Annotated in this window: 198 protein-coding genes, 2 tRNA genes, 2 pseudogenes and 1 riboswitch (2 of these 203 cut by a window edge); of the genes and pseudogenes, 112 read left to right on the top strand and 90 right to left on the bottom strand. The window is 65.1% G+C overall.

Annotated elements, in window-relative coordinates; translation table 11 throughout:
• Window positions 1-858, bottom strand: partial view of an ATP-binding protein gene (locus ACYX4S_RS09620; RefSeq protein ID WP_422068621.1) — the 5' portion only. Its footprint begins 36 nt before the window's first position; the window shows 858 of its 894 coding nt (coding positions 1-858); the start codon lies at window positions 856-858; the stop codon falls past the left edge of the window.
• Window positions 859-1,122: 264 nt separating this feature from the next.
• Here ACYX4S_RS09620 and yajC point away from each other — a divergent pair, with 264 nt between their 5' ends.
• From yajC to ACYX4S_RS09590, 6 genes are all read left to right on the top strand, one after another.
• Window positions 1,123-1,458: a preprotein translocase subunit YajC gene (gene yajC, locus ACYX4S_RS09615; protein WP_293723155.1), complete on the top strand. Its 336-nt coding sequence runs from the start codon at window positions 1,123-1,125 to the stop codon at window positions 1,456-1,458.
• Window positions 1,459-1,661: 203 nt separating this feature from the next.
• Window positions 1,662-3,272: a protein translocase subunit SecD gene (secD, locus tag ACYX4S_RS09610; protein ID WP_422068623.1), complete on the top strand. Its 1,611-nt coding sequence runs from the start codon at window positions 1,662-1,664 to the stop codon at window positions 3,270-3,272.
• Between the two features lie 15 nt (window positions 3,273-3,287).
• Window positions 3,288-4,253 carry a protein translocase subunit SecF gene (gene secF, locus ACYX4S_RS09605; protein WP_476362744.1) on the top strand — a complete coding sequence of 322 codons (966 nt, stop codon included), beginning with the start codon at window positions 3,288-3,290 and terminating at the stop codon, window positions 4,251-4,253.
• 35 nt (window positions 4,254-4,288) lie between these two features.
• On the top strand, window positions 4,289-4,687 hold the full coding sequence (locus ACYX4S_RS09600; RefSeq protein ID WP_476362743.1) for an Mth938-like domain-containing protein: 399 nt from the start codon (window positions 4,289-4,291) through the stop codon (window positions 4,685-4,687).
• Window positions 4,688-4,714: 27 nt separating this feature from the next.
• Window positions 4,715-5,587 (top strand): phytoene/squalene synthase family protein, encoded by an 873-nt coding sequence (locus ACYX4S_RS09595; RefSeq protein WP_422068625.1) that lies wholly within the window; start codon window positions 4,715-4,717, stop codon window positions 5,585-5,587.
• A gap of 107 nt (window positions 5,588-5,694) precedes the next feature.
• A complete protein-coding gene (locus ACYX4S_RS09590) occupies window positions 5,695-7,662 on the top strand; it encodes a mechanosensitive ion channel family protein (protein ID WP_476362742.1) in 1,968 nt (655 codons plus the stop codon).
• A gap of 39 nt (window positions 7,663-7,701) precedes the next feature.
• Here ACYX4S_RS09590 and trmFO read toward each other — a convergent pair whose 3' ends face one another.
• On the bottom strand, window positions 7,702-9,111 hold the full coding sequence (gene trmFO, locus ACYX4S_RS09585; RefSeq protein WP_476362741.1) for a methylenetetrahydrofolate--tRNA-(uracil(54)-C(5))-methyltransferase (FADH(2)-oxidizing) TrmFO: 1,410 nt from the start codon (window positions 9,109-9,111) through the stop codon (window positions 7,702-7,704).
• Between the two features lie 121 nt (window positions 9,112-9,232).
• On the opposite strand from trmFO, the gene ACYX4S_RS09580 reads away from it, so the two are divergent.
• The 4 genes from ACYX4S_RS09580 (at window position 9,233) to ACYX4S_RS09565 (ending at window position 13,991) form a co-directional block, all read left to right on the top strand.
• A complete protein-coding gene (locus ACYX4S_RS09580) occupies window positions 9,233-9,895 on the top strand; it encodes a hypothetical protein (RefSeq protein ID WP_476362740.1) in 663 nt (220 codons plus the stop codon).
• 672 nt (window positions 9,896-10,567) lie between these two features.
• Window positions 10,568-11,896 carry a proline--tRNA ligase gene (proS, locus tag ACYX4S_RS09575; RefSeq protein WP_476362739.1) on the top strand — a complete coding sequence of 443 codons (1,329 nt, stop codon included), beginning with the start codon at window positions 10,568-10,570 and terminating at the stop codon, window positions 11,894-11,896.
• An 83-nt stretch (window positions 11,897-11,979) separates the two neighbouring features.
• Complete coding sequence (locus ACYX4S_RS09570; protein WP_476362738.1) at window positions 11,980-13,269, top strand: lipoprotein-releasing ABC transporter permease subunit; 1,290 nt, start codon at window positions 11,980-11,982, stop codon at window positions 13,267-13,269.
• Window positions 13,270-13,274: 5 nt separating this feature from the next.
• Window positions 13,275-13,991, top strand: coding sequence for an ABC transporter ATP-binding protein (locus tag ACYX4S_RS09565; protein WP_476362737.1), 717 nt, complete (start codon window positions 13,275-13,277; stop codon window positions 13,989-13,991).
• A 309-nt stretch (window positions 13,992-14,300) separates the two neighbouring features.
• Here the strand turns inward: ACYX4S_RS09565 and ACYX4S_RS09560 are convergent, their stop codons facing one another.
• Window positions 14,301-14,612 carry a DMT family transporter gene (locus tag ACYX4S_RS09560; RefSeq protein WP_293723180.1) on the bottom strand — a complete coding sequence of 104 codons (312 nt, stop codon included), beginning with the start codon at window positions 14,610-14,612 and terminating at the stop codon, window positions 14,301-14,303.
• Window positions 14,613-15,199: 587 nt separating this feature from the next.
• On the opposite strand from ACYX4S_RS09560, the gene dnaE reads away from it, so the two are divergent.
• The 15 genes from dnaE to lpxB all read left to right on the top strand — a co-directional run bounded on the left by dnaE (window position 15,200) and on the right by lpxB (window position 33,549).
• Complete coding sequence (gene dnaE / locus ACYX4S_RS09555; RefSeq protein ID WP_476362736.1) at window positions 15,200-18,640, top strand: DNA polymerase III subunit alpha; 3,441 nt, start codon at window positions 15,200-15,202, stop codon at window positions 18,638-18,640.
• A gap of 198 nt (window positions 18,641-18,838) precedes the next feature.
• Entirely contained in the window at window positions 18,839-19,651 is an 813-nt protein-coding gene (gene rpsB, locus ACYX4S_RS09550) for a 30S ribosomal protein S2 (RefSeq protein WP_476362735.1), read from the top strand.
• A 120-nt stretch (window positions 19,652-19,771) separates the two neighbouring features.
• Window positions 19,772-20,695: a translation elongation factor Ts gene (gene tsf / locus ACYX4S_RS09545; RefSeq protein ID WP_476362734.1), complete on the top strand. Its 924-nt coding sequence runs from the start codon at window positions 19,772-19,774 to the stop codon at window positions 20,693-20,695.
• A gap of 136 nt (window positions 20,696-20,831) precedes the next feature.
• A complete protein-coding gene (gene pyrH, locus ACYX4S_RS09540; protein ID WP_293723188.1) occupies window positions 20,832-21,551 on the top strand; it encodes a UMP kinase in 720 nt (239 codons plus the stop codon).
• Between the two features lie 200 nt (window positions 21,552-21,751).
• The gene (frr, locus tag ACYX4S_RS09535; protein ID WP_293723191.1) at window positions 21,752-22,315 is read left to right on the top strand and encodes a ribosome recycling factor; all 564 of its coding nucleotides are present in this window, start codon (window positions 21,752-21,754) and stop codon (window positions 22,313-22,315) included.
• Between the two features lie 40 nt (window positions 22,316-22,355).
• Window positions 22,356-23,126 carry an isoprenyl transferase gene (locus ACYX4S_RS09530; protein WP_476362733.1) on the top strand — a complete coding sequence of 257 codons (771 nt, stop codon included), beginning with the start codon at window positions 22,356-22,358 and terminating at the stop codon, window positions 23,124-23,126.
• A complete protein-coding gene (locus tag ACYX4S_RS09525; protein ID WP_476362732.1) occupies window positions 23,123-23,986 on the top strand; it encodes a phosphatidate cytidylyltransferase in 864 nt (287 codons plus the stop codon). The genes ACYX4S_RS09530 and ACYX4S_RS09525 overlap by 4 nt, the downstream gene beginning before the upstream one ends.
• A 3-nt stretch (window positions 23,987-23,989) precedes the next feature.
• A complete protein-coding gene (gene dxr / locus ACYX4S_RS09520; RefSeq protein WP_476362731.1) occupies window positions 23,990-25,237 on the top strand; it encodes a 1-deoxy-D-xylulose-5-phosphate reductoisomerase in 1,248 nt (415 codons plus the stop codon).
• A 70-nt stretch (window positions 25,238-25,307) separates the two neighbouring features.
• Entirely contained in the window at window positions 25,308-26,444 is a 1,137-nt protein-coding gene (gene rseP / locus ACYX4S_RS09515; protein ID WP_476362730.1) for an RIP metalloprotease RseP, read from the top strand.
• 178 nt (window positions 26,445-26,622) lie between these two features.
• Window positions 26,623-28,992, top strand: a complete 2,370-nt coding sequence (bamA, locus tag ACYX4S_RS09510; RefSeq protein ID WP_476362729.1) for an outer membrane protein assembly factor BamA — start codon at window positions 26,623-26,625, stop codon at window positions 28,990-28,992.
• Window positions 28,993-29,061: 69 nt separating this feature from the next.
• Window positions 29,062-30,135 carry a UDP-3-O-(3-hydroxymyristoyl)glucosamine N-acyltransferase gene (gene lpxD, locus ACYX4S_RS09505; RefSeq protein ID WP_476362728.1) on the top strand — a complete coding sequence of 358 codons (1,074 nt, stop codon included), beginning with the start codon at window positions 29,062-29,064 and terminating at the stop codon, window positions 30,133-30,135.
• A 10-nt stretch (window positions 30,136-30,145) separates the two neighbouring features.
• Complete coding sequence (gene fabZ, locus ACYX4S_RS09500) at window positions 30,146-30,610, top strand: 3-hydroxyacyl-ACP dehydratase FabZ (protein ID WP_293723205.1); 465 nt, start codon at window positions 30,146-30,148, stop codon at window positions 30,608-30,610.
• A gap of 10 nt (window positions 30,611-30,620) precedes the next feature.
• Window positions 30,621-31,421: an acyl-ACP--UDP-N-acetylglucosamine O-acyltransferase gene (gene lpxA, locus ACYX4S_RS09495; RefSeq protein ID WP_476362727.1), complete on the top strand. Its 801-nt coding sequence runs from the start codon at window positions 30,621-30,623 to the stop codon at window positions 31,419-31,421.
• 3 nt (window positions 31,422-31,424) lie between these two features.
• Window positions 31,425-32,336 carry an LpxI family protein gene (locus tag ACYX4S_RS09490; protein ID WP_476362726.1) on the top strand — a complete coding sequence of 304 codons (912 nt, stop codon included), beginning with the start codon at window positions 31,425-31,427 and terminating at the stop codon, window positions 32,334-32,336.
• On the top strand, window positions 32,329-33,549 hold the full coding sequence (gene lpxB, locus ACYX4S_RS09485; RefSeq protein WP_476362725.1) for a lipid-A-disaccharide synthase: 1,221 nt from the start codon (window positions 32,329-32,331) through the stop codon (window positions 33,547-33,549). The genes ACYX4S_RS09490 and lpxB overlap by 8 nt, the downstream gene beginning before the upstream one ends.
• A 3-nt stretch (window positions 33,550-33,552) precedes the next feature.
• Here the strand turns inward: lpxB and ACYX4S_RS09480 are convergent, their stop codons facing one another.
• The 3 genes from ACYX4S_RS09480 to gltX all read right to left on the bottom strand — a co-directional run bounded on the left by ACYX4S_RS09480 (window position 33,553) and on the right by gltX (window position 37,634).
• Window positions 33,553-34,554 (bottom strand): hypothetical protein, encoded by a 1,002-nt coding sequence (locus ACYX4S_RS09480; RefSeq protein ID WP_476362724.1) that lies wholly within the window; start codon window positions 34,552-34,554, stop codon window positions 33,553-33,555.
• Between the two features lie 123 nt (window positions 34,555-34,677).
• Window positions 34,678-35,970: a citrate synthase gene (gene gltA / locus ACYX4S_RS09475; protein ID WP_293723213.1), complete on the bottom strand. Its 1,293-nt coding sequence runs from the start codon at window positions 35,968-35,970 to the stop codon at window positions 34,678-34,680.
• Window positions 35,971-36,206: 236 nt separating this feature from the next.
• The gene (gene gltX, locus ACYX4S_RS09470; RefSeq protein WP_476362723.1) at window positions 36,207-37,634 is read right to left on the bottom strand and encodes a glutamate--tRNA ligase; all 1,428 of its coding nucleotides are present in this window, start codon (window positions 37,632-37,634) and stop codon (window positions 36,207-36,209) included.
• Window positions 37,635-38,089: 455 nt separating this feature from the next.
• On the opposite strand from gltX, the gene ACYX4S_RS09465 reads away from it, so the two are divergent.
• A complete protein-coding gene (locus tag ACYX4S_RS09465) occupies window positions 38,090-40,999 on the top strand; it encodes a ComEC/Rec2 family competence protein (protein WP_476362722.1) in 2,910 nt (969 codons plus the stop codon).
• A 46-nt stretch (window positions 41,000-41,045) separates the two neighbouring features.
• Here the strand turns inward: ACYX4S_RS09465 and lexA are convergent, their stop codons facing one another.
• The 6 genes from lexA to ACYX4S_RS09435 form a co-directional block, all read right to left on the bottom strand.
• A complete protein-coding gene (lexA, locus tag ACYX4S_RS09460; protein ID WP_476362721.1) occupies window positions 41,046-41,765 on the bottom strand; it encodes a transcriptional repressor LexA in 720 nt (239 codons plus the stop codon).
• A gap of 346 nt (window positions 41,766-42,111) precedes the next feature.
• A complete protein-coding gene (locus ACYX4S_RS09455) occupies window positions 42,112-43,338 on the bottom strand; it encodes a molybdopterin molybdotransferase MoeA (protein ID WP_476362720.1) in 1,227 nt (408 codons plus the stop codon).
• Entirely contained in the window at window positions 43,335-43,862 is a 528-nt protein-coding gene (gene moaC / locus ACYX4S_RS09450) for a cyclic pyranopterin monophosphate synthase MoaC (RefSeq protein WP_293723224.1), read from the bottom strand. Before moaC ends, ACYX4S_RS09455 begins: the two co-directional genes overlap by 4 nt.
• Window positions 43,863-43,881: 19 nt before the next feature.
• Window positions 43,882-44,694 carry an indole-3-glycerol phosphate synthase TrpC gene (trpC, locus tag ACYX4S_RS09445; RefSeq protein ID WP_422068647.1) on the bottom strand — a complete coding sequence of 271 codons (813 nt, stop codon included), beginning with the start codon at window positions 44,692-44,694 and terminating at the stop codon, window positions 43,882-43,884.
• Complete coding sequence (trpD, locus tag ACYX4S_RS09440; RefSeq protein WP_422068648.1) at window positions 44,687-45,715, bottom strand: anthranilate phosphoribosyltransferase; 1,029 nt, start codon at window positions 45,713-45,715, stop codon at window positions 44,687-44,689. The genes trpC and trpD overlap by 8 nt, the downstream gene beginning before the upstream one ends.
• A gap of 20 nt (window positions 45,716-45,735) precedes the next feature.
• Window positions 45,736-47,628 carry a peptidylprolyl isomerase gene (locus ACYX4S_RS09435; RefSeq protein WP_476362719.1) on the bottom strand — a complete coding sequence of 631 codons (1,893 nt, stop codon included), beginning with the start codon at window positions 47,626-47,628 and terminating at the stop codon, window positions 45,736-45,738.
• A gap of 299 nt (window positions 47,629-47,927) precedes the next feature.
• On the opposite strand from ACYX4S_RS09435, the gene tpiA reads away from it, so the two are divergent.
• From tpiA to ACYX4S_RS09395, 8 genes are all read left to right on the top strand, one after another.
• The gene (gene tpiA, locus ACYX4S_RS09430) at window positions 47,928-48,680 is read left to right on the top strand and encodes a triose-phosphate isomerase (protein WP_476362718.1); all 753 of its coding nucleotides are present in this window, start codon (window positions 47,928-47,930) and stop codon (window positions 48,678-48,680) included.
• A gap of 100 nt (window positions 48,681-48,780) precedes the next feature.
• Complete coding sequence (secG, locus tag ACYX4S_RS09425; RefSeq protein ID WP_476362717.1) at window positions 48,781-49,176, top strand: preprotein translocase subunit SecG; 396 nt, start codon at window positions 48,781-48,783, stop codon at window positions 49,174-49,176.
• Window positions 49,177-49,319: 143 nt separating this feature from the next.
• Entirely contained in the window at window positions 49,320-50,948 is a 1,629-nt protein-coding gene (locus tag ACYX4S_RS09420) for a CTP synthase (protein WP_422068652.1), read from the top strand.
• A 90-nt stretch (window positions 50,949-51,038) separates the two neighbouring features.
• The gene (locus ACYX4S_RS09415; RefSeq protein WP_476362716.1) at window positions 51,039-51,899 is read left to right on the top strand and encodes a VOC family protein; all 861 of its coding nucleotides are present in this window, start codon (window positions 51,039-51,041) and stop codon (window positions 51,897-51,899) included.
• Between the two features lie 212 nt (window positions 51,900-52,111).
• Window positions 52,112-53,275, top strand: a complete 1,164-nt coding sequence (locus tag ACYX4S_RS09410) for an efflux RND transporter periplasmic adaptor subunit (RefSeq protein ID WP_476362715.1) — start codon at window positions 52,112-52,114, stop codon at window positions 53,273-53,275.
• 6 nt (window positions 53,276-53,281) lie between these two features.
• On the top strand, window positions 53,282-56,473 hold the full coding sequence (locus tag ACYX4S_RS09405) for an efflux RND transporter permease subunit (protein ID WP_476362714.1): 3,192 nt from the start codon (window positions 53,282-53,284) through the stop codon (window positions 56,471-56,473).
• A 113-nt stretch (window positions 56,474-56,586) separates the two neighbouring features.
• Window positions 56,587-56,662, top strand: a tRNA-Lys gene (locus ACYX4S_RS09400).
• Window positions 56,663-57,130: 468 nt separating this feature from the next.
• The gene (locus ACYX4S_RS09395) at window positions 57,131-57,430 is read left to right on the top strand and encodes a hypothetical protein (RefSeq protein WP_293723245.1); all 300 of its coding nucleotides are present in this window, start codon (window positions 57,131-57,133) and stop codon (window positions 57,428-57,430) included.
• 16 nt (window positions 57,431-57,446) lie between these two features.
• Here the strand turns inward: ACYX4S_RS09395 and ACYX4S_RS09390 are convergent, their stop codons facing one another.
• The 3 genes from ACYX4S_RS09390 to ACYX4S_RS09380 form a co-directional block, all read right to left on the bottom strand.
• Window positions 57,447-58,541 (bottom strand): YeeE/YedE family protein, encoded by a 1,095-nt coding sequence (locus ACYX4S_RS09390; RefSeq protein WP_476362713.1) that lies wholly within the window; start codon window positions 58,539-58,541, stop codon window positions 57,447-57,449.
• An 88-nt stretch (window positions 58,542-58,629) separates the two neighbouring features.
• Window positions 58,630-58,962: an ArsR/SmtB family transcription factor gene (locus ACYX4S_RS09385; protein ID WP_293723249.1), complete on the bottom strand. Its 333-nt coding sequence runs from the start codon at window positions 58,960-58,962 to the stop codon at window positions 58,630-58,632.
• 92 nt (window positions 58,963-59,054) lie between these two features.
• Window positions 59,055-59,462 carry a thioredoxin domain-containing protein gene (locus ACYX4S_RS09380; RefSeq protein ID WP_476362712.1) on the bottom strand — a complete coding sequence of 136 codons (408 nt, stop codon included), beginning with the start codon at window positions 59,460-59,462 and terminating at the stop codon, window positions 59,055-59,057.
• Between the two features lie 261 nt (window positions 59,463-59,723).
• On the opposite strand from ACYX4S_RS09380, the gene ACYX4S_RS09375 reads away from it, so the two are divergent.
• The 8 genes from ACYX4S_RS09375 (at window position 59,724) to ACYX4S_RS09340 (ending at window position 66,957) form a co-directional block, all read left to right on the top strand.
• Window positions 59,724-60,461, top strand: a complete 738-nt coding sequence (locus ACYX4S_RS09375) for a cytochrome c biogenesis CcdA family protein (protein ID WP_293723251.1) — start codon at window positions 59,724-59,726, stop codon at window positions 60,459-60,461.
• A gap of 243 nt (window positions 60,462-60,704) precedes the next feature.
• Complete coding sequence (soxX, locus tag ACYX4S_RS09370; RefSeq protein ID WP_422068657.1) at window positions 60,705-61,160, top strand: sulfur oxidation c-type cytochrome SoxX; 456 nt, start codon at window positions 60,705-60,707, stop codon at window positions 61,158-61,160.
• A gap of 46 nt (window positions 61,161-61,206) precedes the next feature.
• Window positions 61,207-61,659, top strand: a complete 453-nt coding sequence (gene soxY, locus ACYX4S_RS09365; protein WP_293723469.1) for a thiosulfate oxidation carrier protein SoxY — start codon at window positions 61,207-61,209, stop codon at window positions 61,657-61,659.
• Between the two features lie 49 nt (window positions 61,660-61,708).
• A complete protein-coding gene (soxZ, locus tag ACYX4S_RS09360; protein WP_293723255.1) occupies window positions 61,709-62,035 on the top strand; it encodes a thiosulfate oxidation carrier complex protein SoxZ in 327 nt (108 codons plus the stop codon).
• Between the two features lie 157 nt (window positions 62,036-62,192).
• Entirely contained in the window at window positions 62,193-63,047 is an 855-nt protein-coding gene (gene soxA, locus ACYX4S_RS09355) for a sulfur oxidation c-type cytochrome SoxA (RefSeq protein ID WP_476362711.1), read from the top strand.
• A gap of 193 nt (window positions 63,048-63,240) precedes the next feature.
• Window positions 63,241-64,935, top strand: coding sequence for a thiosulfohydrolase SoxB (gene soxB / locus ACYX4S_RS09350; protein ID WP_476362710.1), 1,695 nt, complete (start codon window positions 63,241-63,243; stop codon window positions 64,933-64,935).
• Between the two features lie 83 nt (window positions 64,936-65,018).
• Window positions 65,019-66,305, top strand: coding sequence for a sulfite dehydrogenase (gene soxC, locus ACYX4S_RS09345; RefSeq protein WP_422068659.1), 1,287 nt, complete (start codon window positions 65,019-65,021; stop codon window positions 66,303-66,305).
• A complete protein-coding gene (locus ACYX4S_RS09340; RefSeq protein ID WP_476362709.1) occupies window positions 66,289-66,957 on the top strand; it encodes a c-type cytochrome in 669 nt (222 codons plus the stop codon). Before soxC ends, ACYX4S_RS09340 begins: the two co-directional genes overlap by 17 nt.
• A gap of 72 nt (window positions 66,958-67,029) precedes the next feature.
• On the opposite strand, the gene ACYX4S_RS09335 is transcribed toward ACYX4S_RS09340, so the two are convergent.
• Together ACYX4S_RS09335 and ACYX4S_RS09330 are read right to left on the bottom strand one after the other, a co-directional pair.
• Window positions 67,030-67,983 carry a DMT family transporter gene (locus tag ACYX4S_RS09335; RefSeq protein WP_476362708.1) on the bottom strand — a complete coding sequence of 318 codons (954 nt, stop codon included), beginning with the start codon at window positions 67,981-67,983 and terminating at the stop codon, window positions 67,030-67,032.
• A gap of 90 nt (window positions 67,984-68,073) precedes the next feature.
• On the bottom strand, window positions 68,074-69,249 hold the full coding sequence (locus ACYX4S_RS09330) for an SPOR domain-containing protein (protein WP_476362707.1): 1,176 nt from the start codon (window positions 69,247-69,249) through the stop codon (window positions 68,074-68,076).
• Between the two features lie 262 nt (window positions 69,250-69,511).
• On the opposite strand from ACYX4S_RS09330, the gene glmS reads away from it, so the two are divergent.
• Window positions 69,512-71,338: a glutamine--fructose-6-phosphate transaminase (isomerizing) gene (gene glmS / locus ACYX4S_RS09325; RefSeq protein WP_293723270.1), complete on the top strand. Its 1,827-nt coding sequence runs from the start codon at window positions 69,512-69,514 to the stop codon at window positions 71,336-71,338.
• A gap of 60 nt (window positions 71,339-71,398) precedes the next feature.
• On the opposite strand, the gene ACYX4S_RS09320 is transcribed toward glmS, so the two are convergent.
• Window positions 71,399-72,364: a cation diffusion facilitator family transporter gene (locus ACYX4S_RS09320; protein ID WP_476362706.1), complete on the bottom strand. Its 966-nt coding sequence runs from the start codon at window positions 72,362-72,364 to the stop codon at window positions 71,399-71,401.
• A gap of 159 nt (window positions 72,365-72,523) precedes the next feature.
• On the opposite strand from ACYX4S_RS09320, the gene ACYX4S_RS09315 reads away from it, so the two are divergent.
• The 3 genes from ACYX4S_RS09315 to ACYX4S_RS09305 are packed head-to-tail and all read left to right on the top strand — an operon-like array spanning window position 72,524 to window position 74,147.
• Window positions 72,524-72,682 carry a DUF5993 family protein gene (locus tag ACYX4S_RS09315; RefSeq protein ID WP_476362705.1) on the top strand — a complete coding sequence of 53 codons (159 nt, stop codon included), beginning with the start codon at window positions 72,524-72,526 and terminating at the stop codon, window positions 72,680-72,682.
• 8 nt (window positions 72,683-72,690) lie between these two features.
• On the top strand, window positions 72,691-73,248 hold the full coding sequence (locus ACYX4S_RS09310; protein WP_476362704.1) for a disulfide bond formation protein B: 558 nt from the start codon (window positions 72,691-72,693) through the stop codon (window positions 73,246-73,248).
• A 47-nt stretch (window positions 73,249-73,295) separates the two neighbouring features.
• Window positions 73,296-74,147, top strand: coding sequence for a GNAT family N-acetyltransferase (locus ACYX4S_RS09305; RefSeq protein ID WP_476362703.1), 852 nt, complete (start codon window positions 73,296-73,298; stop codon window positions 74,145-74,147).
• 6 nt (window positions 74,148-74,153) lie between these two features.
• On the opposite strand, the gene ACYX4S_RS09300 is transcribed toward ACYX4S_RS09305, so the two are convergent.
• A complete protein-coding gene (locus ACYX4S_RS09300) occupies window positions 74,154-74,792 on the bottom strand; it encodes a MarC family protein (RefSeq protein WP_476362702.1) in 639 nt (212 codons plus the stop codon).
• Window positions 74,793-75,011: 219 nt separating this feature from the next.
• Between ACYX4S_RS09300 and gyrA the strand changes: the two genes are divergently transcribed.
• The gene (gene gyrA / locus ACYX4S_RS09295; protein WP_476362701.1) at window positions 75,012-77,804 is read left to right on the top strand and encodes a DNA gyrase subunit A; all 2,793 of its coding nucleotides are present in this window, start codon (window positions 75,012-75,014) and stop codon (window positions 77,802-77,804) included.
• Window positions 77,805-77,980: 176 nt separating this feature from the next.
• Here gyrA and ACYX4S_RS09290 read toward each other — a convergent pair whose 3' ends face one another.
• The 3 genes from ACYX4S_RS09290 to ACYX4S_RS09280 form a co-directional block, all read right to left on the bottom strand.
• The gene (locus ACYX4S_RS09290; RefSeq protein WP_293723284.1) at window positions 77,981-78,334 is read right to left on the bottom strand and encodes a hypothetical protein; all 354 of its coding nucleotides are present in this window, start codon (window positions 78,332-78,334) and stop codon (window positions 77,981-77,983) included.
• Window positions 78,335-78,409: 75 nt separating this feature from the next.
• The gene (locus ACYX4S_RS09285) at window positions 78,410-78,745 is read right to left on the bottom strand and encodes a hypothetical protein (protein ID WP_476362700.1); all 336 of its coding nucleotides are present in this window, start codon (window positions 78,743-78,745) and stop codon (window positions 78,410-78,412) included.
• Window positions 78,746-79,268: 523 nt separating this feature from the next.
• Window positions 79,269-79,565: a hypothetical protein gene (locus ACYX4S_RS09280; RefSeq protein WP_476362699.1), complete on the bottom strand. Its 297-nt coding sequence runs from the start codon at window positions 79,563-79,565 to the stop codon at window positions 79,269-79,271.
• Between the two features lie 141 nt (window positions 79,566-79,706).
• On the opposite strand from ACYX4S_RS09280, the gene coaD reads away from it, so the two are divergent.
• The 6 genes from coaD to tgt all read left to right on the top strand — a co-directional run bounded on the left by coaD (window position 79,707) and on the right by tgt (window position 84,012).
• Window positions 79,707-80,204 (top strand): pantetheine-phosphate adenylyltransferase, encoded by a 498-nt coding sequence (gene coaD / locus ACYX4S_RS09275; RefSeq protein ID WP_293723289.1) that lies wholly within the window; start codon window positions 79,707-79,709, stop codon window positions 80,202-80,204.
• A 44-nt stretch (window positions 80,205-80,248) separates the two neighbouring features.
• Window positions 80,249-80,806, top strand: coding sequence for a peptidylprolyl isomerase (locus ACYX4S_RS09270; RefSeq protein ID WP_422068668.1), 558 nt, complete (start codon window positions 80,249-80,251; stop codon window positions 80,804-80,806).
• A 79-nt stretch (window positions 80,807-80,885) separates the two neighbouring features.
• Entirely contained in the window at window positions 80,886-81,320 is a 435-nt protein-coding gene (locus tag ACYX4S_RS09265; RefSeq protein WP_422070328.1) for a peptidylprolyl isomerase, read from the top strand.
• A 17-nt stretch (window positions 81,321-81,337) separates the two neighbouring features.
• The gene (locus ACYX4S_RS09260; RefSeq protein ID WP_476362698.1) at window positions 81,338-81,745 is read left to right on the top strand and encodes a VOC family protein; all 408 of its coding nucleotides are present in this window, start codon (window positions 81,338-81,340) and stop codon (window positions 81,743-81,745) included.
• Window positions 81,746-81,772: 27 nt separating this feature from the next.
• On the top strand, window positions 81,773-82,873 hold the full coding sequence (gene queA / locus ACYX4S_RS09255) for a tRNA preQ1(34) S-adenosylmethionine ribosyltransferase-isomerase QueA (RefSeq protein ID WP_476362697.1): 1,101 nt from the start codon (window positions 81,773-81,775) through the stop codon (window positions 82,871-82,873).
• Window positions 82,870-84,012 (top strand): tRNA guanosine(34) transglycosylase Tgt, encoded by a 1,143-nt coding sequence (gene tgt / locus ACYX4S_RS09250; protein ID WP_476362696.1) that lies wholly within the window; start codon window positions 82,870-82,872, stop codon window positions 84,010-84,012. Before queA ends, tgt begins: the two co-directional genes overlap by 4 nt.
• A 12-nt stretch (window positions 84,013-84,024) precedes the next feature.
• Here tgt and ACYX4S_RS09245 read toward each other — a convergent pair whose 3' ends face one another.
• From ACYX4S_RS09245 to ACYX4S_RS09230, 4 genes are all read right to left on the bottom strand, one after another.
• A complete protein-coding gene (locus tag ACYX4S_RS09245; protein ID WP_476362695.1) occupies window positions 84,025-84,429 on the bottom strand; it encodes a DUF4864 domain-containing protein in 405 nt (134 codons plus the stop codon).
• Window positions 84,430-84,552: 123 nt separating this feature from the next.
• A complete protein-coding gene (locus ACYX4S_RS09240) occupies window positions 84,553-85,713 on the bottom strand; it encodes a lytic murein transglycosylase (protein ID WP_293723471.1) in 1,161 nt (386 codons plus the stop codon).
• A gap of 179 nt (window positions 85,714-85,892) precedes the next feature.
• Window positions 85,893-88,061, bottom strand: coding sequence for a putative bifunctional diguanylate cyclase/phosphodiesterase (locus ACYX4S_RS09235; RefSeq protein WP_476362694.1), 2,169 nt, complete (start codon window positions 88,059-88,061; stop codon window positions 85,893-85,895).
• Window positions 88,054-88,638: a hypothetical protein gene (locus ACYX4S_RS09230; protein WP_476362693.1), complete on the bottom strand. Its 585-nt coding sequence runs from the start codon at window positions 88,636-88,638 to the stop codon at window positions 88,054-88,056. Before ACYX4S_RS09230 ends, ACYX4S_RS09235 begins: the two co-directional genes overlap by 8 nt.
• A 288-nt stretch (window positions 88,639-88,926) precedes the next feature.
• Between ACYX4S_RS09230 and ACYX4S_RS09225 the strand changes: the two genes are divergently transcribed.
• From ACYX4S_RS09225 to ACYX4S_RS09210, 4 genes are all read left to right on the top strand, one after another.
• Window positions 88,927-89,964 (top strand): fatty acid desaturase, encoded by a 1,038-nt coding sequence (locus ACYX4S_RS09225; protein ID WP_476362692.1) that lies wholly within the window; start codon window positions 88,927-88,929, stop codon window positions 89,962-89,964.
• A 148-nt stretch (window positions 89,965-90,112) separates the two neighbouring features.
• Window positions 90,113-91,096 carry an HlyD family secretion protein gene (locus ACYX4S_RS09220; RefSeq protein ID WP_476362691.1) on the top strand — a complete coding sequence of 328 codons (984 nt, stop codon included), beginning with the start codon at window positions 90,113-90,115 and terminating at the stop codon, window positions 91,094-91,096.
• Complete coding sequence (gene rbbA, locus ACYX4S_RS09215; RefSeq protein WP_476362690.1) at window positions 91,093-93,861, top strand: ribosome-associated ATPase/putative transporter RbbA; 2,769 nt, start codon at window positions 91,093-91,095, stop codon at window positions 93,859-93,861. Before ACYX4S_RS09220 ends, rbbA begins: the two co-directional genes overlap by 4 nt.
• Window positions 93,862-94,989: an ABC transporter permease gene (locus tag ACYX4S_RS09210; protein ID WP_476362689.1), complete on the top strand. Its 1,128-nt coding sequence runs from the start codon at window positions 93,862-93,864 to the stop codon at window positions 94,987-94,989.
• A 10-nt stretch (window positions 94,990-94,999) separates the two neighbouring features.
• Here ACYX4S_RS09210 and ACYX4S_RS09205 read toward each other — a convergent pair whose 3' ends face one another.
• Together ACYX4S_RS09205 and ACYX4S_RS09200 are read right to left on the bottom strand one after the other, a co-directional pair.
• A complete protein-coding gene (locus ACYX4S_RS09205; protein WP_476362688.1) occupies window positions 95,000-96,301 on the bottom strand; it encodes a four-carbon acid sugar kinase family protein in 1,302 nt (433 codons plus the stop codon).
• Window positions 96,301-97,557: a ribulose-bisphosphate carboxylase large subunit family protein gene (locus tag ACYX4S_RS09200; RefSeq protein WP_476362687.1), complete on the bottom strand. Its 1,257-nt coding sequence runs from the start codon at window positions 97,555-97,557 to the stop codon at window positions 96,301-96,303. Before ACYX4S_RS09200 ends, ACYX4S_RS09205 begins: the two co-directional genes overlap by 1 nt.
• A gap of 108 nt (window positions 97,558-97,665) precedes the next feature.
• Between ACYX4S_RS09200 and ACYX4S_RS09195 the strand changes: the two genes are divergently transcribed.
• The 4 genes from ACYX4S_RS09195 to ACYX4S_RS09180 all read left to right on the top strand — a co-directional run bounded on the left by ACYX4S_RS09195 (window position 97,666) and on the right by ACYX4S_RS09180 (window position 102,006).
• Entirely contained in the window at window positions 97,666-98,490 is an 825-nt protein-coding gene (locus ACYX4S_RS09195; protein ID WP_476362686.1) for a phosphogluconate dehydrogenase C-terminal domain-containing protein, read from the top strand.
• A gap of 100 nt (window positions 98,491-98,590) precedes the next feature.
• Window positions 98,591-99,331: a transcriptional regulator NanR gene (locus ACYX4S_RS09190; RefSeq protein WP_476362685.1), complete on the top strand. Its 741-nt coding sequence runs from the start codon at window positions 98,591-98,593 to the stop codon at window positions 99,329-99,331.
• Between the two features lie 78 nt (window positions 99,332-99,409).
• Complete coding sequence (locus ACYX4S_RS09185) at window positions 99,410-100,471, top strand: tartrate dehydrogenase (RefSeq protein ID WP_293723331.1); 1,062 nt, start codon at window positions 99,410-99,412, stop codon at window positions 100,469-100,471.
• A 77-nt stretch (window positions 100,472-100,548) separates the two neighbouring features.
• Window positions 100,549-102,006 carry an aldehyde dehydrogenase family protein gene (locus tag ACYX4S_RS09180; protein WP_422068683.1) on the top strand — a complete coding sequence of 486 codons (1,458 nt, stop codon included), beginning with the start codon at window positions 100,549-100,551 and terminating at the stop codon, window positions 102,004-102,006.
• A 134-nt stretch (window positions 102,007-102,140) separates the two neighbouring features.
• Here the strand turns inward: ACYX4S_RS09180 and ACYX4S_RS09175 are convergent, their stop codons facing one another.
• Window positions 102,141-102,914: a FadR/GntR family transcriptional regulator gene (locus ACYX4S_RS09175; RefSeq protein WP_476362684.1), complete on the bottom strand. Its 774-nt coding sequence runs from the start codon at window positions 102,912-102,914 to the stop codon at window positions 102,141-102,143.
• Window positions 102,915-103,167: 253 nt separating this feature from the next.
• Between ACYX4S_RS09175 and ACYX4S_RS09170 the strand changes: the two genes are divergently transcribed.
• The 5 genes from ACYX4S_RS09170 (at window position 103,168) to ACYX4S_RS09150 (ending at window position 107,983) form a co-directional block, all read left to right on the top strand.
• The gene (locus ACYX4S_RS09170) at window positions 103,168-104,151 is read left to right on the top strand and encodes a TRAP transporter substrate-binding protein (RefSeq protein ID WP_476362683.1); all 984 of its coding nucleotides are present in this window, start codon (window positions 103,168-103,170) and stop codon (window positions 104,149-104,151) included.
• Window positions 104,152-104,210: 59 nt separating this feature from the next.
• Window positions 104,211-104,738 (top strand): TRAP transporter small permease, encoded by a 528-nt coding sequence (locus ACYX4S_RS09165; RefSeq protein WP_476362682.1) that lies wholly within the window; start codon window positions 104,211-104,213, stop codon window positions 104,736-104,738.
• Window positions 104,735-106,012, top strand: coding sequence for a TRAP transporter large permease (locus ACYX4S_RS09160; RefSeq protein WP_476362681.1), 1,278 nt, complete (start codon window positions 104,735-104,737; stop codon window positions 106,010-106,012). Before ACYX4S_RS09165 ends, ACYX4S_RS09160 begins: the two co-directional genes overlap by 4 nt.
• A gap of 37 nt (window positions 106,013-106,049) precedes the next feature.
• The gene (locus tag ACYX4S_RS09155; protein ID WP_476362680.1) at window positions 106,050-106,799 is read left to right on the top strand and encodes a glucose 1-dehydrogenase; all 750 of its coding nucleotides are present in this window, start codon (window positions 106,050-106,052) and stop codon (window positions 106,797-106,799) included.
• 302 nt (window positions 106,800-107,101) lie between these two features.
• Window positions 107,102-107,983, top strand: coding sequence for a GGDEF domain-containing protein (locus tag ACYX4S_RS09150; protein ID WP_476362846.1), 882 nt, complete (start codon window positions 107,102-107,104; stop codon window positions 107,981-107,983).
• 2 nt (window positions 107,984-107,985) lie between these two features.
• On the opposite strand, the gene ACYX4S_RS09145 is transcribed toward ACYX4S_RS09150, so the two are convergent.
• The gene (locus ACYX4S_RS09145) at window positions 107,986-108,663 is read right to left on the bottom strand and encodes a TetR/AcrR family transcriptional regulator (protein WP_476362679.1); all 678 of its coding nucleotides are present in this window, start codon (window positions 108,661-108,663) and stop codon (window positions 107,986-107,988) included.
• Between the two features lie 162 nt (window positions 108,664-108,825).
• On the opposite strand from ACYX4S_RS09145, the gene ACYX4S_RS09140 reads away from it, so the two are divergent.
• The 8 genes from ACYX4S_RS09140 to ACYX4S_RS09105 all read left to right on the top strand — a co-directional run bounded on the left by ACYX4S_RS09140 (window position 108,826) and on the right by ACYX4S_RS09105 (window position 117,208).
• Window positions 108,826-109,593: an SDR family NAD(P)-dependent oxidoreductase gene (locus ACYX4S_RS09140; protein ID WP_476362678.1), complete on the top strand. Its 768-nt coding sequence runs from the start codon at window positions 108,826-108,828 to the stop codon at window positions 109,591-109,593.
• A 14-nt stretch (window positions 109,594-109,607) separates the two neighbouring features.
• Entirely contained in the window at window positions 109,608-110,807 is a 1,200-nt protein-coding gene (locus ACYX4S_RS09135; RefSeq protein WP_476362677.1) for an acyl-CoA dehydrogenase family protein, read from the top strand.
• A complete protein-coding gene (locus ACYX4S_RS09130; protein WP_476362676.1) occupies window positions 110,804-111,847 on the top strand; it encodes a phosphotransferase family protein in 1,044 nt (347 codons plus the stop codon). Before ACYX4S_RS09135 ends, ACYX4S_RS09130 begins: the two co-directional genes overlap by 4 nt.
• A gap of 309 nt (window positions 111,848-112,156) precedes the next feature.
• Window positions 112,157-113,461 (top strand): ABC transporter substrate-binding protein, encoded by a 1,305-nt coding sequence (locus ACYX4S_RS09125; protein WP_476362675.1) that lies wholly within the window; start codon window positions 112,157-112,159, stop codon window positions 113,459-113,461.
• Between the two features lie 125 nt (window positions 113,462-113,586).
• Window positions 113,587-114,489, top strand: coding sequence for a carbohydrate ABC transporter permease (locus ACYX4S_RS09120; RefSeq protein WP_476362674.1), 903 nt, complete (start codon window positions 113,587-113,589; stop codon window positions 114,487-114,489).
• Window positions 114,489-115,325, top strand: a complete 837-nt coding sequence (locus ACYX4S_RS09115; RefSeq protein ID WP_476362673.1) for a carbohydrate ABC transporter permease — start codon at window positions 114,489-114,491, stop codon at window positions 115,323-115,325. Before ACYX4S_RS09120 ends, ACYX4S_RS09115 begins: the two co-directional genes overlap by 1 nt.
• Before the next feature lie 21 nt (window positions 115,326-115,346).
• Entirely contained in the window at window positions 115,347-116,414 is a 1,068-nt protein-coding gene (locus tag ACYX4S_RS09110) for an ABC transporter ATP-binding protein (RefSeq protein ID WP_476362672.1), read from the top strand.
• 29 nt (window positions 116,415-116,443) lie between these two features.
• Window positions 116,444-117,208, top strand: a complete 765-nt coding sequence (locus ACYX4S_RS09105) for a DeoR/GlpR family DNA-binding transcription regulator (protein WP_476362671.1) — start codon at window positions 116,444-116,446, stop codon at window positions 117,206-117,208.
• 48 nt (window positions 117,209-117,256) lie between these two features.
• Here the strand turns inward: ACYX4S_RS09105 and ACYX4S_RS09100 are convergent, their stop codons facing one another.
• From ACYX4S_RS09100 to leuC, 15 genes are all read right to left on the bottom strand, one after another.
• Entirely contained in the window at window positions 117,257-117,913 is a 657-nt protein-coding gene (locus ACYX4S_RS09100; protein WP_476362670.1) for an aspartate/glutamate racemase family protein, read from the bottom strand.
• Window positions 117,913-118,698 (bottom strand): aspartate/glutamate racemase family protein, encoded by a 786-nt coding sequence (locus tag ACYX4S_RS09095; RefSeq protein WP_476362669.1) that lies wholly within the window; start codon window positions 118,696-118,698, stop codon window positions 117,913-117,915. The genes ACYX4S_RS09100 and ACYX4S_RS09095 overlap by 1 nt, the downstream gene beginning before the upstream one ends.
• Before the next feature lie 63 nt (window positions 118,699-118,761).
• Window positions 118,762-119,382, bottom strand: a complete 621-nt coding sequence (locus ACYX4S_RS09090) for a cysteine hydrolase family protein (RefSeq protein WP_476362668.1) — start codon at window positions 119,380-119,382, stop codon at window positions 118,762-118,764.
• A complete protein-coding gene (locus ACYX4S_RS09085) occupies window positions 119,379-121,451 on the bottom strand; it encodes a hydantoinase/oxoprolinase family protein (RefSeq protein WP_476362667.1) in 2,073 nt (690 codons plus the stop codon). The genes ACYX4S_RS09090 and ACYX4S_RS09085 overlap by 4 nt, the downstream gene beginning before the upstream one ends.
• The gene (locus ACYX4S_RS09080; RefSeq protein WP_476362666.1) at window positions 121,448-123,187 is read right to left on the bottom strand and encodes a hydantoinase B/oxoprolinase family protein; all 1,740 of its coding nucleotides are present in this window, start codon (window positions 123,185-123,187) and stop codon (window positions 121,448-121,450) included. The genes ACYX4S_RS09085 and ACYX4S_RS09080 overlap by 4 nt, the downstream gene beginning before the upstream one ends.
• A complete protein-coding gene (locus ACYX4S_RS09075) occupies window positions 123,184-124,092 on the bottom strand; it encodes an isocitrate lyase/PEP mutase family protein (RefSeq protein WP_476362665.1) in 909 nt (302 codons plus the stop codon). The genes ACYX4S_RS09080 and ACYX4S_RS09075 overlap by 4 nt, the downstream gene beginning before the upstream one ends.
• A gap of 2 nt (window positions 124,093-124,094) precedes the next feature.
• Window positions 124,095-125,519, bottom strand: coding sequence for an MmgE/PrpD family protein (locus tag ACYX4S_RS09070; protein ID WP_476362664.1), 1,425 nt, complete (start codon window positions 125,517-125,519; stop codon window positions 124,095-124,097).
• A gap of 10 nt (window positions 125,520-125,529) precedes the next feature.
• Complete coding sequence (locus ACYX4S_RS09065) at window positions 125,530-126,228, bottom strand: ABC transporter ATP-binding protein (protein WP_293723379.1); 699 nt, start codon at window positions 126,226-126,228, stop codon at window positions 125,530-125,532.
• The gene (locus ACYX4S_RS09060) at window positions 126,221-126,970 is read right to left on the bottom strand and encodes an ABC transporter ATP-binding protein (protein WP_422068701.1); all 750 of its coding nucleotides are present in this window, start codon (window positions 126,968-126,970) and stop codon (window positions 126,221-126,223) included. Before ACYX4S_RS09060 ends, ACYX4S_RS09065 begins: the two co-directional genes overlap by 8 nt.
• The gene (locus ACYX4S_RS09055; RefSeq protein WP_476362663.1) at window positions 126,967-127,935 is read right to left on the bottom strand and encodes a branched-chain amino acid ABC transporter permease; all 969 of its coding nucleotides are present in this window, start codon (window positions 127,933-127,935) and stop codon (window positions 126,967-126,969) included. Before ACYX4S_RS09055 ends, ACYX4S_RS09060 begins: the two co-directional genes overlap by 4 nt.
• Complete coding sequence (locus ACYX4S_RS09050) at window positions 127,932-128,804, bottom strand: branched-chain amino acid ABC transporter permease (RefSeq protein ID WP_476362662.1); 873 nt, start codon at window positions 128,802-128,804, stop codon at window positions 127,932-127,934. Before ACYX4S_RS09050 ends, ACYX4S_RS09055 begins: the two co-directional genes overlap by 4 nt.
• Window positions 128,805-128,885: 81 nt before the next feature.
• The gene (locus ACYX4S_RS09045; protein WP_476362661.1) at window positions 128,886-130,109 is read right to left on the bottom strand and encodes an ABC transporter substrate-binding protein; all 1,224 of its coding nucleotides are present in this window, start codon (window positions 130,107-130,109) and stop codon (window positions 128,886-128,888) included.
• Window positions 130,106-130,963: a GntR family transcriptional regulator gene (locus ACYX4S_RS09040; RefSeq protein WP_476362660.1), complete on the bottom strand. Its 858-nt coding sequence runs from the start codon at window positions 130,961-130,963 to the stop codon at window positions 130,106-130,108. Before ACYX4S_RS09040 ends, ACYX4S_RS09045 begins: the two co-directional genes overlap by 4 nt.
• Window positions 130,964-131,053: 90 nt before the next feature.
• Window positions 131,054-131,677: a 3-isopropylmalate dehydratase small subunit gene (leuD, locus tag ACYX4S_RS09035; protein WP_476362659.1), complete on the bottom strand. Its 624-nt coding sequence runs from the start codon at window positions 131,675-131,677 to the stop codon at window positions 131,054-131,056.
• Between the two features lie 10 nt (window positions 131,678-131,687).
• The gene (leuC, locus tag ACYX4S_RS09030; protein ID WP_476362658.1) at window positions 131,688-133,145 is read right to left on the bottom strand and encodes a 3-isopropylmalate dehydratase large subunit; all 1,458 of its coding nucleotides are present in this window, start codon (window positions 133,143-133,145) and stop codon (window positions 131,688-131,690) included.
• Window positions 133,146-133,279: 134 nt separating this feature from the next.
• On the opposite strand from leuC, the gene ACYX4S_RS09025 reads away from it, so the two are divergent.
• Together ACYX4S_RS09025 and katG are read left to right on the top strand one after the other, a co-directional pair.
• Window positions 133,280-134,692: an FAD-dependent oxidoreductase gene (locus ACYX4S_RS09025; RefSeq protein ID WP_476362657.1), complete on the top strand. Its 1,413-nt coding sequence runs from the start codon at window positions 133,280-133,282 to the stop codon at window positions 134,690-134,692.
• A 323-nt stretch (window positions 134,693-135,015) separates the two neighbouring features.
• The gene (gene katG / locus ACYX4S_RS09020) at window positions 135,016-137,190 is read left to right on the top strand and encodes a catalase/peroxidase HPI (protein ID WP_476362656.1); all 2,175 of its coding nucleotides are present in this window, start codon (window positions 135,016-135,018) and stop codon (window positions 137,188-137,190) included.
• Window positions 137,191-137,267: 77 nt separating this feature from the next.
• On the opposite strand, the gene sigJ is transcribed toward katG, so the two are convergent.
• Together sigJ and ACYX4S_RS09010 are read right to left on the bottom strand one after the other, a co-directional pair.
• Window positions 137,268-138,167, bottom strand: coding sequence for an RNA polymerase sigma factor SigJ (gene sigJ, locus ACYX4S_RS09015; RefSeq protein ID WP_476362655.1), 900 nt, complete (start codon window positions 138,165-138,167; stop codon window positions 137,268-137,270).
• 3 nt (window positions 138,168-138,170) lie between these two features.
• Window positions 138,171-138,617, bottom strand: a complete 447-nt coding sequence (locus tag ACYX4S_RS09010; RefSeq protein WP_476362654.1) for a carboxymuconolactone decarboxylase family protein — start codon at window positions 138,615-138,617, stop codon at window positions 138,171-138,173.
• Between the two features lie 153 nt (window positions 138,618-138,770).
• Between ACYX4S_RS09010 and ACYX4S_RS09005 the strand changes: the two genes are divergently transcribed.
• Window positions 138,771-139,505 (top strand): DUF4396 domain-containing protein, encoded by a 735-nt coding sequence (locus tag ACYX4S_RS09005; RefSeq protein ID WP_476362653.1) that lies wholly within the window; start codon window positions 138,771-138,773, stop codon window positions 139,503-139,505.
• Here ACYX4S_RS09005 and ACYX4S_RS09000 read toward each other — a convergent pair.
• On the bottom strand, window positions 139,489-140,418 hold the full coding sequence (locus ACYX4S_RS09000) for a LysR family transcriptional regulator (protein WP_476362652.1): 930 nt from the start codon (window positions 140,416-140,418) through the stop codon (window positions 139,489-139,491). The genes ACYX4S_RS09005 and ACYX4S_RS09000 overlap by 17 nt on opposite strands.
• A 262-nt stretch (window positions 140,419-140,680) precedes the next feature.
• Between ACYX4S_RS09000 and ACYX4S_RS08995 the strand changes: the two genes are divergently transcribed.
• Window positions 140,681-141,853 (top strand): MFS transporter, encoded by a 1,173-nt coding sequence (locus ACYX4S_RS08995; RefSeq protein WP_476362651.1) that lies wholly within the window; start codon window positions 140,681-140,683, stop codon window positions 141,851-141,853.
• Window positions 141,854-141,889: 36 nt separating this feature from the next.
• Here ACYX4S_RS08995 and ACYX4S_RS08990 read toward each other — a convergent pair whose 3' ends face one another.
• Together ACYX4S_RS08990 and ACYX4S_RS08985 are read right to left on the bottom strand one after the other, a co-directional pair.
• The gene (locus ACYX4S_RS08990; protein ID WP_476362650.1) at window positions 141,890-142,345 is read right to left on the bottom strand and encodes an NUDIX hydrolase; all 456 of its coding nucleotides are present in this window, start codon (window positions 142,343-142,345) and stop codon (window positions 141,890-141,892) included.
• Window positions 142,342-143,241 carry a LysR substrate-binding domain-containing protein gene (locus tag ACYX4S_RS08985; RefSeq protein WP_476362649.1) on the bottom strand — a complete coding sequence of 300 codons (900 nt, stop codon included), beginning with the start codon at window positions 143,239-143,241 and terminating at the stop codon, window positions 142,342-142,344. The genes ACYX4S_RS08990 and ACYX4S_RS08985 overlap by 4 nt, the downstream gene beginning before the upstream one ends.
• 136 nt (window positions 143,242-143,377) lie before the next feature.
• Between ACYX4S_RS08985 and ACYX4S_RS08980 the strand changes: the two genes are divergently transcribed.
• Together ACYX4S_RS08980 and ACYX4S_RS08975 are read left to right on the top strand one after the other, a co-directional pair.
• Entirely contained in the window at window positions 143,378-144,673 is a 1,296-nt protein-coding gene (locus ACYX4S_RS08980; RefSeq protein ID WP_476362648.1) for an MFS transporter, read from the top strand.
• Entirely contained in the window at window positions 144,670-145,272 is a 603-nt protein-coding gene (locus tag ACYX4S_RS08975) for a LysE family translocator (protein ID WP_293723422.1), read from the top strand. Before ACYX4S_RS08980 ends, ACYX4S_RS08975 begins: the two co-directional genes overlap by 4 nt.
• A 33-nt stretch (window positions 145,273-145,305) precedes the next feature.
• Here ACYX4S_RS08975 and ACYX4S_RS08970 read toward each other — a convergent pair whose 3' ends face one another.
• From ACYX4S_RS08970 to ACYX4S_RS08945, 6 genes and pseudogenes are all read right to left on the bottom strand, one after another.
• On the bottom strand, window positions 145,306-145,917 hold the full coding sequence (locus tag ACYX4S_RS08970; RefSeq protein ID WP_476362647.1) for an HAD family hydrolase: 612 nt from the start codon (window positions 145,915-145,917) through the stop codon (window positions 145,306-145,308).
• Window positions 145,918-146,120: 203 nt separating this feature from the next.
• A complete protein-coding gene (locus ACYX4S_RS08965) occupies window positions 146,121-147,302 on the bottom strand; it encodes an ABC transporter substrate-binding protein (RefSeq protein ID WP_476362646.1) in 1,182 nt (393 codons plus the stop codon).
• Window positions 147,303-147,401: 99 nt separating this feature from the next.
• Window positions 147,402-148,637, bottom strand: coding sequence for a flavin-dependent oxidoreductase (locus tag ACYX4S_RS08960; RefSeq protein ID WP_476362645.1), 1,236 nt, complete (start codon window positions 148,635-148,637; stop codon window positions 147,402-147,404).
• A complete protein-coding gene (locus ACYX4S_RS08955) occupies window positions 148,634-149,101 on the bottom strand; it encodes a cupin domain-containing protein (protein ID WP_476362845.1) in 468 nt (155 codons plus the stop codon). The genes ACYX4S_RS08960 and ACYX4S_RS08955 overlap by 4 nt, the downstream gene beginning before the upstream one ends.
• Before the next feature lie 36 nt (window positions 149,102-149,137).
• Window positions 149,138-149,998, bottom strand: a pseudogene (locus ACYX4S_RS08950) (alpha/beta hydrolase); the annotation flags it as partial.
• Between the two features lie 150 nt (window positions 149,999-150,148).
• Complete coding sequence (locus ACYX4S_RS08945; protein ID WP_293723432.1) at window positions 150,149-150,589, bottom strand: cupin domain-containing protein; 441 nt, start codon at window positions 150,587-150,589, stop codon at window positions 150,149-150,151.
• A gap of 179 nt (window positions 150,590-150,768) precedes the next feature.
• Between ACYX4S_RS08945 and ACYX4S_RS08940 the strand changes: the two genes are divergently transcribed.
• On the top strand, window positions 150,769-151,767 hold the full coding sequence (locus tag ACYX4S_RS08940) for an AraC family transcriptional regulator (RefSeq protein ID WP_476362644.1): 999 nt from the start codon (window positions 150,769-150,771) through the stop codon (window positions 151,765-151,767).
• Window positions 151,768-151,828: 61 nt separating this feature from the next.
• Here the strand turns inward: ACYX4S_RS08940 and ACYX4S_RS08935 are convergent, their stop codons facing one another.
• The gene (locus tag ACYX4S_RS08935) at window positions 151,829-152,917 is read right to left on the bottom strand and encodes an alpha/beta hydrolase (protein WP_476362643.1); all 1,089 of its coding nucleotides are present in this window, start codon (window positions 152,915-152,917) and stop codon (window positions 151,829-151,831) included.
• A 183-nt stretch (window positions 152,918-153,100) separates the two neighbouring features.
• Here ACYX4S_RS08935 and ACYX4S_RS08930 point away from each other — a divergent pair, with 183 nt between their 5' ends.
• From ACYX4S_RS08930 to ACYX4S_RS08905, 6 genes are all read left to right on the top strand, one after another.
• The gene (locus ACYX4S_RS08930) at window positions 153,101-154,291 is read left to right on the top strand and encodes an MFS transporter (RefSeq protein ID WP_476362642.1); all 1,191 of its coding nucleotides are present in this window, start codon (window positions 153,101-153,103) and stop codon (window positions 154,289-154,291) included.
• Between the two features lie 20 nt (window positions 154,292-154,311).
• A complete protein-coding gene (locus ACYX4S_RS08925) occupies window positions 154,312-154,767 on the top strand; it encodes a cyclophilin-like fold protein (RefSeq protein ID WP_476362641.1) in 456 nt (151 codons plus the stop codon).
• A gap of 151 nt (window positions 154,768-154,918) precedes the next feature.
• On the top strand, window positions 154,919-156,100 hold the full coding sequence (locus ACYX4S_RS08920; RefSeq protein ID WP_476362640.1) for a BaiN/RdsA family NAD(P)/FAD-dependent oxidoreductase: 1,182 nt from the start codon (window positions 154,919-154,921) through the stop codon (window positions 156,098-156,100).
• Window positions 156,016-156,585 (top strand): DUF2946 family protein, encoded by a 570-nt coding sequence (locus ACYX4S_RS08915; protein WP_476362639.1) that lies wholly within the window; start codon window positions 156,016-156,018, stop codon window positions 156,583-156,585. The genes ACYX4S_RS08920 and ACYX4S_RS08915 overlap by 85 nt, the downstream gene beginning before the upstream one ends.
• 37 nt (window positions 156,586-156,622) lie before the next feature.
• Window positions 156,623-158,005, top strand: coding sequence for a PepSY-associated TM helix domain-containing protein (locus tag ACYX4S_RS08910; RefSeq protein ID WP_476362638.1), 1,383 nt, complete (start codon window positions 156,623-156,625; stop codon window positions 158,003-158,005).
• A 143-nt stretch (window positions 158,006-158,148) separates the two neighbouring features.
• Window positions 158,149-159,951, top strand: a complete 1,803-nt coding sequence (locus ACYX4S_RS08905) for a DEAD/DEAH box helicase (RefSeq protein WP_476362637.1) — start codon at window positions 158,149-158,151, stop codon at window positions 159,949-159,951.
• 48 nt (window positions 159,952-159,999) lie between these two features.
• Here ACYX4S_RS08905 and ACYX4S_RS08900 read toward each other — a convergent pair whose 3' ends face one another.
• The 3 genes from ACYX4S_RS08900 to ACYX4S_RS08890 form a co-directional block, all read right to left on the bottom strand.
• Window positions 160,000-160,632 carry an autotransporter outer membrane beta-barrel domain-containing protein gene (locus ACYX4S_RS08900; RefSeq protein ID WP_476362636.1) on the bottom strand — a complete coding sequence of 211 codons (633 nt, stop codon included), beginning with the start codon at window positions 160,630-160,632 and terminating at the stop codon, window positions 160,000-160,002.
• A 307-nt stretch (window positions 160,633-160,939) separates the two neighbouring features.
• The gene (locus tag ACYX4S_RS08895) at window positions 160,940-161,425 is read right to left on the bottom strand and encodes a hypothetical protein (RefSeq protein ID WP_476362635.1); all 486 of its coding nucleotides are present in this window, start codon (window positions 161,423-161,425) and stop codon (window positions 160,940-160,942) included.
• A gap of 265 nt (window positions 161,426-161,690) precedes the next feature.
• Complete coding sequence (locus ACYX4S_RS08890; RefSeq protein WP_476362634.1) at window positions 161,691-162,584, bottom strand: hydrogen peroxide-inducible genes activator; 894 nt, start codon at window positions 162,582-162,584, stop codon at window positions 161,691-161,693.
• A 107-nt stretch (window positions 162,585-162,691) separates the two neighbouring features.
• On the opposite strand from ACYX4S_RS08890, the gene ACYX4S_RS08885 reads away from it, so the two are divergent.
• From ACYX4S_RS08885 to ACYX4S_RS08875, 3 genes are all read left to right on the top strand, one after another.
• Window positions 162,692-163,357: a peroxiredoxin gene (locus ACYX4S_RS08885; protein ID WP_476362633.1), complete on the top strand. Its 666-nt coding sequence runs from the start codon at window positions 162,692-162,694 to the stop codon at window positions 163,355-163,357.
• Window positions 163,358-163,421: 64 nt separating this feature from the next.
• On the top strand, window positions 163,422-163,859 hold the full coding sequence (locus ACYX4S_RS08880) for a Dps family protein (protein WP_293722484.1): 438 nt from the start codon (window positions 163,422-163,424) through the stop codon (window positions 163,857-163,859).
• A gap of 30 nt (window positions 163,860-163,889) precedes the next feature.
• Window positions 163,890-164,762, top strand: a complete 873-nt coding sequence (locus ACYX4S_RS08875) for an MBL fold metallo-hydrolase (RefSeq protein WP_476362632.1) — start codon at window positions 163,890-163,892, stop codon at window positions 164,760-164,762.
• Between the two features lie 3 nt (window positions 164,763-164,765).
• Here the strand turns inward: ACYX4S_RS08875 and ACYX4S_RS08870 are convergent, their stop codons facing one another.
• Entirely contained in the window at window positions 164,766-165,227 is a 462-nt protein-coding gene (locus tag ACYX4S_RS08870; RefSeq protein ID WP_476362631.1) for an RrF2 family transcriptional regulator, read from the bottom strand.
• A 124-nt stretch (window positions 165,228-165,351) separates the two neighbouring features.
• Here ACYX4S_RS08870 and ACYX4S_RS08865 point away from each other — a divergent pair, with 124 nt between their 5' ends.
• From ACYX4S_RS08865 to ACYX4S_RS08835, 7 genes are all read left to right on the top strand, one after another.
• On the top strand, window positions 165,352-166,968 hold the full coding sequence (locus ACYX4S_RS08865) for an ABC transporter ATP-binding protein/permease (protein WP_476362630.1): 1,617 nt from the start codon (window positions 165,352-165,354) through the stop codon (window positions 166,966-166,968).
• Entirely contained in the window at window positions 166,965-168,611 is a 1,647-nt protein-coding gene (locus ACYX4S_RS08860) for an amino acid ABC transporter ATP-binding/permease protein (RefSeq protein ID WP_476362629.1), read from the top strand. The genes ACYX4S_RS08865 and ACYX4S_RS08860 overlap by 4 nt, the downstream gene beginning before the upstream one ends.
• A 132-nt stretch (window positions 168,612-168,743) precedes the next feature.
• A complete protein-coding gene (locus tag ACYX4S_RS08855; RefSeq protein ID WP_476362844.1) occupies window positions 168,744-170,369 on the top strand; it encodes a cytochrome ubiquinol oxidase subunit I in 1,626 nt (541 codons plus the stop codon).
• 5 nt (window positions 170,370-170,374) lie between these two features.
• Window positions 170,375-171,538, top strand: a complete 1,164-nt coding sequence (gene cydB, locus ACYX4S_RS08850) for a cytochrome d ubiquinol oxidase subunit II (RefSeq protein ID WP_476362628.1) — start codon at window positions 170,375-170,377, stop codon at window positions 171,536-171,538.
• 13 nt (window positions 171,539-171,551) lie between these two features.
• Window positions 171,552-171,689, top strand: coding sequence for a cytochrome bd-I oxidase subunit CydX (cydX, locus tag ACYX4S_RS08845; protein ID WP_293722467.1), 138 nt, complete (start codon window positions 171,552-171,554; stop codon window positions 171,687-171,689).
• 206 nt (window positions 171,690-171,895) lie between these two features.
• Complete coding sequence (locus ACYX4S_RS08840; protein ID WP_476362627.1) at window positions 171,896-173,206, top strand: NAD(P)/FAD-dependent oxidoreductase; 1,311 nt, start codon at window positions 171,896-171,898, stop codon at window positions 173,204-173,206.
• 12 nt (window positions 173,207-173,218) lie between these two features.
• Window positions 173,219-173,575: a DUF5368 domain-containing protein gene (locus ACYX4S_RS08835; RefSeq protein ID WP_476362626.1), complete on the top strand. Its 357-nt coding sequence runs from the start codon at window positions 173,219-173,221 to the stop codon at window positions 173,573-173,575.
• Window positions 173,576-173,930: 355 nt separating this feature from the next.
• Here ACYX4S_RS08835 and ACYX4S_RS08830 read toward each other — a convergent pair whose 3' ends face one another.
• The 4 genes and pseudogenes from ACYX4S_RS08830 to ACYX4S_RS08815 form a co-directional block, all read right to left on the bottom strand.
• On the bottom strand, window positions 173,931-174,695 hold the full coding sequence (locus ACYX4S_RS08830; protein ID WP_476362625.1) for a hypothetical protein: 765 nt from the start codon (window positions 174,693-174,695) through the stop codon (window positions 173,931-173,933).
• Between the two features lie 58 nt (window positions 174,696-174,753).
• A complete protein-coding gene (locus tag ACYX4S_RS08825) occupies window positions 174,754-175,281 on the bottom strand; it encodes a hypothetical protein (protein WP_476362624.1) in 528 nt (175 codons plus the stop codon).
• A 587-nt stretch (window positions 175,282-175,868) separates the two neighbouring features.
• A complete protein-coding gene (locus ACYX4S_RS08820; protein WP_476362623.1) occupies window positions 175,869-180,179 on the bottom strand; it encodes a tetratricopeptide repeat protein in 4,311 nt (1,436 codons plus the stop codon).
• A 178-nt stretch (window positions 180,180-180,357) separates the two neighbouring features.
• Window positions 180,358-180,474, bottom strand: a pseudogene (locus ACYX4S_RS08815) (DDE-type integrase/transposase/recombinase); the annotation flags it as partial.
• A gap of 571 nt (window positions 180,475-181,045) precedes the next feature.
• Between ACYX4S_RS08815 and ACYX4S_RS08810 the strand changes: the two are divergent.
• On the top strand, window positions 181,046-184,819 hold the full coding sequence (locus ACYX4S_RS08810) for an autotransporter domain-containing protein (RefSeq protein ID WP_476362622.1): 3,774 nt from the start codon (window positions 181,046-181,048) through the stop codon (window positions 184,817-184,819).
• A 479-nt stretch (window positions 184,820-185,298) separates the two neighbouring features.
• On the top strand, window positions 185,299-186,825 hold the full coding sequence (locus tag ACYX4S_RS08805; protein ID WP_476362621.1) for a hypothetical protein: 1,527 nt from the start codon (window positions 185,299-185,301) through the stop codon (window positions 186,823-186,825).
• A 630-nt stretch (window positions 186,826-187,455) separates the two neighbouring features.
• Here the strand turns inward: ACYX4S_RS08805 and ACYX4S_RS08800 are convergent.
• From ACYX4S_RS08800 to ACYX4S_RS08790, 3 genes are all read right to left on the bottom strand, one after another.
• Entirely contained in the window at window positions 187,456-192,654 is a 5,199-nt protein-coding gene (locus ACYX4S_RS08800; RefSeq protein ID WP_476362620.1) for a DUF6636 domain-containing protein, read from the bottom strand.
• A gap of 98 nt (window positions 192,655-192,752) precedes the next feature.
• A complete protein-coding gene (locus ACYX4S_RS08795; protein WP_476362619.1) occupies window positions 192,753-194,042 on the bottom strand; it encodes a hypothetical protein in 1,290 nt (429 codons plus the stop codon).
• Window positions 194,026-195,153 (bottom strand): hypothetical protein, encoded by a 1,128-nt coding sequence (locus ACYX4S_RS08790; protein ID WP_476362618.1) that lies wholly within the window; start codon window positions 195,151-195,153, stop codon window positions 194,026-194,028. The genes ACYX4S_RS08795 and ACYX4S_RS08790 overlap by 17 nt, the downstream gene beginning before the upstream one ends.
• 183 nt (window positions 195,154-195,336) lie before the next feature.
• Between ACYX4S_RS08790 and ACYX4S_RS08785 the strand changes: the two genes are divergently transcribed.
• On the top strand, window positions 195,337-196,122 hold the full coding sequence (locus ACYX4S_RS08785) for a YARHG domain-containing protein (protein ID WP_476362617.1): 786 nt from the start codon (window positions 195,337-195,339) through the stop codon (window positions 196,120-196,122).
• A gap of 47 nt (window positions 196,123-196,169) precedes the next feature.
• On the opposite strand, the gene ACYX4S_RS08780 is transcribed toward ACYX4S_RS08785, so the two are convergent.
• The 7 genes from ACYX4S_RS08780 to ACYX4S_RS08750 form a co-directional block, all read right to left on the bottom strand.
• Window positions 196,170-196,583, bottom strand: coding sequence for a pseudoazurin (locus tag ACYX4S_RS08780; RefSeq protein WP_476362616.1), 414 nt, complete (start codon window positions 196,581-196,583; stop codon window positions 196,170-196,172).
• Between the two features lie 29 nt (window positions 196,584-196,612).
• Complete coding sequence (locus ACYX4S_RS08775) at window positions 196,613-197,389, bottom strand: ABC transporter ATP-binding protein (protein WP_476362615.1); 777 nt, start codon at window positions 197,387-197,389, stop codon at window positions 196,613-196,615.
• Window positions 197,386-198,423 (bottom strand): FecCD family ABC transporter permease, encoded by a 1,038-nt coding sequence (locus tag ACYX4S_RS08770; RefSeq protein ID WP_476362614.1) that lies wholly within the window; start codon window positions 198,421-198,423, stop codon window positions 197,386-197,388. The genes ACYX4S_RS08775 and ACYX4S_RS08770 overlap by 4 nt, the downstream gene beginning before the upstream one ends.
• Window positions 198,420-199,433, bottom strand: a complete 1,014-nt coding sequence (locus ACYX4S_RS08765) for an ABC transporter substrate-binding protein (RefSeq protein WP_476362613.1) — start codon at window positions 199,431-199,433, stop codon at window positions 198,420-198,422. The genes ACYX4S_RS08770 and ACYX4S_RS08765 overlap by 4 nt, the downstream gene beginning before the upstream one ends.
• A gap of 144 nt (window positions 199,434-199,577) precedes the next feature.
• Window positions 199,578-199,782: riboswitch (cobalamin riboswitch) on the bottom strand.
• A 338-nt stretch (window positions 199,783-200,120) separates the two neighbouring features.
• Window positions 200,121-200,774, bottom strand: a complete 654-nt coding sequence (locus tag ACYX4S_RS08760) for an acyl-homoserine-lactone synthase (RefSeq protein WP_476362612.1) — start codon at window positions 200,772-200,774, stop codon at window positions 200,121-200,123.
• Between the two features lie 111 nt (window positions 200,775-200,885).
• Window positions 200,886-201,605: a helix-turn-helix transcriptional regulator gene (locus ACYX4S_RS08755; RefSeq protein ID WP_476362611.1), complete on the bottom strand. Its 720-nt coding sequence runs from the start codon at window positions 201,603-201,605 to the stop codon at window positions 200,886-200,888.
• 32 nt (window positions 201,606-201,637) lie between these two features.
• Window positions 201,638-201,832, bottom strand: coding sequence for a hypothetical protein (locus ACYX4S_RS08750; RefSeq protein WP_476362610.1), 195 nt, complete (start codon window positions 201,830-201,832; stop codon window positions 201,638-201,640).
• Between the two features lie 454 nt (window positions 201,833-202,286).
• Here ACYX4S_RS08750 and ACYX4S_RS08745 point away from each other — a divergent pair, with 454 nt between their 5' ends.
• A complete protein-coding gene (locus ACYX4S_RS08745) occupies window positions 202,287-202,493 on the top strand; it encodes a hypothetical protein (RefSeq protein ID WP_476362609.1) in 207 nt (68 codons plus the stop codon).
• A 9-nt stretch (window positions 202,494-202,502) separates the two neighbouring features.
• Here the strand turns inward: ACYX4S_RS08745 and ACYX4S_RS08740 are convergent, their stop codons facing one another.
• The 3 genes from ACYX4S_RS08740 to ACYX4S_RS08730 form a co-directional block, all read right to left on the bottom strand.
• Window positions 202,503-203,123, bottom strand: a complete 621-nt coding sequence (locus ACYX4S_RS08740; protein WP_476362843.1) for a tyrosine-type recombinase/integrase — start codon at window positions 203,121-203,123, stop codon at window positions 202,503-202,505.
• Window positions 203,124-203,132: 9 nt separating this feature from the next.
• Window positions 203,133-203,756, bottom strand: a complete 624-nt coding sequence (locus ACYX4S_RS08735; RefSeq protein WP_476362608.1) for a tyrosine-type recombinase/integrase — start codon at window positions 203,754-203,756, stop codon at window positions 203,133-203,135.
• Between the two features lie 168 nt (window positions 203,757-203,924).
• Window positions 203,925-204,014 (bottom strand) — tRNA-Ser (locus ACYX4S_RS08730).
• A 491-nt stretch (window positions 204,015-204,505) separates the two neighbouring features.
• On the opposite strand from ACYX4S_RS08730, the gene ACYX4S_RS08725 reads away from it, so the two are divergent.
• The 9 genes from ACYX4S_RS08725 (at window position 204,506) to ACYX4S_RS08685 (ending at window position 213,531) form a co-directional block, all read left to right on the top strand.
• The gene (locus ACYX4S_RS08725) at window positions 204,506-204,949 is read left to right on the top strand and encodes a hypothetical protein (protein ID WP_476362607.1); all 444 of its coding nucleotides are present in this window, start codon (window positions 204,506-204,508) and stop codon (window positions 204,947-204,949) included.
• A 461-nt stretch (window positions 204,950-205,410) separates the two neighbouring features.
• Window positions 205,411-206,589 carry a septal ring lytic transglycosylase RlpA family protein gene (locus ACYX4S_RS08720; RefSeq protein WP_476362606.1) on the top strand — a complete coding sequence of 393 codons (1,179 nt, stop codon included), beginning with the start codon at window positions 205,411-205,413 and terminating at the stop codon, window positions 206,587-206,589.
• Between the two features lie 93 nt (window positions 206,590-206,682).
• Window positions 206,683-207,912 carry a D-alanyl-D-alanine carboxypeptidase family protein gene (locus ACYX4S_RS08715; protein ID WP_476362605.1) on the top strand — a complete coding sequence of 410 codons (1,230 nt, stop codon included), beginning with the start codon at window positions 206,683-206,685 and terminating at the stop codon, window positions 207,910-207,912.
• Window positions 207,902-208,609 carry a dTMP kinase gene (gene tmk / locus ACYX4S_RS08710; RefSeq protein ID WP_476362604.1) on the top strand — a complete coding sequence of 236 codons (708 nt, stop codon included), beginning with the start codon at window positions 207,902-207,904 and terminating at the stop codon, window positions 208,607-208,609. The genes ACYX4S_RS08715 and tmk overlap by 11 nt, the downstream gene beginning before the upstream one ends.
• A complete protein-coding gene (locus ACYX4S_RS08705) occupies window positions 208,606-209,694 on the top strand; it encodes a DNA polymerase III subunit delta' (protein WP_476362603.1) in 1,089 nt (362 codons plus the stop codon). The genes tmk and ACYX4S_RS08705 overlap by 4 nt, the downstream gene beginning before the upstream one ends.
• Before the next feature lie 94 nt (window positions 209,695-209,788).
• Window positions 209,789-211,354 carry a methionine--tRNA ligase gene (gene metG / locus ACYX4S_RS08700; protein WP_476362602.1) on the top strand — a complete coding sequence of 522 codons (1,566 nt, stop codon included), beginning with the start codon at window positions 209,789-209,791 and terminating at the stop codon, window positions 211,352-211,354.
• Entirely contained in the window at window positions 211,354-212,139 is a 786-nt protein-coding gene (locus tag ACYX4S_RS08695) for a TatD family hydrolase (protein WP_476362842.1), read from the top strand. Before metG ends, ACYX4S_RS08695 begins: the two co-directional genes overlap by 1 nt.
• Window positions 212,139-212,969, top strand: coding sequence for an MBL fold metallo-hydrolase (locus ACYX4S_RS08690; RefSeq protein WP_476362601.1), 831 nt, complete (start codon window positions 212,139-212,141; stop codon window positions 212,967-212,969). The genes ACYX4S_RS08695 and ACYX4S_RS08690 overlap by 1 nt, the downstream gene beginning before the upstream one ends.
• 4 nt (window positions 212,970-212,973) lie before the next feature.
• Window positions 212,974-213,531, top strand: a complete 558-nt coding sequence (locus ACYX4S_RS08685) for a regulatory protein RecX (protein ID WP_422068749.1) — start codon at window positions 212,974-212,976, stop codon at window positions 213,529-213,531.
• 42 nt (window positions 213,532-213,573) lie between these two features.
• Here ACYX4S_RS08685 and ACYX4S_RS08680 read toward each other — a convergent pair whose 3' ends face one another.
• On the bottom strand, window positions 213,574-213,882 hold the full coding sequence (locus ACYX4S_RS08680; RefSeq protein WP_293724914.1) for a Dabb family protein: 309 nt from the start codon (window positions 213,880-213,882) through the stop codon (window positions 213,574-213,576).
• 796 nt (window positions 213,883-214,678) lie between these two features.
• On the opposite strand from ACYX4S_RS08680, the gene ACYX4S_RS08675 reads away from it, so the two are divergent.
• Both ACYX4S_RS08675 and ACYX4S_RS08670 read left to right on the top strand, forming a co-directional pair.
• Window positions 214,679-215,161: an RES family NAD+ phosphorylase gene (locus ACYX4S_RS08675; RefSeq protein WP_476362600.1), complete on the top strand. Its 483-nt coding sequence runs from the start codon at window positions 214,679-214,681 to the stop codon at window positions 215,159-215,161.
• Window positions 215,162-215,171: 10 nt separating this feature from the next.
• Window positions 215,172-215,705, top strand: a complete 534-nt coding sequence (locus ACYX4S_RS08670; protein ID WP_476362599.1) for an AAA family ATPase — start codon at window positions 215,172-215,174, stop codon at window positions 215,703-215,705.
• Between the two features lie 71 nt (window positions 215,706-215,776).
• Here the strand turns inward: ACYX4S_RS08670 and ACYX4S_RS08665 are convergent, their stop codons facing one another.
• The 11 genes from ACYX4S_RS08665 to ACYX4S_RS08615 all read right to left on the bottom strand — a co-directional run.
• On the bottom strand, window positions 215,777-216,844 hold the full coding sequence (locus ACYX4S_RS08665) for a BMP family ABC transporter substrate-binding protein (RefSeq protein WP_476362598.1): 1,068 nt from the start codon (window positions 216,842-216,844) through the stop codon (window positions 215,777-215,779).
• A 107-nt stretch (window positions 216,845-216,951) separates the two neighbouring features.
• Window positions 216,952-217,872, bottom strand: coding sequence for an ABC transporter permease (locus ACYX4S_RS08660; protein WP_476362597.1), 921 nt, complete (start codon window positions 217,870-217,872; stop codon window positions 216,952-216,954).
• A 4-nt stretch (window positions 217,873-217,876) separates the two neighbouring features.
• Complete coding sequence (locus tag ACYX4S_RS08655; RefSeq protein ID WP_476362596.1) at window positions 217,877-218,974, bottom strand: ABC transporter permease; 1,098 nt, start codon at window positions 218,972-218,974, stop codon at window positions 217,877-217,879.
• Window positions 218,964-220,547 (bottom strand): ABC transporter ATP-binding protein, encoded by a 1,584-nt coding sequence (locus ACYX4S_RS08650; RefSeq protein ID WP_476362595.1) that lies wholly within the window; start codon window positions 220,545-220,547, stop codon window positions 218,964-218,966. The genes ACYX4S_RS08655 and ACYX4S_RS08650 overlap by 11 nt, the downstream gene beginning before the upstream one ends.
• 34 nt (window positions 220,548-220,581) lie before the next feature.
• Complete coding sequence (xdhC, locus tag ACYX4S_RS08645; protein ID WP_476362594.1) at window positions 220,582-221,592, bottom strand: xanthine dehydrogenase accessory protein XdhC; 1,011 nt, start codon at window positions 221,590-221,592, stop codon at window positions 220,582-220,584.
• Window positions 221,589-223,976 (bottom strand): xanthine dehydrogenase molybdopterin binding subunit, encoded by a 2,388-nt coding sequence (xdhB, locus tag ACYX4S_RS08640; protein ID WP_476362593.1) that lies wholly within the window; start codon window positions 223,974-223,976, stop codon window positions 221,589-221,591. Before xdhB ends, xdhC begins: the two co-directional genes overlap by 4 nt.
• Window positions 223,966-225,468, bottom strand: a complete 1,503-nt coding sequence (gene xdhA, locus ACYX4S_RS08635; RefSeq protein ID WP_476362592.1) for a xanthine dehydrogenase small subunit — start codon at window positions 225,466-225,468, stop codon at window positions 223,966-223,968. The genes xdhB and xdhA overlap by 11 nt, the downstream gene beginning before the upstream one ends.
• 3 nt (window positions 225,469-225,471) lie before the next feature.
• The gene (gene uraH / locus ACYX4S_RS08630) at window positions 225,472-225,837 is read right to left on the bottom strand and encodes a hydroxyisourate hydrolase (RefSeq protein ID WP_476362591.1); all 366 of its coding nucleotides are present in this window, start codon (window positions 225,835-225,837) and stop codon (window positions 225,472-225,474) included.
• A 223-nt stretch (window positions 225,838-226,060) separates the two neighbouring features.
• Complete coding sequence (locus tag ACYX4S_RS08625; RefSeq protein WP_476362590.1) at window positions 226,061-227,038, bottom strand: quinone oxidoreductase family protein; 978 nt, start codon at window positions 227,036-227,038, stop codon at window positions 226,061-226,063.
• 89 nt (window positions 227,039-227,127) lie between these two features.
• Window positions 227,128-227,850, bottom strand: coding sequence for a TerC family protein (locus ACYX4S_RS08620; protein WP_476362589.1), 723 nt, complete (start codon window positions 227,848-227,850; stop codon window positions 227,128-227,130).
• A 28-nt stretch (window positions 227,851-227,878) separates the two neighbouring features.
• On the bottom strand, window positions 227,879-228,051 hold the 3' portion of the coding sequence (locus ACYX4S_RS08615; protein WP_422068761.1) for a CDP-alcohol phosphatidyltransferase family protein. The gene runs 532 nt beyond the window's last position; the window shows 173 of its 705 coding nt (coding positions 533-705); its start codon lies beyond the right edge, outside the window; the stop codon is at window positions 227,879-227,881.

The raw sequence follows: 228,051 nt of genomic DNA, 5'->3' as shown, positions 1-228,051 counted from the left end.
GATGAATTGGAATGCGACGCGGCCCGAGCGGCTGCCACGGGTGGTGGACCACTCCAGCGCCTCGGCGCGCAGCCGGTCGGCGTCATAGTCGAGCCCGTGGTGGGTCACATAGGCGTCGATCATCGCCAGATACTCATCCTGGCTGCATTTGTGGAAGCCGAGCCACAGGCCGAATCGATCCGAAAGCGACACCTTTTCCTCGACGGCCTCGCCGGGATTGATCGCCGTGGACCGTTCGTTCTCGATCATGTCGCGCGGCAGCAGGTGCCGGCGATTGGAGGTGGCGTAGAAAAGCACGGTGTCCGGCCGGCCCTCGATGCCGCCGTCGAGCGCCGCCTTGAGTGACTTGTAGGACGCATCACCCGTATCGAAGGACAGATCGTCGCAGAACAGAATGGTGCGGTGGTTGCCGTCGCGAATGAGGCGCATGAGTGCCGGCAGGCTCTCGATGTCCTCGCGGTGGATCTCGACGAGCTTCAGCCGCTCGGAGCTTCCCGCCTTCTCGAAGTCCGCGTTGACGCGCGCGTGAACGGCCTTCACCAGCGACGACTTGCCCATTCCGCGCGCGCCCCAGAGCAGCACGTTGTTGGCGGCAAAGCCCTTTGCGAAGCGCTGCGTATTGGCCAGAAGCTGGTCGCGCGCGCTGTCGACGCCCTGCAGGAGGTCGATGTCGACCCGGTTGACCCGGGCGATGGGCTCCAGTTCCGCGCCTGCCGCGTTCCAGACGAACGCGTCGGCGGCCGCAAAGTCCGGCGCGCGGGGCCGCGGGGGAACCGCGCGGGAGATGAGTTCGATGAGCGTGTCGAGACGTTGGGCAATTCCGTCCAGTTCGCCCTTGTGCACAGGGGATTGATCCATATCTACGCCATGCCTGGTGAAGTCGGTCGGGTAAGGGTGTCGCGCGGGCCGCTACGAGGCTCGCGATGCCTGCCTAGCACGGGCGCGGGCATTGCCAAAGCCTGCAATCCCGTGGCCTGGAGCCCCCTCCGGTTCGCCTTGCAAAGCCGTTCATGACTTGTATAGTCCGCGCGGCCTGACATTCACGCGCTGAGACAACGGCGCGGCGCGTCGACCGGCTTGCGTTGCAAGCGGTTCCGATGCGCCTTCCAGAGGAGTTTCTTGATGCTGATTACGCCCGCTTTCGCGCAAGGTGTCGGGGGCGCCGGGGCGCCCGACCTGCTGATGTCGGTCCTTCCCTTCGTGCTGATCTTCGTGATCATGTACTTCCTGATCATCCGGCCGCAGCGCCAGCGGATGAAGCAGCACCAAGAGATGGTCTCGAACCTGCGTCGCGGCGACACGGTCGTCACCAGCGGCGGCCTGATCGGCAAGATCTCGAAGGTCGTCGACGAGAGCGAGGTCCAGGTCGAGATCTCCGAGGGCGTCAAGATCCGTGTCGTGCGCTCCATGATCACCGAGGTGCGCTCGAAGACCGAACCGGTCAAGGAAAACGGCTGAGCCGGACGGCGATCAGCCCCTCGTGATTCCGGCCGTGCCCCGTGGGGGCTTGGCCGGATCCCGGGATCGGACAGGGACAGTCCCGGCCTGAACGGCCGACGGAAACCGTTCCGCCTGTCGTCCGGTCCACCCAACGCTTTTTGCAAGCCCGTGACGGGGAGCGGATCCACGTCTTCGGGAGATGCTCTGGAAACGGCACCGCCATGCTCTATTTCGCGCGCTGGAAGATCACCCTGATCGTCCTCGTCATTCTCGCCGGGGCGATCAGCACCCTGCCGAACTTCCTGTCGCAGGCGACCCTCGACGCGCTGCCCGACTGGTTCCCGAAGCGCCAGATCGTGCTGGGCCTCGACCTTCAGGGAGGAGCCTATCTCCTGTATGAGGTCGACCGGACCGACTACATCCAGAAGCGTCTGAAGACGCTTGAAGGCGATATCCGCCACCGTCTGCGCGAGGACCAGCGCATCGGCTACACCGGGCTTGGCGTCCAGGGGCAGGGCGTGCAGGTGCGTATCCGCGACCTCTCCCGTCTCGAGGACGCCCGTACGCGGCTCGCCGATCTGGTCAATCCTCTGGTGACCTCGGTCTTTGGCGGCCAGGCGGTCGACGAGTTCCAGATCGATGTCGCGGACGACGGCCTGATCCGTTTCACCTTTACCGACGCGGGGCTGACCCAGCGCATCAACTCCGTGGTGCAGCAGTCGATCGAAACCATCCGCCTGCGCCTCGACGAGTTCGGCACCACCGAGCCCAGCATTCAGCGCCAGGGCGACGACCGTATCCTGGTCGAGGCCCCGGGCGAGGGCGATCCCGAGCGCCTGAAGGACCTCGTGGGCCAGACCGCGCAGCTCACCTTCCACATGGTCGACCAGTCCATGTCTCCGCAGCAGGCCGTTTCCTCGCGCCCGCCGGCGGGAACGGTCGTCCTGTATTCGGCCGACGATCCCCCCGTGCCCTATCTTCTGGACGAGGCACCGCTTCTGTCGGGCGAGGACCTGACCGACGCCCAGGTCGCCTTCGACAGCCGCACCAACGAACCGGTGGTGAACTTCCGCTTCAACACCTCGGGCGCGCGCACCTTCTCCGTCGTCACCCAGCGCAACGTCGGCCGGCCGTTCGCCATCGTGCTCGACAACGAGGTCGTCTCCGCGCCTGTCATTCGTGAACCGATCACCGGCGGCTCCGGCCAGATCTCGGGCAACTTCACGGTGGAGAGCGCCAACGATCTCGCGGTGCTGCTTCGCGCCGGCGCGCTGCCGGCCAAGCTGACGGTCGTCGAGGAACGCTCGATCGGCCCGGGGCTCGGTCAGGATTCGGTCGATGCCGGCCGTCTGGCCTCCTTCATCGGTGCGGCGCTGGTCGTGGTGTTCATGATTCTGGCCTACGGGCGCTTCGGTCTCATCGCCGATCTCGCGCTTTGCGCGAACGTCCTCATGATCTTCGGCGCGTTGACGTTCCTGCAGGCGACGCTCACGCTGCCGGGCATCGCCGGCATCGTGCTCACCATCGGCATGGCGGTGGATGCCAACGTCCTGATCTTCGAGCGTATCCGCGAGGAAGCGCGAGCGGGCAGGTCAGCCATCAGCGCCATTGACGCGGGCTACTCGCGTGCCCTCGGCACCATCCTTGACGCCAACATCACGACTCTGATCGCGGCGCTCATCCTGTTCCAGCTCGGCTCCGGCCCGATCCGCGGTTTCGCGGTGACGCTTGCCATCGGCATCTTCACCACCGTGTTCTCGGCCTTCACCGTTTCGCGGCTTCTGGTCGCGCTGTGGGTGCGCTGGAAGCGCCCGAGCCACCTGACGATCTGACCCGGGGAAAAACACATGCTTCTCAGACTTCTCCCCGAATCGACGAACATCCGCTTCATGCGGCTGCGCGTGCTGTCGTTCCCCTTTTCGGCGGTCGTGTTCCTGGCGTCGATCGCGCTGTTCTTCTCCGTCGGTCTGAACTTCGGCATCGACTTCAAGGGCGGCACGGTCTTCGAGCTCAAGACGCATGAGTCGCCCGCCGACATCGCCGGCATTCGCGCCCAGCTCGGAACGCTCAATCTGGGCGACGTCCAGGTGCAGCAGTTCGGTGCGCCCGACGAGGTTCTTGTGCGCGTGCAGCAGCCCGAGGGCGGCGAGCTGGCCCAGCAGGCCGTCGTGTCCACGGTTCGCGAGAGCTTTGGCGAGAGCGTCGACTTCAGGCGCGTCGAGGTGGTGGGGCCGCGCGTCTCCGGCGAGCTGGCCCAGGCCGGCATGATCGCCGTTGCCGCCTCGCTGATCGTCATCATGTTCTACATCTGGTTCCGCTTCGAATGGCATTTCGCCATCGGCGCGATCCTGACCACGATCAACGACATCGTCGTCACCATCGGTCTCTTCGTGGTGTTGCAGCTTGATTTCTCGCTGTCGTCGATCGCGGCGATCCTGACCATCATCGGCTACTCGCTCAACGATACGGTGGTGGTCTACGATCGCATCCGCGAGAACCTCCGGCGATACAAGAAGATGCCGCTCCCGCAGCTTCTTGACCGGTCCATCAACGAGATGCTGTCGCGCACGATCATGACCTCGCTGACGACGCTTCTGGCGCTGTTCGCGCTCTATACCTTTGGTGGCGAGGTCATCCGCTCCTTCACGCTGGCGATGATCTTCGGCATCGTGATCGGCACCTATTCCTCGATCTTCCTCGCCGCGCCCTTCCTGATCCTGCTCAACCTGCGTCCGGGAAAGATCGCGGGCGACGACGAGGGCGGCGAGAGCGCCAAGGGCAAGGGCAAGAGCGGGAGTGCCGCCTCCGCCTGAGCGCGGAGAACGGCACCGGAAGGCAGGCTTGAGCAATGGCGAAACGCGGCGAGGGCATCGTGATCCGGGATGCGCATTTCCCGGGACGCGCGCCGATAGAGGCCTATGGTGACGGTGGCTTCCGTTTTGCGGACATGTCCCATCGCGGATCGCTCCTGTGCGTGCCGAGCGGTATCTACGGGTTTGCCGCCACCTCCATGGCGGATCTCGACGGCGACGCGCTGGAGCGAGTGTTCCAGGAAGTGGCCGACATCGAGGTGCTGCTGATCGGCGCCGGCGATGAGCCGGCGCGCATCCCGTCCGCTCTTAAGACGGCATTGCGCGAGGCGGGCATCATGTCGGACGCGATGACGACCGGCGCAGCGGTGCGGACCTACAACGTGCTGCTTTCCGAGGACAGGGCCGTTGCGGCCGTGCTTCTGGCGGTGGACTGATGCGGCAATGGCCCTAGGTTCCCCGCAATGAAGACGTCCCCAGCCGTTGCCGATGGCGACTGTCTCGCCCTGGTGCGCGACCTCGATTTCGACCGCTACCTGTCGCTTCTCTTCGTGCCCGAGCCGGAGCGTTCGGCGGTCGCGGCGATCTATGCCTTTTCCTGCGAGATCGCGCGTACCCGCGAACTGGTCTCCGACCCCATGCCCGGCGAGATCCGCTTTCAGTGGTGGCGGGACACGCTCGAGGCTCCCGAGGGGGGCGATGCCGACCAGCACCCGGTCGCCCGCGAGCTGAGGCAGGTCATCGCGCGCTATGGTCTTCCGCTGAAGCCATTCCTCGATCTTATCGAGGCGCGAACCTTCGACCTCTATGACGATCCCATGCCGAGCGTCGGCGACCTGGAGGGCTATGCGGGCGAGACCGCCTCGGCGCTTGTCCAGCTCTCGGCCATCGTTCTGGCCGGTGGCCGTGATCCCGGCACGGCGGAGGCTGCCGGTCACGCCGGCGTCGCCTATGCCATCACCGGTCTCCTGCGGGCGCTCCCCTGGCATGCGCGCCGGCGCCAAATGTACCTTCCGGCCGATATCCTGGACCGCTACGGTGTCGATCCCGAGAGCGTGTTCGCGGGAGAGGAGACGCCTGCGCTCAAGGCGGCGATCGGAGAGCTCGCGGCACGGGCCCGGGCGCATCTGTCCGAGACGCGCGCGAGAATCGGCTGTGTCTCGCGCCCTGTCGCGCCGGCTTTTCTTCCCGTATGTCTCGTCGAACCGCTGCTCGACCGGATCGAGGCGCCAGGCTACCAGCCTTTTGTCAGGCCGGCACAATTGTCGCGACTGAAGCGTCTGTGGATATACTGGCGCACCGCCCGCCAGGCATCGCGAAAGGCTCCGGGTGCCTGACGATCCGCCTGCCGCAAGTCGACGATCTTCTGTCCCTTAACGTGCGTTTCAAGTTTCCCTCCTAGGGTTGGCCCTGATTTTCGGGGACAATCCAGAGGGGCAGGAACATGTCAGCTTTTATCCGCACCGCTCGCCAGGTTCTGGCGAAGGGTGCAACACGCGCGAACCGCTGCGTAAGCTGTGCCATGATCGTGACCGCCTGCGTTTTGTCCCTGTCTTTTCAGGGTGGTGCGAACGCCCAGGCCCTTCGTGGCGAAGGGCTTGTGCACCGAAGTGTCCTCATGGGAGGCGGGGTCGATTCGTCGAAAGCGGTGGAATCGGAGATCAGGAGCCGCATTCCGGATCTGCAGCGGCTGTTTCGTGACTATCCCATCGCACCGCCGGACACCTCCAGCCCGCGCGCGACTCTCGAAAGCTATCTCGTCATCATGTTCGAGGCGGAGCGGATCTGGCGCGACGTTCGCGACCGGTACAATGCCGCCGGCACGTTCTTTCTCGATGACGAGCAGGAACGTCGGTTGCAGATCGTCAGGCTTCTGATCCAGAAGGCGCGTGATGTCTTCGACCTTTCGGAAATTCCCCAGACCGCCCGCAGGAACGTCGGCACGGAGATCGTGCTGCAGTTTCGCGAGATCCTCGACCGGATCTACATGCCGGAGCTTTCCTCCATTCCGGGCGAAGCGGCCGGCACCTTCATGGATGCAAGCGAAGCCGCCAATCTTCCCCAGCGCTGGACCCTGCCGGGAACCGACCTCGTCATTGCCCAGGTGGGCAAGGAAGAGGGAGAGGTGCGCTATCTGATCTCCAAGGAGACCGTGGCCCGCATTCCCGCCGACTATGACTCGGTGAAGCTCTTCCCCTCGCGCTCGGACAATGGCGAGGACCTCTATTCCTATTACATCTACACGCCCGGCAACCTCGTTGCCCCGCGCTGGTTCGACGTAATCCGTGCCGGTCCGTCGTGGCTTCGGTATGAGTTTTACAATCAGGCGGTCTGGCAATGGATCTCGCTTGGCATCCTGATGATACTCGGAGTGTCCCTGCCAATCCTCCTGCAACGCTGGAACCGCTGGCGGGCGGTGCCGCTGTCTGATGTTCGTCGGCGCCTTCGCCGAATGCAGCAGCCGATCGTTCTCTTCGTGACCGTGCTGGCTTTCCGCTATCTCGTTGAGCAGCAGGTCAACATCACGGGTGCACCGATGATTGTCGTGGGCACGGCGTCCGAGGCGATCATGTGGACCGCGATTGCCTGGCTGGCGTATCAGGCCGTCGACTTCCTCGCGAGTTGGGTGATGAAGAATCCGACGGTGCCCACGACGAGCCTCGACTCCAGCCTGTTGTTGTCTGCGTTCCGCCTTGCCGGTCTTTGTCTTGCGGTCTTTTTGCTCGGCTATGGGGCCACCCAGATCGGCATTCCCGTTTATGGCGTCGTCGCCGGCCTCGGCGTCGGCGGTCTGGCGGTTGCCCTTGCTGCCCAGCCGACACTCGAAAATCTTATCGGCGGCGTGATTCTCTACGCCGACCGCATGGTGCGGGTTGGTGAGTACTGCGAGTTCGAGGGGCTTTCTGGCACGGTCGAGTCCATCGGCATTCGGTCCACCCGCATCCGGGCGCTCGACCGCACGCTGATCACCGTGTCGAACTCGGACCTGGCCAAGCGCAAGATCGTCAACTTCAGCCGGCGCGACCGCTTCTTGTTCAAGCATCGCCTTGGCGTGCGATACGAGACCGATCCGGCGGCGGTGCTGCGCATTGTCGAGCAGGTGCGCACATACCTGATCGGCCACGAGAGGGTGCTCGACCAGATGGCCCTGCGTGTCTCCTTCGCGGGATACGGCACCTATTCCCTCGATCTGGACGTGTTCACCTATGTCATGAGCGCGGATCTGACCGAGTTCATGTCCCTTCAGGAGGAACTCCTGATCGGGATTGGCGACATTGTGCGCGCCAACGGGTCCGCCTTCGCGGTTCCCGCCAATGTCACCTATCTTGGCCGTGATGGTGGGCTGCCCGATCCGGATGACCGCCCCAGGCCCGGTGAGCAGACGGACACGCGGGACGCGCCGGCGGCCTGAGGCCGCCGGATCGCAAGGAGAAACCGTGGGAAGGTGATGTCAGGCCGCTTTCTCGGGCAGGGCGAGCGTCTGCATCCATGCGCCGAAGTCCGCGCGCGCGCGATCGGTCATGGCGCGCTTCTTGGCGCGGGACTTGTCCTTGCCGCGAATGCGCTTGCCCTCGGCGTCGACCTTCGGCGCCTCGACCGGTGGAAAAAGGCCGAAGTTCACGTTCATCGGCTGGAACGACCTCGGACCCGGTTCGTCACGCAGGATGTGACCGCCGGTGATGTGGCCGAGCAGTGCGCCCATGGCGGTCGTCGCAGGCGGGGGCGCAATCTCGGTGCCCAGCCGTTCGGCGGCGGCGAACAGTCCCGCCATGCAGCCGACGCTCGCCGATTCCACGTAGCCCTCGCAGCCCGTGATCTGCCCGGCGAAGCGCAGCGCGGGCCGGGCCTTGAGGCGCAGCGTCGCATCCAGAAGTTTCGGGGAGTTCAGGAAGGTGTTGCGGTGCAGTCCGCCGAGGCGCGCGAAGACGGCATCCTCCAGACCCGGGATCTGCCTGAACACCTCGAGCTGGGCGCCGTGACGCAGCTTCGTCTGGAAGCCGACCATGTTGTAGAGCGTGCCGAGCGCGTTGTCCTGGCGAAGCTGCACGACCGCATAGGGCTTCTGGTCCGGCTTGTGGGCGTTCGTCAGGCCCATCGGCTTCATCGGGCCGTGTCGCAGGGTTTCGCGCCCACGCTCCGCCATCACCTCGATCGGCAGGCAGCCGTCGAAGTAGGGGGTGTTCTCCTCCCACTCCTTGAACTCGGTCTTGGGCGCGGCGATCAGCGCGTCGATGAAGGCGTTGTACTGGTCCTTGTCCATCGGGCAGTTGATGTAGTCCTTGCCCGAGCCGCCGGGACCAACCTTGTCGTAGCGTGACTGGAACCAGCAGGTGTCGAAGTCGACCGAATCGAAATGGAGGATCGGTGCAATGGCGTCGAAGAAGGCGAGCGCGTCCTCACCCGTTTCGGCAAGGATCGCCTCCGAGAGTGCCGGCGAGGTGAGGGGGCCCGTCGCGACGATGACGCTGTCCCAGTCGCGGGGCGGCAGTCCGGCGATCTCTCCGCGCTCGATGGTGATGAGCGGGTGTGCCTCGAGGGCCGCCGTCACCGCGTCGGAAAACCCGTCCCGGTCCACGGCGAGCGCGCCACCCGCCGGCACCTGATGAGCGTCGGCCGACCGCATGATGAGCGAGCCGGCGTCGCGCAGTTCCGCGTGGAGCAGGCCGACGGCATTCTGTTCCGCATCGTCCGAGCGGAAGGAGTTGGAACAGACGAGTTCGGCAAGGCCGTCCGTCTTGTGGGCATCGGTTCCGCGCACCGGCCGCATCTCGTGAAGAATGACGGGAATGCCGCGCCGGGCGATCTGCCACGCGGCCTCGGATCCGGCGAGTCCGCCGCCGACGACGTGTACGGGCTGCATGTCTGGTCATCCCCTGCAAGGAGCGCCTGTCGCGCCCCGGTGAGTTTCGAGCCGGTCACTTAGCGCGTCCTCTTCCGTGTGGCAAACGGCCGGGCCATAAAGAACGTCACGCTGGAGATCCATGATGACGATTCGCCCCTTGAGACCGGTTCGCTGCGCCGACCGGCGCCGTTTCGCCCACGCGCCGGCGGCCCTGGTCGTTGCGGGTTTCCTGCTCGGCGGATGTGCCGGCCAGGCGAGTGGACCGGCCGTCGGCTGGTACGGGGCGCATGGCGGCGTCGCGCCGGCGGGCGAGCGGATCTACGTTTGTCATGCCTTCGGCTGTGCCCGGAAAACGGCCTTCGACTTCACGCCCCGGCGCCTGGCGACCATGAAACGGATTCTCGCGGCGGGCGCGGCTTCGCCGGAGGCTGAGCGCAAGGCGGTCGCCCGCCTCATCTCGTGGTCGGAAAAGGAGATCGGCCCGGTCGCGGGCTCCAGCGGCGACATCGGCGGATACGACCTGCACAACGCGGGCGTGCCGGGGCAGATGGACTGCATAGACGAGGCGACCAACACGACCAGCGTTCTGCTCGTCGCGGCGCGCAAGGGCTTTTTGAAGCACCACAAGGTCACCAGCCCGGTGGCGCGCGGCTTCTTCCTGGATGGTCGCTATCCCCATGCCACGGCGGTTCTGCGGGAGACCGCGTCCGGCAAGGCCTGGGCCATCGATTCCTGGCCCGAGGCCAACGGCAAGCCGCCGCTCGTGCAGCCGCTCGATGCCTGGTTCGCCTCACGCAGCTAGGGGCACACCCTAGGCAAGGCGGGTGGTCCGTTTCGAGCGGTTGAATGCCCGCGCCGGGGGCGGTGCGAGTGGCTGTCCTGCGTTCGTTTTGCGGAAATTGAAAGCCGATGCCGCTGCCTTGCCGGTGGGCAGAGGGAAGTGTGACATACTTGAAAATTACGCAAGGGCAAGTAATCGGATGCGATGAAGAACGATATGTTTGAGGCCGGGAAAAGAAAAAAGGCAGGGTACTAGACCCTGCCTTTTCAGGTTTCGCGTATCATACCTTCATTCGTCAAATGACTTTTAGATCTGTTTGACGGGCTGCGACCCTAAGGTGCGCCAGAAGGTGCTTCCTCCCAAGACTCAGACCGCGAAGTCCGTTGTTCGACAAGCTCTTGTCTTGCGACGACTTGTCTTCTTATGAGGCTGGACATTACCCCAATGTCTTGGGCTTGTCACCATTTTGTGCAAGGCGAGCCCATTTTTTTTGCGTTCGCCCACTTGCGGCGGGTGCGTGGCATCCCGATGTGGTGCGGGTTTGGCTGGATTGAGCGTGCCCCGGCGCACGGCAGGTCTTGTGTTTTGCCCCGGCTTGCGCTTTGACTGCCGGAACATTGCGGACGCCCTGCGCGCCGTGCCATGCCGGAGCGGCAACCTGCCGCGTGCCGCCCAATCATCGAGTGTTTCTTCATGCGACTGTCCCGATATTTCCTGCCCATTCTCAAGGAGACGCCGAAAGAGGCCGAGATCGTGTCGCACCGGCTCATGTTGCGCGCCGGCATGATCCGCCAGGAGACGGCGGGCATCTATGCGTGGCTGCCCATGGGGCTGCGCGTGCTGAAGAAGATCGAGGAGATCGTGCGTCAGGAGCAGAATCGCGCCGGTGCGCTCGAGCTGCTCATGCCGACCGTTCAGCCGGCGGACCTGTGGCGCGAAAGCGGGCGGTATGATGCCTACGGCAAGGAGATGCTGCGCATCACCGACCGCCACGAGCGCGACATGCTCTTTGGTCCGACCAACGAGGAAATGGTCACCGACATCTTCCGCGCGTCGGTGAAGAGCTACCGCGACCTGCCGCTCAACCTCTATCACATCCAGTGGAAGTTCCGGGACGAGGTGCGCCCCCGCTTCGGCGTGATGCGCGGCCGCGAATTCCTGATGAAGGATGCCTATTCCTTCGATCTGGACAAGGAGGGCGCGCGTCATGCCTACAACCGCATGTTCGTTGCCTATCTGCGCACCTTTGCCCGGATGGGGCTGAAGGCCATTCCCATGCGGGCCGATACCGGCCCCATCGGCGGCGACATGAGCCACGAGTTCATCATCCTGGCCGCCACCGGCGAGAGCGAGGTCTTCTGCGACAAGGCGATCCTGGACCTGCCGATTCCCGGCGAGGACACGGACTTTTCCGCCGATCTCAGCCCGGTCATCGAGGCTTGGACCACGCCGTATGCGGCGACCGACGAGATGCACGACGAGGCGGCCTACGGCGAGGTCGCCGAGGAGGCGCGCATGTCCGCGCGCGGCATCGAGGTGGGGCACATCTTCTATTTCGGCACCAAGTACTCCGAGCCCATGGGCGCAAAGGTCACGGGGCCGGACGGTGTCGAGGTTCCCGTGCACATGGGCTCCTATGGTGTCGGCGTGTCCCGTCTTCTGGGCGCGATCATCGAGGCCCATCACGACGAGGCGGGCATCATCTGGCCGGCCTCGGTCGCGCCGTTCCACGTCGGCATCGTCAATCTGAAGCCCGGCGACGAGGCGACGGACACGGCCTGCGACGACCTGGAAAGCCAGCTCGGGGCCGCCGGTCTCGATGTGCTTGTGGATGATGTCGACACGCGCGCGGGCGCCAAGTTCGCGAGCATGGACCTCATCGGCCTGCCGTGGCAGCTTATCGTCGGTCCCCGCGGCCTGAAGGACGGAGTCGTGGAGCTGAAGAACCGTGCGAGCGGCGAGCGCGTCACGCTTTCGCCGCAAGAAGCGGTCAATCGGCTGGTGTCCGACCTCGCGGGCTGATGGGCTGGGGATTCGCCCGCGTCGTCGTCATGCGGCGGGCGGGCGCGCCTGAATGAGGGAGCTGTCCGGGTGAAGGAGCGGGAATGAGCGCAGGCGCCAAAGCCACGCAGCGAAAGGGCGACACGCGCCCCTTTGCCGGCTTCGAATGGATGCTTGCCGGGCGCTATCTGCGCTCCCGCCGGCGCGAGACGTTCATTTCGGTCATCGCGGGCTTCTCCTTCCTCGGCATCATGCTGGGCGTTGCCACGCTCATCATCGTCATGGCGGTGATGAACGGCTTTCGCGCCGAGCTCCTGACCAAGATCCTTGGCATCAACGGTCACCTGCTCGTGCAGCCGATCGGCAGCGAGCTCGACGACTATGACGCGGTGGCAGCACGTCTTGAGAATCTGGACGGCGTGAAGTTCGCCATGCCCTTCATCGAGGGGCAGGTGCTGGTCAGCGGCCCGGCGGGGTCTCTCGGCGCGCTGGTGCGCGGTGTGCGCGAGACCGACCTTCGCAAGCTTCCGCTGGTCTCCGGCAACGTGCGCACCGGCACCTTCGACAATTTCGATTCCTCCAACGGCATCGCCATCGGAACGCGGCTCGCCCGCCAGCTCGGCGTCTCGGTAGGCGATCTGGTTCGCGTGATCTCTCCGAACGGCAATGTGACCGCGCTCGGCGTCACGCCGCGCGTGAAGGCCTATCCCGTGACGGCCGTCTTCGAGATCGGCATGTCCGAGTATGACGGCACGATGGCCTTCATGCCGCTCAACGAGGCGCAACTCTATTTCAACCAGGAAGGGATCGTCACCGGCATAGAGGTGTTCACCGACGATCCCGATTCCGTCGGCACGCTCCGGCCGAAGGTGGAGGAGGGCGCCGGCAGGCCGACCTTCGTCACCGACTGGCGGCAGCGCAACGTCACCTTCTTCTCCGCGCTCGAGGTGGAGCGGAACGTGATGTTCATCATCCTGACGCTGATCGTGCTCGTGGCGGCGCTCAACATCATTTCCGGCATGACGATGCTGGTGAAGGACAAGGGGCGCGACATCGCCATCCTGCGCACCATGGGTGCGACGCGCGGGGCGATCATGCGCGTCTTCGTCATCACAGGCGCCAGCATCGGCATCGTCGGCACGCTGGCCGGCTTCGTGCTCGGCTTCGTCGTCTGTCTCAACATCGAGAGCATCCGCCAGGCGATTTCCTGGATGACGCGCACCGAGCTCTTCTCGCCGGAGCTCTATTTCCTCAGCCGTCTGCCCGCCGACATGGACACGGGCGAGACGATGTCCGTCGTGGTGATGGCCATGGTGCTGTCGCTGCTTGCGACCCTCTATCCGGCCTGGCGCGCCGCCCGGCTCGATCCGGTCGAGGCGCTGCGCTACGAATGACGACCATGTCCGCTTCCAGCTCTCATCCGACCGATTCCGCCCCCGGTGGCCTGCCGCTGGTGCTTGCCGGCATCTCCCGCGGCTTTCGCGAGGGAGAGGGGCGTCTGGATATTCTCTCCAATGCCAATCTGGCCCTGCATCCCGGTGAGGTCGTGGCCCTTGTCGCGCCGTCGGGCGCGGGCAAGTCGACCCTGCTGCACATCGCCGGCCTGCTCGAGCGGCCCGACAGCGGCGAGATCTATATCGATGGCGTCGAGTGCGGGGCGCTACCGGATGCCGAGCGGACCCGGATCCGTCGTACCAAGATCGGCTTCGTCTATCAGTTTCATCACCTCCTGCCGGAGTTCACCGCGCTGGAGAACCTGATGATGCCGCAGCTCATTCGCGGGCTGGAGAAGAGCGAGGCCCGCACCCGCGCGAGCCAGCTTCTCGACTACATGCGCCTCGGCGCGCGTGCCGAGCATCGCCCCTCGGAGCTTTCGGGCGGCGAGCAGCAGCGCGTGGCCATCGCGCGCGCGGTTGCCAATGCGCCCAGTATCCTCCTGGCGGACGAGCCGACCGGAAACCTTGATCCGACGACGTCGTCCTATGTATTCGAGGCACTGGTGGCGCTCGTGCGCGCATCGGGCCTCGCGGCGCTGATTGCGACCCACAACATGGAGCTCGCCGCGCGCATGGATCGCCGGATCACCTTGCGCGACCAGCAGGTCGTCGAGATCTAGGGTGTGGCCCCATAAACGAGGCGTTGCCGGCCTTCAAAAAGGCTGGCAACGCTGGCGTTTGGTCTTGCCCGAGATCGCCGACCCGGCGAAAGCCTCTCTTTTTCAAGGCTTTGCGAGCGCTGGTGGAATCACTTTCCGAATGGTCGCGCTCAAGCGCCTGTCACGACTCCTTGCGGACGTTGCTCCCGTGTTGAATCGGTTTGTGAAGACGAGCTCCGCCTGACGGGAGACCTTGAACGCTGAAAACGATTCCCGTTCAGCGATTTGTCCGGAAAGACGGACTCACTTTCTCACATCCCGGGACCAGCTTCAGGAGAGCTTCATCGTCACCATGCCGGCGACGATCAGTCCGGCCGCGATCAGTCGCTGGAGAGAAAGGTCTTCCCCCAGGAGCCAGACTCCGGCGGCAAAGGCGCCCACCGCACCGATGCCGGTCCAGATCATGTAGGCGGTGCCGAGGGGGAGGTTGCGCATGGCAAGCGTCAGCAGGCCGAAGGACCCGGCCATGGCGACAAGCATGACCAGCGTTGCGGGCAGGCGGGTGAACCCTTCGGACTGTTTCATCGCGAAGGCCCAGACGACTTCCAGCAGACCGGCGGCGACAAGAAAGATCCAGGACATGACCATCCCCCCTCTGCCGGGTCGTCCCGGCGAATTTGCCCATTGCGGGGAGGTCGTCCTCTGATGCGCGCCAAGGTGGGGCGGGGCCGCGAAGAGTTCAAGCCGGTTTCACGCGGCCAATCGGCGGCCCTCAGGCATTTACGCTCCGTTCACCATGAGGCGGCGCTCTCTATCCGCCTTGTGTGAAGGGGGCTTGCAAAAAGAACAAAACATGAACATTATGAATTTCATCGGAAGGCCGGAGCAAGGGGAGACCTGCCATGTTCGACGAAATCATCGAGAATATTCAGGATGTTGTTGCCTTTGGCGCCCTGTCCGTCTTCACCGTGACGGTGCTTGTCTGGGGCAATGTCATCGTGGAGCTGGCAACCGCCTGAGGTGTGTCGGGTTTGCGCGTTCGCTTCGCGGTCTGCATGAGCATGCGGGCGCTCCGTCTTCCACAGGAGGAGGGGCCGGGGGCGATTTGCGGGGGACCAAGGGTGGGTTGATGTCGACTCGCGGGCCTTGAGGGACAAGACTGGCAGGCTGTCGGTCGTGGCGCGGTCAGTCGCGCCCGGCCCCTGTCCTCTCCCGTTCCGGTGCAGCCCATGGAAGACGTCGGCTTCGTCCATCTCAGAACCCACTCGGCCTATTCCCTGCTTGAGGGTGCGCTGCCGCTCGGCAAGCTGATCGACCTTGCCAAGGGCGACCGGCAACCAGCCATCGCGGTCACGGACACGGCCAATCTCTTCGGCGCCCTCGAATTCTCCGAGAAGGCCTGGGGCGCCGGTATCCAGCCCGTTGTCGGCGTGCAGATCCCGGTCGACTTTCTCGACGGCGGCGTGAAGCGCGGGCGCGAAACGGTACATCTCGGCGAGGTGGTGCTGCTGGCGGCCGATGATGACGGTTACGCCAATCTCATGGACATCGTCAGCCGGGCCTATCTCGATACCGATCCGGCCGTGCGGGCCCATGTCACGATTGACCGGCTGTGCGATCACGCTGCCGGCGTGATCCTGCTGACCGGCGGGGCGCTCGGGCCGATCGGCCAGGCCGTGATCGCGGGCGATGCCGACAAGGCGCACGCGCGGCTGAGCCGCCTGCGGGAGGGCTTTGGCGACAGGCTCTATCTGGAGATCCAGCGCCACGGCACGCCGGAGGAGGCGGCAAGCGAGGCCGGAATGGTGGCCGCCGCCTATGATCTCGGCGTTCCTCTGGTGGCGACCAACGAGCCTTTCTTCGCCACCGCCGACGACTACGAGGCGCATGACGCGCTGATCTGCATTTCCGAAAGCCGGGTGATCGCCGAGGACGACCGGCGCCGGCTGACGGCGGAGCACCGCTTCAAGACCCGCGCGGAGATGATGGAGCTGTTCTCCGACGTGCCGGAGGCGCTCGCCTCCAGCGTCGAGATCGCGCGCCGCTGCACCACCCGTCCGCTCAAGCGCAAGCCGATCCTGCCGCAGTTCGCCGGCGCCTCGGAGGATCCCGAGGCCGTGTTCGCCGCCGAGGTTGCCGAGCTTCAGCGTCAGGCGCGCGAGGGCCTGAAGAACCGTCTCGACCAGCATGGCACCTCGCCGGACACGCCCGAGGAGGACTACTGGAAGCGTCTCGACTACGAGCTCGGCATCATCGAGCGGATGCGCTTCCCCGGCTACTTCCTCATCGTTGCCGACTTCATCAAGTGGGCAAAGGCGCATGACATTCCCGTCGGGCCGGGCCGCGGCTCCGGTGCGGGTTCGCTCGTCGCATGGTCGTTGACCATTACCGACCTCGATCCAATGCGTTATGCGCTTCTGTTCGAGCGATTTCTTAATCCCGAGCGCGTCTCGATGCCGGATTTCGACATCGATTTCTGCCAGAACCGGCGCGAAGAGGTCATCCGCTACGTCCAGGAGAAGTACGGTCGCGCGCAGGTGGCGCAGATCATCACCTTCGGAACGCTCCAGGCGCGGGCCGTGCTGCGCGACGTCGGTCGCGTCCTGCAGATGCCCTATGGCCAGGTCGACCGCCTGTCCAAGATGGTGCCGGCGGCGCCGGGGCAGCAGGTGACGCTCGAGCAGGCGATCCGGGACGAGCCGCGTCTCCAGGAGGCGCGCGACGACGACGAGACGGTCGCTCGCCTTTTGAGGATGGCGCAGAAGCTCGAGGGGCTCTACCGCCACGCCTCGACCCATGCCGCTGGCGTGGTGATCGGCGACCGGCCGCTGGAGCAGCTCGTGCCGCTCTATCGCGATCCGCGCTCCGACATGCCCGTCGCCCAGTTCAACATGAAGTGGGTCGAACAGGCCGGGCTGGTGAAGTTCGACTTTCTCGGCCTGAAGACGCTGACGGTGATCGACACGGCGGTCAAGCTCATCGCCGACAAGGGGATCACGGTCGACATGGCCGGCCTGCCCATGGACGACCCGGCGACGTACCGCCTGCTCGCCGCCGGCGAGACGGTCGGTGTGTTCCAGCTTGAAAGTCAGGGCATGCGGCGTGCCATCGCCGGCATGAAGCCCGACCGTTTCGAGGACATCATCGCGCTGGTGGCGCTGTACCGGCCGGGCCCGATGGACAACATCCCGGTCTACAACGCGGTCAAGCATGGCGAGCAGGAGGCGGATTATCTTCATCCGCTCCTGGAGCCGATCCTGAAGGAGACGAACGGCATCATCGTCTACCAGGAGCAGGTGATGCAGATCGCCCAGGTGCTGTCGGGCTACTCGCTCGGCGAAGCCGACCTGCTGCGCCGCGCCATGGGCAAGAAGATCGCCGCCGAGATGGAGGTGCAGCGCGCCCGCTTCGTCGACGGTGCCGTCGAGCGCGGCGTCGACAAGGGGCAGGCGGGCACGATCTTCGACCTGGTGGCCAAGTTCGCCAACTACGGCTTCAACAAGTCGCACGCCGCCGCCTATGCGCTCGTCTCGTATCACACGGCCTGGCTGAAGGCGAACCACCCGGTCGAGTTCATGGCCGCGTCCATGACCCTCGATCTCGGCAACACCGACAAGCTGTCCGACTTCTGCGTCGAGGCGAAGCGCATGGGGATCGAGGTGCTGCCGCCCTGCGTCAACCGCTCCGGCGTGCACTTCACGGTGGAGGACGGCGCGGTGCGCTACGCGATGGGCGCGATCAAGGGGGTTGGCGAGGGCGCCGTCGAGCACATTATCGAGATGCGCGGCGACAAGCCCTTTGCAAGCCTCGGGGACTTCGCCAGCCGGGTCAGCGCCAAACAGCTCAACAAGCGCATCCTCGAAAGCCTTATCAATGCGGGCGCCTTCGACGCGCTGGAGAAGAACCGCGCCCGGGTGGTCGCCGGCATCGACCGCATCATCGGCGTTGCGCAGCGCACCGAGGAACAGGCGATCAGCGGTCAGAACGATATGTTCGGCGGCGGGCCGGCGGGCGAGCACGTGCATCTGCCGGAGACGGACGCCTGGCTTGCCGAGGAGCAACTCCAGCGCGAACAGGGGGCGATCGGCTTCTATCTCTCCGCCCATCCGCTCGACGCCTACATGCCGCTCCTGCAGCGGATGCGCGTGCAGATGTGGAACGAGTTCGCGCAGGCCGTGAAGCAGGGGGCAAGCGCGGGCCGGCTGGCCGGCACCGTGCTGTCGCGCCAGGAGCGCAAGACCCGGTCCGGCAACCGCATGGGCATCGTGCGCCTGTCGGACCCGACGGGCCAGTATGAGGCGCTGCTGTTCTCCGAGGCGCTGGCGCAGTTCCGCGACGCAGTCGAGCCGGGGCGCTCGGTGGTGCTGCTGGTCGGCGCCGACATGCGCGACGATGAGCCGAGCCTGCGGATCCAGTCGGTGCGACCGCTGGAGGAGGAGGCCTCCCGCGTCCAGCAGAGCCTCACGGTGTTCCTGCAGGGCATGGACGCGGCCCGCCGCCTTCCGCGTCACCTGGGCGAGCGCGGGGAGGGCGAGGTGAGCGTGGTCGTGCTGCTCGAGGACGGACGTCGCGAGGTGGAGGTTAAGCTCCCCGGCGGCTTCCGCCTGACGCCGCAACTGGCCGGCGCGATGAAGACGATTCCGGGCGTGGTGAACGTCGAACTTGCCTGACGTTGCGGCATCTTGTTTCGAAAAGGCGTGAATTCGGGCGGTTTGCGGGCTTGTCTTGTGGCGCGGCGGCGACTATAACGCGCGCATTCCACACGCAGGGTTCGGTTTTCGTCACGGACGGGGTCCATCCGGTGTCGGCGCGCGAGCGAGGGCACTCCCTGCGGAGGTACAACCGGAAAAACCAGGAGAAGCAAGGCCATGGCCCTGCCCGAGTTCACGATGCGCCAGCTGCTGGAAGCCGGCGTCCACTTCGGCCACCAGAAGCACCGCTGGAACCCGAAGATGGGTCCCTATATCTTCGGCGTCCGCAACAACATCCACATTCTCGACCTCGCCCAGACCGTGCCGCTGATGCACCAGGCTCTGAAGGCGGTGTCGGACAAGGTCGCAGCCGGTGGCCGCGTGCTGATCGTCGGTACCAAGCGCCAGGCGCAGGAAGCGGTTGCCGAGTCGGCCCGCCGTTCGGCCCAGTACCACGTCAACGCCCGCTGGCTTGGCGGCATGCTGACCAACTGGAAGACCATCTCCCAGTCGATCCAGCGCCTGCGCAAGGTCGAGGAGACCCTGAGCAACCCGGCCGGTCTGACGAAGAAGGAGCGCCTGTTCCTCGATCGTGAGCGCGAGAAGCTCGAGCGCAACCTCGGCGGCATCAAGGACATGGGCGGCCTGCCGGACCTGATCTTCGTGATTGACACGAATCGCGAGGCCATCGCGATTCAGGAAGCGCGCCGTCTCGGCATTCCGGTCGCCGCGATCGTCGATTCGAACTGCGATCCGGACGGCATCGACTACCCGGTTCCGGGCAATGACGACGCCGGCCGCGCCATCGCGCTGTACTGCGACCTGATCGCGCGCGCCGCCATCGACGGCATCTCGCGTGCCCAGGGTGGCATGGGCCTGGACGTCGGCGCCGCCGAGGAGGCTCCGCTGGAGCCGGCCCTCGAGGCCGAGACGCCCGCCGAGGAAGTGCCTGCTGCGGCTGCCGAAGAGGCGCCTGCACAGGCTCAGTAAAGATGGTTGGCGCCGGCGGAAAATTTCTGCCGGCTGCCGTCCCTCGGACGTCCTGTCATAAACCTTACGTGAGGCCTCGGCTAAGCCTGCCGGGGTGAACACCCGTCAACGAGGCGACTTATGAGCATTACCGCTGCAATGGTGAAGGAGCTCCGCGAGAAGACCGGCGCGGGCATGATGGACTGCAAGGCAGCCCTGACCGAGAACAACGGCGACATGGAAGCGGCCATCGACTGGCTGCGGACCAAGGGTCTCGCCAAGGCGGCCAAGAAGGCCGGTCGCGTCGCGGCCGAGGGTCTGGTCGGTGTGGCCTCCGAGGGCGCCAAGGCTGCCGTCGTCGAGCTGAACTCCGAGACCGACTTCGTGGCCCGCAACGAGGCCTTCCAGGCCCTGGTCGCCGGTACGTCCAAGGCGGCTCTCTCCGTGGACGGCGACGTCGAGGCGCTTGCCGCCGCTTCGTTCCCGGGCAGCGACAAGACCGTCGAGGGCGAGATCAAGGAAGCGATCGCGACCATCGGCGAGAACATGTCGCTGCGCCGCACCGCGACGCTGGCCGTTTCCAAGGGCGCGGTCGCGTCCTACGTCCACGGCTCGATCGCCGAGGGCCTGGGCAAGATCGGCGTGCTGGTCGCCATGGAGTCCGAGGGCGATGCCGAGGCGGTCAACACGTTCGGCCGCAAGATCGCGATGCATGTCGCTGCCACCAACCCGCTGTCGCTGGGTGTCGAGGATCTCGACCCGGAGGTCGTGGACCGCGAGCGCCAGATCTTCTCCGAGCAGGCGCGCGAGTCGGGCAAGCCGGACAACATCATCGAGAAGATGGTCGAGGGCCGCATCCGCAAGTTCTATGAGGAAGTCACGCTGACCAAGCAGGCTTTCGTCATGGATCCGGACAAGACCGTCGAGCAGGCCGTCGAGGCTTTCGCCAAGGATCTGGGCAGCCCGGTGAAGCTCGTCGGCTTCGTCCGCTTTGCTCTCGGCGAGGGCATCGAGAAGGAAGAGACGGATTTCGCCGCGGAAGTCGCGGCGGCGGTGGGCAACTAAGCCCAATCAGCAAAAATCGGGCGCCGGTCAAACCGGCGCCTTTTTTCTGTGGGGAGACGGCTGGGGGCATCCGCGGCCGTTTTGCCATGCCGGGTGCCCGGCGGCCCCGCAAGACAACCATAACGGCGAGAAAACAATGTCGAGAAAACTTCGCTGGCGGCGCGTGCTCGTGAAACTTTCGGGTGAGGCGCTCATGGGTTCCCAGGACTTCGGGATCGATCCCGAGACGGTGGGCCGGGTGGCCAAGGAAATTGCCGAGGCGGTCAGCCTCGGAGCCCAGGTCGGCGTCGTGGTTGGCGGCGGCAACATCTTCCGCGGCGTGGCCGTGGCCGCCAAGGGCGGCAATCGCGTGACCGGTGACCACATGGGCATGCTGGCCACCGTCATGAACTCGCTGACGCTCGCCGACGCCCTGCGCCGGCTCGGGGTTCCGGCCCGCGTTCTGTCCGCCGTGCCGGTGCCCTCCATCTGCGAGACCTTCACCCAGCGCAGCGCCGAGCGCTACATGGAGGATGGCGACGTGATCGTCTTCGCCGGCGGCACGGGCAATCCCTTCTTCACCACCGACAGCGGCGCGGCCCTTCGCGCGGCTGAAATGCGCTGCGATGCCTTCCTCAAGGGCACGAGCGTCGACGGCGTCTACTCCGACGATCCCAAGAAGGTGCCGGACGCCGAGCGCTACGAGACGCTGACGCCGGGCGAGGTGCTTGGCCGCGATCTCAAGGTTATGGACGCGACGGCGATCGCGCTCGCCCGCGACAACGCCATTCCGGTGATCGTCTTCTCGATCCGCACGCCCGGCGCGCTTGTCGACGTGATGAACGGGGTCGGCCGTTACACGGTCATCTCCGACTAGGAGCAAGCGGCGACGCTGGCCTTGCCCTTGCGCGAGGACGGTCAGACTTTGTGGGGTTCCGTTTGGGGGCAACCTGCGCCTGAGGCCTCTTGAGGTCGGGAACCGCTTGCGTTTCCCCCGTCCGTCATGGAAATAAGACGCAACGAGACCACGTCCCCGGGGCGGGGCGTCGCGAACCAAAGACAATCGGAGACAGGACAATGGCCGACCAGGAGCTGGACTACGCGGATCTCGAGCGCCGCATGACGGGTGCTCTCACGTCGCTGAAGACCGATCTGGCGGGCCTGCGCACCGGCCGTGCCTCGGCCAACATGCTGGATCCGGTCACGGTCGAGGCCTACGGCTCGCAGATGCCGCTCAACCAGGTTGCTACCGTGAGCGTTCCCGAGCCGCGCATGATCTCCGTGGCGGTCTGGGACAAGACGATGGTCGGCAAGGTCGAGCGCGCCATCCGCGATTCGAATCTGGGTCTCAACCCGGTCGTCGACGGCACCAACCTGCGTCTTCCGATCCCCGAGCTCAACGAGGAGCGCCGCAAGGATCTCATCAAGATCGCGCACAAGTATGCGGAGCAGTCCAAGGTGGCCGTGCGCCATGTTCGCCGCGACGGCATGGACAAGCTGAAGAAGCTCGAGAAGGATGGCGACATGAGCGAGGACGACAGCCGCGTCGCGTCCGATCGCGTCCAGAAGATGACCGACGAGATGATCGCCGAGATCGACCAGATCCTCGCAAGGAAGGAACAGGAAATCTCCCAGGTCTGAGGCCTTGATGGAGGGTGGGGGCCCGGGGAAGGAGCGATCTATGACGGTGACGGCAGATATGGACGCCTCCGCGGCGGCGGAAGCGGACGCGCGGCACGGCGTGCCGCGTCATGTCGCCGTGATCATGGATGGCAACGGCCGGTGGGCTCTCTCCCGCGGCCTGCCGCGCACCGAAGGGCACCGCGCCGGGGTGGCGGCGCTGCGGCGCATCGTCAGCCACAGCGCGAAGCGCGGCGTCGAATGCCTCACCATCTTCAGCTTCTCCTCCGAGAACTGGAACCGCCCGGCCGCCGAGGTTGGGTTTCTCATGACCCTTCTCGAGCGGTTCGTGCGACGTGACCTTGCCGAGATCCACCGCCAGAACGTGCGGGTGACCATGATCGGCGAGCGCGAGGGCCTTGAGCCGCGCATTCTCGGCCTCATCGAGGAGGGCGAGGCGCTTACCCGTGACAACACCGGCATGACCCTCGTCGTCGCGTTCAACTACGGCGCGCGCAACGAGATCGCGCGCGCGGCGCGCAAGCTTGCGGAGGAGGTCGCTTCCGGTGCGCTGGCGCTGGACGACGTGAACGAGGCGAGCCTGGGGGCGCGTCTGGACACCGCCGCGCTGCCCGATCCCGATCTCGTGATCCGGACCAGCGGCGAACAGCGCCTGTCCAACTTCCTGTTGTGGCAGGTGGCCTACGCCGAATTCTATTTCTCCGAACTGCACTGGCCCGATTTCGACGAGGCGGCGCTGGATGCGGCGTTCGCATCCTTTGCCGCGCGTGACCGCCGCTTTGGCGCACTGTCCGCGAAAGTGGCGAGATGACCCCGCCCGCCGGACGCGAAGGCGGACAGGGGCCCAGCGAACTGGTGCTTCGGGTCGCGTCCGCGGCCCTTCTCGTTCCCCTTGCACTGGCCGTGATCTGGCTGGGCGGCTGGCCCTTCGCGGTCCTGGCGGCCCTGTGCGCCATGCTTCTTCTGCGCGAGTGGTCGGTGATCGTTGGCGCCGGCAACGCTTATGTGCTCGCGGCCTTCTCCCACGCCGGCGTTCTGGCCACCCTTGTCCTTGCCATGATGTCCCTGGTGCCCTGGGCATTGGCGCTGCTGTTTGCCCTGGCGGCGGTCGTGTTCCTGGCGGGGCTTGCGTTCGGGCGCGCGCCCGAACGCTGGGTGTCGCTCGGCGTCCTGTATTCCGGCCTGACGGGTATCGTGCTCGTCCTCGTGCGCGAGGGGCATTTCGGGGCGTTGCTGATTCTCTTCCTGTTCCTCGTCGTCTGGGTGACCGATATCGCGGCCTATTTCGTCGGGCGGCGTCTCGGCGGTCCGAAGCTCTGGCGCCGCGTGTCGCCGGGGAAGACCTGGAGTGGGGCCGTCGGCGGTTTTCTGGCCGCTCTTGTCGCGGGGTATGGCGTGGCGCTTGCCGGCGGTGTTTCCTCGCCGCTTGCCTGGGTTGTCGCGTCCGGCCTGCTGTCGATCTTCTCCCAGTTGGGGGACCTGTTTGAATCCGCGCTCAAGCGGCGCTTCGGCGTCAAGGATTCCGGCCGCATCATTCCCGGTCACGGTGGTGTCATGGACCGCATCGACGGACTTGTCGGCGCCGCCATCCTGGGCTACGCGCTGGCGCTTGCGCTCGGCGCGCCGATGCTCGATCCGGCCGCCGTTCTGGTGCAGATGAAAGGACTCTAGACCGTGACCCGCGAACCGGACATGACGGGCGCGCCGGCTGTCGGCGCGGCCGGCGAACCTGTGCCTGTCCGCGACCGACCGCTGCGCCTTTCGGTCTTCGGCGCCACCGGGTCGATCGGCGCGAGCACGCTCGATCTCGTCACCCGTGCGCCGGAGGCCTTCGAGGTCGACGTGGTTGCCGGCGGCAGCAATGCCGAGGTCCTGGCGCGGGCCGCGCTGCGCGTCGGCGCCCGCCATGCCGTGATTGCTGATCCGGGCGGTCTGGAAGCCTTGCGCGAGGCTCTTGCCGGAACATCGGTGACCGTCGCCGCCGGCGAGGAAGCCGTTGTCGAGGCGGCGGCGCGCCCGGCGGACATGATGGTGGCCGCCATCGTCGGGGCGGCCGGTCTGCGCCCGACGCTCGAGGCGGCGCGGCGGGGCACCACGATCGCGCTTGCCAACAAGGAATGCCTCGTGTGTGCGGGCGAGCTTTTCCTCGACGCCGCGCGGCGGGGAGGCGCTCGCATTCTTCCGGTCGATTCGGAGCACAGCGCGATCTTCCAGGTCTTCGAGCGGCAGAACTTCGACCAGATAGAGACGCTGACGCTCACCGCCTCCGGCGGTCCGTTCCGCACCCTTTCGCTGGACGAGATGCGCGACGTGACGCCGGAGCGCGCGCTGCGTCATCCCAACTGGAGCATGGGCGCCCGCATTTCCATCGACAGCGCCACGATGATGAACAAGGGCTTCGAGATCATCGAGGCCCGCCATCTCTTCGCGCTGCCGCTGGATCGCATCGACGTTCTGGTTCACCCGCAGTCCATCGTGCATGGCATGGTGCATTACCGGGACGGTTCGGTTCTGGCCCAACTCGGTCCGCCGGACATGCGCGCGCCCATCGCGCACTGCCTTGCCTGGCCCCGCCGCATGGAGACCCCGTGCGAACGCCTTGATCTCGCCGCATTGGCAACGCTCACCTTCGAGGCGCCGGATCCCGTTCGCTTTCCCGCCCTCCGGCTCGCGCGTGAGGCGCTGGAGCTCGGGACGGCCGCGACCGCGGCCCTGAATGCGGCCGACGAGGTGCTCGTCGCCGCGTTCCTGGCCGGGCGGATCGGGTTTCTCGACATTGCCGCGCGTGCGGAGCAGACGCTCGAGCGGCTTGACGCTGCCGGAGCGCTTGCCGCGCCCGGGGATGTCGCGGACGTGCTGGAGACGGACCGGCGCGCGCGCGAGGTCGCCGGCTCTCTGGCGGAGGCGGCAAACGCCGGGTGATGTCGTGAAACGGCCGCGAACCGCTTGTTAACGTACCCGCACGACACTGTCGGGCGACTTGGGAGTGGAAATGGAACTGATCGGATCGCTCTTCGGATCGGCTGCGGGGTATCTCCTGCCGTTTCTCTTTGTCCTGACGGTCGTGGTGTTCTTCCACGAGCTCGGGCACTTCCTCGTTGCGCGCTGGTGCGGCGTGCGCGTCACGGCATTTTCGGTCGGTTTCGGTCCCGAGCTCTTCGGTCGCAACGATCGCCATGGCACCCGCTGGAAGCTTTCCGCCATTCCGCTCGGCGGCTACGTGAAGTTCGCCGGTGACGAGAACGAGGCGAGCGTGCCGGACAACGAGGCGCTGGCCGCCATGTCCGAGGAAGAGCGGGCAGGGGCCTTCCAGGCCAAGTCGGTCGCGCGTCGCGCGGCCATCGTCGCGGCCGGCCCCATCGCCAATTTCATTCTCGCCATTGTCATCTTCTCGGTGCTCTTCGGCACGCTGGGGCGGTCCGACATCAGCGCCCGCGTGGACGCGGTGAAGCCCGACAGCGCAGCGGCCGAGGCCGGTCTGGCGCCGGGAGACCTTGTCGTGGGCATCGACGGGGAGCCGATCCAGACCTTCACGGACCTGCAGCGGATCATCAGCTTCCATGCCGGCCAGACGCTCTCCATGGAGGTCGACCGGGGAGGCGAGCGCGTGACGCTGGACGTCACGCCGCGCCGCGAGGAGATCACCGACCGTTTCGGCAATGTGCAGAGCGTGGGCCTTCTGGGTGTGAGCCGCTCCCCGAGTGCCGATGACGTCGTCACCCGTCACTTCGGTCCGCTGGAAGCCGTGGGCGAGGGAGTGAAGGAAACCTGGTTCGTCGTCACCCGCACGGCCGGCTATCTGTCGCGCGTGGTGACGGGACGCGAATCCGCCGACCAACTCGGCGGTCCGATCCGCGTGGCGCAGATCTCCGGCCAGGTGGCGACGCTTGGAATCGCGGCGCTCATCAACCTGACGGCGGTTCTGTCGATCAGCATCGGTCTGCTGAACCTCCTGCCGATCCCCATGCTTGATGGCGGGCACCTGTTGTTCTATGCCGCCGAGGCCCTGCGCGGCAAGCCGCTGAGCGAGCGCGTGCAGGAGTACGGTTTCCGGGTGGGAATCGCCATCGTGCTGTTTCTCATGGTCTTCGCGACCTGGAACGACATGGTGCGGCTGACGTCTCTTTGAGACCAAGCGTGTCCCGGGTGCAACGATCGGGGCGGAAAGACGGAGGGGCTGGTCTCGGCGGTTGCGTCTGCGGGAAAAGCCTGTAAAACGACTGACGGATATAAAGAATCTGGACCGAAACTGACGCGTTTCCGGCGTGTTCCGGTCCTCGCGGAAAAAACGAAAGCGAAGCGTTTTTATGCAGCGTAGGCACAAACTGACCAAAACGCTCCTGGTGTCGGCCCTGATGGGCGGCGTGATGCCTGTGATTCCGGCGTCGCTGCCGGTCATCGGTGTTTCCCAGGCCGAGGCCGCGGTTGCGAACCGGATCGAGGTCCGGGGCAACACCCGCATCGAGGCGTCGACGGTCGAGAGCTACCTGACCATTTCGCGAGGGCGCCGCTACGGCCCGGCGGATGTCGACGAGTCCCTCAAGACCCTCTTCGCAACGGGTCTGTTCGAGGACGTCAAGATTTCGCAGCAGGGCGGAACCCTTGTTGTCACCGTAGTCGAGAATCCGATGGTCAACCGGATCTCCTTCGAGGGCAACAAACGCCTGTCCGACAAGACGCTCGAGGGTGTCGTGCGCACCCAGGAGCGCTCGATGCTGACCCGTGCCAAGGTTCAGTCGGACGTCCAGAACGTGCTGGAGGCCTATCGTCGCTCCGGTCGCTATCGCGCGACCGTCGAGCCGAAGATCATCTCCCGCTCGAACAACCGTGTCGATCTCGTGTTCGAGATCAACGAGGGTGATCGCACCGGCATCGAGCGCATCACGTTCATCGGCAACACCAAGTTCAGCGACGGGCGTCTTCGCGATGTCGTCCGCACGCGCCAGAGCGGTCTGCTGAGCTTCCTGCGCACCACCGACAACTTCGATCCCGACCGGCTCGATGCCGACCAGGAGCTTCTGCGCCAGTTCTACTACCGCCACGGCTATGCGGATTTCCGCATCGTGTCGGCGGTGGCCGACCTCGACCGCGAGGAGAACGTCTTCTATGTGACGTTCACTGTGGAAGAGGGTGAACAGTACACCTACGGCGATATCGATCTCCAGACGACGCTGCAGGATGTGGATCCCGAGGAATTGCGCCGCAAGCTGCGCACTGATCCGGGTGACACCTATTCCTCGCTCGAGGTCGAGAAGTCGCTCGAGGATCTGACCCTCGACGTCTCGCGTCAGGGTTATGCCTTCGCGCAGATCCGTCCCCGCGCCGAGCGCGACTACGAGAACCGCACGATCTCGCTGACCTACTACATCGAGGAAGGTCCTCGTGTGTATGTCGAGCGCATCAACGTGCGCGGCAACGACCGTACCCGCGAGTACGTCATCCGTCGCGAGTTCGATCTGGCCGAGGGCGACGCGTTCAACCGCGTTCTCATCGACAAGGCCGAGCGCCGGCTGAAGGACCTGCAGTTCTTCAAGGACGTGCGTATCACCACCGAGCGCGGCAGCTCGCCGGACAAGATCATCGTCAACGTCGACGTGGTCGAGCAGCCCACGGGTGAGGTCGGCTTCGGTGTGGGTTACTCCACGTCGGACGGCGTCATCGGCGACGTGACCATCCAGGAGAAGAACTTCCTCGGCCGTGGTCAGTTCGTGCGCGCCCGCATCGCCGGCGGCACCTCGACCCAGTCCTACGAGTTCGCGTTCACCGAGCCGTATTTCCTCGGTCGCCGTATCTCGCTCTCGCTCGACGCCTACCGTCGCGCCTACGAGAAGAACGACTACCGCAACTACGATCTCACCACGACCGGCGGATCCATCGGTTTCGGTCTTCCGCTTCGCGATGACGAACTGCGCCTGAACCTAGTCTACCGTGTGTTCGACCAGGATCTGCAGCAGAAGAACACGTCGCTCTCCAACGGTCTCATGTCCTCGCTCGGACACAACCTGACCTCGGCGATCGGCTACTCGCTGGTCTATGACACCCGTGACAGCCGCACGAATCCGCGCGACGGCTTCTACGCCAGCTTCGGCCAGGAGTTTGCCGGTCTTGGTGGCGACTCGCGCTACATTTCGACCACGGTCGATGCGCGGGCCTACAAGGAGCTCCTGCCGGAGTGGGGCGTCATCGGTATCGCCCGCCTGGGTGGTGGTTACATCACCGGCATTGCGGGCAAGTCGCTGCGCGCCTCGGAGCAGTTCCAGCACAACGATGTGTGGCTGCGCGGCTTCGAGCCTCAGGGCATCGGCCCGCGTGACTCGACCACGGGCGATGCACTCGGTGGCCGCTGGTACATGCATGCTAACCTCGAGGCCGAGTTCCCGATCTTCGGTCTGCCCAAGGAGCTTGGTCTGAGCGGCGCCGTCTTCACCGACTTCGGCTCCGTGTGGAACACGGATCCGGCGATCGCCAACTGCGTGGTTGTCGCGAACGGTTGCGGTGGCTCCCAGCCGGCCGGCCAGGTCCTGTCCGATGGCTTCGATCCCCGCCTGTCGGCCGGTTTCGGCGTCAAGTGGGCCTCCCCGTTCGGTCCGCTGCGCGCCGACTTCGCCTGGCCGATCATCAAGCAGACCGGCGACCGCACGCAGGTCTTCCGCATTGGTGGCGGCACGCGCTTCTGACGAGGTCGCCGCCGCGACATGAACCCCGGCCGCCGCACCCCGGCGGCCGGATTTGTTATGGGCAGTGCCATGAGCGATCCGGTTTTCCTTCCGCCATTCGATCCCGTTCCGGTGGCCACGCTGGCCGAATGGGTGGGTGGCGAGCTTCCGCGTGACGGCGGCGAGGTCGAGATCGCGGCGGTCGGACCGCTCGAGGATTCCGCTCCCGGCCAGCTCGTTTTCTTCGACAATGTGAAGTATCTGCCGATGCTCGCCGAAACGCGGGCAGCGGCCTGCCTCGTTGCCAGGCGGTTCGCGGACAAGGTGCCGGACGGTGTCGTGCCGATCGTGGTCGGCGAACCGTATCGTGCCTGGGGCATGATCCTGGGGCGGCTTTATCCCGCCTCCATGCGCCCGCCGGTGATCGATGCGAGCGAGGGTGTGTCCGAGTTCGCGCGCGTGTCGGACAGCGCCACCCTCGAGGCCGGTGTCGTGGTCGAGGCCGGTGTCGTCATTGGTGCCGGCGCGGAAATCGGCGCGGGCACGCGCATTCAGGCCAATGCGGTGATCGGTCCGGGCGTGCGCATCGGACGTGACTGCTCCATCGGCGCCAATGCGGTTCTTCAGTACGCGCTGCTCGGCGACCGCGTGATCCTGCATCCCGGCGTGTGCGTCGGTCAGGACGGGTTCGGTTTCGCCATGGGCGCGGCGGGCCATCTCAAGGTGCCGCAGATCGGCCGGGTGATCATCCAGAACGACGTCGAGGTCGGTGCCAACACGACCGTGGACCGCGGCGCGAACCGCGACACGATCGTGGGTGAGGGCACCAAGATCGACAATCAGGTGCAGATTGGCCACAACGTCGTGATCGGTCGGCACTGCGTGATCGTTTCCCAGGTCGGGATTTCCGGCAGCGCCACCCTGCAGGACTATGTCGCCATCGGCGGCCAGTCGGGCGTGCGAGGCCATGTCACGATCGGCATGGGCGCGCAGATTGCCGCCGTCAGCGTTGTCGAGGGAGACGTTCCCGCCGGCGCACGCTATGGCGGTGTGCCGGCAAAGCCGGTAAAGGTCTGGTTCCGTGAGGTCATGACCTTGAGTAAGCTGGCGGAGCGGGGGCTGGGTGACCGTCCCGCGCGCAAGAACAAGGACGAGAAGAGTTGAGGACGTCGAGATGAGCGAGGGCGGGGCGACGGTGCTGGACAGCGCCGACATCATGCGCATCCTGGAACTGCTGCCGCACAGGTATCCGTTCCTGATGGTTGACCGTATCGTCGACATGAAGGGCGACGAGGCGGCTGTCGGTATCAAGAACGTGACCGCCAACGAGCCGCACTTCCAGGGGCATTTCCCCGGGCAGCCGGTGATGCCGGGCGTGCTCATCATAGAGGGCATGGCCCAGACGGCGGGCGCGCTCTGCGTCAACTCGCGCGGGCAGGGCGGCAAGCCGACGCTGGTCTATTTCATGACCATCGACAAGGCCAAGTTCCGCAAGCCGGTGCTTCCGGGCGACAGGCTCGAGTACCACATGAAGAAGATCCGCAACCGGACGAACATCTGGAAGTTCGACGGCGTCGCCCTGGTGGACGGCGTGAAGGTCGCGGAAGCCGAGATCAGCGCCATGCTGGTGGACGGATGAGGCAAGAGTGATGGGTGAAGGGTTGCATCCGACGGCAGTCGTCGAGGATGGCGCGCGTCTGGGAGAAGGTGTGCGCATCGGCCCCTTCTGCCACGTCGGGGCGGATGTGGAGCTTGGCGACGGCGTCGAGCTCAAGTCGCATGTGGTCGTGGCCGGGCGCACCAGCATCGGTGCGCGCACGATCGTGTTTCCCTTCGCCTCGCTCGGCCATCAGGCCCAGGATCTCAAGTACAGGGGCGAGGAGGCGAGCCTCGCGATCGGCAGCGACTGCATGATCCGCGAGGGCGTCACCATGAACGCCGGCACCGAGGGCGGCGGCGGCGAAACAATTGTCGGCAATCGCTGCGCCTTCCTGGCGAATTCCCATGTCGGCCACGATTCGCGCCTGGGCGACGGGGTGGTCCTGTCCAACAACGTGATGATCGCCGGCCATGTGAGCGTTGGCAATCACGTGATCATGGGCGGCGGCGCGGCCGTGATCCAGTTCACGCGCGTCGGGGACAATGCCTTCGTGGGCGGTCTTGCCGGGCTTGAGAACGACCTTATTCCCTTTGGCATGGTCATGGGCAACCGGGCAAAGCTGAACGGCCTCAACCTGGTGGGCCTGAAGCGGCATGGCTATCCGCGTGAGGAAATCCATGCGCTGCGGGCCGCCTACCGTGAGCTTTTCGAAAGCGGTGAGGGAACGCTGCGCCAGCGCGCCGAGGCGCTCGCCGGCGCCCATGAGGCGGGCACGCTCGTGCGCCGGGTGACCGACTTTATCCTGGCGGACTCCGACCGTCGTTTCTGCACTCCCGATCCGGACGCCTGAACCGTGACCGCGCCGGGCGCCTTCGCCAGGGGCACCGATGACGGTGCGGCGTCGCTCGCGCCCGTCGGGGTCATCTGCGGCAGCGGACGCCTTCCGCTCGAGGTCGTTGCCGCGGCGCGCGCGCGCGGGCGAAAGGTGGTGCCCGTCGCCATCGAGGGCGAGGCGGATCCCGCGATCGATGTCCTGTCGCCCACATGGCTCGGGTTCGGCCAGATCGGCAAGCTCGCCGATCTTCTGACCCGCGAGGGCTGCCGCGATCTGGTGATGATCGGCGGCATCGCGAAACGTCCGGACATGCGCAAGATCATTGGTGACTTCGGCACCATGCGCCGTCTCCCCAGGATCGTCGCGACGCTTGTCGGCGGCGACGACAGCCTGCTGAAGAAGGTCATCCGCCTGTTCGAGGAGGAGGGGTTCCGCGTTATCGGCGCCCATGAGATCGCGCCCGACCTTCTGGCGGGAGCGGGCCCGCTTGCCGGCCCGGAGCCTGCGGCCGAGGTCGCGGCGGAACTGGCCCTGGCCGTACGCGCGGTCGTCGACCTGGGTCGCCTCGACATCGGCCAGGCGGCGGTGGTCGTCGGCAGCCGCGTGATCGCGGTGGAAGCGGCGGAAGGCACGGATGCCATGCTGCGACGCTGCGCCGAGGTTCGCGCGGCGGGACGCGTGCGCCGGAAGGGAGGCGTGCTGGTGAAATGCGCCAAGCCGCAACAGGATCTACGGGTCGATCTGCCGGCCATCGGGCCCGATACGGTCCGCCTCGCCCGTGAGGCAGGGCTTTCCGGAATCGGCATCGAGGCCGGCCACGTTCTCGTCGCGGAGCGCGAGGCGACGCTTGCGGCCGCGCGAGAGAACGGCATGTTCATCTATGGTGTCGCGCCGCTCGCGCACCGCTCCGGGGGGCAGGCTGATGAGTGAAGCGGCCGTTGCACGCCCATTGAAGGTGTATTTCGTCGTCGGCGAGGAATCGGGCGATCAGCTTGCCGCCCCGCTCATGCGCGCACTGCGCGCCCGTCTCGATGGCAACGTGGTGTTTCGTGGCGTTGCCGGCGACCGGATGATCGCCGAGGGCATGGAGACGCTGTTTCCCATCGACGATATTGCCGTCATGGGACTGAGCGCGGTTCTCGGCCGGTTGCCGACCATCGTGCGGCGCGTCTACCAGACCGTAGACGATGTCATCGCGACCGATCCGGACGTGCTGGTCATCATCGACAGTCCCGATTTCACCCACAACGTCGCCAAGAGGGTCCGCAAGCGCGCGCCGCACATCCGCATCGTCGACTATGTCTCGCCTTCGGTGTGGGCCTGGCGGCCCGGCAGGGCGCGCAAGATGGCGGTCTATGTCGACCGGCTTCTGGCGATCCTGCCTTTCGAGCCGGCGGTGCATGAGCGCCTTGGCGGCCCCCGGACGGACTACGTGGGGCACTCCATCATCGAGAACGCCGCGCGGATGCGCCCGCGCGAGGGAGAACGCGCGGATCTGGCCTCCGGTGGCGCGCCGGTGCTTCTGGTGCTGCCCGGGAGCCGGGGCAGCGAGCTGTCGCGATTGCTGAAGGACTTCGGCGCGGGGGTGGCCATCATCGCCCGCGCGCATCCCGATCTCGAGATCGTGCTTCCCGCCGTGACGCGTCACAAGGCGCGCATCGAGGCGGAGGTCGCGTCCTGGGAGGTGCCGGTGACGGTGGTCTCCGGAGAGGAGGACAAGCTGTCGGCCTTCCGCAGGGCCCATGCGGCGCTTGCGGCGTCCGGCACGGTGACGCTCGAACTGGCGATTGCCGGCGTCCCCATGGCGGTGGCCTACAAGCTCGACTGGTTCTATCGCCGTATCAAGGACCTGAACCGGTTTCTTCCCATCGCCTCCGTGACGTCGATGGTGCTGCCCAACATCATCCTGGGCGAGAATGTCGTGCCGGAATATCTCGATGACGGTGCCAATCCGCAGGCACTTGCGGAGGCCGTCTCGCCGTTGCTGGAGGACGGGCCGCAGCGCGCCCGCCAACTCGACGCGTTCGCCCGCCTTGACGAGCACATGCGGCTTGACGGGGGCGAGAGCCAGGCCGGAGCCGCCGCGCGCATCGTCGCCGAGGTTGCCCAGGGCTCCGGGCGCTCCGATGCGCCGTCCGCCTGACTGTCACCCTTTGACGGGGTTGCAGGTCAGGTCATAGCTGGTCGACTCGACGATTTCGGAGCGGGTGTCCTTGTCGACGCTGCCCTCTTCATAGGCGAGCGCCATGTCCGAAAGGCGGAGCCGGGCAGCCTCTGCATAATCGACACTGAAGTTCAGCGCGGTGTTTAGCTCCACGTTTCCCTGATGTTGCTCATACTCGACGCAGTCGGCGGCCTCGAGGTCGTCGTGAAACGATCCGTCGTCGTACTTCAGGATGCGGCCAAACCGCACGCAGGCCTGGCGCTTGGAAAAATCGAAGTCGATGGTGGCCAGGCCGTTGTCGGTTTCGCTCCGGATCTCCTTGCCACCGGTAAACAGCGAGCCGGCAAAGAAGTAGACGTGTTTGCCGGTACAGCGCAGGGAGGCCTTGCCGGTCTTTTCGAGTGTGAAACCCGCTGTCGTGGGGCCCGACGGAGAGGTCGGCTCTCCGAACAGGCGTGCGGGGATCCGGGTGGCGTCACGCAGCATTGCGCGCGTCAGGATGGACATGTCTCCGCCCGTCAGTACAAGGGCTACCCGTGTGGTCGGGGTGGCCCACCACACGAAGGCGGCCGCGACCAGTGCCGCGGCGGCGACCGCGTGGCGGCGTTTCGTGCGCGACGCTTGTATCTCCATGCGCGGCCGTGCTTCTGCATGGGGTGGTTCGGCGGCGGCTTTCCCTGCCTTCGGTTCGGGCGGTTGCTCCGGGTCCGGGGCGGCGGGCCTTGCCGGCGGCAGGTCCGCGTCCGCCACTTCGAGGGTCACGAGCGCGGTGCGCTCGTTCAGCGTCGTTCCGCTGAGCGTTGCGTTTCGCACGATCAGCGCATCGAAGGGTGCGGCAAGCCTGATGTTTCCCTTCGCGCCTTCAAGGCGGACGATGGCCGTTCCGCGCGTTACGCGGGTGCCCGGGGCATGAAGATATTCGGCGATGCGCAAGGGATAGACACCGGCGTCGGCTGGAGAGAACACGTTGATCTGGCGAGCCATCTGCGGGATCCGGGAGAGCGGGGCGACGAAGAAGATTAGCGCCGCTCCGTCCTTGCGCAACGACAAAAAAAGGCCGCCCCGAAGGGCGGCCTTTCGTATTCTCGTCGGGAGCGGCTCCCGTGATCAGCGGCGCTGAGCGATCGGCGTGTAGTCGCGCGGTCCCGAGCCCGTGTAGAGCTGGCGCGGACGGCCGATCTTCTGGGACGGATCCTCGACCATTTCCTTCCACTGGGCGATCCAGCCGACCGTGCGCGCGAGGGCGAACAGCACCGTGAACATGGTGGTCGGGAAGCCGAGCGCACGCAGCGTGATACCGGAGTAGAAGTCGATGTTCGGGTAGAGCTTCTTCTCCACGAAGTACTCGTCGCTGAGCGCGATCTTCTCCAGCTCCATGGCAACGTCCAGAAGCGGATCGTCACGGATGCCGAGCTCGGCCAGCACCTCGTGCGTGGTCTTCTGCATGATGCGGGCGCGCGGGTCGTAGTTCTTGTAGACCCGGTGACCGAAGCCCATCAGACGGAACGGATCGTTCTTGTCCTTGGCGCGCGCGATGAACTCCGGAATGCGGTCGACCGACCCGATCTCGGAGAGCATCGTGAGCGCCGCCTCGTTGGCGCCGCCGTGTGCCGGGCCCCAGAGGCAGGCGATGCCGGCCGCGATGCAGGCGAACGGGTTGGCGCCCGACGAGCCGGCGAGACGGACGGTCGAGGTCGAGGCGTTCTGCTCGTGGTCGGCATGGAGGATGAAGATCCGGTCCATGGCGCGCGCGAGCACCGGGTTCACCTTGTACTCCTCGCAGGGGACGGCGAAGCACATGTGCAGGAAGTTCGACGCGTAGTCGAGGTCGTTGCGCGGATACACGAACGGCTGGCCGACGTGGTACTTGTAGGCCATGGCCGCAAGCGTCGGCATCTTCGCGATCATGCGCAGGGACGCGACCATGCGCTGGTGCGGATCCGAGATGTCGGTGGAGTCATGGTAGAATGCCGAGAGCGCGCCCACGGTGCCTACCATTATTGCCATCGGATGGGCGTCCCGACGGAAGCCGGTGAAGAAGCGCGACATCTGCTCGTGGATCATCGTGTGATAGGTCACGCGATGCACGAAGTCGTCCTTCTGCGCCTTGGTCGGCAGCTCGCCGTAGAGCAGCAGGTAGCAGCTCTCCAGGAAGTCACCGTGTTCGGCCAGCTGCTCGATCGGATAGCCGCGATAGAGCAGGGTGCCCTCGTCGCCGTCGATGTAGGTGATCGCGGACTCGCACGACGCCGTGGAGGTGAAGCCGGGATCATAGGTAAAGCAGCCGGTGTCGCGGTACAGCGCGCCGATGTCGAGCACGTCCGGTCCGACGGACCCCTCGCGCATGGCGAGATCATAGGACGTGTCGCCGATGGTCAGCTTGGCAGTCTTGTCGCTCATATAGGCTACCCCCATTTGAGAGATGGGCGCCGTGCGCATCCCCGGCCCGGTTTCCGTATAAGGAGGACGGAGCCGAACGCACGGCGGGAGGAAAGGTCGGATGTTGCGTATCCCATTTGCCGACAACCCGCAAGCGCGCGGGACTGGTGCAAAGGTCGCATGGTGAGCGTGGCGTCACCTTTGGCGCGGGCGGAACCTTGCGTGCCGCTTGGGCAGGTCCGTCCGCGCCGGATTTTTCAGGCTCCGGCCTGATCGCGAATGCGGGCGAGCGATTCCGCCCGGCTCAGCACGTCCAGAACGTCGAAAACGGGCGGCGAGGTGGTGCGCCCGGTCAGCGCCGCGCGCAGCGGTTGCGCCACCTTGCCGAGCTTGAGGTCCTTTTCCTCGGCGAAGGCGCGCACGCAGGCCTCGGTGGTTTCGGCGGTGAACTCCTGAAGCGCGTCGAAACGCTCCGCGATCTCGCCGAGCATGGCCCGTGCCGCCTCGTCGAGCTGCTTGTCCGCCTTGGCGTCGAGCGAAAGCGGGCGGCTGGCCCAGAGGTAGCCGGCGCTGTCGACAAGCTCCACCAGCGTCTTGGCGCGCTCCTTGAGACCGGGGAGGGCGGCGCGGAACTTCGCCTCGTTCCCGGGGCTCGCGAGCCACTCGATCACCGGAGCGCCGTTCTCGGCATGGGGCAGATAGGCGGCGAGATCGCCCATCAGCGCCTCGATGCTTGCGTCCCGCATGTAGTGGCCGTTGAGATTCTCCAGCTTGGTCATGTCGAAACGCGACGGCGAGCGGCCGATGGCGTCGAGATCGAACCAGGAGATCATGTCGTCGGTGGAGAAGATCTCGTCGTCGCCGTGGCTCCAGCCCAGGCGGGCGAGATAGTTGCGCATGGCCGCCGGCAGGAAGCCCATGGCGCGATAGGCCTCGGCGCCGAGCGCGCCGTGGCGCTTGGACAGCTTCGCCCCGTCCGGCCCGTGGATCAGCGGGATATGCGCCATGACCGGCACGTCCCAGCCGAGCGCCTTGTAGATCAGCGTCTGGCGGGCGGCGTTGGTGAGATGGTCGTCACCGCGCACGATATGGGTGACGCCCATGTCGTGATCGTCCACGACCACCGCCAGCATGTAGGTCGGCGTGCCGTCGGAACGCAGCAGGACGAGGTCGTCCAGGTTCTCGTTCTGGAACACCACGCGTCCCTGCACCTTGTCGTCGATGACCGTTTCACCTTCCACCGGCGCCTTGAGCCGGATGGCGGGGGAAACGCCGGCCGGCGCCTCGGACGGGTCGCGGTCACGCCAGCGCCCGTCGTAGCGCGGCGGCAGGCCCTTGGCCTTCTGCTCCTCGCGCATGGCGGCAAGGTCTTCCTGCGTGGCGTAGCAGCGGTAGGCCATGCCGCGCGCCAGAAGCTCCTCGGCCACCTCGCGATGGCGCTCGGCGCGCGCGAACTGGGAGATCGGCTCGCCGTCCCAGTCCAGGCCGAGCCAGGTCAGTCCGTCGAGGATCGCGGCGATCGCCGCATCGGTCGAGCGTTCGCGGTCGGTGTCCTCGATGCGCAGCAGCATCCTGCCGCCGAAACGCTTGGCATAGAGCCAGTTGAAGAGCGCGGTGCGCGCGCCGCCGATGTGCAGGAAGCCGGTCGGCGAGGGAGCGAAACGCGTGACGACGGGAGCGGTCATGAAGGGCCTTATCGTTCTTCGGTCAGATCGTGGACGTGCCTTGGTCGTGTCCTCGGCGGATCGGGTGTCGGCCTCCGGCCCCGGAAGGAGGGCGGCCGGCACGACATGCGGCACGAGCCAGGCCACGGTGCAACCGCGTATTGGCAAGAATGGCATCTTGCGCGTGTGTCGGGTTGCATTGCACGCTGCCTGGGCCATGTGCGGCGGATCACCGTTTAGCATGGCCCTTTGCCGCTTCCCAAGGCCGAAATCCGCGTTGCCCGGTGTGGGGCGCGAGAGGATGGCCTCCACGCGAGGGGGGAGTGAGGGTGGCTCCCGCGCCGTGCCAGGGGATCTGGCGTCACCGGACCGCGACAGCACAGCCGGCGACCGCCAGGCGGGCAACGGAGACGGCGGACAGGCGGGCAACGGAGACGCGGGCAATGTGAACGCAGGCGGACGCCGGGGGGCAGCCGATGGCAGCGGGGAGCCGGGACGGTGGCCGCCGACGCGCGACGGCCGGGGCGGGGGATGACGACGGCGCCGCTCCGGGACCGGACGGAGCCGACACGATCGCGCCTGACGGCAAGGCGCCTGACGGCAAGGCTTTCGATGAGAAGACCCGTGCCCGTGGCGCGCGGCGGTTCGCCTCGCTCGCGGCCATTCTTGAGAGCCGGCGGCGCGAGCGGCGTTTTCGGGAAATCCTTGCAGACGAGGGGGACGAGCCTGGAGGCCCCTTCGTTCGCCGGATCCGGGCGGGCGTCCGGCGCGATCTGGAGGAGGGGCGCGGCCTTTCCTGGGCGAGCCTTGCCGTCGTCGCGGGGATTGCCGGGTATTTCGCCCTGCCGGCGGAGCCGTCGGCCCTTGTCGTTTGCCTGATCTCTCTCGTGTTCCTCGCGCTTGCTGTTCATGCGAGGCGGCGCGGAAGGAGTGGAGCCGTGTTCCTGCTCGCCGGGCTGCTGCTTGGCGGCGTGGGCGCGGGGGCGCTGCGCACAGCGCTTGTGGCGGCACCGGTTCTTGAGCGGGCACGCTCGCTCGCGGTCTCGGGATTCGTCGAGACGGTCGAGCAACGCCCGGGATCGCTGCGCCTGACGCTTCTGCTGCGCGAGGCCGGACGGCTACGGGCGGCCGAAATGCCCCGGCGCGTTCGTGTCACCCTGCGCGGGCGGCTCGGCGATCCGCCTCCGCGCGTGGGGACCGCCGTCTCCTTGCGCGCGCGCCTGATGCCGCCACCGGATGCGGTGATGCCGGGCGGCTATGACTTCGCCTTCCGCGCCTATTTCGCGCGTCTCGGCGCGACCGGTTTCGCCTTCACGGCGCCGCGCGAGATCGATCTCGGACCACCGCCCGTCCGCCTGAGGCTTTCCGCCGGGCTTGCGGACCTGCGGGGCGGGATCGCATCGCGCATCGCCGCCGCGCTCGGGCGCGACACGGTGGCCGGCGCGCTTGCCGTGGCGCTGATCGTCGGTGATCGCAGTGCCATTCCACCGGAGGTGACGGAGGTGCTGCGCACGACCGGCCTTGCGCATATCCTCGCGATTTCCGGACTGCACATGGCGCTGTTTTCCGGTGCGGTCTTCTTCGTGGTGCGCGCCGGGCTGGCACTCATGCGCGAGGTTTCCGACACGAAACCGATCGACCTGTGGGCGGCCGGCGCGGCCCTGGCCGCCGCCGCATTCTACCTTGCGATCTCGGGCGCCTCGGTCGCGACACAGCGCGCCTTCGTGATGACGGCTCTCGTGCTTGCCGGCCGCATGGCCGGGCGGCGCGCCCTGACGCTCAGGAACGCGGCCATCGCCGCGCTGCTGATCCTGCTGCCCGCGCCCGAATCCCTGCTCGACCCCGGCTTCCAGATGTCCTTCGCCGCCGTGGTCGCACTGATTGCCGCCTATGAGGGATTGCGCCGCATCCTGCGCGCCCGCGAGCGGAGCGACCGGGCGGCCACCGTGACGGCGGGTGCCCTGTCCGGTGGCGTCGCTCGCTGGTTCGGGGCCCTGCTGCTGACATCGCTTGTCGCGGGTCTAGCGACCGGAGCGATCGGCGCCTTCCACTTCCACCGGGTGGCGCCGCTCGGTCCTCTGGTCAACCTGCTTGCAATGCCGCTGGTGACGCTTGTCGTCATGCCCATGGCGGTCCTGGCGCTGGCACTGCTGCCGTTCGGGCTCGAGGTGCTGCCGCTGACCCTGATGGGCCTGGCGCTCGACCGGGTCGTCGCGGTTGCCACATGGGCGGACCAGTGGACGCCGGCGGAGGGCGTCGTTGGTGCCCCCTCGCTGATCGCGACGCTGCTTTTCGTGCTTGCCGGAGGTGTCCTGTGCCTCGCGCCGGGGGGCGCGCGTCGTCTGGCGCTTGTGCCCTTTCTCGCCGCCATCGGCCTGCAGGCGGTCCATCGCCAGCCGGATCTCCTGATTGCTTCGGATGGTGACGTGATCGCGCTTCGGGATGCGGACGGGCGGCTGCGGGTGAGTGCGCGTCCGGGAAGCTTCCTGTCCGGGATGTGGCTGCGGGCCGAGGGTGTTCCGTCGGCCGATCACGGGTCCCACGCGCTTGCGCGCGGCGGTGCCTATCCCCTTGCACGCGGAGGAGCACCGCCAGGCGACGGGGGCCGTGCGGCCATGTCCTGCGATCCAGGCGGTTGCGTCGCCCTTGCCCACGGTCCGGGGGGAGGGAGTGCCTTCGAGGGGATCGGGCGGCCTGATGGCAGCAGCCACGACCGCAGCAGGCATGAGGAGGGCGATTCAGGCATCAAATCAGGGGAGCGGATGACGAGGGCCGCAAGCCTGCGCCCCACTACAAGCTCGGGCCCCACTACAAGCCCGGGCGCCTCAAGCATGAGCGCTTCCGCGAACCCGGCCAGTTCTGCAGGCAGAAACGACTTCGGCGACCAGAGTCGCTTCGGAGGCCAGAGCCGCTTTGGAGTTCAGGGCGGTTTTGGCGCGCATGACCCGTATGACCCGCATGACGCAGGGCATGTCCCGCGCGCGCTGGTGTTGGCCCTGACACGAAAGCCCGAGGCGCTTGTCGGGGACTGCGCCAGGGCGGACATCCTGGTCACCCCGCTCCAGGCGCCGGCGGATTGCGCCGCGCCGATCGTCTTCGATGGCCCGCGCCTTGCTCGCGACGGCGCGGTCGCGCTGTATCTCGATCCGCGACCACCGGACGCCAAGGAAGTTGGCCTGCGCGAAACCACGACGGGACACCGCACACGCGACGGGCTGCCGTTCAGCGTGCTTGCGCGCGTCACCTATGAAACCACGCGTCCCTGGACGCCGCGTGCCCGCGCCACACCAGTCGTGTCACCGGCCTACGCCCCGGATGAGGACGACTGGCCGGCCTTCATGCGTCGCGATGCTCCGGACCTTGCCGCGTTCGAAACGACGCCATGAGGCTTTCCGTCGACCGCAGATCGCCGACGACCCGCCGGCACCCCGGTCAGTAGCGACGGAAGAGGGAGACGAGCCGCCCCTGCACGCGAACCCGGCCGGGACCGAAGATACGTGTCTCATAGGCCGGGTTGGCGGCTTCCAGCGCGATGGACGCCCCCTTCTTGCGCAGCCGCTTGAGTGTCGCTTCCTCGTCGTCCACCAGCGCGACCACGATGTCGCCGCTGTCGGCACTGTCCGTGCGACGGATCACCACCGTGTCGCCATCGAGAATGCCGGCGTCGATCATGGAATCGCCGCGCACCTCAAGCGCATAGTGCTCGCCGTTGCCGAGCAGGTCGGCGGGGATGGCAATGGAATGGCTGTGGCTCTGGATCGCCTCGATGGGAACTCCCGCAGCGATCCGGCCCATGACCGGGATCGACACGTTTTCGGTCTCCGGCATGTCCTGAGCGGGGGGCGGGGGAGGCGTGTCGGCGGGTTTTCCGAGCGATCCCTCGATGACGGAGGGCGAGAAGCCCCGGCCCCGGTTGGCCGCGAGCCCCGGCGCCACCGATTCCGGCAGCTTGACGATCTCAAGCGCCCGGGCCCGGTTGGGAAGCCGGCGAATGAAGCCACGCTCCTCGAGCGCCGTGATGAGACGGTGAATGCCGGACTTGGAGCGCAGGTCGAGCGCGTCCTTCATCTCGTCGAACGAGGGCGGAACGCCCGTCTCCTTGAGACGCTCATGTATGAAGAGGAGCAACTCGTGCTGCTTGCGCGTCAACATCCTTCGGCAATCCTCTTCCTTGGGCCGGACCGTTACGCGGAGCCCGGCCATTCGCCATACGCCCCTTGTCCGGTCTTGCCAGGCCGTCGTGCCGGCCGTGCATGGCAATCTCGTAGCGTTCGCACCACCGCTTGCGTCCATGTGCCGGCCCGTATTCGAGCCGAATTCACACGCCCGCCACCAACTGCGTGCCGCGGGCCGGATACGCCGGAAAACGTCCGTTTCGCATCGACTCAGGCGATGGACAAATCATGAACGGATCCTACCCGTTCCCGGCTTGTTCCACAACCGGCGATTTGACGGCGGAGGGAAGGTGGCGGGAGACGGGACGACAGGGGGAGGGGGATCAGCCGCGATGCAGGCGCAGCACGGGCACCGGCGCGCCGGGCTCCAGCGCTTCGGCGTGGGGCGGGCGCACCACCAGGGCGTCGGCCCGCGCGAACGTGGCGAGCATGGAGGAATCCTGCCGCTCGAAAGGCTGCACCCGTTCCACGCCGTCGTCGCCGAACACAAGGCTGGCGCGCAGGTAGTCCTCGCGCCGGTCGTTGGCCGGAACCGGACTTGCGAGCGGCAGCATTTCCCGTCGCGGTCGGGCCGCGTCCGGGTGTCCGGAAAGCGCGAGGATCAGCGGTTTCAGGAACAGCAGCGCGCAGACGAGGCTCGAGACCGGATTTCCCGGAAGACCCAGAACCCGCATGTCGTCGATGCGTCCGGCCATCAGCGGCTTTCCCGGACGCATGGCGATGCGCCAGAAGGAGAGGTCCATGCCGGCGTTGCCGAGCGCGTCCTGCACGAGATCATGGTCGCCGACCGAGGCGCCGCCGAGGGTCACGAGAATATCGGCACCAGCCGCCTGCGCCGCACGGATCTTCTCCGCGAGCGCCTCATGTGTGTCGCGCGCGATGCCGAGCATGATCGCCTCGCCGCCGCAATCCTCGACGAAAGCCGCGAGACCCGTGTCGTTCGACGCGATGATCTGGTCGGCGGCGGGATCGCCACCCGGCGCGACGAGTTCGTCGCCGGTCGCGAGAACGGCCACCTTCGGCTTGCGATGGACGCTCACGCTGCCGTGGTTCATGGCGGCGGCGAGCGCCAGTTCGCGAAAGCCGAGCCTGCGACCCTGCGCGAGCAGCACCTCGCCTTGCGCGAAGTCGAGCCCCGCGGCGCGGATGAAGCGGCCCGGGGCGGCGGCCTCGAGAGCGGTGACCCGCTCGCCCTCGCGCGTCGCGTTTTCCTGGATCAGGATCGTGTCGGCGCCCTCGGGCACGGGCGCGCCGGTGAAGATGCGCACGGCTTCGCCCGGTCCGACACGGCCGTTGAACGCGTGGCCCGCCGGGGCCTCGCCGATGACCGTGAGATGCGCGGGCGGCGCGGCGATGTCTTCGGCCCTTACCGCGTAGCCGTCCATGGCGGAGGCGGGGAAGGGGGGCTGGTCGCGATGGGCGGCGAGGTCACGCGCGAGCACCCGGCCGTTGGCCCGCGACAGCGCAATGTCCTCGCTCCCGAGCGGAACGGTGCCCGACAGCAACCGCGTGAGCGCTTCCTCGACGGAGATGAGCCCGTCGCCGCTCACGACCTGTCGTCCTGTCTGACGAGCCCGTCCGCGCCGCGCGACCAGTCGCCGGATTTTCCGCCCGACTTGGCGTTCACGCGAATGCCGCCGATCTCCATTCCCCGGTCCACGGCCTTCGCCATGTCGTAGATCGTGAGGCACGCCGTGCTGACGGCGGTAAGCGCTTCCATCTCGACGCCGGTCCGCCCCGAAACGCGTACCAGCGCGGTGACCTTCAGCCCCGGCAGCGAGTCGTCGGGCTCGATCTCGACCGCGACCTTGGACAGCGCCAGCGGATGGCAGAGCGGAATGAGCTCGTGGGTGCGCTTGGCGGCCATGATGCCGGCAATGCGCGCGATGCCGATGACGTCGCCCTTCTTGGCGTTGCCCTCACGGATCATGGCGAGCGTTTCGGGCAGCATGGTCACATGCCCCTCGGCGACCGCCTCGCGGGAGGTCTCCGCCTTGTCCGCCACATCGACCATGCTCGCCGCGCCGCTGGCGTCGAGATGGGTGAGGCGGGGCTCGCTCTCGCGCTCGCTCATGCTGCTGGTTCCCGGGCTCTCAGCCGGCGAGCGGGGCCGTGTCGCGGGCGAGCAGCGCGCGCGTCGCGCCCGCCACGTCCGCCTGGCGCATCAGGCTCTCGCCGATCAGGAAGGTGGAGATGCCGACCTTGCCCATGCGGGCGAGATCGGCGGGCGTGAAGAGGCCGGATTCCCCGACCACCAGCCGGTCGGCGGGCACCATCGGGGCAAGCTGCTCGCTGGTGGCGAGGTCGGTCTCGAAGGTCCGCAGGTTCCGGTTGTTGATGCCGATGAGCGGGGAGGACAGCTTCAGCGCCCTCTCCATCTCCCGTGCGTCATGAACCTCGAGCAGCACGTCCATGCCGAGATCCAGCGCCGTCGCCTCAAGGCTCGCCGCCGTCTCGTCGTCCAGTGCGGCCAGGATCACGAGGATGCAGTCCGCGCCCCAGGCGCGCGCCTCGTAGACCTGATAGGTCTCGTAGAGAAAATCCTTGCGCAACGCCGGCAGGCCGGTCGCCTCGCGGGCCTGGCCGAGAAACTCCGGCGCGCCCTGGAACGAGGGCCCGTCGGTGAGAACGGACAGACATGCGGCGCCTCCCTCCTCATAGGCACGGGCAAGGGCCGGAGGATCGAAGTCGGCGCGGATCAGGCCCTTGGAAGGGCTGGCCTTCTTGATCTCGGCGATGAGACCGTAGTCTCCCGCAGCCTTGCGCGCGCGAAGGGCAGCCGCGAAGCCGCGCGGGGCGGATGCGGCGGCGGCGCGCGCCTCGATCTCCGCCTGGGAGACGGCGGCCCTGGCGGCGGCGATCTCCTCGCGCTTGTAGGCCTCGATGCGGGTCAGGATGTCAGCCATGTCCGGCCTCGCGGGTCGAGACGGCGACGAGCTTCTCCAGCGTCTTGAGCGCGGCGCCGCTGTCGATCGCCTGTGCGGCAAGCTTCACGCCCTCGGCAAGGTCGCCCGCCTTGCCGGCGACCACGAGGGTCGCGCCCGCGTTCATGAGCACCGTGTCGCGATAGGCGGACGGCTTGCCCTCCAGAACCTGGCGCAGAGCCACGGCATTCTCGGGACCTTCGCCGCCCTTCAGGTCGGCGGGCGTGCACACGGGAAGGCCGACCTGTTCCGGCGTCACGTCGAAGCTGCGGATCTCGCCGTTCTTCAGTTCTGCCACATGGGTGGGACCGGTGCCGGTGATCTCGTCGAGACCGTCCGAACCGTGCACGACCCAGGCGGCCTCGGCGCCGAGCGCCTTGAGCACTTCGGCGATGGGCTCCACCCAGCGGCGGGCGAAGACGCCGACCATCTGGCGTTTCACGCCGGCCGGGTTGGACAGCGGTCCGAGCAGGTTGAAGATGGTGCGCGTGCCCAGCTCCGCGCGGGCCGGGCCCACGTGCTTCATCGCCGAGTGGTGGTTGGGCGCGAACATGAAGCCCAGGCCCGCCTCGCGAATGCAGGTGGAAATGGCCGCCGGCGGAATGTCGATGTCGACACCCAGCGCCATCAGCACGTCCGCCGCGCCGGATTTCGACGACATGGAACGGTTGCCGTGCTTGGCCACGGGAACGCCGCAGCCCGCGACCACGAAGGCCGAGCAGGTGGAGATGTTGTAGCTGCCGGAGGAATCGCCCCCGGTTCCCACCACGTCGACCGCGTCGGCGGGAGCGTCCACTGGCAGCATCTTCGCCCGCATGGTGGCCACCGCGCCGGCGATCTCGTCCACGGTCTCGCCGCGCACCCGCAGCGCCATGAGGAAGCCGCCGATCTGCGAGGGCGTCGCCGCGCCGGACATGATCGTGTCGAACGCCTGCCGGGCTTCCTCGCGCGAGAGCGCGTTTCCGTCCGCCGCCTTCGCGATCAGGGTCTTGAGGTTGCTCATCCGTGTTCCCCTTGCGGCGCTCAGCCGCCCTGGCCGGCGCCGATGACGCGGTTGAGGTTGGCCTGGTTCACGCTGACGCCGAGCGCGGCTTCCCGCTCCTGGACGTACTGGCCGATGATCGAGGCCTGAAGGGCCTCGCCAAGCCGCGTGTCGAGCGTCGCGATCTCGCCCTGTTCGCGGAAGAAGGCCGGCACCTGCACATCGGCGACGCGGTAGACCACTCGCGATCCGTCGGAGGCGGTCGCGCGGCCCACGGTTCCGACCGGGCCGGAGAAGGCGCCGCTCACCGCGTCGGCCGGCAGCGGTCCGCCGCTCGTCGAGCGCTTCACGCCCTCGGCGGTCCGCACCTCGGTGCCCCGCTCCGCCGCAAGGGCCGCAAGCTCGCCGCCGTCGTTCAGGGCGGAGACCATCTCCTCGGCGGCCGCATCGAGGCGCTTGCCGCGCTCGGCCTCGGTCCACGCGGCCACGACCTGGTCGCGCACCTCGTCAAGCGAACGGTCACGGGCCGGAACGACCTCGGAGACCTCGAACCACAGGAAGCCGGTGCGCCCCATCTGCAGCACGTCCGTCTCGATGCCCACGTCGCTGTCGAACACGTCGGAGACCAGCCCGTCCACCTCGGGAAGGGTGGCCTTGCCGCCGTCCATGGTGTTGCCCTGGGCGTCGAAGGCCGGCGGCGTGTCGAGCGTCAGGTTGAACCGTTCCGAGACCTCGGCCAGCGTCGCGCCGCCGGCGCGCGCATCCTCGATCTCGTCGTGCAGGTCGAGAATCTCGCGTGTGGCCTTTTCCACCGCGATCTCCTGGCGCAGCGTGTCCGCGACCTCCGCCAGCGGCGTCTTGTGCGCCGGGCTGACCTCGGTGACCTTGAGCAGGACCGGCGCGAAACGCCCCTCGACGAGACCGGAAGCCTCGCCCTCGCCAAGCGCGAAGGCCGCCTCAGCGATTGCCGGATCCACCAGGTCGCCGCGCGTCATCAGACCCAGGTCGATGTCCTCGGCGTTGATCTGCAGTTCGGCGAGGATGTCGTCGAAGCTCTTGCCGGCCTCGAGGGCGGCGCGCGCGGTGTCCTGCGCCTCTTCGCTCGTCAGGGAAAGCTGCAGGATGCGGCGACGCTCCGGCTCGCCGAAGCGGGAGGTGTCGGCCTCGTAGGCCTGCCGCACCTCGTCCTCGCTCACCTCGTCCGGCTTGGCGATTTTTTCCGGCGTGAGCTCCAGAAGCACGGCCTTGCGGTACTCGGGCGCGCGGAAGCGGGCCTTGTTGTCCTCGAAATAGGCCGACAGGGTCTCCGCGTCGGGGGCGGGGATCTCGCCGGCGGCCGCCGCGTCGAGAACAACGAAGTTCACCGTGCGGGTTTCGTTGGCGTGCTGGTTGAAGGCCTCGAGCATCGGCGCGGGCGTCTTGATGCCGCCGCCGAGGGCCTCGGCGATCTGGCGGCGCTCCTCGAAGCGACGACGCTCGGCGACGAACTCGTCCTCGGTGAAGCCGTTGGCCTGCAGAACGCGGGCGAGCAAGGCGCGGTCGAAACCGCCGCCGGGCGCCTGGAAGGCGGGCGCGGTCTGGATCAGGCGCACCATCTCTTCGTCGGAGACGCCAAGGTTGAGGTCGGTCGCGGTCTGGTTCAGCGCGGCTTCCGCGAGAAGCTGGCCGAGCACCTGGCCCGGCAGGCCGAAGGCCGCGCCCTCGACGGTCGACAGCGGGCGGCCGATCTGGCGGCCGATGCGGTCGAGCTCCTGGCGGTAGGCGCGGTCGAACTCGACGACGGAGATGCCCTCGTCTCCCACCGTGGCGACCTTGTCGCTGCCGATGTTCAGCATGCTGCCCGAGATGCCCCAGACCGCGAAGCTCAGCACGAGAAGAATGAGGAGGAGTTTCGAAATCCAGGACTTTGCGCCTTCGCGCAGAGTATTGAGCATAGGGGGTGTCCGTCGGTTCTCGTGCGTTCTCGGGTGATGTCCGGCGCTGACACGCATCGCCTTGCCGGAGCGCGCGGATCATAGAGATGCCACGCTGTGAGGGCAAGGCGGGGCAGGGGCGGCTTCGCGCCTTGTTCGCGCAGGGGCGGGCGCCCTCCGCCGGGACTAGATCCGGAGGCGTGCGCCGGGCGTCGCGCGCTTGATCGTGCGCGAAATTCTGCTACGCCACGCAAGCATCGAGATACAGGCGCGGTCCGTTTCACCAGGGATACGGCGCGCCGCTTCGGGAGACGAGAGACATGACCGCACCGCTTCGCCCGCTGATCGCCGGAAACTGGAAGATGAACGGGCTGTCGTCGTCGCTCGGCGAGCTCGGTTCGATCGTTGCAGGAATCGGTCCGGCTCCGGCCGCCGACGTCGCCATCTGCCCGCCGGCAACGCTGGTGTCCTCGGCCGTCGCGGCGGCGTCGGGATCGCCGCTCCTGATCGGCGGGCAGGATTGCCACGCCGCCGAGAAGGGTGCCTACACGGGGGATATCTCGGCGGAAATGCTTGCCGATGCGGGCGCTTCCCTCGTCATCGTCGGTCACTCCGAGCGGCGCGCCGACCATGGCGAGAGCGATGCCGAGGTGCGCGCCAAGGCGGAGGCCGGCTGGCGTGCGGGCCTGACGGCCATCGTCTGCGTCGGTGAGAGCGAGGAGGAACGTCGCGGCGGAATCGCGGAAGAGGTGGTCGGACGCCAGCTCGCCGGATCGCTTCCCGAGGGCGCGACGGGGGCCAACCTGGTCGTTGCCTATGAGCCGATCTGGGCCATCGGCACCGGTCTGACGCCGACGGTGGAGGATGTCGCCGTCATGCATGCCTTCATGCGCTCGGAACTCGTGCGCCGCTTCGGCGACGAGGGGCGGGCGATGCGTCTTCTCTATGGCGGTTCGGTGAAGCCGTCGAACGCGGGCGAGCTTCTGGGCGTGCCCGATGTCGATGGCGCGCTCGTCGGCGGTGCCAGCCTGAAGGCTGTCGACTTCCTCGGTATTCTCGCGGCCCTCGACTGATCCCCGCCCGTGGTGGTCGCGCGGCGGAGATCAAGGGTGGAAACACGCGCGGGCTTGGTGTAGAACCCGCGCAAATTCTCACAGTAAAGACTGGTCCTCGATGGAAACCGTTCTCATCGTTATTCACCTGATGGTGGTGCTTGCCCTCGTGCTTGTCGTGCTGCTGCAGCGTTCCGAAGGTGGCGCGCTCGGTATCGGCGGCGGCGGTGGCGGCATGATGACCGCGCGCGGCAGCGCCAACATCCTGACCCGCGCCACGGCGGCGCTTGCGGTCGCCTTCTTCGCGACCTCGATCGCGCTGGCGATTCTGGCCCGCATGGACGAGCGTCCCGCCTCCATCCTCGATGCCGCTCCCGGCACGCCCACCTCGGGCCCGGCGGCGGACGGTACCAGCGGGTCCGGCAACGGCATTCTCGACCAGCTTCGCCCCCAGGGCGGCACGCAACAGGACACGCAGCCCGCGCCGAGCGGACCGCAGGTTCCCGCGGCCGAGTAAGCCGCTTTCGGGCCGGCGATCGCCGGCCCCGGCGCAACGATCTCATCCGATGCCCCGCGACGCGGTTTCGCGGGGCATTTTCTTGTGTGTTAACTCACGACCGGGCGGACGAATCGCCGCCCGAAGACTTATGGTAATTGCCCATGGCGCGATACATCTTCATCACTGGCGGCGTGGTGTCTTCGCTCGGCAAGGGGCTTGCGTCTGCGGCCCTTGGAGCGCTTCTGCAGGGCCGCGGCTACAGGGTCCGGCTGCGCAAGCTCGATCCCTATCTGAACGTCGATCCGGGCACCATGAGCCCGTATCAGCACGGCGAGTGCTTCGTCACCGACGACGGGGCCGAGACGGATCTGGACCTCGGCCACTACGAGCGTTTCACCGGACGTCCCGCCAACAAGCAGGACAACATCACCACCGGGCGGATCTACAAGGAGATCATCGCCAAGGAGCGCCGGGGCGACTACCTCGGCGGCACGGTGCAGGTGATTCCCCACGTCACGGACGCCATCAAGGCCTTCGTGCTCGACGGCAACGAGGATTATGACTTCGTGCTGTGCGAGATCGGCGGAACGGTGGGCGACATCGAGGGACTGCCGTTCTTCGAGGCGATCCGTCAGCTCGGCAACGAGCTGCCGCGCGGCCACGCGGTCTATATCCACCTGACGCTGATGCCCTTCATCGCGACGGCGGGCGAGTTGAAGACCAAGCCGACCCAGCACTCGGTGAAGGAACTGCGCTCCATCGGCATCCAGCCCGACATTCTCATGGTGCGCTGCGATCGCAAGATCCCGGACGGCGAGCGGCGCAAGCTGTCGCTCTTCTGCAATGTCCGCGAGAGCGCCATCGTGCCGGCCTATGACGTCAAGTCGATCTACGACGTGCCGATCGCCTATCACGAGGAAGGGCTCGACGAGGAGGTGCTCTCCGCCTTCGGCATCACCGGCGCGCCGACGCTGGACCTGTCGCGCTGGACGGAGATCTCGGAGAACCTCGCCAATCCCGAGGGCGAGGTCACCATCGCCATCGTCGGCAAGTACACGGTGCTCAAGGATGCCTACAAGTCGCTGATCGAGGCGATCGTGCATGGCGGCATCGCGAACCACGTGCGGGTCAAGACCGAGTGGATCGATTCGGAGATCTTCGAGAAGGAGGATCCCTCGCCCTGGCTCGAGCACGTCAACGGCATTCTCGTGCCCGGCGGCTTCGGCGAGCGCGGCGCGGAAGGCAAGATCGCCGCCGCCCGTTTCGCGCGCACCCACAACGTGCCTTATTTCGGCATCTGCTTCGGAATGCAGATGGCGGTCATCGAGGCCGCGCGCAATCTCGCCGGCATCACGGCCGCCAATTCGACCGAGTTCGGCGAGACGAGCGAGCCGGTCGTCGGCCTTATGACCGAATGGGCGCGCGGCAACACGCTGGAGCAGCGTGCGGCCGACGGCGAACTCGGCGGCACCATGCGGCTCGGCGCCTATCCGGCGAAGCTGGAGGAGGGGTCGCGCATCGCCGCGATCTACGGCAGCGAGGAAATTTCCGAGCGTCACCGTCATCGCTATGAAGTGAACATCGGCTATCGCGAGCGCCTGGAGCAGGCGGGGCTGCGCTTCGCCGGCACGTCGCCGGACGGGGCGCTGCCGGAGACCGTGGAGATCGACGATCATCCGTGGTTCATCGGCGTGCAGTATCACCCGGAGCTGAAGTCGCGGCCCTTCGAGCCGCATCCGCTCTTTGCCTCCTTCGTCGCCGCGGCGGTGGAGCAGAGCCGGCTGGTGTGAATGTTACGAGCCTTCCGCCGCGCAACCCGCGCGGCGGGGGCGACCCGGACGCGGGAGCGGTCCGGGCAACACAAGAGGGGAGGGGCGGGCGTGCGGCCACGCGGTCTCGATCATGTCGTCTGGCCGGTGCGCGATCTCGATGCCGCCGCCGCCTTGTTCGAAACGCTCGGGTTCACGGTGACCCCGCGTGCCCGTCATCCCTGGGGCACGGAGAACCGCCTCGTCCAGCTTGACGGCGCCTTTCTCGAACTTCTGACGATCGGTGGCGATGCCGCGATCCCGGATGCGGCACCCGGCACGCTGTCCTTCGGTGCCTTCAATCGCGATTTCCTCGCCCGTGGCGAGGGCGGCTCGATGATCGTGCTGGAAAGCGGCGACGCGGCCTCCGATCGCGCCTCCTTCGAGGCCGCCGGCCTGAAGGTCTTCGAGCCGTTCTCCTTCGGTCGCACCCAGGAGCTTTCCGACGGCACGACGCGCGAGGTCCGCTTCGATCTCACCTTCGTCGAAAACCCGCTCGACGCGTCGCTCGGCTATTTCACCTGTCACAACCTGTTTCCGGAAAACTTCTGGTCCAGCGCCTACCAGACCCACGGCAACGGCGTGCGCGCGCTCGAGGCGGTCGTGCTGACGACGGACGAGCCGGCCGACCAGGCCGAGTTCTGGAAGGCGTTCACCGGGCGGCGCGAGATGCGCGCCACCAGCCTCGGCATCACGATCTCGACCCCGCGCGGCGACATCCGCATCATGACACCGGCCGCCTATGGCGCACTGTTTGGCGACGACATGGCGCCGGTGGAGGGCAACCGTCTTGCCGCGCTGGTGCTTGCCGGCGGCGATGTCGAGGCGATTGCGCGCCGCGCCGCCGATGCTGGCCTGTCCATGGACCGGGTGTCGGAGGGATTGCGCCTGCGGGCCGCCGATGCCTTCGGCATCACGCTTGTGTTCGTGTGATCCGCGCGTAGTCTTTCCTCAGGGCAGGGGCAAGACAACGGGAACGAACAAGGGGGTGCGGAGACGGTTGCGGCTGCCTTTACCGGACCGAAACCCCGGGCGTTCCAAAAGACACGCATGAAGTGCACGATCGGGCGGCTCGCCCGGTCTGCTTGGAGCCGGGCCGACGATCGGGAATCGCGTCGCCGGAGAGCTTGAAGAAGGACGGAACCATGTCTCACTCGACCAGGGCACTGCTCAGGGCCTCGGCCGCCGCTCTCGCGGTTCTCGCGCTTGCCGCCTGCAATCCGTCCGACGATACAGCGGCGAAGAAGCCCGAACCGCCGACCGTGACCGTCGCCGCGGCCCAGAACAAGGACGTGCGCCAGTCGACGACCTTCGTCGGCCAGATCCAGGCGGTGGACGATGTCCAGATCCTTGCCCGCGTGTCCGGTTTCCTGGAGGCCAAGCACGTCGACGACGGCGCCATGGTCAAGAAGGACCAGCTGCTGTTCTCGATCGAGAAGACTTCCTACGAGGCGGCCGTCGCCTCGGCCGAGGCGGATGTGGCCAATGCCCGCGCGGATGCCGCGCTCAAGGCAGCCGATTTGGCCCGCGATACGGATCTCTACCAGAAGGGCCACATCTCCAAGGCCAAGTTCGACGCGACCACGGCGGCCAAGGAGCAGTCCGACGCGAACGTCGAGGCAGCCGATGCCCGGCTGAAGACGGCAAAGCTCAACCTCAGCTACACCGAGATTTCGGCACCCTTCGACGGCCAGATCAGCAAGACGGCCTTCAGCGTCGGCGATGTGCTCGGCCCCAACAGCGGCCCCATCACACGCCTGGTCAGCAAGGCGCCGGTCTATGTGAGTTTCGCCATCAGTGAAAAGCAGCTCCTGGACACGGTGAAGGGACGGGGAGCCGCCGGCTCCATCGTTGCCGAGGACATTCCGGACGTGCACCTTGTGCTGCCCAACAACGAGACCTATGGCGAGAACGGCGACATCGTGTTCCTCGACAACCGGGTCGATCCCAAGACGGGCACGATCTCCCTGCGCGCCAAGTTCGACAACAAGGACGGTCTCCTGGTTCCCGGCACCTTCGTGAGCGTCGTGATCGAGGCGCAGAAGGCGCAGAAGGAACTGGTGATCCCGCAGGCGGCGATCCAGCGCAACCAGCAGGGCCCCTTCGTGCTGGCGGTGAACGACAAGAACCTGGTCGAGCAGCGCCAGGTCGAGCTCGGCGCCCAGGTCGGTTCGGATTTCGTGGTTACCAAGGGACTGCAGCAGGGTGAGCGCGTCATCACGCTCGGCCTGCAGAAGGTGCGTCCCGGCGTGCCGGTCAAGACGGCGACCGACCCCAACGCGGCGGCCGACGCCAAGCCGGCGGAGTAACGCCTGATGTTCTCGCGCACCTTCATCTACAGGCCGAAATTCGCCCTCGTCATCTCGATCGTCATCACGATCGCGGGCCTGATCGGCTACGCCACGCTGCCCGTCGAGCAGTTCCCGAACATCACGCCGCCGGTGGTGAACGTCTCCGCCACCTACACCGGCGCCAGCGCCGACGTGGTCGAGAGCACGGTCGCGGCCCCCATCGAGGGGCAGGTGAACGGCGTCGACGACATGATCTACATGGAGTCGAACAGCACCGACAACGGCAGCTATTCGCTCAACGTCACCTTCGCCGTCGGCACCGATCCGGACATCGCCACCGTCAACGTGCAGAACCGCGTGGCCCAGGCCACCAGCATGTTGCCCAGCGAGGTGACGCAGAACGGCGTCACGGTGCAGAAGTCCTCGACCAACATGCTGCTGGTCGTCACGCTCTACTCGCCGAACAAGACCTACGACGAACTGTTCCTGTCGAACTACGCCTCGATCAACCTGAAGGACGCGCTGGCCCGCGTTCCCGGCGTCGGCAAGGCGGACGTTCTCACCGACTTCTCGTACGGCATGCGGATCTGGCTCGATCCCGACCGCCTGTCGAGCCTCGGCATGGCGCCGTCCGACTTCATTTCCGCCGTGCGCGACCAGAACATCCAGGTCGCCGCCGGCCAGATCGGCGCGCCGCCCGTGCCCGAGGGTCAGCAGTTCCAGTACACGGTCAAGGCCAAGGGGCGCCTGTCGACCAAGGAGGAGTTCGAGAGCATCATTCTGCGCACTGGTGCCGACGGCGCCCTTGTGCGCATCGGTGACGTGGCCCGCGTCGAGCTGGGGTCCCAGTTCTATTCGGCGAACGGCCGCTACGACAGCCAGCCCGCGACGGTGATCGCCGTCTACCAGGCGCCGGGAGCCAACGCGCTTGCCGTCGCCGAGGGCGTTCGCAAGCGCCTCGACGAACTGGCCTCCGCCTTCCCGAAGGACATGGCCTATGACGTGCCCTTCGACACGACCGAATTCGTGGAGCGCTCGCTCGACGACGTGGTGACGACCCTCATGATCACCTTCGGCCTCGTGGTCGCGGTGGTCTTCGTGTTCCTCGGAAACTGGCGCGCGACGATCGTTCCCACCATCGCGATTCCCGTGTCGCTGATCGGCACCTTCGCGATTCTTCTCGCCGCCGGCATGTCGCTCAACACCATCAGCCTTTTCGCTCTGGTGCTGGCCATCGGCATCGTCGTCGATGACGCGATCATCGTGGTGGAGAACGTCGAGCGCCTCATTCACGACGAGGGCCTGCCGCCCAAGGAAGCGGCGGTGAAGGCCATGACGCAGATCACCGCGCCGGTGATCGCCACGACGCTCGTCCTGCTCGCGGTCTTCGTGCCGACGATCTTCATGCCAGGCATCACCGGGCGTCTCTACTCCCAGTTCGCCATCACCATCTCGGTGTCGGTGCTCATTTCCTCCATCAACGCGCTGACACTGTCGCCGGCCCTGTGCGGCCTCATTCTCAAGGCGCACGAGGAAGAGCCGAAGGGCATCTTCGCGCTGTTCGAGAAGGGCGTCAGCGGCGCCCGGAACGCCTATGTCGGCGTCGTGTCGCGCCTGCTTCCGCGTGCCTACGTCGGCGTCCTGGCCGTGCTTCTGGCGATCGGCGGCATCGTTCTTCTGGACGGCAAGCTGCCCAAGGGCTTCCTGCCGCTCGAGGACCAGGGCTACCTGATGGTCGACGTGCAGCTTCCCGACGGCGCCGCGCTGCCGCGTACGTCGGTGATCACCACGGACATGGAAGACCGCCTCAAGGACATCGACGGCATCGAGCACGTCATCACGGTGAACGGCTTCTCGATCCTCAATTCCGGACTGGCGACCAATTCCGCGCTGGTCATCGTCAAGCTCACCAACTGGTCGAAGCGCGAGAAACCCTCGTTGAGCGCCGACGCGATTCTCGCCGAGCTCTGGCAGGAGTTCGCCACGATCCCGGGCGCCAGCATCATCGCCTTCAACGCGCCGCCCATTCCCGGTCTCGGGACCACGGCCGGCGTGGAGATGAAGGTTCAGCAGACCGGCGGCGGCTCGCCGCAGGATCTCGCCTCGGCGATCGGTTCCATGGTCTATTCCTCGAACCAGCTTCCCTCGGTGGCCCAGGCCTATTCGACCTTCCGGGCGAACGTGCCGCAGCTCTTCGTCGATCTCGACCGCTCGCGGGCCAAGCTTCTCGATGTTGGCATCAGCGATGTCTTCGCCACGCTGCAGGCCTATCTCGGGTCTTACTACGTCAACGACTTCAACATCTTCGGCCGTGTGTACAAGGTCATGATCCAGGCCGAGGGCGCCTATCGCGACCGGGCCGACGACATCGGGCGTCTCTATGTACGCTCGGGCTCCGGAGACATGGTCCCGCTGCGCTCGCTGGTCCAGGTGGAGAACGTCCTCGGTCCGCAGATCCTGAACCGGTACAACATGTTCCGCTCGGCGTCGGTGAATGCCTCTCCGGCGGCCGGCGCATCCACCGGCACCTTGATGGTGGGCATGGCTCAGACGGCCGAGGAGGCTCTTCCCTCGGGCTACACCTTCGAGTGGACGGGAACGGCGCTGCAGCAGCAGGGCGCGGGCGCCGTCGTGGTGCTGGTCCTCATGTTCTCGATCCTCTTCGCCTATCTCTTCCTGGTCGCCCAGTACGAGAGCTGGTCGATGCCCGTGGCCATTCTGCTCACGGTGACGATCGCGCTGCTCGGCGCCTTCGTCGCGGTGCTGGTGACCGGGCGGGACGTCAACCTCTACACCCAGATCGGCATGATCATGCTGGTCGGCCTGGGTGCGAAGAACGCGATCCTGATCGTCGAGTTCGCCATGGAGGAGAGGGCGGCCGGACGGTCGATCCGCGAGGCGGCGCGCCAGGCGGCCCACCTGCGTTTCCGCGCCGTGATGATGACCGCGCTGGCCTTCCTGCTCGGTGTCGTGCCGCTGCTCACCGCCTCGGGCGCGGGCGCGGCCAGCCAGCAGGCGATCGGCTTCGCGGTCTTCGGCGGCATGGCCTTCGCCACCGCCTTCGGCGTCGTCTTCGTGCCTGTGCTCTATGTGGTGATGCAGTCGCTGCGCGAGCGGGTGAAGGGTGTCTACAAGGGCATCGACGCGCCGGGCGAGACGCCGGAAGGACCCGACGGCGGGCCGGACCATGACGAGGGAAGCGCCCGTCCGGCGTGACCCGATCGAGCAAACCGGATCGGGCGGCGCTTGCGTGCCGCCCGACTTCTGTGAACGCGGGGCAATAACCGCTTGTCTTCATGCGCCCCCGTTGTTACAGGGATGCGCGTTGGGAGCCTGTAGCTCAGCTGGTAGAGCAACTGACTTTTAATCAGTAGGTCCAGGGTTCGAACCCCTGCGGGCTCACCAACTTTTCTCTCTCTGCCTTTTCGATGATCCTGAACACGCGCCACGATTTCGGCGTGCGGCACGGCATGTTCCGCCGGTTGCTTGTCTTCTTCCAGCTTGCGACGACGGTGTTCGCTCCGCCCCTGCGCGACACATCGAAGGTGCCGACCTGCTCGCGCCGGAAAAGGTCGCAAATCATATTTCCGAAAATGTTTCCGCACTGTGTGGTCGCAATCGGGCGCCGAACGTATTAACGTTTTGGTTGCCCCGGCGTGCAATACTTGGGTGAATCGGGTGAGCGAACACCCGACATGCTTGCAATGCCGGGCCTGACGAGAGATCGTTGTCCCGCCGGATGCCGGAGAACCGGCCCGTTCGCAAGCATCGGGGACCGCCGGCGGCGGCGGGGTGGACAGACGGATCATGGACAGGTCGTCGCGATGCGTGAAAGCATCGTGTCGGCCTTAGAAGGCTGGATTGGAGCCGCCGATGTCACACGACGGATCAGACGGACACACCCCGGGCGCGGCCGAATTCGAGTTCCTCAAGGGACATATCGCGGCCACGATGACGCTGATTCACGGCCTTATCGCGCAAGGCGCGCTCGACCGCCATGCGCTCGACGCCTATTTCACCGACTATCTCAGCCAGCTTCCCCACACCCGGCAGACGCTGGCGCTGAGACTGGTGATCGACCAGTGGCGCCAGGGCCTTCGCGACGGGCAGGACGAGGCGGAGCTGCGCCGCAATTTCCTTGAGGTCATCCAGGGCGGTCGCGGGCCGGAGTAACCCGGGCCCGCACCCCTCAGGGGTCCTGTCGCCCGAACGCCAGGCGCACGCGCGCGAACACGCCGCGAAGATCGCCTTCGACCAGCCACGCAATTCCGATCCGGCTTCCCAGCGCGATCGCCATGATCGTCACGGGAGCCGTGAGTGAAAGCGTCGATGCGGCGCTGAGGCCCTGGCCCACCGTGCAGCCGTAGGCCAGGATTCCGCCGGTGCCCATCAGGAAGGCTCCGATGAGATGCCGGCGAAGCTCGCGCACGTCGTCGCAGGCTTCCCAGCGAAACTCCCGTTTCAGGCGCGCCCCGGCGAAGGCGCCCGCGATCACGCCGAACACTGAGCCGATTCCGAAGGTGATGGCCGCGCCGGAAAACGTCATCAGGTAGACGATGGCATCGCCGAGCGGTCGCACGAAGGTGAAGGATTCCAGTCGCTGGGGCGCGAAGGGATCGGCGCCGAGCCGCGCCGTGACGAGCCATCCGGCGGCGATCGCGAGACCGACGGCCCCCCCGCTCCAGATCAGGCGCGGGGCCTGACGAAAGCTTCCGCCACCGAGCGCCCAGCCGCCGAGAACGACGGCAACGGCGAGGCCGGGCAGGGCGCCCGTGTCGAGCCCCGCCACCCTGTCGACGAGCGCGTCCAGGGACGGGGCGGGCTGTGCCGTCGCGCCGCGCGGCTCGAACACGACACGGCGCAGCAGTCCGGTAATGCCGCCCATTGCCATGTAGGCCGAGACGCCCATGACGAGGAAGGTCACGACCGCGCGCAGGTCGCCACCGCCGATGCGCGCCAGCGTTCCGAACCCGCAGGTTCCGACAAGCGCCATGCCGAGGCCGAACATCAGCCCGCCGACGACGGCCCCGGACCACGGAATGGCGTGGCCGAGGTAGACCGAGCGAGACAGGTCGATCAGTCCGGCGTGGGCAAGCACCTGCGTTGCCGCCATGGCGACGGCGATGGCCAGCGCCCAGGCGCGCAGGCGTCTCGTGTCACCGCCGAGAAACCAGTCCTCGAGCGCGCCCATGGCGCAGAAGCGCCCGACCCGCGCGGCGACACCGAGCACCGCGCCGCCACCGAAGCCGGCCAGGGCCAGCAAGGCGCCGGTTGAAAGTTCCATGGTCCTGCCTCCTCCCAGGGTGTGGACCGTCCGCTTTCCGGTCTCGTGCCGCGCCGATCGCCTCCCGGCGGGGCACTGTCGCGGCCGGCTACTCCTTGCAGAACACGCTGTAGACGACCTCGATGACCTTGCGTGCGTCCTCGTTCGCCAGGCTGTAGTAGACCGTCTTGCCCTCGCGGCGCGTGGTCACGAGCTTGTCCATGCGCAGGCGCGCAAGCTGCTGGGAGACGGTCGGCTGGCGCAGGGCCAGCAGGGTCTCCAACTCGGTCACGGACTTTTCGCCCTCGGCCAGGATGCAAAGGATCAGAAGGCGGCTTTCGTGGGCGATCGCCTTGAGAAAGTCGCTCGCCGTCCTGGCGTTGTCGATGATCTTGTCGATGTCCGATCCGCACTCGATGTCGGCAACCCGCGGAAGTGCCAAGTGTGTCTCCATGTCATCTGGCCGGCTGCGTCCGCCGGCATTCGTTTGGTCCTGGGAACGGGGCCCGGCGCCGGGGAGGCAGCGCCATGCCGTCATCCCGCCGGGGTGGACGGGGCCTTCGTCGTGTCCGGCACCTGCGTGCGCGCGTTTTCGAGCATCTCGCCCAGAAGGCCCCAGAAGAAGTCCTTGCCCGGATATCCCCGGATGCGTCCGTATTCGACACCGTCGTGAACCAGGGCGAAGCTCGGCGTGAATCGTTCCACCGTCATCCAGGCCAGATCGTCGGGGACAGGCGCGAGGATGTCGACGCGACGAAGCGGCGCGGCGCGGCCCTCGTCGGTGCGGGGATAAATGCCGCCGATTTCTGCGTTCCAGCGTTCGCACCAGGAACACCCCTCGCGCTCGAACATCACCAGCTCGAGCGCGGCGGCCGGGAAGCCGTGACTCAATACGGAAAGAAATCCGAACAAAAATGCGAAAATTTTGCGCGAGAGTTGCACGTCGATGAGTCCGTTGGCGGTGGTTCGGCCCTTGTCAGCGCGACAATAGCAGGTTCATATGCGAATGCCAGAATGTGACGGGGTGACAGGCTGTCACATTGTCGTGCGGGTGCGCCTTGCGGCATGGACGTGTCGTGTCATGTGAGGCAGGAAGGGTGTCCAGCCGCCGGACGCCGGCACTTGCAATCTTGTCGCCGCCCGTGATTCCACGCCGCCGGCCGCATCGACCGTCCTCAGGGCGCGCGTTCAGGGAGTTCATCCATGCTTGGAGATGTCACGGTTGCCGGCGCTTTTCTGGCCGGTCTGCTGTCCTTCGTCTCGCCCTGCGTGCTGCCGCTGGTGCCGCCCTATCTCGGCTTCCTTGCCGGTGTCTCCCTCGACGAGCTGACCGGGGAGGGCGAAAAGAAGGCCGATCCACGCCGCATCTTCTTCGCCTCGCTTGCCTTCGTGCTCGGGTTCTCGACCGTCTTCGTCGCGCTCGGGGCCAGCGCCTCCTTCATCGGTCAGTTCGTTACCCGCCATCTCGACATTCTCGGATATGTCGCGGGCGTGGCCATCATCCTGATGGGACTGCATTTTCTGGGCGTGTTCCGGATCTCCCTGTTTTACCGCGAGGCGCGTGTCCACGTTGAGCGCAAGCCCGCCGGCCTGGTCGGCGCCTATGTCATCGGCCTTGCCTTTGCTTTCGGGTGGACGCCCTGCGTCGGTCCGATCCTGGCCTCGATCCTCTTCGTCGCTGGCAGCGAGGAGACGGTTCTGGGCGGCGCGGTGCTGCTCGCCGCCTATGCGCTCGGCATCGGGATCCCGTTTCTCGCGGCCAGCCTCTTCGCCGGCCCGTTCATGCGCTTCATGATCCGCTTTCGCCGTCACATGGGCCTCGTCGAAAAGGCCATGGGCGTGCTCATGATCCTGACCGGAATCGCCTTCATGACGGGTCAGATGGCCCGGCTTTCGTTCTGGCTTCTCGAGACCTTCCCCGTCCTTTCGACCATTGGCTAAGGCGCTTTTTCGCCGGTCCGCTTCCTCTGCCGCAGTGCGACAAGCTCCCCCAAGGGTTTGAAACCTTGAGGGAAAGCGCCTGTTTGCGCGCGTGTTGTTTCGCAAGTGCGAACGCATTCTCAAAATCGAATATGTGAATTGATCGCCCGGAAGGGACCTGTTACCTTTGTCTCGAGCCGCCACAAGAGCGGTCGCGACAGAATGACAAGTCCGGGTTCGCCGGCAGAGGGAAGGAACATGCCCATGAGCCTCATTCGGGGAGGCGTGGCGGCCGTTTGCGCGCTGATGATCGGTGCTGCGGCGGCCAACGCGGAGGAACTGGTTTCCTACGAGATTGTCGACGGCACGATCCCGGCATCGCTTACCGGCCAGCCGGGTGATCCGGCCGCAGGCCGCAAGGTTCTGTTCGACCGCAAGCTCGGCAACTGCCTGGCCTGCCACATGGTTTCGGATCTTGAGGACCAGCCGTTCCACGGCGAGGTCGGCCCGCCGCTGGACGGGGTGGCGGACCGCTGGGACGAGGCGACGCTGAGGATGCTCATCGTCAACGCCAAGCAGGTCTACGACGGTACGATCATGCCGTCCTTCTACAAGAATTCGGGCTTCGTCCGCATCGCGACGCAGTTCGAGGGCAAGCCGATCCTGACCGCCCAGCAGGTCGAGGACGTCGTCGCCTACCTGATGACGCTGAAGGACTGACGCGGCCCACCGCGCCCCTTCGCAAGCCAAGTGCGAGGAACTCATGATGAATCTGACCAGACGCCAGGCGCTCGCCCTTGGGGCGGGAGCGGCCGTGCTCACCGTGACCGGGCTTCCCGCCGGCGCCCTTGCCAGCGAGGACAAGGTTCAGGCGGCGATCGACGCGTTTACCGGCGGAACGGCCCCGGAGGCCGGCACCATCTCGCTTTCCGCGCCCGAGATCGCGGAGAACGGCAATACGGTGCCCGTGGGTATCTCGGTGGAGAGCCCCATGAGCGAGGAGGACCACGTGACCGACGTGATCCTTCTGGCCGCCGGCAATCCGTCGCCGGGCGTGGCGACCTTCCACTTCAGCCCCATGTCCGGATCGGCCGACGCCACGACGCGCATGCGTCTCGCCAAGACCCAGGACGTGATCGCCATCGCCAAGACGTCGACCGGCAAGGTCTACATGGACAAGAAGACCGTCAAGGTCACGATCGGCGGCTGCGGCGGCTGAGGCCGCCCCGTCGTCCCGATCCGCTTTCATACGCCACGAGGAGCGTGAGATGTCGAACGTGAAGCCCCGCGTCAAGGTGCCAAAGACCGCGTCGAAGGACGAGGTCATCCAGATCAAGACCCTGATTTCGCACAAGATGGAGTCCGGTCAGCGCAAGGATTCCAGCGGCAACGTGATCCCGCGCCAGATCATCAACAAGTTCACCTGCGAGTTCAACGGCAAGACCGTGTTCTCCTGTGACCTGGACCCCGCGATCTCGGCCAATCCGTACATGGAGTTCAGCGCCAGGGTGCCGGAATCCGGTACCTTCACCTTCACCTGGGTGGACGACGACGGCTCCGTCTACACCAAGGACGCCGAGATCAAGGTCGAGTGACCGTGCCGCGTTTCGTCGCCGCGTGGAGGAGCGCGAGGCGACGGGACCGCAGGGCATGTGCCGCGCGGCGCGGCGGAGCGAAACGGGTCCGCTGACCGCTGCGCGGGACGGCAAAAACATGACGAACCGCGACGGTTCGCGCTGGAGGGACAGCCACATGAGGAAACTTCCGGGGATCATTCTGGCGGGATGCGCGGGCGCCTGCCTGGCGGCGATCGGGCAGGTCGCGGCCGAGGACGCCGACATGCCGGAAATCGACGGCGTCAAGATCATCACCCGCGCGCCGGCGCCCGAAGGGCATCCGCTCGACGAGATCACGTCCGGCTTCGTCTATCGGACCGAGGAGACCCAGGAACTCGAACTGGATGACTTCACCAATCCGGGGTTCCTGATGGTCGAGCTTGGCCAGGACCTCTGGTCGACGCCAGAGGGAAGCGCCGGAAAGTCCTGCGAGAGCTGTCACGGCGATGCCTCGGAGAGCATGAAGGGCGTGCGCGCGGCGATGCCGAAATGGAGCGAGGCGGCAGGCAAGCCGTTGACGCTGGAGCAGACCATCAACGCCTGCCGCACCGACCGCATGGGTGCCGACGCCTGGAAGTGGGAATCCGACCAGATGCTCGGCATGACCGCCTTCGTTGGCCTGCAGTCGCGCGGAATGCCGGTGAAGCTCGGCCTCGCCGCCGGCGACATGCAGAGCTGGTGGGAGCACGGCAAGGAACTCTACTACACCCGCACGGGCCAGTTGGAACTCGCCTGCGCCAACTGCCACGAAGACAATTACGGCAACTACATCCGCGCCGACCACCTGAGCCAGGGGCAGTCCAACGGCTTCCCCACCTACCGCCTCAAGTGGCAGAAGCTCGGGTCCCTGCACCGCCGCCTCAAGGGCTGCATCAAGGACACCCGCGCCGAGACCTATGACGTGGGCTCGGATGAACTCGTGGCGCTGGAGACCTATCTGGCCTGGCGCGGAACGGGGCTTTCCGTGGAAACGCCGGCCGTGCGCAACTGATCCGCTCGCGGATCCCTCGCGCGAAACGGCGGGCGTCCGCGCCCGCCTCGCACACACAAGCGGTTCTCCCGTGACGACCGGAGCGATCCGGGCAGCGTCCCGGCGGAGCCTTGCCGGGTCACGGCGCCTGCCCGGGCGCGAAGCCGCCCGGCAGTGACGAATGCCATGAAGGGTCGGGAAACAGGCGACGCCCATGATCTCAAGACGCGAATTTCTGATGGCCGCGGTCGCGACCGGCGCCATGACAGCCGGATCCGGGTTCGGCCGCTGGTCGAGGCTCGCCGCCCGCCAGGCGCTGACCCAGGACGACATCCTGGGCTTTCGCCCGCTGGGCAACGTGACGCTGGTTCACCTGACCGATATTCATGCCCAGCTCATGCCGGTGTGGTTTCGCGAGCCCTCAACCAATCTGGGTGTCGGCGAGGTCGCGGGCCTGCCTCCCCATGTGACGGGCCAGGACTTCCTGAAGCTCTACAACCTGGACCCCGGCTCGCCGGAGGCCTACGCGCTGACCTCCACGGATTTCGACGCGCTGGCAAGAACCTATGGCAGGATGGGCGGCGCCGACCGCATCAGCACGGTGCTCAAGTCGATCCGCGCGGACCGCGAGGCGAACACGCTGTTCCTTGACGGTGGCGATACCTGGCAGGGCAGCTACACCTCGCTCAAGACCGGTGGCGCCGACATGATCGAGGTCATGAACGCGCTGGCACCCGACGCCATGACGGGGCACTGGGAGTTCACCTACGGCGCCGACCGTGTGCGCGAACTCGTCGATGCGCTGCCCTATCCCTTCCTCGGCGCCAACGTGCGCGACACGGAATGGGACGAGGCGGTTTTCGAGGCCTACCGCATCTTCGAGCGCGGCGGCGTGCGCATCGCGGTCATCGGACAGGCCTTTCCCTACACGCCGGTCGCGAACCCGCGCTGGATGATCCCGACCTGGTCTTTCGGCATCCGCGAGGAGGACGTTCAGGCCAATGTCGACGCGGCACGCGAGGAGGGGGCCGAGGTGGTCGTGCTCCTGTCGCACAACGGGTTCGACGTGGACCGCAAGCTCGCCGGGCGGGTGAACGGTATCGACGTCATCCTGACGGGCCACACGCATGACGCGCTGCCCGAGCCGGTGAAGGTCGGCAAGACGCTGCTGATCGCGTCCGGGTCGAACGGAAAGTTCCTCTCCCGTCTCGATCTCGATGTGCGGGACGGCGAGGTGAAGGACTATCGCTACCGGCTGATCCCGATCTTTTCCGACGTGATCGAGCCGGATGCGGACATGACGGCGCTGGTCGAGAAGGTGCGCGCACCCCATGCGGACGAACTCGCCCGCGAACTTGCTACCGCCGAGACGCTGCTCTATCGGCGTGGCAATTTCAACGGCACCTTCGACGATCTCATCTGCGAGGCACTCATCGAACAGCGCGATGCCGAAATCGCGCTTTCGCCCGGTTTCCGGTGGGGCACGAGCGTTCCCTCCGGCGAACCGATCAGGGTGGAGGACCTGCACAACGCGGTCTCCATGACCTATCCGGCGGTCTATCGCATGGAGATGACCGGAGCGACGCTGCGCGAGATCCTGGAAGACGTCGCCGACAACCTCTTCAACGTCGACCCCTACTACCAGCAGGGCGGCGACATGGTCCGCGTCGGCGGCATGGGCTACGCCATCGACCCGACGAAGGAAATCGGAAACCGCATCTCGGACATGACGCTGCTCAGGGACGGCAGCGCCATCGAGGCGGGACGGAACTACACCGTGACCGGCTGGGCCAGCGTCAACGAGGGGACGGAAGGTCCTGCGATCTGGGATGTGGTCGAAAACCACCTCAAGGGCCGGGACACCGTGAGGCTCGCACCCAACAGGTCGGTGACCGTCAAGGGGATGTGAGGGGCATTCGGGCGGGGTGAGTTCGCCCTTAATGTTCACAGATATGAAACATAAAATTTGAAATGCGAAAGCCGGAGTGGAACATGTCCAGATCGCGCAATCCAGGTGAAACCCCGGCCGACCCGTCGAGGCGCCTGCTGTTGAAGGCGGGGCTCGCGGCGGGCGGGCTGGCCGCAACGGGCGGGCTCGCGCGCGCCGAAGGCGATCCCGCCAATCTTCCGCCGAATGTCGCCGACTGGAGCCGGTATCTCGGCCCCGGTGTCGATGCCGCCCCCTATGGCGTTCCCTCCGAGCACGAGGCACATGTGGTGCGCCGCGACGTGGAATGGCTGACGGCGTCGCGCGAGAGCTCGGTCAATTTCACGCCGCTGCAGGACCTGGACGGCATCATCACGCCGAACGGGCTCTGCTTCGAGCGTCATCATGGCGGCGTGGCCGACGTCAATCCGACCGACTATCGGCTGATGATCAACGGGCTGGTCGACACGCCCTTGATCTTCACCATGGAGGACCTGAAGCGCTTCCCGCGCGAGAACCGGATCTACTTCCTGGAATGCGCCGCGAACTCGGGCATGGAATGGCGCGGCGCGCAGCTCAACGGCTGCCAGTTCACGCATGGCATGGTCCATTGCGTGATGTATACGGGCGTTCCGCTGAAATACATCCTCGAGGAAGCCGGGCTCAAGACCTCCGCCAAGTGGATCATGCCGGAAGGCGGAGACGCGTCGGGCATGAACCGCTCGATCCCGCTCGAAAAGGCGCTTGACGACTGCATGGTCGCCTTCAAGATGAACGGCGAGGCGCTGCGGCCCGAGCAGGGCTATCCGGCCCGCCTCGTGGTACCGGGCTGGGAAGGCAACATGTGGGTCAAGTGGCTGCGCCGCATCGAGGTCGGCGACGAGCCCTGGCACGCGCGCGAGGAGACCTCCAAGTACACGGACCTGCTCGCCGACGGACGTGCGCGCCGCTTCACCTGGGTCATGGACTGCAAGTCCGTCATCACCAGTCCGAGCCCGCAGGCGCCGATCACCCACGGCAAGGGTCGCATGGTGGTGACCGGCCTCGCCTGGTCGGGCAAGGGGCGGGTGTCGCGGGTCGACGTCACGCTCGATGGCGGACGCAACTGGCATCAGGCGCGTATCGACGGGCCGAGCCTGCCCAAGGCGCTGCACCGCTTCTATCTCGAGTTCGACTGGGACGGCTCGGAGCTTCTGCTCCAGTCGCGCGCCCACGACGAGACGGGCTATGTGCAGCCGACGAAGGACGAGTTGCGCGCGGTACGCGGAACCAACTCGATCTACCACAACAACGGCATCCAGACCTGGCATGTGATGGCGAACGGGAGCGTTGAAAATGTCGAGATTTCCTGAGCTCCTGGCGGCGGCGGCCGTTTCCGCCGGCATCGTGCTCGCCGGGCCGGCGCTGGCCGGCAAGTTCGGCCTGGGCACCAAGGCGACCAGCGAGGAAATTGCCGGCTGGGACATCGACGTGCGTCCCGACGGGCAGGGGCTGCCGGAGGGACGCGGCACGGTGAGCGATGGCGAGGAGATCTTCGCCGAACGCTGCGCGGCCTGTCACGGCGACTTCGCGGAAGGTCTCGACCGCTGGCCGGTTCTCGCCGGCGGGCGCGATACGCTGAAAAGCGGCAATCCGGTCAAGACCATCGGCTCCTACTGGCCGTATCTGTCGACAGTCTACGACTACATCTACCGTGCCATGCCCTATGGCGACGCGCAGAGCCTCTCGCCGGACGAGACCTACGCCATCGTCGCTTACCTGCTCTACATGAACGACGTGGTGACGGACGATGCCTTCGAACTGTCGAAGGAGAATTTCACCTCGATCAGGATGCCGAACGAGAACGGCTTCTATGACGATGACCGGGACGCATCGCCGATCGCCAGGCCGCATGAGGTCTGCATGAGCGATTGCAAGACGGAAGTGAAGATCACGAAGCGGGCGCGGGTGATCGATGTGACCCCGGACAGCGAAGACGGCCCCGAGGGCATGAACGTCGATTGATGCGCCTTCTCAAATCATGCCCGTGACTTGCGCCGGCGGAGCAATTCGCCGGCGTTTTGTTTTCCAGGGCCTTCAGACGCGCGCGCGGCGCAGGCCGGCAACCTTCGCGCGGGCGCGCTCGAACAGCGCGCGCGGCACCGTCGCCAGGATCACGCCGGCCATGATCAGCACGAATCCGGCGACGTGATAGAGCTTCAGGTCCTCGCCAAGGAAGATGACGGCCATCAGAACGCCGTAGGGCGGCAAGAGATACATGAACAGCCCCGTGGTTGCGGGCCCCACGATCTTGATGCCGTACTGGAAGGTCGAGAACGCAAGCACGGAGGCGGACACGGCCAGGCCGAAGATCGACATCCACGCGGCGCCGCTCGCGGGAAAACGGCCTGTTTCTGCGATCTCGACGATGGTGAAGGGCAACAGCGTGATCGCGCCGGCAAGCGCAAGCGTTGCAAAGAGCGACAGCGTTGGAATGTCCGCCAGGGCCTTGCGCTTGAGCAGCACCGAGTACCCGGCCCAGGCGAGGGCCGCCAGTGCGATCAGAACGTCGCCCGCATTGAGCCGCAGGCCCAGCAGCGTGCCGAGAGATCCCTTGACGACGATGGTCACGACACCGACCACGGCGAGAACGATGCCGAGCGCCTCGCGCCCGCCCACGGGCCGTCCGCGAAAGATCCACTCCAGCAACAGGATGAGGACCGGTGACGAGGTGTAGATCAGCGTGCCGTTGGAGGCCGTCGTGTACTTCAGCGCGAAATAGACGCCGGCGCCACAGATCCACATGCCGAAGAGCGCCATGACACCGATGACCTTCCACTCTCGCAGAAGCGTCTCGCGGTGATCGCGGATGCCCTGCCACGCGAAGGGAAGCAGGATGACGAAGGCGAGCAGCCAGCGCAGGAAGGCGAGTGTCCAGGGCTCCACCGTGGTCGCCGCCGCACGGCCGATCACGAGATTGGAGGAAAAGAACATCGGCATGACGAGGAGCAGGGCGAAGGCCCTGTGCCGCGGATCCTTGAAGTCGATCATGAGGTCCCGGAAACTGGCGTGACCGGTTCGGCCCGCAGGGATTGGTTCCCGTTCCCTACCGTTTTTTGTCGCCGACAGGAAGAGTGCGGGTTACCGGCTGGCGGAAAGGTCCCTTGGATAGGGAACCGCCGCGCAGGTCACGGCCTCGGCGGCAAGGTACACGCAGGCGGCGGCCGCGTCGGCGGCATTGTGGAAGGGCCCGGCCAGCAGGCGGACCTTGCCCTCCGGCGCGACAAGCTTGCTGTGCGCAATGGAAGTGGGCAGCAGCGTCTGGGCCGCGCGGATCTCCTTCCAGGTCTTCTCGGCGGCGGTCTCGCTGTCGAAGCGGCCGAGGTCGAGCGCGAAGTCCGTCCGCGCGATCCGCCCGCCGCTGTCTTCGTCCAGATGGCCGGCGGCGCGTGTCACCTGCAGCGTTTTCGGCTTCCGCAGGACGGCCTTTTGCGGGATCGAGGCGACGCTTGCGGGTGCTTCGGAGGAGGGAAGGGCGACAATGCGCACCGGCGTCGCGGGTTGCTTCGCCACGGAGGTCTCGACCGGGCCGGACGCGGGAGCGGCGTCGGCGGCCTGGACTTTCTTGTCCGCCTCGTTGTTGCGCCAGGGGGCGGGAGCGGGGACCGTTTCCACCGGCCGCCTGGGGGCGCCGGCAACCTTCAGGATCGCACGGTCCAGTTCCTCGCGGAAGGTACTTTCCTTCGCGGTGTCGGCGGGCTTGCGCGGAATGGCTTGCTCATGCGGAACGCGCTTTTCGGCGGCGGGCGCCCCGGACATGACCCGGTCCGGGTCTTGCGTGTCCGGCTTTGCCGTCACGGGCGGAGTTTTGACCGTCGTGTTGCTTGCATCGGGCGCCGGCTTTTCCCGGGCCCCGTCCTTGCGCTCGCGCTCGATTTCGCGCTGCTCCTGGAGAATGGCCAACCCGCGCCTCAGAGAGGCGACTTCGCGGCGAAGCGTGTCCAGCTCGGCTTCCATCTGCCGGCGCGCCTGTTCGGCCTCGACGCCTCCGCTGGAAGGGTAGATCTGAACGGTCCTGTCCTCGTCGGTGCGTTTTCCGATCGATGCGGTGGTGCTCACCTTGCCCGGAGGCGGCAGAAGTGTGCCTTCGCTGGCCATTTCAGCAAGCGGAGCCCGTCCGCCCTCGGTGAAATAGACCGAGGAGGCGCCCACCATGGCGAAGAGAACGGCCGCCGAACCCCACAACGCGACCCAGCCCGCATCGGCACGACGGCCGGCGGGCTGCTTCGTCTTATGGACTTTGGCTTGCCGTTTCACGCGACCGATCCTGGGCCTGAGGAACCATGGTGCTAGAAAACGCCGAACAAGGTTAACAAGGCTTAAACTTGCCGCTGCCATGCGGGCAAGCACTTCACTTTCGGCGAGCGGGGCGGCGTGGCATTTGCGGTTTGTTTGCAAGTCTCTGTCATGAAATGAAACAGGTTGTGATTGTGCATCTGGGTCGCGGTTTCGGTATGGCTGTCGGCGCCGGTGGGGCGGGATCGGACTTTGGCGTTCGAGCGAGCGGAGACGGACCTTCATGTGCGGAATTGTTGGCATTCTTGGGAAGAACGCGGTCGCGGGACAGATCGTGGACGCCCTGAAGCGGCTCGAGTACCGCGGATATGATTCGGCTGGCGTCGCCACGCTCGTCGATGGACGGATCACCCGTCGCCGCGCGCCCGGCAAGCTGCGCAACCTTCAGGAAAAGCTCGAGCGTGCCCCGCTCGCGGGCGAGGCCGGCATCGGCCACACCCGCTGGGCGACCCATGGCGCAGCGACCGAGGCCAATGCGCACCCTCATGCGGCGCCCGGCGTGGCCGTGGTCCACAACGGCATCATCGAGAACTATCTCTCCCTGCGCGCGGGTCTGGTGGACGCGGGCGTCAAGCTCGACAGCGACACGGACACCGAAGTCGTCGCGCAACTCGTCTCGCAGGAGATCGCGGGGGGCGCCTCGCCGGAGGCCGCCGTCGCCGCCGTGCTGCCGCGTCTGAAGGGCGCTTTCGCGCTCGCCTTCCTCTTCGACGATCAGCCGGACCTGCTGATCGGCGCGCGCCTCGGGTCGCCGCTTGCCGTCGGTCACGGCGAGGGCGAGATGTATCTCGGCTCGGACGCCATCGCCCTGTCGCCGTTCACCGACCAGATCACCTATCTGGAGGAGGGCGACCGGGTCGTCCTGACCCGCGCGGGCGCCACCATCCGCGATGCCTCGGGCACGGTTGTCGAGCGCCCGACGATCTCGTCCCAGGCGGTTGCCGGTGCGGCGGACAAGGGCAACTACCGCCACTTCATGGCCAAGGAGATCCATGAACAGGCGGAAGTGTCCGGCCATACCCTGTCGCGCTACCTCGATCTGTCCGCCATGACGACCGTCTTCGACGGTGACGCGACGGTCGACTTCACCCGGATCGACCGTCTGGTCGTGTCCGCCTGCGGCACGGCCTATTATGCGGGGCTCGTCGCCAAATACTGGTTCGAGAAGGTCGCCCGCCTGCCGGTCGACATCGACGTGGCCTCGGAGTTCCGCTATCGCGAGGCGCCGCTTTCGCCCCGCGATCTGGCGCTTTTCATCTCCCAGTCCGGCGAAACGGCCGACACGCTCGCTTCGCTCCGCTATTGCAAGGGGGAGGGCGTGACGGTCGCCTCCATCGTCAACGTGCCGGAATCGACCATCGCCCGGGAATCCGATCTCGTGTTCCCGACGCTGGCCGGGCGGGAGATCGGCGTGGCCTCGACCAAGGCCTTCATCTGCCAGTTGACGGTTCTGGCTGCTCTCGCGATCCACGCGGGCCGGCAGCGTGGCCATCTCGATGCTGAAGCCGCCGCGCGTCTCGTGCGCGAACTGGGCGACCTGCCGGCCATGATCAACGACGCGCTCGCTTGCGAGAGCGACATCGAGGCGCTTGCGCAGCCGCTTTCGCGCGCGCGTGACGTTCTGTATCTCGGGCGCGGCACCAACTATCCGCTCGCGCTGGAAGGGGCCCTGAAGCTCAAGGAGATCTCCTACATCCATGCCGAGGGGTATGCGGCGGGCGAGCTCAAGCACGGCCCCATCGCGCTCATCGACGAGGACGTGCCGGTCGTGGTCATCGCGCCCTTCGACGCGGTGTTCGAGAAGACCGTTTCCAACATGGAGGAGGTTGCCGCGCGCGGCGGCAAGGTCATCCTGATCACGGATCAGGCGGGAGCAAGCGCGTGCGGCGCCCCGACATGGAAGACCATCGTGCTGCCCGACGTGCCGGACTTCGTGGCGCCGGTCATCTTCGCGCTGCCCGTGCAATTGCTGGCCTACCACACGGCCGTCTTCATGGGCACGGACGTGGATCAGCCGCGCAATCTGGCGAAATCCGTCACCGTGGAGTGACGGTGATCGCGGCATGACGACGAGGGGCCGTTCGCCCCTCGTGTCGCCGGCGTCGGCGCTTCAGCTCTCCTGCGATGCCTTGCGTGCCGCCATTTCCGCTGCCGCCATCTCGTCGTGGTGGCGTGCCGACTGAACCTCGATGAAGATCCGCGTGACGATCGGAAAGCGGGCCTTGACCGCGAGCTCAAGCGTGTGGATCGCCTCTTCCACCTTGCCGGCCGTCAGCGTGTCCTCGAAGTCGACCGATAGGGCCAGGAGAACGTCGTTGGGGCCGCGATGCAACGTGCGGATCTCGTTGAGCCGGGTCACCGTCGGCGTCGCCTCCACGACGGCGCGCACGGTCTCCGTCACCTGCGGATCCGCCGCTTCGCCAACGAGCAGGCTCTTGGTCTCGAAGGCCAGGAACATGGCCGTCGCCGCCAGGATGATGCCGATGCCGACCGACGCCGCGCCATCGAGCCAGGGCATGGCGAGATACTCGGCCCCCAGAAGCCCCGCGAGCGCGACGAGCAGGCCGGCCATGGCGGCCGTGTCCTCGAAGAGTACGGTGAAGACCGCCGGGTCCTTGCTGTCACGCACCGCGCGAAAGAGACTGCGTCCGCCGCGCGCCTTGTTGAACTCCTTGAAGGCGATCCACCAGGCCACGGCCTCGAACACGATCGCCAGCGCCAGCACCACATAGGCGATAATGGGCGAGGCGATCGGATGCGGGTCGAGGATCTTGTGAACGCCCTCGTAGATGGAAATGCCGGAGCCAACCGCGAAGATCAGGATGGCGACGACAAAGGACCAGAAGTAGAGCTCAACGCCATAGCCAAAGGGGTGTTTTTCATCAGCGGGTTGCCGCGCTTTCTTCAAGCCATGCAGCAAGAGACCCTGGTTGCCCGTGTCGACCAGCGAGTGAATGCCTTCCGACATCATCGCCGACGAGCCGGTCCAGGCTGCCGCGACGAACTTGGTGACCGCGATGAGGAAGTTGCCGGCAAGGGCGGCATAGATGACTTTCTTCGAGCCGGAAGCGGCCATGGCTTTGTTCCTGACTGGGCATGGGCGTGGTCACGCCCTGGAGCATGACGATTGTACGTGTCATTTTACAGAAGCTGGCCCGAACGGGCTTTCTTTCGTTTGGGGCTCTCGCATCGGGTATGGTCACGTGAAAGTGACCGATTCTGACCGGAGACGTCGATGTATCTCGCCGCCCTGTTTTTCCTCATAACCCTGACGCTTGTCGTCGCGGCCTTCGGCTCGGCGCGGTTCGCCGGCCTGCTCACGGCTGTTTCCTTCGTGGTCGCGGTGCTTGTCTACCTGCTTCACGCGACCGACGCCCTGCCGATTTCGCTGTGAGGACCGCCATGATCTCCCGTTCGCTCGAGACGACCCTCAACGCGCTCGCACTTCTCGCCATTGCGGTTGTTCTTGGCGTCGCCTTCTTCGATCAGCTCGTAAACGGGGAGCTTCCCTGTCCGCTGTGCCTGCTGCAGCGTTCGGGCTTCCTGCTTCTGGCAATCGGACCGGTGCTCTCCGTCGCACGCGGGCCCAGGGCCTCCCACTACGGTGTCGCGATCCTGGCCGGACTGCTGGGCGCGGGGTTCGCCATGCGCCAGATCCTGCTTCACATCGCGCCGGGTGACGCGGGCTTCGGCGCGCCGTTCCTGGGGCTGCACTTCTACACCTGGGCGTTCGTCGTCTTTGTCGTGGCGATCGCCGCCTGTGCGGCAATGCTGATCCTGCGGGCGCCCGACGAGGCGGGCGAGGCGGTTTCCGGCGGGGGCGCGCTTGGCCGGGTCGCCGTGCTGCTGGTCATCCTCATGGCGGGAGCGAACGCAATGTCGACCGTGCTCGAGTGCGGTTTCGCCACCTGCCCGGACGATCCGCAAACGTATGAGCTGCTGACGCCGTCCGCGTCCTGAGCGGACGGCCTCCGTCACCACCGTTTCGAACAAGCCGGAGACCGTTCATGCCGTCCTCTCTCCTCGTTCGCCGCATGGCCATGTCCGATCTGGAGCTGGCCCTCGAATGGGCCGCCGAGGAAGGGTGGAACCCGGGTCTGGACGATGCGGGCGCCTTTCTCGCCGCCGATCCCGACGGATTTCTGGTCGCGGAGCGGGACGGCGAGGCGGTCGCCTGCATTTCGGCGGTCCGCTCGGGCGAGGACTACGGGTTTATCGGCTTCTTCATCTGCCGGCCCGACTGTCGCGGCAAGGGTTACGGCGCCGTCATCTGGGAACGGGCCATGGCGTATCTCGAAGGCCGCACCGTCGGTCTCGACGCCGTTCTGGCGCAGGAAGGGCGCTATGCGAAGTCCGGTTTCGTCGGCGATTACCACACCCTGCGCCACGGTGGGGTCGCCATGGCCGAGCCGCCAATGGATCCGCGCGTCGCGATCCTCGGCAAGGGTGTCATGCCGTCCGTTCTGGCTTACGACCGGGACCTCGTTCCGGCGCCGCGCGAGACGTTTCTCAAGGCCTGGTGCACTCCCATGGCCGCCTCGCGGCGCGGCTTCGTGTTCATGGACGAGGGAACGCTGCGTGGCTACGGCGTGATCAGACAATGCCGGGAAGGCTTCAAGGTCGGCCCCCTCTTTGCCGACACGCCGGAGATCGCCGAGACCCTGTTTCGCGCGCTCGCCGGGGAGGTGCGCGGCCAGATGATCTTCCTGGACGTGCCGGCCGCGAATGAGGCCGGACTGGATCTGGCGGAAAAATACGAACTGTCGCCCGAGTTCGAGACGGTGCGCATGTACCGCGGCGACCGGCCGGACCTGAACCTGGCGCGCACCTTCGGCATCACCACGCTGGAGCTTGGCTGAAAGGTCTCAGACGCTGCCGGCGGCGATGAAGGCGCTGATGCCGTCGGCGATGAACTGGACGGAAAGTGCGGCGAGCAGCACGCCGAGAAGCCGCGTGATGACCATGGCCGCCGTATCGCCCATGAGCCGCTCGATCCTGTCGGCGAGCAGAAACGAGGCGAAGCACGCGCCCACGATGACCGCGATGACGCCCACGAGGCCGATCATCGACACCGTGTCGGTTGCCTGCGAAGACGTCAGAATGACCGCGCTGATCGCGGCGGGTCCGGAGATCAGCGGGATCGCCAGCGGGAACACGGCCACGTCATGCAGGTCTTCCTGATGGGAGACGGCCTTTTCCGCCGTCTCCGACTTGCGCTGGTTGCGCTTCTCGAAGACCATTTCCACGGCAATCATCAGGAGCAGCAGCCCGCCCGCGATCTGGAAGGCCGGCACGGAGATGCCGAGCACGCCGAGCACGCTTTTTCCCGCAACGAGAAACAGGAACAGGATCGCCCCGCCGATCAGCGTCGCGCGCAGCGCGATGAGCCGTCTCGTGCGCGGAGTCGCCCCCGATGTGACGGCGAGAAACATCGGCGCGAGGCCGACGGGATCGATCGTCACGAACAGCGTGGCAAAGGCGTTTACGAGGTAGTCCGCCAGCATTGCGTGCGCCTCCTTCCGACTCGGCTGACTGCCCTTATAGCAGGCAAAATGCCGCGCTTGGCGCCACGGCCGCGCGGCGTCGCGGAACTTTATCCGTATCCTGTTTCAACGCATTGATAAATAAAGTGAAATAAGCTCCGCCGCAAGGGTGCCGAATTTGTCGTCACGAGCGGAATCGGATATAAGAAGCACTGCAATGCAACAACCGTGAGACCTCCCTTGACAGATCGGGACACGAACACGCCATCGGGCGGCCTGCCGTCCGAAATCCGGCCTGTTTCCATCACCGACGAGATGAAGCGCAGCTATCTCGATTACGCGATGAGCGTGATCGTGAGCCGCGCGCTTCCCGACGTTCGCGACGGCCTCAAGCCGGTGCATCGGCGCATCCTCTATTCGATGCACGAGAACGGCTACGAATGGAACAAGCCATACCGCAAGTCGGCCCGCGTGGTCGGCGACGTGATGGGTAAGTATCACCCGCACGGCGACAGCGCGATTTACGACGCGCTCGTGCGCATGGCGCAGGACTTTTCCCTGCGCCTGCCGCTGATCGACGGCCAGGGCAACTTCGGCTCGGTCGACGGCGATCCGGCGGCCGCCATGCGTTACACTGAGTGCCGGCTTCAGAAGGTCACCCAGCGCATCCTGGACGACATCGACAAGGAAACCGTCGATTTCCAGGACAACTACGACAACTCGGAATCCGAGCCTGTCGTGCTGCCGGCGAAATTCCCGAACCTTCTGGTCAATGGTGCCGGTGGCATCGCCGTCGGCATGGCGACGAACATCCCGCCCCACAATCTGGGCGAGGTGATCGACGCCTCCATCGCTCTGATGGAAAACCCGGCGATGACGCCGACCGAGCTGATGGAGATCGTGCCCGGGCCGGACTTCCCGACCGGCGGCATCATTCTCGGCCGTTCGGGGATCCGTTCGGCCTACGAGAACGCGCGTGGCTCCATCGTCATGCGCGGCCGCGCCGAGGTCGAGGAGATCCGCAAGGACCGCTACGCCATCGTCGTCACCGAGATCCCGTATCAGGTGAACAAGGCGGCGATGATCGAGAAGATCGCCGAACACGTCCGCGAGAAGCGGATCGAGGGCATCTCCGACATTCGCGACGAGTCGGATCGCTCCGGCATGCGCGTTGTCGTCGAGCTGAAGCGCGACGCGGTGCCCGACGTCGTGCTCAACCAGCTCTACCGCTACTCGGCGCTGCAATCGACCTTCGGCGCCAACATGGTGGCGCTGAACGGCGGACGGCCGGAACAGCTCGGCCTGAAGGACATGCTCAATGCCTTCATCGACTTCCGCGAGGAAGTCATCGGCCGGCGGACCCGCTACCTGCTGAAGAAGGCGCGTGACCGGGCGCATGTCCTGGTCGGTCTGGCGATCGCTGTCGCCAACATCGACGAGGTGATCGCGCTCATCCGTCGCGCTCCGGATCCCGCCACCGCCCGTGCCCAGCTCATGGAGCGCGACTGGCCGGCGCAGGATGTGGAATCGCTCATCCGCCTCATCGACGACCCGCGCCACATGGTTCGCGAGGACGGCACCTACAAGCTGTCCGAGGAGCAGGCACGGGCCATTCTCGACCTGCGCCTGCAGCGCCTCACGGCCCTTGGCCGCGACGAGATCGGCGACGAGCTCAACAAGATCGGCGAGGAGATCCGCGACTATCTGGACATCCTGCGCTCGCGGGCCCGGATCCAGGACATCATCCGCGAGGAGCTGACGCAGATCCGCGAGGAGTTTGCCACGCCGCGCCGGACCGAGATCATGGATGGCGGGGCGGACCTCGAGGACGAGGATCTCATCCAGCGCGAGGAGATGGTCGTCACCGTCAGCCATGCCGGCTACATCAAGCGCGTGCCGCTCGACACCTACCGGGCGCAGCGGCGTGGCGGCAAGGGCCGGTCCGGCATGGCCACCAAGGACGAGGATTTCGTCACCCGCCTGTTCGTGGCCAACACGCACACGCCGATGCTGTTCTTTTCCTCGCGCGGCATCGCCTACAAGATGAAGGTGTGGCGCCTGCCGCTCGGTGGTCCGACCTCGCGAGGCAAGGCGCTGGTCAACATGTTGCCGCTCGAGACGGGCGAGCAGATCACCTCGATCATGCCGTTGCCGGAGGACGAGGAGACCTGGGGCGATCTGGACGTGATGTTCGCGACCCGTCGCGGCACGGTCCGGCGCAACAAGCTCTCCGACTTCACGCAGATCAACAAGAACGGCAAGATCGCGATGAAGCTGGACGAAGGCGACGGCATCGTCGGCGTCTTCACCTGCACCGAGAACGACGACGTGATGCTGACCACGGCGCTTGGCCAGTGCATCCGCTTCGCTGCGACCGATGTGCGTGTCTTCGCCGGGCGGAACTCGGTCGGCGTGCGCGGCATTGCACTGGCCGAGGGGGACGAGGTCATCTCGATGTCCGTGCTCACCCACTTCGACTGCACGGCCGAGGAACGCGCGACCTACCTGCGCTGGCGCCGCATGATGCGGGGCGAGGGCGACGATACGGCGGAAGCCGGTGGCGAGGACGAAGGTGCCGGCGACGGCGAGCTCACCCAGGAGCGCTATGCCCTGATGAGCGCGCACGAGCAGGTCATCCTGACCCTGTCCAAGAACGGGTATGGCAAGCGTTCGTCGTCCTTCGAGTATCGGGTCACCGGACGTGGCGGCAAGGGCATCACCGCGATGGCGACGAACAAGCGCAACGGTCCGCTTGTCGCGTCCTTCCCCGTGGAGGTGAACGACCAGATCATGCTCGTCACCAACGGTGGACAGTTGATCCGCTGCCCGGTCGACGGCATCCGCGTCGCGGGCCGTGCCACCCAGGGTGTGATCGTCTTCAACACCGCCGAGGGCGAGGAGGTGGTTTCCGTCTCGCGCGTCTCGGAGGATGACGCGGACAGCAACGGCGATATCGAGGGCGATGCCCCCGAGGCACCGTCGCCCGATGGCGAGGCAGGTCCGTCGACTCCCGAAGGTGGCGACGACGCCTGATGTGGGCGCGCCCGTGACATGACAAGACCCGCCGGAGCGATCCGGCGGGTTTTTCATGTCAGGTCCGGCAGGGGGATGAGGGCCGAGAGGCAGGCTGAAACGACAAAGGCGACGCCTGATGATCAGGGCGTCGCCTTTTGTCGTTCTTGAGGTCCGTCCGGTCGCGCCGGAAAAGGTCAGGAGTTTACGGGCACGCGGGCGAGGACGGAGGTGCGGGCGCTCAGGTCGCGGGATTCGATGGTCTCGAAGCGGACCTGGCGCATGGATGCGGTCTTTCCGGAGATGGCCGAAACGCAGTCCGCGGACCAGTTGCCCCAACTCTGGCCGGCACAGGCGCTCGGCAGGAGCGTGTCCAGGCGGTCGGTCTTGGGAGCGGCTTCGATCGTCGCCGTCTGCTGGGCCGCCATCACGGTCACGGTGTGAACCACGGTGGCGACGCCGCCGACGACGGCCAGCGCGACGATGCCCGCCAGGGCCACGTCGCGAACGCGATGGCGATTGATCTCGCCCAGGTCATGAATGAAGGTCATTGCTCTCACGTCCCTGTTTGCCTTTTCTGATGCGGTCACTTTCGCTCAGATCCGGCAACGGGGACGTGATGCGTATCACGAACCGGCGCTTCCCGGTTGTGGCGGCAGGAGGGTGCCGAGCCTGTTTCTCGGGTGGGGGCCGCTGTCCCCGCCCGGTGTCGTTGCAAAGCACTGCGGATCCTCGTCGCGGAAGATCACGCCGTCGCATGCCGAAGCCTGCTGGACGCCGGCCTCTCCCTCGGTCGCAACCGCATGGGTCGCGATCGGAATATTGCTGATCCGGTCCGCCTGTGCATCGGCCGCATCGCCGAAGGTGGCGACGCCCAGGCCGAGGACCGCGGCAAAGGCGGCAATGCTGCCCGCCCAGATAAGCGCCGGAGTCGAGGGCTGATAAATTTTGTGAATCGTCATCATGCGCCCGGATATGGGAAGAACCGATCAAAACGGCAAGGGAAATCGCACGCCGATATCGGTGAACGAAACGCGCGAAAATTGTGAACATTCGCGCGCTGATACCCGAGAAAGTGGATTCAATAATAAGGTAAGATTTTGAAATTTATTGGTTATTATGATTTTCAAGAGCGCGTGTGACCTGCCTCCGGACGGTCGCGATCTGCGTCATGTGCAGGGCAGGGTTGTCGTGTATGAGGGGCGAACTTGCATAGCCGGCTTGGATCGCGCGCGCGACGCGATGTCATCCGGATGCAATCAAACGTTCGTGATACGTTTCACGTCCGAAGGCGCGCGACGGAGTGAAAGACCGGGTGAACGTCCTTGCGCTGGTCTTGGAAAGCGGCCTGGCGACGGGGCGGGGAGCTCGCCGCCAGGCCGGAGAGAGGTCCGAGGTCAGGAAACCGGATCACTCTGCAAACGGTCGATCGGTGCTTGTGCGTGCCGAGAGGGTCACGTCTATGCGCCTGGGGCGATTGTCTCGTCAGTTCGACAGGGGGCGGCGCACCAGCGTCGTGACGGAGCCGCTGGTATGGGCAATCGTCTCGAAGGCGGGCTGCGGATCCACGACACTTGCAAGGTCGGTACAGCCCGGCGTCGTGTCGACCATGGTCGCGCCGCTGCAGGCAACCTGCACTTCGCGGGCCATCCGGTCGGACTTCATCGCCGTCGCGCCGTGATTGCGAACCGCGTCACCCGTTGAAAAGGCGACACCTGCAAGAATGAGGGTAAGTGCTCCGGCGGAGGCTCCGCCGAAGGCTAGAAAAGCCAGGGCACGCATGATCGCCTCCTTTATGTTTATGGACCACAGTCTAGCACAAAGTGACCTTACGTGAAATAAAATCTGGGTATGATGTAATTATGCAACAGCGATGACTTGATCCGCTTGTGCGCGCGCCGATGGACCGCTAGAGAAGGCGGCATGACTCGTACTGTTCTCTATCCCGGATCCTTCGACCCGCTGACCAATGGTCATGTCGACATTCTCAGGAAGTCGCTCGCGCTTGCCGACAGGGTGATCGTCGCCATCGGCGTGCAGGCGTCCAAGACGCCGACCTTCTCGTTCGACGAGCGCGTCGAAATGATCGAGACGGTCGCGCGCGAGGCCTTCGGCGCGGAGGCGGCGGGGCGGCTGGAGGTCATTTCCTTCCAGGGGCTGGTCGTGGAGGCGGCTCGCGAACATGGCGCGACCGCGCTCATTCGCGGCCTGCGTGACGGAACCGACCTGGACTACGAGATGCAGATGAGCGGCATGAACCAGGCCATGGTTCCCGAGGTGCAGACGGTTTTCCTGCCCGCCAGCCCCGGTGTGCGTCACATCACCGCCACGCTCGTGCGCCAGATCGCGAAGATGGGGGGAGACGTGTCGCCGTTCGTGCCGGCGGAAGTCGTGCGCCGGCTCGCCGAGCGCAACGCCTGAGCATCCGCGACACCTGGATCCGCAAAGCTGGGAGAAATCATCCGATGACCCGCATTCTTACCGTCCTGGGCTTCCTTGCCGTGCTGGCGCTCGGCGTCAGCGTCGAGGCCGCCGCCGAGACCGACCCGGAAAACACGCTCCTGCTGGAGCTGAAGGACGGCACGGTCGAGATCCGCCTGCGTCCCGACCTGGCGCCGAACCATGTCGAGCGTATCAAGACGCTCGCCCGTCAGGGGTTCTATGACGGGATCGTCTTTCACCGCGTGATCGACGGTTTCATGGCCCAGACCGGAGATCCGACCGGCACCGGCACGGGCGGTTCGGACCTGCCCGACCTCAAGGCGGAGTTTTCACCCCGCCCGTTTGAGCGTGGCGTGCTCGGCATGGCGCGGACCAATGATCCCGACAGTGCCAACTCGCAGTTTTTCATCATGTTCGCGTCCGCCCCGCACCTGAACGGCCAGTATACCGTTTTCGGCGAGGTGACGAGCGGCATGGACCTCGTGGACAACATCAAGCGTGGCGATCCCGACACGGGCGGCATGGTCAGCGATCCGGACCGGATCGTGAGCCTCAAGGTTGCCGCTGACGCCGCGAACTGACAGACGACGCATCGACCGAGACACCCGACCAAGGAGAAATCAGGTGGCCGATTACAAGGATCCCGAGAACACCCTGCTGATGGAGACCACCAAGGGCCCCATCGTCATCGAGATGAAGCCGGACCTGGCGCCGACGCATGTGGCCCGCATCAAGGAGCTCGTGCGCGAGGGCTTTTATGACGGGATCGTCTTTCACCGCGTGATCGACGGCTTCATGGCCCAGACCGGCTGTCCGAGCGGAACGGGCACGGGCGGTTCGGGCAAGAAGCTCAAGGCCGAGTTCTCCAAGGAGAAGCACGTGCGCGGCACCTGCTCCATGGCGCGTGCCATGGATCCGAACTCCGGCGACAGCCAGTTCTTCATCTGCTTCACCGACGCTCCGTGGCTCGACGGCCAGTACACCGTCTGGGGCCAGGTGATCGACGGTATGGACAACGTCGACCAGATCAAGCGCGGTGAGCCGGTGCGCGACCCCGACAGCATCACCTCGCTGAAGGTTGCCGCCGACGCCTGACCCGAAGAGGCCGGATCATGACATTCTCACGCATGCAGGGTCCGGTTCTTCGGGTGGCACGGCCCACCAACGATCTGACGCTTCTTGAGCGTTTCTATGAGCAAGGCGCCGGTTTCCGGCGCCTTGCCGCGTTTTCGGACCATGACGGCTTTTCAGGCACCATACTCGGCTACCCCGGCGCCGCCTGGCATCTCGAACTCGTGCAGGAGACAGGCGTGGTCGCGCCGCGAGCGCAGAGCCCGGAGCAGTTGCTTGTTCTCTATCTCCCCGATCCCGAAGTGTGGCGCCTTGCGGTTGACCGCATGATGGCACACGGGTATGAGCCGGTGCCCTCGCACAATCCCTACTGGGAGACGGCGGGACAGACCTTCGAGGATCCCGACGGCTATCGGCTCGTCTTCCAGAATCGGACCTGGGACCTCTGACTTCGCCCCAAGAGCTCCTGTGCCGCCATGCGCGTTGACGACTTCGACTTCGACCTTCCCGCTGGGAACATCGCGCTGAGGCCCGCGCGCCCGCGCGACAGTGCCCGGCTGCTGCTGGTGCGCCCCGGCGCGGCCGACGAAGGGGCGGGTGCTGATCTTTCCGACCGCAGCGTGTCCGACCTGCCGAGGCTTCTTGAGCCCGGCGACGCGCTGGTCTTCAACGACACGCGCGTCATCCCCGCCCAGCTGCAGGGCACGCGGACACGCGGTGATGCGGTCGCGCGTATCGGGGCGACATTGCACCTGCGCGCGGGTCCCGACCGCTGGGTGGCGTTCGTGCGGCCGGCCAAGAAGCTTGCCGTCGGCGACCGCGTCCGGTTCGGCGGCGAGGGGGAGATGTGCCTTGCCGGCACCCTCGACGCGACGGTCGCGGAAAAACGCGAGACCGGCGAGGTCCTCTTCGCCTTCGACCTCTCCGGTCCCGCTCTCGACGAGGCCATCGCCGCCGTCGGCCACATTCCGCTGCCGCCCTACATCGCGGCGAAGCGGGGCGAGGATGCGCTCGACCGGGAGGACTACCAGACAATCTATGCGGAGAAGGATGGCGCGGTGGCCGCCCCCACCGCAGGTCTACACTTTACCGACAGGCTGCTTGCCGCGCTCGACGCGCGCGGGATCGAACGCCACACGGTGACGCTGCATGTGGGGGCTGGCACCTTCCTTCCCGTCAAGGCGGACGACACGGCCGATCACAAGATGCATGCCGAATGGGGCGAGGTGAGCGCGGAGACCGCCGCCGCGCTGAGGGGCGTGCGCGCGCGCGGAAACAAGGTGGTTGCGGTCGGCACGACCTCGCTTCGCATTCTGGAAAGCGCGGCGCAGGGGGAGGCGGGACTCGAAGCCTTTTCGGGCGAGACGTCGATCTTCATCACGCCCGGCTACCGCTTCCGCGCCATCGATGCGCTGATGACCAACTTCCACCTGCCGCGTTCGACGCTCTTCATGCTGGTGAGCGCCTTCTCCGGCCTCGACACGATGCGCGCGGCCTATGCGCACGCGATCGCCAGAGGATACCGCTTCTATTCCTACGGCGATTCCTCGCTGCTCTTTCCCAGGGTGACAGAATGACCGCGCCTTTCTCCTTCCGCCTGCTTGCGACCGACGGCATGGCCCGGCGCGGCGAGATCACGACCCCGCACGGAACGGTCGCGACCCCCGCCTTCATGCCGGTGGGCACCCAGGCGACCGTGAAGGCGATGTACCCGGAGCAGGTGCGCGAACTCGGGGCCGATGTGGTGCTCGGCAACACCTATCACCTGATGCTGCGCCCGGGCGCGGAGCGCATCGCCCGCCTCGGCGGTCTGCACAAGTTCATGAACTGGAACCACACGATCCTCACCGATTCCGGCGGATTCCAGGTCATGTCGCTGGCCCAGCTTCGCAAGCTCACCGAGGATGGCGTGACGTTCCAGAGTCATGTCGACGGATCGCGCCATGTCATGAGCCCGGAGCGTTCGGTCGAGATCCAGCAGCTTCTGGGCTCCGACATCCAGATGCAGCTCGACGAATGCATCGCGCTTCCCGCGCCCCGCGAGGACGTGGAGCGCGCCATGCGGCTGTCCCTTCGCTGGGCGGAGCGCTCGCGCGCGAAGTTCGAGGACATGGGCGGTCCCGGACGCGGGCAGGCGCTTTATGGCATCGTGCAGGGTGGCGATGTGCCAGATTTGCGTGTTGCGTCCGCGCAGGCGCTCGGAGAGATGCCCTTCGAGGGCTATTCCGTCGGCGGTCTGGCGGTCGGCGAGCCGCAGGACGTGATGCTCAAGATGCTCGAGGTCACGACGCCGGCCATGCCGGTCGACAAGCCCCGCTATCTCATGGGGGTGGGCACGCCCGAGGACATTCTGGAGAGCGTGGCGCGCGGCATCGACCAGTTCGATTGCGTGATGCCGACGCGCGCGGGCCGGCACGGCCTCGCCTACACCCGCTACGGCAAGGTGAACCTCAAGAACGCCCGCCACGCGGAAGATCATCGTCCCCTCGACGAGGCGGCGGATTGCCCGGCCGCGCGCGACTATTCCCGAGCCTACCTGCATCACCTCGTCAAGGCGGGCGAGGGGCTTGCCGCGATGCTGCTCACCTGGACGAACCTCGCCTACTACCAGACCCTCATGCGCGAGATGCGCGCTGCCATCGAAGAAGGGCGCTTCGAGGACTTCAGGGCAAGGACACGCGAAGACTGGGCGCGCGGCGACATCGCGCCGCTTTGAGGGCAGGCGGTCTCAGACGGACGCACCCTTGCCTGGCACCAGTCGGCAGCCGGAGATTTTCCAGCTTCCGTCCGCCTGCTTCTCGAAGGAGTAGACCGCCAGCCAGTCGCGTCCGGCCGGTCCGGTGACAAACACATCCAGTTCTGGCCCGCGTGCGCCTGTGCGCAGCTCGCCGAAGCTCACGCCGCGCGGCGCGTAGACAGGCGCATACCCTTTCCGCACCATCGCGATGAAGCGCTCGGGCGTCTGGAACATGCGTTTTATGCCGGGTGCGGCGTAGGACCATGCCGCATCGGCATCGCCGGACCGGAATGCCGACATCTGCCCCTCCACGAGGCCGCGCAGGATGGAATCGTCCTGCGCGTGTGCCTGCGGCGGCGGCGCCATCGCGAGAACAAACGCGATGGCGAACGGCATGAAAACGACTGACATCTTGCGGAACGAAAGCGACATGACCGGGCTCCTCCCTGAACGGGTGTCACCCTGTCCCTACGTCATCTTTCGCCAAGCGGATCGCCGACGTCCGCTCCGCCTGCCGCGTCAAAGGCGTGACAGCAGTGCCGGCGTCGGCCATCCGTCGGCGGGAAGTCCGAGTTGCATCTGCGCGGCGCGCGTGGCCGCCCGTGTTCCGGCGCCCAGGATGCCGTCGATCTTGCCGACGTCATGCCCGCGAGCGGCGAGCTTCTGCTGGAGCTGCTTCATCTGCGCGTCGCTCAGGCCGGGTTCCGGATTGCCCTGGTCGTAGCGCGAGGCACCGGCGAGACGGGTGGCAAAATAGGCCGCCGACGTCGTATAGACGAACGACTGGTTCCATTCGAGATAGACATTGAAATTGGGGTAGGCGAGGAACGCCGGTCCCTTGTGGCCCTGCGGCAGGAGGAGAGCCGCGGGCAGGCCGGGGGCGGCGATCCCGCCCTCGCGGGCGCGCACGCCGAGGTTCGCCCAGGCGCCGGCCGTCATCTCGAAATTGAGCCCCGAACGCTCCCACGGCAGGTTTGCCGGCACCTTGACCTCCTGAAGCCAGGGCTCGCCGCGCCGCCAGCCCAGACTCTGGATGAAGCTCGCGGCGGTCAGGATCGTGTCGGGCGCGCTTTTCTTCAAGTCGACGTGCCGGTCGCCATCGCCGTCGACACCGTGGCGAATGATGTCCTCGGGCAGCATCTGGACCTGACCGATCTCGCCGGCCCAGGCACCGGTCGTGCGTGCCGGATCCAGGTCGCCGTGCTCGACCATCTCGATCGCGGCCAGAAGCTGCGGGCGGAAGAGCTGCGGCCGGCGGCAGTCGTGGGCCAGCGTCGCGAGCGCGTTGACCGTGTTGAAGTCGCCCTGGACCGCGCCATAGTCGGTCTCAAGTCCCCAGAAGGCGGTGATCACGGGCGCGGGCACGCCGTAGTCGCGTTCCGCCCGGGCAAAGGTCTTGGCGTACTTGCGCATGTTGTTCGCGCCGTGCTTGAGCCGGTAGCCGGATACGGAGCGCTTGGAAAAGGTGAGGAAATCCTGCTTGAAGACCCCTTGTGCGCGATCGCGCGAGAGGACCTTCCGGTCGATGCGCGCGCCTGCGAGCGTCGCGTCGATGGCGGCCTGCGAGCGTCCCGAGGCCCGTGCTTCCTGGGCAACGCCGCCGAGAAACGCGCGGAAATCGCCACCGCAAGGCGTTTGCGCGTTTGCCGGGGCAGGGCCGAGGGCCCCGCCGGCCCCCATGGCAAGCGCCAGGGCAAGGGCGGGCAGGGAGCGGGCGGGAATACGCTTCGTCATGCGGATTTCTCCGGGTGGGACGTGTGGGAGTCGCTTCGCGCGATCATGGAGCAACAGGACGTGGAGGCCAAGACGGCGCGCGCGAGCGTCTGCCGCTCTCGGACCACGATGGGGCCACACCCACCCTAACTGGCCGTCTGATCGTTCCGCTTGTCGCTCAGGTTCTGCGCAAGGTAGTCGGTGAGGTCCCGGATCGGGAGTTGCGGACCGAGAAGCGAACCCTGACCGAAATGGCAGCCACGCTTGAGAAGGAAGCGCCGCTGCTCCTCCGTATTGACTCCCTCGGCAACGACGCGTGCGCCGAGACCCGAGGCGATGGACAGGAAGCCTTCGATGATCACGGCCGAGGTGTGCTGAACGCCGATGCCGGCAATGAACGAGCGGTCGATCTTGAGCTCGTCGATATCGAACTCGCGCAGATGCTGGAAGGAGGCGTAGCCGGCGCCGAAATCGTCCATGGAAATGCGCATTCCCCTGCGCGCGAGATCCTTCACGTTCTCGCGAATGACCGCGCTCCCCCGGTCGGACAGGGCGTCATCGGTGATCTCGATCGTCAGGCGGTTGCTCAGTTCCGGGTATCCCTCGAGCAGGCCGCGCAGTTCCTCGAAGCTTGAGCGTGTGGCGAGCGTCGTCGCGTCGACGTTGAGCGACAGGGAGCCGGGGGCGAGACCGCGTCCCACCAGGTCGCGCATGTCGTTCAGCGCGCGGCGGGCAATGTGCATGGCGAAGATGTGCCGCAGGCCGAAATGTTCCAGCAGGGGCAGGTAGACATCAGGCGCCAGAAGTGGACCGTCCGCACGCGCCCAATAGGCTCGCGCCTCGACGCCGTGATGGCTGCCGTCGCGCAGGTCGAGGATCGTCTTGTAGAAGAGGGTGAATTCGTTGCTCTCGATCGCGTGTTCGAGTTCCTCGCGGTCCTCGAGACCAAGTCGTTCCAGGGCCATTTCCGGCTGGTAGAGCGTATACCAGGGTTGCTTGCGCTCCTTCGCGAGATAAAGCGCCTGGTCGGCCGCGACCATCAGTTCCGCCGGGCCTCCGTCCACGTCCTTTTCCTGAACGACGCCGATGCTTACGCCGACGCGAAGCTGACGCCCCTCGTACTCGATCGGCAGAGCGGTCGCTTCCAGAACGCGCCGCGCGATGGCGGTCGGGTCGCGGTGTTCGGCATCCAGCGCGAACAGGAGCGCGAACTCGTCACCGCCGAGGCGGGCGACCATGTCGCCGGAGCGAACCAGCTTGCGGTAACGGTCGGCCAGGGTGCGCAGAACCGCGTCGCCGGCACCGTGCCCGTAGGCGTCGTTGATCGGCTTGAAACCGTCGAGGTCCGCCAGGACAAAGCACACCTGCTTGCGACGCCGCCTGTCGGATTGCATCAAGGTGTTCAGATGCGCGTCGAAGGCGGAGCGGTTCGCAAGCCCGGTCAGCGTGTCATGGGTTGCGGCATATTCCAGCTCTTCCTGCTTTTTCTCCCGATCCCTGGCGAGCACCTCGTTCTGCTCCAGGGCGACCTTGAGCCGGGTGACGGATTGGGAAATGCGTCCGATTTCGTCGCCACGTTCGGCGTTCGAGATCTCGCCGGAAAGATCACCGCGCTGCAGCCGGTCGATTTCCGAGACGATGTTGGTGATCGGCTGGAGAATGGTCCGCGCCGCAGCCAGGCTGACGAGCATTGCAAGGGTCGCGATGACCAGGCCCACGAAGATGAATTCTCCCGCAAGCCTGTCCATCTGCCGTGTCGCTGCTTCGGCACCGGCACGGAATTTCTCCGCCGAGACGCGCGCCACGTCGCTCGCGGTTTGCTCCAGCGTGCGGTACTGCACCGATCCGCCGCGCACCGCGGTGGCGCCGAGTGAGGGGTTCCTCAACAGCAGGACGAGCGATTGGCTCGCGGCGGCGCGATAGTCGTCATAGGCGGCACGCAGGGCGCCGATGCGCGGCATCCCGGCCTGCTCGAGCTGTGTGATCGCGGTGTCGGCACGCGTGAGATTGAAATCGATGCTTTGCAGCACATTCCGCATTTCCGGACCGCCGACGCCGATTTCCCGCCAGGTCGCAAGCCTGTAGAGATTGGCCTCCACCTCGGACACGTAGTGGGCGATACGCGACGCCTTGTCGAAGTTCGGAAGAATCTCGTTGTAGCTCGCCAGCATTGCGACGCGCTGGTTCTGCAGGGTTTTCCAACCCACGAGCGCAAGGGCCGCCAACGCGAAGAGCATCACCAGCGACGACGCCATGACCTTGGCGACGATCGACCAGTCGGAAAACCTCCAAAGCCAGGAGCGCGGCTCAGCCATTCTTGTCCTCGAATGCCCCCGCGCACAGGATCCGTATCCGGTCCGGCATGAGGAAGCATGTGTGGTATCCGGTCGCCGACTGACGCGTGCGCGGATGGGGGAAAACGAGCGAGAACACAGCCTTGCCTGTTCCCTCGGCGGATTCGCGCGCCAAGCGCGCCCAGTAGCGTCCCTCGATGTCGCTCATGGCCGACGCGTTCGTGCCCACCAGTTCAGGGTGACCCATGTCGAACCAGCTTTCACCGGTCATGGTGACCCCCCAAAGATGCAGTCCGTTTGCGAGTCGTGTCCACTCTCTATCCGCAAAATCCCTTACCGCTTGTGAAGGCCCGACGTCGGCAACATGCGCTTTCGCAAGTTTTGCGAGTTCGATGACATCCGCGCGAAGTCTGGAGGCACTCGCGCCGGCCGAATGCGCGCGCAGCCTCGCCCGGCGACGCTCGATCTCTCCTGCGGAAAGCTGTGTGATGCCGCTTGCGGATCTCTGGTAGGCGTCCATCGCGAAAGCCGTCGAGCCCGTCGGAAAGCCGATCGAGAGCGCCAGAACAAGAAATGCGTTTCTCACCCGGTCTTTCACGAATAATCTCCAACGGTGCGAGAACCGAAGCTGGCACGAACTCATGAAGCGCGATTTAATGCGAATGTAGAAAAAGACCTTCCTGCGGCGTGGATGCCTATAAATTGTTTCAATGGGCTTTGGTTCATGAAATTTATGCGGTGATTTTACGTGGATTGCGTAACTTGATAGGTCTCGAGGGTGAGTATGGCAGGTTCTGCTGAGAACAACGCTGGCGAATCAGAGCGCGAAAGCAACGCGGTGGCGGCTCGCGCCGGGATTTCTCCGCAGGCGCGGCGACATCTTCAGATGCGCAAGGATGCGCTCGCGGCCCATCCCGGGCTCCGGGCCCTTGCCGGCGCGGACCGTCGCACCGCCTTCGCGCTTCCCGTGCTGCTGGCGCTGCACTGGGGCATGGCGTGGCTTGTTTCCGACAGCAATCTTCTCGTGGTGTTTCTGGCGGCCTTCTGCTTCGGCCAGTTCGTGATCCACGCGGCCGGTGCGCTGGTGCATGAAACGGCACACAGGCTGGTCTTTCGCAGTCCCGGCGGCAAGCTCGCCTTTGATCTCGGGCTGGAAACCGTGCTCGGCTCCTTTGCCAAGCAGCTAACCTACCAGCACGAGCATCTCTCGAGCCATCATCCCTACATGGGAGACTACGAGCGCGACTACGAACACGAGGACCTTTGTGCGTTCAAGGCGCGCGAGATGCTGGTGGAGGGCAGGCCGCGGCTGCAGCGCGTCCTCACCATCGCGACCCTTGTCGTGCACCTGCTCCCCTTCGGCTTCATCATTTCCGACGAGATTTTCCCGCGGCTCTACGAGAAGCTGACCGGCCGCACGGCGCGCGACAGCGAGCGCCATGTTGCCTCGACGCAGCCGCCTGTGTGGCAGAAGCGCTTGTTCATCGCGTGGTCGCTCGGCGTGAACGTGTTGCTGTTCATGCTCTTCGGCGTGCTGGGCTGGCTGTATCACAACTGGGCGCTGTCGATCTTTCTCGGCAAGTGCGGCATCAGCAACCTCGGCCAGTCCCTCAGCGAGCACCCGGGAGACAACGAGGAGACACCCACCCGTTCGACCTACGGTTGGGTCAACCGGCTGTTCTTCAACACCGGCTACCACAATGAACACCACACGTTTCCCAACGTCGCCTGGACCCGCTTGCCGGATCTGACCAGGGCCGCGCCGGATGTGTTCAGCGCGCGTGCCGAGAAATCCTATTTTGGCTACTGGTGGGATCATGTGTCCCACGATTTCAAGACCTCGAGGCGCAATCGGCAGCAGGGCGAGGACGCCTCCCTGCGCTGCCCCTCCCTGGAGATGCGGGAAAAGACCGCGGAGGCTTGATCTCGATCAGGCTTGCTCCCACCCGGCCATGCTAGCAATACTGCAGTGCGGAATCCGGCATGGTGAGGGTGCGGGATTCCATCCCCCCGCTTTCCGGGGCGCCTCCGTCTTGCGCGCAGGTCCTGCCCCGGAGTTTTGAGGAAGCCTGATGTCCAAAGGGAAACTGCTTGTCGCGGTCCTCGTGGTTCTGGTGCTTGGCGCCGGCGGATATTCCGTCTGGCAGCGTCTTGCGGAACCGGATCTGCCGGCAGGCATCGTGTCCGCCAACGGAAGGATCGAGGCGGAGCGGATCGACATATCCTCCAAGATCGCGGGCCGGGTGGCCGATGTTCTCTTCCGCGAGGGCGACTGGGTCGAGGCCGGCGCGCTGGTCGCAAGGCTCGACACGACCGAGATCGAGGCGCAGCTTCACCAGGCCGAGGCCCAGGTGAACCAGGCCGAGCAGCAGAAGCTGCAGTCGCAGGCCTTGCTCAATCAGCGCAAGTCCGAACTCGCCTATGCCGAACAGGAGTTTCGCCGCGCGGAACAATTGTCCGAACGCGGACACACGACCGTGCAACAGGTCGACAACCAGCGCATGGTCCTGGCCACGGCGCGCGCGAGCGTGACGGCGGCGGAAGCGGGGATCGGTGTCGCGGATGCCACGATCGCCTCGGCCACGGCCTCGGTGGAACGACTCAGAAGCGTGATCGACGACGCCGAGCTTGTCGCGCCGCGTGCGGGTCGGGTTCAGTATGTGCTTGCCAATGCGGGCGAGGTCGTCGGGGCCGGCGGCAAGGTCGTGACGCTGACCGATCTCACCGATGTCTACATGACGGTCTTCCTGCGCGCGGCGGATGCCGGACGCCTTGCCATCGGCGCCGAGGCGCGTCTCTTGCTCGACCCCATTCCGCAATACGTCGTGCCGGCGCGCGTGACCTTCGTCGCCTCGACAGCGCAGTTCACGCCGAAGACCGTCGAGACTTCGGATGAGCGCGCGAAGCTGATGTTCCGTGTCCGGCTCGGCCTCCCGCAGGATCTGCTCAAGACCTATCAGGAACAGGCCAAGGCGGGCGTTGCGGGCATGGGCTACGTGCGGGTCGACCCTTCCGCCACCTGGCCCGACTGGCTGAAGGTGAAGCTGCCCCAATGACGGGACCGGCCGATTTCGTCGCGTCGGCGTCCGGGCTTGTCCACCGGTTCGGGCAGACGGTGGCCGTCGACGACCTCACGCTGGACATCCCTGCGGGCTGCATGGCCGGGATCATCGGGCCCGACGGTGTCGGCAAGTCGACGTTTCTCTCCCTGCTCGCCGGGGTACGCCGCCTTCAGGAGGGGCGGGTGAACGTGCTTGGCGGCGACATCACCGACCGGGCCCACCGGCGTTTCTGCAACCGCCGGATCGCCTACATGCCTCAAGGGCTTGGCCGGAACCTCTATCCCACGCTTACCGTCGCCGAGAACCTCGACTTCTTCGGGCGCCTGTTCGGTCAGGGGGCGGAGGAGCGCGCCCGGCGCATCGACGACCTTCTGAGGGCCACGGGGCTCGATCCCTTTCCCGACAGGCCGGCGGGCAAGCTGTCCGGCGGCATGAAGCAGAAGCTCTCGCTCTGTTCCGCACTCATTCACGACCCGGACCTGGTCATTCTCGACGAGCCGACCACGGGCGTCGATCCCTTGTCGCGACGCCAGTTCTGGGACTTGATCGACCGTATCCGTGACGAACGTCCCGGTGTTAGCGTGCTGGTGGCGACGGCCTACATGGAGGAGGCGGAGCGTTTCGACTGGCTCGCCGCCATGTCGGCGGGCAAGGTGATCGCGAGCGGGGCCCCCGCCGACATTCGTGCGAAAACGGGCGCCGAGACGCTGGAGGAGGCGTTCATCGACCTCCTGCCCGAAGATGAAAGGGCGGGACACCAGGCCGTCGTGGTGCCGCCCCGGCGGGATGTGGATGGTCCTCCCGCCATCGAGGCGCGGGGCCTGACACGCCGGTTCGGTGATTTCACCGCCGTCGATCACGTCGATTTCCGCATCGCCCGCGGCGAGATCTTCGGGTTTCTGGGGTCGAACGGTTGCGGCAAGACCACGACGATGAAGATGCTCACCGGCCTGCTTCCCGCAAGCGAGGGCGAGGCGCTTCTCTTCGGCGAAAGGCTCAACGCCGGGGACATGGAGACACGGCGGCGCGTCGGTTACATGTCCCAGTCGTTCTCGCTCTACGGCGAACTGACCGTCCGCCAGAATCTCGAGTTGCACGCACGCCTCTACCAGCTTCCGCAGGAGCGGCGCGAGGCGCGGATCACGGAACTGCTCGGGCAGTTCGATCTCGTCGATGTCGTGGACCAGAAGCCGGATGCCCTGCCGTTGGGCGTTCGACAGCGCCTTCAGCTCGCGGTCGCGGTGCTGCACGAGCCGGAAGTCCTGATCCTCGACGAGCCGACGTCGGGCGTGGACCCGGTGGCCCGCGATGCGTTCTGGAGCAGGCTGATCGCGCTGTCGCGTGACTCCGGCGTCACGATCTTCATTTCAACGCACTTCATGAGCGAGGCGGAGCGCTGCGACCGGGTATCGCTCATGCATGCGGGCAAGGTGCTCGCCGTCGGCGTGCCGGAAGAGCTCATGCGCCAGCGCGGCGCCGACAGTCTGGAGGAAGCCTTCGTCGGTCACCTGCGCGAGGCGACCGGAAGCGAGGAGGCGGCAGCCCCGCCTCCGGAGACGGCGGAGGCGCTCGTGCACACAAGCGGTGCCGAGACCGACACCGAGAGCCCCGACCGGCCGGGGCGGGGGCTCCGGTTCTCGCCGGCGCGCGTCTGGGCACTTGCCCGGCGGGAGGCGACGGAGATCTGGCGCGACCGGTTGAGGCTGGCGTTCGCCCTTCTGGGTCCCTTTCTGCTCATGCTGACGTTCGGCTACGGCATTTCCTTCGATGTCGAGGACCTCGCCTATGCTGTCCACGATGGCGACAGGTCGCTCGAGAGCCGCGATCTTCTGGCAAGCTTCTCCGGGTCCGAGACCTTCGAGGAACAGGCGCCGGCCATTTACGCCGACGATATCGAGCAACGGCTGAGACGTGGCGAGATCGTCTTCGGCATCGAGGTTCCGGCCGGTTTCGGCAAGTCCCTTGTGGCGGGTGACATGCCGGAAGTCCGCATCGCCATTGACGGAGCGATGCCCTTCCGCGCCGAGACGACGCGCGGCTATCTGAACGGCATCGCCGCGAGCTATCTCGCCGACCAGGCCGAGCAGGTGGCCGGGAGGCCGACCGCCCTGTCGCCGGTCTCCATCGAAACCCGTTTTCGCTACAACCAGTCCTTCGAGAGCGTGGTGGCCATGGTGCCCTCGGTCATCATGTTGATGCTGGTGCTCATTCCGGCCATGACGTCCGCGATCGGTGTCGTGCGCGAGAAGGAGACAGGCTCCATCGCGAACTTTCACTCAACTCCGATCACGCGAACCGAGTACATCCTGGGCAAGCAACTGCCCTACGCCGCGATCGCCTTCGTCAGCTTCCTGACATTGATGGCGGCCGCTTATGGCGTCTTTGGCGTCTCAGTCAAGGGATCTATGTTTGCCCTGGTGCTTGGAGCGCTGCTCTATGTGATCTCGACGACCGGTTTCGGCGTCGTCGTCTCCACCTTCACGCGGTCGCAGGTTGCCGCGATCTTCGCGGCCGCGATCCTTTCCATCGTGCCGGCCGTGAATTTCTCGGGCCTGATGACGCCTGTTGCCTCGCTGTCGGGACCCGGGCGCCTGATCGGCCTTGCCTTCCCGTCCGGCTGGTTCCAGCAGATCAGCTCAGGCTCTTTCACCAAGGGCCTTTCAATGGCGGAACTCTGGCCCAACCACCTCGCGCTTGCCGGCTTCGTCCTGGCGTTTCTTGCGATCTCGGTCGTGCTGCTTCCCAAACAGGAGACCTGAATGCGCCGCTGGCTGACCAACGTCTGGCGCCTCGGCCTGAAGGAGGTGCGAAGCCTGGGGTCTGATCCGGCCCTGGTGATCCTCGTGATCTATGTCTTCACGCTTGCCGTCTACTCGGTCGCCACCGGCGCGAAACTCGAGGTGTCCAACGCGGCTGTCGCCTATGTGGACTTCGACCGCTCACAACTGACGGCGCGCATCGTGGATTCGATCCTGCCGCCGGAGTTCAAGACGCCGGAGGAGATCGGCGCCAATGAGGTCGACAGGGCGATGGACGAGGCCCGATACGGCTTCGTGCTGTCCTTCCCTCCCGGTTTCGAGGAGGACGTGCTCAAGGGAGAGGTGCCCGAGGTTCAGCTCAATGTGGACGCCACGGCCATGTCCCAGGCCGGAAACGGCGCGGCGTTCCTTCAGCAGATCATCCTGAACGAGGTCGGCAAGGCTGTGTCGGGAACCGACGACCCGGCCGGACTGCCGATCGACTTCGTGGTCACCCAACTCTTCAACCCGAACATGGATTCGGTGCGTTTCACGGCGGTGATGCAGGTCATCAACAATGTGACCATCCTCGCCGTTCTGCTGACGGGCGCCGCGCTGATCCGCGAACGCGAGCATGGAACGATCGAGCACCTTCTGGTGATGCCCGTGACGCCCTCGGAGATCATGGTCGCGAAGATCTGGGCCAACGGCCTGGTCATTCTCGTGGCCGCGTTCCTGTCCCTGACGGTGGTGGTGGAGACCTTCATCGGCGTTCCGGTCGCGGGCTCCAAACTGCTTTTTGTCGCCGGGTCCGCGCTGTATCTCGTCTCGGTGACGGGGCTGGGCATCCTGATCGCGACGTTCACGTCCTCGATGCCGCAGTTCGGCCTGCTGGCGCTTCCCATCCTTATCATGATGAACCTGCTTTCGGGCAGCGCCACTCCGATGGAAAGCATGCCGGTCGTGCTGCAGAATGTTATGCAGCTCGCGCCGTCGACCCACTTCGTGGCGTTCGCCCAGGCCGTGCTCTACCGGGATGCCGGCATGGAGACGGTCTGGCCTCAGCTCCTGGTCATGGCGGGTCTTGGGGCCGGGTTCTTCCTGATCGCCCTGCGCCGCTTTCGCGATACGATGGCGTCACTGCGCTGACGCCGGGCCTCTAACGGTCCAGCCGTCCGTCCCTCAGGCGGGAAAAATAGTCGTCCGCGCCGATCTGCCCGCCCTTCAGCGCGATCTCGAATCGCTCGCCGCTTGCGTCGTGCCCGGTGCAAAGGGGCGAGCCCGGCGTGTCGGGAATGGGGTGGCGCAATGTAAGTGCGTCGAGCCCCAGCGCCTCGATGCCGTGGCTCGAGGTGTCGCCTCCGGCGATTGCGATGCGATTGAGCGAATGGCGCTCCTGAAGCGTGGCGAGAATCCGCCCAAGGGCAAGGCCCGCCTGGGCATCGGCGCCCGGTTGCGGCTTCGCCGTCTCGGTTCCCATGGCGGTGTGGACGATGGGGCTGCGACCGTTGTCGAGGGAGGCCGACGCTGCTGCAAGTGCATCCTCGCAGACAGCCTCGCGGGTCTGGTCGTCGAGAAGGCGTGCGTAGTCGACCGGGATGGCGTCGAAGCCATCTGAGCAGGCGGTCTGGATCTGCCGTGCGGTCGTGGCCGAACAACTTCCCGAGACGACGGCGATGCGATCCTCGGACACAAGCCGGCGCGAGGGGACGGGGCCAACACCTTCTTCACTCTCGCGCCAGCGCGTGAGGAGCGCATACTCGACGCCCGAGGAGCCGACGAGGAAGGGGCCCGCCGCACGCGCATCGGTTTCCAGGCGTTCCCCGGCCCAGGCCTGGGTGTGGGGATCGTGTACGTCGAGAAGCACGAACCGGGCATCATCGGTTGCGGGGCGGGCAAGCGCGGTATCGCCTGGAGCCATTACGGCGCCGGTCAAGTCGGTCTGTGCGCCAAGGTGCACGACGAGGTCGGATTCGTGCATTGGCGTCGCCGGATGGCGTGACATCACCGGATGGCGGTCGATCCGGTAGATCCCCTCGCGAAAACCGGCGAACAGGTGCCCCGCGAACGTGTAGCGGCGAAGCTGCGGCGCGCCGACGACGAGGTGGGTGCGTTTCTGGTTGAAGGCGGCAAGGCCCAGTTCCATCGCGCGCCCGATGGAGCCGCGATGCGGTGCGCTGTCGAAGGTCGAGCAGACCTTGTAGTGGCAAAACCGTGCCCCTAGCCCCGCAAGCCAGGCAAAGGCCGCGGGCAGATGAGCGTCCATCCACTCGGGGGACTGGGAGCGGCTGGTACCTGCAAGGCCGATGGCACGGGCGCCGGGAAAGGCCGCGACCCGCTCGGGCGAGGGCAGGCGCGTGAACAGGACCGTCTCGATGCCGTTTGACGACAGGGCTTCCATCACGTCGGTGGAGCCGGTGAAGTCGTCGCCATAGAAGGTGAGAAGCGGAGAACGGCTCATCAGCGCTTGTCCTTGAACAGGGCGAGCGCTTCGGCAAGCTCGGAATGATGGCGGGCATGGTCGTCGAGAGAGACGCCGCGCATCGCCGCATCCGCCGCCTGTCGCAGGCTCATGACGCCCGCCGCCGTTCCGCGCGGATGCCCCATGATGCCGCCTCCGGCGCAATAGAGAAAATCGGGAGAGCCGACCGCCGCGTGGGTTGCCGGCATTTGCGCTGCCGTCTGTCCGGACGAGAAGACGGGAAGTGCGGCAAAGCCCGGCTTGTCCTGGCCGAAAAGCGGCGCGCCGACCGCACGGGCGGAGGCAATGACGGATTCGTCGCTCTCGGAGAACTTGTTGGCCAGTCCGTTGACGTGAAGGTGATCGGCACCGGCAATGCGCCAGAACTTCTGCCAGGCCACATAGGACATGCCGATGTCGGGAGAGCGCGAGAAAAGCCCCCAGCCGTTGCGATGACAATGGAGCGGAAGCTCCACGTGCCGGCGCAGTTCGGAGAGACCCGCAAGTCCGATGGAATGCAGGCTGGCCATGACGCAGGTGCCGCCGCGCTTCAGGACATGGTCCGCGCCGCGCTTCATTTCGTCCATTTCGCCGGTGATGTTGAAGGCGACCATTGCCTTCTTGCCCGTGCGCTGGGCCCGGTCGTTCACCACCCGCATGACCGCATCCACCCGGGCCTCCAGGGGGCAGGCCGGTCCGTTGCCCTGAAGCTCGTCATCCTTGATGAAGTCGATGCCCGCATCCACGAGATCCGCGACAAGGGCGGCCGTGTCCTTAGGGGAAAGCCCAACGCTCGGCTTGATGATCGTTCCGATGAGAGGGCGCCCCTCGACGCCCGCGAGGCGCCGCGTGCCGGAAACGCCGAACGCGGGGCCGGCGTAGGCGGACGCGAAGTCCTCAGGAAAGGTCACGTCGAGAAGGCGCAGCGCGGAAACTTCGGCCAGTTCGAACAGGTTGCCGGCGACCGTTGCGAGCACGTTGGTGAGCGAGGGCCCCATCGTGTCGAGCGGCCATGAAAGCGTGATTTCGCCCCGGTGATAGAGATCCGCGCTGATGCGGCAGGGCAGGGAGGGCTGCGAGCGTGCCTCGCCTTCCTCGATATGCTCGATCCGGGCGCCCGCGCGCTCACGCAGGTCGTCAGTCTCGCCCGGGAGCCGGAGGAAGGTGCCGCAGGATTGCTCGCCGGCAATCACCTGCGCCACACGCTCGAGCGGCAGCGGACTTTCCACCTCGTATCGGGCCTCGAGCCTGCTCATGCGCGTTCCTCCTCCTTGATGCGTCGCATCCAGCAGATAGCAACTCATCATACCAGTTGACAAGATGATATCTGCGGAGAATGATCCCGGCCAAACGGAGGATGTTTCATGAAGATTGCTTTGCTTGGTGCCGGCGGAAAGATGGGCGTGCGGCTTGCGACCAACCTCAAGGGGTCGGACTACGACGTGGCGCATGTGGAGATCGGCGAGGCCGGTCGCACGCGTCTCCGTGAGGCGCTGGGAGTCGAGTGCGTTTCGCTCGACGAGGCCATCGACGGAGCCGGTGCGGTCATTCTCGCGGTTCCCGATACGGCCATTCGCAAGATCGCGGGCGACGTCGTGCCGCGCCTTGCGCCTGGAACCATCGTCATGGCGCTCGACGCAGCGGCTCCCTTCGCCGGCCACTTCCCCGAGCGTGACGACGTCACATATTTCGTGTCGCACCCGTGCCATCCGCCGATCTTCAACGACGAGACGGACATGGCCGCCAAGCGCGACTTCTTCGGAGGCGTGGCTGCCAGGCAGTCGATCGTCAGCGCCCTTATGCAGGGGCCGGAAGAGCACTATGCGCTGTGCGAGGCGATCGCGAAGACGATCTACGCGCCCATCCTGCGCTCCCACCGGGTGACGGTGGAGCAGATGGCCCTGCTCGAGCCGGGTCTCTCCGAGACGGTCTGCGCGACGCTGCTCGTGGTCATGAAGGATGCCATGGACGAGGTGGTCGCACGCGGGGTCGACCCGGTCGCGGCCCGCGATTTCCTGCTCGGGCATCTCAACATCCTCGGTGCCGTCGTCATGGGCGAGATCGAGGGCGCGTTCTCCGACGCCTGCAACAAGGCGATCACCAACGGCAAGCCGCGCCTGATGCGCGACGACTGGCGCGGCGTGTTCGAGAAGGATGAACTCGCGGAAAGCATCCGCGCCATCACCTGACGCGTCTGCCGCTGGCAGGGATCGGACGGGCTTGCTATAGCTGCGCGCCCGGCCCGGTCCCGACCTGCGGCCGGGCGACGAGAGCGAGGCGGACCGGACCATGAGCAAACGTGGAACCAATGGAGTGGACGGAGGCGAGCGGATCGTTCGCCGCAAGCTCTCCGACCAGGTCCTTGAACGCCTGCTCGAAATGATCACCAGGGGCGAGATCGCCCCGGGTGAGACCATGCCGTCGGAACGCGATCTCATGGAGCGTTTCGGGGTCGGACGTCCGGCGGTCCGTGAGGCGCTTCACTCGCTCGATACCATGGGTCTGATCAGCATATCCCATGGCGAGCGGGCCCGGGTCAGCGCGCTGTCGGCCGAAACCGCGATCCATCAGATCGACGGTGTGGCACGGCTGCTCCTGTCGGCCGATCCGGACAATCTGGGGCACCTCAAGGCGGCACGGCGCTTCTTCGAGATCGGAATGGTGCGCTCCGCCGCGGAGCGTGCCCGGCCGACGGACATAGGCGACCTGCGCGCGCTCGTTGCCCGTCAGCGGGAGACACTGGGCGATGCCGAGGCCTTCATTTCCGCCGATATCGCTTTTCACCGCCGCATCGCGGAGATGTCGGGGAATCCGATCTTCGTCGCCGTCTGCGATGCGATGCTGAACTGGTTGTTCACCTATCACACCGATTTGCTGCTGTGGGCCGGGGCGGAAGACACGACGCTGGCGGAACACGACGAGATCGTCGACTGCATCGCCCAAGGCGCTGCCGACGCTGCGGCAGTTGCTATGGGCCGGCATCTCGACCGCTCGGCAACGCTGTACCGTCACCACGACGCCGTCGGGTAAAGAAGTAAAACTTATTTACTCGTGCGGCCGCATGGCGCTAAATGCGGTCACCTGACTTCAACAATCCGGGAGTGTGTCATGGGGAGGAATTACAAGATCGCCGTCATCGCTGGTGACGGGATCGGCAAGGAAGTCGTGCCCGAGGGCCAGAAGGTGATCGAGGCCGCCGGCAAGAAGTACGGCTTCGGCGTCGAGTGGGTCGAATACGACTGGAATTGCGACTATTACCTAAAGCACGGTCGCATGATGCCGGAGGACGGTGTCGAGCAGGTTCGCGACAAGGATGCGATCTTCCTCGGTGCGGTCGGCTGGCCGAGCGTGCCCGATCACATCTCCACCTGGGACCTGATCCTTCGCCTGCGTCGCGAGCTCGGGCTCTATGTGGCGCTTCGTCCGGCGCGTCTGCTCAAGGGCATCACCTCGCCGCTGGCCGGCCGTACGGCCAAGGACATCGATTTCGTGATCGTGCGCGAGAACTCCGAGGGCGAGTATTCCTCCGCCGGCGGCATTCTCTACGAGGGCACGCCAGATGAACTGGTGATCCAGGAATCGGTCTACTCGCGCCGCGCGACCGACCGCATCCTGCGCTATGCCTTCGACCTGGCCCGCACGCGGCGCAACAAGGTGTCGCTGGCGACCAAGTCCAACGGCATCAAGATCGCCATGCCTTGGTGGGACGCGCGGTTCGCGGAGATCGCGGCCGAATATCCGGATGTCGAGGCGAACAAGTTCCACATCGACATCCTGACCGCGAACTTCGTCAATCATCCCGACTGGTTCGACGTGGTCGTGGGGTCGAATCTCTTCGGTGACCTGCTGTCCGATCTCGGCCCCGCCGTTGCCGGCAGCATCGGCATCGCGCCGTCCGGCAACATCGACCCGACGAAGGCGAACCCGTCCATGTTCGAGCCGGTCCACGGTTCCGCCCCGGATATCGCCGGGCAGGGGATCGCCAACCCGATCGGCCAGATCTGGGCCGGCGCAATGATGCTCGAGCATCTCGGTGAGCTCGAGGCCGCCAAGGGCATCGAGCAGGCCATCGAGGCCGTGCTGAGCGGCAATGGCGCGCGCACCCGCGACCTTGGCGGCGATGCCGGAACGGTGGAAGCCGGAACGGCGGTCGCCGACGCGCTCGCCTGAGGCGGGCAACGGGTTATCGGATATTTGAACCGGGCGGCCCGCCAGGCGCGGGCCGCGAACGACAGGAACCATCATTCATGTTGGACAAGACTGGTATCACCTCCCTCGGCCATCTCATCAACGGCGAGATCGTCGACCGCGCCGGCGCCGACGGCATCGAGGTGCGCGATCCTTCCACCGGTGAAGTCTTTGCGCGCCTGCCGCGCGGCGGTGCGAAGGAAGTCGACCGTGCCGTCGAGGCTGCCCGCGCCGCCTACGAGGGCGCCTGGGGCGCAATGACCGCGACCGAACGCGGCCGCTGCCTGACCCGCCTCGGCGTGCTCATCACCGAAAACATCGACGAACTCGCCGATCTCGAGTGCCGCGACACGGGCAAGCCGATGAAGCAGGCCCGCAACGACATCGTCGCGACCGCGCGCTACTTCGAGTACTACGGCTCTTCCGCCGACAAGCTTCACGGCGAGACCATCCCCTATGCCAAGGGGACCACGGTCATGGCCCTGCGCGTGCCGCATGGCGTCACCGGCCACATCATCCCGTGGAACTATCCGGCGCAGATCTATGGCCGTTCTGTCGGCGGTGCGCTCGCCGCGGGCAACGCTTGTGTGGTGAAGCCGGCCGAGGACGCCTGCCTGACGCCGCTGCGCATCAGCGAACTGGCGCTCGAGGCCGGGATTCCGGCCGGTGCGCTCAACATCGTCTGCGGCCTCGGCATCGAGGCCGGCGCGGCACTCGCCGGGCATACCGGCATCAACCACATCTCCTTCACCGGCTCGCCGCAGACCGGCACGGCCGTCGCCAAGGCCGCCGCGGACAACCAGATCCCGGTCACGCTGGAGCTGGGCGGCAAGTCCCCGCAGGTGATCTTCGAGGACGCCGATCTTGACGAGGCGCTCCCCGTCATCGTCAACGCGATCGTCCAGAACGCCGGGCAGACCTGCGCCGCCGGCAGCCGTGTCCTGATCCAGAAGTCGATCTACGACAAGGTGATGGCCGAGCTTGCCAAGCGCTTCTCCGCCCTGGAGACGGGTGCCGGCTGCGATGATCTCGACTGTGGCCCGATCATCTCGGCCAAGCAGCTTGATCGCGTGAAGAGCCTTGTCGATGCGGCAATCGAGGCGGGCGCGAATGTCGTCGCGCGGGCCGGTATGGCCGGAAATGCGCCGGAAGGTGGCTATTTCTACCCGCCGCTTCTGCTCGACGGCGCGGCCCATGAGAGCCGGCTGGCGCAGGACGAGGTGTTCGGCCCGGTGCTTGCGGCCTTCCCGTTCGAGGATGAGGCGGATGCCATTCGCCTTGCCAACGGCACGCCCTACGGCCTGACCGCTTCGGTCTGGACCCGTGACGGCGGACGGCAGATGCGTTGTGCCCATGCCATCGAGGCCGGCCAGGTCTTCATCAACAACTATGGCGCCGGTGGCGGCATCGAACTGCCGTTCGGCGGCATGAAGAAGTCCGGCTACGGGCGCGAGAAGGCGTTCGAGGGAATGGTGAGCTTCACCACCATCAAGACCGTGGTGATGAAGCACGGCTGAGCCCGGGCCGGCGCTCGACGCCGGACGGGAAGCGATGCGGGCCGGGGAGGGGGAACCCTCTCCGGCCTTTTTGCATGGAGTGGGAAGACGCAGGGATCTGCCGGTCCCGCTTAAACTGAAGCTTGAATAAGTTCTCAGAAATCCGTGCTGCTGCTCAGCATTCGGCTGCGCGCGTGTTCGATGTGATTGCGCATGGCACGGTTTGCCTCGAGATCCGCGCCGGCCTCGATGTGGCGGAAGATTTCCTCATGCTCGCCGCGTACCGCTTCACCGCGCACCATCGGCGGGTAGTGGGAGAGAAAGCGCATCAGGTTGACCGAGCGCGAGACATCGTACTCGAGCGACTTGAGTGTCGCGACGATGCGCGGATTGCAGCTCGCCGTGGCAACCGCCTCGTGGAAGGCATAGTCGTGGTAGTGGAGGATGGTGTTCTTCGCCAGGGCCTCGTCGTACCGGTCCAGGGCGGCGCGCATGCGCGCCAGGTCCGCCGGGCTGCGCCGCCGCGCGGCAAGGCTCGCCGCCTCCGGCTCGACGATGAGGCGCAGCTCGATTCCGTTGAGAAGATCGCCGATGCGCTCCAGCGCATCCCTGTCCTCGAGCTCGCTAATCGGCGTTCCGTCGGTTGCCCCGACCGCATTCTTCACGAAGTTTCCGGACCCGCGAACCGAAGACACCAGCCGGTCGGCGCGCAGCTTGTCCAGCGCCTCCCGCAGGACGGGGCGCGACACGTCGAATTCCCGCGCGAGCTGGTTTTCCGACGGCAGCTTCGTGCCGGCCGCGATCATGCCTGTCACGATGGCGTGGAACAGGTTTTCGTAGACCTTGTCGGCAAGGCGCTCGGCCTTGCTGTGCTGAAGGGCCGAGAAGGCGAAGCCCGCCGGTTCCTTCGAGGTCGTGTCCTTGTCCATTTTGTCAGTCTGCGGTCAAACGGAGGCGGGTGCGCCGGTGAGCCCCCGGGCTCCCCGATCGGGACGCGATCTCCTTCGTCGAACCGCTCCTCCCCCTTGATGCCGCGAGCGCCGGAAAAATGGCGCGGACAACGAAGCCCTTTCGAATACTCATCATACCAGTTGGTTTCAAGTTGTAAATCTTATTGACTGGATTTCTCCCGGAAGCCACACTCCATCCAGGTGCCGTGAGTCACCCATGGGAGGAAATCATATGTATCGTATTCGTAGCCTGGCGGCTGTGTCCGCCTTTGCAGTCACCGTTGCATTGTCCGGGTCCGCGCTTGCGGCCCAGGTGCTGAACTTCGCGCATTCGACCGCGCAAGGGTCGCACTACAGCATGGGCGTGCAGGCCTTCGCCAAGAAGCTCGCCGAGCTTTCCGACGGCAAGTATGAGATCCGCGAGCAGGCCGCCGGCGCGCTCGGCGGCGAGCGTGACGTGATCGAGGGGCTCCAGATCGGTTCCGTGGAACTGACCGTGTCCTCGACCGGTCCGCTCGGCAACTTCGTGCCGGAGGCGCTCGTCCTCGACCTGCCGTTCCTGTTCAAGGACTACGCCAACGCGCGCGCCGTGCTCGACGGTCCGATCGGCCAGGAGCTTCTGGACAAGGTCAGCGAGAACAATCTCGTCGGTCTCGCCTGGTCGGAGAACGGCTTCCGTCATGTCACCAACTCCAAGCATCCGGTGAAGACGCCCGCCGATCTCGAGGGCCTGAAGATCCGCACCATGGAAAACCCGGTGCACATGGAGGCCTTCCGCGCGGCCGGTGCCTCGCCGACGCCGATGGCTTTCCCGGAGGTCTTCGCCGCCCTTCAGCAGCACGTGATCGACGGCCAGGAGAACCCGATCCCGGTCATCACCGCTTCCAAGTTCTGGGAGGTTCAGGACAACCTGACCCTGACCGGCCACGTCTATTCGCCGGCCATCATCATCGCTTCGCCGACCCTGTGGGACGGTCTCAGCGATGAGGAGAAGGGCTGGTTCCGCGAGGCGGCCAAGGCCGGTGTCGCGGCAACCCGCGCGAAGGTCGAGTCCGACGAGGCCAATGGCGTTGCCCTGCTGCGCGAGCATGGCATGGAAGTGATTGAAAACGTCGATCAGGCCGCCTTCCAGAAGGCCGTGAGCCCTGCGTATGACACGTTTGTCGCCAAGTACGGTGACGACATGCTCAAGCGCATCCAGGCCGCCCAGAACTGAGGCGCGCTTCTCCGAAAAACCGGGGTGGCCCTTGCGGCCGCCCCGGCAGGAGTTTCGACATGCAGTGGTTTTTCGCAGTCGAGCGCCGGATAACCCGGCTTGCTCTCGAACTGTCGATCGCCGCACTGGCGATCATCGTGCTTCTCACCTTCTATCAGGTCGTTACCCGGTTCGTGTTCGGCCACCCCTCGGCCTGGTCCGAAGTCGCCGCCCGCTCGGTGATGATGTGGATGGTGTTCATGGGGCTTGCGGCCGCTTTCCGGCAAGGGGCGATGATCGCTGTCGATTTCCTCATGGACGTCGGCCCGAAACCGCTTCGGTTCATCCTTGTCATTCTGATCGCCTTTGCCTCGCTGGTCTTCCTGGGTCTGCTGGTCTGGTACGGCTGGTCCATGGCCGAACGCGTCCAGCGCCAGAACCTCGCCGGTCTCGAGATCAGCATCGCATGGGTCTATGCCGCGCTGCCCGTCGGCGCAGCGCTTGCCGTTCCCGGCGTGGTCGCCCGCTTCATCGTATCGCTGCGCGAGTTGTCGTCCGGGACCGATGAGGCCGATGGCGCCCCGAAGGACGTGGAGGGTCAGGTATGAATGCCGCTCTTGCCTTTTCCCTGCTGATCCTTTTCGCGACGGCAGTTCCCATCGGCGTGTCGCTGGTGCTTGCGAGCGCCTTCGGCATCACCTTCTTCTCGACGGTGCCGTTGCTGCTTGCGGTTCAGCGCATCTTCGCAAGCCTCGATTCATTCCCGCTTCTTGCCGTCCCGCTCTTCATCCTGTCGGGCAACCTGATGGCGTCGGCCGGAATTTCCGAGCGTCTGGTCGAATTGGCCAAGTCGATTGTCGGCGGCATCCAGGGCGGGCTTGCCTGCACCTGCGTCGTCACCTGCATGATCTTCGCATCCGTGTCGGGATCGTCGGTCGCCACCACCTTCGCCATCGGTGTCATCCTGATCCCGGCGATGGTGCGTCACGGCTATCCGGTCGGGACGGCGGCCGCGATCCAGGCCTCCTCGGCCGAACTCGGCGTGCTCATTCCGCCGTCGATCCCGCTCATTCTCTACGGTGTCGCCACCGAGACCTCCATCGGTCAGCTCTTCCTGGCCGGCATCGGTCCCGGCATCCTCGTTGCCTCCGCGCTCTTTCTCTACCTGCTGATCCTCTGCCGGGTGAAGGGCTACGGAAAGATGGACGGCGACGAGCGCAAGCCGTTCTTCGAGGCGCTGATCCACTCGTCCTGGGCGCTCGTGATGCCGCTGGTCGTGCTTGGAGGCATCTACGGCGGCGTCTTCACGCCAACCGAGGCGTCGTCCATCGCGGTGGTCTACGCACTCGTCGTGGGCGTCTTCGTGTACCGCACGCTGACGCTGGAGAAGATTTACGCGGCGCTTCGTACCTCGGCGGTGTCGAGCACCGTCATCATGATCATCATTGCCGGCGCGGGCCTGTTCTCGTTTCTCGTGACGCGCAGCGGGCTGCCGTCGATCATCGCGGAATGGGTGCGCGACGTCTTCACCGACAAGTACAGCTTCCTGATCGCGGTCAACGTGTTCCTGTTCTTCGTGGGCATGTTCATCGAGACCTCGGCGGCGATCCTCGTGCTTGCGCCGCTGCTTGCCCCGATCGCCATCAGCTACGGCGTCGACCCGGTGCACTTCGGCCTGGTGATCGTCGTGAACCTGGCGCTCGGCATGTTCACGCCCCCCGTCGGCGTCAACCTCTTCGCCGCCTGTGCGGTGGCGCGGATCCCCATCCAGCGGATCATACCCGCGCTTGTGCCCATGGTGCTCGTCGTCATGGCCTGCGTGTTGCTGGTGACCTATGTGCCGGTGGTCTCACTCGGCCTGGTCGAACTGTTCTACAGGTGACGGCGTCCCGCGCCGTCACCCATCAGGAGAGAAATTCATGAAGCTTCAGGACAGGGTCGCAATCGTCACCGGTGCGGGTGGCGGCTATGGCGAGGGCATTGCCCATTATTTCGCCGAGCAGGGCGCCAAGGTCGTGGTGGCCGATATCCGCGCCGATGCGGCCGAGCGCGTGGCTTCCGACATCGGTCCCTCGGCGATCGCCATCGCGGCGGACGTGACCAAGAGCGACGACACCAAGGCGATGATCGACGCCGCGGTGAAGCATTTCGGCAAGCTCGACATTCTCGTCAACAATGCCGGCACCACGCACAAGAACCAGTCGATGTTGAATATCGACGAGGCGACCTTCGACAAGGTGTTCGACGTCAACGTCAAGTCGATCTACCACGCGGCCATGCACGGCGTGCCGGCGCTGGAGAAGAATGGCGGCGGTGTCATCATCAACATAGCGTCCACCGCCGGCGTGCGTCCGCGTCCGGGCCTGACCTGGTACAACGGCACCAAGGGCGCGGTGATTGCCATCACCAAGTCCATGGCCGTCGAGCTTGCCGACCGCAAGATCCGCGTTTGCGGCATCAATCCGGTGATGGGCGAGACGGGCCTCACGGACCAGTTCCTGCCGGGCGAGGATTCTCCCGAGACGCGCGCGAAGATCATCGCCGGCATTCCGCTCGGGCGCATGTCGCGTCCGCTCGATATCGCCAAGGCATGTGGCTTCCTGGCGTCTGACGAGGCGGAGTTCATCACCGGCGTGCTGCTGGAAGTCGACGGCGGTCGCTGCGTCTGAGCCGGCCGGCACCTCCGCAGTGTCCGTTGCATCGCGGATCACGTCACGAAGGGAGGGCCTTGGGCCCTCCCTTTTTTCGTTTTCACGAGGCGTGCGACGCGGTGAAGGGGAGAAGATGAGAGATTTCCGAAAGAATTTGAAAAGGCTTTGGCCGGGTTTATGTTGTTTCGCGCCAACTGTTGATGGACAGGTAGGTGCCTGAGGGGAGCGTTAAGGTCATGACATGCCCTGAGGCGAGCATTCCGTCTCCTGCAAACGGGCCCGGGGGGACGGAGACGTTGGTCTTGCCTACGGTTGAAGCCATGCTGGCGCGTCTGCTTGACGACAGTACGACCCTCGTGGCGGTCTTCGACGAGCACGACATCCTGCGCAGGTCAAACAGGGCCTATCGGGAGGCCTACCACGTCGATGAAGGCGAGGAGGTCCTCTGGGCCGACATCATGCGCCGCAATCATGCGCATGGCCGGGGAGCGATCATCGACGCGGACGATATCGAAGCCTGGCTTGTCACGGCCCTCTCACGCAGGGGAAAGCTTGCCAGCCGCGCCTTCGAGGTGGATCTGGTCGACGGTCGCTGGCTGTGGATGTGCGAGACCGTTCTGGAAAACGGCTGGAGCCTTGCCATCGCCTCCGATGTTACAAACCTCAAGGCTGGCGAACGGGAGCTGCGCCAACTCACCGACAAGGCGATACGCGAGGCGCAAACCGATTCCCTGACCGGAATTTCGAACCGTCGCTACATGATGCTGGTTCTTGATCGACTGCTTGCAAGTCCGGCCGGCAATCCGCCGGACAGCATCTGCCTGATCGACATCGACCACTTCAAATCCATCAACGACCGCCATGGGCATGAAGTCGGCGATGAAGTGCTTGTCGACTTTTCCCGTCGGATGCGCAACGCGGTCCGGCCCTCCGACACTTTCGGCAGGATCGGCGGTGAGGAATTCATGCTTGTTTTTCCCGGTCTCGGCCACGCCGAGGCGGAGCGTGTCCTCGCGCGCATTCTGAGGGAAATCCGCAGCCGCGCCTATGTCGGGCGCGGCGTGGAGGTTTTCTATACGGTGTCCGCCGGTCTCGTCGAGCGCCGCCGGTCCGATGACGCGCGCTCGATCTATGGCCGTGCGGATCAGGCACTTTACGACGCCAAGCAGGGCGGGCGAGACCGCATCCAGGTCGCCGCCTGAGTTTATCTGGATAATTTTCCGCGAAATCCGCTTTCCGCATAGTCGATGATGCGTTCCAGTACCGGCTCGAACGAGGAGGTGTCGCATGAACCGTTCGACAAGCTGTCGAGCCGCGCGAGATCGGTGATCGTGTAGTGCAGCGCGCCGAGTGTGAAATGCAGCCGCCAGAGAATGTCGTCTTCCGACAGGTCCGGCAGGGCTTGGGCCAGGGCGGGCAGAAAGCGCCTGAGATGATCCAGATCTTCATGGAAGAGCGCGCGGAGAGGCGAGCCGGGGTCCGCCTGGCAGCGAATCAGGAACTGGATGAAAAGCGCCCGGCCGCCAGGATCGAAACTCCAGCGGATCGCCGGCCGCAGCAAGGCGTCGAGCACCATGCGCAGGCCAACGGGACCCGGGGTTGCGGCCTCCACCGCCTCCGAGAGAAGCCGTGCGCGCTCGCGGTTGAGATCGCGGGCGCGGCGCAGGAAGACCTGCTTGAAGAGTTCTTCCTTGCTGCCGAAATGATAGTTCGCCGCCCCGAGGCCGACACCGGCCCGTGAGGCGATATCCCGCATGGAGACTGCTGCGTAGCTCGCGCCGGCGAAGAGCGTTTCCGCGGCGTCGAGAATGCGCGTCCTGCTTTCGCCCGCGCGTGGGGCCCTCTGCCGGGAGCCGTTGTCCTTCGCTCTTTCCCCGCCCAAGACAACCGCTCCATCGCTCTCTTCTCATCCGCTGCGTTGGTACCACACGGGATCGTTCGCGAGAATATTGAACGATCGTTCAAGACTTGATACGACTGTTGCGGGAGGAATTTTCATGACGTTCACACGACCCAGGATGCGTGTGCCGGGGAGGGTTCGCGCATGAGCGGGCGGTTCGATCTCGCGGGCCGGACTGCCGTCGTCACCGGAGCTTCGTCCGGTCTGGGGGCGCATTTCGCGCGGGTGCTCGGTCGAGAGGGGGCGCGGATCGCACTTGTCGCCCGGCGTGCCGGGCGGCTTGCCGAAAGCGCTGACTCTCTTGCGGCGGAGGGGATCGAGGCAAGCGTCCACGTTGCCGATGTGACCGACAGGTCGTCACTCGAAGCCGCCTTCGACGAGATCGTCGACCGGCACGGCGGTATCGACATTCTCGTCAATAATGCCGGCATCGCTCGCCCCCGGTCGTTTCTGAAGATGGAAGAGGACGACTGGAACACGGTCATCGACACGGACCTGTCCGGCGTCTGGCGCACGGCGCAGGTCGCGGCCCGCCACATGGCGGAGCGGGGGCGGGGCGGCAGCATCGTCAACATCGCGTCCGTGCTGGGTCTCGTGGTGCAGCCGACGCAAGTCAACTATGCCGCCGCCAAAGCGGCGGTGCTGCACATGACGAAGGCGATGGCGCGCGAACTCGGGCGCCATGACATCCGGGTCAACGCGATCGCGCCCGGATACTTACGTACGGAGATCAACGCCGACTTTTTCGAGACGGAGAAGGGGAAGGCGCTTGTCGAACGCCTGTTCCCCGGTCGTCTCGGTCGCCACGAGGAACTGGACGGGCCGCTTCTGCTCCTTGCCTCGCAGGCCGGAAGCTTCATGACCGGCACCACACTCGTGGTGGACGGAGGCACCATTCTCACCGACGTTTGAGCAAAGGCCGACCGATGGATGCGAACGCCCTTTCCGACCTGACCAGCAGGCTGTCCTCCTTCGTGGAGGACCGCATCATTCCCTCCGAGGCGGAGTACTTCGCCCATGTGGAGCAGCCGGGAAAACGCTGGACAATCCCTCCGGTCATCGAGGACCTCAAGCGCGAGGCCCGCGCGCAGGGGCTGTGGAACCTCTGGTGCCCGCACGCCGAATATGGCGCTGGCCTCGACAATCGGGCATATGCGCCGCTCGCGGAGATCATGGGCCGCTCGCTCATCGCGCCCGAGGTGTTCAACTGCAACGCTCCCGATACCGGCAACATGGAGGTTTTGATCAGCTATGGCACGCGGGAGCAGCAGGACACCTGGCTGAGGCCGCTTCTGGCCGGCGAGATCCGCTCGGCTTTCTCCATGACGGAACCCGACGTAGCGTCCTCGGACGCGACCAACATCCAGGCGTCGATCCTGCGTGATGGCAGGGACTACGTGATCAACGGCTGCAAGTGGTGGTCGACCGGGGCGATGGATCCGCGTTGCCGGATCCTGATCGTGATGGGCAAGACGGATCCGTCCGCCGAGCGGCACCGCCAGCAGTCGATGATACTCGTGCCCGTCGATACGCCGGGCGTGACCATCCGCCGGCCGCTTACGGTTTTCGGGGCCGACGACGCGCCGCACGGCCATGCGGAGATCACTTTCGAGAACGTGCGCGTTCCGGCAGGCAACATGCTGCTTGGTGAGGGCAGGGGCTTCGAGATCGCGCAGGGACGCCTCGGCCCGGGCCGGATCCATCACTGCATGAGGCTGATCGGCGCGGCCCAGCGCGCACTGGAACTCATGTGCCGGCGGGCGCAGTCGCGCGTGGCATTCGGCAAGCCCCTGTCGGATCAGGGTGTCGTGCGGCAGCAGATCGCGCTGTCCGCTTGCGAGATCGAGCAGGGCAGGCTCCTGGCCCTCGCCGCCGCCGATGCCATGGACAAACTGGGCAACAAGGCGGCGCGCAACCTGATCGCCATGGCGAAGATCACCATTCCGGCCATGGCGCAACAGGTGATAGATCGTGCGATCCAGGTGCACGGCGCGGGCGGATTGTCCCAGGACACGGCGCTTGCGGGGCTTTTTGCCTATGCACGCACCATCCGGCTCGCCGACGGCCCCGACGAGGTGCATCAGGATGCTCTGGCGCGCCAGCTTCTCAAGGCGTGGCCCGCATGAGCGCGTCGGCCGCGGGCGCGGGCGTGCCCGACGACGTGGCCGCCCTCGCGCCGCTCCTCGGCAAACGCGTCGGAGAGCTTGGTGGAACGCCGCGCATCCTGCCGCTCGGCCAGGGACAGTCCAACCCCACCTTTCGTCTCGAGGGGCCGGGCGGACAGGCGGTGCTGCGTGTCCAGCCGCCGGGAGACCTTCTCAAGGGCGCGCATGCGGTCGACCGTGAGTACAGGGTGATGAAGGCACTTGCTCCGACGCGCGTTCCGGTTCCTCGGGTCATGCTGCTCGGCGAGGCGGGGGAGGGCCTCGACCGCAAGTATGTGGTCATGGAGCTGATCGAAGGTGTCGTGCACTGGGATCCGGCAATCCCCGGCGCGACGCGGGAGCAACGCGCGGCAATCCACGAGGCGATGGTCACGGTGCTCGCCGACCTGCATTCGGTGGACGTCGACGCCTGCGGCCTCGGTGACTACGGGCGCCCCGGCAACTACTTCGCCCGGCAGATCGCCACCTGGGAGCGTCAGTACCGGCAATCCGAAACCGCAAGGATACCCGATATCGAGCGGTTGATCGGCTGGCTGGGCGAGGCCCGCCTTCCCCCCGATGCGGCGCCCGCGCTGGTTCATGGCGATTTCAGGATCGACAACATGGTGTTCGCCCCTTCCGGAGAGCGTGTATGCGCCGTGCTCGACTGGGAACTGTCCACGCTGGGACATCCCTACGCGGATCTTGCCTATCAGTGCATGCAGTGGCGGTTGCCGCATGACAGCACCTTCAAGGGGCTTGGAGGGATCGACCGGGCGCGCCTCGGCATTCCCTCGGAGGAGGCCTATGTCGCGGCCTATTGCCGGAAACGGGGATTGCCGGGCATCGAGAACTGGACGTTCTGCCTGGCGTTCTCCTTCTTCCGCCTCGCCGCGATCCTGCAGGGGGTCTACAAGCGCCACCTCGACGGCAATGCGGCAAACGCGGAGACGGCCAGGCATTATGGCCGGACCGTTCCGGTGCTGGCACGTCTTGCCTGCGAGGCCATAGAGGCATCCTAGCGGCTCCTCCGGCATGTAGAGCGGGACCGGGGCACGGCGCGTGGTGCCATGTCGCCGACCCGCCGCATCCTGATCCCGTGCATCGATCCTTTCCCGTTCCGCGCTACTGAACCCGCGCCACCTCATGTGGCAATTGCGGATATTACGGAGGCATTGTCACAAAACTGTTTTGGAATATGCGGATATTGATGCTCGAAATTCGTCAAAACGGTCACATGGCCACGCCGGGCCCACAGAGGAATTCTGCGGGAAAAGGTATCGGGCCTGCCACCTGATCGGGTTTCCACACGAATTTGGAGGTCAGTTCGCATGAAAACCACAAGCTCCGGAATCTCTCGCCGTCACCTTCTCGCCATGGGCGCGGCCCTGCCGGCCGCGGGCATGATGTCGGGTCTGATCCGCCCGGCCATGGCCGCCGGCAAGACCAAGCTGCAGTTCATGTATCCGGTCGGCGTTTCGGGTGACATCAACAAGATCGTCACCGGCATGATCTCGCGCTTCAACGAGGAGCACCCCGAGATCGAGGTCGAGGCCATCTATGCCGGCAGCTACGACAACACCGAGCAGAAGGTAATCACGAGCCTCGGCGTCGGCGAGCCGCCGGCACTGTGGCTGCCGATCAACTCCGCGCTGCAGACCTTCCTCGGTCTCGATGCGCTGGAGGATGTGACCGAGCAGGCCAAGGCCGACGACATCTACGACGATTTCCTGCCGGGCTTCCTCAACACCTGCGTCTCCGACGAGCGCCTGTACGGCTTGCCGTTCCAGCCTTCGACGCCGGTGCTCTACTACAACAAGGATGCCTTCCGCGCCGCCGGCGTGGCGAAAGCCCCGGACACGTGGGACGAGCTTCTTGAGGTGGCGAAGGAACTCACCATCCGCGAGAATGGCGAGCTGAAGCGCTGGGGTCTCATCATTGGCGGCGGCTGGCACGACTGGATGTTCGAGTGCTACTGCCGGCAGAACGAACTGGTGCCGTGGCAGAAGGACCGCGTGCTCTTCGATCGGCCCGAGGCGATCGACGCGCTCGAGTTCTGGGTGAAGATGGTCCAGGCGGGCGTAATGGCTCCGGCCTCGACGTGGCAGGGCTCGGCCAACGACTTCCTGGCCGGCAACACCGCCATGCTCTACCACTCGACCGGATCGCTCACGAACCTGCGCACCTCGGCGCCGTTCGAGGTCGGCGTTGCCTTCATGCCGAAGAACAAGACCTACGGCGCGGCACAGGGCGGCGGCCCCCTGATGATCGCCAAGAACCAGACGGACGCCCAGAAGGAAGCTTCCTGGACGTTTGCCCGCTGGATGACCAACACCCAGAACCAGGCGAACTGGAGCAAGGCGACGGGCTACCTCGCGGTGCGCAAGTCGTCCTGGGAATCGCCGGAAATGCAGAGCTACCTCCAGGAAGTTCCGGAGGCCAAGGTCGCGCTCGACCAGGCGGCCTATGCCGGTGCCTTCCTTCAGGTGCCCGGCTATCACCGCGTGCGCGAGTACCTGAAGAGCGCGCTCGACCGCACGCTCGCCGGCGAAATCGCACCCGATGCCGCGCTCAAGGATGCCAACGCGAACTCCAACCGTGAGATCGCCCGCATCCTGCGCCGCCAGAAGGGCTGAGCGGGGTCTTCCCCATGACCTGATCGTGGCGCGGGCTCTCGCGGGCCCGCGCCCGTCTTCCGTTGCCGGGGGCGGCCCGTGGTCCGCCGCGCGATGTCCGTCTCGTGATCTCAGGAACTTTCGCCATGTCGCAGGGTGCCGCCCGCGCACGCAGGAACGAGGCGCTTCTCGCCTACACGCTGCTTTTTCCCTCCCTTGTCTTTCTCGGCCTGTTCACATACTGGCCGATCCTGCGCTCGTTCTGGTTTTCACTGCATGACGTGATGCTGGGCGACCCGGACATTTTCTGGATGGGCGCCGACAACTATCTGCGTCTGATCGACGATCACCTGTTCTGGAAGGTGTTCGCGAACACAGCCTTCTACACGCTGACGACGATCCCGCTGGCCGTGACCGTCGCGCTTCTCATGGCGGTCGCGCTCGACAGCAAGCTGCGCGGGCTTGCCGTCTACCGCTCGGCATTCTTCTATCCGGTGATGATCCCCTCGGTCGCGGCCGGCATGGTCTGGGTGTTTCTCTATGCCCCGGGATACGGGCCGATCAACGAGGCGCTGACCGCGCTCGGCCTGCCGCGTCTCGACTGGCTCTATGACAGTGCCTGGGCACTTCCCGCGATCGTGCTGATGAGTATCTGGAAGTACTCCGGCTACTTCATGCTGATCCTGCTCGCCGCGCTGAAGCTTGTGCCCTCGGATCTCTACGAGGCGGCGCGGCTGGACGGGGTGAGCGCTCCGCAGCGCCTGCTTCACATCACCATTCCGCTGATCTCGCCGACCCTCTACTTCGTGATCGTGATCGGCATCCTGCATAGCTACCAGATCTTCGACTACGTCTACGTCATGACGCAGGGCGGCCCGGCAGACGCCACCAATGTGCTCACCTTCTACATCTATCAGAACGGCTTCCAGTATCAGGACATCGGCTATGCCTCGACGCTGGCCAACACGCTGCTTGTCTTCGTGCTCGCCCTGATCGGCCTTCTCGCGGCCACGCTCGGCCGGCGCGTCCACTACCTGGGAGAACGCTGATGTCGGCTCAAACGCTTTCCAGGCGCCTGAGGGGCGGCTGGCTGCATCTCGTGCTGGTGCCAGTCGCGCTGTTGTGGCTTTCGCCGCTCGTATGGATCGTCCTGACCTCGCTGAAGACGAAGACCGAGGTCTTCGACCCGGAGGCGGGCTTCCTTCCGGCGGTGCTGAATTTCGCCAACTACCCCTCGACGCTCTCGGTTGCCCCCTTCGGCACCTATCTGCTGAACTCGGTCATCGTCACGGGGTCGATCCTCGTCTGCCAGCTCGTCACCATCACGCTTGCGGCCTATGCCTTCGCGCGGCTGGAGTTTCCCGGCAAGAAGCTGCTCTTCACCCTGTTCCTGCTGCAGGTGATGTTCCCGATCTATGCGATCTTTCTCACGAACTTCGTCACCTTGCGCGAGTTCGGCCTGGTGAACACGCTGGCCGCGATGGTCGTGCCCTTTGTCGCTTCGGGATACGGTACCTTCATGCTGCGCCAGTCGTTCCGCCAGGTGCCGCCGGAACTGTCCGACGCCGCGCGGCTCGACGGTTGCGGTCACTTCGGCATCCTCTGGCACGTCTACCTGCCGCTGGTTCAGCCGACCCTGGTGGCCTTCGCCATCATCTCGGTGGTGACCCACTGGAACGATTACATGTGGCCGCTTCTGGTCACCAATTCCGACAGCGTGCGCACGTTGCCCATCGGCCTCGGCCTGCTGGCGAAGTCCGACTCCGGCGCCGACTGGACGCGGCTGATGGCCGGCACGACCATCGTCGTCTCGCCGCTGCTCATCGTCTTCGTGATCTTCCAGCGCCGCTTCATCGACAGTTTCATGCACACCGGCGTCAAGTAACGCCCATCCGGAGACCCGACCATGGCCACCGTACAGTTGCAGGACATCTGCAAGTCCTACGGCTCCCGAAAGACCGTTCACGACGTCACGCTCACCGTCGAGGACCGCGAGTTCATGGTGCTCGTGGGGCCGTCCGGCTGCGGGAAGTCCACCACGCTGCGCATGGTCGCGGGGCTGGAGGACATCACCTCCGGCCGTCTCGTGATCGACGGGCGCGACGTGACCGACGTGGCACCCCAGCAGCGTGACATTGCCATGGTGTTCCAGTCTTATGCGCTTTACCCGCACATGAGCGCCTGGAAGAACATGGCCTTCGGCCTGCAGAAGACCACGAAGCTCTCGCGTGCCGAGATCGACGCGCGCATCCGGGAGGCGGCCGAGATCCTGCATATCACCGACCTTCTCGACCGGCGTCCGAAGGAGCTTTCGGGCGGAGAACGCCAGCGCGTCGCCATCGGTCGCGCGCTTGTGCGCCAGCCGCGCGTGTTTCTCTTCGACGAGCCGCTGTCGAACCTCGACGCCAAGCTGCGCAACCGGATGCGCTCGGAACTCAAGCGGCTGCACCAGGAACTCGGCCTGACCGTCATCTACGTGACGCACGACCAGATCGAGGCGATGACGCTCGGCACGCGCGTGGCGATGATGTCCAAGGGATCGTTGCAGCAGGTCGGGCGGCCGATGGACATCTACATGAAGCCGGCGAACACCTTCGTCGCGACCTTCATCGGCTCACCGGAGATGGCGCTCATTCCCTGCAAGGGCGCGCGGCGCTCCGGCCTGGCCCATGACGCCTTCACCGGCCCGCTGGCGCTTGGCGGAACGGATGTGCCCGACGAAGTGCTGCTCGGCGTGCGTCCGGAGGAGGCGTGCCTCGTGCGTGAGGGCGGGATGGCGCGCGCGCGCGTGCTTCAGAGCGAGCTGATTGGGGCAGAGGCGCTGGTGGAGGTTCAGCTCGGCGACGACCGCATGACGGTGCGCAGCGCGGTCGCCGACGCACCCGCGGCAGGGGAGGAGATCGGTCTCGATTTTGACCTCGACCGTGCGCGCCTCTTTCACGGCGCGACCGGACAGGCTATCGAACTCGGGTAACGGGCCCGGAGCCAAGGAGGAGGCGGATCATGGCACCGACACCCAGACAGGCCGAAATCCTGGGCGTGCTCAAGATGCGCGGCAAGGCGGCGATCTCGGAGCTTTCCGAGCTTCTGGAGGTGTCCGACGAGACCGTGCGGCGGGATCTCAAGGGGCTCTCGGCCGATGGGCTGGTGGAGAAGTTTCACGGCGGCGTGCGCCTGTCGATCTCGCGCACCGAACCGCCGTTCGAGCGTCGGCTCCGCGACGCGGTGGAGGCCAAGCGCCGCATCGCGCGGCGTGCGGCGGCCTTTATCGACGAGGGCGCGACGGTCCTTCTCGACAATTCCACCACCGCGAGCTTCCTCGCCCGCGAGCTGGTGCACCGCGAGCCCATGACGATCCTGACGATCTCGCTCGAGATCGCCAACATCATCTCCCATGCGCCGACCGGCCACCGGCTGATCCTTCCCGCGGGAGAGGTCCGTGCTGAGGACCGCACCATCACGGGAGCGGGAACGGTCGAATACCTGTCGAGGTTCTCGCCCGGCTTTTTCGTCATGTCCGTGGTGGCCGGCTCATCGCGCGGTTGCACGGACTTCGACCTGTTCGAGGCGGAATTCAAGCGGGCGATGATGCCGCTGGCCGACCAGACCATGATGCTCATGGACGCGAGCAAGTTCGGCAAGTCCGGCCTGATTCACGTCTGCGACTGGGGAGAGATCGACGTTCTGGTCGCGGACCAGGTGCCCCGGGATGTGGCCGATAGTTTCGAACACGGTCACCTGCTGATTGCCGGTGACGAGGACAGTTAGGGAAAGAGGGGCGATCCCGGGGAGGGGCTCCCGGGATCGCACGGTGCGTCAGGCGTCGGAAATCGCGCGGATCAGGTCCGTCTTGCGCTTTTCCGGTTCGGGATAGCCCTGACGCGAATGGGTGAGGCCGAGGCCGACGAAGCTTTCCGCCATCTTTACGGCGACCGGTACCGGGCGCGAGAGCGGCACATGAGCGGCGCCCTTCACCAGGTCCGCCGCGCCGCCGGCAAGAACGACCGCCTCGGCGTTTGCGGAATGCGCCGCGACGGCCTCCGCGTTCCCCACCTCGTGAAGACCCGCGCACTGGCGGTGCAGCGCGTTGTCATGCACGAGACGGCGGGCACGCTCGATGTCGCGGGATGTGGCCAGAACCGTGAAGGACCCGGCGAGCGTCAGCGCATGGAGCATGGCGGTCTTGCCCGCGCCGACAACCGGGATTGCGAGCAGCGAACGCAGGGCGGAAACGCCGTAGTCGCCGAAATCGGCTACGACGAGCGCGTCGAAACCCTCTTCCCCGGCCGTTTGTCCCGCCGCCATCATGGCAAGGTCCGCCAGTGCCCAGTCCTGCGCGCTGACGGGCGGAACCGCGGCGAGCGGTACGTTGCGCGTGACGATCTCGGTGCCCGGATCGGCTGCGGAACGGGCGGCCTCGATCTCTCCGGCGAGATCCACGTCTTCGGGAACGAGTACGAGAATGCGGGGCATCATGCGCCTCCCTTCGCGGCCTGGGCGTTGAGAACGTCCGCGGCTTCGCCCATGCGCCTGAGAACCTCGGCGGCGGGCACGCGCGGTGCCGGGTAGCTCGCCCGGCTGTGCGAGAGTTGCAGCCGGATCGCCGCATCGGCCATGCGGTAGGTCAGCGGTCCCGGGTTGAGGATCGGCACGGGCAGGCGCTCGGCAAGCCAGGCATGCGCCTCATGCATGGTGGTGGAGCCGAGCATGATCACCTCGGCGCCATCCTCGGTCACCGCCTTCATCGCCGCGTCGTAGAGCGCGGGGAAGAACTCGTCCTCCTTGCCGGCGAGCAGGCTCTGGTTGTTCGGCTGCAGACCTGCGGAGCGGACCGAGGCAAGCTTGTGGGAAATGCCGAGTTCCGCGACGGTCTTGGAGTAAAGGTGCCGCCAGCGGTCCCACATGGCGAGCACGGAGAACTTCTCGCCGAGCATGAGCGCGGTGAGCATGGCGTGGCGCCCCGGAGCGATCACCGGGATCGACAGTACCGAACGCAGCGCCGACATGCCGCTGTCGCTCACCGTGTCGATGCACACGGCGTCGAAGCCCTCGCGCTCGGCCTCGATGCCGGCTTCCAGGATGCCGATGTCGGCGAGCACGGAATCCTGCTGGCTGACGTAGTTGACGGGCGCGATGCGCACCGGACGGAATTCGAAGTCAATTCCCGGCCCCAGGCGCACGGCCTTGAGCTGCGCCTTGCGCTTCTCAAGGTTTTCCGCGCTCATCGGGAAGGGAACGATCACCAGAACCCTGGCCATGGCTTTCCTCCTGAATGTTGGTTGCGCCCCGGACGAGAACCGGGGCGGCGTTCGGCGGCTCGGTCAGCCCGGAAATTCCCGGCTGACGTCGTCAATGGAGGCGACCCGGCACACCGGTTTCAGCGCGGCGATGGCGGTATCGTGTGTTTCCTTCGAGAAGGCGGCACAGCCATCGGCAAGCACCGTGACATCGAAGTCGCGCACATGCGCGTCGCGCACCGTCGACGCGACGCCACCGTTGGTGACGATGCCGCAGACCAGGAGCCTGCGGATCGCGCATTTGCGCAGCACCCACTCGAGCCGGGTCATGTAGAAGGCGGAATAGGCGACTTTCTCGACACTTAGGTCGGCCGGTGCGAGTTCATCGACGAGCTGGTGTCCCCAGCCGTCGGGCACGAAGTCGCCCTTCGCGAGGAAGGGGCGAAGCTCCTTCAGGTGCGGCGAAATCAGCGGTTCTCCGCCCTTGGCCGGCACCAGCGTGAACTGGGTCGAGATGATCCAGCCCCCGGCCTGCCGGATGCGGTTTGCCAGCGGCGCAATGCGCGCCGGCAATGCCGCGATCTCCTCCGCGCCCTGGCCCGCGCGCCCGTAGGCGCCCCTGGGATGCAGGAAGTCGTTCTGCAGGTCGACGATGAGAAGCCCTGTCTCGGCCGCCGGGACCGGTTCGTGTGCTCCAGCCATCATTTCCGCTCCAGGATGACGTTGCCGAGTTCGTCGACGCGCGCCGAAAGGTCGGGGTCGACCAGAACGGTCGCATCGGGCTGTTCGAGGATCGCAGGGCCCTCCACCACGGCGCCGACCGGGAGGTCGAGCCGGGCGAAGATCGCGGTCTCGTGCCAACCGCCATCGAACCAGACGGAACGCGTGCCGGTGCGCGCCGTCTCCAGCGAGCAGTCGGCGCCCGGCGCCAGCGTCTTGAGGTCGAACCGCGGACGTCGGCCGATGGCGGCCGTGCGCAGGTTCACGATCTTCGCAGCGAGACCGGGCAGCAACCGGCTGAAGGAGGCCTGATAGGCGGCGTCGAAGGCTTTCTGCACGGTCTCGCGGGTAAGCCCCGTGCTGCCGTTCTCGATCGATACGGGCAGCGGTACGCTCACCGTGTGGGTCTGCCCGACGTAGTGCATGTCGAGCTCGAACACGATGTCGATGCGTTCCATCTGAAGTCCGGCATCCTCGACCACCTTGCGGGCGGCGTCGGCTTCCTCGACCATCCGGGCGTCGAGCGCCGCCGTGTCGAGTGCGTCCACGGTCAGATTGACTGTTTGCACCTGGTCGTGCCGAATATCTGCGATGACGCAGCCAAGCGCGGAGTTGATGCCCGGGTAGCGCGGGACGAGGGCGGCCTGCAGCCCGACGTCCTTGATCAGCGCGCCCGCGTGAAGCGCGCCACCGCCGCCGAAGGGCACGGCGACGAACTTCGCCGGATCATGGCCGCGCTCGATGGACACGAGGCGGATGGCGCCGGCCATCCGCCCGTCGGCGACCTTCACGATCGCTTCCGCCGCTTCCATCACGCCAAGGCCGGTCGGGCGCGCCACATGCTCCTCGATGGCGGCCTTCGCGGCTTCCACGTCCAGCCGTGCCAGCTTGCCGCCGATGGGGCGCTCGGCGTTGATGCGTCCGAGCACGATGTTGGCGTCGGTCAGGGTCGGACGCGTGTTGCCCTGGCCGTAGGCGACTGGCCCGGGGCGCGAACCGGCGCTTTCCGGGCCGACCTGCAGCAGGCCGCCGGCATCCACATGGGCGATGGAGCCGCCGCCGGCGCCGATCGTGGTGATCTCGATCATCGGCGTGCGGACCACGAGACCGAAGTCGATGGTCGTCTGCGCGGCGAGCGAGGTCTCTCCGTCAACCACCAGCGAAACGTCGAAGGAGGTTCCGCCGAGGTCGCCCGTGATGATGTTCGGATAGCCGGCCTCGCGGGAGATCGCGGCCGCCGCGATCACACCGGCCGCCGGGCCCGACAACGCGGTGCGAACGGGCAGCTTGCGTGCCGTGTCGGTGGACATGACACCGCCGTTCGACTGCACGATGTGGAAGCGCCCGGCGAAGTTCTCGCCCGCAAGGGCGGCGGAGAGCTTGCCGAGGTACCCGCCCACGACCGGCTGGAGGTAGGCGTTGAGCGCCGTGGTCGAGGTGCGTTCGAACTCGCGGATTTCCGGCAGGATTTCCGCCGAGGAGGCAACGTTCTCGTTCGGCCAGGCCGCCCGCACCGCCTCGAGCGCGGCGAGTTCGTTCGCCGGGTTCGCATAGGCGTTGATGAAGCATACGGCAATCGCCTCGGCGCCCGCGTCGATGGCCGCCGTCACGGCCTGCCGGACCTCGTCCAGGTCCACCGGCGTGTCGATGGTGCCGTCGGCAAGCACCCGCTCGGTGACCTCGAAACGCAGGTCGCGCTCGATCACCGGCGTGAAATCGCCCCACAGGCCCCATGTGTTGAGGCGGTCGCGGCGGCGCATTTCCAGAACGTCGCGGAAGCCCTTCGTCGTGATGAGCGCGGTGCGCGCGCCCTTGCGCTCAAGAAGGGCATTCGTCCCCACGGTGGTGCCGTGGACGATGGACCCCAGGTCGGCAACGTCGCCGAAGGTCTTCAGCCCCTCGAGGAAACCGGTCGCCTCGTCACCCCGGTTGGAGGAGACCTTGGCGGTGCGGAATTGCCCCTCGGCCTCGTCGAAGTAGAACAGGTCGGTAAAGGTTCCGCCGACATCGACGCCGACGACGGCGCCCTTCACGGGCGTGAAACGGGTGGTCATGCGGCAGCCCCTTCGCGCAGGTTCCGGGTTTCGGTGGGATCGACGTCGCCCTTGTCATCGAGGACGACGCCATAGGTCTCGCGGGCGGCCTCGCGGCTGACGAAGCCAAGACGCACGTCACGCGCGACCTTTTCCGGCTCGCGTGTTTTCGGGTCCCCGAAACCGCCGCCGCCGGGGCTTTCGATGCGCACCTTCTGGCCCGGACGCACGCGCACGTCCGCGACCTTTGAGGCAAGTTCCGGCGAGCGTTCGCCCTCGTCGGTTTCCCAGACGAAGCGGTTGAGGGCCGCATCGCCGCCGCCGGCCACGCCGAGCGGGGGATAGATGCCGCGTTCGCCAAGCAGGAACACATCCGCGTCGGTCATGGTCTCCAACTCGTAGACGGCTCCGACACCGCCGCGATGACGTCCCGCGCCAGCCGAGTCCGGCCGAAGCGCCCACTGGGTGAACTTGACGGGATAGGAGGCTTCCAGGATTTCCGCCGGCGGGATCGTCGCCATGGAGATCGGATTGTTGGCGTGGTTCAGTCCGTCGCTTTCCGGATTGCCGCCAAGGCCGCCGCCGAAGAAGGAGAACATGACATAGCGCGATCCGTCGTCCCGGTAGCCGGCCACCGACAGAGCGTTGATGGTGCCGAAGGGGCCTGCGGTCGCAAGCGCGGGATCCGCCTTGGCGAGTGCGCCGAACACCACGCCGATGACTCGAAGGATCGTCTCGGTGTAGCCGCCGACGGGCTTGGGCGGCTTCACGCCGAGCAGCGTCGTCTCGGGAATGTTGAAGGTGATCGGCCGCAGGCAGCCGGCGTTCGCCGGGACGGCGGTGAAGACGTGCTTCAGAGCCACGTAGCAGCAAGCGGCCGCCGTGGAATAGGCAATGTTCAGCGGTCCCGCGCAAGGCGCCGACGAGCGGGAGAAGTCCAGCGTCATCTCGTCGCCGGAGATCGTGAGGTCGAGCGCGATGGTCAGCTTGTCGGCGGTGATGCCGTCGTTGTCGAGATAGTCCTCGAACGTGTACACGCCGTCGGGCAGGGCGCGCACCGCCTCGCGCATCATGGCCTCGGCGCGGTCCGAGAAGGCCTCGAAGGCCGCCGCCACGGTGTCGTCGCCATAGGCCCCGAGCACGTCCGCCAGCCGCTTCTCGCCAAGATCCAGCGCGTTGAGCTGGCCGTTGAGGTCGCCGTAGTTGGAGGCCGGAACGCGTGAGTTCGCAGCCAGGATGTCGATGAGGTCACGGTTCATGACACCGTTGGCGATGAGCTTCACCGGTGGAATGCGAACGCCTTCCTGGAAGCTCTCGGTGGCCTTGGCGTTGAATCCGCCCGGAACGTTGCCGCCGATATCGAGCCAGTGGCCGACGGAGGCAATCCAGCAGTAGAGATCGCCGTCGCGAAACACCGGCCGCACAAGCCGGAAGTCGTTGAGGTGCGTGCCGCCCGCGTAAGGGTCGTTGAAGAGATAGGTGTCGCCGGGAGCAAGCTCGTCGCCGTCCTTCTTCACCTTGTCGATGACCGCCTTCACCGCGAAGGCCATGGCGCCGACGAAGATCGGCAGGCCGCGCGTGCCCTGCACGAGGGTTGCGCCGGTCTCGGCGTGATAGAGACCGTGGCAGGCGTCCCGCGCCTCGGCGATGATCGGGTTGAAGGCCGAGCGGTAGAGCGTCGCGTCCATCTCGTCGGCGATCTGCTCCAGCCGTCCGTTGAGGATAGCGAGCGTGACCGGATCGAGCGTCTTGCTCATTTCTCGTCTCCCTTGTCGCGGCGGGCGGCCACGGCCTGCGTGCCGTAGTCCTCGTAGGTCTGGCCGGAGGCGAGCATCGCCGGCGTGCCGATCAACTCGTTCAGTTCGCCGAACTGGAACATGTTCCCGGCGAACGGCGTGTTGGTGCCGTTGGCGAAGAGCGAGGCGTAATAGGCCTGGGCCGTGCGGGCGAGGGCGCGCACGATGCCGCCCGGGAAGATCACGATGGAGTAGCCCATCTCGCCAAGTTCGGCCGCGGTGTACATCGGCGTGTTTCCGCCCTCGACCATGTTGGCCAGAAGCGGAAGCCGCCCGCCAAGCGCCTTGGCGACCGCTGAAAGCTGTTCGGATGAGCGCGGCGCCTCGACGAAGAGCACGTCGGCGCCCGCGTCCGCGTAGAGCGAGGCCCGCTCGAGCGCCGCGTCGAAGCCCTCCACCGCAACCGCGTCGGTGCGGGCGATGATGAGGGTTTCCTCGCTGGCGCGCGCATCCACCGCCGCCTTCACCTTGCCGACCATCTCCGCCGTGGAGACCAGCGACTTGTCGGAAAGATGGCCGCAGCGCTTGGGCAGCGTCTGGTCCTCGAGCTGGATCGCGCTGGCGCCCGCCCTCTCGAAGGTCCTGACCGTGCGCTGCACGTTGAGTGCGTTGCCATAGCCGTTGTCGGCGTCGACGATGATCGGCGTCTCGATACGCTGGCGGATCAGCCCGATGGTGTCCGCGACCTCGCTCATGGAGACGAGCCCGATGTCGGGGCGTCCGAGCTTGGTGTAGGCGATAGCCGCGCCCGACAGATAGAGCGCGCCGAAACCGGCGTCGGTCGCGATGGAGCCTGTCAGGGCGTCAAAGATGCCGGGTGCGACGATGGGAGCGCGTCCGCCGGCAAGCTGTGATTTGAGGGTCATTCTCATCGATCCTTGATCGCGGGTTCGGCCAGCAGGCCGTTGAAACCCTTGAGGTCGGCCGCCTTGTCGAGATCATCGACGGCGGCAAGGACGCGGGCGGCATGCGCCGCGCCCCAGACGGGGGAGGCGAGGTCGGCGAATTTCTCGCGAACCTCCTGCGGGGTGAAGGGGTCCACGGCATCGCCGCGATTGGTGAAGGTCTCGCCCGCGAGTTCGCGTCCGTCGGTGAGCCGGATCGTCACGCGCGCCGGGCGCTTGGCCGGCAGAAGGGCCGTCAGTTCGGGATCCTCGCGCAACGTGACCCTGTCGGCGAGCGACAGGATCGTCTCGTTGGAAAGATGCGGTTCGCGGAAGGCTTCGACCGCCGCCTTGCCGTTGACCAGCGTCGTCGCCACGGCGAAGGGCAGCGAGAAGCGCGCGGCCAGGACGTTGTGCGGGCGCGGAGCGTCGAGCTGTGCCGCCATGGCATAGGTCTCGATCTCGATGGAGGCGATGTCGGAGGCGGCAAGCATGTCGTGCCTGGCGACGAGACCGGCGACGACGTCAAGGGCCGCGTGGGTAAAACGACAGGCGGCATGGCGCTTGAAGTAGTTGCGGGCGATCTCGAAGCGGCTGCCCAGATCGTCGTCCATGCCCGCTCCGGTGAAGCCCTCGCCCAGAATGCCGTCGTAGACGCTTGCCACGCAGTCGCGTTCACCGGAAAAGCCGGAGGCCACAAGATCCCAGGCCGCCATGCCGTTGCGGTTGGAAAGACCGCAGTAGCTGTTGCGTGCGGTGGCCCCCTCCAGCATCGCCTTCAGGCTTGCGCCGACGCTCATCGTGGCGGCGACATTGATGGTGGTGGCGATCTCCTGCTTGCCCGCGCCTTCCAGAAGTGCGGTTGCGACCGCCGCGCCGACGGTTCCCCAGGTGCCGTGCGGGTGCACGCTGGGGCGAAGCCTGCAGGCCGCTCCGATGCGCGCGGCAACCTCGTAGCCCATCACGAAGGCGCTCAGGAGATCCTTGCCGGAGCGTCCGTTTGCCAGGGCCGTTGCCAGGGCCGCCGGCAGCACGTGCACGCCCGGATGGCCGCGTGCGTAGGAATTGCCTTCGTCGAGTTCCAGGGCGGTGGACGCGACGCCATTGACGAAGGCGGCGTCGTCACCGCGAAGGCGGACACCCGCGCCGATGGCGGCTACGTCCCCTGTTCCCCGGCGGGCGATCCGCGCGGCGAGGGCGGTGTTCTCGGGCTCCTGCATTCCGGCCGCCATGGCGCCGATGCAGTCGAGGAGAACGAGACGGGTCTGGTCCTTCAGCGCGTCGCCGAGGTCGTCGAAGGAGAAATCCGTGACGAACCGTGCGAGACGCTCCTGCCACTGCGGCCGTTCGGCGGCAAGCAGCACGGACGCCGGCACGAGGCCCGGCGCTTTCGGGGAGGTGTTGGACATGATCGCCCTCCTAGAGTCCGAGATAGGCGCGCTTGAGTTCGGGATCGGCGGCGATGTCGGCGGCGGTGCCGGACATGATGACCTCGCCGTTCTCGACGATGTAGGCCCGCGAGGCGATCTCGAGCGATTGCACCACGTTCTGCTCGACGAGCATGATCGGCAGCCCTTCGGCGTTGAGGCGACGTATCAGCGTGAACATCTCCTCCACCAGCAACGGAGACAGGCCGAGAGAGGGCTCGTCGAGGATGAGAAGCTTCGGCTCCGCCATCATGCCGCGCCCGATCGCGAGCATCTGCTGCTCGCCGCCTGACAGGGTCCCGGCCGCCTGCGCGGCGCGTTCGCGCAGCCTTGGAAAGACCTCGAAGACATGCTCCAGGTTCTTCGCGCGGTTCGGCTTGGCGCGACGATAGCTGCCAAGTTCCAGGTTCTCGCGAACGCTCATGTTCGGGAAGATCTTGCGCCCCTCGGGCACGTGGATGAGGCCCGCGTCGACCGCCGTGATGGGCGAGCCGCCGAGTGAACGTCCCTCGAAGGTGACTGAGCCCTCGCTCAGTGGGAGCATTCCCGACAGCACCTTGTTGAGCGTCGTCTTGCCGACGCCGTTCGCGCCCAGCACGGCGACGATCTCGCCGCGTGTCACGTCGAGGTCGATGCCGCGCAGGACCTCCACCGCGCCGTAGCCTGCGCGCAGGTTCCGCACCTCAAGCATTGGCCTCTCCAAACTTTGCCATGCGCTCCGCCGCGCCCTTGCCCAGATAGGCTTCGATGACGGCCGCGTCGTTGCACACTTCCGCCGGCGTTCCGTTCGCGATCAGTTCGCCCTGGGCCAGCACGTGGACGTGCTCGCAAAGGTTCATGACGGCCTGCATGACGTGTTCGATCATGAGGATCGTGACCCCGTCGTCGCGGATCGCGTGGATCACCGGGACGATGTCGCGGATTTCGGACGGGTTCAGGCCGGCCAGCACCTCGTCGAGAAGCAGGAGTTTCGGCTCCGTCGCGAGCGCCCGGGCGAGTTCCAGACGCTTGCGTCCCGCGACCGTCAGGCTGGCGGCCGGCAGGTCGAGGTCCTTTTCCAGGCCGACGCGCACGCCCACGGCGCGTGCCTTCTCGATGGCCGCCTCGGAACCGGCATTGCGCAGGTATGAGCCGACGGTGATGTTTTCCAGGACGCTCAGGCCCGCGAAAGGCTGCACGATCTGGAAGGTCCGGGCGATGCCGAGTTCGGCCCGCTGGTGCGGTTCGAGCGAGGTGATGTCCCGCTCGCCCCACCTGATGTGGCCGGACGTCGGCTTGAGAAAGCCGGCGATGATGGCGAACAGGGTCGTCTTGCCGGCGCCATTGGGCCCGATGAGGCCGGTGATGGAGCCTTCCCTGACGCCGAAGCTGGCGTTGCGCACCGCGACGAGGCCGCCGAAACGCATGGTGATGTCGTCGACCGTGAGGATCATGACGCGGCTCCCTTCAAGGATCGCGGCAAAACGCGACGGATGAGGCCGAGAATGCCGCCCGAGGCGAAGGCCACGACCAGGATGAGGACGATCGCGAAGACGATCAGATCGACGCCGGGCACGCGGCCGGCGAACTCCTTGGTGAACTCTCCCAGCCCGTGCAGCGTGAAGGCGCCGACGAGCGGGCCAAGCACGAGGCCCCGGCCGCCGACCATGGGCGCGAGAAGCGCCTCGATGGAGATCCAGATACCGAAGGCGATGGTCGCGTCCACATACAGGAAGTTCTGCATGTAGAGCACGCCCGCGGCCGCGGTCATCGCGCCCGACAGGCTGATTGCCCGCAGCTTGACCTTGAGCACGTCCACGCCGAGCGCGCGCGCCGCGTCCTCGTTCTCGCGCACGGCGACGAGTTGCGCCCCGAAGCGGGAGTTCGCGATCGAGCGCGAAATCACCAGGCCCGCGAACACGAAGACCAGCACCAGCCACAGAAAGTACGAGCGGTCGGCGAACTGCATGTTCCAGAACGACGGCTCGAGCTTCAGCAGCAGCCCCGCCGCGCCGCCGGTCAGTTCCGACGCGTTGGCGAGAATGCGGGCCAGCTCGGCGAAGGCCAGCGTGATGAGCGCGAAATAGGATCCGCGCAGCCCGGCCCGGAAGCTGAGGAAGCCGATCACGAAGCCGACCGCCGCGCCGGCGGCGATGGCGGCCACGAGAGCCACCCAGGCGTTCACGTCGAAATGGTACTGCAGGATCGCCGTCGTGTAGCAGCCCGTGCCGAAGAACACCGCATGGCCGAAGGAGGTCTGTCCGGCGACGCCGCCAAGCAGGTTCCAGCCCTGAGCGGCCAGCGTGATGATGAGCGTCAGCACAAGGAAGTTGGCGACGGAGTTGGAATGGATCACGGCGGGCGCGAACGCCAGAAGGGCCGTGACGAGAAGGATCGGAAGGTAGCCCCGTGCCGTCATGCCTTCGCTCCGAAAAGTCCGGTCGGCCTGAAAAGCAGGACGAGGATGAAGATGAGGAAGATGCCGATCTGGCCGAGGCTTTCTCCCAGAAGAAGTCCGCTGACGCTCTCCACGACACCGATCAGCAGGCCGCCGAGCAGGGCGCCCGGGATCGAGCCCATGCCGCCGAGCACGACAATGGTGAAGGCGATGGAGATGAAGGCGCCGCCGACGCGCGGGTTCACGTAGAAGGTGGGCATCAGTAGGCCGGCCGCGATGGCGAGGGCCGCGCAGCCCAGCCCGAAGGTGAGGGCGTAGATGTGGCGCACGTCGATGCCCATCAGGCTGGCGCCGAACTTCTCCTTGGCCACGGCGCGGATGGCCTTGCCGGCATCGGAGCGGTTCATCAGGAACCAGAAGCCGGCCGAGACGACGACCGAGCCGATGAAGCCCACGAGCTTCGGCGCGGAAATCAGGAACGGCCCCGCCTCGACGATGGCGAAGGAGAAATCCGAGGAGATGGCGCGCGTGTCAGATCCGAAACCGGCGAGAAGCGCGTTCTCGATCAGGATCGACAGGCCGAGCGTGATGAGCAGGATGTTGCCTTCGTCACCGTGCGATGCCGGACCGATCAGGTAGCGCTGCAGGCCGTAGCCGAGCGCGAAGAACACGGGCGCGAGAATGAAGATGGAGACATAGGGGCTGATGCCGGTGAGCATGTTCAGTCCCAGAACGGCGAACATGGCGGCGGCAAGCATGGTGCCGTGGGCGAAGTTGATGATGTGCAGCACGCCGTAGACCAGCGTCAGGCCCAGGGCGATCATCGCGTAGATGCCGCCGGTCAGGAGCCCGTTGATCATCGCCTCGAGGATGATGGTGGGAGAGTACATTGTCCGATCCGTTTCGAAGGGGCCGCAGCCTTGGCGGACCGCGCGCTGACGCGCGGTCCGCGGTGTCGTTCGAAATCCGGATCAGCCGTTGATCGGGTAGATCGGCTTGGCGTCGGAGAACTCCTCCGGGTAGATCACCCGGATGTCGCCGTCCTGGACCTGGGTGTTCACCGGCGCGGCACCCGTGTTCTGGCCGTTCTCGAACTTGGTCGGGCCATAGGGCATCAGGTGGTCGGCGTAGGTGGAGCTTGCCAGTGCCTCGATGATCGCGCCGCGCTCGGAGGACGCTGCCCGTTCCATGGCGTCCGCCAGCAGGCCGACGCAGGAGTAGTTGAGCGGGGTGTTGTAGTTGTAGGTCGTGCCCGATGCCTCGACACGCTCCTGCAGCATCTGCGACTTCCTGGAGCGCGGGTCCGGCCAGTGGTTGCAGTCCATGATGCCCTGGGCCGCGTCCGGAAATTCGGCGACGAAGCGGCGGTTGGAGGCGGCGCCGTTGAGAACCGCGTAGACCCCCTTCGGACGCACGCGCTGCTGCTGCATGGTCCGAGCCAGAAGCACGGTCTCGCCGTAGTAGGTGCTCGGGATCACGAGGTCGGGCTGAAGCGAGCGCAGGCGCAGTGCCACGTTCGACAGGTCGCGCGACGGCGTCGGAATGGCGATCTGCTCGACGATCTCGAAGCCGTGCTTCGGAAGCTCCGTGGCCATCAGCTTGGCGAGACCGGAACCGAAGAGGCCGTCCTCGTGAACGAGCGCGACGGTCTTGGCCGGCTTGCCGGCGGCCTCGTTGATGAGCACCAGATTGTCGATCGCGGTCTTTGTGCAGATGCCGAAGCCGGGTCCGAAGCGGAAGGTGTTCTTCAGGCCACGGCTGATGATCTGGTCGGACACGCCGACGTCGACGATATAGGGCAGGTCGTAGCGCGAGGCGGCCTGGGAAGCGGCCAGCGCGATCGGCGAGGCGAAGCCGCCGACGACGGCCACCACGCCTTCTTCCTGCATGCGCTCGACTTCCTGTGCACCCGCCTCCGGCGTGGAGCGCGCGTCACCGAAGACCATCTCGATCTTCGCGCCGCCGAGGGCCTTGATGCCGCCGGCCTCGTTGATGTCCTTGATGGCGAACTCCGCGCCCAGACGACCGAAGCCGCCGTCCTGGGCCAGGGCGCCCGTCACCGGCTGCAGGATGCCGACCTTGATCGGGGCGGGCTCCGCCGCTCGCAGCACGCCGGGTGCCGCAAGGGTGGCGACGGCGGCCGCGCCGCCCTTCAGGATCGTGCGCCGGCCCAGCGGCTTGTCGAAAAACGTCATGGCTTTGTTCTCCTCACGGGTGATGCTGTTTCGGAACGGGTCCTGGTTTTCTTCTTGTTGCCGTTCGCTCTGCTCCGGCTCGAAAGCCGGAATGTGTCCGCGGCCGCCCAGCGGCGCGCGCCCTGATCTCCCGTCCGCGTCAGCTCCATGTTGAAGGAGTAGCGGTCGGGTCGGTAAAGAGCCTGCAGGTGTTCGATGCCCCGGCCTGACTTCTCGAAGACGACACGGGTCATGGACAGGAGTGCCGCACCGATCTCCAGGTCGAGAGCGGCCGCGACCTCGGGGCCGGCCAGTGTCGCGCCGACGATCTGCTGGGCGGTGTCGGCGACGAGGCCGGAGCGCTCCAGAAGCTCGAGCAGCGGCGTGGAAGCCAGGTCCGCCTCGGAATAGGAGACGCCGATCCGTTCGGGCACATGCGTCACGAGATAGGAGAAGGGCTGGCCGTCGATCAGGCGCACGCGGATGGAGCGCTGCAGCCGCTCCTCCGGATCGAGCTTCAGTTCCTCCGCCATCGCCGGCGTCGCGTTCACATAGGAAAAGGAAATCAGCCGCACGTCCGTCTGCCGGCCCATCTCCACGAGATGGGTGAGGGCATTCGCGAGATCCGCGACCACGGGCATACGGGCCGGACGCGCGTTGACGAAGGTTCCCGAACCGGGGCGACGCTCGATCATGCCGTCGCTTGCCAGCTTGTCGAGCGCCCGGCGCACCGTCACTCGCGACACGCCGTGGGCTTGCGCCAGCGCCGGCTCGCTCGGAAGGCGGGCACTGTCCGGCACTTCTCCGCTCACGATCTGCTCGCGAAGAAGCAGATAGAGCCGGCGTGCCTTGAGAGGCTCGATAGCGGCGTTCATCGGGTGATCTCCTGTCTTAAAGATAAGACATTAGCTGTCTTATTGAGAGAACAGATTGCGTGCTTTGTCAATGATGGGAATCTGGATTTTTCAAACGCCCGGACCGGAATCCGGCACCAGCCAGGGCCGGGCCTCGGCATCGCGTGTCTGGAACGCGTCGATCTCCGCCTGATGGCTCAGCGTGAGGTCGATGTCGTCCCAGCCGTTGAGCAGTTTGGTGCGCCACACCGCATCCACCTCGAAGGGAATCGCGGTCTCGCCGGCGCGGATAATGCAGGCGTCGAGATCGACCGAGAGCTCCAGCGTTCCGGCCTCGAGCGTGGCGAGAAGCGTCTCGCAATCGCTTTCGGAGACGATGGCCGGCAGCAATCCGTTGTTGACCGAGTTGGAGGCGAAGATATCGCCGAAGGAGGGGGCGATCACGCAGGCGATGCCGTAGTCGACGAGCGCGTAGACCGCAGCTTCACGCGAGGATCCGCTGCCGAAGTTGCGCCGTGCGACGAGGATCCGCGCCCCCTTGCGCTCAGGGGCGTTGAGCGGGCAGTCGGCAAGCTCCGTGCCGTCGGAATCGAACCGCATGTCGTGGAGAAGGAAGTCTCCGTAGCCTTCCGAACGCGAGCGTTTCATGAAGCGTGCCGGGATGAGCTGGTCGGTGTCGACGCTCGACAGCGGCAGCGGGCAGGCGAGGGCGGTGAGGCGGGTGAAGGGCTGCATCTGTGTCTCCTCACTTGGCCGGCGCGGGCACGTCGCGCCCCTGCAGCATCGGCCGCATGTCGGCCAGATGTCCGGTGACGGCGGCGGCGGCGGCCATCGCCGGGGACATCAGGTGCGTGCGGCTCCCGGGTCCCTGGCGCCCCCTGAAATTGCGGTTGGTGGTGGAGGCGCACCGTTCGCCGGGCGGCACCAGGTCGCCGTTCATGCCCACGCACATGGAACAGCCCGCGTCGACCCATTCGAGCCCGGCGTCGATGAAGATCCGGTCCAGGCCTTCCTCCTCCGCCTGCCGTTTCACAGGGGCGGAGCCGGGTGAGACGAGGCCCGGCACCTTCGCCCTGCGGCCTGCCAGCACGGCCGCCGCCGCGCGCAGGTCCTCGATCCGGCTGTTGGTGCAGGAGCCGATGAACACCCGGTCGACGGCTATGTCGGTGAGCTTTTGCCCCGCGCGCAGGCCCATGTAATCGATGGCTTCGCGCACATGCGCGGCGCGGGCTGGGTCGCTCATGCGTGTCGGGTCGGGAACGGCCTCGGTGATCGGCGCGGCATCCTCGGGGCTGATGCCCCAGGTCACGATCGGCGCGATCTCGGAGCCGGAAAGCGTCACCTCGCGGTCGAAGGCCGCGTCGCTGTCGCTTGCCAGCGCCAGCCACTCCTGCGCGGCCTGATCGAAAAGCGCGCCCTTCGGGGCGAAACGGCGCCCCTGCACATAGTCCAGCGTCGTCTGGTCGGGTGCGATCATGCCGCACCGCCCGCCTGCCTCGATGGACAGGTTGCACAGTGTCAGGCGGCCTTCCATGGACAGGCCGGTCACGGCGCTGCCCGCGTACTCGATGGCATGGCCGGCCGCGCCGTCGGCGCCGATGGTGGCGATGATCGAGAGCGCGATGTCCTTGGCGCTTACGCCGGGTGCGAGCGCTCCCTCGACCGAGACCCGCATCCGCCTGGGCTTCCGCTGCCACAGGGTCTGGGTCATCAGGACGTGGGCGACCTCCGAGGCACCGATGCCGAAGGCGATCGCGCCGAACGCGCCATGCGTCGCGGTGTGACTGTCACCGCACACGATGGTCAGGCCCGGAAGCGTCAGCCCCTGTTCCGGGCCGACCACGTGAACGATGCCCTGCGCGGGATCGTCGAGGCCGAACAGTTTCAGCTTGTGGTGGCTGGCGTTGCCCCGCAGCCGCTCGATCATCTCGCGGATGGCCGGGTCGACCTGCGTCAGGTCGTGGGTGCGGGTGGGGACGTAGTGATCCTCGATGCCGAAGGTCAGGTCCGGCCGGCGAACGCGCGCGTCCCGCTCCTTCAGCTTGTTGAAGGCGTGGTGCGATCCCTCGTGGAGCAGGTGCCGGTCGATCCACAGAAGCGACTGTCCGTTGCCGTCCTCGGTGACCACATGGGCGTCGAAAACCTTGTCGAAGAGCGTCCGCGCGCCCGTCGCTTTCCCGGTCCTGCTCGCGTGTCCGGCCATTCTCGCTCCTTCCCCGGCTTGGCAATTCCATCAAGGCACGCCCGGTGCCCGGAATCAAATCTTGTTTTAAATGTAAGACAGATTATTGTCCGGCGAAAAGGTCCGATATCTGTCTGTAAGGGGTGAGGAGCAGCATGGCCGAGGTCCATCGCGTCGAGGAAAAGACGTTCGAGTTCGAGGTTCCCGTGGTGATCGTCGGAGCAGGTGCCGCCGGGCTTGTGGCCGCTCTTGCGGCACGTGAGACGGGCGCGGATGTCCTCGTGATCGAGCGTGACTCCGTTCCGCGCGGGTCGACCGCGCTCTCCGCCGGCCTCATTCCCGCACCCGGTACGCGCTTTCAGAAGGCAGCCGGCATCGAGGACAGTCCCGGACTTTTTGCCCGTGACATTCTCGCCAAGGCCCATGACGAGCCGGACGGCGACCAGGTGGCGCTTGTCACGCGCGAGATCGGCCCGGCCGTCGAGTGGCTCGCGGACAATCACGGGCTCGCGTTTTCCGTGATCGACGATTTCACCTATCCGGGGCATTCCGCGCGGCGGATGCACGGTCTTCCGCAGCGCTCCGGCGAGGAACTCATCGATGCCCTGCGGCAGGCGGCGGAAGCCGCCGGCATCGAAATCCTCTGCGATGCCCATGTTACGGATCTGTGGGCCGACGCGACGGGTCGTGTGCTGGGTTTCGGCCTTGTCCGCCCGGACGGGTCCACGGACGAGGTGGGATGCGGCGAACTGATTCTCGCCTGCAACGGCTACGGCGGCAACAAGGCTCTCGTCGCCGAACACGTGCCTTCGCTGTCGGACGCGCTCTATTTCGGGCATGAGGGGAACCAGGGCGATGCCATCCTGTGGGGCGAGGCGCTCGGCGCGGCCAGCCGTCATCTCGGCGGGCACCAGGGTCACGGCTCCGTCGCCCATCCGGCGGGCATCCTGATTTCCTGGGCAACCGTCACGGAGGGCGGCTTTCAGGTGAACCTGAACGGCGAACGCTTCTCGAACGAGGCCAAGGGCTATTCCGAGCAGGCGGCCGAGGTGCTGCGGCAGCCGGAAGGGCTTGCCTACACGGTCTTCGATGAACGCATCGCCGGTATCGTGCGCCAGTTCGAGGACTTCCGCCGGGCCGAGGCCATGGGCATCATCCTGACGGCGGACACGCCCGAGGCACTCGCGGAGCGCATGAACGTTCCCTCCGGGATGCTTGCGAAGACCTTTGCCGAGGTCTCGCGTCTCAAGGCTGAAGGCGCGCGGGACGGGTTCGGCCGTGACTTCTCGGGCGTCGCCGATCTCGCCGCCCCCTATCACGCGGTCCGCGTCACCGGAGCCCTGTTCCACACGCAGGGCGGCCTCGTGGTCGATGATGCGGCGCGTGTCCTCACCCGGGATGGCGCGGTGCTGCCGAACCTCTATGCGACGGGCGGCGCTGCCTGCGGCGTGTCGGGCAAGGATGCCTCTGGGTACCTGTCCGGCAACGGCCTGCTCACGGCCGTTGCGCTCGGCCGTCTCGCCGGGCAGGCAGCCGGTCGCCGCGTCGCCATCCCCGCGTCGGCCTGACGCAGGGGCGTTTGACGGCGCGCCCCTTCATCGGGACGAAAAACTCTCCATCTACAGTGCATGTCCCGTGTTGCTTCGGCGCTGGCGCCGCGCCACATGGGATGTGTGGCGCGCATCCGTCGTGTCGGGAGAGGGATAAGACAAGCTTATCGATATATCCGATGATCGAAATTCAAATTATCGGATACCTTTGATACCTCTCGTAACCGGACGAGGCACGGACGTGCCGGCCCGAGTGGCCGGACGAATGTTGCGCCTCGCAATACCCCGCGAAAACCGCAAGGCCGCCGGCCTTGCGGCAAAAGCCAGGATGGGAGAGCGAGATGGATGGAAACAGCGTGAGCACGGGCAAGTGCCCGGTGATGCATGGGGGCATGACCGCCCTTGGGACGACGGTCATGGATTGGTGGCCCAACGCCCTCAATCTCGACATCCTGCATCAGCATGACACCAAGACCGATCCGATGGGCGATGGTTTCGACTATCGCGAGGAGGTCCGCTCCCTCGATGTCGCGGCCCTGAAGCAGGACCTGAAGGACCTCATGACGGACAGCCAGGAATGGTGGCCGGCCGATTGGGGACACTACGGCGGCCTCATGATCCGCATGGCCTGGCACGCGGCTGGCTCCTACCGTCTGGCCGATGGTCGCGGCGGTGGCGGCACCGGCAACCAGCGCTTCGCGCCGCTGAACTCCTGGCCGGACAACGTAAGCCTCGACAAGGCCCGCCGCCTTCTGTGGCCGATCAAGAAGAAGTACGGCAAGAAGATCTCCTGGGCCGACCTCATCATTCTCGCGGGCAACGTCGCCTATGAATCCATGGGCCTGAAGACGTTCGGCTTCGCCTTCGGCCGCCGCGACATCTGGCACCCGGAGAAGGACGTCTACTGGGGCTCCGAGAAGGAGTGGCTCGCGCCTTCCGACAACCGCTACGAAAGCGTCGATGATCCCTCGACCATGGAAAATCCGCTCGCTGCGGTGCAGATGGGTCTGATCTATGTGAACCCGGAGGGCGTCAACGGCCAGCCGGATCCGGTCAGGACCGCCGGCCAGGTGCGTGAGACCTTCGCCCGCATGGCCATGAATGACGAGGAGACCGCGGCGCTGACCGCTGGCGGCCACACCGTCGGCAAGTGCCATGGCAACGGCGACGCCGGGGCGCTCGGCGCCGAGCCGGAAGCCGCCGGTCCCGAGGGGCAAGGGCTCGGCTGGGCCAATCCGAACCAGAAGGGCAAGGCCGCGAACGCCGTGACCTCGGGTCTCGAGGGTGCCTGGACGACCAACCCGACCGTCTTCGATATGGGCTATTTCGACCTGCTGTTCGGCTACGAGTGGGAGCTCACCACGAGCCCGGCCGGCGCCAAGCAGTGGCAGCCGATCGGCATCAAGGAAGAGGACATGCCGCTTGACGCGTCCGATCCCTCGGTGCGCCGCATGCCGATGATGACCGATGCCGACATGGCCATGAAGATGGATCCGACCTACCGGGCCATCTGCGAGAAGTTCATGGCCGATCCGGAGTACTTCAAGGACACCTTTGCCCGCGCCTGGTTCAAGCTGACCCACCGCGACATGGGGCCGAAGGTTCGCTACATCGGTCCGGAAGTGCCGGAAGAGGATCTGATCTGGCAGGATCCGATCCCGCAGGGACCGATCAACTATGACGCGGGTGCGGTGAAGCGGAAGATCGCGGAGAGCGGTCTGTCGGTGGCGGAACTCGTTTCCACCGCGTGGGACAGCGCGCGCACCTTCCGTGGCTCGGACATGCGCGGCGGCGCCAATGGTGCCCGCATTCGCCTTGCCCCGCAGAAGGACTGGGAAGGCAACGAGCCTGCCCGCCTCGCGAAGGTTCTCGGCGTTCTCGAGCCCATCGCCGAGGAATTCGGGGCCAGCGTCGCGGATGTGATCGTTCTGGCGGGCAATGTCGGTGTCGAGATGGCGGCCAGGGCCGCCGGTCATGACATCGAGGTACCGTTCGTGCCGGGGCGTGGCGACTCGACCGACGAGATGACCGACGCGGACTCCTTCGACGTGCTGGAGCCGATCCATGACGGCTACCGCAACTGGCTGAAGAAGGACTACACGGTCAGCCCCGAGGAACTGCTTCTCGACCGGACCCAGCTCATGGGCCTCACGGCGCCCGAGATGACCGTTCTGATCGGCGGAATGCGCGTGCTGGGCACCAACCATGGCGGCACGAAGCACGGTGTTCTCACCGAGCGCGAAGGGCAGCTCACGAACGACTTCTTCGTGAACCTGACCGACATGGCCTATACGTGGAAGCCGGCCGGAAACGGCGTCTACGAGATCCGCGACCGCAAGACGGACACGGTGAAGTGGACTGCGAGCCGTGTGGATCTGGTCTTTGGCTCCAACTCGGTCCTGCGCTCCTACGCGGAGGTCTATGCCGAGGATGACGCGGGCGGGAAGTTCGTGGCGGACTTCGTGGAGGCCTGGGACAAGGTCATGCACGCGGACCGCTTCGACCTCGAGGCCTGATCCGCGCGACGATCAATCCTTGACCGATGACCGGCCGGGCCTCTGTGGTCCGGCCGGTTCGCGTTTGGGGGCAGTCGTCAGGTGTCCTCCACGTGGCGCAGTTTTTCCGGGTTTCGCATCACCCAGATCGCGGCGATCCTGCCGTTGCGGATTTCGAAGGCCGTGGTCTGCAGGACGCCGTTTCCGTCGCGCATGACCCAGCCCGGCGCGCCATTGATCCGCCGCAGGCGCGGCATCTCGACCACCTCATGCGGGAATTTTCGCGCAAGCCCCGTGAGGAAGCGGGCCGTTCGCCATGGGCCTTTCAGGACATTGAGCGCCGCCGGCACCATGCCGCCGCCGTCCGAATGAAACTCGATGTCCTCGCTGAACAGGTCCAGAAGCCCCTGAAGATCGCCGTCGCGGCTGGCCCGCCAGAATGCCGAGAGGATCGGCATCACCTCGCCGGACCGTGCGCTTCCCGTTTCCGGCAGGCTCTCGGGCGGTTCCGCACCGGCAAGCCTGCGCCTGGCACGCGAGACGAGCTGGCGGCAGGTCGCCGGACTGCGACCCACCACCTCGCCGATTTCCTCGAAGGTGAAGTCGAAGGCATCGCGCAGGATGAAGGCGGCGCGCATTTCCGGGCCAAGCGTGTCGAGCGCCAGCACCAGGGCGATCGAAACCTCTTCCCCCTGGATCACCGACCGGTCCGCGTCCGGTTGCCAGTCTTCCACCAGGGGCTCGGGCAACCAGGCGCCCACATAGGTCTCGCGCCTGCGACGGGCCGATTTCAGGTCGTCGAGGCAAAGTCTGGTCACCACGGCTCCCAGCCAGTTCGAGGGAGACTCGAGCCGGCCGGGGTCCTGATCCGCGAAGCGCATCCAGGCGCGCTGGAGGATGTCCTCTGCATCGGCGAGCGAGCCGGTCATCCGGTAGGCAAGTCCCGTGAGCCGGCGGCGCTCGGTCTCGAAGATCGCCAGATGCGCGGTTGTGTTCACACTCTAGCTCCGGGCGGGGTGGACCATGCGGAAGCCGACCGCGAAACGGTTCCACGCATTGATCGTGGTGATGACGAGCGTGAGTTCGGCCTGCTCGCGTTCGTCGAAGGCGGCCGCCAGCGGCGCGTAGTCCGCATCTTCGGGCTCACCATCGGCGACGCGGGTCAGCGCCTCCGCCCAGCCCAGCGCGGCGCGCTCGCGATCGTCGAAGGCCGGGCTTTCGCGCCAGGCGCCGACCACGTCCAGTTGCTCCTGGCTCACGCCGGCTGCGCGCGCTTCCTGCGTGTGCATGTGCAGGCAGTAGCCGCATCCGTTGATCTGCGACACGCGCACCTTCACCAGTTCGCGCACTGTGAGCGGAACGCTCGTCTCGCGCGAGGCGAGTTCCACGGCCATCATTGCGTCGCGAACCTTCGGGGCGGCCTTGTAGTAGTCAATGCGAGGGGTCATTCCTGTCTCCGTCATGAAAGGGGTTCGCCTGTGTGACGAGGCAGGCATCCGGTTCGTGACAGGCTGCGGTGATTTTTCCGTGCGCGGGGAGCTGGAACCCGCGTGTGCCCTCCGGCGTTGACGAAAGAGACCGGTATCGGCAAGGGGGCTTTCATGACACCGCTCTGGCTGCATGCGCTTTCGATCCTCGCCATTCTCTCCGGACTGGCCAGCGCGCTTTTGATCGTCGCGGACGAATGGCGCGATCCCCAGCACATGGCGATCATGAACGCGGTGTGGCCATTGACGGCTCTTTTCGCCGGGCCGCTGGCGCTCATGTTCTACTTTTCCCACGGCAAGGACGCCGCGAAAAGTCGCATGGCCTCGCATGAGAGCAGCGGGGAGGGGCATCACTCCCACCCGAAAAGCTCAACGCCGGTAGCCGTCTCCAAGGCCTGTGCCCACTGCGGCAGCGGCTGCGCGCTTGGCGACATGATCGCCGAATGGCTCGCCTTTTTCTTTCCCGTCGTGGCGCTCTGGTTCGGCTGGCAGAGCGTTTTCGCGGAAAAGATTTTCGCCATCTGGGTTCTGGATTTCGTGCTCGCCTTCGGGTTCGGCATCGCGTTCCAGTATTTCACCATCAAGCCGATGCGCGGCCTGACGCCGCTCAAGGGGCTCGCCGCCGCGCTCAAGGCCGACGCCCTGTCGCTGACCGCATGGCAGGTTGGCATGTACGGCTTCATGGGGTTCGCCCACTTCTGGCTGTTCCCGCGTGTCGTCGGCACGGAGCTTCGAATGCCTTCGGTGGAGTTCTGGTTCATGATGCAGATCGCCATGCTGGCGGGCTTTGTCACCGCCTGGCCGATGAACTGGTGGCTGATCCGGGCCGGTATCAAGGAGCGGATGTAGCCGCGCCGTTCCGGTCCCGGGCGAGCGCCTCGACCAGATAATCGACGAACACACGCACCCTGGCGGGCATGGACGCTCCACCCAGAAACACCGCGTTGATGCTCTCGCGGTCGCGCGGATTGTAGTCCTCGAGCAGCGGCACGAGCGCGCCGCTCGCGAGCGCGTCCCCGATATGGAAGTTGCCGACCCGCGTGATGCCGACGCCCTCCATCGCGAGCTGGACGAGCGTTTCGCCGTTGTTGGCGCGAATGTTTCCGCTGACGGGCAGGAGATAGTCGCGCCCGTCCTCGCGAAACGGCCAGCCGGGTTCGATGCGGCGGAACGAAAAGTCGAGGCAATTGTGCCGGGCGAGATCGGCCGGCGTCCGTGGTATGCCAGCCTGCTCCAGATAGGCGGGGGAGGCCACGACCGTGCGTCCTGTTTCCCCCAGCCGGCGCGCCGTCAGCGGACTGTCGCCAAGCGGGCCGAAGCGAATGCCCACGTCCGTGCTGCCCTCCAGGACATCGGCCACCTCGTCGCTGGCCTCCAGTTCGACCGTGATATCGGGATACCGCGCCACGAAGCCCGCCAGAAGCGGCGTGATCACGAGGCGCGCGTGCGCCGTTGCGGCGCTGACGCGGATCTGTCCACGCGGACTGCCGCGATCCGCGATCGTGCTTTCCATTTCATCGAGATCCGCGAGCACCCGGCGCGCCACTCGCGCATAGGACTCTCCTTCCGCCGTGAGGCGCAGGCTGCGGGTGGTGCGCAACACCAGCCGCACGCCGAGGCGCTCCTCGATCCGGGTGACGATCCGGCTGACGGCGGAGGGCGTCAGATCGAGTTCCCGCGCCGCCGCCGAAAGGCTTCCCGCGCAGATGACGGCCAGGAATGTCGCCATCTCCGTGGTCCTGTCGGCCTTGATCTGGACCATGGGCCGTGCCTCCCGCGTTCTGTCCACCTTTGAATTGGGCGCAAAGCTGATTGACCGGGAAACCGGCTACCGGCTGCGACCAGTCCATAGCATATAGGCGGTCAACAAGGTCCAATCACGATTCTGGTGCGCCGCACGCCTCCCCGTCGGTGCTTGTGTTCGTGATCCCCCGGAACAGGACCTTCCACATCCAGTTCCGTTCAGCCGCGCGAACCCGTGCGCCGGACGGTTTCCCCTTGCCCGTTTCGAAGGTATTTCGCTCATGCGTCTCAATCCCCCGCTGATCGCTCTGGCGATCGGAGCCTTCGGCATCGGCGTCACCGAGTTCTCGCCCATGGGAATGCTTCCGGTGATTGCCGCCGATCTCGACGTCTCCATTCCCGTCGCGGGCCTGCTCGTCAGCGCCTACGCCTTCGGCGTTCTGGTCGGTGCACCGATCATGACGCTCGTCTTCGCCAGCATGGCGCGCCGCCGCCTGCTGCTGTTGTCCATGGGCATCTTCACCCTGGGCAATCTCGTTTCCGCCTTTGCCGACGGTTACACGATGCTCCTCGTCGGGCGCATCATCACCTCGTTCAACCATGGCGCGTTCTTCGGCGTCGGCGCCGTGGTGGCGGCCAGCATCGTTCCGCCCGAGAAACGGGCCGGGGCGGTTGCCGCCATGTTCTCCGGCCTGACCCTTGCGACCGTGGGCGGCGTTCCGCTTGCTGCATGGGTGGCCGAGACGGTCGGCTGGCGAACCGCTTTCCTCGGCATTTCGGTGATCGGCATCGTGACCATGCTGGCGCTTCTGGCCTCGCTGCCGCCGCTGAAGGTGGAAGGGCGCGCCGACATGCGTTCCGAGCTTCGGGTGCTGTTTCGCGGCCCCGTGCTCGCCGCGCTGCTTCTCACGGTCGTCGGCGCAAGCGCCATGTTCACGGTGTTCACCTACATCGCCCCGATCCTTCAGGTCGAGACGGGCGCGAGCCCTTTGTTCGTGACCGCCATGCTGGTCATCTACGGGCTGGGGCTTGCTGTCGGAAACTGGGTCGGCGGGCGCTTCGCGGACCGGTCCCTCGACGGAACGCTGATCGGCTCCCTGGTGGCCGTGGTGATGCTGCTGGCGCTCTTCGCGGCGCTGATGGGATCGGCCGTTGCCGCCGCGCCGCTGATCTTCCTGTGGGGCATCGCGAGTTTCGCACTCGTGCCGCCGCTCCAGACCCGCGTGGTTCTTGAAGCCTCCGAAGCGCCCAATCTGGCCTCGGCGATGAACATTGGCGCGTTCAACCTGGGCAATGCGATCGGCGCGGCACTGGGTGGTGCGGTCATCGACGCGGGGCTGGGCTATCCGGCTGTCTCGCTTGCCGGGGTCGGAATGGCGCTTGCCGGATTGGCGCTGGCGCTTGCCTTCCGCCAGGGGCGCAAGGCGCGGTGCGTCGAGGCGGCTGCCGTCTGACTCCTCAGGCCTGGAACGGATCCGGTCCGTCCCGCCTTACGGCGGGGCGGGCCGGCTTTGCCGCGCAAGGTCGGCCGCCATCCGCGCCACCTTCGCCACATCGAGGCTGAGCGCAAGCCCCGCTTCCTCAATGCGGGCAAGCGGAAACCACGCCGCCTCCAGTGCGTCGTCGCCGGCAAGCGGAACGCCGGAGGCCTCCTCGCACAGCACCGCGACCAGCACGAAGTGCCGGCGCAGGGCTCCGGCCTCGTCGATGTCGAAGGCATCGACCGCGGTGAACACCTCCCGTGCCCGTGCCTCTATCCCCGTTTCCTCGCGCAACTCGCGTTCGGCGGCGGCAAGGAGCGGTTCACCGTTCTCGATCTTGCCGCCGGGAAATCCCCAGCGACCGACGTCGGGCGGATTTGCACGGCGCACCAGAAGCACCTCGTCCGCACGCGGGCAAACTGCAAGCACTGCGACCACGGGCCGTTGCTGCGGGATCGCGCTCATGCCGGCTCTCCAAGGGTGGCCGGGGCCACGAGCCGCAGCGTCTCCGCCCTGAGCACGTCGCAAAGCCGCTCGGCCGTCTCGCCGGGGTCGGTCGCGCGCAGAAGCCGGACCTCGATCATGGGAAGGCGGGGCAGGGAGTCCGTTTCCGGCACGGGCGCGACATCGTCGGGCATCGCGTGGGTGGTGCGCACGGCCACGCCGAGGCCGGACCGCAGGGCGCCCCATATGCCGGGCAGGCTCGGGGTCGTCACCGCCGCCCGCCAGCGCAGCCCGGCCCGTTCGAGCTCCGCAAGGGCCGCCTGCCGAAACAGGCAGGGGTGGTCGAACATGACGAGCGGCACCCGTTCCCCGTCGGTTCCATGGTCCGGGTTGCGCGCGCGTCCGGCCAGCCAGCGCATGGGCAACTCGCACAGGAGTTCGCCCTCGTTCGATCCGCTCCCAGCGGGGGTGAACACGATGGCACCGTCAAGGCGTCCGGCGCGGATCTCGTCACCGAGAATGTGGTTCGGACCGGCACGCACCTCCACATGCACCCCGGGCTGCATGGCGTCGAAGGCGGACAGCGTTGCCGGCATGACGTCCTCGAAGAAGTCCTGCGGCAGGCCGAGACGCACCGTCGCCGGCGTTACCGAAGCGCCGAGAGCGAGCGCGGCCGCGTCGTTGAGCGCGATGATCCGCCGGGCATAGGCGGCAAGCGTCTCTCCCGCCTCGGTCGGCACCAGTGTGCGCCCCTTCCGCACGAAGAGGCGGGTGCCCGTCTGCTCCTCCAACCGCTTGAGCTGCATGCTCGCGGCCGATTGCGAACGGCCCAGATGATGGGCGGCCCGCGCGAAGCTGCCTAGGTCGATCCCGGCCGCCACCATGCGCAGGACATCAATGTCGAAGGAGTGCTTCACTTCACAATCCTTGAAGAGTTATTTCACAAGTATTCGTTTTTCCAAAGTGTAGGGCGGATCTAGCATCCCGGTCAAACAGCTTCCGTCGCCGGCTCCTCCGGCCTCGGGGCAGCGTCCTTAAAGGGAGAGGCCGGACATGGGCGGACACATACACGCGCCGGACGCGCGTCAGCGCGAGCGCGACATGCGCGTCATCGTGATTGCGGGCGGGCTCGTGCTCGCCATTTCCTTCGGCGTTCGCGCCGTCTTCGGCGGGGTCATAGAGCCGCTGTCGGCGGAGCTTTTCGGTGGCCGCATCGAGATCTTCTCGCTGGCGATCGCGATCCAGAACCTCGTGTGGGGTCTCGCCCAGCCCGGGTTTGGAATGATCGCCGACCGTTTCGGTGACCGCAAGGCGATGTGGATCGGTCTGGGGTGCTATGCCGCCGGCATGGCCATCTGTGTCACCGGCTCCTCCGCCGCCTCGCAGGGAATCGGCGCCGGCGTGCTTGTCGGGATGGGCATCTCGGGCACGGCCTTCGGCACCGTGCTCGCGGTTGTCGGTCGCTCCGCGCCGGTCGAGAAACGCAGCCACTACCTGGGCATCGCCTCCGCCATCGGCTCCAGCGGGCAGGTCGTCCTGCCGCTTCTGGTATCCTGGCTCATCACCTTCATGGACTGGCGCATGACGCTGGCGATCGTGTCGCTCGCGCTGGTGCCCATGGTCTTTGCCATTCCGCTGCTCAGGGCACGCGAGGCCGCACCGGCCGCGCCCGGCGTCCAGGCGGCGGAGATGGAACCGGGCCTCGGCCTCACGATCCGCGCCGCCTTCGGGCATGGCAGCTACCTGCTGCTCGCGGCCGGCTTCTTCGTATGCGGCTTTCACCTTGCCTTCATCACCGCGCATCTGCCGACCTTCGTGCAGATGAACTGCATTTCCACCGCGAGCGCGGCAGAACTGCGTGGTCTCGGTCTTCAGGCGCTGGCGGTTGCCGGGCTTGCCAATATCTTCGGCACCATCGCGGCCTCGCGGCTCGGGATGCGGTTCTCGAAGCCCTATGTGCTTGCCGCGATCTACGCCCTGCGCGCGGTCGCGATCCTGGTCTTCATTTCCTTGCCGATAACGCCGGCCTCGGTCCTGGTCTTCGGTGCCGTGATGGGCGTCCTGTGGCTCTCCACCGTGCCGCTCACCAGCGCGCTGGTGCTGGTGATGTTCGGTCCGCGCGCCATGGGCACGCTGTTCGGCTTCGTGTTCCTCAGCCACCAACTCGGCAGCTTCGCGGGCGTGTGGCTCGGCGGTCTGGCCTTCGACCGGACCGGCAGCTACGATCAGATCTGGTATCTCGCCATTGCGATGGGCGCCTTGTCGGCCATTGCCCACCTTCTCGTTCGCGAATGCGCCGCGCCCCGGCCCGGCGGTTCCACCGGCCCGACAGGAGTTGCAAGGACATGACGCGGGAGCTCGTGCTGCTCTGGCTGGCCGCCTTTCCGCTGATGGGAAGCCCGGGCCCCGCGACGCTGAGCCTCGCGGGGCTCGGCACCGCCTTCGGCTTTCGCGCGAGCCTTGCCTATCTTGCCGGGATCATCATCGGAACGGCGCTGGTGCTGGTGCTGATAGCCACGGGCGTCACGGCGCTGATCCTTGCCCAGCCGGTGCTGCTCGTCGCGCTGACGGTGCTTGCCGCGGCCTACATCCTCTATCTGGCCTGGAAGATCGCCACTGCTCCAGTCGGGCGTATCGCGACGGACGGGGACAAGGCTCCCTCCTTCATCCCCGCCCTGGCACTCGCCGTTGCCAACCCGAAGGCCTATGCGGCCATCGGCGCGGTCTACGCGGGGCACCGGCTGATCGCCGACAACCTTGCTGCCGACACGATGGCCAAGCTCGCCGCGCTGTTTCTCGTCATCGTGGTCGTCAACACCACGTGGCTTGCCTTCGGCGCCCTGTTCGCAAGGCTTCTCACCAACCCGGTGATCGGACGGACCGTGAATGTCGTCTTCGCGCTGATGCTCGTCGGATCGGTGGCGCTGGCACTTTCCGGAGAGTTCTGAGGCCCGCACCGTTCCGGAGCGAAAGGGCGCGTTCTAGCCGGCCCTGGCGGTCTCGAGAAGCTCCAGCAGTCGCTGCCCGCCCGTCCAGTGGCAGGCGGCCCATCCGACCGCGCGCGCCGCATCCACGTTGGCCCTGGTGTCATCGACGAGGAACGTCGTTTCCGGCATCGATCCGGCGAGCGACAGGGCCGCGTCGAAGAAGGCGCGTTGCGGCTTCTTCGCTCCCACCTGGGCCGAATAGACGATGCCGTCCACGCGTGAACTCAGGCCGAGCATCTCCATGAGATGGCGCGCGCGAAAATGCTCCTGGTTGGTCGCGAGGAACACCTTCACCCCGCGTGCCCGCAGCAGGTCGCAGTCGGCGAGGACATCCTCCTCGAGCCTTGCGTCGCGCGCGAACCAGTAGGCCATGAAGTCCTGCGGCGTCAGGTCGGGCGCCAGTCGCGGCAGGCAGTCCTCCAGCACCGTGTCGAGCCGCTTCTCACCCACGACGACCGCCTTCCAGTGGGGAATGAAGAAGTGCTGCTGCAGGTCCTGCGGCGTGATGCCGAGGTCCTGCTCGATGTCGGCGGCCCAGGAGCGCCCGTCGTGCGGGTGCCCGGTGACGACGACACCGTCCACGTCCAGCATCACGCAAACGCTCACGAGCCCGTTCTCCTCATTCCATCGAACAGGATCTTGATGGGACGAAACAGGTATCCGATCAAGAGCTTTACCCGGCGAACGGATCCTCTCTCCCGTGTTTCGCGGCCGCGGAAAGGAGGCTCGTCATGATCGGCATGGCGGATTGCGCTGAAGAAAGCTGTGTCCCCGCCCGCGTATGGCACGGGCGGGGACAGGATCGTCCCTTACATCCGGCACTCGCCGTGGAAGCCGTCCTCGTAGTCCTCGACCACGGTCCGCACGAAGGACGTCGCATACTTGCCGTCGTCGCGCTTCACGACCTTCAGCATGTGGAAGTCCTGGATCGGATAGTGGTTGTTGGAGAAGGAGAACTTGCCGCGAACGGACGGGAAGTCGGCCTCTTCCAGAGCCTTGCGCACGGCGTCCTTGTCGTCGAGCTTGCCGTCGGTCTTCTGCAGTGCGCTGGCGATGAGATGGGCCGCGTCATAGGACTGCGCGGCGTAGGAGCCGGGCACATAGCCGTATCTTTCCTCGAACGCGGCAACGAAGGCCTCGTTGGTCTCGTTCTTCATGTCCGGCGCCCAGGAGCCGGCGGAGAGGAAGCCGAGGGCGGCGTCCTGCTGGCCCGGCAGTGTCGTCTCGTCTGTGGTGAAGACCGAGAGGAACTTCATCTTCTCCGAAAGGCCCGCGGCGTCGAACTGCTTCACCAGGCGCACGCCCATGCCGCCCGGCATGAAGGTGAAGATCGCGTCCGAGCCGGAGGTGGCGATGCGCGCAAGCTCCGCCGAAAAGTCCTGGTGGCCGAGCGGTGTGAACACCTCGTCCGTCACGTTGCCCTTGAAGGTCTTCTTGAAGCCCTCGATGTTGTCGCGGCCCGCCTGGTAGTTCGGCACCATGGTGAAGACGTTCTCGAAGCCTTCCTCGCTGGCGATCATGCCGCTGACTTCGGCCGGCTGGTTGTTCTGGTAGGACGTGACGAAGAAATAGGGATTGCAGTTGCGTCCGGCGAAGGTCGAAGGACCGGCGTTGGGGCTGATGAGGAATGTTTCCGACTGCACGACCGGCTTGAAGATCGCCTGCAGCATGTTGGAAAACACGGTGCCGACGACGAAGTCGACATTATCGCGCTCGATCAGTGCCTTGGCCTTGAGCAGAGCCACGTCCGGCTTCAGTTCGTCGTCCTCGACGATAAGGTCGACCGATTGTCCGCCGAGCTGGCCGCCGTTCTGCTCCAGCGCGAGCTGGAAGCCGTCGACGAGCTGCTGGCCGAGCGCCGCCGGCGGGCCGGAGAGCGTCACCACCATGCCGATCTTGATGTCCTCGGCAAAGGCCTGCGAGGTCGCGAGCGCGCCGAAGGCGACACCGGCCGCAAGGCCGGCAAGTTTGCGTGTCCACGTGGAAGTCATGGTCAATTCCCCTCTTGGTTCGCCCCGTTTCGGGGTCGAATGCTCTGGAATCCGGAAGGTCGCGGTGGCCGCGACGCTCCTGTTCGGCGCGGGCTCCCGTCAGCCCGTCTTCTTGGTGGCGAAGCCGGCCATCTTCGCGTAGCCCTCGACGATGGCCTTGCGGTCCTCGTAGCTCAGCACGTCGTCGATATGGTTGAAGCGTCGCGGGCTGAGCTTCTCGACCTCGTCGATCACCCGTTCCGGTCCGCCCTTGCGGTTGGTGCGCACCACTTCGGCCGTCTTGGGCAGGCGCTCCTGCTCGTAGCGGTAAAGTGCTTCGCGCGGGTGTTCGGACTGGGCCAGGTTGTCGGCCAGGCAGCGTGCGTCGAGGATCGCCTGCGCCGCGCCGTTGGAGCCCACCGGGTACATCGGGTGGGCCGCATCGCCGAGAAGCGTGACGCGGCCGTGGGTCCAGCGCGGAAGCGGATCGCGATCGGCCATGGGATACTCGAAGATCGTCCCGCTGCCGCGCACCAGCGCCTCGATATCGAAACCGGGCACCGTGAACCGACGCGCGTAGGGCAGGACACGGGCGAGCGGAGCCTGCTTCGACCAGCTTTCGGGCGGCGGCGGGGAGACGGAACCGTCGGCTACCCGCACGTTGATCACCCAGTTCATGAGCTGCTTTCCGTCCTTCGCCGGCGCGATGGGATAGAGCACCAGCTTGGCGCCGAGCCCGCCGGCGATCGCCATGGTCTCGCCGTCCTCCCACACCGGCCACTCGGCCGCGCCGCGCCACATGACGACGCCCTGCCAGCTCGGGCGGCCCTCGTTGGGATAGAAGCGCTTGCGGCCCATGCTGTGAATGCCGTCCGCGCAGATGAGGATCTCGCCCCTCAGCGTGCGCGAGGAGGTGCCCTCCAGGGAATCCGTGAAATGCGCCGTGACGCCGGCCTCGTCCTGGACGAAACCCGAGAGCTTCAGCCCGGTCAGCACCGCATCCGGTCCCATGCGCTCGATGACGGCGTCATAGAGCACCTTCTGCAGCCGTCCGCGATGGATGGAGAACTGCGGATGCTTGTGCCCGGCGTGCATGCCGCGCAACTCGCGCCACACCTCCTGTCCCTCTCGGGTCAGGTAGCGCAGTTCGCGGGTTCGCAGTCCCACCTCGTCGAGCCTTGGCAGCAGGCCGAGTTCGGCCAGTTCGGCGATGGAATGGGGCAGGGTGTTGATGCCGACCCCGACCTCGCGCACCTCCGGCGCCTGCTCGACCACCTGACAGCGGATGCCGCGCGCGTGCAGCATCAGCGCGGTGGTCAGCCCGCCGACGCCTGCGCCTGCGATCAGGATGCTCATGACGTCGCCTCGCTGTCCTCGGGCGGCAGGAAGTCGATGGCATGGGCCGCCGACACGGCGACGATTTCGGCCGGGTCGGCCTCGGGGCCCATGTTGTGCAGTTCCCAGAACAGGTCGTAGAGCGGCCCGGATGGGGTGACCCAGAACAGTGTCTTGATGGTGCTGTCGGTCTTGTTGAAAATCCCGTGCGGAATGCCGCGCGGCAGCTTCACCAGGTCGCCCGGCTCGCCGATCAGCTCCTTGCCGTCGAGCAGGAAGGTGAAGCGCCCCTCGAGAATGTAGAGGAATTCGTCCTGGTCGGGGTGGATGTGCGGCGGCACGAAGGTGCCCGGCGGGAAGGTCGCGTGCCAGGAGAAGCAGTCCTCGGTCTTCTGCTTGGGCACATAGGTCTGGCCGAGAATGTTCCAGCTGATGTTGTCGAGCCCCTCGCGGGACTTGACGATTCCAGGCTCCATGACGGTCATCGGTGTTTCCCCTTTGCGGTCTTTTTGCCGGCTCGCGCCGGTGAAGGCTGCCGTGATCCGCGAGGCCGGGTCCTTCAGCCCCTCGAGCACGGTGAAATGGTTATGGTCGCCGTCCACATGCGTCGTGGCCGGCACGTCGAGGCCGCCCCACACATCGGCGAGAAGGCGCGCCTGGCGGATGAATTCGGGCCGTTCGCCGCCACCCACCCAGCATGTCAGCGGCGCGCCATGCACCGGTTCGCCGAGGATGGCGCTTTCCGCGCGCGCCTCGGCGAGGTCGAGGTGCAGCGTGTCGTTCATCCGCGTGTGAAGCAGGGGGCGAAGGTCGTGCAGGCCGCTGATCGAGAGCGTGTGTTCGATGCGTTGGCGCACCTCGCGCGACAGCGGGCCATCGGCGCACAGCATTCGCGTGACGAGGTGACCGCCGGCGGAATGCCCCGCAAGCCGGATCGGTCCCGCGACGCGCTCGGCCACATGCGCGAGCGCCCGTCCGATCTGGGCGGTGATCTCGCTGATCCGGGCGTCGGGCGTCAGCGTGTAGCTCGGCAGGCATACGACCCAGCCGTTGGCCCGCGCGCCTTCGGCGAAATCGGTCCAGAACGACTTGTCGAGGCGCATCCAGTATCCGCCATGCACGAAGACGGCGAGGCCGCGCGGCTCGCCCTCGGGCCAGACCAGGTCATAGGCCTCGCGCGGGTGCTCACCATAGGCGATGTCGAGTTCGAGGCGGTGGCCGGCGGCCAGCATCTCCTCGCGGTAGCGTGCCGCGCGTGCGGACCAGAAGCCTGGAAGCTCGTGGGAGTTGGCCACATGGGCCATGTTGGCGAAGGCATCGTCCCAGTCCCGTGCCGCTGGAAGGCGGTCTTCGGGCGTCGGGAGAAAAGGGTCTGTCGTCATCGTCGTGTCCGGTATGTCATGGTCCGGCCGATCCGGCCCGGAACGGGTGGTTCCGGACCGGACGTCGGTCACGGGATCGCGGGCCGGCGCGAGAGGGGGCACGCGTCGGGGCTCCCGTGTCCGGGATCGGAAATCGGGGGGTCGCGGTGCTCAGCCGGCGTCGGGCGGCGGCAGGAAGTCGACCTCATGCAGCGCGGAAATGCGCACCAGCTCGGCCGGATCGGTCACGCCGTCGAGCGCGATGAACAGGTCGTAGAGCTTGCGCGAGGGCGCCACGCCGAAGACGCAGGTGGCCGTCTTGCCGGACCGGTTGAAGATCCCGTGGGCGATGCCGCGCGGCATCTTGATCGTGTCGCCGGTGCGCGCGGTGTGCTTGTCGTCGCCGAACTCGACCTCGAGTTCGCCGTCGAGCATGTAGATCCACTCGTCCTGGGTCGGGTGGATGTGCGGCGGCACGAAGGTGCCCTCCGGCAGCGTCGCGTGCCAGACGAAGGTGTCCTCGCTCCAGAGCTTCGGCACATAGGTGTGCCCGACCACGTTCCACGAATGCGCGTTGAGACCGTCCTCGGCCCTGGTGATCCCAAGATCCATGCTGTTGGCTCCGTATCTGGAAGGATTATTGTGTTTGTTCTCGGGCCTGAGCGTGCCCCACTTCCGCAGAAATCCCTATCCAAAAAACGAACCGCTCTTGAGAGGGGATATTTTAAGCTTGAAATAATTCCGCGTTCTTGCGTTCATCGCGGTGAGGAACCGTTTTCACGGGAGACGCCATGACCGCCGGGCGGACGATTCCGCAGCGCGAGTATTTTGCAGGCCATCCGGTGTTGCGCACCAGCGACCTGGACGAGGCGCGCCATCGCATCGGCCAGACGTTCTGCGACCACCGGCTCGACGTGCACGGATCGCGGGCCGATCTGGCCGTGCGCCACAACGCCGTGCGCGGCCTCGACATGTCGATCAACTACCTTGCCTACGGCCCGCGCGTAACGGTCGATCCCGGGCTGCTCGGCTCCTTCTACCTGTTTCACATCCCGCTCGCCGGTCAGGCCCGGGTGCGTCACCGGGGCGAGGAGATGACCGCGACCCCGGCGCGCGCCGCGATCCTCAATCCCGACCGCACCGCGCGTCTCGACTGGGGGGAGGGGTGCTCCAAGCTTCTGTTGCAGATCGACCGGGTCCACCTGGAAAAGGTCGCCCGTGCGCTGGTGGGGGCGCCGTTGCCGGGGCCCATCCGCTTCGACATGTCCGTGGATCTGACCTCCGATGCCGGCCGGCGCCTGCACCGCATCGTCACTGCCTGCGCAGAGGCGGTCGAAAACGGCGAGCTCTTCCGCCAGCCGCTCGGCGGGTCCGACCTGCGCGCGGAATACGACCTGGCCCATGCGCTGCTGACGCTCCAGCCGAGCAATGTCTCGCACATCATCGAGCGGGCCGACCATCAGGCGCGGCCCCGGACGATCCGTCTCGCGCTCGACTATATCCATGCCAATCTCGGTGAACCGGTCACGCTGGCGGATATCGCGGCGGCGGCCGGGATCAATGTTCGCACGCTGCAGAAGGGCTTTCAGCGACTGTTCGGCCTGACGCCGATGCAGGTGCTGCGCAACGCACGGCTCGATGCCGCGCACTACCAGCTCATCGCGCACAAGGACCCGCCGAGCGTCTCCGAGGCGGCTTGGTCCTGCGGCTTCTCGCACCTGGGCCGCTTCTCGCGCGACTACAAAGAGCGCTTCGGTCACTCGCCGAGCGAGCGCCGGAAAACCGCGTGAGCGTGGAGGCAACCTGTGGGGAAAGTGAAAAGCCCGCCGTTTCCGGCGGGCTTTTCGTGTTTCAGGCGAGGTTCTGTTCGAAGAAGGACTGCAGCTTGTCGAAGGGAATGATGTCGACCTGATCGTAGAGGTCCACGTGATCGGCTCCCTCGATGATCATCAGTTCCTTCGGTTCCGCCGCGGCGGCCACGGCGTCCTCGCTGAAGTAGCGCGAGTGCGCCTCCGATCCGGCGATCACGAGCATCGGGCGCGGCGAGATCTCGTCGACATAGGTCAGCAGCGGCATGTTCATGAAGGACAACGGGTTGGTCACCGTCCAGCCGCCGTTCGAGTTGACCGAGCGCTTGTGGTAGCCGCGATCCGTCTTGTAGTAGTGCCAGTACATCCGGATTACCGGGTCGTCGATACCGTCCAGGGTGTCGGGGAGGCCGCCCGCCATGGCCGGCTTGCCGTTCTCCACGTCGGCCCAGCGCTGGCGGCTCATCTTCTCCAGGCCCGCCGCGCGCTGCTCCTCGGTCATGCTGTCGTAGTAGCCCTTCGCCATGACCCGGGACATGTCGTACATGCTGGTGGTCGCGACGGCCTTCACGCGCTTGTCGGCCGCGACCGCGTTCAGCGCCATGCCGCCAAAGCCGCAAATGCCGATGATGCCGAGACGTTCCCGGTCGACCGCCTCATGCAGGCCGAGAAAATCGATCGCGGCCATGAAGTCTTCTGTGTTGATGTCGGGCGACGCCACATCGCGCACCGCGCCGCCGCTTTCCCCGACATAGGACGGATCGAAGGCGAGCGTCACGAAGCCGCGCTCGGCCATCGTCTGGGCGTAGAGGCCGGCGGCCTGCTCCTTGACCGCGCCGAACGGACCGGCGACCGCGAGAGCGGGCAGGCGACCCTCCGGGCGATCCCGGGGAAGGTACAGGTCGCCGACGAGCGGAACGCCGTAGCGGTTGATGAAGGAGACCTTCTCGTGATCGACCTTGTCGCTTTTCCTGAAGGTCTTGTCCCACTCGTCGGTGATCGTGAGTTCCGCGTTCGCCGAGGTGGAGCTGATCGCGGACACGCCAAGCGCCGCGGCACCGGCGCCTGCGAGCTTGAGAAGCGTGCGGCGGTGCGAGTTCGGCGTATCGGCCGTGCTGGTGCCATCGGTCATGTCGTCATCTCCTGATGATCTTGAGAAGCTGACCGGAAATCTGGCCTCTCGCGCGTGCGTTGATTAGAGGCTCATTCTTCAAACCGGTGATGAGCCCCATTCATGACTGCATCCCGATCTGATCGATTTTCGCCGGTGACCGCGTGCGTTAGGAGACGGGTCCGACAATCCGGGAATGCCTTCATGACGAATTCTGCAATCGACTCCACCCGGGCCGATACCGCCGGGGCCTGGGGCGCGGTCCTGTCCATGTCGCTCTGTGTCGCGATGCTGATCGCGGCCGAGTTCATGCCGGTGAGCCTGCTGACACCCATGGCCGAGGGGCTCGGCGCGACGACCGGCCAGACCGGGCAGGCGATCTCCATCAGTGGCTTTCTTGCGGTGGCGACCAGCCTTCTGGTGACGACCCTCGCCGGACGGTTGAACCGCAAGAGCGTGCTGATCGCGCTGACCGCGCTCATGCTCGTCTCTCTGGCGATGGTTGCCGCCGCGCCGTCCTTTTTGGTGCTCATGGTCGCGCGCGCGCTGCTGGGCATCTGCATCGGCGGGTTCTGGGCGCTCGCCACTTCCGTCCTCATGCGACTGGTGCCCATCGACGAGGTTCCCCGCGCGCTCGGCATCATGTACGGCGGCCAGGCGATTGCCGCGGCCTTTGCCGCGCCCGTGGGCAGCTACCTTGGCGACATCATCGGCTGGCGGGGTGTCTTCTGGGCGTTGACGCCGATCGTGGCGATCAATCTGGTCTGGCATGTCGTCGCCTTGCCCTCGCTGCCTGCCGGTGCGCCGCGCAGTTTCTCCACGTTCGGCGAGTTGCTGGGTCGGCGCTACTTCCGTCGCGGACTTCTGGCGGTGGCGCTGTCCTGGGGCTCTGCCTTCACCATGTTCACCTATCTGCGTCCCTTTCTCGAGCAGGTCACCGGCGTCGATGTCACCATGCTTTCGGCCTTGCTCCTTGCCCTCGGTTGCGCCGGGTTCGTCGGATCGTCCGTTTCGGGGCGCGTCGTCGGCTCGCATGTGGAGCGCTTGCTCTGTCTGCCCGCGCTTGTCATGGGCTCCTGCACCCTGGCCCTGCTTTTCCTCGGCGGATCGTGGATTGCCGCCGGCCTGCTTCTGGCCGTCTGGGGCGCGATGAACACGGCGATGTCCGTGATATGGATGAGCTGGATGTCGCGTAACGTCGAAGATCAGCCGGAGGCCGCCGGCAGCCTCATGGTTGCGGTCATCCAGGCCTCGATCCTCATGGGTGCCATGGTCGGCGGGCTGCTGCTGGACTACCTCTCCGTGACCGCAACATTCGCCGGAAGCAGCATCATTGCGCTCGCGGCGGTCCTGGTGGCATTCAACGGCAAGCGGCTTTCGAAGCCCCGGGCCTGAAAGAAGGACGTAACCTGACCATGAGCACCTTCTCGCGTTCCCGTTTTCTCCCGCGTCGTGATTTCATCGCCGGCGCGCTCGCCGTCACACTGGTTCCCACTGGAGTCCGGGCGCAGGCGGCACCGCGTCGTCTGCGCTGTAGCTTCGACGGCCAGGTGGTGACCTACAGGCTGTTCGACAATCCGACGACGCGCGATCTCGTGTCCATGCTGCCGCTCGACCTGACGATCGAGGACTTCTCCACCAACGAGAAGATCGCACATCTTCCCGAGCGTCTCGACGAAGGCGGCCTCCAGCCGTTCGACGACGAGAAGCCCGGTGACCTCTGCTATTTCCTGCGCTGGGGGAATCTGGCCTTCTTTCATGGCGACTACCGCTTTCGCGGCGACCTGATCCGGCTCGGACACCTGGAGGGCGGCGTCGCGCCGCTGCTGCACAAGGGGCGCTATCCGCTCAGGATCGAGCACGTCGAGTAGGGGGGGGGGCTCCCTAAACCAGGCACCTGCGCCGCGTGAAAACGGCAAGGGGATGCCAGAGACGCGCGCGGGCCGTGATTGACTTCGCCGTCCGGGCGCGAAACAAGGGCCGCCGGACCCTGGACCGACGCCCTTCGGAGTGCCCTTGCGAATGCAGCAGTATGACGTCCTCATCATCGGAGCGGGCGCGGCCGGCCTCATGTGCGCGGCCGTGGCGGGCGCGCGCGGTCGCAAGGTCCTGCTGATCGACCATGCCAGGGCGCCCGGCGAGAAGATCCGGATTTCCGGCGGTGGACGCTGCAACTTCACCAATATCCACGCTTCGCCGAAGAACTTCCTCTCGGCCAACCGGCATTTTCACAAGTCGGCGCTGGCGCGCTACACGCCGGCGGATTTTCTCGCCCTTGTCGAGCGTCACGGTATCGCCTGGCACGAGAAGACGCTCGGCCAGCTCTTTTGCGACGACACCGCGCGCCAGATCGTCAACATGCTGCTGGACGAATGCCGCGCGGGCGGTGTCGAGCTTCGCCTGTCCACCTCCGCCGGTGCGATCGAACGCCGCGAGACCGGCTTTTCCGTTCGGATCGGGGAGGGCACTGTCGAGGTCTCGTCTCTGGTGATCGCCACCGGCGGCAAGTCGATCCCCAAGATGGGCGCGACCGGCTTCGCCTACGAGGTGGCGGAGCGTTTCGGCCTGCCGCTGGTGGAGCAGCGTGCGGGTCTCGTGCCGTTCACGCTCGATCCGGCGACGCTGGAGATGCTTGCGCCGCTTGCCGGCATTGCCGTTCCGGCGGAGATCTGCTGCGGCAGGACCTGTTTTCGCGAGGCGCTTCTGTTCACCCACCGCGGCCTGTCGGGGCCGGCGGTGCTGCAGATCTCCTCCTACTGGCGGCCCGGCGACGAGATCCGCATCCGCCTGCTGCCCGAGGTGGCTTTGGCGGAGCGTCTGGTCGAGGCGAAGCGCGAGGCACCGCGCCAGTCGGCGGCAAACCTTCTGGCCGCCTTTCTGCCGAAGAAGCTTGCCCAAATCCTTGTGGATCAGGCAGGGCTTGGAGGCGGGGCCGCCGGAGACCTTCCCGACAAGGCGCTGCGCGCGCTGGCGGAGCGTGCCCAGGACTGGCGGCTGAAGCCGTCCGGAACCGAAGGCTACCGCACGGCGGAGGTGACCCTTGGCGGAGTGGACACTTCCGCGCTGTCCTCGCAGACGATGGAGGCCCGTAACGTGCCCGGTCTCTATTTCATCGGCGAATGCGTCGACGTCACCGGCTGGCTCGGCGGCTACAATTTCCAGTGGGCGTGGGCCTCCGCCCAGGCCGCCGGTCAGGCGGTGTGAAGCTCCATGGCGGGTCTTTTTCCCGCCCTGCGCCCGTTTCCGCCGTTGGCGAAGCACACGCACCGGTGTATCAAGCACCCATGAGGATGGGGCCGGGACGACATCTGCGTTTGCTTGCGGTTTGGGCGATGCTCATTCCGTTCGTCGTCTCGTCGCTGATCGGCTCCGCCGTCATGCCGGCGAAGGGCGCGGACGGAACGCTGACGCTGGTGATCTGTTCGGGCAGCGGCATGATCGAGATCGCCGTCGATCCGCTCACCATGGAGCCGGTGTCCGAAAGCCCCGACGAGCAGTCCCCCAAATCACAGACCGACTATTGCGCCTGGGCCGCATCCCATGTCGCCGTCGATCTACCCGTGATCGCGGCGATTCCCGCGCGCCTGCGTGTCGGTGGCGCGGCGATGAACACGCCCGCGCCCACCGTGCTGCATGTTGCCGCGGCAACCGGCCTGCCGCCGGCAACGGGGCCGCCCGCGACGTTCTGACGTTTTCTTCAACAAAACATCAGAACGGATATCCGACATGACCGATGCATTGCACGGGGCGAGCGCCCCGCGAACTGCCGCGCGTGGCGCTGCAGTCTCCAGCTTCTATCGCGCCGTCTGGCGCTGGCACTTCTACGCCGGACTGCTCATCCTGCCCTTCCTGATCACACTGTCGATCACCGGAGCGATCTACCTCTTCCGCGAAGAGGTCGACCAGATCGTCCATTCCGACTTCATGCTCGTCACGCCGAGCGAGGAACAGCGCCTTGCCCCGGCACAGATCATCGAGGCCGCGCTTGCGGCACAGCCGGGCAGGGCGGTGAAATACACGACGCCCGCCACCGACACCCGCTCGACCGAGGTCACCGTGCAGCCTGAGACCGGCGGCCGCATGGCCGTCTACGTCGACCAGTACACCGGCAAGGTTCTGGAGGTGCGGCCCGACCGCAGCACCTTCGCGTGGACGGTGCGCTACCTGCACTCCTTCCGCTACTTCGGCCCGACCCCGCGTATGATCATCGAGATCGTCGGCGGCTGGTCCATCCTCATGGTCGTGACGGGGGTTTATCTCTGGTGGCCGCGCGGCCAGACGGGCGGTGTCGTCTCCGTGCGTGGCACGCCCGCCCGGCGCGTCTTCTGGCGCGACCTTCACGCGGTCTCCGGCATTCTCGTCGGCGGTGTTCTCGTGTTCCTGGCGGTGACGGGCATGCCCTGGTCGTCGGTCTGGGGCGCGAAGGTCAACCAGTGGGCCAACGGCACCAACTTCGGCTATCCCTCGGGCGTGCGCGTCGACGTTCCCATGTCGGGCCAGCGCCTCGACGATGTCGCCAAGACCGCATGGTCGCTCGAACAGGCCCGCATTCCCGAAACTCCGGCGCCTGAGGCGGGAGTGCAGGCGATCGGTGTCGATGCCGCTGTCGCTCGCCTTGACGAACTCGGCCTGCATCGCGGCTATACGGTCGCCTTGCCGTCCAGCGAAACGGGCGTCTATTCCGGCTCGGTCTATCCCGACGACCTGACCTTCCAGCGGGTTATCCACCTCGATCAGTACACCGGCGAACCGCTGGTGGACATGACCTACGCCGACTACGGAGCGCTCGGACGCTGGCTCGAGTTCGGTATCAACACCCACATGGGCCAGACCTTCGGGCTGACCAACCAGATCGTGCTGGTGGTGGTTTGCGCCGGGATCATCCTGCTGAGCGTGTCGGCGGCGGTCATGTGGTGGAAGCGTCGTCCGGCGGGAAGCCTGGGCGTGCCGCCTCTGCCTTCGGACAGGAGGGCCTTCATCGGCCTCTTCGTGATCCTGGGCATCGGCGGAATCGTGTTCCCGCTGACGGGTCTGTCGCTGCTGGTGATGCTGGCGCTCGACCTTGCCTGGCAACGTCTGCGCGCCAACCGCCGCGAAAAGACGGCCTGACCCTCACCAAACCCCGGGGCCGCCCGTGCGGCTCCGGGGACGTGCCACCCCGGTTCAGCCTGCCGGGAGTGCGCACCGCACAAACTATCGCTGCCCAAAGTGCCTGTGGTGTGATATTCGGCGGCCCCACAAAGATGGTGACCATGACGTCGAAAACAGACACCGACCCCGCATCCCCGGCCGCCGCCATACATCCGGCGCTCGCCTCCGCCCTCGCGGCGAAAGGCTACGATCAGCTGACGCCGGTTCAGTTGGCGATGACGAACGAGGAGTATCGCGAAGCCGATCTTCTCGTCTCGGCGCAGACCGGCTCTGGAAAAACGATTGCCTTCGGCATCGCGATCGCGCCGACGCTGCTTGGAAGCGCGACAAGTTTCGGCGCCGCCGGCGCGCCGCTGGGACTGATCATCGCTCCCACGCGCGAACTGGCCATTCAGGTCAAGCGTGAGCTCGACTGGGTCTATGCGGAGACCGGGATCAGGATCGCGACCTGCGTGGGCGGCATGGACATCCGCACCGAGCGCCGTGCGCTCGAACGCGGCGCGCATCTTGTCGTCGGCACGCCCGGGCGTCTGCGCGACCACATCACGCGCGGAGCGCTGGACCTGGGCGCCATCCGCGCGGTCGTGCTCGACGAAGCCGACGAGATGCTGGACCTTGGCTTTCGCGATGACCTGGAGTTCATCCTCGGCGCAGCACCGAGGGAGCGCCGGACACTTCTGTTTTCGGCGACCGTGCGGCGCGGCATCGCCGAACTGGCCAAGACGGTACAGACCGACGCGGTTCGCGTCGCGACGACGGCCCCGACCGAACAGCACGCCGACATCGACTATCAGTTGATGCTGGTGCGGCGCGACGAGCGCGAGCACGCCATCATCAATGCGCTGCTGGAATCCGACAGCAAGAGCGCCCTGGTGTTCTGTCACACGCGTGAAGCGGTGCGCCATCTCACGGCGCGCCTCGTCAATCGCGGTTTTTCGGCGGTGTCGCTTTCGGGCGACATGGCGCAGTCGGAGCGCTCGAATGCGCTGCAGTCCATGCGCGATGGACGTACGCGTGTCTGCGTGGCGACCGATGTCGCGGCGCGCGGCATCGACCTCCCGAGCCTCGATCTCGTCGTTCATGCGGATCTGCCCAGCAACCCGGAAACGCTGCTGCATCGGTCCGGGCGGACCGGCCGCGCGGGCCGCAAGGGCGTCTGCGTGCTCATCGTTCCCGAGCACAGGCGTGGTGCGGCCCATCGCGTGCTGGCCTATGCGAAGCTGACCGCCACCGTGCGCGCGGCGCCGGGGATCGCGGAGATCGAGGCGCGTTATCGCCGCGAGATCCTCGATGCCGCCGTGTCGGCCGAACTGCCCGAAGGGCCGGAGGAGGACTTCGTGGCCGAACTGCTGGAGCGGGCCGGACCGCAGCGCCTCGCGGCGGCGTTCCTGCGCCAGCAACTGGCAATGCACCCGGTTCCCGAGGACCTGCTGCCGCTTCCCGCCGAAGCCTTGCAGGGCAGGGGCGCCAGCCGTGCCCGCCGGCCCGGCGAGGACCGTGCTCCGGCTCGCGAGCCACGCGGCCCGGCCATGGAAGACGGTGTCTGGTTCACCATATCGCTCGGGCGCAGGCAGCGTGCGGATCCGAAGTTCCTGCTGCCGATGATCTGCAACGCCGGTGGCGTCAAGAAGCGTGATGTTGGCGCGATCCGGATCGATGAAACCGAAACCCGTTTCGAGATTTCCGGCGACAAGGCGGAAGACTACGCGAACCGCATCAGGCAGCCCGGCGCCCTTGAGAAGGGCATCAGGATCGAGCCCGCCGGCGAGGCGCGTGCAAGGCCGAGGCAGGCGAAGTCGAAGTTCAAGCCGGACGGCAAGCCACCCCGCAAACCCCGGGGGGTGGAGGCCGACCGCGGCAAGACACCGAAGCACAAGAGCCGCAAGCCGAAGCGCCCGGGCTGACCGCCAACGGGATTGATTGGCGCGGGGAGTGCTCCCGCGCCAATTGGCTCAGAACCTGTACTTGAGGCTGAACTGGCCCGTGTGGTTCTGCGCGGTCGCGCCAGCCTCTCCCTGATAGGTCAGTCCGAGGGCGAGCGTATCGCCCTTTTGTAGCGAAAGCCCGGCCTCGAACAGCGCCGTATCCCGGTCGATGGGAGTGCCGGCGATGGAGAAGGCGTCGCTGCCGGAGGCAAAGCGCATGGTTGCGGCCGGATCGATGTCGCCGAAGGCGTGCCTCCAGGCAACCGAACCGTTCAGCGCGGCCGTGATACCGTCGAACTGCCCGATGACCGTCTCGCCCCTGAGGCCGAGGGTGCTTACGCCCATCAGGCTGTCGCTGGACCTGGCCGTCAGTGCGGCGGCTCCTCCCGTTTCGGTGAAGCCGTCGGTGTGCTGGTTGATGCCGGCGATCCCCGCGAAGGGTTCGAGGGCAACGGAGGCCATGTGCACCGCATATCCCGCTTCCGCGAAAACCTGCGCGGTGGAGGCTGAGTAGTCGGCGGTCAGGGTGTCGGAGAATCCGGCGATACCGACCGTGCGGCTGGTGTCGAGGGCGTGGAACGTGTAGCCGGCGCCCATGCGCAGACCGAAGTTTCCAACCTGCGTGCCGGCATAGACGCCACTGTGAAAACTGTCGGCCATCAGCACCGTCGACTCCAGAAGCCGTATTGAAAGACGGGAACCGGAGGCTGGGGAAGCAGCGTTGCACCGCCCATGGTCATGCGCATGTCAGCGTGCCGCGCGATTGGCATATCCGATGAAAAGAACCACTTCTAGGTGACCACTCTCCGCCTCGTCTCCAGGACGGCTCCTTCGCCATCCGGAGCCGTCGAAGGAGGAACAATGCCGTCAAGACCTGGAACAGGGGGATACTGGCTCGATGTTCGGTCGGAACATCTTTCTGAAAGCATTCTTGGGAGACGAAATTTCACATGCCTACTGAATGAAATCATTCTCCTTTCAGTATCATCTCCATGCTGTATTCTATTCTTTCCATGCAGTATTTTGAATTCACAAATTCGGATGCGTAGGGTAGATGCACCGCGTAGGATATCAGTTTTCCTTTATAGACATTCCTGGAGAATGAGCAAAAAATGGAGTCTTGAAAAAAGGATGCATCATCCTTGTATTTTCTTCTTATTATATTCAGAATTCCTATCGAGGTGAATTCTGATGCTCTAATTTCGTCTTTTGTCGTGTATTGTTGAAGGCAATTATATGTTTTTCCATCTTCTCCAGAGAAAAGTATTGAATTCCAGTCTCCATCTTCCGTATTTATTTTGGATGCCAAGTTTATTGCATTTTTCCATGCGGCCGGGCATTGATCGATTATATACGCGTGAGAAGTTCCGGTGCAGGCGAATATTAAAATAGAAGCATATATTATAGTCATGAAATGAGAATTTGCAGGGCGAATTCTTGTTTTGTTTGTCATAAAGTTATTACCTCAAACAAGTTTGGGGCCGCAAGGAAAGCAGGATCAGCTTAGCTGTGTGTTCTGTGCCACGAGATGGAGTGTGTGTCAGGCTGACCCGATAGTGGCGCGAAATCAATGGGCGACAACCGCTCCGGTCTCCCCGGGCTGGAAACCGCGTCCAGGAGGCGGTGTCTGAGAGACTGTGCGATCCTGTCGAACAACATGGTCTGCTAAGAAAATTCGCATTCCCCGTGTCAGTTGGCGAGGCCATCGATGGCTCTCGTCAATCCATCTTCCTGTGACGGCGCAAGACGTCGGAGAGCTTTTCGAATACTGCCGCGCGTGCAGAGTCGGGACGCCAGGCAAGGACGACCTGACGAGGACAGGCATCCGGCAAAGGCGTCAGCCGGACGGCGTTGTCGCCAGCCACCCCGGCCCTGACGGCCAGATCGGGCAGCAAGGTAACGCCCAACCCTTCGGAGACCATGGCAATCAGCGTGTTCAAGCTTGTGGCCGCGAAGTCATTCAGCCCCTTCGCTAGCTGGCCGGGATAGGCGGCAAGGGCGTGACGTTGAAGGCAGTGTCCCTTTTCCAGAAGCATCAACTGACCTTTGAATTGCTCCAGGACATGGGCGCCCGTTCCAGCAAGGGCGGGCCAGTCCGGCGGATATGCGAGGTGATACCCGTCCTCGAACAGGGGCTGGATATGAAGATTGCCGGTATCGAAGGGCAATGCGATCAGGATGACGTCAAGACGTCCGGTCATCAGCCCTTCAATCAGGAATTCGGTCATCTCCTCCCGGAGGAACAGCTTGATCCCGGGCAAAGCGCTACGGATCGCCGGCAAGGCGTGTGGAATGAGATATGGGCCTATGGTGGGGATCGCGCCAAGCCGCAGATCCCCCTGGAACGGATTGCGATGGGCGGCAGCCAGAGCGGTGATTTCTTCGGCATCCAGCAACAGGCGGCGCGCGCGGTCGGCAATCTCCGCGCCATTGGGTGTCAGCATGACGCTGCGCTTCGTCCTTTCAAAAAGCTGCAAGCCGAGGATCGCCTCAAGTTCCTTGATGCCCGATGACAGCGTGGGTTGCGTGACGAAACAGGCCTCTGCGGCCTGGGAAAAGCTGAGATGGTCCGCGAGCGCCACGAGGAAGCGCATCTGCCTGAGCGTGAACATATAGATATCCTCTATTAGTTCTCAATTTATATTCAATTTTTCAAATATGATGCAACACCCCAGATTAGGGTCATCACCGGCACGGGACTACGAAGGAGACCCGAGAGATGACCGACCAGTTCCCCATCGTCCAGACCAGAACTCACCCTGCAGGCCCGCGCCTGAACGAACCGGCCCCCGACTTCGATGCCCTTACGACCCACGGCCAGAAGAGGCTGGAGGATTATCGCGGCCAGTGGTTGGTGCTGTTCTCGCACCCGGCGGATTTCACTCCGGTCTGCACCACGGAATTCATCGGGTTTGCCAAGCGCCACGACGATTTCGCCGCCGCCAACACTGCGCTGCTCGGCCTGTCCATCGACAGCCACTACAGCCACATCGCCTGGGTTTTGAACATCAAGGAGAAGTTCGGCACCGAGATCCGCTTTCCGATCATCGCGGACCTGAACATGGCCGTGGCGCAGGCCTACGGCATGATCCAGCCCGGCGCATCCGACACCGCCGCCGTGCGGGCGACCTTCGTCATCGACCCCGAAGGCGTGCTGCGTGCGATGGTCTACTACCCGATGAACGCGGGCCGTTCCGTCGACGAGATCTACCGCCTGCTGATCGCGCTTCAGACTGCCGACGAGAACACCTGCGCCATGCCGGAGAACTGGAAGCCCGGCGACGCCGTGATCGTGCCGACGCCGAAGACCTTCGAAGAAGCCGCCGCCCGCGCCGGGGAAGGCTACGACACGGTGGATTGGTACTTCTCCACCCGCCAGCTCTGAGAACGCCCGGTTCCGCCCTCGGGCGGGACCACCTTCACCGACCACACGACAAAGGACCACGACCATGACCGCTCAATCCGTTGTTGTCGCTCTCACGGATGTTCTCGGCCACACCTTCCGTCTTTACGTCCAGACCCATGGCTATCACTGGAACGTCGAAGGCCCGCAATTCCGGCAGCTTCATGCGATGTTCGAAGAGCAGTACCAGAACCTGTGGGCCGCGCTGGACGAAATCGCGGAGCGTATCCGCGTCCATGGCGCCTATGCCCCCGCATCCGTGGCCGACCTGATGGCTCATGCCGCGCCCGAAGCCGACCGGGCGCAATCCGCCGAGGACATGGTCGCCAAGGCCATCACCGAACACGAGGCCATCGCCGCCATCCTGCGCACCGCCATCGCCACCTGTGCCGACGCTGGTGACGAGGTCAGCGCCGGGATGCTCACCGACCGTCTCGAATGGCACGAAAAGGAAATGTGGATGATGCGGGCGAGCACGCGCTGAGCCCCATCCCCAGACACAGGAGGCAGGGCCATGTCCCACCCAATCGTCAAATCCTTCTGGGATGAACCGACCGGAAGCTGGCAATATGTCTTCCACGACCCCGAAACCATGAAGGGGGCCATCGTCGACCCCGTCCTGGACTTCGACCCGCTCTCCGGCGCAACCGGGACGGAGAATGCCCGGAAGTTGCTAGCCTATATCCGCGAGGCCGGGATCGGGCTTGAGTGGATCCTCGACACCCACCCGCACGCCGATCACTTCTCTGCCGCGCAGTGGCTCAAGGAACGGACCGGCGCGCCGACCGCCATCGGCGAGAAGGTGACCGCCGTGCAGTCTCTGTGGAGCGAGATCTACAACCTGCCCGGTGTTCTGCCCACCGATGGCCGCCAGTGGGACAGGCTCCTTGCCGATGGCGAGACCTTCATGGTTGGCAATATCCCTGTCACGGTGATGTTTTCTCCCGGTCATACGCTGGCCTCGGTCACGTATGTCGCGGGCGACGCCGCCTTTGTCCACGACACGCTGATGATGCCCGACAGCGGGACCAGCCGCGCTGACTTTCCCGGCGGCTCGTCAAAAGCGCTCTATGACAGCATCCAGCGCATCCTTGCCCTGCCGGATAGCACGCGTGTCTTCGTGGGGCATGACTACGCACCGGGTGGGCGCGCGGCGCAATGTGAGGCCACGGTGGCTGAGCACAAGTCGCGGAATATCCACCTCAAGGATGCGCCGAGCGAGGCGGACTACCGCGCCGTGCGGGATTCCCGCGACGCGACCCTGCCGCTGCCGCGCCTGATGCTGGCTGCGCTTCAGGTCAATATCCGGGGTGGCCGCCTGCCGGAACCGGAAGCCAACGGGCGGTCCTACCTCAAGTTGCCGCTTGACTATTTCGAGGCGCGATAGTCGTCACGGGAGGCATGTGTCGGGCAACTGTGGCCTGAGCGCCAAAAGCGCGCTCAGGCCGCAATTTCCCTGAACCAGATCGCGCAGTGTCACCATGTCGAGCTCATGGTAGAACGCATCCAGCGCGCGCTCGATATAACGTTTCAGGCGGCAGGTGTTGCGCAAGGGGCAGGTATTGGTGGCCTCGTCGAAACACTCGGCAAAGGGAATTTCCGCCTCAAACAGGCGAAAGACAGCGCCCATGGAGACCTTGTCGGCCGGGCGGGCGAGGGAAAATCCCCCGGAGCGGCCGCGCATTGTGGACACATAGCCATCGGCCTGAAGGCGCTGAACCACATGGGCCGTATGATTGGTGGAACAGTTGCAAATGGCCGCGACCTCGGCGGTCTTGAGCAGACGGCCCGGGTTGTCGGCACAGACCATCAGGATGCGCGCGGCAAGGTTGGTTCTGATGGTCAGTCGCATGGGGTTCCCTCGATCATGTGGTCATGATGCTGCAGAAATGCGAGTTTGGCCTTGCGCCAGATCAAGTCGGCCCGGCCAGGTTCCGCTTAAATACACATCCATGATGCGAAATAAGCTCCGCGCGATGTCGGCACCCAAGCACCGGACCAACAACACCGAGGCGCTCGGCAGCCTGCTGTCTGTCCTCGCCAGCCTCGTCTGGTTGGGGGCGGCCGCGGTGATCGCGAACGCCTTTGGCAATCTCATGGACGGGCATCCGGTCGCGGTCGTGCGAACCGGTATCTGGCTCATGCTGCTGTGGGGCTTGCGCGCGGCCCTCGACCTGGCGGCGCAAGGGGTGCTCGCCCAGGCGGCGGATGCGCGAATTGACGCCCTGCGGCACGAGATCGTGACGGGGGAGGCGCGGGCGGCCACGCCCTCCGCCCTGGGCGGCGCAGGCGCCATCGCGGCACTGACCGCCGAAAAACTGGAAGCCCTGCGCCCGGCCTTGCTGCGCTACCGGCCGGCCCGTATGCGGGTGCTGGTTCTGCCGCTGGTGATCCTGTGTATCGCGGCTTGGCACAGTTGGGCGGTGGCGCTCGTCCTGGCTTTGGCGGGACCGCTGATCCCCGTGTTCATGGCGCTGGTCGGCTGGGCGGCCAAGGAGGCCAGCGCTCGCCAGTTGCAGGAGGTCGGCCAATTGAGCGATCTGCTGGTCGATCGGCTGGCGGCGCTGTCCGACCTGCGGCTCATCGGGGCTGGCCCCGCGACGGTGGAGGGCTTTGCCCAGGCCAGCGAGGACCTGCGCGGGCGCACCATGGCGGTGTTGCGCATCGCATTCCTGTCATCGACCGTGCTGGAGCTGTTCTCGGCCCTCGGCGTGGCGATGGTTGCGATCTGGGTGGGGTTCTCCCTGCTGGGCGAACTCGGCTGGGGCGGATGGGGCGTGCCCCTGACTCCGACCGCCGGGCTTTATCTCCTGCTGATTGCGCCTGAGTTTTTCCAGCCGTTGCGCGACCTCGCGGCGGCATGGCATGACCGAGCCGGCGCCGATGCTGTGATGGAAGAGGTCAGGCAGTGGCGCGAGGATAGGCGGCCGCAGCGCCTGGGGCGCGGGGAGGCGACCTTACCCGCCCCCATGACGACGCTCGAAACCATGGGCTTGCGGCATCGGGGCATCGCCTATCCCGACCTTCTGCTGGAGCCCGGCGACAGCCTTGCCATCGAGGGCCCGAGCGGCGCGGGCAAATCGACCCTGTTGCGCCTGCTCGCGGGGGTGGAGCAGCCGGAGGAGGGCCAGATCCTTGTTGACGGCGCGCCCCTGTCGGACAAGACGGCCGATACCTGGCGCGCCGGGATCGGATGGATGCCGCAGGCCCCACATTTCGTGAATGGGTCACTGCGCTACAACATCGGCTTCGGCGAGACCGTTGCGCCGGATACCCTGCGCGCCGCCAAGCTGACTGGCGTGATCGACCTGCTCCCGCGTGGCGATCTGACCCGGCTGGGCGAACGCGGCGCGGGCCTCTCGGGGGGCGAGGCGCGGCGCGTGACCCTTGCGCGGGCCCTGCACGGCGGGCCGGGGCTCTTGCTGGCGGACGAGCCGACGGCGGATCTGGATGCGGACACCGCGCGGATGATCAGCGACAGCCTGCTGAGCTTTGCCGAAGCCGGAGGAACACTCATCGTGGCCACGCATGACGCGGCGCTGGCCGAGCGGATGGCGAAGCGTGTCACGATCCACGGAAAGACGGCGATATGAGGGACCTTCTGTGGATCATCATCGCCATTTCGCGCGTCGAACGCGTGGCATTGACGCGTGGTCTGGCCCTGTCAATCATCGTTCTGGCCATGGGCGTCGCCCTGCTGGCCCTGTCGGGTTGGTTCATCATGGCGACGGCGGCCGCGGGCATCGCGGGGATTGGCATCCTGTTCAACGTCTTCGCGCCATCGGCGATGGTGCGCTTTCTCGCGCTGGGGCGAACCGCCGCCCGCTACGGCGAGCGTGTGCTAACGCACGACGCGACGCTGCGCGCTGTTTCGGACCTGCGGGTCGGCCTGCTGCGAGGCTTGCTGACGCGCCCTCACCGGGCGTTGGAACAGCTGCGCGCGGCGTCGGAACTGAACCGGATCACCGCCGACACAGAGGCGCTGGACGGGGCACTGTTGCGCCTTGTCCTTCCCGCCCTGGCCGGAGGCATCACGATCATTGGTGCATCGCTGTTTGTGTCATGGCTGGTGAGCCCTGTCGTCGGGCTGATCCTGGGTATCGGGTATCTTGGTCTGCCGACCACGGTATTTCTCGTTGGCCAACGGATTGCAAAACGTCCCGCCCGGCTTGCCGAGGCCGCATTGCAAGTCGGGCGAAGCCGGGTGGTCGACCTGGTCTCGGGGCGTGACGATCTCGTCGTCTTCGGACAGCTTCCCGCCACGGTGCATCGCACGCGGGACGCGTTTTACAGGGCGGCAGGAGCGCGCGCCAGATTGGACAGGATCGACCGGGTCACGGGGATGCTGTTGGATCTGGTGAGCGCCTTCGTGACCGTGGGCTGCCTTATGGCGGGAATTGCACTGGTGCAGGAAGGTACGGTTTCGGTGGCAACGGCGGCCATCGGCGTCTTTGCCGCGCTGGCCCTCGCCGAAGCGGTGGCACCCGTGCGGCGCGCCCTGGCGGAGATCGGGCGGATGACCCAAGCTGCGCGACGCATCGGCCCTACGATGCGTCGCGATGAACACCAATCCACCACTCATCCAGACCAGGCAGCGGACAGAGGCTTGGTGATGCGCGACGTGACCTTCGAAGTCTCCGGTCGGCCGCTCTTCGAGCCCGTGTCACTGTCGGTCCGGCCCGGCGAAACCGTCGTGCTGCAAGGGGCGAGCGGCAGCGGCAAGAGCACGCTGTTGCTGATGGCGATCGGGGGGCTGGCGGCGACGCGGGGGGAGGTGCGCCTTTTCGGCGCCAATCCTCTTCAAATCCCGGTGGACCTGGTGACAGAGCAAGCGGTTCTGGTGACGCAGCGCGCGGCGCTGATCTCGGGCACTGTGGCCGCGAACCTGCGCCTTGCGGCGCCGGCGGCCAGTGATGACGCGCTATGGGCCGCGTTGGAGGCGGTTTGCCTGGCCGATACCCTGCGGGCACGCGGCGGTCTCGGCCTTCTGCTGGGGCCCCGTGGTGCGGGCCTGTCGGGGGGCGAGGCGCGCAGGCTGGTTCTGGCCCGCGCCGTCCTGCGCAGGCCGGCTTTGCTCCTTCTGGACGAACCGACGGAGGGGGTGGACGAGGCGACAGCCCACCGCGTCATGTCAGGGCTGAGACAGGCTTGTCCCGACGCGGCCTTTCTCGTCGCGGCGCATCGCGCCGCCGAGCGGGACCAGGCGGATCGCGTCATCATGGTCGGTCCCGCATAGCACCAGGCGCTCAATAAATTCCATATTTCGAATGTAGGTTTGATCCAGATCATATTCGCATCGGGGATGCGGAATATAACGGTTGTAAGTCCGCGCCCCTGCTGCGGATTGTCAACCGAAAGGATCATGCTCATGGAGATCGGGCTGGTCGAGCTGTCGCGCCTGCAGTTTGCGATGACGGCCATGTATCACTTTCTCTTCGTGCCGCTGACATTGGGTCTGTCGATCCTCGTCGCGATCATGGAGACCGTCTATGTCATGACGAACCGCCCCATCTGGCGACAGATGACGAAATTCTGGGGAATGCTGTTCGGCATCAACTTCGTCCTTGGGGTCGCCACCGGCATCACCATGGAATTCCAGTTCGGCATGAACTGGTCGTATTACTCCCACTATGTCGGCGATATCTTCGGCGCGCCTCTCGCGATCGAAGGGCTGATGGCCTTCTTCCTCGAGGCGACCTTCGTGGGGCTGTTCTTCTTCGGCTGGGACAAACTGTCGAAGGTGCAGCACCTTGTTGTCGCGTGGCTGGTGGCCATCGGCTCGAACTTCTCGGCGCTGTGGATCCTGATCGCCAACGGGTGGATGCAGAACCCGGTGGGCGCGGAATTCAACCCCGACACGATGCGGATGGAGATGACGTCGTTCTTCGACGTGGTGTTCAACGAGGTGGCGCAAGCCAAGTTCGTGCATACGGTGTCGGCCGGCTATGTCACGGCGGCGGTCTTCGTCCTGGGCGTGTCGGCGCTGTACCTGATCCAGAATCGGCACAAGGACCTGGCGCGGCGCTCCATCGCGGTGGCCTCGTCGTTCGGCCTTGCGGCGGCGCTGTCGGTGGTCGTGCTGGGCGACGAGTCCGGCTATTCCGCCAGCCACACGCAGAAGATGAAGCTCGCCGCAATCGAGGCAATGTGGGAGACCGAGCCCGCGCCCGCACCTTTCACCCTCGTCGGCATCCCCGACCAGGAGGCGCGCGAGACCCATTACGCGGTTCATATCCCATGGGCCATGGGTCTGATCGGTACGCGCTCCCTGACCGAGAAAATCCCCGGCATCAACGATCTGGTGATCGAGGCCGAAGAGCGCATCCGCCATGGCATCACCGCCTATGACGCGCTGATGACGATCCGCGAGAACCGCGACGACGTTCCGGAGGCGGCACGTACTGTCTTTGAGCAAAACTCCGACAACCTGGGTTTTGCCTTCCTGTTGAAACGCTACGTCGAGGATCCGCGCGATGCGACCGAGGCACAGATCACCCAGGCCGCCGAAGACACCGTCCCCGGCGTCTTCCCGCTCTTCTGGGCCTTCCGCTTCATGGTGGCACTTGGCTTCAGTTTCATCGCGGTGATGGCGTATTTCTTCTACCGCGCGTCCTTCAAGAACATGCAGTTCCCGCGCTGGTCGCTCTATGCCGCCGTGGCGATCATCCCGACGCCATGGATCGCAGCCGAACTTGGTTGGTTCGTCGCCGAATTCGGTCGCCAGCCCTGGACGGTGGACGGCGTGCTGCCGACGGCGATGTCGGTCTCGCACCTGTCGATTGCGGACCTCTTGATCACGCTGGCGGGCTTCGTCCTCTTCTACACGGTGCTCTTCGTGATCGAGGTGAGCCTCATGGTGAAGTACATCCGCAAGGGCCCGCTGCAGGACGTCGACGAGACCAACGCCTGGCAGGCCCGGCACGCGGCGCGGCTGCGCCATGTCCCCGGTGAGTCCACGGCCTCTGCAACACCTCTTTCGACTCCGGCGGAGTAGCGGACATGATCCTCTATGAAATGATCGACTACGACACGCTGCGCGTGATCTGGTGGGCGCTTCTGGGCGTGCTGTTGATTGGGTTCGCCCTGACGGACGGGTTCGACATGGGCGTGGGCGCGCTGCTGCCCTTCGTCGCCAAGACCGACGTGGAGCGCCGCGTCGTCATCAACACCGTCGGCCCGGTCTGGGAAGGCAACCAGGTCTGGTTCATCCTCGGTGGCGGTGCGATCTTTGCCGCATGGCCGCCGCTCTATGCGGTGTCCTTCAGCGGCTTTTACCTTGCGATGTTCGTGGTCCTTGCGGCCCTTATCGTGCGCCCGGTGGCCTTCAAGTATCGCTCCAAGCGCGATGGCGCCAAATGGCGCTCGCGCTGGGACTGGGCTTTGTTCGCGGGCGGCGCCGTGCCTGCGCTGCTCTTCGGCGTGGCGGTGGGCAACGTCCTGCTCGGCGTGCCGTTCCACCTGACCGAAGACCTGATGCCGATGTATGACGGCAGCTTCTACGGCAAGTTCCTTGGCCTGCTGCGGCCGTTCGCGATCCTTGCCGGCGTTGTGTCGTTCTCGATGCTTCTGATGCATGGCGCGGCCTGGCTGGCGCTGAAGACCGAAGGCGTGATCGCCGAGCGCGCCCGCCGCATCGGCACGGTGGCCGGCCTGGTCGCCGCCGGCGGCTACGCGCTGGCGGGGCTGTGGCTTGCGGTGGGGATCGACGGCTTTGCGCTGGTGAACGAGGTGGTGCCCGGCGCCCCGTCCAACCCGCTGTATTCGGAGGTGAGCCGCGAAGGCTCGTGGCTTGCGGCCTACGCCGCACGGCCATGGATCGTCGTCGCACCCCTCATGGGCTTCCTTGGCATCGCGCTGGCGGTGATGAGCCTGCGGGCGGGGCGCGAGGTTTCCACCCTGCTGTGGTCGAAAATGGCGATCACCGGCATCATCGCATCGGTCGGGCTGACGATGTTCCCGTTCATCTTGCCATCGACCGTGAACCCGGACAGCTCGTTGACGGTCTGGGACGCCTCCAGTTCGCACCAGACCCTGTTCATCATGCTGGTCTGCACGCTGATCTTCATGCCGCTGATCCTTGCCTACACCTCGTGGGTCTACAAGGTGCTATGGGGCAAGGTCACAGAGGCAGACGTCACCGAAAACGCTGACACACATTACTGAAGGGACTGAAATCATGTGGTATTTTACCTGGCTTCTCGGTCTCCCGCTTGCTGCCGCCTTTGCGGTCCTGAACGCCATGTGGCTTGAGCTGCGCACCGATGCCTGCCTTGCCGAAGAGGGCGACTGCCCCGTGGGAGAGCACACCCGCTGAAGGCCCGACTATCGACATTCGGTCGGGCGGGCCTTCCGCCCGGCCGGGGCTTCGACACCGTGGATCGAAGCCGTTTTCACGTCCTACTGATCCTCACTCAGCCCCTCGCGCGGCCCAACCGCGCAAGGGGCTTTCGAAGCTTGATACATATTCCAGTATTTGCATATGTATGTTGTTGAATGCGTTTGTTGCGAGGGAGGCAGCCCATGATCAGATTTCAGTCCACACGGCGGCAGTTCTTCGGCCTCGCCGCGGGTGGTGCCGCCGCGACGGCGCTGACCATCCCGCATGAGTCGCAAGCCCGGACCCAGACCAGGGCGCGCATCGTCATCATAGGCGCCGGCGCAGGCGGTACGGCACTGGCCAATCGGCTGGTTCGTCGCCTGGACGGAGCGCGGATCACCCTGATCGATCCGCGTGCGCAGCATCTGTACCAACCCGGCCTCAGCCTGGTCGCCACGGGTTTGAAGCCCGCCGACTACGTCACCAGCAAGACCACCGACTGGCTACCCGATGAGGCTACGCTTGTGCCTGAGAAGGCTGTTGCCATCGATCCGCTGGCAAAGACGGTCGCGACCGACGGCGGCCAGGTGCTGGACTATGATTTCCTCGTCGTCGCGCCGGGGCTGATCCTGGATCACGACGCCATCGAAGGGTTCTCGCTCGACATGGTCGGCCAGAACGGCATCGGCGCGCTTTACGCCGGGCCTGACTACGCGGCCAGGACATGGCAGGCGGCCTCGAAGCTTACCGAGGAGGGGGGTGTTGGCCTGTTCACCCGCCCCGAGACCGAGATGAAATGCGCCGGTGCTCCGCTCAAGCACACCTTCCTGATCGACGACATCGCCAAGCGCTCGGGCAATGGCGGCAAAATCGACATGCACTACGCCGCGCCGCAGACGTCCCTGTTCGGGGTGCCGATCGTTTCGGAAAAGGTGCGGATGCTGTTCGAGGATCGCGGCATCGACAGTCACTACCAGCATACCTTGAAGGCCATCGACGCCGAGGCGCGGCGTGCCACGTTCGACACCCCGGATGGCCCCTCGGAGATCGACTACGACTATATCCACGTGATCCCGCCCCAGCGCGCTCCCGAGGTGATCCGGCAATCCGGTCTGAGCTGGGCCGACAAGTGGACGGATCAGGGCTGGGTGGAATGCGACATGGCCAGCCTGCGCCACCTGCGCTACCCCGAGATCTGGGCTCTGGGCGATGTGGCCGGGGTGCCGAAAGGCAAGACGGCGGCCTCGGTGAAATGGCAGGTGCCCGTGGTGGAGGATGGGCTTGTTTCCGCCATCGAAGGGACCGACCCCACCGCCACCTACAATGGCTACACCTCGTGCCCGATGATCACCCGGGTCGGTCGCGCGATGCTGGTGGAGTTCGATTACAACAACGACCTTGTGCCGTCCTTCCCCGGGATCATCGCCCCACTGGAAGAGCTTTGGATCAGCTGGCTGATGAAGGCAGTTGCCCTGAAAGCCACCTACAACGCCATGCTGCGCGGCCGGGCCTGAGGAGAGCCGGACATGAACGATCTGACATTCGGAACACTGATCGCCGTCTTCGAGGAGATCTTCGGCCGTGGCCTGTTCTGGGCCATGGTGGCCGTAGCGGCCCTCGTGACCATCGCCTACGTCTACGTGCTGATCCGCGATCGGGCGGTCAGTTGGCACAAATTCCTGTTGGCGCAGCTCTCGATGCCTCTGGGCGCCATCGCCGCCGTATGGTTCGTGCTCACGGTGACCAATTCAAGCCTTGCCGACCTTGGCGGCCCGATTGACCTGATTGTCCTCCTCGCCATCGCCGCCGGAGGGGCGATAGGCGCAGCAGTTCTCGTCTACACGGTTCACTCGCTTGTCAGGCCACCAAGCGAGTTAGGATAGCGATGCTCCGCCAGGGAAACCGGACGTCGTCATTTCGCGAAGCCCGATAGTAATTTTTCGGGAGAAGTCCCGAGTACGCAGCCACCAAGGCCTCTTTTCCGCCCATCAGTGCCAATCACCCTGGGGCCAGCGGGGAAGAGGGGAGCCTGATTCTTGTTGCCACTTGATCTTGCGCGAAATGCCATTTGTTTTTGCGCGCTACACGTAGAATTGGCGGTTTGCTATCTCATCCGGCGAAGCCGAGAACTACACCTACGCTATAGCCCTCTCAATTTAGGGATCGAACAAGTAGCTATGGGCGGAGAGCTGACCTTCTCTGCGCTTGGCATGAGTGGCGGTTCCGGCCCCGGGGCGGTCAAACTCTGAACGTCTCTATCCCGCCATCCAGCAGCCTTAAAAGCGCGTCTGAAACGGGTGACGGCTTACTCATGTCGAAGATTTCAAGACTAACCTCCATATCGGCAATCGGCCTGAGCAATATCTCGGCATTTTCAGCTTCGAAAAAATAGACGTCTCCGCCCAATTCCGCCGGATCACCAAAACACCGGCGCGCTTCGGCCAAAAATGCCTCTGGATCAGAGGAGCCGGACCACAGGCCACGCCCATCTTTCGTTATATTTTTGCCGAAGAAACGCAAGGCGAAGGAAATGAGGCTAACGTCACCGAATGAATCACCCACGAGCTCGGGCTTCCCCTTGTACTTCTCAAGCGAATAGTTATTCGTTGGGCAAGGTGAATGTGCTTGATCTGACGCCAGAATCGAAAAATAGGATCGAGAACTTCGTGTTTCCATAAAGGACAGGCCTGCAGACGATCGGTCGAGGTCGTGCAAATTCCTTAACGCCAAGCGATACTGGCAGGGCTCCGTTGACTTTATTTTCCCTTTATCACCGGCCAGTATTTCGAAAACGTCGCTGGCCGCGACATCTGCGATGAAACCCAAAAACGCTTTCACCTCTTGCCCAAGTGGCGCTTTAAAAATGGTTTCGGCCTCATTCCAAAACTCTTCACGCTTGTTGTTTTCGGGGATCGTAATCCTGTATCTCGCCTCAACCATGCGGCGCAGCGCATTGAAATGCCCATCATGATCATTTGCGTCCAAGCCTGTAAAAAAAATCATTGAAAAAATACTTCTTGCTGTGTTGCGCCTGGTTCAGGCCAATTGACGATCCGTTGCTTCACGGCGCGGACTTTAAGAGCTTTCCAAAAGATATATGCATCTCGCGATCTCTATCGGTCATCGCATCACCTCTGCGCCAAGTGGATATACGCATGGTTTTCGTTGGGCCCACTGAGACCGTATTCACATGGATAAAGGATATGTCATCCCGAGAAACGCGCGTTGCGTATACGACATTTCCCGATGTGACCTTTCCCATCATTAAAAGAGCGAAGCCGTCGGATTCCTCTCTGTCTAGATTGGACATGATACGTGCGGTGTGCGCGCTGTCCAAGCCGTCACTTGTTCCCCCGTCATAGAATGTGACACGAGCTGCAAAGTCTTCCGGGGTGTTGTAGAAGAGGTGCATATCCCCCTCCTCTTTACGCAACTCCCATGGCGTGCCAGTGATACATATCGAAATGCCCAATCTCTCGTTGAGAAGCGTACAAGCTAAAGCGGGTTTTAAAGGCAGGCACAGACAGCACACAAGAAACGCGATCTTCGCAAGGCTGGTCTTCACGGCGATTGAATTCAAAAATGTCATTTTAGATGACCTAAATTCCACGAAACGAACAAAAGCTTGAGGTTTTCGAGTATCATTATCGTGATCCCCAAGCAATCTGCGTTGGTGTTTGGCGCATCGAGTCCAGTCTTCCATTTTCCCACGCTGGCAATTCGTGCGTACCTGACATCGCCCCCCCCCCCCCCAGCGAAGGTCGGCAATGCAGGCTGCAATCGCAGCATATGAGGATAAAACTCAAGACCTGCTCAGGGCCGGTCCCATCGTGCGGCGTCGGCAGGGCGATCCTGCTAGTCGCGGCAATGCTGCACGATGCCTTGAATGTCAGCTCTGGGGAAGCCGCACGGCGGCGAAGCGACACTCCGTGAGAGGCAGCTTTGGGCCGAGAGTGTCGCCGCACGCAATGTAGGTCGACGCCCGCTTTGCCGCCTGGCCATTCGGAAACCTGCAATTCCGCTATCGACCCCTTTTCGGTCATTCGTGGTCCCCGTCAGCACTGGGGGTTTGATCCAACTTGAGCAGGGTTCGCCAAGCCGTTGTCGAGCGATATCGTGGGCGGCCAACGACGTGAAGGCGCTCTCCGAAACCAAAGAGCTGGTGAGATCCCAAGATCAGGCCGTATCTGGATCTCGGCCATTGAGTTCCTTGTCCAACTCTGTCAGCAGGTGCCGCGCTGTTTCAAGTTGTCGTTCGAGTTCGGGCCATGATCCATCGCCATAGTCCGCCAGGAATGCCCTCAGGAGGGCTTGCGCTTCGCTATAGCGTTCGAGCATGTCACTGGTTGTTACCAGTCCAAAACGTGCGAGAGCGACAAGGATCTGCATCGGCCGCGTGGCGGCCTCTGCAAAGCGGGTGAGCATATAGTTGTAAGCAGCCACCGCCTCGTCGCTTCGCTGCAGCTGGCCAAGGGCCACGCCCTTGTAGAGCAGGGCCTTGGCAATCTGCTCCTGGACGGTCGGCACGTCGGTGTCGGCGAAGCGGGTAACGAGCTCGTCATAGGTGGCCATTGCCTCGTCGTGTCGCTGCAGCTGGCCGAGCCTCACGCCCTTGTTGACCAAGGCCCTGGCGATCTGCTCCTGGACGGTCGGCACGTCGGTGTCGGCGAAGCGGGTAACGAGCTCGTCATAGGTGGCCATTGCCTCGTCGTGTCGCTGCAGCTGGCCGAGCCTCACGCCCTTGTTGACCAAGGCCCTGGCGATCTGCTCCTGGACGGTCGGCACGTCGGTGTCGGCGAAGCGGGTAACGAGCTCGTCATAGGTGGCCATTGCCTCGTCGTGTCGCTGCAGCTGGCCGAGCCTCACGCCCTTGTTGACCAAGGCCCTGGCGATCTGCTCCTGGACGGTCGGCACGTCGGAGCCCGCAAAGCGGGTAACGAGCTCGTCATAGGTGGCGATTGCCTCGTCGTGTCGCTGCAGCTGGCCGAGCCTCACGCCCTTGTAGACCAGGGTCTTGGCGATCTGCTCCTGGATGGCCGGCACGTCGGAGCCCGCAAAGCGGGTGACGAGCTCGTCATAGGTGGCGATTGCCTCGTCGTGTCGCTGCAGCTGGCCGAGCCTCACGCCCTTGTAGACCAGGGTCTTGGCGATCTGCTCCTGGACGCCCGGCACGTCGGTGTCGGCGAAGCGGGTGACGAGTTCGTCAAAGGCGGCGATCTCCTCGTCGCGTCGCTGCAGCTGGCCGAGCCTCATGCCCTTGTTGAACAGGGCCATGGCGATTTGCTCCTGGACGCCCGGCACGTCGGTGTCGGCGAAACGGATAACGAGATCGTCATAGGTGGCGATTGCCTCTTCGCTGCGCTGCAGCTGGCCGAGCGTCACGCCCTTGTTGACGAGGGCCATGGCAATCTGCTCCTGGACGGCCGGCACGTCGGTGTCGGCGAAGCGGGTGACGAGATCGTCATAGGTGGCGATTGCCTCTTCGCTGCGCTGCAGCTGGCCGAGCGTCACGCCCTTGTTGACGAGGGCCATGGCAATGTGCTCCTTGACGCCCGGCACGTCGGCGTCGGCGAAACGGATAACGAGATCGTCATAGGTGGCGATTGCCTCGTCGCGTCGCTGCAGCTGGCCAAGGGTCACGCCCTTGTTGACGATGGCCTTGGCAATCTGCTCCTGGACGCCCGGCACGTCGGTGTCGGCGAAGCGGGTGACGAGTTCGTCAAAGGCGGCGATTGCCTCTTCGCTGCGCTGCAGCTGGCCAAGCGTCAAACCCTTATTGACCCGCGCCCTGGCGACCGCTTCCTGCACGCCCGGCACGTCGGTGTCGGCGAAGCGGGTGACGAGCTCGTCATAGGTGGCCATTGCCTCATCGCTTCGCTGCAGTTGGCCAAGGGCCCCGCCCTTGTTGACCAGGGCCATGGCAATCTGCTCCTGGACGGCCGGCACGTCGGTGTCGGCGAAGCGGGTGACGAGATCGTCATAGGTGGCGATCTCCTCATCGCTGCGCTGCAGCTGGCCGAGCGTCACGCTCTTGTTGAACAGGGCCTTGGCGATCTGCTCCTGGACGGCCGGCACGTCGGTGTCGACGAAACGGGTGACGAGATCGTCATAGGTGGCGATTGCCTCGTTGTGTCGCTGCAGTTGGCCAAGGGTCACACCCTTGTTGACGATGGTCTTGGCAATCTGCTCCTGGGCGGTCGGCACGTCGGTGTCGGCGAAGCGGGTGACGAGATCGTCATAGGTGGCCATTGCCTCATCGTGTCGCTGCAGCTGGCCGAGCGTCACGCCCTTGTTGACCAGGGCCTTGGCAATCTGCTCCTGGACGGCCGGCACGTCGGTGTCGGCGAAGCGGGTGATGAGATCGTCATAGGTAGCGATCTCCTCGTCGTTTCGCTGCAGCTCGCCTAGCGTCACGCCGACGTTGAAAAGAGCGGCGGCGACCGGAAACGCCAACTCCGGCGCGTCAGGCGGCAAGGCGTCCCAAAGCTCGTAGACCTGTTTGCGGAGGCGCTCCACATGCTCGGCCTCGACGCCACGACCTTCGTTCGAGCTTATCTCGAACAGAGCCAAAGCTCTTGCGAGTTCGGACGCGGTGGACCCTTTCACCAGCAGGCCGCCCAGGCTGTCGAAATCTTCCGGGAAGTCCCGAAAGGTGCGGGTGATAAACTGTACCATTCCGCTCTTGTGCGATACCGGGTCTTGTCGTGATGGTTCCTCATCCGAACCGCCATCATTGCCGGCTCCCGAATTGGTTGGCCCGCCATCGTCATCCGGAACCAGCTGTAGTGCCCATTCGATCAGGTTTTCGCGCTCGGTCAGTCTGCGCGCCTTGAGCACGGACAGTGCGAAATACTCCCCCAAGAGATCCGGCTGCAGCGCGCCCAACTCATTGTCTGGGTTTGAGCCGGACATGCGCATGAAGCGGTCCGCCTCGAACAGCGGCGGCGTTGCGCCCAGACCAAAGCGCGGGAGGTTGTTTGCCGAAGGGGTGCCTGCCTCCAGAAGCGCTTCAAAGCTTTCACGTGCCGGGGAGAGGGCCATGGTGGAGACGGCCAGCAGGTTCTCATGGGCATGGCGCAGCTGGTTGGCGGCTTCATCAGCGGAAAGATCCGAGAACCAGACCCGTCCCCGTTCACGGTTCAGAAGGTCGGCGAGCACCTCCTCGCGGGAGAGCGGCTGGCCCTGATGCTCCGACAGCCACAGGGCGGTGGCAACCGCGAACAGGGCGCGGGGGGCGGCAATCCCTTCCTGCTTGCGGTTGTCGACGGTCACGAGCGCCTGCCACAAGTCCTCGGGAGGCGGAGCGGAGTCCGGCCCGAACCGCTTGCTCATCAGGCTCACCAGATGCTCCCGGCCAAGGGGCGGCAGATGGAAGGCCTCCTGCCAGCGGCTGCCCGCCACAAGTGGGCCATCGCTGCCTTTCGGCATCAGACCGTCGAACCACTTGCCGGCGGCACGTCGTTCCAGCAGAAGCAGCCGGACCGGGTAATCGAAGTCGGATTCGTGGCCCGCCTGTGCCAGGCCGAGAACAAGTGCCGCGACCTCAGACGGCGCCTCGGCCGGATAGTCGATGATGAACAGGGTTGGTTCCGCGGGACGCCAGCGGCGAACGTTGGTCTGCGTGAAGTGCTGCAGCTCCGAGAAGGGAAGAAAGCCCGCGCGCCAGTCGCAATTGCTCATCTCCTTCATGAACTCCAACGCCAGCCGGCTCTTGCCTTCGCCTCCATCCGCGATCATCGGTAGCCAGCCGAACTGATTCTGAGTGTCCTGAGGCCTGTTCTGATTGTCCTGAGGCCTGCGGCCGGTCTGTAGCGCAAACGCCCAGAGCTGATTGAGCGCCTGCTCGCGGCCTTCGAACCCGTCAAACTTGGCGGTGTAGTTCAGCGTGGGCATGCGCGCGCCCTGGTCGATCTGGGAACGAGCTGCACTGCCCGTGGCGCTCTTGTCATCGAGCACCGGCGCATATTGGTCACGGATGAGCGCTGTGAGCCCTTCGTGGCTTTCCCGGAGTGCCGAGAGTATGTCGGACGCTGTGCCCTGCAGGTCCTCAAGCTGGGCCCTGGTCAGAACGGCGTGGAGATCTTGCACGCTTTCGGTCGGTGAGGGTGGGGCGCGATCCGGGCGCACCCTGCCCAGGGCCTCAACGAGCTCTGCCTTCAAGTGCGCCCGATCCCGGCATTTGTCGGCCAGCATGACCAGCCTTGCATAGAAGCGACGGATCAGCGGCGCTTTTTCGAGGAAGGAGAGTGCCCGGTTGCGGGCCGCATCTGTCAGAAGGCCCGCCGCACTTCCTGTTACCAGATGGATCAGGCGATAGGAGGCGGCCGCCATCACTCCGCACCCGGGAACACCCGTGCCGATGGTCTCCTTGAGCTCCGCGATACAAACGGCGCGGAACTCTTCGTCCTTGAAAAGGTCGGCAATGCCCAGGCGCATGAGATCATTGACGATCTCCGCGCCGGAAAGCTCGGTGTCCTGATCCGGCATGCTCTCAACGCTCTCGGCAATTGCTCCTGAAAGTCGATCTTACGAGCCAATCCCAGTCCTGCAACGGTTGATTGCGGGGGGGGCGGGTTGCAAGGATCGGGGGGAAGCAGGTGCTGCTCGAGATGAATCGTGGCTCCCAAGTCGATCTTGCCCTGCGTCTGCGGGTGAAACGGCGCTCCGCACACATGGTCGAACACAGCCGCCACGCGATGATGTGGCGAGAGTAATCGTCAAGTCCCGTCGACAGGTACATCCATCCCTATCCGATAATCTTGAAGTCGGTAAAGTCGGTCTGCCGCGTCCCCGTGAGGCTCACTCTTCTGTCTTAGTCCTAATTCTTGATCTGTGAAGATGATCCAAAAGAACTGAAGCATGCACTCAGCTCATTCTATTTTATCGCGCTGACCGGGGACAGAGAGTTGCGTTTGTGCCAAAGGGCGTGATTAATCTAGCAACATACAGAAGCATTAAGGCTTTTCTAACAATGTTTTGGCGTAACGTAGATCATAATTTTTTGCGCATTTCCAAAGTGTTTCCCATAAGGGGAGCGCAGAAAAGATGCGTTGGGACCAAACCGGAAACTTGGGTGAGATGAGGAGCGCCGAGACAGATAGACAAAAGCAACAGGAATGCGTTTGTCCTGCCAGCCTCTGATTTTGCCGTCCAACGTCACCAGGGAACACTTGTGCCAAGCCAGTGATTTGATCGCAGGGTCGGGGTAGCAGATGCAGAAGTCTCGGAATTTCGCCAGTTACGGTTCAACAGGTCGTTTGTTTTCGGTTCCCAGGGTCTCAAGAGGGGCGCGCCGTGTGGCGGTTTCGTCCTCCCGGCTTCTCGCCTCCACGGCACTCTGCGCGGTGGCTGTCTTGACGCTCAGCTGCGATTGCGCGTCTGCCGCAGTCTACACGGTGACACAAGACACGGACGATGGATCTGGCCAGACCAGCGGCAGTTTGAGCTGGGCCATTCAGAACGCGGCTGCGGATGGCGACTTCATCCAAATTGCGCCGGGCATCTCCAGCATCACCGTTACCGGGGGCTCCCTGCCAAGTCTTCAAGCCGACGTGACAATCGCGGCGGAGCAAGCCGTCGAGATCACAGGCGCTTCGCTCAACGTCAACAAGGCCTCTTCGCTGGAGCTTTCTGGAGCCTCCCTGTCGCAGGCTGTTACCACGGGCTTGTCTGGTCACACAGTCGGGGCGCAGGGCGCGATGGGGGCAGCATCTCCCGGTCCCGATGGAGGTCCCTCTTGGGTTGTCGCCGGCATTGGGCAAGACGGCGACATCCCCTTGTCCGTCCACGGCTCTACTGTCACCAGCACAGCTGACCTGACCGGTGGACTGGGCGGACAAGGCGGACATGGATTCGATTTCCTTGATCCTACATCCACTTCCGGTGCTGGTGATGGTGGTGATGGTGGTGATGGTGGTGCAGCATTGGACGCCAACTATTCCAGCTTCACAAACAAGGGAACTCTCGTAGGGGGAGCTGGCGGGAAAGGGGGATCAGGCGGCCAAGATACAACCGGTGGCACTAGCCAGGGCAATGGCGGCACTGGCGGCACAGGTGGTGCCGGTGCAACTGGCGGTCATTTCACCTTGACCAACCGTGGCATGATTTCCGGAGGAGGCGGCGGCAGTGTTGGTGGGGGTGGCACAGCAACGGATGGCACAAAGACGCTTGCTGTTGGTGGTGCGGGTGATGGTGGTGCGGGGGGCGCTGGCGTTTCTGGCACTGACATCACCCTGATGAATACTGGAACAATTACCGGTGGAAATGGATCCAGAGGCGGACTTACCGCCTATGATAACTCGGATCCCAGATACTACAGGATCAGCAACGGTGGCGGGGGTGGCTCGGGGGTTCATTCAGCGGGCTCGACCATAACCAACAGCGGCACAATTTCCGGCGGTCACGGCGGCGGCGCCGGCAGAGCGCTAACAGGTGTTCGCCTTGGCCAAAGTGGTGAGGGTGGCATCGGCATTTCTGGCTCGAACACCACCATTGTCAACAGCGGTACGATTTCTGGCGGTAATGGCGGCGCGCCGAATACAACGTCTCCTTTAACGATCTCTATCACAAATGACGGAGGTGGTGCCGGCGTCAGTGGCAGCGATTTGACAATCGTCAATAGTGGAGCGATTTCCGGCGGCCTGTCCGGAGATGGGAAAACTCGTGCCAATGCCATCGAATTTACCTCCGGCGCCAACTCACTGGAGCTACGGGCTGGCTCTGTCTTCACCGGCAACGTGGTGGCCGGAGGCAGCTCGGACACGCTGACATTCGGCGGAACCGCCAATTCCACCTTCGACCTCAGCGGCATCGGCGCTCAATATTCCGGCTTCGAGGCCTACTCCAAGAGCGGCGCGTCCACCTGGTTCGTAACGGGCGTCATGACGAAGGGAACGAGCCTTCAAGACCTGTCTGTCTCTGCCGGCACATTGGACTTTTTCGGCGACGGTACCTCAGCCTCGACGACGAATCTAACCATCGACGGCGGGACGCTGCGGGTATCCAATGGGGCGGCGCTGACCAACGCCAGTGGCAGTGAGCTCGTCATCGGCAGCGCCTCCGGGTCCAACGGGACTGTTCATGTCGCCGGATCAGGGTCGACATGGACGACGAGATCGGGCGGGATTTTCTCTCTCACCGTCGGAGGGCACGGAACGGGCGTTCTGACGGTCCATGACGGAGGAAACCTCTCAGCCGACGGGGGCAGCGGGTTAATCCAAATTGCGGATGCGGCCGACTCCAGCGGGACTTTGAACATCGGCGCTGCTGCTGGCGAGACGGCTGCCGCACCGGGCTTCTTGGAGGTGCATGGAATAACCTTCGGCAGCGGTGCAGGAAGCGTGGTCTTTAACCATACGAACTCCGCTTACGACTTCAATGTTGATGTCTCAGGTGCCGGCACGCTGGCCTTTTATTCCGGGGGCACCACGCTAACGGGTGATTACACCGATTTCACAGGCTCAGCCGAAGTCTTCAAGACAGGCGCCTTCAACCTAACATCCAGTTATAAGGCGGCAGTTGGGCTCAATGAGGGTGTGCTTTTTGAAGCCAACAGCACTTATGAAAACGACTTCATCGTACGTTCCGGCGGCGCGCTTGGTGGCACCGGCTCGGTTGGCAGTGTCAAGGTTGCAGCTGGCGGTACGTTGGCTCCGGGACAGCTGAAAGCCGGAGATGTTCGCTTCGAATCCGGCTCGATCTATCAAGCTCAAGTGAATGCCTCTGGCCCCTTGAGCGTACTGGTTGCCGAGGGCACAGTGGACATTGACAAGGATGCCACGCTCTCCATCGTTGCCTCAGATGATGGAACCTATACGCCTTCAACCCTCTATCCAGTTCTCCTGTCGCTGGGTGGTCGTCACGGCAAATTCGGGACGGTGACGGACAACCTTGCCTTTCTCGATGCCTCTGTCGCGTACACCGACAATTTTTCTACGCATTTTGTGCAATTTACCCTGAACCGCGCCACCAAGTCTGACAATTCCCTGATGTCCTTCGCCGACCTGGCCTCCTCGCCAAATCGCAAATCGGTAGCAAATGCGGTCGAGGCGGCTGGCGCGGGGACCTTGCATGATGCCGTCCAGTCGATGCGGGTTGGAGAGACAGAGCAAAGCTTCCAGCAGCTCTCCGGCGAGAGCCATTCGACAACCCAAAGCGCGCTCATGACCAGCGCCAACACCAGTCGCAGCAGCATGACCCATCGGGTCATCACCGCAACCGGCGGGGTTGGCAGCTCGTCAGGCGAGCAGGTCTCCATGGGCTTCCACGGCGAGGGCGAGGTTCCCATGCTGGAGCAGGTCAACGCCCAGATGTGGGGCGAGGCTTTCGGCGGCTGGGGCAAGGTCGATGCGACCGCGACAACGGCCTCGGTCGAAAGCTACGGCGGCGGGTTCCTGACCGGATTCGATGCGGAACTCATCGCCGACTGGCGCACGGGCCTGATGGCCGGCTATTCCAGAAACCAGTTCCATTCTTCGGGCAACGGCTCCAGCGGCTCCGCCGACAGCTATCATCTGGGGGCTTACGCAGGCACGCAGATGGGGCCGATCGGCCTGCGTCTTGGCGCCAGCTTCACCTGGCACGATCTGGCTACCAGTCGCGACGTGGTCTTCACCGGCTTCTCCGATCATCTCGAGGCGGATTACAACGCCACCACGGCTCAGGCCTTTGCCGAAATCGGCTATGCCTTCCAGCTTGCCTCAGGGGTGTTCGAGCCGTTCGCGGGCCTTGCGGTCGTCAACCAGCACACGGACGGGTTCACGGAAAGCAGCGGCTCGGCGGCGCTGACCAGTGCCAGCAACAACGACGTCATGGGCGTGACCACGCTGGGCCTCAGGGGCGAGGCGGGCATTGGTCAGGTGAACGGATTTGCCGCCTCGCTGATCGGTTCGCTCGGCTGGCGCCATGCCTTCGGTGATATCGAGCCGACATCGACCATGCGCTTTGCCAGTGGCGGGAATGCCTTCTCCGTCTCCGGTACGCCAATTGACGAGAATACGGCGCTGTTCGAAGCAAGCCTATCACTGGAAAAGGACGAGACCCTTGGCCTCTCCCTCAGCTACCAGGGCGAGATCGGTGCTACAGCCCAGGATCACTCCGGACGGCTCAACGTGCTTTATCGGTTCTGACTATTGTGAAGAGGGCATCAAGGGATTGCAATCGCAGCCCAGGCAGAAGATCGGCCTCGCGGTATTGGACGGGCGACAGGGCGTGCATCCGCGTTGGAGTTGACACCTGGTACAGGTTGCCCGCAATAGTTTGACAGTCTCGAGATTTGCGCCCGGCGGGGGAAACCCCGGCCGGGCTTTTTCGTGACCGGTGGCCGTTGACTGGTGACCGACCGGCAGGCGTTTTTAGGGACCGTACCAGGGCCAAACACAATACGGGCGGACTTAGTGTTTGGGTTCGCCAGTCTGACGGCAAAAACAAAGCCGCAACAAACGCAACAATGAGGGCGCAACACCAGGCGTTGCCCTCAACATCACCGCAACATCGCAGGTCCCGTGTGAGGGCAACGGCCATCCAGCCGTCGGCCTGAAACTGGATTTTGTCCAAGCTGCCCCGGGATCCGGAGGCGGCTTTTTCATGGGAAAAAGGAGCTGATGACATGTCGAGCGAACGCGAAATCCTGATCAAGCTGAATGACCTTCTCTCCAGCATCGCGAACACCCTGTTCGCGATCGGATCGACGAGGATGCTGATACTCGATCGCGCGTCGCTGGCGGATGCGTCGCTGGTGTATTTCCGCGAGAACGGCGAGGAGCGGTTCCGCGTCGGGATGTCCTGTGGGGAAAAGGACTTCACGATCCAGTACAGCCCGAACGGCTCGCCGCTCACCTATGACGACCGGCTGCGCATCGACAGCGAGACGGGCAAGGTAACGGTCAAGGGGCTCAGCCTTGACGGGGCGGATTTCGCGAACATCCGTCTGACCGGCCAGACACGCTTTGCCGACGGCAGTGCCGCGGCGCCGGCAATCGCCTTCTCGGACAACATGGACTCGGGTATGTTCGCGCCCGCGGCAAACTCGCTGGGCCTCTCCTGTGCGGGAGAGGTGGCAGCGCAGTTCGAGCCCGGGCGGATGCGCCTGTCAGGGCGTATCACGGCCGAGGCTGACGACTTCCGCCTGGAAGCGCTCACCGCGCCGGGGAGCGATACGCGACGGATGTCTCTCGTGAGCGGCGGTTCGTTCACCACGTCGCGAGGGGCCTATATGTTCGTCTGCGGAAACGACCATGCCTCGACACCGGGGCGAGCCGTCATGGCTGCCGGCGTTGGTGCGGGGGCCGAGATAAGTGCGACCACCGTGTCGCTGATCTCCATCGGCAGCACGGTGTTTTCCAATGGCGGTACCGAAGCGGCGCGGATGACCCAGACCGGTCTTGGCATCGGGACGTCGGCCGTGGGGGCGGCCGTCGACATTGCCAAGGGCTCAAGTTCGACCGTGCGGCTGCGGAGCGCAAATGCAGCGCATGGCTATCAGATCCGCGCGAATGTTTCGGATGAGGTGGACTACGGTTTTGTGATCGAGGATCTTTCCTCGAAAGATCTCTACTGGGTTCAGGGCGGAGCGTCCGGCTTCCATCGTTGGTTCATCGATGGCTCCGAGAAGATGAGGTTGAACAGTGCGGGGCAACTTGCTGTCGGGGTGACGGACCCGCTGCATTCGGTGGATGCTGCGGGGAATATCCGGGCTCGTGGCGATTTCCTGGTTGGCCTCAGCACCGGAACCTATCTGGGCGATGACAATGCTATCCGCCCGGCGCTTAGCAGTGCATATCTGAACCTGAAGGGCGGCGCTGGCCGCGCCAAAGTCTCGCTCGCCAACGACTTTATCAGCCTCGTAGCCGGCAATTCGGGTGGTAATATCAGTTTCTCGACAGGAGCGACGTCATCGACGGACCCGGGTGTCGAGATTGATCGGTTTAGCGCTGCCGGCCAGTTCCTGATCGGCACCACCTCTGGCGTCTCGAAGCTGGTCGTCAACGACGACAGCCTGCAACTGACCACCCCGAAAACCCCAGCAAGTGCCACCGACACCGGCGAGACCGGCCAGATCGCCTGGGATGAGGAGCACATCTATGTCTGCACCGCGCCCGACACCTGGAAGCGCTCCGCGCTTACGACCTGGTGAGGAGGCAACGCCGGCCACCTTGCGCAGGCCGCGCCCTGGGCGTGGGCGAGGCGCGATGCAAAGAGCACGGCCGCAGTGAAGGGCGGCCGTGCACATCCCCTCTGCGTGTGCGGGAAGCACCCTTGCTGGAAGATCCTGTGGGTTTTGGATAGGTCTCCCGCTGAAAGCTCCTCCGGAGAGCCCGACTTCCGATCTTCAGTGCGTCTGGTTGCGGCTCTTTGCGAAGCTGGCCCTGCCAAGTTCGCGGCGTTTGGCGAGCTTGCCAATCCGGCGTCGAATGTCGTCCTCGTCGGGGTATTCGGGGTCGAAAACGCGCCCGTGCCATTGCGTGAGTTCCCGGTGAAGCTCATGGTCGGGATCGGCAATGGGTGTAGGAACACTTCGAAACCGCTGAGCCCGCCCACGCTCGCGGCTCGGTTGGCTGACCCCGACCGAATATTCCGACACCATGAACCTGAAACGGGATCTGCCGCTCCGCTCGTTCGCGAGCTCCGCGTCAGACCCCGTCAATAGCCCCGGCCATTACCGCCAGAGTCTCCGTCAAACTGGATAAAACTTGGGGGCAACGTCACCCCCTGAATTTTCCCGACACCGCCCGCGGCGCGGGCGGTGTCGCATTCTCACCCAGCATCAGAACTTGATGCCGGTTTTTTCACCTTCGGGGGCGGCGGCACCGCTGAAACTCGCGCCTTCCCGGACCATGACTTCGCTCTGTGTCACGTGTCTGAAGAGCGTCTTCGCGTCATGGAGGCGGAAGATAAGCCGGTCCCAATCGGAGTTTTCCCGGGTGTCGTATGTGACAGTCACGCCGGGGCCGCACTTGGAACGGTAGTCAAGCTTGCTGCGCTCAGAGATCATAGGCGAGGGCGCCTTTGCGCTTCTGCGAAACGTTCCGGGCGTCCAGTGCACGTTTGAACCGTCCTCGTCCCGCCACATTGCTCGCGATTGGTGAGCGCCTGACCATGCCATGCAGTTTACATCGGTGTCGTCATCCTCCACCCATGCTTGGCTATCTCCTTCGGTGAGGTTTGGCTGCCCATACTTTTCCCTAGCCTGAGCGAAAATTTGCTCCGGCGAAATCTTGCCTTTATCGAAGACCACTTGGCGCACCGCACCGATAACAACCTTCCTGGCGGATGGCGGCTCGTCGTGAATGATGATGATCTCGCGCCCGTCCCTGGATTCATAGGCGACACCGGAAGAGAACGGATCGATGGTCCCCGCTGCTGCGCGCACGGACCAACTGCGGTCAGAAGTCAGAACACGTCCCACATTCATATGGTCGCGGATGATCTTGTCGGCCTCCTCGAAGGACATGCCAAGTCGCAAGCCGACAATATCCCGGCCATAGGCCTTGCTAGGCGCCGCCACAGTGATCCGCTCCAGGGGTTCCAGTAGAGAAGCATCCGGACCGGAAGGCATGTCCACCAGCGGGATATTGGCGAGGACCTTTCCGGTTTTGCGTTCCACCAGCTCCATCGACACTGCGCGGATATCGAAGAAGTTCGTCTCCACGAGTTCGGGAGCGAAGTCGCCCAGAGAGTTGTGGCGCTCCAGCAATTCCTGTGTCGCAATGAAGTCATCCACCTTCATCAACGCTTGAGCGAAGGGGGAGGGCCGCGCCTTAGTGCTGCGTTCGACGTCAGTGACCTGCACGTTGAGCCTTAGATGCGTGTTTGCTTTGCCCACCCGAGCGCTAAGCCCCGGTCGAATATCCGCAACCTTGTCGAAGACATAGACGTCGTCGAGCGCGAACACCGTTTCACCGAAAATTCCGGATTTGATCGACTCCTGAATGGCGCGGCAATAGTCGTCGCGTGAGCTGGGAACTGTCCTTGCGCATTCTACCCGCGCCCCGACAGTGCCATGATGGGTCGGAACAGATGGCCTGGTGCCCTTGCCGCGCCGTTTGGCGGGCAAGTTTTCGGTCCGCCCGACATAAAGGACATCGCTCGGCAGTTTCGAAGCCTGACGGATATATTCGCAGGCGTTCTCAAGCATTTTTCGCTTATGCTCGGGATAGTTGTTCCTTGACTGGCTCACTCGAATGGCTGTTTCGCACTCCATCAACCCGATATGCAGGTTGTTCGGATTGGCCAACGTGTTTCCGAAGCCCACAATCCCGGGCTGATTGAGCGAAATTCCGCGTGGCTCGACCTGCAGCATTTCTGGAAGATTGGCGGCGCGAGCTTTTGACCAGTTGTGGAATGCGGGAAGCAGGGCTTCCAGTGCGGCGCCTTGTGGTTTCGATTGACCGATCTCGAAGAAACGTCCCCAAGCGAGCTGGGAATTGATGTTGCGATTCCGGTTTTCGAGTTCCCAGCGTGCGAGAAGCATCCGCTTGAAATCGGCTTCAGTCACTGTCTCCGGCAGATGCCGCAGGATCAGGAGGTCACTCGTCTCGGCGTCGAGCGGCAGGGTCTCGGGAGTCGGGACAGCGGGAAGCCCACTATCACCGTTTCCGTTTTGCTGCCCATCATCGAAAGAGAGAGAGATTTCACGTCCCTGATCAATAAACGTCACACGCTTCAGCGTGACCTTGAATATGACGAGCTTGCCCGATTTCGAGGCCTCGTGTTCCTCGACGATGATTGGCGCCTCTTCCAGTTCCAGGACGAGATGACCGCGCAATTCTCCTTGGCTTCGCGGCGTGCCGCTCATCACACTTCGCGTGCCGCGGTTGTCTGTTGCGGGTTCGTTCAAGCCATCGTTGAAAGCAAGCGGGGCGTTCGGATTGGCCTTGTCCAGCTTCAGTGAAAACAGGACAGGACTCCAGTTGTGCCGCGACACCTCCACATTCCCTGCCGGGAGCGCGATGCGACCCGGCTCGATGGCATTAGGTGAGTTCTGAATCATTTCTGTCAGATAGTCCGCGCGATTACGGCCACCATTCCGCAGCTTTCCGAACAGACCCATGTTCTGCTCTAGCGCGTGCGCAACCAGGTCGACCGGTCTCGCCGGTTCGATGGTTTTCGGTCCATCCTCCGACTGTCTCACCCAAGTGGTTATGGGCAGCGTAATTTCGTTGCCCACGCCCGCCTGACGGCGTCCGTCAAGGAATGCACGATAAAGGCGAATGTCGTCGTCATTCGGCTCGCGCTTTGGCTCTGCCAGCTCAGGACGCAGGACCTTGTAGCCTGACAGATTTCCAAGTCCCCATTCCGCCAGATCGGCATTCTCGACCCTGACGCGCGCGCGCATCAGAGTCTCCAGCATACCCTGCTTGTCGAGGAGGTTCGGAAATGCATCGGACACAGCGGAAACCAGATATTCCGGTCCATACAACGTGGCCGGCTTGTTGCGACCGTCGTCCCTGACAGCCTCGACTTCCGCATCCTCCAGCTTGTCAGGAACCATGCTGTAGAAGACGTCACCAAGCACTTTGTCGCCAAATCCGAAATCGATCCGCTTCACCTTGTGTGATAGTTCGAACTCATAGAGGCCGCCATCCCGCTGAACGCGGTCAATTTCCGTCACTTCGCCGAAGACGGCCATGTTGGCGACACGATGGCGATCCCCGCGGTATTCGGCAATCCTTTCAATGAGGCGTTTGGCGGCCTCAGGCTCCATCGGGATGAACTTCGGAAACTCCAGTACATCCGAGTTGACTCGCGCTGCTCCAGCAATTGCGGCAAGTCTTGAGGTCGCTGGATTTCGGAATCTCTGAATTCCGTCCACGGGGAAACCGCGCTTCTCGAAGTCGTAGTCCTCGAGGCTTACCTCATAGATCCGGACAACGGGAAGCGGTAGCTGCGGCTTGGATGCGGTGATTTTGGTCCGCAGAGCCGATCGGATTTCCTGCAATGCTGGGCCGCGCGTGAACTCGTCCAACTTGTCCCTTTGGCGGAGAAGCCGCGTTGCGTGAATCGCTGCCGCACCTTCATAGCCTCCTACGTTTCTGAGCCGGTTCGCGGATACTCCATCAAATTCGGAAAACAAGGGAAACGGTAGGCCCAACTTGCCTTCAATGGCGGATTTTTCTGTGTCAGAGAGGAAGCTATGGGCCACTGCAATCGCATAGGTGTCGTCGTCGTCCGCGGTTCGTCCAGGCAGATCAGGCTCAACCAGTTGCGGTATCGCGAGGGGTAGATTGACGGTCGTCCACGTTATCCATGGCTGGGTTGCGCCAATCCTATCAAGCTGCGTTTCGGGAAGGATGGCATATCCGTCAAGCGTGACGAACCGATAGTCGGGCGCAAGTTCGCTACGAACCAGACCTGAATTCGCGTCGACCGTAACCGGCTGTTCGCCCACAGTTTCCTGTTTGTCCCCGCCCCCGGAGTTCTGCGCGTTCTCAGCTGCTGTGCTGAGTAATGCGGGCGCCGGAACCGGTTGGCACTCGCCAATCGCCGCACTGGACCCTTTCAGTGAGAATTGCGCTTCGGGTCCTCTGCGAACGTGGACGGTGACAGAATTGCCGGCCTTGAGGGTCTCGACCAGCGTCTCGAAATGTTGCGCGCTCACCACCGCTGATGGGTCACCGACGAAGAATGCGTTGTCGCGGCTGAGCAGCAACGGTACGGTTCCTGGGTAGGTGCCCTTGAAACGCAACTCCACCAGGGTGCCAGCCTTTATGGGAGAGCCGCCGATCTGAAGTGCGATAGAGCTTCCCGGTGCGCCGGCACTACCAGTCCCGCAAGTCACCGTCAGACTGTCGCCCGCACCATTCGCAATACCGGCCGTGTGAAAACCCTGACCACGCGTGGACGTCCAGCCCACATCCTTGTTGGCCTGGCGCTGTGCGACGGTTACGGCGGTATTGCTTGGAGCCTTGTCGATCTGCGCGCGCGCGGCCCGATAATCGCAATAGGAAAGGGTATCGCAGGAAAGATCGTTGGCATATCGCGTCGTTTGTCCGTCAATCTCTACGAGAAAGGACGAAGCAGCCAGCCACCAACCACCGTAGCCGACGCCTGGCTTATACGCGTCGCACTGGTTGCCTAGATAAACCTGAGAATGATCCGGCAGGCTGACGACAGCGCCGTTTCTATTACAGGCGATCGAGATGTCCGCAGGTTCGTTGGATGCACCAGTTTCTGGCGAGCTTGCGGCTGTTCTAGCTTCAACGGCCCGCACATCTAGAATCTCGGTTCCGGCCACGTGTGGATTTTCGCCGCGTGTCGAAATCTCCAGATATTGCCTATCGTTGTTGTAAAAATAAAACTTGCACGGCGTGTCGCCGACGGGCGAACACGTGTCGACCTCGATATAACCGCGATCATACAATTCGCGTGTAAAGTACACCAGATTGCCCGGCTCAGCGTTATCCAGGGGCCACCAGCCATGCTCCTGAAGAACGGACCGGGCCTTTCCATAGGGCATGTTCATTACATCGGGCACCGAACCATCGTCCTGCTTGGACGACGCGGCGGCAAAGCCGTTCGACGATCCTTGATTGCCTGGACCGTAGAGAACGCTTTGAATCTTTCTGGAAAGGAAGAAGCCGTTGCCATCACGGTTGGTACACTTCAGGCCTCTTTTCGAGGAATTGCAGGTGAAGCCACCGAACTCCCCCGTCACGCCATAGTCTGCCTTCCTGAACCCGTTTCTGTCCGTGCTTGTCGGCGTGCACAAGACCTCAGCCGGACCAAACTCGCGCATTTTGAACGTGTGACCCCAATCGGAAGCGCAGTCGCCCGGGCGCGGTAGAGCAAAGGAACCCGATCGCTCGATGATCGTGCAGGTGATATCCGACTGGACGCCGGCGGCCTGGCCCACCGTGCACTGAATGTTTTCCGAGGGCGTCTCGAAAGTCCAGACATCCGCCCGTGCAGGCACAATCAAGAACGCCAGGACGAGGCCGGTCAAAAGCATGCGCGGCGAATTCATTCCATCATCTCCGTACGAAAGTGTGAAGAGTTTTTCCTGACGTCTCCGACACGATATTGCGGAAGTACCTGCCTAACGCCTGATACGTTTTCGGGCATTCAAAAAAAATCCGCGGGGAGGCCGGGTTTGGTAGCGCATGCCGTTAATGCGACTTTAAATCGAAGTGCGTGCGTTTCTCCAGAGCCGTCAATATAGGCGCCGCGTGCAAGGCCTACCGCATATGTTCCCTCGCCATGTTTGCCCGCAGTTGCTCCGCGCATGTATTCGATATTTATTGATAGAGAGGCAAAATCCTTTGGTTTTATGCCGGCTATTCGCGGGCTTTTCGCTTTAATTTCTCCGGAGAGAATAAATACCCGGTCATCTTCGAAAGTAACTTGAAGAGATCCATGCGCTTCTCCGACTGTCGCCTGATCTCCCCCAGTGATCCGAATTGTCTGGTTTTCCCCCTCGGTTCCAGCTTCCGCCCAAAGGCCCAACGGGAACAACTCCTCGCTCTTGATACGCTTGTTTTCGATCGTAGAAATCGCAAGTAGTCGAAGGCCGAATTCCACGCTGGTTGGAATAGTTTTCTCCTGCGGGTAGGGGATGCCGTTAGAAAGTCCGCTAAAGTGAAGAGGAGCGTTCTCAAATCTACTGTTGTTTAGCACCGCTTGGATTGAGAAGGTTCCTGACGTGTCGCTGGAGCATTGTAATGGCGCCGGTAGAGTCTGTATATAAATACCTGAAACAACATCACCAGGCTCCGCAAGATCCTCATAGGCGCTGGCAGTGGAGCCAGGCTCAACGGTTCTGGGCCCCAAGACATGCGTCAAGCCTGAAAGTGACTCCTTGCTGAAGAAGTCACCTGTTTGAGTGTCTAGACAAAAATCTGAAAGAACATAGTCAATTACAGATGGGTCGTTACCAGTATGGTACCTATACCAACCAGTCCCCGAAACACCTTTGCACCCATAGACGCGATAGTCTCGCAATGGATCGGTTTGAATCGGCTTCGTTTCTTCAATAATGATGTTCTCAAGAGGTTTTGCTGAAATTTTGGCTGTGTTCATCTCGAAAATAAGAATAGAAATTGTTATTAATGTAAATATATTAATGTTATTTTGCGAGATTGTGTATTTAGTTGCGAGATAAAAATTATTTACTCTCACGTAAAAAGCGAAGCGCTCTCCTTTGTTGTGATGGGGAGCGTGAGGATCTCTGCGTTCGACGTATTTTTTCTGCTTCATATCGTCATCCACCATCAAAGTCGGCGCTCTTCCCCATAACTCCGCGATCATCCGGCTAAAGCCAGTGACGTTGATGCTCGCGAGAACCGGATTGCGGAAGCCGCCCTGATCAATGGTCTGGCCGCCCCGCCGATGTTGCTTTTCATTGGCCCCCGACAAGGAACTCCTCTTCGAATGCCAAGTCTGTACCTCGGACACCTGCCGTCCCCATTATCTTTCCGACATAGCCATCGTGATATCTGGTCTCTCCGCTTGCGAAACCCACCAGCCTGAAGCCGCTTGCGCCTTCGCCGGACAGGTGGCCGATAAGTTTGTCGATCTTCCAGGATGCGCTAACCCATTCCCCCGGCTCAAAGCCCGCTAATCGCGGGTTCTCGATCTCAAACCGCCCTTCGCCGGAGATCGCTCCGTCAGGGTGCAGTGCAAGGCGCAACTGGCCGGAGATCAGTTTCGCCCCAGCGTGACTTCCTTCATCTGCTTGGAAGAAAGCATCCACCTCCATTATGGTGCCGTTTCGCTCGAATACGAGCGAATCCGAATTCAGCACCAGATCGGATTTGTTACGGTCGTAGCCCGCACTTCTGCTATTCGGGTCGCTCAATCCCCAGTCAAACCCCGTAAGGCTTAAACGATATGTCTTGCCCGCAGCATCTTCGGGAAATGCCTGCCTTTCAAAAAGATACCCCATCAGACTGACATCATCCGCCGTGTGCTGGTGAAACTCTGTCGGACGGGTGACATCCGGCTTTGTGGGTTTGAAAAAAAGATCGACGTAGCTAGCCCTGATATCGGGCTTCCCTGGAATTTGCGCATAGCCGCCCGCCGAAAATTTCCCCTTGGAACCCGACCTTCCGATCTCCGTCTCCAAGTCCTCATACCAGCTTATGCTTGGATCCTGTTGCACCAGCGTGAAAGTCTCCGCGGGCTCTGATGCCCACAACCTGCCAGTTTCCCGCTGGAAACACATGTCGGTAAGCTCGAATCTGTGTTTTGTATGATACTGCGGCTCGTCGTGCCGGTGGGTGTAGTGTGCGATTGCGATCCCGCGTTCAAAGTTGCAGCTTTCCAGCCTGTGATGCACCACACCGCTCTCCTCGGCGCGAACTGTCTGCATGTCGGCCATGGCGACACCGAAAGGAAGCAGGACATACGCGAGGAACGTTGCCAGAACGAACTGAGCGGTCAGCATCGGCACATGCACTCTCCTGAGCGGATCGCTTGTGCTCATTGATGAGGGGTTGCTTCGGCAAAGCCGCTCGAAACTGATCATGATTTCCGCCCCCCCAGCAGTATGTCGCCCGATGCTCATTGAGAGCGGCTCAAGCCAAGCATAGCCTGATGTGTAAATCCAGCTTTGGACGGGAATTCAACGGAAGATAAGGGCCTTTTTCTGGAAAATTCCGGAAAATATGCCATAATAACAGCAATTTATTGAAGGGGCGGGTTTGGCGTTTTGACCGGTTTTGCAACTCAACTGACCGACTTGATCCGGGGCCGTGGCATCAAGTCCGACGAGCAGTTGGCGCAACGCGCGATGGAGCTTCAGAAGCCGGGTAGTCGGCGCATCAATGTTCATGCCAGAACGATCAACAATTGGAGAAACGGGCGAAGCAAGCCGCGCAGTCTTGACGATCCACGCCTTGTTCTCGTTCTCAAGGTTCTTGCTCCATCCGATGAAGACATGTCCGCTCTCGCAAAAGCATTCAAAGAGCCCGATGCTGAAAGTGCTCCAGACCGGAGTCCACGGTTTGCCTCAACGTGGATGGCACAACCAACGCAAAGAGCCATTGTGGCAGTACTTGTGTTTATAGCGCTTTCAGGCTTTGCGAGTTTTGCGGTTTACAACAATGGTTCACCCCAGCCGGTCTACCTGGCGGAAATTCCGCCTGATCAGTTGCGCCTTTCGAGGGAAGGGTTCGTCCTTCCCGATTCCGATCAGCGGGTCATCCGCCTGACGGACTTAGAGGGGTTGTCGGGTTGGGAGCTCTATGTTGCAAGAAACGAGATTTTTGCCCGGTATGGACGCCCATTTGTGCAACCCACCTCAGTTTGCTTGCAGAAGCACTTCGACCGGTGGGCAATGTCGGCTGATAAACAATCTGGCTGGTACGTGAAACGGTCGGGCCGGCCGCTCGCCTCCGACCTTGAGTATCAAAATGCAGCCTTCATCCGCGATTTCGAGTGCCGAGTGCGAGGCGGACAATATACTTGCAACGGTAAGCTGAACCCCTGTCGATGAGTTTGTACGGCGAATTGGCATGATGCCGAACAACGGGGAGGGGGCTCTCATCTTTCCGCCTTTTGGCGTTCAAGGATTTCGAGCATCCGTTGGCGCGCTGCCGGCGGGAGATCGTCAGGAAGGTCGGCTTCGGTTGCCGGCGTGTCGCCGACCTGGATCAGCATGACCATCCCCATCGTGTAGTGCGGTGAGCACTTGATGCCCCAAACGCCTTCCTGGGGCAGTGTTACCGTGATCTCTTCATTGATCTTTCCAACGAACGCCGTCGCCCCTTCGGGGATCATGCCGTCGATGGTTGCCGCATTGTGGCCCGGAGATGCCGCAATGAACCTGACGGTATCTCCGGGCCGGACGACCAGATAGTCGGGCTCGAAAGGCATGGCGCCTGTCTGGTTGCGGTTCAGCATCTTCACTTCGTGGGTTTCGGCGAACGCCGGCGTGGCCAGAAGGACGAGAAGCAATGTCAGTCGCGTCAGCATGGGATACTCTTTCAGGAGAGGCGTTGAAACGAGAAGACCGGGAGGCCACCCGAGGGGTGCGGAATGAGCTCGGCGTGAATGCGGAAAACGTCTCGGACAAGGGCGGGCGTCAGCACCTCCGCCGGTGGCCCCAGGGCAATGCAACGGCCACTTTCCATGACCAGAAGCCGATCGCAGCGCAGTGCATGCTGCAGATCATGAAGCGCGATCACGGCCGTCACCGCCAGGCTCGACACAAGATCCAGAATTGCGAGCTGATGATGCACGTCGAGATGGTTTGTCGGTTCGTCCAGCAGCAGGATCTCGGGCCTCTGCGCATGGGCCTTGGCAATGTGTGCGCGCTGCCGTTCTCCGCCGGAAAGCGTGGACCAGTCGCGCTCGGCCAGGTGGTCCATCGACACCGCGCTCAGGGCATTCGTCACGGCCAGATCATCCTCGCAACTCCACCGGTGCAGTGAGCCCACCCAGGGGGTACGTCCGAGCTCCACCGCATCCCGTACCGTGATCCGCTCGCCCGTGTCGGAAGCCTGTTCGACGAACGCAAGGCGTTGGGCGATTTCGCGCCGCCGCATCCGGGCCATTGACCGGCCCTGCAGGCGCACCTCACCTTCCGTGGGCGCGCGAAGGCCGGCCATCAGGCTGAGCAGCGTGGATTTTCCGGACCCATTGGGGCCGATCAGACCAAGCGTTTCCCGCCGCTTCAGTCGAAGGTCGATATGGGAGACAATCGATCGGCCCCGCGTGGCCCAGCCGACACCGGAGAGCTCGAGTTCGGGACTGTCGTTCATCGCTGCCGCCCCCGGACCATGATCAGGCCGAAGGCCGGTGCGCCGACCAGTGCCGTGATAACCCCGATCGGCAGAACCTGACCGGGGATCACGATCCGCGAGACAACGTCGGACAGGACCAGGAACACCGCTCCGGCCAGCGCTGTCGCGGGGACAAGCCGGGTATGACGCGGGCCGACCAGGAAGCGCATCGCATGTGGAATGACCAGTCCCACGAAGCCGATTGCGCCGGCAATCGAGACAACGATTGCCGTCATGAAAGCAGCGGTCGCGATGAGGATGGCCTGCGCGCGACGTACGTCGATGCCGAGTGAGGCGGCACTGTCGGAGCCGAAGGTAAAGGCGTCGAGTGTTCGCGCGTGCCAGAGGGATATCGCGATCCCGAGGAAGGCCATCGGCAGGGCCAGTTGCACATCGGGCCAGCGTACGCCGGAGAGGTTACCGAGCAGCCAGAACATAATGCCGCGTGCCTGTTCCGCGCTGGCGGACTGCGCGATGATCAACGCCGTGAGGGCATTGAACATCTGCGATCCCGCAATGCCGGCGAGAATGATGATGCCGGCGCCCCGAACACCGACCCCTCCGCCGGCCGCTTTCGCCAGTACCGCAACAAGTGCGAAGGCGGCTAGCGCCCCGACAAATGCGCCTGCCGACATGCTGACGACGCCAGCTCCCACCCCCGCCACGGTGACCGTGACAGCTCCGGTGGACGCACCGGCCGAGATCCCGAGAAGGTATGGTTCAGCCAGCGGATTGCGCAGCAGCGCCTGCAGGATCATCCCGGACAGCGCAAGCCCGGCTCCGCCGCTGGCCGCGACAACGGCCCTGGACAGGCGATAGTGCCAGATGACGCTGGCCTGAATGGGGTCGAGCGTCTGATCGGAAAATCCGAGCTTTGCCGAAAGCACCTGGAGAACGGTCGAGAGCGGGATACGGGTTTCTCCAACAACCGTTGCAAGGAGAAGCGCAGCGGCCAGCAATGGGGGAGCCAGCCACAGCCATCTCACGGAGCGGACCGCTGCGCTGCCCGTCATTGGGCGAGACCGTATCCGGACAGGGCTTGTGCCAACGCCTCGAGCGCGAATATGGAGCGCACCGACGGATCCATCGCGTTGGCGTCTATGACGATGATACGCCCTTCCTTCACGGCTTCCATTTCCCGCGTCAGAGGGTCGCTCGCGAGAAACTCCCGCTTGATCGCGATGTCATCGGCCGGAAAGCGGCGGCGATCCATATCTGCCGCGACGATGAAGGTGGGGTCGGCGGTTGCAATCGTTTCCCAGCCAACCGTCGGCCATTCCTCGTGGGAGGTTACGACGTTTGAGACACCCAGGGTGGAGAGCATCCAGCCGGGAACCGCGTTGACGCCGGCGACATAGGGATCGATCGCGAGATCCGCGGACGAGTACCAGAACACACCGGACACATTGTCGGGAAGATCGAGATCGCGCGCCATCTTGACGGCGGCGATTTCGCGGGCCTTCAGCTCGGAGACGAGCTCCTCGCCGCGATCGGAAACGTCGAAGATCAGGGCGAGCTCCTTGATGCCCTGGTAGAGCAGGGCGGGGTCGTACATGACCGAGCGTTCGCCATCCATGGTCTGCGTGTTGTCCTTGCCGACGCATTCGGTCGGCATGATCCAGCTCGGGATCTTCGCATCGTCGAACATCTCGCGCGTGCCGACGACACCCTGCGGCCCGATCATCCACTCATAGGCCGTCACGACAAGCTCGGGCCGCTTGGCCAGGACGCTCTCGAAACTCGGGGCGTTGTCCGAAAGGCGCTCGATCCTGGAATTGACCTCCGCGAACTCGGGCAGAACCGGGTTTATCCAGAGTGCGGTCCCGGACACCTTGTCCGCGAGGCCGAGCATGTAGAGGATTTCCGTCGTGCTTTGTCCAACGCTGACGACACTCTCTGGCGCCCGCTCGAAGGTAATCTCATGCCCGCAGCTCGACAGGGTCAACGGATACCGGGTGCTTTCAGCCTGTCCGTACGAAACGGAGGCGAACAGGGCTGCGACCGTTAAAAGGGGAAAACGCATCGTGTCTCCTCGTGATGCAGTTCGAATGGCTCGAACAACGAGGGAGTTGACGCAGACGAGGGCATGGCGACGACGGACTGGCGGTCATTGCCGTTCAGAACTCGCCGGAGACGAGCTCAACCTCGCCGACACACCTCGTCCGGCTCGTTGGTCGTTGTCCCGGCAGGTCTCCTGGCTTGCGGCTCGAGCGTCCTCCGTCACCTTCCCGGCGTTTGGCCAGTGGCATTGACGGTGGACTTGCCGCTTACAGTTGCGAGGGCAGCCCCGGTTTTGGCCCCTGATGGGTAATCCGCACCGTGTTCCCTTTTCATCCGCGCTCAATTGGCGGAACCGTGACACGCTTCTTTTAGGCGAGAGGTGATCGGAGAGGCAAGGGCCTTCATCTGCTGGTTGAAAAGGCTCTCGGGGATGCGTATTCCGCGCTGCACGTCAACTTCTGTCTGGCCGGCCGCGCGAGTATGAGGGGGGTACCGCCGCCAAGACGCGTCCTGGGTGCCCCGCTCATCTGGTTGTCCGCACACGTAAATTAGCCCTGTTCTGGCTTTGCGGCACCGCTGGTACTGCACCGAGGATCCACCTCTGATCACTCTGCAGGACAGACTTCGGATCTAGTTCCAAATCACGAGATGACGCTGGCGAGCACCCGCCAGCGTCTTGTGTCTAAGCCGTTCCTTGCTGCGGGAGACTTTATGCGAGCAATGCCGCCAAGGGGTCTGTCGGAGCCGGCTTTTCGAGCACCCGGCCTGTGATGCCACTTGCTTCCCGAAGAGAGGAGATCATTTCTGCGTTCGTGTCGAAGAGCCCGGCGTAGGCCATCACCTTTCCATACCTCTTCGGAACACCGATCGTGTTGGCAGCACAGTTTGCCCGCTTGAACAATCGCGCCATAACAGAATCGTAGACAGAAACGATGCTGGTCAGTCCCACGAGCATCCCGACTTCCGCCATTCCGATCAGCAGCTCGCCCGTGACCTCATTGACGTTTCCGCGGCCTCGTCCCGCACAGGCATAGTCGGGATCGATCGAAAATCGCGAGCTCTCCCAAATCAGAGGGTCTGCCACTTCAAGATCGTCCGGAAGCAGGTCCGAGAACACATCGCGGAGCATGTTGGGGCCAGTGGTTGGCAGCAGGCGAACAGATCCCCGCACGTCCTGGGTTTCCGGGTTGATCGACATCACGTACAGCGGATTGCACTGGTCGAACACATCGATCTCCCATCCGTCTTCGACGGTCACAGCCCAACGAAGCCGGTCATGGAAAACCTGAGCCCGGATCGTGTGCATCCGGTCGATTTCAAACGGATGCTGAATGCGGTCAATTCCCTGGATAAGTCTGATCATTTCAACCTCCCCTTGCTGGAATGGTGCAATTTTTGCAAAGGGATTTTTTCTATAATACTCCGTAAAATGGCAGGGTTGAGTAGTTTTTGGAATGGCGGAAACCTGAGGGGTTTAAATCAATCCCAAGCGAATTGCTCTAGTCACGGTGTGGGTTGTGTTCAGTGCGTTCAATTTTCTTCTTGAAATTTCCATGTATGACTTCACAGTTCCTTTGCGAAGATTCATTATGATCGCTATGTCTTCGTAAGTTTTCCCCTCAGCTGCCCATTGCAGGCATTCGAGTTCGCGTGGCGACAGCCGTGGAATCTGTTGCTCAGCTCCATTGATGCGAAGGATCATGTCGTGTGTTGCTGCCGCAACGATCTGGAACTCTCGCATCAGATGCTTTCGCATCAATGCCCATTCGTTTCCGTCATCATTGCTTGTGATTGAGAGCATGGCTATCGCGCCGTGTGCCCCGCGGATCGGAATGGTCAGCCCCTGCGATCCAACACCGAATTCATTGGCCTCCCCAAAAAAGCGTTTTGTCTCGGGCTTGGAGCGGTCGAACGTTGACCAATCCGTCGGCAACAGATTTCTAAGGCCGGCTGGAACGACTGGGTCGATGTCGACGAAGCCCTCATCCTTGTAATGCTGGACCCACTCCTCCTGGTAGGTAACCGCAATTAGGGGCTCATCAATCCTGACCTCGGGTATCCGAGTTGCGAAGTAGACAACGTTGGCCAGACCATAGTGGTCTCTTGTCGATTGTAGCAGGGACAGGCACTCGGCTTCGGTAGCGACCTTGGAAAACTGATCGACAACAGCGGCAAAATTGACGGTGGTCGGCATGTGAGGTGCCTCCATCAGGTATGCGCAGCACGCTATGCGCTATCAATCTCTGCGTGTGAACCTTTCATATCACGCCTTGTTCTCGCCCGAACAGAGGCGAGGGTGTAATAGATCTCGGCTGCGATCACGGGGTCCCTCGACAAAAGTTCTTGATGCGCAAATTCCAGAATGCCCGCGACATAGTCCAGGATACCGTTGTCGTCAGGTGCGTTGTATGCGTCAGTCATGTCTACCCTCCCAACCATTGCTGAAAGACTAGGGTGGGGGGTGTCGTGATCGCATCACGGCCAGTCGGGGGAGGTCAAATGGCGGGGTTGATTGATCCTTCGTGATATGATTGAGGCACTCTTCGGTTGCGCATCTCGCGTTAAAATTGAATTATTGAATAGGAATGCCATATGATCCACTGAGCTTGAAAGCAAAGAGAATGCGTGTTTTTCAGCTTTTACAAGAGATTGGTGCTCTTGCGGACTATTGTCGCGATCAGGGCATGGAGTTAGAAGCCAAGCGGCTTGACCGGATAAGGGCTCTCGGGGAGATTGAGGCCAAAGGGCGGGCGAACATCGCCAAGCATGTTGCATCATGCGTTCCAGGCCAGGGTGCCAGTCGCATTCTTCAGGAGACTGGGCCGTGTTGGGCGCCCGAAGGTTCAAGGCACGATAGCCAAGAGCGGTGGACGTGATGGCCACTGTCACAATCTGGTATGAAAGCGGGCCGTCCTTCGAGCTTTCGCGGCGCGATGCCGAAGTTGAGCTCACCAAGCTGAAGCGGCGTTTGGCATTGGCCTCGAAAACAGACCGCAAAATGTTTCTGCGGTGGCATATTTCGGCGTTTGAGCGCGCTTTGAAAATGCATCGCTCCGATTCAAACCAGCCGGGGACGGAGTAAACGGCCGATCTATTTGTACGTTCTTCGTGGCAAGGCGATGATCTCTGCCAACGGTCGCTGCCCCTCCAGAATCAGCTGCGCCCATTCAAGGGCCATCTCGCGTCGACGGTCGAGATAGCGGGCTCTGTTGTAAGCCGCCTCTACCCTGTCCTTCGGTACATGTCCGAGCGCGAAGTCAATGATATGCTGCTCTGTCGGATAACGTTCATTCATCACGGTCGAAAAGGCCGCTCGCCATCCATGAGGCACATGTCGGTGATGGTAGCCGGCTCGGTTGAGCAGGTAGCCGATCGCATTTTCCGACATTGTACGATGGGCGAAGCGTGAATTCGGAAAGACAACAGGGCCGCGACCGGAGAACATCCTCACCGCCTCAATAACCTCAATCGACTGGGGGGCGAGCGGCACTAAGTGATCGCGTCGCTCATCCCCCTTGAATTGTTGCCGCAACTTCATCCGACTGGAGGGAACAACCCATACAGGAGCTTCCGGATCCAGGTCGGCAAACTCCTCCCAGGGTGTTTCAATAACGACTCCGGGACGAAGTGCGGTCAGAGCAAGTAGACGGTGTGCGAGCTTGGTTACAGGGTGAGCGGGTGTGGTCTCGACTGCCTTTAACACCTCGCGCAGGTCATCGAGCTACGTGAGCGCTGGTTGCTGGCGGCGCTTTACCGGAGAGAGAACACGCCGAATTTGCTCCGCCGGATCATTTTCGCAAATACCGAGCGCGATGGCGTAGCCGAAAACGGCCGATATCCGTTGCCGCGTTCGATGCGCTGTCTCGACAGCGCCACGGGTTTCAATGTTTCGAACAACTTCCAGGATTCGGCGCGCATTGAGGTCTGCGACCGGAGCCCGGCCGATTTCAGGAAAGACGTCACGCTCCAGATTGCGCAAAACATCTGCAGCGTGTGTTGCGGTCCATGTTGGAGCCTGAAGCCGATGCCATTCGCGCGCGACGCGCTCAAAGGTATTCGCTCCGGCTTCGAGACCCGCAGCCTGCACCTGGCGCTTGTCAACGATCGGATCCCGTCCGCTCTTCAGGATGGCCTTTGCCTCATCTCTTGCCAGCCGCGCTTTTGCAAGGGGCATATCCGGGTAGTGGCCCAAGACGATCTGTTTTTCGGCTCCGCCAAAGCGGTAGCGGTAGCGCCAAATGCGACTCCCGGCGGGGGTCACGAAGAGAAAAAGTCCGCCGCCGTCAGCAAGCTTTTGTGGCTTTTCGCCGCTCCTGATGCGCCGGACCTTTGCATCGGTCAACATTCGCTTGCCCCTCGTGCCCGCATTTCCCGGATTAGGTGCCCGCATTTGTGCCCGCTTTGGGCAAGGAATGAGCGAGAATAGCCGGGATAGATCGGGAGCCAAGGTCACCCGATATTAGAGCAAAATCAAGGGATTTGGGATGCTTTAGGCGCGCGCGAAAAGGGTCGCTGGCGGATGGGGTGGGATTCGAACCCACGGTACGGTTGCCCGCACGGCGGTTTTCAAGACCGCTGCCTTAAACCACTCGGCCACCCATCCGTCTGACGTCCCGTTTCGCTTTTGAATGCCCCGCTTGTCAAGGCGCTTGGAGCCTGGGCGGGCGTTCGGGCGGTGAAAAGCCGGGGAGGGGGCGCGCCTGCCTGACCCAAGACGAAAACCGCCGATCCGGAAGGTCGAGGCAGGGACCGGATCGGCGGTTGCGCCGTCTTGCGGCGTCGGGCGCGGGGGCACGCGCCATGAACACCATAGGAAACAGTCCCTTCGCCGGATGTGACATCGATCACAAAACGGGCGTCGCCTGTTGGATCGCATCCTCGGGTGGCATCTTCCACCGGAGCGTCGATCCTCCTCCGAACGCCTTTCATCCCTTCCTCGTACGCCCCCGGCCGGTTGCCGGCGGTGATCCGCCGCGCGGGTCGCGGCGTAAACCCGGTTGAACAGGCAGTGGCGCCTTGCAATCGCGCCTGCCAATCGCTCCTGCCAATCGCTCCTGCAAGAGACGCCCGGCCACGAAGGAGGAGGATGGTCTCATGAGGATGAAAACCGGTTCGCGCCGCCCGCAACGCCGTTGCAACGCACAGCCCGTTGCCGGTCTTCTCGTCGCCGGCGTGATCGGAGCCGGCCTCGTGGCCGCCACGCCGGCCGAGGCTCGCACGCTGATGGACGGGGCGCAGATCAAGCAGACCATCTCCGGCAAGCGGATCTATCTCAAGACACCGCTCGGCGGCGAGTTTCCGCTCAACTATCGCCGCAACGGGCAGGTTGACGGGGAGGGGCAGGCTGTAGGCCTTGGCCGCTTCATGCAGCCGGAGGACCAGGGGCGCTGGTGGGTGCGCGGCAACCGGTTGTGCCAGAAGTGGCAGAACTGGTACGACGGCAAACGGTTCTGTTTCACGCTGTCGCGCGGCGAGGGCGACCGGCTCTACTGGACCCGCGACGACGGGCTCAAGGGGCGCGCGCGCATCGGGCGGTGAGATTTTTCCACCCCGCGCCCGCTGTGGCGCCGGCACGGCTCGCTCCACTTCGGAAAGTCGTCTGACGTCGCGGCGACAATGCCCTTCGTGTGGGGAAACTGTGGCAGGATTGCCCCGCACTGCGACAAGTTTCCACAATCTCGCCGTTTCACGTCGACGCCTTGTTCACCTTGAGGTAATAGACGCCGTGTTACTCATGTCGTGATGCGCCAATTGGGGGGCCGCATCGCGAGAAGAACATGGGTCCCACCGGCGCAGCAGGATCGAGGCGTTGCGCGGCTTTCGGGAGTGATCGTTCGACGGGCCTGGCTCGTGACGGGAAACTCCCCGCGCTGATGACCGATCCTGAATTCCCGGCCGAAAGGCCGGGGTTGCGGACCGGGGCGGGCAGGGTCGATCGCGACCGTATTTCCAGCCTCCTCCGTCGGCTCGCCGGGTCAAGTATCGAGTAGGGCGGCATCATGACGGCATCCAAGTCCCGCGCCACGACGGGCACTCAGACCTCCCTTCCGCTCGCGCCCGAAGGCGCGTCCGGGGTTCTTTCCCGCCATCGCTCCGCACTGTCGGTCGCGGCCGTTTCCGTGCTGTGCCTGACGCTTGCGGCCTGCGGCAGCTCGCCGGATGGCAAGAAGGTCAAGTTCTCCGAATCCAAATACGGCGTTCCCGCCAGCCCGCGCGTCGTCAAGAACGGCAAGCCGGTGCCCAAGGGCGGCGGCCGCTACATGGTCGGCAAGCCCTACAAGGTCGCCGGCAAGTGGTATCGCCCGAAGGAGGATCCGAATTACACCTCCGTCGGCCTCGCATCCTGGTACGGTCCGACGTTCCACGGTCGCAAGACGGCCAACGGCGAGGTCTTCGACCGCAACGCGCTGACGGCGGCCCACACCACCATGCCGCTTCCCTCCTACGCGCGGGTGACGAACCTCAAGAACGGCCGGTCGATGATCGTTCGCGTCAACGATCGCGGCCCCTTCCACGGCAACCGCACCATCGACCTGTCCGAGCGGGTCGCCGAGATGCTCGATTACAAGAGCAAGGGCGTTGCCAAGGTGAAGGTCGAATATGTCGGCCGCGCGCGCATGGACGGCAAGGACGAGGCGTTCCTGCTCGCGTCCTACAACGGGCCGGGCTCGGTCAATCCGGGCGGCACCATGCCGGGCACGATGCTGGCCCAGGCGTCGCCGCCGGTTCATGTGGGTCCGGCGCCGGTGCCGCGCACGCGTCCCTACGACGTGCTGCTGGCCTCCAACAACAGCTTCTCGAACACCGTCACCGCCGCCTTCGATCCGGCCGACGCGTTCGAATCGGGCGAGCGCGCCGTGCAGCTCGCCTCGCTCAACGGTGGCTTCAGCCAGTCCGCGCCCGATGCACCCGTGGTGCCGGCTTCCGCGACCGCGACCCACGACGACGGTTCGTCCGCGCGTGGCCTCGGCTACAGCGCGGAACCCGCCGTGCTCTATCGTCCGCAGGGTCGCCTTGCACCGTTCCCCAGCGGATCGGTCAGCCGCCTCGAGCGCGGTTCGGCGATCTCCTCCTTCCGCGCCAGCGCGCGTATCGAGGCGGCCTATTCCGCATTCGAGGGCATTGGCGGCGGAACGGGCCTTGCCGCCCTGGCGGCGGAACGGGCGAAATCCCGGTAGTCTCGCAGGCTGCCAGCCGTTATGGTCGGGCGTCCGCCGGTTCGCGCCGGCGGGCAATTGTACCATTGGCGTGATTTGCGAGCGGACCCTTTCATGACATCGACAGGGCGAGATCTTCGGGCGCTGCGGGAAACCGGTGCCCGGACCCGGTTTGCGTTTCGCCTCATGGTGGTCGTCCTCGCATTCTGCGCGATCCTCGCGGGCCCGGGACGGGAGGTGCTTGCACAGGAGGCGGACAAGCCGGACACCACGGCCTTGGTCCTCATCGACCTGAGCACCGGCACGCTTCTCGCGGCAAGAAACCCCGATCTCGCCTTCGCGCCCGGTTCGACCGCCAAGCTGATGACCGTCGCCGTGGTCTTCGATGCCATCGACACGGGCGAGATTTCCGAGGACACGCTCTACCGCGTCAGCGAGCACGCCTGGCGCACGGGCGGCGCTCCCGCCCGCGTCACCACCATGTTCGCCGCGCTCAAGAGCGAGGTGCCGGTGATCGATCTGCTCAGGGGCCTTCTGGTGCAGAACGCCAATGACGCGGCGATCATCCTGGCGGAGGGCCTGTCGGGCAGCGAGGCGGCCTTCGTGGAGCGGATGAACGCGCTTGCCGGGCGGATCGGCATGGACACCTCGCGCTTCACGAGCCCGACGGGCCATGAGGACGCCTCGGCGCGCACCAGCGCGCGCGACCTGTCGCGCCTCGCCATCTGGCTGCTGACGTCGCATCGCGACCGGATGGAGCTTTTCACGCTGCCGGACTTCACCTGGAACGGCATTTTCCAGCGTAACAAGAACCCGCTGATCGGCGCCATCGCCGATCTCGACGGCTTCGTCGCCGGACAGAGCGAGAAGGCCGGCTTCAATGCGGTCGGCACCATGGAGCGTGACCGCCGCCGCCTTGTCGGCGTCGTTGCGGGGCATCCTTCGGCGGATGCGCGCGAGGAGGCGCTGCGCGATCTTTTCGACAGCCTGGCCAAGGACTACGAGGAAGTCGTGCTCTATCCTGCGCGGGAGGAAATCGCCCGCGCCCGCGTGTTCGGCGGCCAGGCCGGAGAGGTGGGGCTGGAAAGCCCGGATGACGTCGAGCTGCTGCTTCCGCGCGGTGACAAGCATGCCTACCGCCTCCGCGTGGTCTACAAGGGGCCTCTGCGCGCGCCGGTGGAAAAGGGAGCGACCGTGGGCGAGCTCAGGGTTCTCAAGGACAACGCAGTGGTGCACCGTGCCCCGCTTCGCACCCGCGACGCGGTGGCAGCGGGTACGGTGAAGGGCCGGGCCGCCGATGCCCTGCGCGAAACGTTGTTCGGATGGTGGCTCGATGGCGGATAGAACCGGAGACGAAAGCCCCGTCGCCCAGGGCTGCTTCGTGACCTTCGAGGGCGGGGAAGGGGCCGGCAAGACCACCCAGATCGCGCGGCTGAAGGCGCGTCTCGCCGCGCTCGGCATCGAGGCCGAGGTAACGCGCGAGCCCGGCGGATCGCCGGCGGCGGAGGTCATCCGAAAGCTTCTTCTTGAAGGCAGGGTGCGTGAACTCGGACCGCGCATGGAAGCGGCCATGTTCGCCGCCGCGCGCGCCGACCACATGGACGTGACGATCCGCCCCGCGCTGGAACGCGGCGCCTGGGTGCTGTGCGACCGGTTCGCCGATTCCACCCGCGTCTATCAGGGCGAGGCGGGCGTGGACACGGGCTTTCTCGACCGGCTGGAGAAGATCGCCACCGCCGGACGGCGCCCCGACCTGACCGTTCTCGTCGACGTGCCGGCCGAAGTGGGGCTTGCCCGCGTCGCGACCCGCAGCGAGGGGGCGGGCGGGCCCGACCGGTTCGAGACGGATGCGATCGCCACCCAGGAGCGTCGCAGGAGGCTGTTTCTGGAGCTTGCCGCCGCGCAGCCGGAGCGCTTCGTCGTGGTGGACGGCACCGCCGACGCCGAAACCGTCGAGGCCGGGATCTGGAAGGCGGTGCGCGCCAGGCTGCTTGCCGGTGACGGCCCGGTGCTGGCCGCCGATACGGGGGAGGCCTCATGAGCGACGAGCACGATCCCCTGGTCACCGAAGCCGATGCCATCGCGGGTGTGCCGCTGCCGCGCGCGCAGACGCGCCTCATCGGACACGAACACGCCGAGGCCGAGATTCTCGACGCCTACCGTTCCGCCCGGATGCACCACGCATGGATCCTCGCCGGGCCCAAGGGCATCGGCAAGGCAACGCTCGCCTTCCGCTTCGCCCGTTTCGCGCTCGCGCATCCCGATGCGCGCTCCGCCGAGGTCGGCGCGGCGACGTCGCTGGCGCTACCCGACGATCATCCGGACGTGCGCAAGATCGCCGGCGGGGCGCATCCCGGCCTTTTGCATCTCAAGCGGCCCTATGACCCCAAGCGCAAGGGCAAGGACAAGATCCGGCAGGACCTTACCGTCGACGAGATCCGCCGCACGGTGCCCTTCTTCGGGTCCACCGGATCGGAAGGGTCCTGGCGCATCTGCATCGTCGATGCCGCCGACGACATGAACGCGAACGCGGCCAATGCGCTCCTGAAGATCCTCGAGGAGCCGCCGCGCAACTCACTGTTCCTGGTGATCGCCCATTCGCCGGGACGGCTGCTGCCGACGATCCGCTCGCGCTGCCGGACGCTGCGGCTGCACGAGCTGAGCGAGGCGCAGGTGGGCGAGGGGCTGTCGATGCTCGGCGTGGCCGAAACGGGCTCGCGCATCGCCGAGCGGGCCGCAAGCCTCTCCCAGGGCAGCCTGCGCAAGGCCATCCGTCTTGCCGAGGGCGAGACCATCGACATCGCCGACCGGTTCTCGGCCCTTGCCGCGCGCTTTCCCGAGCTTGACGTGGAGGCGGCGCACGATCTCGCCGACACGATCTCGCGCAACGGGGCGGAGGACGGCTGGACGCTGTTTCAGGACCTCGTCGCCGACCATCTGCACCAGGCCGTGCGCGGTGGTGCGTCGGGGCCGCTCGACCGCCTTGTCAGCATGGCCGAGGTATGGGAAAAGACGACCCACGCAGCGCGTGAGGCGGACGCTTTCAACCTCGACCGGAAGCAGATCGTGCTGAACGCGTTCCGCGATCTGGCCGAGGCCGCGCGCGGGCAGGGCGTTTCGTCCTGATTCCGCGTCGGGACGGCACCGTCCGCTTCTTGCCCGCCTCAAACCCGTCCAGATCGACACACGCACACCCCTTACGCGGATCCGCTTGCAGGCCATGACCGAACGCTCTCCCTTCTTCGTCACGACCGCGATTTCCTACCCCAACGGCGTGCCCCATATCGGCCACGCTTATGAGGCCATCGCGACGGACGCCATCGCCCGCTTCCAGCGGCTTGACGGCCGCGAGGTCTTCTTCCTGACGGGCACCGACGAGCACGGCCAGAAGATGCTTCAGACCGCGCGCAAGGAAGACATTCCCGTGGCCGAACTGGCGGAGCGCAATGCCGACCGCTTCAAGGCCATGGTCGGGATGCTCGGCTGTTCGAACGACGACTTCATCCGCACGAGCGAGAAGCGGCACCACGCCGCCTGTCAGGAGATCTGGCGGCGCATGGAGGCCAACGGCGACCTCTACAAGGACAGCTACTCCGGCTGGTACTCGGTGCGCGACGAGGCCTACTACCAGGAGAGCGAGACCGAGCTGCGCGCCGACGGCGTGCGCTACGGCCCGCAGGGCACCCCGGTCGAATGGGTCGAGGAGGAGAGCTACTTCTTCCGCCTGTCGCAGTACCAGGACAAGCTGCTTGCCCACTACGAGGCGAACCCGGACTTCATCGGCCCGGACGAGCGTCGCAACGAGGTGGTGAGCTTCGTCAAGGGCGGCCTCAAGGACCTCTCGGTTTCGCGCACGACCTTCGACTGGGGCGTCAAGGTGCCGGGCGACGAGCGCCACGTCATGTATGTGTGGGTGGACGCGCTCACCAACTATCTGACCGCCACGGGTTTTCCGGACGAAAATGCCGAACGGGCCCACTTCTGGCCGGCCAACCTGCATGTGATCGGCAAGGACATCGTGCGCTTCCACGCGGTCTACTGGCCGGCGTTCCTCATGTCGGTGGGCCTTCCCGTTCCCGGCCGCGTCTATGCCCACGGCTTCCTGTTCAACCGCGGCGAGAAGATGTCCAAGTCGGTCGGCAACGTGATCGACCCCTTCGCGCTCGTGGATCATTACGGCCTTGATTCGGTTCGTTATTTCTTCCTGCGAGAGGTTCCCTTCGGTCAGGACGGCAACTACAGCCACGATGCCATCGTAAACCGCATCAATGCCGATCTCGCCAACGACCTCGGCAACCTGGCGCAGCGTTCCCTGTCGATGATCGGCAAGAACTGCGAGGGCAGGCTGCCGGAGCCGGGCGCCTTCTCGGCCGAGGATCAGGCGATCCTGGCGCAGGCTGACGCAATGCTCGCGACCGCGCGCGAGGCCATGTCGCGTCAGGCGATCCACCAGATGCTCGCCACCGTGTGGGCCTGTGTCGCCGAGGCGAACCGCTATTTCGCGTCCCAGGAGCCCTGGGCGCTGAAGAAGACCGATCCGCAGCGCATGAACACGGTGCTCTACGTCACCGCCGAGGTGATCCGTCAGGTCTCGATCCTGGCCCAGCCCGTGGTCCCGACGAGTGCGGAAAAGCTGCTCGACCTTCTGGCGCTTGCGCCCGGCGCGCGCGGTTTCGACAGCCTCGGACCCGACGGCCGCCTTGTCGCGGGCACTGAGCTGCCCAAGCCCGCGGGCGTGTTTCCGCGCTACGTGGAGGCCGAAAAGGGGGAGGCGGCGGACGCGTGATGCTTGTCGACAGCCACTGCCATCTCGACTTTCCCGACTTCGACGCCGAGCGTGACGAGATCGTTGCGCGCGCAAGGGCCGCCGGTGTCGGTGTCATGGTCACCATCTCGACCCGCGTGCGGAAGTTCGACCAGATCCGCGCCATCGCCGAGACCTACGACAACGTCTGGTGTTCAGTCGGCACCCACCCGCACAACGCGGGCGAGGAGACCGACGTCACCACGGCGGACCTCGTCCGGCTCGCCGAATACGAGAAGGTCGTCGCCATCGGCGAGGCCGGGCTCGACTACTTCTATGACAAGGCTCCGCGCGAGGCGCAGGCCGAAGGGCTTCGCCGGCACATCGCCGCCGCGCGTGAAACCGGCCTTCCGCTGGTGATCCACTCGCGCGACGCGGACGAGGACATGGCGCGGATCCTGACCGAGGAAACGGAGAAGGGCGCCTTTCCGGCCCTCCTGCACTGTTTCTCGTCCGGCCGCGATCTGGCGCTCACCGGCATCGACCTCGGGCTCTACGTGTCCTTTTCCGGTATCCTGACCTTCAAGCGGTCCGACGATCTTCGCGCCATTGCCGCCGAGCTTCCCGCCGACCGGCTGCTGGTGGAGACCGACGCGCCCTATCTGGCGCCGCAGCCCTGGCGCGGAAAGCGCAACGAGCCGGCCTATGTGGCCCACACAAACAAGGTTCTGGCGGAGGCGCGCGGCGTGTCCGAAGACGAGATGGCCCGGCAGACGACGGAAAACTTCTTCCGTCTCTTCTCCAGGGTCAAAAGGCCGGCCGGCTGATGACGGCGGGCGAGCTCGAGTTCACGATTCTCGGCTGCGGGTCGTCCGCGGGTGTGCCGCGCGTCGGTGGCCTGTGGGGCGACTGCGATCCGAACGAGCCGAAGAACCGGCGCCGGCGCTGCGCGCTTCTGGTGCGCCGCCACGGGCCCGGCGGCACGACGACGGTCCTTGTCGATGCGGGGCCGGACCTGCGCGAGCAGCTTCTCGCCGCCAACGTGACGGATCTGGACGCCGTTCTCCTGACCCATCCCCATGCGGATCACCTGCATGGCATCGACGATCTGCGTCCGCTTGCGATCACCCATCGCCGGCTCATTCCGGTGCACATGGATGTTGCGACCTCGACGCGTGCCCGCGAGCTCTTCGACTACGGGTTTCGCACGCCGCCGGGCTCCAGCTATCCGCCGATTCTGAAGGAAGAGCGGATCGTGGCAGGTCGCGCCGGTGTTGTCGAAGGGGCGGGCGGTGCCATCCCGTTCCTGCCCGTCGAGGTCAATCACGGCGACATCAACGCGCTCGGCTTTCGCTTCGGCGATGTTGCCTACCTGCCTGATGTGAAAGCGATTCCGCCCGAAGTCGAGGCTGGGTTCGAAGGTCTCTCCGTCTGGATCCTGGATGCGCTGCGCCGCACGCCGCACCCGAGCCATTTCTCGCTTGAGGACGCACTGCACTGGATCTCGCGCATGGCACCGGCACGCGCGGTCCTGACCAACATGCACATCGACCTCGATTTCCGCACGCTTTCCGCCGAGCTTCCCGACGGCATTCGCCCGGCCTTCGACGGCATGGTCTTCACCAGCCCGCTGCCGGACACGCCCGCGGAGGCGTGAGACCATGCGCGCCGCCCGTCCGCCAACGGAAGAACGGCTGATCAAGTCGGCGCTGCATTATCTCGACCGCTACGGTTCCAGCGTCGAGAACCTGCGCCGCGTGCTTGCGCGCAAGGTTCGTCGCGCGGCCGAAGCGCTCGATCTCGACCCTTGTGACTATGACGACATCATCGACAGGGTGGTCGAGCGCTGCCGCGCGTCCGGCCTCGTCGATGACGCCGCCTTCGCGGAATCGAAAATCGCCTCGGAACGGCGCAAGGGCCGCTCCGCCCGGCGCATCGGCATGACACTCGCGGCCAAGGGGATAGATCGCGATCTTGCCGGGGACATGCTGTCGCGCGAAGGGGAGGCGGAGGAGTTGCGCGCGGCCATGACGGCGGCCCGAAAGCGGCGTCTCGGGCCGTGGCGCTCCGGAGAGGCGGACCATGAGCGGATCGGGCGCGAAATCGCCGTCCTGGCGCGTCAGGGCTTCACGCTTGTCCTCGCCCGGCGGATCGTCGAGGCCGACAGCATCGAGGCGCTTCAGCAGCGCCTCGATGACTCAAGTTTCGATCAATTCTGACACTATTTTTGCCGGAAATTGCCTGAACCTGGCAGGCCGGACTCAATCCCTGACCGTTTTGACCGGACTTTCGAAGTCGGCGGCCATGCGCAGGTCGCGCAAGGGGCGCACCACGTCGATGGACTTCTGGTACAGCGGATGCGCCTTCCAGCGGGCGAGCTGGGCCTCGTCGCGGAACTCGCCGTAGACGACGAAATCCGGACCGTCGGGGCTGATGGGATCGGTGGCGAAGTTTCGCCCGACCTCGAAATGCAGACAGTCGGGAATCCCGGCAAGCAGGTTCAGGCCGGCTTCGACGGCATCCCGGTCGGCGGGCGTTCGGGCGGAAAAGAAGACGATGTGACGGATCACGGGCAAGACCCCGACAGGACAGGAAGTAACGAGAGGCGCGGCCTGAAAACCGGATGTGTCTTCGGCGCGATTGCGTTCGGTCTCGCAAGGACGCGAGGTCCTGTCAAGGACAGGCGTATCGGCGGCAACGTCGAACCGTGTCTCGCCTTGTCGCTGAAATCGCTTCACAATCCAGATCGACCCGACGTCGGAGATCCGGTGCGATCGCAGCTTCGGTGTCATGCGGCGTCATGGCGCAGCCGCCGGCCGGATGGTGTTTCCGTGAAACCGCGTCCGCGCGACAGTGCACTTGCGAGGCCGCGACGCTCGACGCCTTGCGACGCGAACCGGTCAGCCGGCTCGGGCAAAGGGATCGTTCGCGACAAACCGAAGCACGACTGCCATACGGATGCGATGCGGACCGCAAGGACCGTGATGACGACGACGCCAACTCTAACCTGGTTTCGGGGCACGAGAGTTTCCGACGTCGCCCGCAACGGACGCGGTCAAACTTGTCCTCGGAGCCACATGTCGCTGATATGGTGACATGGACGGCTCAAGCCCTTGGCCAAGCTCGTCTTTCGGTGCACATAAAAATATTCCATAATATATCTTATGCGACTTTTGTGTATGCGATCCGGAGGTGGATAACGTCACGGTCCAATGCCCCCTCAATTGGCACGCGCGGCTTCCTCTCTTGACCCTGCCGGCCCAAGGCGCTGTAGTCGCGGTCTCTCCAATGAATGACGGTGGAACGGTCGGACGTGTCGGTCGCTTGCGATGCGAAGCTGGCCAAACCGCGCAAGGCCATCTTCCGATGACATCCTCATTGCCGCTTCTGACACTCGACGGCATCTTCTATCGGGCCGTCGACCCGGCGTTTCGCGACACGGCCCTTTGCGGGTCCCATCGTCCGGGTCGCTATTCCGCATCCGGTCAGCCCACGCTCTACCTCAGTTCGTCGCCCGAAGGTGTTGATGCCGCGATGATCGCGCATCGCGGCAGCCGTAGCCAGGCACTGGAACTGCTTCGGGTTCGCGTCACCGCGAACCGGATTTTCGACCTCCGCGACCCCGAGGCCCGGCGTCTTGCGAACGTCAGCCTCGATCAGGCCACCGCGCCCTGGCAGGACGCCGTTTCGCAAGGCCGCACTCCCGCATCGTGGGCGGTCCGAAACCGTCTGGAAAGCCTTGGCGCGCAAGGACTTGTCGATCCGTCGCGCAAGGTGCCCGGGCTCTGGCATCTCGTGCTTTTCGCATGGAACCGCGACGATGCCGCCAAGGCAACCATCCTGGAATGAAAGCTCTCCCATGACCCGTCTCGTTCTGATCACCGGCTGCTCTGGCGGCGGCAAGTCGACGCTTCTTGAGGCCCTCGCGGAGCGTGGCCACCGTGTCGTCGAGGAACCGGGCCGCCGCATCGTTGCCGAGGAGCTTGCCGGTAGCGGCAACGCCCTGCCCTGGGTCGATCTCGCGGCCTTCGCCCGCCGCGCGCTGGCCATGGCCCGCGATGATCTCGATGCGGCGCAAGCCGGCCTCGGAACGGTCTTCTTCGATCGGGGATTGATCGATGCCGCCGTTGCGCTCCGCCATGTGGACGGCACGCCGCTGCACGTCTCGATTGGCGCCTCAAGTCCTTATGAAAAGGACGTTTTTCTTGCCCCGCCCTGGCCGGAGATCTATACGGGCGACGCCGAACGCCTGCATGATTTCGCGGCTGCCGAGGCGGAGTTTCACCGCCTGCGCGACGCCCTCGATGAGCTTGGCCACACTGTCCACCCGCTCCCGAAAACAAGCGTCGCCGAACGGGTCCGCTTCATCCTCGAGACGGCGACAATGCGTTGATATAAAATATAAAACGCCGGAGACCAATGGCTCCGGCGTTTCTGCTTTCAGGCGATGGACAGTCCGCCGGATCAGTTCGGCAGCGTGTCGTCGATGCCCTTCACGTACCAGTCCATGCCGAGCAGCGTGCCGTCGTCGAGGATGATCCCCTCGCCGACCGCCTCGGAACCGTCCTGCTTGAAGATCGGGCCCGTGAAGGGATGGAACTTGCCGTCATGGATCCTGGCCTGCGTCTCCTTCGCCATGGCGACGACGTCATCCGGCAGGTTCGTGTAGGGCGCCATGACGACCATTTCGGCGGCCAGGCCGCCCCAGGTGTCTTCGCTCTTCCAGGTGCCGTCCAGAACCGCCTTGACGCGGCTGATGTAGTAGGCGCTCCAGTCGTCCACGATGGCCGTGTACTGGGCGTCCGGCGCGAACTGGATCATGTCGGACGCCTGGCCGAAGCCGTGCGCGCCACGCTCGGCCGCCACCTGAAGCGGAGCCGGGCTGTCGGTGTGCTGCACCAGGATGTCGGCCCCCTGGTCGAGCAGCGCCTTGGCGGCGTCGGCTTCCTTGCCCGGGTCGTACCAGGAGTTCACCCACACCGTCTTGATCTTGAAGTCCGGGTTCACCGACTGGGCGCCCAGCATGAAGGCGTTGATGCCGCGCACCACCTCCGGGATCGGCACGGAACCGATGTAGCCCGCGGTGCCGGTCTTCGACATCTTGGCCGCGATCTGGCCGATGATGTAGCGCCCCTGGTAGAAGCGGGCCGAGTAGGTCGAGACATTGTCGGCGCGCTTGAAGCCCGTCGCATGCTCGAACTTCACGTTCGGAAACTTCTTGGCGACCTTCAGCGTCGGGTTCATGAAGCCGAAGGAGGTCGTGAAGATGAGGCCGGCGCCCTCACGTGCCAGGCGCTCGATGGCACGCTCCGCATCGGCGCCTTCCGGCACGCTCTCGATGTAGACGGTCTCGACCTTGTCGCCGAATTCCTTCTCGATGGCGAGACGGCCCTGGTTGTGCTGGTAGGACCAGCCGTAGTCGCCGATCGGGCCGACGTAGATGAAGCCGACCTTGAGCTTGTCGGCCGCCTGGGCGTGCGCGACGCCGAGGCCGAGCAGCGCGGCGGCCGCGAGGCTGAGCAGTTTTTTCATGTAGGTCTCCTGTTCCCCTGTTGATGCCGGTGGCCAGGCGCGCCACCGAAGGCTTCGCGCCGCACGCAAGGCTCCCTGCCCCTTTTCGTGCGGCGTGACGTTTCGCGCTACCGGTCCGGGACGAACGGCCGGCCAAGACAGGCCGGCGTGTTCACCTTGGTCAGTATCCGGTTTCGCGAGATGATGACAAGAACGGCGATGGTCGCAAGATACGGCAGGGCGGAAAGCAACTGCGACGGCAGCGCCACGCCGTGCGCCTGGGCGTGGAACTGCAGAATTCCGACGGCTCCGAAGAGATAGGCGCCGGCCAGCAGGCGCAGCGGCCGCCAGGTGGCGAAAACGACGAGCGCCAGCGCGATCCAGCCGCGGCCCGCCGTCATGCCCTCCACCCATTGGGGCGTGTAGGCGAGCGACAGGTAGCCGCCCGAAAGCCCGGCGCAGGCACCGCCGAACAGCACGCAGAGATAGCGCACCTTGCGCACGGAAACGCCGAGCGCGTGAGCGGAGCCGTGATTGTCGCCCACCGCCCGGATCACGAGCCCGACCCGTGTCCTGAACAGCACGAAGGCCACCGCCGCGACGAGCGCCAGCGACACATAGACGAGAATGTCCTGCCCGAAGACGATGCGGCCGATCACCGGAAGGTCGCTGAGGCCTGGAATTTCGAGTGGCATCAGGCGGACACCGGGACGCCCGACGAACGCCTCGCCGATCATGCCGGCAAGGCCGAGCCCGAGCAGCGTCAGCGCCAGACCCGTGGCCACCTGGTTGGCCACCAGATGGATGGTGAGAAAGCCGAAGAGCAGCGACAGCACCATGCCGGCGGCCATGGCACACAGGATACCGACATAGGGCGAGCCGGTCGCCTGTGCGCCGGCAAAGCCCATCACGGCGCCCATGATCATCATGCCTTCGACGCCCAGGTTCAGCACCCCGGACCGTTCGACCACCAGTTCGCCGATGGCGGCGAGCAGCAGCGGCGTCGCCGCCGTCATCACCGTGAGAAGGATCGCCTCGAATGAACCCATCGTCTCAGGCCCCCTTCCCTTGCACCGCGCCGGCACCCGCGGCCGACGGCCGCGTGAAGCGGATGCGGTACAGGATCAGCGTGTCGCAGGCCAGAACGTAGAACAGCAGCATCCCCTGGAAAACACGCGCCGTCTTGTCGGTGAGCCCGAGGCTGACCTGCGCGGCCTCGCCGCCCAGGTACGACAGCGCCAGGAGCAGGCCCGAAAGAAGCACGCCGATCGGGTTCAGCCGCCCAAGAAAGGCGACGATGATGGCCGTGAATCCGTAGCCCGGTGAAATCACGGGCGTGAGCTGGTTGATCGCGCCCGACACTTCCGAGATTCCGGCGAGGCCGGCGAGACCGCCGGACACGAGAAAGGCGAACCAGACCATGCGGTTTTGCGAAAAACCGGCGAAACGGCCGGCACGTGGCGCCTGCCCAAGGACCCGGATCTCGAACCCCTTCAGCGAGGACAACAGCATGATGGTCAGGACCAGGACCGCGATCAGCGCGAAGATCGCGCCGAAGTGCATTCTCCCGTCGGCGAGCGCCGGCAATGTCGCTGCGTCGGTGAACAGCCGGCTTTCGGGGAAGTTGTAGCCGTCGGGGTCGCGCCAGGGACCGCGCACCAGATAGTCGAGCAGAAGCTGTGCGACATAGACCAGCATCAGGCTGGTGAGGATCTCGTTGGTGCCGAAGCGGACCTTGAGAAACGCGGGAATGGCGGCGATCGCCATGCCGCCTGCAATGCCCATCAGCAGCATCAGCGGCAGGGTCAGCACGTTCTCGAAGCCCGGCAGGAGGATCGGCAACATCGACCCGGCGAGGGCACCAGCGGTGAACTGCCCTTCCGCGCCGATGTTCCACGTGTTGGAGAGAAAGCAGACCGCGAGGCCCACGCCGATGAGAACCAGCGGCGTGGCCTTGACGACGAGTTCCTGCAACGACCACGAGGCGGTCAGCGGCTCGATGAAGAAGGCATAGAGCGCGGCCAGCGGGTCCTGCCCGATTGCCGCGAAAAGAATGGCACCCGACACAAGCGTCAGCACCAGCGCGATCACCGGCGACAGAAGCGCCATGACCCTGGAATGTTCGGCGCGCCGCTCCAGATCAAGCTGCATTCTGCCCCTCCCCGCCCTTCTCGCCAAGACCGCCCATGAGCAGCCCGATCCGCTCGCGCGTCACCTGGGCGACCGGTTCCGCCGCCGACAGTTTGCCGCGCGAGATCACCGCGACCCGGTCGGCGATCTCGAAGATCTCGTCCAGATCCTGGCTGATGACCAGCACGGCCGATCCCTGCCGCGAGAGATCGATAAGCTCCTGCCGGATGAGCGCCGCCGCGCCCGCGTCGACACCCCAGGTCGGCTGGTTGACCACCAGCAGGCCCGGCTTGCGGTCGAGTTCGCGTCCGATCACGAATTTCTGCAGGTTGCCGCCCGAAAGCGCGCGCGCCTCCGGATCGTCATGCGACATGCGCACGTCGAAGTTTGTCTTGATGCGGCGTTCGATCTCGCCCGCCTTGCGGGTGTCGACCAGGGACGAGCGCGTCAGCCGGTCTCCGGTCGCATGCCGCGTCAGCACGATGTTTTCCGACAGCTTCATGCCGGCAACCGTGCCATGCCCCAGGCGCTCCTCCGGGACGAAGGCGGCACCGGAACGCCGGCGCCGGGTGATGTCGTGCTGCCCCGAGGCCTCGCCGTCGATGACCACCATCTCGGCGCGCTGGCTGGTGCGCTCCCCCGAAAGAAGGTCGAAGAGCTCGCCCTGCCCGTTTCCGGCGATGCCGGCGATCGCGACCACCTCACCGCCGAAAACGGCGAGATCGATGTTCTCCAGCGGCACGCCGAAGGGGGTGTCGGGCGCGGCGCTGAGGCCACGCACCGAAAGGCGCGCGCTGGCGGAGATCTCGGCCTTGCTTCGGTGCAGGTCCTGCACGGCCGAGCCGACCATCATGCGGGCAAGGGAACTGGCCGTTTCGCGGGCCGGATCGCACTCGCTCACCACCTTTCCGTGCCGCATGATCGTGGCGTGATGGCAGATGCGCTGCACCTCTTCCAGTCGGTGCGAGATATAGAGGATGGCACAGCCTTCGCGCGTCAGCCGTTCCAGCGTGAGGAAGAGCTGGTCCGCCTCCTGCGGGGTGAGCACGGACGTGGGCTCGTCCATGATGATCAGGCGGGGTTCCTGAAGCAGGCAGCGCACGATCTCGATGCGCTGGCGGATGCCCACGGGAAGATCGGCCACGACAGCATAGGGATCGAGTGTCAGGCCGTAGTCGCGCGACACCTCGGTGATGCGTTTCGCAAGGGCGCGCATGGACGGTTTGTCGGTCAGCGCGAGCGCGATGTTCTCCGCGACCGTAAGCGCCTCGAACAGAGAAAAGTGCTGGAAAACCATGCCGATGCCGAGACGTCTGGCTTCCGCGGGGGAGGAGATCGAGACCCGCTCTCCTTGCCAGAAAAGCTCGCCGCCATTGGGTTCCAGCGCGCCATAGAGGATCTTCACCAGCGTCGACTTGCCGGCGCCGTTTTCGCCCAGAAGCGCATGGATCTCCCCCGCCCTCAGGGCGAGCGAGACATCGTCGTTGGCCAGGATCTCGCCGAAGCGCTTGGTCACGCCCCTCGCGTCGAGCAGGATCTCGCCCTTGCGCTCGCGCGCGTCCTGCTTCTCGTCGCCGTCCGATCTCGCGTTCATGGATCCCCCGCCATACCGTGTCGCCCTTCCCCGCTCAGGCCGTGCGCAACCTTTGAACCGGCTGCGTGCTCGCCAGGCGCGCCTCCCGGCGCACCAGAAGCTCCGCCGCGACGGATGTCGCGATCGCGGCCGGCACCTTGCTTGCAACGCCGGCGATGCCGATGGGGCAGCGGAACCGCGCCAGCGCTGCTTCCCCGTGTCCGGCGCCCCTCAGCCTGGCGTGCATCCGTGCCGCCTTGGTGTCGCTTCCGATCATCCCCACCTCGAGCCCGGCCGGCAGGCGGAGCGCGGCATCGGCGATGGCGAAATCCAGGGCATGATCATGGGTCATGACCAATATTTCGGATCCTTGCGGACAGGCCGGAAGCGCGGCGGACGGATCTTGCAGGTAATGCGGAACGGCATTCCCGGGCAATCGGATCGCAAGCATTTCCCGGCGGTTGTCGACAAGAGAAATGCGAAACGGCAGCGGAGCGAGCGCAAGGACCAGCGCGCGACCGACATGTCCCGCGCCGAAGATCGTCAGGGGATCGCGCAACTCGCCGAAGCTCTCGGTCAGAACGCCGCCCTCGAGACCCGGCGGCGAAGGCCCGTCGTGGACCTCGTCTGCGGAGACCGCGACACGCGGTCCCGGGCGTCCGTCCGCGTCGATCGCCATGCGCGTGACAAGCCGCCCGTCGCCGCAAAGCTCGCCAAGTGCTGCGATCTCCTCCAGACGCGCGCGGGTCACGCATTCCATGACCAGTCGCACCCTGCCGCCACAGCATTGGCCAAGTTCCGGGCCGAGCGCGCGCGAATGCAGAACGACCCTGTCGCCATCGTCGCGCGCCAGTTCCGCGACCGCGAGGCGGATCGCCTCGTGTTCGAGCGCCCCGCCACCGATGGTACCGATAAAGCCGCCGTCGGGATCGACCAGAAGCCTTGCGCCGGCCTCGCGTGGGCCGGATCCCTCGAGCGAGAGAACGGACACCATGGCGGCACGCCCGCGCGTGGCGACAAGTCCCGCAAGCCGGGCCAGGGGATTGGCGACCTGTGCCGGGCTCATGCGCGACGCGCCTTCTTCATCGACGTCACCGCCGCCAGGATCGCCTCCGGCGTTGCCGGCGCGTCGAGCTGCGGCAGATGGCCCGGCGCAAGGCCGGCAATCGCGTCGTGAAGCGCGGAGAAAACGGAGATCGCCAGCATCAGCGGCGGTTCGCCCACCGCCTTCGACCGCCCGACCGTCGGCGACGGATTGCCGCGCGAGGCGTAGAGGTCGACGCGAAAGTCCTCCGGAACATCCGACGCGGTGGGGATCTTGTAGGTGGACGGCGCGTGGGTGCGAAGCCGGCCGCTCTCGTCCCAGAACAGCTCCTCAGTGGTAAGCCATCCCATGCCCTGCACGAAACCGCCCTCGATCTGGCCGATGTCCAGAGCCGGATTGAGCGAATTGCCGACGTCATGCAGGACATCCACCCGGTCGACCCGCATCTCGCCGGTCATCGTGTCGATGGTGACCTCGGAGCAGGCCGCGCCATAGGCGAAATAGTGGAACGGGCGCCCGGACGCGCTCGGGCGGTCCCAGGTGATGGTCGGCGTGGCGTAGAAGCCCGTCGCGGACAGCGGCAGACGCGCGAGATGCGCCTCCCGTGCAAGGCGACCGATGGGAACGGCCTCGGAGCCGAAATGCACCAGATTGTCGGAGAAGGTAACCAACGCCGGATCGACGTCGAACCGCTCGGCGGTAAAAGTCACCAGCCGGTCGCGGATCTTCTCCGCCGCGATGCGCGCCGCCATGCCGTTGAGGTCGGTGCCGGACGACGCCGCCGTCGGGCCGGTGTTGGGCACCTTGCCGGTGTTGGTCGCCGTCACCCGCACCCGGTCGAGCGTCAGGCCGAGGACATCGGCGACCACCTGCGACACCTTGCGGAACAGCCCCTGCCCCATCTCGGTGCCGCCGTGATTGAGCTGCACCGAACCGTCCGTGTAGAGATGCACCAGCGCGCCGGCCTGGTTCAGGTGCTTGAGCGTGAAGGAAATGCCGAACTTGACCGGCGTCAGCGCCAGGCCCTTCTTCTGGATGTGGTTTTCCCGGTTGAAATCCGCGATCCACGCGCGGCGCGCCCGGTAGTCGGACGTGTGCTCCAGCGTCTCCAGGATCTCATGCAGGACGCCGTGTTCCTCCACCTTCATGCCGTAGGGCGTCACGTCGCGCCCCTCGCGGTAGAGGTTGCGCTTGCGCACGTCGAGAGGGTCCAGGCCAAGCCGGATCGCGAGCTGGTCCATCATCCGTTCCGCCGCCAGCATCCCCTGGGGACCGCCGAAACCGCGAAACGCCGTGTTGGAGCAGGAGTTGGTGCGCAGCCGGCGCGAATGGATCATCGCATCGGGGTAGAAATAGCTGGAATCGGCGTGGAACATGGTCCGGTCGACAACCCCGAGCGACAGGTCCGCCGAATAGCCGCAGCGTGCGAAGAAGCGCATGTCGACGGCCCGGATCAGCCCGTCCGGGTCATGCCCCAGCGTCCATTCGGCGCGCATGTCGTGGCGCTTGCCGGTCATGATGAAATCGTCGTCGCGGTCGAGCCGCAGCTTGCACGGACGGCCCGTGATCCTCGTGGCAAGCGCGGCGATGGCCGCCCAGTGGTTGGCCTGGCTCTCCTTGCCGCCGAAGCCGCCGCCCATGCGCCGCACCTCCACGGTCACCGCCGCATCCGGAACGCCGAGCACCCGGGCAATCACGTGCTGGGTCTCGCTGGGATGCTGCGACGAGGTGTGGACCGTGATTTCGGGGCCCTCGCCCGGCACGGCAAGCGACACCTGGCCTTCCAGATAGAAGTGCTCCTGTCCGCCGATTTCCATCCGGCCCGAGAACCGCTCGCGCGCCGTGGCCAGCCCCGTTTCCGGCGATCCCTTGCGGAACTGGTAGTCGGGCAGCACCGTGTCGTTCACGCCGAGCGCATCGTCGATGGTCAGCACGGGCGCGAGCGGATCCGTCTCGATCGATGCGAGCCGCGCCGCGCGCCGCGCCGCATCCCGGCTCGTGGCGACCACCGCGAAGAGCGGCTGGCCCCAGAAAACGATCTCCTCGTCGGCGAACATCGGTTCGTCGCCAAGCGCCGGGGAGACATCGTTGGCGCCGGGAACGTCCTCCGCCGTCAGGACCGCGACGACGCCGGGCGCGGAGCGTACCGCCTCGAGATCGAGCCCGACGAGCGTGGCGCGTGTTGCATCACGTGCCCAGCCCGGCGCCACATGCAGCGTGCCGGCGGGTTCGAGAATGTCGTCGACATAGGTGGCGCGGCCCGAGACATGGCCGGCGGCGCTGTCGTGGGCGACCGCCTCTCCCACGGTGTGGGTGGGGGCATTGGCCGCGACGCGGCCCTCGCCGGAAGCCGGCGTTTCCGCCGCCTCGCGTGTCTCGCCCCGCGTGAGCCCTTCAGGCTGCATCGCTCGTCCCCCTGTCCGGAATTCCGCCGCCGCTGGCGCGCGTGCCCGTAAGCCGCGTGCGCTCGTCCGGAGTTCCGCCCATTTCCACCAGGGCCTTGGCAAGCAAGGCGCGTGCCACCTCACGCCGATAGTCGGCGCTGGCCCGCATGTCCGACAGCGGCGCGAAATCGTCGGCCAGCGCCCGCAGGGCCGCGGCCCAGGTGCCGGGCGCATCCGGCCGTGCCCCGAGCAGTGCGATCTCCGTCTTCGCCGCCCGCTTGGGCGTTGCCGCCATGCCGCCGAAGGCAACCCGTGCCTCGACGATCCGGTCGTCGGCAAGGGTCAGGCGCACGGCGCACAGCACCGAGGAAATGTCCTGGTCGAAACGCTTGGATACCTTGAAGGCGCGAAACACCTGGTTCGGATCGAGACGCGGAACATAGAGCCCGGTCACGATCTCGCCGGGCTGGCGGTCCTGTTTGCCGTAGTCGATGAAAAAGGATTCCAGAGGCAGGGTGCGCGCCTCTTCGCCCAGGCGCAGTTCCAGCGTCGCCCCGAGCGCGATGAGCGCCGGCGGGCTGTCGCCGATGGGCGATCCGTTGGCGATGTTGCCGCAGACCGTGCCGGAGTTGCGCACCTGCCGCGAGCCGATCCGGCGCCACAGCTCGCCAAGATCCGGGTCGATGCGGGCCATCGCGGCATGCGTGTCGGCGAAGGTCGCGCGGGCGCCCATGAGAACGCCGGCCGGCGTTTCGTCCACGGCCTCGAAATCCGCCACGCCGCCCGTCCAGATGATCTTGGGCAGGTCGCGAAGCTGCTTTGTGACCCAGAGACCGACGTCGGTCGCGCCGGCGACGATGGTCGCGTCGGGATGATCCGCGCACAGCGTTGCAAGCGCATCGACGCTTGCCGGTGCCGCGAAGAAGCGCTCCGCCTCGCCGAGCGCCAGTCCCTTGCCGTCATCAAGGTCGCGCAGGATCGCCTCCGTTTCCCGCGCGCGCGCCGAAAAGGCATCGTCGATCGCGCCGAAGCAGGACTCCATTGCCGCATCTACGATCGGACGATATCCGGTGCAGCGGCACAGGTTGCCCGCCAGCCAGTCGGTCACGGTCTTGCGCGAGGGGGCAAGACCTTCCGCGTGGTAGAGCGTGAAGAGGCTCATGACGAAGCCCGGAGTGCAGAAGCCGCACTGGGATCCGTGATGCTCCACCAGCGCCTGCTGGACCGGGTGCAGGCGTTCGTCGCCGGCCAGGTCGTCGACCGTGACGAGTTCGGCGCCGTCGAGCTGTCCCAGGAAGAGAATGCAGGAGTTGACCGCCTTGTAGACGACCCGCCCGCCGGACAGCCGCCCGAGTGCGACGGTACAGGCGCCGCAGTCTCCCTCGCCGCACCCCTCCTTCGTGCCGGTCAGCCCGGCGCGCAGGCGCAAATAGTCGAGAACCGTCTCCGTCGGCCCCACGTCCTGAAGCTCGACGATACGTCCACGATGCAGGAAACGAAGGGTGCGGCGCATGGCTCAGCTCCCGCGATAGGTGGAATAGCCGTAGGGAGAAACCAGAAGCGGCACGTGGTAGTGCGCGGAAGGATCAGCGATGCCGAAGCGCAGCGGCACGAGATCCAAGAACGGCGGATCCGGGAGCTCCGCACCCGTGGCGCGCAGATAGTCGCCCACGTGAAACCGCAGTTCGTAGGTGCCCGCGCGAAACGCGTCCCCCTCGAGAAGCGGTCCGTCGACCCGTCCGTCCGCATTGGTCGTTGCGCACTTCACCGGCACCAGTCGCTCGCCCTCGCCGTCCCGCTCCACCAGATGGAGGGAGAGCGCGAGCCCGGCCGCCGGAACCCCGCGTGCGGTGTCGAGAACATGTGTCGTGAGCTTGCCCATGAAGCGACCTGCCGAGCCTTTTCCTGTCGTCCCGCGTGTTTCCCGCTCGTGCCGTGCGCCCGGATGTCACCCGACTCACCTGGCGGACTGACCGCGAACGCGGCACGACGTCAAAGTGTGCAGCAAGCGCCGGCCCGCGACCAGAGCAGAATCCACGACTTGGCGCTCGCGCGTCGCGGAGCGGCGGGAAAACTCCCGGCGATCCGCTCCGCGTGCAGTCCCGTCACGGGATCAGGACCGTGCCGCCGGTCGTCTTGCGTCCCTCCAGGTCCTTGTGGGCCTGGACCGAATCGGAAAGGGCATACTCCTGGTTCACGGCGATCTTCACCACGCCACGGGCCACGACATCGAAGAGATCGTTTGCCGTTTCCTCGAGCGCCTCGCGCGCCGCCACATAGGTGAAGAGTGTCGGACGCGTTGCGAAAAGCGAGCCCTTGGCCGAGAGCATGGCGAGATTGAAGTCCGTGATCGGGCCGGAGGACTGGCCGAAGGACACCCAGGTGCCAAGCGGCCGCAGGCAGTCGAGGGATCCCGGATAGGTGTCCTTGCCGACCGAATCGTAGACGACATCGCAAAGCTTGCCGCCAGTGATCTCGCGCACCCGCTCGACGAAATTCTCCGTCCGGTAGTTGATCACATGGGTGTAGCCGTTTTCCTTCGCGAGCCGGGCCTTCTCCTCCGATCCCACGGTGCCGATGACGGTGGCGCCAAGGCTCGCCGCCCATTGGCCTGCGATGAGGCCGACGCCGCCGGCGGCCGCGTGGAACAGCAGCACGGTCTTGTCGGTGATGCGATAGGTCTCGCGCAGCAGATAGCGCGCGGTCATTCCCTTGAGCATCATCGCGGCGGCCGTGCGGTCATCGACGCCCTCGGGGATCTTCACCAGCCGGTCGGCGGCAATCACCCGCTCCTCGGCATAGGAGCCGAGCGGTCCCGCATAGGCGACCCGGTCGCCGACCGCGATGTGGGTCACGCCCTCGCCCACAGCCAGCACCTCGCCCGCGCCCTCGTTCCCGGGCGTGAAGGGCAGTCCCGCCGGTGCCGGATAGAGACCCGAGCGAAAGTAGGTGTCGATGTAGTTCAGACCGATCGCCGTATGGCGGATCAGCGCTTCGTCCGCGCCGGGCGTTCCCGCCTCGACATCCTCCAGGCGCATGACCTCCGGTCCGCCGGTCTCATGCACCCTGATAGCCTTGACCATGACGTCTCTCCCTGACGTTTTTACGTGTCGTGTCGGGAACGATCATGGAGCGCGGCAGGAATACGGGCAAGTCCCGCGCGCGGGAAAGCTCAACCTTTCAGGCGCTTGCGCCGTGCGGCGGCGAGGATGTTGATGACCTCGACGCCGGCGGAAAATGCCATGGCGAAATAGATGTAGCCGCGCGGGATATGGAAGCCGATACCGTCCGCGATCAGCGCCACGCCGATGAGCAGCAGGAACGCCAGCGCAAGCATCTTGGTCGTGGGATGGCGCTGCACGAAACCGGCAATCGGTCCCGAGGCGAGATACATGGCGATCATCGAGATGATGACGGCGGCCACCATGACCTCGATGTGCTGGGCCATGCCGATGGCCGTCACGATGGAATCGACGGAAAACACGAGGTCGATGAGGATGATCTGAACGATCACGCCGGCAAAGGCGGTGCTTGCCTTGCCGCCTTCCTCTTCATGACCGCCCTCGATGCCCTTGTGGATTTCGTGCGTGCCCTTCACCAGCAGGAAAAGCCCGCCGGCGAGCAGGATAAGGTCCCGCCAGGAGAACGCCTCGCCGAACAGCGAGAACACCGGCGCCGTGAGACCGATCAGGACGGTGAGGATCGACAGGAGCGCGATGCGGAACACAAGCGCCAGCGCCAGGCCGATCTGGCGGGCGCGTTTGGCACTTGCCGCGTCGAGACGGCTGACCAGCACCGAGATGAAGATCACGTTGTCGATGCCGAGCACGATCTCCATGACCGTCAGCGTGAGCAGGCTTGCCCATGCGGCCGGTTCCTGAAGAAGCTCGAGCATCGCGTCGCGTCCGTTCCGGTTGCGGTGGTCAGCGTCGGGAAATCGCCTCGAGGCCCTGCTGGACCGCCGAAACGAGAAGCAGGTAGATGCTGGATCCGGCCAGAAGCCATTTCACGATGCCTTCGGCGGACAGCCCGTTGGCAATGGCAAGGCCGGCGGCAACGAACCACACCAGCGTGACGGCAAGGGTCAGCACCCGCC

The organism is Stappia sp. ABD4_338, from assembly GCF_056312175.1.
The sequence above is the reverse complement of the archived record's forward strand: the minus strand, read 5'-3'. Positions and strand labels throughout refer to the sequence as shown.

Excerpts from the sequence above, each read along its gene's own strand:
- secG (WP_476362717.1), top strand. The coding sequence starts at position 48,781 with ATGGAAACCGTTCTCATCGTTATTCACCTGATGGTGGTGCTTGCCCTC.
- ACYX4S_RS09410 (WP_476362715.1), top strand. The coding sequence starts at position 52,112 with ATGTCTCACTCGACCAGGGCACTGCTCAGGGCCTCGGCCGCCGCTCTC.
- ACYX4S_RS08695 (WP_476362842.1), top strand. The coding sequence starts at position 211,354 with ATGCTTGTCGACAGCCACTGCCATCTCGACTTTCCCGACTTCGACGCC.
- ACYX4S_RS09405 (WP_476362714.1), top strand. The coding sequence starts at position 53,282 with ATGTTCTCGCGCACCTTCATCTACAGGCCGAAATTCGCCCTCGTCATC.
- ACYX4S_RS08725 (WP_476362607.1), top strand. The coding sequence starts at position 204,506 with ATGAGGATGAAAACCGGTTCGCGCCGCCCGCAACGCCGTTGCAACGCA.
- ACYX4S_RS09315 (WP_476362705.1), top strand. The coding sequence starts at position 72,524 with ATGTATCTCGCCGCCCTGTTTTTCCTCATAACCCTGACGCTTGTCGTC.
- lpxB (WP_476362725.1), top strand. The coding sequence starts at position 32,329 with ATGAGTGAAGCGGCCGTTGCACGCCCATTGAAGGTGTATTTCGTCGTC.
- ACYX4S_RS09340 (WP_476362709.1), top strand. The coding sequence starts at position 66,289 with ATGTCGAGATTTCCTGAGCTCCTGGCGGCGGCGGCCGTTTCCGCCGGC.
- ACYX4S_RS08735 (WP_476362608.1), bottom strand. The coding sequence starts at position 203,756 with ATGTTGACCGATGCAAAGGTCCGGCGCATCAGGAGCGGCGAAAAGCCA.
- lexA (WP_476362721.1), bottom strand. The coding sequence starts at position 41,765 with ATGTTGACGCGCAAGCAGCACGAGTTGCTCCTCTTCATACATGAGCGT.
- ACYX4S_RS09265 (WP_422070328.1), top strand. The coding sequence starts at position 80,886 with ATGGAGACCACCAAGGGCCCCATCGTCATCGAGATGAAGCCGGACCTG.
- ACYX4S_RS08720 (WP_476362606.1), top strand. The coding sequence starts at position 205,411 with ATGACGGCATCCAAGTCCCGCGCCACGACGGGCACTCAGACCTCCCTT.
- ACYX4S_RS08665 (WP_476362598.1), bottom strand. The coding sequence starts at position 216,844 with ATGAAAAAACTGCTCAGCCTCGCGGCCGCCGCGCTGCTCGGCCTCGGC.
- ACYX4S_RS09390 (WP_476362713.1), bottom strand. The coding sequence starts at position 58,541 with ATGGAACTTTCAACCGGCGCCTTGCTGGCCCTGGCCGGCTTCGGTGGC.
- xdhB (WP_476362593.1), bottom strand. The coding sequence starts at position 223,976 with ATGCAGCCTGAAGGGCTCACGCGGGGCGAGACACGCGAGGCGGCGGAA.
- ACYX4S_RS08670 (WP_476362599.1), top strand. The coding sequence starts at position 215,172 with ATGACCCGTCTCGTTCTGATCACCGGCTGCTCTGGCGGCGGCAAGTCG.
- ACYX4S_RS08830 (WP_476362625.1), bottom strand. The coding sequence starts at position 174,695 with ATGATTTTTTTTACAGGCTTGGACGCAAATGATCATGATGGGCATTTC.
- metG (WP_476362602.1), top strand. The coding sequence starts at position 209,789 with ATGACCGAACGCTCTCCCTTCTTCGTCACGACCGCGATTTCCTACCCC.
- ACYX4S_RS09180 (WP_422068683.1), top strand. The coding sequence starts at position 100,549 with ATGTTGGACAAGACTGGTATCACCTCCCTCGGCCATCTCATCAACGGC.
- ACYX4S_RS08790 (WP_476362618.1), bottom strand. The coding sequence starts at position 195,153 with ATGATCAGTTTCGAGCGGCTTTGCCGAAGCAACCCCTCATCAATGAGC.
- proS (WP_476362739.1), top strand. The coding sequence starts at position 10,568 with ATGCGACTGTCCCGATATTTCCTGCCCATTCTCAAGGAGACGCCGAAA.
- ACYX4S_RS08925 (WP_476362641.1), top strand. The coding sequence starts at position 154,312 with ATGAGCACCTTCTCGCGTTCCCGTTTTCTCCCGCGTCGTGATTTCATC.
- ACYX4S_RS08760 (WP_476362612.1), bottom strand. The coding sequence starts at position 200,774 with ATGATCAGACTTATCCAGGGAATTGACCGCATTCAGCATCCGTTTGAA.
- ACYX4S_RS08955 (WP_476362845.1), bottom strand. The coding sequence starts at position 149,101 with ATGACCGTCATGGAGCCTGGAATCGTCAAGTCCCGCGAGGGGCTCGAC.
- ACYX4S_RS09095 (WP_476362669.1), bottom strand. The coding sequence starts at position 118,698 with ATGGCCAGGGTTCTGGTGATCGTTCCCTTCCCGATGAGCGCGGAAAAC.
- ACYX4S_RS09105 (WP_476362671.1), top strand. The coding sequence starts at position 116,444 with ATGGCACCGACACCCAGACAGGCCGAAATCCTGGGCGTGCTCAAGATG.
- ACYX4S_RS08620 (WP_476362589.1), bottom strand. The coding sequence starts at position 227,850 with ATGCTCGAGCTTCTTCAGGAACCGGCCGCATGGGCAAGCCTGCTCACG.
- rbbA (WP_476362690.1), top strand. The coding sequence starts at position 91,093 with ATGACGGGACCGGCCGATTTCGTCGCGTCGGCGTCCGGGCTTGTCCAC.
- ACYX4S_RS09170 (WP_476362683.1), top strand. The coding sequence starts at position 103,168 with ATGTATCGTATTCGTAGCCTGGCGGCTGTGTCCGCCTTTGCAGTCACC.
- fabZ (WP_293723205.1), top strand. The coding sequence starts at position 30,146 with ATGAGCGAGGGCGGGGCGACGGTGCTGGACAGCGCCGACATCATGCGC.
- ACYX4S_RS09300 (WP_476362702.1), bottom strand. The coding sequence starts at position 74,792 with ATGCTGGCGGACTACCTCGTAAACGCCTTTGCCACGCTGTTCGTGACG.
- trpD (WP_422068648.1), bottom strand. The coding sequence starts at position 45,715 with ATGAGCAACCTCAAGACCCTGATCGCGAAGGCGGCGGACGGAAACGCG.
- ACYX4S_RS09280 (WP_476362699.1), bottom strand. The coding sequence starts at position 79,565 with ATGCGTGCCCTGGCTTTTCTAGCCTTCGGCGGAGCCTCCGCCGGAGCA.
- leuD (WP_476362659.1), bottom strand. The coding sequence starts at position 131,677 with ATGCAGCCCTTCACCCGCCTCACCGCCCTCGCCTGCCCGCTGCCGCTG.
- ACYX4S_RS08920 (WP_476362640.1), top strand. The coding sequence starts at position 154,919 with ATGCAGCAGTATGACGTCCTCATCATCGGAGCGGGCGCGGCCGGCCTC.
- ACYX4S_RS09070 (WP_476362664.1), bottom strand. The coding sequence starts at position 125,519 with ATGTCCAACACCTCCCCGAAAGCGCCGGGCCTCGTGCCGGCGTCCGTG.
- ACYX4S_RS08865 (WP_476362630.1), top strand. The coding sequence starts at position 165,352 with ATGTCGGCACCCAAGCACCGGACCAACAACACCGAGGCGCTCGGCAGC.
- ACYX4S_RS08945 (WP_293723432.1), bottom strand. The coding sequence starts at position 150,589 with ATGGATCTTGGGATCACCAGGGCCGAGGACGGTCTCAACGCGCATTCG.
- ACYX4S_RS08855 (WP_476362844.1), top strand. The coding sequence starts at position 168,744 with ATGGAGATCGGGCTGGTCGAGCTGTCGCGCCTGCAGTTTGCGATGACG.
- coaD (WP_293723289.1), top strand. The coding sequence starts at position 79,707 with ATGACTCGTACTGTTCTCTATCCCGGATCCTTCGACCCGCTGACCAAT.
- ACYX4S_RS09000 (WP_476362652.1), bottom strand. The coding sequence starts at position 140,418 with ATGGTCCAGATCAAGGCCGACAGGACCACGGAGATGGCGACATTCCTG.
- ACYX4S_RS08965 (WP_476362646.1), bottom strand. The coding sequence starts at position 147,302 with ATGACTTCCACGTGGACACGCAAACTTGCCGGCCTTGCGGCCGGTGTC.
- soxB (WP_476362710.1), top strand. The coding sequence starts at position 63,241 with ATGATCTCAAGACGCGAATTTCTGATGGCCGCGGTCGCGACCGGCGCC.
- ACYX4S_RS09560 (WP_293723180.1), bottom strand. The coding sequence starts at position 14,612 with ATGTCCTGGATCTTTCTTGTCGCCGCCGGTCTGCTGGAAGTCGTCTGG.
- ACYX4S_RS09065 (WP_293723379.1), bottom strand. The coding sequence starts at position 126,228 with ATGCTTGAGGTGCGGAACCTGCGCGCAGGCTACGGCGCGGTGGAGGTC.
- ACYX4S_RS08800 (WP_476362620.1), bottom strand. The coding sequence starts at position 192,654 with ATGAATTCGCCGCGCATGCTTTTGACCGGCCTCGTCCTGGCGTTCTTG.
- tsf (WP_476362734.1), top strand. The coding sequence starts at position 19,772 with ATGAGCATTACCGCTGCAATGGTGAAGGAGCTCCGCGAGAAGACCGGC.
- ACYX4S_RS08660 (WP_476362597.1), bottom strand. The coding sequence starts at position 217,872 with ATGGGTTCATTCGAGGCGATCCTTCTCACGGTGATGACGGCGGCGACG.
- ACYX4S_RS08890 (WP_476362634.1), bottom strand. The coding sequence starts at position 162,584 with ATGTTCACGCTCAGGCAGATGCGCTTCCTCGTGGCGCTCGCGGACCAT.
- ACYX4S_RS08915 (WP_476362639.1), top strand. The coding sequence starts at position 156,016 with ATGCGTCGACGTCACCGGCTGGCTCGGCGGCTACAATTTCCAGTGGGC.
- ACYX4S_RS08750 (WP_476362610.1), bottom strand. The coding sequence starts at position 201,832 with ATGACTGACGCATACAACGCACCTGACGACAACGGTATCCTGGACTAT.
- ACYX4S_RS08755 (WP_476362611.1), bottom strand. The coding sequence starts at position 201,605 with ATGCCGACCACCGTCAATTTTGCCGCTGTTGTCGATCAGTTTTCCAAG.
- trpC (WP_422068647.1), bottom strand. The coding sequence starts at position 44,694 with ATGGCTGACATCCTGACCCGCATCGAGGCCTACAAGCGCGAGGAGATC.
- ACYX4S_RS08860 (WP_476362629.1), top strand. The coding sequence starts at position 166,965 with ATGAGGGACCTTCTGTGGATCATCATCGCCATTTCGCGCGTCGAACGC.
- ACYX4S_RS09040 (WP_476362660.1), bottom strand. The coding sequence starts at position 130,963 with ATGAACGCCGCTATCGAGCCTCTCAAGGCACGCCGGCTCTATCTGCTT.
- ACYX4S_RS09160 (WP_476362681.1), top strand. The coding sequence starts at position 104,735 with ATGAATGCCGCTCTTGCCTTTTCCCTGCTGATCCTTTTCGCGACGGCA.
- ACYX4S_RS08995 (WP_476362651.1), top strand. The coding sequence starts at position 140,681 with ATGCGTCTCAATCCCCCGCTGATCGCTCTGGCGATCGGAGCCTTCGGC.
- tgt (WP_476362696.1), top strand. The coding sequence starts at position 82,870 with ATGACCGCGCCTTTCTCCTTCCGCCTGCTTGCGACCGACGGCATGGCC.
- ACYX4S_RS09110 (WP_476362672.1), top strand. The coding sequence starts at position 115,347 with ATGGCCACCGTACAGTTGCAGGACATCTGCAAGTCCTACGGCTCCCGA.
- ACYX4S_RS09465 (WP_476362722.1), top strand. The coding sequence starts at position 38,090 with ATGGCAGCGGGGAGCCGGGACGGTGGCCGCCGACGCGCGACGGCCGGG.
- secD (WP_422068623.1), top strand. The coding sequence starts at position 1,662 with ATGCTCTATTTCGCGCGCTGGAAGATCACCCTGATCGTCCTCGTCATT.
- ACYX4S_RS08990 (WP_476362650.1), bottom strand. The coding sequence starts at position 142,345 with ATGAGCGCGATCCCGCAGCAACGGCCCGTGGTCGCAGTGCTTGCAGTT.
- ACYX4S_RS08885 (WP_476362633.1), top strand. The coding sequence starts at position 162,692 with ATGACCGACCAGTTCCCCATCGTCCAGACCAGAACTCACCCTGCAGGC.
- xdhA (WP_476362592.1), bottom strand. The coding sequence starts at position 225,468 with ATGCGCCGCACCCTTCGTTTCCTGCATCGTGGACGTATCGTCGAGCTT.
- ACYX4S_RS08705 (WP_476362603.1), top strand. The coding sequence starts at position 208,606 with ATGAGCGACGAGCACGATCCCCTGGTCACCGAAGCCGATGCCATCGCG.
- ACYX4S_RS09245 (WP_476362695.1), bottom strand. The coding sequence starts at position 84,429 with ATGCCGTTCGCCATCGCGTTTGTTCTCGCGATGGCGCCGCCGCCGCAG.
- ACYX4S_RS09005 (WP_476362653.1), top strand. The coding sequence starts at position 138,771 with ATGACACCGCTCTGGCTGCATGCGCTTTCGATCCTCGCCATTCTCTCC.
- ACYX4S_RS08770 (WP_476362614.1), bottom strand. The coding sequence starts at position 198,423 with ATGACGGGCAGCGCAGCGGTCCGCTCCGTGAGATGGCTGTGGCTGGCT.
- ACYX4S_RS09115 (WP_476362673.1), top strand. The coding sequence starts at position 114,489 with ATGTCGGCTCAAACGCTTTCCAGGCGCCTGAGGGGCGGCTGGCTGCAT.
- ACYX4S_RS09100 (WP_476362670.1), bottom strand. The coding sequence starts at position 117,913 with ATGCCCCGCATTCTCGTACTCGTTCCCGAAGACGTGGATCTCGCCGGA.
- ACYX4S_RS09270 (WP_422068668.1), top strand. The coding sequence starts at position 80,249 with ATGACCCGCATTCTTACCGTCCTGGGCTTCCTTGCCGTGCTGGCGCTC.
- ACYX4S_RS09185 (WP_293723331.1), top strand. The coding sequence starts at position 99,410 with ATGGGGAGGAATTACAAGATCGCCGTCATCGCTGGTGACGGGATCGGC.
- ACYX4S_RS09225 (WP_476362692.1), top strand. The coding sequence starts at position 88,927 with ATGCGCAAGGATGCGCTCGCGGCCCATCCCGGGCTCCGGGCCCTTGCC.
- ACYX4S_RS08840 (WP_476362627.1), top strand. The coding sequence starts at position 171,896 with ATGATCAGATTTCAGTCCACACGGCGGCAGTTCTTCGGCCTCGCCGCG.
- bamA (WP_476362729.1), top strand. The coding sequence starts at position 26,623 with ATGCAGCGTAGGCACAAACTGACCAAAACGCTCCTGGTGTCGGCCCTG.
- soxZ (WP_293723255.1), top strand. The coding sequence starts at position 61,709 with ATGTCGAACGTGAAGCCCCGCGTCAAGGTGCCAAAGACCGCGTCGAAG.
- ACYX4S_RS09140 (WP_476362678.1), top strand. The coding sequence starts at position 108,826 with ATGAGCGGGCGGTTCGATCTCGCGGGCCGGACTGCCGTCGTCACCGGA.
- secF (WP_476362744.1), top strand. The coding sequence starts at position 3,288 with ATGCTTCTCAGACTTCTCCCCGAATCGACGAACATCCGCTTCATGCGG.
- ACYX4S_RS09570 (WP_476362738.1), top strand. The coding sequence starts at position 11,980 with ATGAGCGCAGGCGCCAAAGCCACGCAGCGAAAGGGCGACACGCGCCCC.
- ACYX4S_RS08905 (WP_476362637.1), top strand. The coding sequence starts at position 158,149 with ATGACGTCGAAAACAGACACCGACCCCGCATCCCCGGCCGCCGCCATA.
- gltA (WP_293723213.1), bottom strand. The coding sequence starts at position 35,970 with ATGAGCGACAAGACTGCCAAGCTGACCATCGGCGACACGTCCTATGAT.
- ACYX4S_RS09260 (WP_476362698.1), top strand. The coding sequence starts at position 81,338 with ATGACATTCTCACGCATGCAGGGTCCGGTTCTTCGGGTGGCACGGCCC.
- ACYX4S_RS08655 (WP_476362596.1), bottom strand. The coding sequence starts at position 218,974 with ATGCAGCTTGATCTGGAGCGGCGCGCCGAACATTCCAGGGTCATGGCG.
- ACYX4S_RS09335 (WP_476362708.1), bottom strand. The coding sequence starts at position 67,983 with ATGATCGACTTCAAGGATCCGCGGCACAGGGCCTTCGCCCTGCTCCTC.
- ACYX4S_RS09290 (WP_293723284.1), bottom strand. The coding sequence starts at position 78,334 with ATGACCTTCATTCATGACCTGGGCGAGATCAATCGCCATCGCGTTCGC.
- cydX (WP_293722467.1), top strand. The coding sequence starts at position 171,552 with ATGTGGTATTTTACCTGGCTTCTCGGTCTCCCGCTTGCTGCCGCCTTT.
- ACYX4S_RS09175 (WP_476362684.1), bottom strand. The coding sequence starts at position 102,914 with ATGGACAAGGACACGACCTCGAAGGAACCGGCGGGCTTCGCCTTCTCG.
- ACYX4S_RS09190 (WP_476362685.1), top strand. The coding sequence starts at position 98,591 with ATGAGCAAACGTGGAACCAATGGAGTGGACGGAGGCGAGCGGATCGTT.
- ACYX4S_RS08835 (WP_476362626.1), top strand. The coding sequence starts at position 173,219 with ATGAACGATCTGACATTCGGAACACTGATCGCCGTCTTCGAGGAGATC.
- ACYX4S_RS09125 (WP_476362675.1), top strand. The coding sequence starts at position 112,157 with ATGAAAACCACAAGCTCCGGAATCTCTCGCCGTCACCTTCTCGCCATG.
- ACYX4S_RS09090 (WP_476362668.1), bottom strand. The coding sequence starts at position 119,382 with ATGATGGCTGGAGCACACGAACCGGTCCCGGCGGCCGAGACAGGGCTT.
- ACYX4S_RS09590 (WP_476362742.1), top strand. The coding sequence starts at position 5,695 with ATGTCAGCTTTTATCCGCACCGCTCGCCAGGTTCTGGCGAAGGGTGCA.
- soxA (WP_476362711.1), top strand. The coding sequence starts at position 62,193 with ATGAGGAAACTTCCGGGGATCATTCTGGCGGGATGCGCGGGCGCCTGC.
- ACYX4S_RS08765 (WP_476362613.1), bottom strand. The coding sequence starts at position 199,433 with ATGCGTTTTCCCCTTTTAACGGTCGCAGCCCTGTTCGCCTCCGTTTCG.
- ACYX4S_RS08690 (WP_476362601.1), top strand. The coding sequence starts at position 212,139 with ATGACGGCGGGCGAGCTCGAGTTCACGATTCTCGGCTGCGGGTCGTCC.
- ACYX4S_RS09025 (WP_476362657.1), top strand. The coding sequence starts at position 133,280 with ATGGCCGAGGTCCATCGCGTCGAGGAAAAGACGTTCGAGTTCGAGGTT.
- trmFO (WP_476362741.1), bottom strand. The coding sequence starts at position 9,111 with ATGCAGCCCGTACACGTCGTCGGCGGCGGACTCGCCGGATCCGAGGCC.
- ACYX4S_RS08825 (WP_476362624.1), bottom strand. The coding sequence starts at position 175,281 with ATGACATTTTTGAATTCAATCGCCGTGAAGACCAGCCTTGCGAAGATC.
- tpiA (WP_476362718.1), top strand. The coding sequence starts at position 47,928 with ATGACCGCACCGCTTCGCCCGCTGATCGCCGGAAACTGGAAGATGAAC.
- ACYX4S_RS09060 (WP_422068701.1), bottom strand. The coding sequence starts at position 126,970 with ATGATCCTCACGGTCGACGACATCACCATGCGTTTCGGCGGCCTCGTC.
- ACYX4S_RS09130 (WP_476362676.1), top strand. The coding sequence starts at position 110,804 with ATGAGCGCGTCGGCCGCGGGCGCGGGCGTGCCCGACGACGTGGCCGCC.
- rpsB (WP_476362735.1), top strand. The coding sequence starts at position 18,839 with ATGGCCCTGCCCGAGTTCACGATGCGCCAGCTGCTGGAAGCCGGCGTC.
- ACYX4S_RS08940 (WP_476362644.1), top strand. The coding sequence starts at position 150,769 with ATGACCGCCGGGCGGACGATTCCGCAGCGCGAGTATTTTGCAGGCCAT.
- ACYX4S_RS08685 (WP_422068749.1), top strand. The coding sequence starts at position 212,974 with ATGCGCGCCGCCCGTCCGCCAACGGAAGAACGGCTGATCAAGTCGGCG.
- moaC (WP_293723224.1), bottom strand. The coding sequence starts at position 43,862 with ATGAGCGAGCGCGAGAGCGAGCCCCGCCTCACCCATCTCGACGCCAGC.
- rseP (WP_476362730.1), top strand. The coding sequence starts at position 25,308 with ATGGAACTGATCGGATCGCTCTTCGGATCGGCTGCGGGGTATCTCCTG.
- soxC (WP_422068659.1), top strand. The coding sequence starts at position 65,019 with ATGTCCAGATCGCGCAATCCAGGTGAAACCCCGGCCGACCCGTCGAGG.
- ACYX4S_RS09285 (WP_476362700.1), bottom strand. The coding sequence starts at position 78,745 with ATGACGATTCACAAAATTTATCAGCCCTCGACTCCGGCGCTTATCTGG.
- tmk (WP_476362604.1), top strand. The coding sequence starts at position 207,902 with ATGGCGGATAGAACCGGAGACGAAAGCCCCGTCGCCCAGGGCTGCTTC.
- ACYX4S_RS08980 (WP_476362648.1), top strand. The coding sequence starts at position 143,378 with ATGGGCGGACACATACACGCGCCGGACGCGCGTCAGCGCGAGCGCGAC.
- ACYX4S_RS08775 (WP_476362615.1), bottom strand. The coding sequence starts at position 197,389 with ATGAACGACAGTCCCGAACTCGAGCTCTCCGGTGTCGGCTGGGCCACG.
- ACYX4S_RS09120 (WP_476362674.1), top strand. The coding sequence starts at position 113,587 with ATGTCGCAGGGTGCCGCCCGCGCACGCAGGAACGAGGCGCTTCTCGCC.
- ACYX4S_RS08930 (WP_476362642.1), top strand. The coding sequence starts at position 153,101 with ATGACGAATTCTGCAATCGACTCCACCCGGGCCGATACCGCCGGGGCC.
- cydB (WP_476362628.1), top strand. The coding sequence starts at position 170,375 with ATGATCCTCTATGAAATGATCGACTACGACACGCTGCGCGTGATCTGG.
- ACYX4S_RS09375 (WP_293723251.1), top strand. The coding sequence starts at position 59,724 with ATGCTTGGAGATGTCACGGTTGCCGGCGCTTTTCTGGCCGGTCTGCTG.
- ACYX4S_RS09055 (WP_476362663.1), bottom strand. The coding sequence starts at position 127,935 with ATGACGGCACGGGGCTACCTTCCGATCCTTCTCGTCACGGCCCTTCTG.
- ACYX4S_RS08870 (WP_476362631.1), bottom strand. The coding sequence starts at position 165,227 with ATGCGACTGACCATCAGAACCAACCTTGCCGCGCGCATCCTGATGGTC.
- ACYX4S_RS09395 (WP_293723245.1), top strand. The coding sequence starts at position 57,131 with ATGTCACACGACGGATCAGACGGACACACCCCGGGCGCGGCCGAATTC.
- ACYX4S_RS09205 (WP_476362688.1), bottom strand. The coding sequence starts at position 96,301 with ATGAGCCGTTCTCCGCTTCTCACCTTCTATGGCGACGACTTCACCGGC.
- ACYX4S_RS08975 (WP_293723422.1), top strand. The coding sequence starts at position 144,670 with ATGACGCGGGAGCTCGTGCTGCTCTGGCTGGCCGCCTTTCCGCTGATG.
- gltX (WP_476362723.1), bottom strand. The coding sequence starts at position 37,634 with ATGACCGCTCCCGTCGTCACGCGTTTCGCTCCCTCGCCGACCGGCTTC.
- ACYX4S_RS09310 (WP_476362704.1), top strand. The coding sequence starts at position 72,691 with ATGATCTCCCGTTCGCTCGAGACGACCCTCAACGCGCTCGCACTTCTC.
- ACYX4S_RS08805 (WP_476362621.1), top strand. The coding sequence starts at position 185,299 with ATGTCGAGCGAACGCGAAATCCTGATCAAGCTGAATGACCTTCTCTCC.
- ACYX4S_RS09580 (WP_476362740.1), top strand. The coding sequence starts at position 9,233 with ATGATGACGATTCGCCCCTTGAGACCGGTTCGCTGCGCCGACCGGCGC.
- dnaE (WP_476362736.1), top strand. The coding sequence starts at position 15,200 with ATGGAAGACGTCGGCTTCGTCCATCTCAGAACCCACTCGGCCTATTCC.
- ACYX4S_RS09010 (WP_476362654.1), bottom strand. The coding sequence starts at position 138,617 with ATGACCCCTCGCATTGACTACTACAAGGCCGCCCCGAAGGTTCGCGAC.
- glmS (WP_293723270.1), top strand. The coding sequence starts at position 69,512 with ATGTGCGGAATTGTTGGCATTCTTGGGAAGAACGCGGTCGCGGGACAG.
- ACYX4S_RS08715 (WP_476362605.1), top strand. The coding sequence starts at position 206,683 with ATGACATCGACAGGGCGAGATCTTCGGGCGCTGCGGGAAACCGGTGCC.
- ACYX4S_RS09240 (WP_293723471.1), bottom strand. The coding sequence starts at position 85,713 with ATGGGGGCCGGCGGGGCCCTCGGCCCTGCCCCGGCAAACGCGCAAACG.
- ACYX4S_RS08675 (WP_476362600.1), top strand. The coding sequence starts at position 214,679 with ATGACATCCTCATTGCCGCTTCTGACACTCGACGGCATCTTCTATCGG.
- yajC (WP_293723155.1), top strand. The coding sequence starts at position 1,123 with ATGCTGATTACGCCCGCTTTCGCGCAAGGTGTCGGGGGCGCCGGGGCG.
- ACYX4S_RS08650 (WP_476362595.1), bottom strand. The coding sequence starts at position 220,547 with ATGAACGCGAGATCGGACGGCGACGAGAAGCAGGACGCGCGCGAGCGC.
- lpxA (WP_476362727.1), top strand. The coding sequence starts at position 30,621 with ATGGGTGAAGGGTTGCATCCGACGGCAGTCGTCGAGGATGGCGCGCGT.
- ACYX4S_RS08900 (WP_476362636.1), bottom strand. The coding sequence starts at position 160,632 with ATGGCCGACAGTTTTCACAGTGGCGTCTATGCCGGCACGCAGGTTGGA.
- soxY (WP_293723469.1), top strand. The coding sequence starts at position 61,207 with ATGAATCTGACCAGACGCCAGGCGCTCGCCCTTGGGGCGGGAGCGGCC.
- ACYX4S_RS09305 (WP_476362703.1), top strand. The coding sequence starts at position 73,296 with ATGCCGTCCTCTCTCCTCGTTCGCCGCATGGCCATGTCCGATCTGGAG.
- ACYX4S_RS09480 (WP_476362724.1), bottom strand. The coding sequence starts at position 34,554 with ATGGCTCGCCAGATCAACGTGTTCTCTCCAGCCGACGCCGGTGTCTAT.
- ACYX4S_RS09235 (WP_476362694.1), bottom strand. The coding sequence starts at position 88,061 with ATGGCTGAGCCGCGCTCCTGGCTTTGGAGGTTTTCCGACTGGTCGATC.
- ACYX4S_RS09045 (WP_476362661.1), bottom strand. The coding sequence starts at position 130,109 with ATGACGTTTTTCGACAAGCCGCTGGGCCGGCGCACGATCCTGAAGGGC.
- ACYX4S_RS09155 (WP_476362680.1), top strand. The coding sequence starts at position 106,050 with ATGAAGCTTCAGGACAGGGTCGCAATCGTCACCGGTGCGGGTGGCGGC.
- leuC (WP_476362658.1), bottom strand. The coding sequence starts at position 133,145 with ATGGCCGGACACGCGAGCAGGACCGGGAAAGCGACGGGCGCGCGGACG.
- ACYX4S_RS09135 (WP_476362677.1), top strand. The coding sequence starts at position 109,608 with ATGGATGCGAACGCCCTTTCCGACCTGACCAGCAGGCTGTCCTCCTTC.
- ACYX4S_RS09565 (WP_476362737.1), top strand. The coding sequence starts at position 13,275 with ATGTCCGCTTCCAGCTCTCATCCGACCGATTCCGCCCCCGGTGGCCTG.
- soxX (WP_422068657.1), top strand. The coding sequence starts at position 60,705 with ATGAGCCTCATTCGGGGAGGCGTGGCGGCCGTTTGCGCGCTGATGATC.
- ACYX4S_RS09050 (WP_476362662.1), bottom strand. The coding sequence starts at position 128,804 with ATGTACTCTCCCACCATCATCCTCGAGGCGATGATCAACGGGCTCCTG.
- ACYX4S_RS08910 (WP_476362638.1), top strand. The coding sequence starts at position 156,623 with ATGACCGATGCATTGCACGGGGCGAGCGCCCCGCGAACTGCCGCGCGT.
- ACYX4S_RS09200 (WP_476362687.1), bottom strand. The coding sequence starts at position 97,557 with ATGAGCAGGCTCGAGGCCCGATACGAGGTGGAAAGTCCGCTGCCGCTC.
- lpxD (WP_476362728.1), top strand. The coding sequence starts at position 29,062 with ATGAGCGATCCGGTTTTCCTTCCGCCATTCGATCCCGTTCCGGTGGCC.
- ACYX4S_RS08875 (WP_476362632.1), top strand. The coding sequence starts at position 163,890 with ATGTCCCACCCAATCGTCAAATCCTTCTGGGATGAACCGACCGGAAGC.
- ACYX4S_RS09195 (WP_476362686.1), top strand. The coding sequence starts at position 97,666 with ATGAAGATTGCTTTGCTTGGTGCCGGCGGAAAGATGGGCGTGCGGCTT.
- ACYX4S_RS09220 (WP_476362691.1), top strand. The coding sequence starts at position 90,113 with ATGTCCAAAGGGAAACTGCTTGTCGCGGTCCTCGTGGTTCTGGTGCTT.
- ACYX4S_RS09080 (WP_476362666.1), bottom strand. The coding sequence starts at position 123,187 with ATGAGCAAGACGCTCGATCCGGTCACGCTCGCTATCCTCAACGGACGG.
- ACYX4S_RS09530 (WP_476362733.1), top strand. The coding sequence starts at position 22,356 with ATGACGGTGACGGCAGATATGGACGCCTCCGCGGCGGCGGAAGCGGAC.
- ACYX4S_RS09320 (WP_476362706.1), bottom strand. The coding sequence starts at position 72,364 with ATGGCCGCTTCCGGCTCGAAGAAAGTCATCTATGCCGCCCTTGCCGGC.
- ACYX4S_RS09525 (WP_476362732.1), top strand. The coding sequence starts at position 23,123 with ATGACCCCGCCCGCCGGACGCGAAGGCGGACAGGGGCCCAGCGAACTG.
- ACYX4S_RS09150 (WP_476362846.1), top strand. The coding sequence starts at position 107,102 with ATGCTGGCGCGTCTGCTTGACGACAGTACGACCCTCGTGGCGGTCTTC.
- ACYX4S_RS09075 (WP_476362665.1), bottom strand. The coding sequence starts at position 124,092 with ATGACCCTCAAATCACAGCTTGCCGGCGGACGCGCTCCCATCGTCGCA.
- queA (WP_476362697.1), top strand. The coding sequence starts at position 81,773 with ATGCGCGTTGACGACTTCGACTTCGACCTTCCCGCTGGGAACATCGCG.
- frr (WP_293723191.1), top strand. The coding sequence starts at position 21,752 with ATGGCCGACCAGGAGCTGGACTACGCGGATCTCGAGCGCCGCATGACG.
- ACYX4S_RS08935 (WP_476362643.1), bottom strand. The coding sequence starts at position 152,917 with ATGACCGATGGCACCAGCACGGCCGATACGCCGAACTCGCACCGCCGC.
- ACYX4S_RS09600 (WP_476362743.1), top strand. The coding sequence starts at position 4,289 with ATGGCGAAACGCGGCGAGGGCATCGTGATCCGGGATGCGCATTTCCCG.
- ACYX4S_RS09165 (WP_476362682.1), top strand. The coding sequence starts at position 104,211 with ATGCAGTGGTTTTTCGCAGTCGAGCGCCGGATAACCCGGCTTGCTCTC.
- ACYX4S_RS09420 (WP_422068652.1), top strand. The coding sequence starts at position 49,320 with ATGGCGCGATACATCTTCATCACTGGCGGCGTGGTGTCTTCGCTCGGC.
- ACYX4S_RS08960 (WP_476362645.1), bottom strand. The coding sequence starts at position 148,637 with ATGAGCATCCTGATCGCAGGCGCAGGCGTCGGCGGGCTGACCACCGCG.
- ACYX4S_RS09595 (WP_422068625.1), top strand. The coding sequence starts at position 4,715 with ATGAAGACGTCCCCAGCCGTTGCCGATGGCGACTGTCTCGCCCTGGTG.
- uraH (WP_476362591.1), bottom strand. The coding sequence starts at position 225,837 with ATGGGCAAGCTCACGACACATGTTCTCGACACCGCACGCGGGGTTCCG.
- ACYX4S_RS08745 (WP_476362609.1), top strand. The coding sequence starts at position 202,287 with ATGGCCACTGTCACAATCTGGTATGAAAGCGGGCCGTCCTTCGAGCTT.
- ACYX4S_RS09435 (WP_476362719.1), bottom strand. The coding sequence starts at position 47,628 with ATGCTCAATACTCTGCGCGAAGGCGCAAAGTCCTGGATTTCGAAACTC.
- ACYX4S_RS08820 (WP_476362623.1), bottom strand. The coding sequence starts at position 180,179 with ATGCCGGATCAGGACACCGAGCTTTCCGGCGCGGAGATCGTCAATGAT.
- pyrH (WP_293723188.1), top strand. The coding sequence starts at position 20,832 with ATGTCGAGAAAACTTCGCTGGCGGCGCGTGCTCGTGAAACTTTCGGGT.
- ACYX4S_RS09210 (WP_476362689.1), top strand. The coding sequence starts at position 93,862 with ATGCGCCGCTGGCTGACCAACGTCTGGCGCCTCGGCCTGAAGGAGGTG.
- ACYX4S_RS09085 (WP_476362667.1), bottom strand. The coding sequence starts at position 121,451 with ATGACCACCCGTTTCACGCCCGTGAAGGGCGCCGTCGTCGGCGTCGAT.
- ACYX4S_RS08895 (WP_476362635.1), bottom strand. The coding sequence starts at position 161,425 with ATGACAAACAAAACAAGAATTCGCCCTGCAAATTCTCATTTCATGACT.
- ACYX4S_RS08880 (WP_293722484.1), top strand. The coding sequence starts at position 163,422 with ATGACCGCTCAATCCGTTGTTGTCGCTCTCACGGATGTTCTCGGCCAC.
- xdhC (WP_476362594.1), bottom strand. The coding sequence starts at position 221,592 with ATGAGCCCGGCACAGGTCGCCAATCCCCTGGCCCGGCTTGCGGGACTT.
- ACYX4S_RS08625 (WP_476362590.1), bottom strand. The coding sequence starts at position 227,038 with ATGGTCAAGGCTATCAGGGTGCATGAGACCGGCGGACCGGAGGTCATG.
- katG (WP_476362656.1), top strand. The coding sequence starts at position 135,016 with ATGGATGGAAACAGCGTGAGCACGGGCAAGTGCCCGGTGATGCATGGG.